Source organism: Streptococcus sp. 11273D007BT, from assembly GCF_053547195.1.
In genome coordinates, this window is sequence record NZ_JBPWPE010000001.1 from 692,060 (window position 1) to 922,745 (window position 230,686).

Below are 230,686 nucleotides of genomic sequence, written 5' to 3' on the forward strand. Positions count from 1 at the left end.
ACACCCTCGGTGGTCATTGCCATGCGAATTGCACAGATTTTTAATGAAAATGTAGAAAATGTTTTTCAATTAGTGGAGGTAGGAGAATGAAACAGGGGAAACAATTAACGACTGGTAAGCGAATTATCTTTTTCATCTTAGTCATCTTAGTGCTACAAGTAGCTTTATTTGTAGCAGGCTTCTTCATGGGCTATTTTGAGGCAATGGGATTTGATATCAATACACTTTTGTTCGCAACAAGAACATTTATGGTGGCAAGTTTCATTGGATTTGCTTACCTTATGTACAAGAGTTTTAAGACCTTCAAGCGTTATCAAGAAAGTGAAGAAGATGATGATGTTCTTGATCAGCTCTATAAGACAACCTTTCGAAGTTTGGAATACGGTACGATTCTCTACAATATTTTTGGAGGTTTGGTTTTGGCAAATATGGTACTAGGTGCTAATATTTCAGCGGATTATTATACAATCGAACTCTTTGATATTGCATCTTTTATCGTTCTTCTTCCTGCTCAGATTGGAATTTTTAAGGTGACACAGGTAGTTCGTCAATACAAATTGTCAGCCTTTCCTACTCCAAGCGAAATTAAAGATTATATTTATGCACTAGATGAGGGTGAACGACAAGCTAATTTTGAACAAAGTTATCTAATTGTTCACAACTTGAACCAATGGGTCTTACCACTTTTATACGTTTTGATTATGGTGGTAACGCAAATTACCCAGACACAACAGCTGTTGGCACTCTTGATTGTTGCTTTTCTTCACATTTACATCAATATTCTCAATGTACAAATGATACGGAAATATTTTAAGTAATTTGAAATATGTATATGTTCTTTATGACAGTGACCCCAGCGGGCTTTCTTAGTTTCTATTTTGCAAACCATAAGAAAATCAAACTTGTTTAATTCAAATGGAGGTCAGTTATGCAAGTCTTTAAGAAAATCTATATTGCTTTGTTTATCGGGCTTGATCTGTACGCAGTTGGCTATATTTTTGGAGAATGGCTAGCTACGGGCCAGATTGATTTGTTAAATCTGAATATGGTGTCACCGATGGCTTTAGGGTTACCAGCTCTGTTATTATCCACAAAAGAAAACGTTAAAAATTAGTTGCATAAATGTATATGAAGGAGATTGTTATGAATCTTAGTGGGGCTATATTACCTGTATGCTATATCGTCTGTTTTGCTGTTTCTTTTTTTACAGGAAAAGTAGAGTTGTTGGCGCTCTTAATAACGGCTATGATTCATATTTACATTATGTTGAAGCAGTTTAAAATGGCAAAAGAGTTTTATAGATAGGAGTAAGGTATGGGATTTTTATTGCTATTATTACCGTTTATCTTAATATACATTTTTTCTGTGGAAGAAAATCTTAAAAAAATGAAGAAGCAAATCCAAAAACTCGAAAAAAGTAAAAAAGGAGAAGAGTCAATGTCAAAAATGCTAGAAGAATTAGTCGGTCAAAAGGTTAAACTGATCTTTGATGGAATCATCAATACAAACGAGCCTTATCATATTTTGGCTGTTGATGAAGAGTGGCTTAAGGTGAGTCGTGTCCATAAAAACGGACAAGAAGAAACAAGGTTAGTAAGAATTGATACACTTCAAGAGGTGAGATGGGATTAGAGCTTCTCTACTTGGTCATTTATAAGAGTGAAAGATCCAGTTTAACTGGATTTTTTGTATTTTTATACAAAAAATGTTGACATTTGTATAAAAATAATATAAACTATTCTGCATAAACATTCTAAAAGAGGTATAAATATGAAAGTATCAGTTGTAGGAGTAACAGGGTATAGTGGGTTAGAATTAGTGAAAATACTGGAGAATCACCCTAATGCTGAATTGGTTTCCGTTTATGCCACTAAAGAGGTTGGTCAAGAGTTATCGTATATTTATCCACATTTGGATGAGGTAACAGCCTTAAAAGTAGAGGCTTTTGATGCAGAAAAAATAATGTCAGAAGCAGACTTGGTCTTTTTTGCCACCCCAAGTGGTATTGCAAAAGATTATGCGCACTATTTTGTTGAAGCTGATTTTCCTTTTATTGACTTATCAGGTGACCATAGACTTCCTGCTGATATTTATCAAAAATGGTATCAAAAAACGCCAGCTAAAACGGAGGTCTTAGAGCAGTTTACCTATGGTTTGTCTGAGTTTACTGACTTGAAAGGCAAACATCACATTGCGAATCCAGGTTGCTATGCAACTGCTACTGAATTAGCACTCATTCCTCTCTTAAAAGCACAAGTGATTGATTTAGAATCCATTATTGTTGATGCCAAGAGTGGTTTAAGTGGAGCAGGGAAAAATCCAACCAGTGCCAGTCATTTTGTTCATGTACATGACAACTATGTCACTTATAAGCTGAACCAGCATCAGCATATCCCAGAAATTGTTCAGACATTGCAGAGTTATGAACCCAACTTATCCCATATCCAATTTTCAACTTCCTTAATACCTGTAGCACGTGGCATTGTAGCTACCTTATATTTAAAATTGACCGCAGATTTAACAGAGAATGAGCTTTTAGAGATTTATCAAAAAGCTTACGAGAATAAGCCTTTTGTTCGTGTGAAATCTCACCTTCCTCATCTACACCATGTGATTGGTTCAAACTATACTGACATTGGCTTATCTTACAATCCTCTCACTCAAGTGCTGACAGTAGTTGCTGTGCTTGATAATCTTGTAAAAGGGGCAGCAGGTCAAGCTGTTCAAAATATGAATCTGATGTTTGGCTTTGCCGAAACAGCAGGCTTGTTGGCAGCGCCAGCTTTTATCTAAAGGAGAAAAAAATGAAACTTATTGATGGTAATATAGCCAGTCCGCTGGGTTTTTCAGCAGATGGTTTGCATGCAGGATTTAAAAAGAGAAAGTTGGATTTTGGTTGGATTGTTTCTGAAGTGCCAGCCAGTGTAGCAGGTGTTTATACGACCAACCAAGTTATTGCCGCCCCTCTTATCGTTACAAAACAAGCACAGCAGCAAGGAAAGATGCAGGCTATTGTCGTAAACTCAGGTGTTGCCAATTCCTGTACTGGTCAAAAAGGACTAGAAGATGCCTCCACCATGCAAGAGTGGACTGCTAAAAAATTAGGTATTGCAAACGATTTGGTTGGGGTTGCTTCAACAGGTGTTATTGGCGAGTTTTTACCACTGGATAAGCTAGAAAATGGCTTATCTAAGATTGTGGTTAATGGCAATGCAGATGATTTTGCTCAAGCAATCTTGACAACAGATACGGTCACAAAGACCATCACAGTTGAAGAGACATTTGGAAAAGATGTGGTGACCATGTCAGGAGTGGCTAAAGGATCAGGGATGATTCATCCTAATATGGCTACCATGCTCGCTTTTATTACCTGTGATGCTAATATTTCAAGTCAGACCCTACAAAAAGCTCTCAGTCAAGAGGTTGAAACAACATTTAATCAAATCACGGTTGATGGTGATACGTCAACTAATGATATGGTCCTTATCTTATCTAATGGTTGCACCCAAAATCAAGAAATCATTGAAGGAACAGAAGACTATGATCGCTTTGTGGCGATGTTGCATGTTGTGATGACTGATTTGGCTAAAAAGATTGCAAAAGATGGCGAAGGGGCAACCAAGCTGATTCAAGTTGATGTGACAGGAGCTAAGGACAGTCTGTCAGCTCGTATGGTGGCAAAAAGTATAGTGGGATCTAGTTTGGTGAAAACCGCCATTTTTGGTGAGGATGCCAACTGGGGACGCATCATCGCAGCTATTGGTTATGCTGGTGTGGATCTGGATGTGGAGAGAATTGATATTGCACTAGAGCATCTTCCTGTGATGATCCAATCTAGTCCTGTCAGCTTTGATCAAGAGGAGATGGAGGAGGTCATGCAAAAAGATCAGATCACCATCTCTGTTAATCTCAATTCTGGTTCGGAGAGTGGGCGAGCTTGGGGATGTGATTTATCTTATGATTATGTCAAAATCAATGCCTTGTATCGCACTTAGGAGGAAAGATGAAAGAAACAATTGTGATTAAAATTGGGGGAATAGCGAGTCAACAATTACCCCCTGACTTTGTTCAAGACATCAAAGAGTGGCAAGCAGCTGGCAAACAAGTGATGATTGTACATGGTGGTGGCTTTGCGATCAATAAAATGATGCAAGAAGAGGGGATTTCGGTTGAAAAGGTTGATGGATTGCGCGTGACCAGTAAAAGAGCTATGCAGCTGGTGGAGAAAGCTTTATTTGATCTCGGAGAAAAGCTCACAGCCAGTCTCTTAAAAGCTGATTGTGACGTTATCCAACTCCAAAGCAACTTGGAAAAACTCTTTGAGGCAGATTTTTTAAATCAGGATAAGTATGGCTATGTGGGTCAGATCAATCAAGTCCATGTGCCTGTTTTAGAGAAGTTTTTTAAGGCAGGTCTGATCCCTGTGATCGCCTCTATGGCAGCAAAAGGTGGGGAGTGGCTAAATGTCAATGCTGACTATGTTGCAACAGCACTTGCCATTGCTGTTAAAGCAGACCAACTCATCTTGATGACAGATGTTCCTGGTGTCAAAGAAAATGGTCAAGTCTTAGCACAGTTACCCCTGCATCAAATTGATCAGAAAATCAACTCAGGCATCATCACAGGTGGTATGGTTCCAAAAATCAAAGGAGCTAGCCAAACGGTAGAAGCAGGCGTACAAACCGTCTTAATCAGCGATAACCTCAAAACAGGAACCTTAATTTGTCAAGCTTAGGAGAAGATATGAGTAAATTATTTCAAAACTACAAACGTGATGCGATTGAGTTTGTCAAAGCTAAAGGCAATACCCTCTATGATCAAGAAGGAAAGCCCTATCTTGATTTTTCATCTGGGATTGGCGTGACCAATCTTGGTTTTCATCCTTTGGTAAAAAAAGCTGTCGCAGAGCAGTTAGAAGCCATCTGGCACACCCCTAACCTCTACCACAATCAGCTACAAGAAGAAGTAGCCAGTCGCTTAATTGGTGACAAAGACTACCTTGCCTTTTTTTGTAATAGTGGAGCAGAGAGTAATGAAGCAGCGATCAAATTAGCCCGAAAAGCAACCAACAAATCTCAGATCATCACCTTTAAGCAGTCCTTTCATGGAAGGACTTATGGAGCAATGTCTGCGACGGGGCAAGAAAAGATTCAAGTGGGTTTTGCTCCCTTAGTGTCAGGTTTTTCCTATGCTACCTATAACGACCTTTCCTCTGTCAAAGCCTTGGTGACAGAGGACACTGCAGCTGTGATGTTGGAGCTGGTGCAAGGTGAGGGAGGTGTGATTCCTGCAGATGCCCAGTTTGTCAAAGACCTGGCAGATTTTTGTCAGAAAGCATCGATTCTCTTGATAGTAGATGAGGTTCAGACTGGTATCGGACGGACAGGAAGCTTATATGCTTTTGAGCAATATGGGATTTTACCAGATATTGTGACCTTAGCCAAAGGCTTGGGAAATGGTTTACCAGTCGGTGCCATGTTAGGTAAGACAGCTTTAAGCTCTGCTTTTTCCTACGGTAGTCATGGCACTACCTTTGGAGGAAACAAAGTAGTTTTAGCTAGCAGTCAAAAGGTTCTAGACATTTTAACCCCTGACTTTTTAGATGAGGTTGGTCAAAAAGCAGCCTACCTCAAAACTCAGTTAGAAGAGCGTCTTTCCTCTTATGACAGTGTTAGTGCCATTCGAGGGATGGGGATGATGATTGGGATTAAGACAACTAAAGACCTTTCTCAAGTCTTAGATGAGGCTAGGAAAAAAGGGCTTATTCTCCTAACAGCAGGAAGCGATGTGATCCGCCTTTTACCCCCTCTTACTATTAGTAGGTCCGAGATAGACTCAGCACTTGAGGTTTTAGAGGACGTTTTGTCTTAAAAGAGACTTCATAGATGATTAAAAATATGATAAAATAGTTGTCAAACTAAGACCATAAAAGGAGAGCCTCATGCTCAGAAACCTTGTAACACTATATATATATATATATATATATATATCAACGCCTATCGGCTAAACGAATCATCTCATCTATTAAAAACAACCTGTCAGAAATGGCAGGCTTTTTGCGTTGTCAAAAGGAGGTGGTCTAGATGCCAGCTCAGCCATTAACTAGTGAAGTTCAGTTTGAAGCCGAGTTGATTCGTCAGCTGATTACAGGTGACAGTCAGTGGGTCTATCGCCCAGACTTGACCACAGAAGAGCAACTTTGGGACAACTTCTTTGACAAGCTAGAAGCTAACAACGTCCGCCTCCTATCTGACCATCCCTTGACCGAGCAAGAAAAGCATCAGATTAAAAACCAGCTAAACTTTGTCAATTTCTACGAGGCGGCCAAGTGGTTAGCAGGTGAAAACGGCATCGCCAAAGTTCAAGTACAACGTGAAGATGCTAGCTTAGGTATCGTTCGTTTGGAGGTCATTTGGCGCCACAATGTCGCAGGTGGCAAGTCTAGCTATGAAGTTGTCCACCAAGTTGTGACCAAAGGAGAGGCCAATCGTCAACGACGAGGTGATGTGACGCTCTTAATCAATGGTCTGCCCATGATTCAGATTGAGCTGAAAAGCCGTTCTCATCCGTTTATGGATGCCTTTCGTCAGATTAAAAAATACGAAAAAGAAGGACAGTTTAGAGGGATTTTCTCAAGCCTCCAGATGTTTGTGGTCTCAAACATCAATGAAACCCGCTACATTGCAGCGGCTAAAGAAACCAAGCTCAACGACCGCTTTCTCACCAAGTGGGTAGATAAGAATAACCAAGCCCAACCTCATCTTTTTGACTTTGCCCAAGGGGTCTTGTCCATCCCGATGGCTCACCAAATGGTCATGCAGTATAGCGTGATTGATGACGATAAAAAAGCCCTGATCTTACTTCGTCCCTATCAGGTCCATGCCATCGAGGCTATTAAGGATGCTAGTCGCAACCGTCAGTCAGGTTATATCTGGCATACCACAGGCTCAGGAAAGACCCTGACCAGCTACAAGGTAGCAAGAAACCTCCTGCAGATCCCTTCTATCGAAAAGACGATTTTTGTCATTGATAGGACTGACCTTGACCAGCAGACCACAGCAGCCTTTTTGTCTTACGCTGAAAATGACATGATCGATATTGACGAGACTGATGATACCAAGCACTTGATCAAAAACCTGGCCTCAGAAGATCGACGTGTGGTGGTGACTACCATCCAAAAGCTTAATGCCATGTTACGTCAGTTTGAGGAAGGCCGCCACCAAAAGTCTTATCAGCGAATTAAAACGCTCAAGCTGGCCTTTGTGGTCGATGAGTGCCACCGTGCAGTGACACCAGAGCGAAAGCGGATCCTAGAGCAGTTCTTTGTCAACTCTCTCTGGTATGGCTTTACAGGCACGCCCATCTTTAAGGAAAACAAACGGGAACAAAAAGGTGACTTGGCACAGACCACCAAGGATCAGTATGGGCCTTGCTTACATGAATACACCGTCAAAGAAGCCATTCATGACCGAGCGGTCTTAGGTTTTCAAGTGGAGTACCAGACTACTCTTCCAACTTGGGCAGAAGAGGACATTGAAGATCATTTTTATGATGATGAAGACCACATGCTTAGGGTATTGGATGCGATATTAAACAAGTCCAAGCGCAAGCTCGGTTTTCAAAACGGTGTCGGAAAGACCTATGAGGGGCTTTTGACAGTTAAGTCAATCGCGCGTGCTCAGGCTTACTATGAGCTGATCCAAAAGGTTAAGGCAGGACAAAGCAAGCTTACTATCTCTGAGTCCAGCAAAAAAGTCCTTCCAGACTTTCCAAAGGTTGCCATCACTTACTCCGTAACGGAAAACGATGATACCTCCATGCTTAACCAAGAGCAGATGACAAAGAGTTTGGACGACTACAATGCCATGTTTGGCACCCACTTTAGCTTAGCCTCCTTAGGAGCTTATAACACCGATCTCAACGAACGCTTGGCTCGTAAAAAAGACAAGTATGCCTTTCGTGAAGAGCAACTGGATCTGGTTATTGTGGTGGATCGCTTGCTGACAGGATTTGATGCGCCTTGCTTATCGACCATCTTTATGGACAGGCAACCTATGAAGCCTCAGCACATCATCCAAGCCTTTTCACGGACCAATCGTCTCTTTGATGAGGGCAAGAAGTTTGGGCAGATCGTTACCTTCCAAACGCCACAGCGCTTCAAGGAAAAAGTTGATGAGGCGCTAAGCCTTTACTCAAATGGTGGAGAGCATGCTGTCCTTGCACCAACTTGGTTGGAAGAAAAAGCCAAGTTTGAAGAAAAGGTAGCGGGGCTTCTAGCTATTTCTCCAAGCCCAGAAGAAACCCCAGACCTAGATAGTAGCTCAGATGCTGAGTTAAAGCGTTTTGCTAAGGCATTTCAGGAGTTTGATAAGCTCTTTGCCTCGGTTCAAGTCTATGCCGATTATGATGAAGCTACCCTCCTTCAAGAAGTTGGACTCACACGTGACATTATAGAGGACTTCACCGCTCAGTACCAAAATATCATCGACGAACTCAGACGCCGCCGTCAGGAAGATGACGACGACGGGCTTCCCTTTGATATTGAGTATGAGCTGGAGTCTGTCCGTACAGATGAGATCAACTACCACTATATCCTCTCTTTGATCCAAAACTTGATCGACCTCAAACGTCAAACTATCCCAGAAAAAGAAAAGCAGATGATAGATCACTATCTCTCAGACCTTGATAAGACCAACCCTAAACTGTCTCAGCTCATCTCAAAACTCTGGCAAGATGCCCAGACTAATGCCAGCCACTATCAAGGGCAATCCATCGCCCACAAGTTAGACGAGATGATTGAGCTGACCATAAAAGACCAAGTCACCTCCACCGCCCAAAACTGGTGTGTTGGTGAAGATGAACTCCAGTTTATCGTAGATAATTACCGCGTCGGAAAAGACAAGCAAATCGGTGAAAAAGCTTTGGTTGATAGCTATGACTACGCTAGTTACAAGGCAAGCAAGGGTGATTTAGCTCTCAACAAGCTCAAGTACAAAAAAGCCCTCAAAGAGGACTACATGACCATGATCGCAGAAGAAATCCTGCCATTGAGGGGGAGGTAGAAGATTATGGAGTCTTACTATCCGTAGAAGCAGAGATCGATTTAAAATATAAAGAGGAGAATAATATGAAAAAACTATTTATTATTGGAAATGGGTTTGATCTGGCACATGGATTAAAATCAGACTATCTATATTTTAAAAAGTTTGTTTATGAAAAAGCATTTGGTGAAAATCAAATTTTATCCTCCTTAGACGATACAAAACAAATTGAAAAATTTTTCTTGGAAGAAGATGAACAAATCGAAACTGAATTGGATAGTATTGATTTGCCAACTTCGTCTAACTTTGAGTATTCAATGGATAATAATTTTTATCGCTATTTCTACCAAATGCTATTAAAGTTATCCAAGATAGAAGAATTTTGGCGAGATTTTGAAAAGGCACTGGTTAATATTGGAGGGTTATCAGTCGATACCTACCCATCAAATCCTGATTTTGCTCCACATATAGCGGAAGATACTGCAGAAAACATCAGGGAGTTTATATCTTATGCGATTCCACAGTTATTAAGAGAGTGGATTTCTAATGTTTATCAGGATTGGGAAAAAGAGTTAGAAGATAGAACAATTACAAAGCATATTTCAAAAGATACGATTATGCTTTCAAAGGATGCCTACTTCTTGACTTTTAACTATACACTTGTTTTGGAAGATTATTATGGTATTTCTTCAAAACAAATTTGCCATATTCATGGCGAGTTATATAAACCAGAGCTTTTAATGGGGCATGGTGATTACTATTCGAAGTTACATGAGGACCCAACTTCAACTCCATACTATTTAGATGGGGCTGTTGAAGCAACTAGGAAACCTGTTCAAAAGCAATTGCAAAGACACGCTGAGTTTTTTGATGGCTTGAAAGATGTTAAAGAACTCTATGTAATTGGTTTTAACTTGACCGATAGTCATACAGTGGATAGACCGTACTTTGAGGAAATATTTAAACGAGTACCTCAGGTGGACATTTTCATCGATAACTACAAATATAGCGAAGAAAAGGAACGTAATATCAAACGAACTTTACAATCTTGGGGTGCTAAAAAAGCCCATCAATTGAGGTTTATTGATACAGATACAAATACAGTAGTGTAAAGGAGAAAATATGACAGCAAAACACAAAATCCCCACCTACCGTTTTAAAGGCTATGACGGAATGTGGGAGGAGAAGAAGCTGGGGGAGGTTTCGGACTATTACAACGGGAATGCTTATGAAGAGTTTGTTAACTCAAAAGGTCCTTTCCAGTTAGTAACGTTAAAGTCTGTTGATATGGATGGAAATCTAATCTCATCTGGAAAGTTTATTGATGGAAATTTTCCAACATTGAATCATGGTACATTAGTAATGATTCTAAGTGAACAGTCACCTGGATTGTTGGGTATGACGTCTATTATTCCAAATGATAATAGATTTATATTAAATCAACGTGTCGCTGAAATACGACCATCTAAGAATGTTAATAGCCAATTTCTTTCAAAAGCAATAAATCTTCATCAAAGGTATTTTGGGAAACACGGTGCCGGTACAAAAGTACAAAACATTAGCAAAAGAAGCGTTACAAATTTTAAACTCTCCCTCCCCACCCTCCCCGAACAAGAAGCCATCGGCACCTTCTTCTCCATCCTCGACCGTCAAATCACCCTTCATCAGCGTAAATTGGACACGCTCAAGGAGCAGAAGAAGACCTATCTCAAACTCCTCTTTCCAGCCAAGGGACAAACCAAACCAGCCCTCCGCTTCCAAGGCTTTGAAGACGACTGGGAAGAAGTGAAGTTAAGTGCGGTGATTTCAAAGGAAATTAAAGGCAAAGCAAAATCTGAAATGCAAGGTAGTGCCGAAGTTTATTTGGAAACTGAGTATTTGAATGGGGGAACTAAATCGTTTGTTGACTGTGAAAAAGACGTGGAGGAGGATGATATATTAATTCTTTGGGATGGTTCCCAAGCGGGAATGGTGTATCACGGCTTTTCAGGGGCTTTAGGATCGACATTGAAGGCTTACCGCCCAAAAGAATCAGGTAAATTCATTTATTATCAACTAGTTTCACAACAAAATTTAATTTTTAAAAAGTATAGAACACCCAATATACCTCATGTAATTAAAACTTTTACAGATGAATTTCGAATTTTTTATTCCACCCTCCCCGAACAGGAAGCAATCGGCACTTTCTTCCAAACCCTCGACCAAGAGATTGCTCAGGTGGAGGACAAGCTGGCTAGCTTGAAAGAGATGAAAAAGACCTTACTCCGTAAATTATTTGTGTAGCTCAAATTGTCTGGGAGATAGTTTGAGACTGGAGATAAAGCGAACCGAGTTCTCTCTCCCATTGTATTTCTTGACGAACGGTTGTTATTCTGATAGAATGAGCATAGAAAAAGAGTTGGACGGCAATCCAACTCTCAGTAGAACCGTTTAAGACGGTGGCTCATATTTACAGAAATAATCCGTTCAACTTGCCGAAAGTGGGGACGGATTATTTTTTGTTTTCATCAGATGTTTCACTCCCCCTAAGTCACCATATAAAATTCTTGATTAACTGACGATATTTTGTTAAAATAAGCATAGAAAAAGAGTTGGACGGCAATCCAACTCCTAGTAGAGCCATTTCGGTGGTTCACAATGTTTGTTTTATATTAAAATAAAATCGTCAGTGTCCCAAAATATTGACGGTTTTATTTTTTGTCTGCGAATGATTTATAGATGATAATGACTAAATTGATGAGATTTAAGATAAATCCACCGAAGGCAATCATTACCATCAAAACATCAGTTAGAGACATTTGTTCCCCCTTTCTGTAAGATTTTGGACTTATTTCCATAAGCACCACCTCCAGTTAGAAAGTTGGAACCACCGTCATATTTCTCTACTTATCTAGTATACCATATCTTTAGAAAGAATCACAGACATGAACAATTCAAACAACTCACAATCCCTTTACCAGTCCCTTTGGAATGCGGCGGATATTCTCCGTGGCAAGATGGACGCTAACGAATACAAGTCCTACCTTTTGGGCTTGATTTTCTACAAATACCTATCAGATAAATTGCTTTTGGCAGTGTGTGACAACCTTGATGAATCCTTTGATAGTTTGTCACAGGCTCAAGCGCTCTATGAAGAAAATTTTGCGGATCCAGATGTTAAGGAAGATTTGCTAGATGTCCTTGATGATGAGCTAGGTTACTTTATCGAGCCTGGTCTGACCTTTACAGCCTTGGTCGCAAAAGTCCACACCAGCAACTTCCAGTTGGAAGATTTGGCACAGGGCTTCCGTGACATTGAGCAGTCTAACGAGATTTTTGAAAACCTGTTTGAAGACATCGACCTCTACTCTAAAAAGCTAGGTCCAACACCACAAAAGCAGAATCAGGTCATTTCAGCCCTCATCAAAGAACTTCATGAACTCAACCTCAGTAACCATGATGGAGATGTTTTGGGAGATGCCTATGAATACCTGATTGGTCAGTTTGCTAGCGACTCTGGTAAGAAAGCAGGGGAGTTCTATACACCTCAAGCCGTTTCCCACCTCATGACCCAGATTGTCTTTCTTGGACGGGAACATCAAAAGGGCATGACCCTCTATGACCCAACCATGGGATCAGGTTCCCTCCTTCTTAACGCCAAACGTTACAGCAAAGAGGCTTCGACCGTTTCCTACTTCGGTCAGGAGATTAACACCTCGACTTACAACCTGGCCCGCATGAACATGATGCTCCATGGGGTTGCTATTGAGAACCAAAAACTTCATGTTGGCGATACCCTTGATGCGGACTGGCCAACGACTGAGCCGACAGACTTTGACGGGGTACTCATGAACCCACCTTATTCTCAGAAGTGGAGTGGGGATGCTGGTTTCTTGCAAGACGCACGTTTCTCCAGCTATGGTGTTCTGGCACCCAAGTCCAAGGCTGACTTCGCCTTCCTTCTTCATGGTTTCTACCACCTCAAGCATTCAGGCGTCATGGCCATTGTTCTCCCTCACGGGGTTCTCTTTAGGGGAAATGCAGAGCAGAAAATCCGTCAGCATCTCCTAGAAGAAGGAGCCATTGACACCGTGATTGGACTGCCAGCCAACATCTTTTATAATACCTCCATTCCAACCACAGTCATCATTCTCAAGAAAAACCGCACCAGCAAAGACGTCCTCTTTATTGATGCATCTAAAGAATTTGACAAGGGCAAAAACCAAAATATCATGACCGATGACCATATCGCTAAGATTTTGAAAGCCTATCAAGACCGGCAAGATGTGGACAAGTTTGCCCACCTAGCTAGCTTTGAGGAGATTGTGGAAAACGACTACAACCTCAACATCCCTCGCTATGTCGATACCTTTGAGGAAGAGCCTGTCATTCCACTGACTGAGCTTGCGGACAAGCTGGCCCAGACCGATAAGGAAATCGCAGCAACCACAGCCCAACTTGAAGCTATGCTTGGTCAGCTAGTCGGTACCACACCAGAAGCACAAGCAGAGCTGACAGCCTTTTTGGATAAAATCAGATAATCAAAAAAACGAGTTTGGATTTTCCAAGCTCGTTTTTGGGTAGGATTAAAGTCCGATGGTGTAGTCGTCATCTTGCATGGCTTCAACACTACCAAGCAGATAACCATTTCCAACTTGTGAGAAGAAGTCGTGGTTAGACGTTCCTGTTGAGATACCATTCATGACGATAGGGTTAACATCGTCTGCTGTATCAGGAAAGAGAGGATCTTGTCCAAGGTTCATCAAAGCCTTATTGGCATTGTAGCGAAGGAAGGTCTTAACCTCCTCGGTCCATCCAACAGGATCATAAAGCAGTTCAGTGTAAGTTTCTTCATTTTCATAAAGCTCATAAAGCAGATCATACATCCAGTCACGGAGTTTATCTTGTTCTTCCTCACTAAGCTCATTAAAACCAAGCTGGAACTTGTAGCCGATATAAGTTCCATGTACAGACTCATCACGGATAATCAACTTAATAATCTCAGCAACATTGGCTAATTTATTATTTCCAAGATAGTAAAGTGGTGTGAAAAAGCCAGAGTAAAAGAGGAAGGTTTCTAGGAAAACAGAAGCCACCTTGCGCTCAAGAGCGGTACCATTACGGTAAATCTCAGTAACGATGCGGGCTTTCTTTTGGAGAAACTCATTTTCTTCTACCCATGCAAAAATAGCTTCAATCTCAGACTTAGTGTTAAGAGTTGAAAAGATAGAAGAGTAGGATTTGGCATGGACAGACTCCATGAATTCAATGTTGTTTAAGACAGCTTCCTCGTGTGGGGTACGGACATCTTTTTTGAGTTGGCTCATGCCCACCTCTGATTGCATGGTATCAAGTAGGGTCAGACCACCAAAGACCTTTCCTACCAAGTCTTTTTCCACATCAGAGAGCTTGCGCCAATCATCAAGGTCGTTTGACAATGGGATGCGGGTATCTAACCAAAACTGTTCCGTCAACTTTTCCCAAGTGGACTTATCAACAGCATCCTCGATTTCATTCCAGTTTATGGCTTTATAGTAGGTCATGAAGAACTCCTTATTGTTTGATCTTAATTGAAATATTATACCATATTTTAGGTAAAATTGCTTTTGAAAATCATCTTCTCTCAAAGCAAAATGAGAGGAGGCTAAGGGCAAATACCCCACCTCCTCTGTAGCGTTATAGCTTGTTTATCTTTTTAATACCTTTTAATGTGGCAGAAGTGCCCGATCTTTTTAGATTTTTAAACGGGCTTAGTATCTTTTTAATTGAACTCGCCCTAAAATCCTTGTGAAAATGTTGTACTTTCTTGTGTCTTGCGACCCTGCGTAAGTCTCCCATTTTCCTACGGATTTTTAAACGGGCTTAGTATCTTTTTGAATCGAACTTTTGTTACAAGACTGGACAAAAATGATTACTTTCCTTGAGTATGAGATACTCTACGTCAAGTTCCTATTTTTGTCAGGTCTTGCTTAACACAAAAGTATCTTGTTAATTGAACTTCGAGCGAAAGTCTGTGAGAAAATGATAGCTTTTCCTTGGACCTGCCTGTCCGTCGTCAAATCTCCTATTTTCTCTTTGACTTTTTTGCTCTTAGTATCTTATTTTTTAAATTACGCAACTTTCACATTGGTTTGAGCCGACTTCTGCACCGTCATCGGTATAGGTGCGGACGTAGTAGATGGATTTGATACCTTTGTTGAAGGCGTAGTTACGAAGGATAGAGAGGTCACGGGTAGTTTGCTTACTTTCTGTTTTCCACTCGTACAGTCCTTCTGGAATTTCGCTACGCATAAAGAGGGTCATGGATAAACCTTGATCCACATGTTCTGTTGCAGCGGCGTAAACATCAATGACCTTACGCATGTCCATGTCATAAGCAGAGGTATAGTAAGGGATGGTATCTGTTGATAAGCCGTTAGCAGGATAGTAGATTTTACCGATTTTTTTCTCTTGACGCTCTTCGATGCGTTGAGTGATAGGGTGGATCGAAGCAGAGCAGTCATTGATATATGAGATAGAACCATTTGGTGCGACAGCAAGACGGTTTTGGTGGTAAAGTCCATCTTTCATGACAGCTTGGCGCAAGGCTTCCCAATCTTCTGCTTGAGGGATAAAGTGCCCTTCAAAAAGTTCTTTAACACGGTCTGATTGCGGTGTAAAGCGACCAGTCACATACTTATCAAAGTAAGTTCCATCTGCGTATTTTGAGTTTTCAAAATTATGGAAAGTAACACCACGTTCACGCGCAATGTTGTTAGACTCAACCAATGTCCAATAATTCATGAGCATAAAGTAGATATCAGTAAATTCAACGGACTCAGGGCTTCCGTACTCGATATGACGTTTAGCCAAGTAAGAGTGAAGTCCCATCGCCCCTAACCCAAAGGTATGCGCTTGAGCATTACCATTTTTGATACTTGGGACAGCATCAATACTTGAGTTATCTGTAACAAAAGTAAGGGCGCGTGTCATGGTACGGATAGATTTCCCGAAATCAGGTGAGGTCATCATGTTCAAGACATTAGTTGACCCTAAATTACATGAAATATCGGTTCCCATTTGTAAAAACTCTTGCTGGTCATTGATGAGACTCGGAGTTTGGACTTGAAGGATTTCTGAGCAAAGGTTACTCATCACGATGCGGCCATCAATAGGATTTGATTGGTTAGCTGTATCGATATTGATGACATAAGGATAACCTGACTCTTGTTGGAGTTTTGAAATTTCAGTTTCAAGTTCACGCGCATTGATCTTAGTTTTTGTAATCTTAGGATTAGCAACTAATTCATCGTACTTTTCCGTGATATTGATGTAGTTAAAAGGCACACCATATTCTTTTTCGATAGAGTATGGGCTAAAGAGGTACATGTCCTCATTTTGACGTGCTAATTCATAAAACTTATTTGGGATGGTTAGACCCAGTGAGAGAGTTTTTACGCGAATTTTCTCATCGGCATTCTCTTTTTTAGTGGAAAGAAATTGCATGATATCTGGATGGAAAACATCAAGATAAACCACACCAGCTCCCTGACGTTGGCCAAGCTGATTAGAATAAGAAAAGCTATCTTCAAAAAGCTTCATCACAGGAACGACACCAGAGGCAGCGCCAGCATAACCCTTGATAGGAGCACCAGCTTCGCGGAGGTTACTCAAAGAAATCCCCACTCCCCCACCGATACGCGACAATTGCAGAGCAGAGTTGATGGAGCGGCCAATAGAGTTCATATCATCTGTTACTTGAATCAAGAAGCAAGAAACCAACTCTCCACGACGGCTACGACCAGCATTTAGGAAACTAGGTGTCGCAGGTTGGTAACGTTGATGAATCATCTCTTTTGCCAAATCACGTGCCAACTCTTCATCACCATTTGCAAAGTAAAGGGCATTAAAGAGAACACGATCTTCAATACTTTCTAGGTATTCTTCACCATCATTAGTTTTAAGGGCATACTGTTGATAAAACTTGTAGGCAGCCATAAAAGATTGAAAACGAAAATCAAGTGAGTGGAGATAGCGTGAGAGCTCTTCGATAAACTCTGGACGATAATTTTGAATAAACTCCGATTCAATATAGTTTTCTTCAATTAGATAGGTGATTTTCTCAGTAATCGAATTAAATTTTTTAGAATAAGGTTTAACATTTTCAAGGAAAAAAGCACGAAGAGCTTCCTTGTCCTTATGGAGAGGGATTTGCCCATTGATTGGACGGTTGATTTCATTGTTTAGGCGGAAGTAAGAAACATCGCCGATAGATTTAAGACCCATGAGATAAGATTCCTTTTACTTTTTCAACATCTTCAGGTGTTCCGTTAAATTCAAATTCATATAAAACGGGAATACCATAAGTTTTGGCATAACGACGGGCAACATGACAAAATTCTGGTCCGAAATTTCGGTTACCAGATCCCATCAGTCCCCTCATATAGTGATGGTTGCTTTCAACAAAGCGATCAAGAAACTCTAGCCCATCTTCATAAGTAGGGGTGATAAGAATAAAGTCTTCATCTAAAAGAAGGGTTTCTTCTTGTCGTTTGATTTCAATGATTTGCTCTTGAGGTAAATTTAACTTTTTGACAAAACGCCTAGTCTGTCCCGTAAGAGAATAAAAAGCCAATTTCATTAGTTTAAAATTTCTTTTAATTTAGCAGGCTGAAAACCTGAAAAAACAACATCTCCTGCTTCAATGACAGGTGCAGAGGTGAAGCCTAGGCTTTTAACATACTCCACCTTGTCTGGCTGCTCATCAATATTGATTTCTTGGAAATCCGCTCCATTTTGCTCTAGAAATTTTTTAGTCATTTTGCATTGCATGCAATTATTTTTTGAAAATACTGTAATAGCAGCCATTTTTCGTCACTCCTATAAATTTTTATTATTCTTGCTAAAAAGCACCCTACTAGAATACCCAAAAATAGATAAAAAATCAAGTAGATAATTTGCTAATTACACTATATCTAGTACGGGATAAGAATAAATCCCACTAGATATAGTGTTTTATGCTGGTATAAATATTTTTTATAGCATTTGTTACTTTTTCTAACATCTTAGGTGATTTGTTAGTAGATATAACATCTTTTGTGGGGTATAATGGAGGTCAATTCTTAACAAAGGAGATGAATTATGAGGGATTATCAGTCGATTATTCAAGTTGATGGCAAAAAATATACATACATTGATTTGAAAAAAATTAGTCAAGACTACGGTGTAGAGCTTTATAGCCTTCCTTACACTATCCGTATTCTACTTGAAAGTTTATTCAGAAAATATGATGGTTTAGATGTGACAAAAACTCACTTAGAAAACCTTCTTTATTTTAATCCTCAGTCTCCAAAAGGTGAGGTTCCTTTTAAGCCTAGCCGAGTAATTCTGCAAGACTTTACGGGAGTTCCTGTTGTGGTGGATCTGGCAGCGATGCGACAAGCCGTGGTACAGCATGGAGGAAATCCAGACTTAATTAATCCAGAGATTCCAGTTGATTTAGTGATTGACCATAGTGTTCAAGTAGATGTAGCTGGATGTGAGTCAGCTCTGTCAGAAAATATTACTTTGGAATTCGAGCGAAATGATGAACGTTATGCTTTTTTGAAATGGGCAGAGCATTCTTTTGAAAATTATCGAGCAGTTCCTCCAGCCACAGGTATTATCCATCAAGTGAATATTGAGTATTTATCAGATGTCATTATTGAAAACGATGGTTTCCTCTACCCTGATTCCATGTTTGGAACAGATAGCCACACGACAATGATTAACGGTATCGGTGTACTTGGCTGGGGTGTTGGAGGGATTGAAGCAGAAGCTGCGATGCTTGGAGAGGCTTCTTACTTCCCAGTTCCAGAGGTGGTTGGGGTGCGTTTGATTGGTAAACTACCAAAGACAGCCACAGCAACAGATTTGGCCTTGAAAGTCACACAAGTTCTTCGTTCTGCCAATGTGGTTGGGAAATTTGTAGAGTATTTTGGCTCAGGATTAAAACACCTTAGTTTAGCTGATCGGGCTACCGTAGCCAATATGGCTCCAGAATATGGTGCAACCTGTGGCTATTTCCCAATTGATGATGAGACCTTGACCTACATGAGCTTAACTAATCGTAGTCAAGAGCAGGTTGAGCGAACTGAAACATATGCTAAAGTGAATGGTCTATTCTATGATGACAATACAGAAGCTCAATATAGTCAAGTGATTGAGATTGATTTATCTCTTATTGTTCCAAGTATTTCAGGACCTAAACGTCCTCAAGATTTAATCTCCTTGGATCAGGCAAAAACAGCCTTTGAAGATGCTCTAGTAAGAGAAGAAGGGGTGCAAGGCTTTGGATTGACCAAAGAAGAATTAGATAAAACAGCGACAGTTATCTACGATAATCACACAGAAACCATCAAAACAGGACATGTGGCTATTGCAGCGATTACCAGTTGCACCAATACCTCTAACCCTTATGTATTAATGGCGGCAGGTTTACTGGCTAAAAAAGCTGTTGAAAAAGGTCTGAGCGTATCAAAAACAGTGAAAACTTCCCTAGCACCAGGTTCTAAAGTGGTCACAGGGTATTTAAAAAATAGTGGTTTGCAAGCTTATTTAGACCAACTAGGTTTTCAAGTGGTGGGCTATGGCTGTACGACTTGTATTGGAAACTCAGGCCCTCTTAGCCCAGAGGTTTCAAAAGCTATTTTAGAAGAAGATTTGTTGGTCAGCGCAGTTTTATCAGGAAATCGAAACTTTGAAGGTCGTATTAACCCGCTGGTTAAGGCAAACTTTTTGGCAAGTCCTCCTTTAGTAGTCGCCTATGCTCTTGCTGGAACAACCCATATTGATTTGACGTCAGATCCTTTAGGGTTTGATGAAAAAGGCCAAGCGGTTTATTTAGTTGATATCATGCCAGATGAGAAAGAAGTTACAGCTTATATCGAAAAATATGTCACGCGTCAGCTTTTCCAAGAAGAATATGCTCAAGTTTTTACGGATAGTGAGAAGTGGAATGCCATTCCTGTGACCTCTAGTCCAACTTATGATTGGGATCAAGCTTCAACCTATATTCAAAATCCACCTTATTTTGAGACTTTAGATCAAGAAGTAAACCTAGCTCCTTTAAAAAATATGCGTGTTTTAGCCAAGTTTGGAGATACCGTCACCACGGACCATATCTCTCCAGCTGGAAATATTGCTAAGGGCAGTCCTGCAGCTACTTATCTTGAAGAGCATGGCGTAACCTATCAAGATTTTAATTCCTATGGTAGTCGTCGGGGAAATCATGAAGTGATGATGCGAGGGACTTTTGCCAATATTCGTATTAACAACCAGTTAGCAGAAGGGAAAATTGGTGGTTATACGCGATATAAGGGAGAGATGGTTTCGATTTACGATGCGGCTATGGCCTACAAAGAGAGTGATGTTCCTACATTAATTATTGCAGGACGTGACTATGGCATGGGGTCAAGTCGTGACTGGGCTGCAAAAGGCACCAGCCTTTTGGGAGTGAAGGCTGTTTTAGCTGAGAGCTTTGAGCGTATTCATCGGTCTAATTTGGTGATGATGGGAGTTCTTCCTCTTCAGTTTTTGGAGGGTCAATCTGCTGACAGCTTAGGTTTGACAGGTTTTGAGAGCTATGACATTATTTTGCCAGATACTCTAGAAGTAGGGGCTTTGGTAACGGTTTGTGCTAAAGATGACAAAGCTGAAAAAGTCTTTCAAGTTCGTTTACGTTTTGATGCGGATGCTGATATTCGTTACTATAAAAATGGTGGGATTTTACCAATGGTAGTCCGTAAAAAATTGAAGGGAGCAGGCTATGACGCAAGCTAATGGATTAAAAGATATGATTGCCTGTGATACAAGGATTAGCTCAATTGTTGATGACCGCTTATCGTATGCGGGTTATAGTATCTCAGAATTGATGGACAATAATGCCAGTTTTGAAGAAGTCATTTATCTTTTGTGGAATTTACATCTGCCAACACAAATTGAGCTGAAACATTTTGAAAAAGAACTGCGTGCCAACTATGCGATTAGCGATGCAGTGGAGCAGTGTATCTTGATTCAATCACGTCAACACCTTCATCCGATGAGTGTCCTTCGCTCAACTGTGAGTCTTTTGGGGGTTTATAATATTAAGGCTGAGGAGAATGGTGTTGAAGCAACCTATGAACAAAGTATTCAGTTGATGGCTAAGATTCCAACTATTATTGCCACTTTTGCCAGATTACGTCGGGGAGAGATTCCGATTGCTCCTAGAGAGGATCTTGGGCTTGCAGCGAACTTTCTTTATATGTTAAACGGGAAAGAACCAAGTGAGCTAGAAGTTTTAGCAATGAATCGGGCTCTAGTCCTTCATGCTGACCATGAATTGAATGCATCAACCTTTACAGCGCGTGTTTGTGCTTCTACTCTGACGGATATTTATTCTTGTGTTACGGCGGCTATTGGTGCTTTAAAAGGACCTCTACATGGTGGTGCTAATGAGCGTGTTTTTGAAATGTTAAAAGAAATTCGCGACCAAGGAAGTACAGAAAATTATCTGAAAGAAAAGTTGGATTCTCACGAAAAAATCATGGGCTTTGGCCATCGTGTTTATAAAACTCAGGATCCTAGAGAACCTTATCTTCGTCAAATGGCTAAGGAACTAACAGAAGGGACAGATGAAGCGATTTGGTATGATTTGTCTCGTGAAGTTGAAGATTATATGAAAAACAGCAAAGGCCTAATTCCTAATGTCGATTTTTATTCGGCGACGGTCTATCATGTGTTAGGGATTGATAGTTCTATTTTTACTTTGATTTTTGCCATGAGTCGAGTTTCAGGTTGGATTGCACATATTCAAGAGCAAAAGAAAAATAATAAGCTGATCAGGCCACGTTCTAATTATTTAGGACAAGAAAATCTTGAGTATATTCCAATTGGAAGGAGATAACATATGAAAATTGAAATGAAAAACAAGCATCTACTTGTTCCTGACACTCTTACAATTCCTTATATTGAAGGTGATGGTGTTGGAGTAGATATTTGGAAAAATGCAAAAGAGGTTTTGGATGTAGCTATCGAAAAAGCTTACAAAAATAAACGGCGAGTAACTTGGAAAGAGTTATTAGCAGGTAAAAAGGCCTTTGAGCAAACAGGAGACTGGTTGCCTAATGAAACACTGAAGACTATTTCTAAATATTTGGTTACCATTAAAGGACCTTTAGAAACACCAGTCGGTGGAGGACGGCGTTCTTTGAATGTCGCGCTTCGTCAAGAGTTAGACCTTTATGCCTGTGTTCGACCAATTCGCTATTTTAAGGGAGTCCCTAGTCCTTTAAAGGAGCCTGAAAAAACCAATATAACCATCTTTCGTGAGAATACAGAAGATATTTATGCAGGGATTGAGTGGGAAGAGGGAACAAAAGAAGTTGAAAAACTGATTTCATTTTTACAAGAAGAAATGGGTGTTGATCGTATTCGTTTTCCTAAAAGCTCAAGTATTGGGATTAAGCCCATCTCAAAAGAAGGATCGGAGCGTTTGATCCGTTCAGCGATTGATTACGCCCTAGCTCATGGTTTATCTAAGGTCACTCTTGTTCATAAAGGGAATATCCAAAAATTCACAGAAGGTGGCTTTAGGTGTTGGGGATATGAACTAGCAGAAAGAGAATATTCAACAGAATTGGCAAAAGGACAGCTTGAGATAACAGATGTGATTGCTGATAATTTCTTACAACAAATCTTATTAAACCCAGATCAATATCAAGTGGTTGCTTTAACTAATTTAAACGGTGACTACGCCAGTGATGCTCTAGCAGCTCAAGTTGGGGGAATTGGTATTTCTCCAGGGGCTAATATTAACTATCAAACAGGGCATGCTATTTTTGAAGCGACCCACGGGACAGCTCCAGATATTGCTGGTAAAGATTTGGCAAATCCATGTTCTCTTCTTCTTTCTGCCTGTATGCTCTTAGAATATATCGGATGGAGTGAAGCGTCAGATCTAGTGACAGGAGCGATCGGACAAGCCTTCCTCAATCAAGATGTTACTTCTGATTTTGCCAGTCAGTTGTCAAAAGGAACAGGGCTAACAACAAGCCAATTTTGCCAAAAATTAATAGAAAACATCCATAATTCAAAAGAATAAGCGATTAATATACTAATGTTATTATTGAACATTAGTATATTTGCGTTAAAACGAGAAATTATATAGAAGAAAAATCTGAAAATCAGGAAAGGGATTTCAGTTTTTTTCCTAAAACAATGTTTTTACCTTGAAAAGCAAATAGCACTATGGTATAATATAGCATTGTAAGGGTTATCATTTTATGAAAACCTAAAAATTCAAACAGAAAAAAGGAGAACCATAACATGGCTTCAAAAGATTTCCACATCGTTGCAGAAACAGGTATTCACGCACGTCCAGCTACTTTGCTTGTTCAAACAGCTAGCAAATTTGCTTCAGATATCACTCTTGACTACAAAGGTAAAGCAGTTAACCTTAAATCAATCATGGGTGTTATGAGTCTTGGTGTTGGCCAAGGTGCTGACGTTACTATTAACGCTGAAGGTGCAGATGCTGATGATGCTATCGCAGCTATCGCAGAAACAATGACAAAAGAAGGATTGGCATAAGACTATGACAGAAATGCTTAAAGGAATTGCGGCATCTGATGGTGTTGCTGTTGCTAAAGCATATCTACTTGTTCAACCGGATTTGTCATTTGAGACTGTTTCAGTCAATGATACCAATGCAGAAGAAGCTCGTTTGGATGCAGCCCTCGAGGCTTCACAAAACGAGCTTTCTGTTATCCGTGAAAAAGCAGTAGGTACGCTTGGAGAAGAAGCGGCACAAGTATTTGACGCTCACTTAATGGTTCTTGCTGACCCAGAAATGATTGGTCAGATCAAAGAAACGATTCGTGCCAAACAAGTTAATGCTGAAGCAGGACTTAAAGAAGTAACAGATATGTTTGTTGCCCTCTTTGAAGGTATGGAAGATAATCCATATATGCAAGAGCGTGCAGCAGATATCCGTGACGTTGCTAAACGTGTTCTTTCTCACCTTCTTGGTGTAAAATTACCAAACCCAGCAACGATTGATGAAGAGTCAATTGTGATTGCACACGATTTGACACCATCAGATACAGCACAATTAGATGCAAACTTCGTTAAAGCTTTTGTAACAAACATTGGTGGCCGTACAAGTCACTCAGCTATCATGGCGCGTACCCTCGAGATTGCAGCGGTACTTGGTACAAACAACATCACAGAAATTGTAAAATCAGGGGATGTTTTAGCGGTTAACGGTATCACTGGTGAGGTGATTATCAACCCAACAGAAGAGCAAATTGCAGAATTTAAAGCAGCAGGTGAAGCTTATGCTAAGCAAAAAGCAGAGTGGGCACTTCTTAAAGATGCACAAACTGTTACAGCTGATGGCAAACACTTTGAATTAGCTGCTAATATCGGTACACCTAAAGATGTTGAAGGGGTCAACAATAACGGTGCAGAAGCTGTTGGACTTTATCGTACAGAGTTCTTGTACATGGACTCACAAGATTTCCCAACAGAAGATGAGCAATACGAAGCTTACAAGGCTGTTCTTGAAGGCATGAATGGTAAACCAGTTGTGGTTCGTACAATGGATATCGGTGGGGATAAAGAACTTCCTTACTTCGACCTTCCACACGAAATGAACCCATTCCTTGGTTTCCGTGCCCTTCGTATCTCTATTTCTGAAACTGGTAATCAAATGTTCCGTACGCAATTGCGTGCCCTTCTTCGTGCATCAGTACATGGTCAACTTCGTATCATGTTCCCAATGGTTGCCTTGTTGACAGAATTCCGTGCAGCAAAAGCTATCCTTGAAGAAGAAAAAGCGAATCTTAAAGCTGAAGGTGTAGCAGTTTCAGATAATATTCAAGTGGGTATCATGATTGAGATTCCGGCAGCAGCCATGCTTGCAGACCAATTTGCCAAAGAAGTTGACTTCTTCTCAATTGGTACAAACGACCTTATCCAATACACAATGGCTGCGGACCGTATGAACGAACAAGTATCATACCTTTACCAACCATACAACCCTTCTATCCTTCGCTTGATCAACAATGTTATCAAAGCAGCACATGCTGAAGGTAAATGGGCTGGTATGTGTGGTGAGATGGCTGGTGACCAACAAGCTGTGCCACTTCTTGTCGGAATGGGACTTGATGAGTTCTCTATGAGTGCTACATCAGTTCTTCGTACGCGTAGCCTTATGAAGAAACTTGACACTGCTAAAATGCAAGAATATGCAAACCGTGCATTGACAGAATGTGCAACAGCAGAAGAAGTTCTTGAACTTCAAAAAGAATACGTTAACTTTGATTAAAAATTAAGAGAGAACAAGGCTATTAGTCTTGTTTTCTTGTTATTCTGATCAAAAAAGTTGCTTCTTGCAGTTTATGTCAAAATTTTCTGAATTTTGGCGTAGCAAAACCTTGAAAAATATATTTAAAATGATAAAATAGTCTTACTATCATTAAAGGAGAGTCCTAATGACACAATATAAAAACTATGTCAACGGAGAGTGGAAACTTTCTGAAAACGAAATTAAAATCTATGCTCCTGCTAATGGTGAAGAGCTAGGTTCTGTACCTGCTATGAGCCGTGAGGAAGTAGATTATGCTTATGAGTCAGCTAAAAAAGCCCTTCCAGCTTGGCGAGCACTTTCTTATGTTGAGCGTGCCGCTTATTTACACAAGGTAGCAGATATCTTAGAACGTGACCAAGAAAAAATCGGTACTGTTCTTGCAAAAGAAGTCTCTAAAGGTATCAAGGCTGCTATCTCAGAAGTTGTACGTACAGCAGATCTTATTCGTTATGCAGCTGAAGAAGGTGTCCGTTTATCAGGTGAAGTCCTTGAAGGTGGAAGTTTTGAAGCAGCAAGCAAGAAAAAAATTGCGGTTGTTCGTCGTGAACCAGTTGGTTTGGTACTTGCGATTGCTCCATTTAACTACCCAGTAAACCTTTCAGGTTCTAAGATTGCACCTGCTCTTATTGGAGGAAACGTTGTTGCCTTTAAACCACCAACACAAGGTTCAATTTCAGGTCTTCTCTTAGCTGAGGCTTTTGCAGAAGCAGGATTACCTGCTGGTGTCTTTAATACTATCACTGGTAAAGGTTCTGAAATTGGGGATTACCTCAATGAGCATAAAGCGGTTGATTTCATCAACTTTACAGGTTCAACACCAATTGGTGAGCGTATCGGTAAGATGGCTGGTATGCGTCCTATTATGTTGGAACTTGGTGGTAAGGATGCAGCTATCGTTCTTGAAGATGCTGATCTTGCTAAAACTGCTAAAGATATTGTTGGTGGGGCGCTTAGCTACTCAGGTCAGCGTTGTACTGCGATTAAGCGTGTTCTTGTCCTTGAAAGTGTAGCAGATGAGCTTGCAGGATTGATTAAAGCAGAAGTTGAAAAACTAACTGTTGGAGATCCGTTTGATAACGCGGATATTACTCCTGTTATTGATTCAGGTTCAGCAGATTACATTGAAGGTTTGGTTCGTGATGCACAAGAAAAAGGTGCTACTGAATTAACACCATTCAAACGTGAAGGCAACCTTCTATGGCCAACTTTATTTGACCATGTTACAACAGATATGCGTGTTGCTTGGGAAGAGCCATTTGGTCCAGTTCTTCCAATTATTCGTGTGAAATCAGTTGAAGAAGCTATTGAAATTGCTAACAAGTCAGAGTTTGGGCTACAATCAGCAGTCTTTACCCAAGATTTCCCTAAAGCTTTTGCAATTGCAGAGAAACTTGAAGTTGGTACAGTGCATATCAACAACAAAACACAACGTGGAACAGATAACTTCCCATTCTTGGGTGTTAAAGGTTCAGGTGCTGGTACACAAGGTATCCGTTACTCAATTGAAGCAATGACTCGTGTCAAATCAGTGGTCTTTGATATTCAATAATCATTATGAATCAAAAAAACTTCTATCCTTGTAAGGATAGAAGTTTTTTATTGGAGTTACAAAATAAAAAGTTGTTGGTTTTTCAATTTTACTTCTTTGACGGCAGCATATTTTTTAAGTTGCTTTAATTCTTCTTTATGAGTAACAAAAGTAATAACGATACCGTCTTTTCCCATTCGTCCTGTACGACCAGCGCGATGGGTATAGGCTTCTTGATCTCTAGGAACTTCAAAATTGATAACATATTCTAAGTTATCCACATCAATTCCTCTAGCGACAAGATCAGTAGCTAAAAGAAGCGACAATTGATAGTTCTTAAATTTTTCAATAATGACTTTTCTAAACTTGACATTAATATCACTAGCAAGAGATACAGCATTGCTATTAGCAAATTGCAAACGCTCCTCAGCTGCTCCTAAATCTGATAAACTATTAAAGAAAACAAGGGCACGAAAATCAGATATATTGGAAAATTTTCTTAAAAATTCTAAACGTTCGCGTTTATCTAGCAACATATAATAGTGTTTGGTTTGGCTTTCTTCTTGATTGCTAACATCAATTTTAATTGTATTTTCTGCGAGTTTAGCGTGATCGATTTTAGAGGTCGCACTCATGTAGATGAGTTGATGTTCACGTGGAACCCGTCTTAAGATATTATCCACAAAATGGAACTGCGACTCACTGAGGAGTTCATCAAATTCATCCAAAACGATGGTATCTACATTCATCATTTTAATTTTTTTAAGTTTAATCAACTCGAATACACGTCCAGGAGTACCAATGAGAATTTCAGGTCCCTTTTTTAGGCGTTCAATTTGTCTTTTTTGACTAGAGCCAGATAAGAAAAGCTGTGCTACCAATCCTATAGGTTCGGCCCATAATTTGGTTACCTCAAAAATTTGACCAGCTAGCTCTGTATTAGGAGCTAGGATAAGGAGTTGTTGTGATTTTTTAGGCTTCAGTTTTAAGAGACTTGGCCATAAATAAGCAAGGGTTTTACCTGTTCCTGTAGGACTAATCCCAAGTAGGTTATCTCCAGATGTAATGGGATCAAATGCATTTGTTTGGATAGGAGTGAAGGTGTCAAAATTGAATTGCGTCATCTGGTCTTGCCAGACTTTCGGAAATTGGTTAATCATAATCTGCCTCAAATCTAATACCAGCATCTTGTCGCATGGTAAAAAGGGTGTGGCTGACTCCTTGAGCCAGCTCTAATAAGGAGTGATAGTGTGTTAGGTCATTTGATTTGATAATATTGGAAAAACAAATGACTTCTTCTAGCATAGGATGCTGAAGGTTGCTAAGAGAGAGCTCTTCACAAGTCCCATCGTGTTTTTTAAACGTTGCCGAGCTAATTGCTTGGATGTGATTAAGAACGAGCGTTCCATCTATGGTATAGATTTCTGTAGGTAAGGTGGTCTCATAGTTTTTACCTGTCTTGATGCTAACACGAAAGTCTGGGTAAATAAGGTTACCATCACCGTTGATATCGACTCCAGAATCAAGTAAGCTCGCCGTATAGTTTGCTAAAAGTGGTTTTCCAAATAAATAAATAGCAGCATAGATGGGATAAACACCTAAGTCAGCTAGAGCCCCTCCTGAAAATTTAGAGGAGAAAATATTTGGATGCTCACCATTTAGTAGGGCTTTCATTTTTGAAGAATATTTAGCATAATTGAAGCTTGCTCCGATAATGGTCTTATGAGATAGAAACAGTTTAACGGTTTCAAGAGCTTTTTCATGGATATTTCTTGCAGCTTCAAAGAAAAAAACGTGATTATCTTTAGCCAATTGAAGAATCTCTTGGAGTTCTTTTGGTGTTGAAAACGCTGGTTTTTCAACAATCACATGTTTTTTTGCTTTGATGGCAGCCTTAGCTTGTTCAAAATGAATGGAATTCGGGCTTGCGATATAGATGATGTCAAGATCACTGGTTAGAAATTCCCTTAAATCTGTAAAAGTGTTACAATTTGAATAATTTGTGATAAAAGTTTCAGCCGTTTCCTGATGTCGAGAATAGACAGCGGCTAATTGATAAGCGCCTGAAAGGCGACAAGCTTCGATAAAATGATGGGAGATACTTCCTGTTCCAATAATACCAAGTTTTAACATGTTGTAGCCTCATTTCCCTAACGTTTACTCTATTATAACATAAATGCACCTTGTTCTGATGTTCTGTTCTTTATAGGTGGTCAAATTTCTAAAAATAGTGTAGAATAGTTCAGAAAGACAGTTTTTAAAATGGAGAAAATAATGCGCAAAAAACCTATTATCATTGGTGTTACAGGTGGATCTGGTGGAGGGAAAACAAGTGTTTCCCAGGCAATCTTAGCTAATTTTCCAGATGCTAAAATTGCTATGATTGAACATGATTCTTACTATAAAAATCAAGATCATTTGACCTTTGATGAACGTATTAAGACCAATTATGATCATCCTTTGGCTTTTGATACTGATTTTATGATTGAACAACTAAAAGAGTTGATTGAAGGGCGTCCAGTCGATATTCCTATTTATGATTATACCCAGCATACGCGTAGTGAAAAGACTTATCGTCAGGAACCTCAGGATGTTTTTATTATCGAAGGGATTTTAGTCATGGAAGACAAACGCCTTCGTGATTTGATGGACATTAAGATTTTTGTTGATACAGATGATGATATTCGCATTATCCGACGTATAAAGCGCGATATGTTAGAGCGTGGTCGTAGTTTGGATAGTATCATTGAGCAATATACCAGTGTTGTAAAGCCTATGTACCATCAGTTTATTGAACCAACAAAACGTTATGCAGATATTGTCATTCCAGAAGGTGTTAGTAATGTGGTTGCGATTGATTTAATCAATACAAAAGTTGCTAGTATCTTAAATGAGAAGTAAGAGGGGATTTCCCTCTCTTTTTCTATTTCCAGATGTTGACAGATTTTTCAGAAAATTTGCATTAATAAGCAATTATTTATTGACAATTAAAAAAAAAGAAGGTATTATATTAATAATTATTACATCGAGAGGAAAAGTCAAATGTCTATTCAAACAATTTCATTTACATTGTTGTTGCGACAGGAGGGCTAATGCTGGAAATTGCATTAGTCCTGTTTGGCTTACCAAGCGGGATAGTGAAAAACATCTCGCTGGTTTTCCGGGAGATGTTTTTTATTTTATTAGATTTTAGAAAGTGGTATTCTTATGCACAAAGTGGAATTTCTTGATACAACTCTTCGTGATGGAGAGCAAACCCCAGGTGTTAACTTTTCAATTAAAGAAAAAGTTGCTATTGCCAAACAGCTGGAAAAGTGGGGGATTTCGTCCATTGAAGCTGGTTTTCCAGCAGCTAGTCCAGATTCTTTTGAAGCAGTGAAACAGATTGCAGCAGCTATGACAACAACAGCAGTATCAGGCCTTGCTCGATCAGTTAAATCTGATATTGATGCCTGCTATGAGGCGATTAAAGATGCAAAATTCCCACAAATTCATGTGTTTATTGCAACTAGTCCTATTCACCGAGAATTTAAACTAAAAAAATCTAAGGAAGAAATTTTGCAACTTATCACAGAGCATGTGTCTTATGCGCGTTCTAAATTTGAGGTAGTGGAATTTTCGCCTGAAGATGCGACACGAACAGAGTTAGATTACCTTTTACAAGTAGTGCAAACAGCTGTCGATGCTGGGGCGACTTACATCAATATTCCTGACACAGTTGGTTTTACCACACCTGAAGAATATGGCCATATTTTTAAATATCTAATTGAAAATGTGAAATCTGAACGTCAGATCATCTTTAGCCCACATTGTCACAATGATCTTGGCATGGCTGTCGCTAATACGCTTGCTGCGGTTAAAAATGGCGCAGGTCGTGTTGAAGGGACGATCAATGGTATTGGAGAACGTGCAGGAAATGCTGCTCTTGAAGAGGTGGCTGTTGCCCTTAATATTCGTGAGGATTATTATCAAGCTGAAAGTCCAATTGTCTTAAAAGAAACTGTTAATACTGCTGAATTGGTATCACGTTTTTCAGGTATTGCGATTCCTAAAAATAAAGCAGTTGTTGGAGGAAATGCTTTTTCACATGAATCAGGCATCCATCAAGATGGTGTCCTAAAAAATCCATTGACCTATGAAATTATTACTCCAGAATTGGTTGGAGTTAAGAAAAACTCACTACCACTTGGTAAACTTTCTGGACGACATGCTTTTGTTGAAAAATTAAAAGAACTAGATCTTGGCTTTGAGGAATCAGAAATCACAACATTATTTGCTAAATTTAAAGCCTTGGCAGATAAAAAACATGACATTACAGATGCGGATATTCGTGCCTTGGTTGCAGGCAATGATATCGAAAACCCAGAAGGCTTCCACTTTAAAGATCTTAAGTTGACATCAAACGTTGATGATACAGTCACTGCGGATGTTATTATGGTGAATATTGATCAAGAAGAGGTTGAAGTGATTGCCAATGGTAAGGGATCAGTTGAGGCGATTTATAATGCTGTTGATAAATTCTTCAACCAGACCGTGAAATTGCTTAGCTATAGTATGGATGCTGTTACAGATGGCATTGATGCACAGGCGCGTGTTTCGGTTTCTGTTGAAAATGTTGACACTGGTACGATTTTCAATGCTTCAGGGATTGACTTTGATGTTCTAAAAGCTGGAGCAATTGCGTACATTAATGCCAATACACTTGTTCAAAAAGAAAACTCTGGTGAGATTGGTCATAAAGTATCTGAAAAAGACCTTGAATTTCCAAATAAATAAATGAGGCGACATATGACAAAAAAAATTGTGACTTTAGCAGGAGACGGTATCGGCCCAGAAATTATGGCGGCAGGCTTAGAAGTTCTATCTGCTGTTGCTAAAAAAATTGACTTTCATTATAGTATTGAAGAAAAGGCATTTGGAGGAGCTGGGATTGATCAAGTTGGTCATCCCCTTCCAGAAGACACCCTATCTGCTAGTCAGCAAGCAGATGCGATTCTATTGGCAGCTATTGGTAGCCCTCAGTATGATGATGCTCCTGTTCGTCCAGAACAAGGCTTGTTGGCGATTCGTAAAGAATTGAATTTATTTGCTAATATTCGCCCAGTTAAGATTTTTGATGCCTTAAAACATCTTTCTCCCTTAAAGTCTGAGCGGATTGAAGGGGTAGATTTTGTAGTTGTTCGTGAGTTGACAGGTGGGATTTACTTTGGAGAGCATCTCTTAAATGAGGATTCCGCAAGAGATATTAATGATTATTCTGCTGATGAAATTCGTCGTATTATGCGAAAAGCGTTTGACATTGCTAGTGGTCGTAGAAAAAAAGTGACCAGCATTGATAAACAAAATGTTTTAGCGACATCAAAATTATGGCGTCAAGTAGCTGAAGAGGTTGCAAAGGAGTACCCAGAAGTTACCTTGGAACATCAATTAGTGGATTCTGCTGCTATGATGATGATTACTAACCCTGCCCGATTTGATGTTGTGGTAACTGAAAATCTATTTGGTGATATCCTATCTGATGAATCCAGTGTTTTACCTGGAACATTGGGGGTAATGCCTTCGGCTAGTCATTCTGAAAATGGACCAAGTTTGTATGAGCCTATTCATGGTTCAGCACCAGATATTGCGGGACAAGGGATTGCGAATCCCATTAGTATGATTTTATCGGTTTCAATGATGTTACGCGAAAGTTTTGGTGAGGTAGTTGGAGCTGAGATGATTGAAGGAGCTGTTGCTAAGACTCTTGCTCAAGGCGTCTTGACGAGAGATCTTGGAGGTGAAGCGACTACGATTGAGATGACCCAAGCGATCATAAGTCATTTATAAGTGATGGCGATACAATTGACGATTTGCCTACTGTTTTGGAATCTTTTAGTTTATATGACTTATGTTAGCGATAAGAAAAAAGCTAGAAGAAAACAGTGGCGTATTCCAGAGAAAGTCTTACTACTAGAGAGCCTTTTATTAGGTGGAATGGGTGCCATGTTTGCCGCTTATCAATGGCGACATAAGACAAGAAAATGGTACTTTATTGTGACATGGTATATTGGACTTATCGTAGATGGCTTGATATTATATCTGATTTGGAGTAAAAAATGAGTGGAAAATCGATTTTTGATAAATTATGGGACCGTCATGTTATTACAGGAAATGAAGGAGAACCTCAACTCATGTATGTGGACCAACATTATATACATGAAGTGACCAGTCCCCAAGCCTTCCAAGGTCTAAGAGATGCAGGACGTCAACTACGTCGCCCTGATTTAACTTTTGGCACTTTTGACCACAATGTCCCAACTGTTAACATTTATGATATTCGAGATGTTATTTCCAAGGCACAAATTGATGCTTTAGCGAAAAATGTTAAGGATTTTGGGATAGAGCATGCACCACATGGTTCTGAAAATCAGGGTATTGTACATATGGTTGGTCCAGAAACTGGAAAGACACAACCAGGGAAATTTATCGTTTGTGGGGATAGTCATACCGCGACACATGGAGCATTTGGTGCGATTGCTTTTGGTATCGGTACCTCAGAGGTCGAGCATGTTTTTGCAACACAGACAATCTGGCAAGTTAAACCTAAACGCATGTTGGTTGAGTTTGCTGGAAAACCTCAAAAAGGTGTTTATTCTAAAGATTTTATATTAGCTTTGATTGCTGAGTATGGGGTTGCTTGTGGAGTTGGTTATGTGGTTGAATACACTGGAGAAGCAATTGATTGCTTGAGTATGGAAGAGCGGATGACCATTTGTAATATGTCTATTGAATTTGGTTCTAAGATGGGAATTATGAACCCTGATCAAACGACTTTTGATTATTTAAAAGGTCGTCCTGGCGCTCCGAAAGATTTTGAAGAGGCGGTAGCCGATTGGAAAACACTGGTATCAGATTCAGATACTGTGTATGACAAGGTGATTCGAATGGATGTTTCGACTTTGGCTCCTATGGTGACTTGGGGAACCAATCCTGCGATGGGGGTTTCTTTTGATCAAGCTTTTCCAGAAATTAGAGATATAAATGATGAGAGAGCCTATGAATATATGGGAACAAAACCTGGTCAAAAGGCAGAGGATATTGAAATTGGTTATGTCTTTTTAGGATCTTGTACTAATGCTCGTTTGAGTGATTTAGCCTTGGCAGCAAAAGTTGTGAAAGGGAAAAAGATTGCTCCTCATGTCACTGCCATTGTGGTTCCAGGAAGTCGCCCTGTCAAGCGTGCAGCAGAGAAACTTGGACTTGATAAGGTCTTTATAGAGGCTGGTTTTGAGTGGCGTGATCCTGGTTGTTCCATGTGTTTAGGAATGAATCCGGATAAGGTTCCTTCAGGAGTGCATTGTGCTTCAACAAGTAATCGTAACTTTGAAGATCGCCAAGGCTTTGGAGCAAAAACTCATCTGTGTAGTCCAGCGATGGCAGCAGCAGCAGCTATTGCAGGCCATTTTGTAGATGTTCGTCAATTACCAGAAGTGTAATAGGAGGCAAGATGGAAAAATTTACAGTCTATAAAGGAACGACTGTCCCTTTAATGAATGATAATATCGATACGGATCAACTTCTTCCTAAACAATTTTTAAAGTTAATTGATAAAAAGGGTTTTGGAAAGTATTTGATGTACTCTTGGCGTTACCTAGATGATGACTATACTGAAAATCCTGATTTTATTTTTAATCAAGAGGCCTATCGAAAAGCTACTATCTTGATTACAGGAGATAACTTTGGTGCTGGTTCGTCTCGAGAACATGCAGCTTGGGCTCTAGAAGATTATGGCTTTAAAGTGGTGATAGCAGGATCCTTTGGTGATATTCACTACAATAATGAATTAAATAATGGCATGCTTCCGATTGTTCAACCTATAGAGGTTAGAGAACAATTAGCTAATCTTTCGCCAGAAGATGAGGTTACTGTGGACCTACCTCAACAAAAAATTATTTCACCAGTTGGAGAATTTTCATTTGAGATTGATGCTGACTGGAAGAAAAAATTGATAGAAGGTTTGGATGATATTGGGATTACTTTGCAATTTGAAGATTTGATTGCAGAATATGAGAAAAATCGTCCAAGTTATTGGCAATAGAGATAATAGTTTGGAAAATTCTGAAAATAGATTGATTTTCAGTTAACAACATGATAGAATAAATAAGTACTTAGAAATTTAGATGGAGAATATATTATGACAAAACACATTCAATGGGACGGCAATCTTTCACAAGAAGGATTTGATATTCTTAATGGTGAAGGAGGATGTATCGTGTGTCCAACTAAGGTTGGTTACATCATCATGACATCTGATAAAGCTGGTTTGGAGCGTAAATTTGATGCCAAAGAGCGTAATCGTAATAAACCAGGTGTTGTCCTTTGCGGTAGCATGGAAGAGCTTCGTGCCCTTGCTCAATTAACACCAGAAATTGATGCCTTTTACCAAAAACATTGGGATGAAGATATTCTTTTAGGTTGTATCTTGCCATGGCGTGAAGATGCTTATGCCAAACTTCAAGCTTTTGGTGATGGTCGTGAGGAGTTGATGACAGATGTGCGTGGGACATCATGTTTTGTTATCAAATTTGGTGTTGCAGGTGAGCAAATCGCTAAAGAGATGTGGGAAAAAGAAGGAAAAATGGTCTATGCTTCATCAGCTAACCCATCAGGTAAAGGAAACCGCGGTAAAGTTGAGGGAATCGGTGAGCGTATCGAATCTAAGGTTGACCTTGTTATTGAAGCAGATGATTATGTAGCCTCAATCCAACCAGATAAAACTATTGAAACACGCTATGAGCAAGGTGTTATGGTTTCAATGGTTGATGCAGATGGTAAGCTAATCCCTGAGCAAGGTGAAGGTAGCCGTTCTATTGAGCCATGTCCAGTTGTGATCCGTAAAGGTCTAGATATCGATAAAATTATGATGCATTTATCTGATCACTTTAACTCATGGAACTACCGTCAAGGGGAGTACTATTAAGATTAGCAATTAAGGGTAGCCTAGGATTTCCTTGGCTATCTTTCTTTTTTATGTGATGTGGAAAAGAAATTTGCTATAATAGATAAGAATGACTGTTAAGGAGACTAGAATGATAGAGCAAGATAAAAAAAATGCTTATGAACTGATGTTGGCACAAGCAGGATTATTGTTGGAGAAAGAAAGTAATGCTTTAGCTAATTTATCTAATATGAGCGCTCTTTTGAAGCAAACACTACCAAATTCTGTTTTTACAGGATTTTATCTTTTTGATGGAAAGGAATTGATTTTAGGACCATTTCAAGGTGGAGTCTCTTGTGTTCGGATCGCTTTAGGAAAGGGAGTTTGTGGCGAGGTTGCACAAAAGAGGCAGACTATGATTGTTGATGATGTGACAAAGCATGCTAACTATATTGCTTGTGATTCAGCAGCAAGAAGCGAGATTGTTGTTCCAATGGTAAAAGAAGGACAATTGATAGGGGTCTTGGATTTGGATTCACATTTAGTGGGAGATTACGACGATCTTGACCAAGCTCATTTAGAACAATTTGTAGCACTTCTAGTGGAAAAAACAACATGGGACTTTAGTATGTTTGGAGTTGAGAGTTAATGTATCAAGCCTTATATCGTAAGTATCGTAGCCAAACCTTTGAAGAAATGGTAGGGCAATCTTTAATTGCCACTACACTACGTCAGGCGGTAGAAAATGAAAAAATAAGTCATGCCTATCTTTTTTCAGGACCACGAGGGACAGGAAAAACAAGTTCTGCCAAGATATTTGCTAAAGCGATGAACTGCCCTAATCAAGTGGGAGGAGAGCCTTGTAATATTTGTTATATTTGTCAAGCGATCACAGAAGGTAGCCTTGAGGATGTGATTGAGATTGATGCCGCTTCAAATAATGGTGTGGATGAAATTCGAGACATTCGTGATAAATCGACTTATGCTCCCAGTGTTGCAAAATATAAAGTTTATATCATTGATGAGGTCCATATGCTCTCCACAGGTGCTTTTAATGCTCTTTTGAAAACGCTTGAGGAACCAACAGAAAATGTCGTTTTTATTTTAGCGACCACGGAACTACATAAAATTCCAGCAACAATTTTATCTCGTGTTCAACGCTTTGAATTTAAAGCGATCAATACTCTTGCTATTTGTGAACATCTTGCATTCATCCTTGATGAGGAAGGAATTGATTTTGACCAAGAAGCTCTAGAAATTATTGCTAGAAGAGCTGAAGGGGGAATGCGTGATGCTTTATCAATTTTGGATCAGGCACTTAGTTTAACGCGCCATCATCGTGTAGAAGTCAGCATAGCAGAAGAAATTACAGGAAGTATTAGCTTAAAGGCTTTAGATGATTATGTTGCTCATATCCGTGATAAAGATGCAAGTGCAGCCTTGGATAATTTAAACACCATTTTTGAGAATGGAAAAAGTATGAGTCGTTTTGCAACCGACTTACTACAATATTTTAGAGATCTCTTAGTTGTTCAAACAGGCGGTACGAACACCCATTCTGGTCAAGTGTTTGAGATGAACTTGCAACTTCCTAAAGAACGTCTCTTTGCCATGATTGAGGAGGTCACAAAGGCCTTGCAAGATATAAAAAATGGTTCTCATCCGAAAGTTTATGCGGAAATGATGACCATCAGATTAGCAGAGGAAAAGGGAAATCATATTGGTCTAACAGAGGAGTTGACGCAAGAATTAAGCCATCTTCAAGCTGAGATCGCAGAATTAAAGCAGGCACTAAAAAAACTCAAAACAGGATCAGTGAAGTCTAGTTCTAACCTTTCTCAACTTAAGTCACAAATGACCTACAAGGTAGATAAGGTTAAAATTATGACCATTATGAAAGAAACGGTGGAGGACAGTGAGCAATCTAGAGCTTATTTGGACGCTTTAAAATCTGCTTGGAATGAAATTTTAGATAGTATTTCACCACAAAATCGAGCTCTTTTGCTAGGATCAGAACCTGTTCTTGCAAATAGCGACAATGCCATCTTGGCTTTTGATGCTGCATTTAATGCTGAACAAGCTATGCGTCGTGAAGATTTGAACACTATTGTTGGAAATATTATGAGTAAGGTGGCTGATTTCTCTCCTAAAATCATGGCAGTTCCTAAAGAGGATTTCAACCGCATTCGATCAGAGTTTGCTAAGCAACTAAAAGCGCAAAAGCAAGATAATGAGACAGAAAATCATAAAGAAGACCAAGGAGCTTTCATTATCCCAGAAGGATTTGATTTTTTGGCTGACAAAATTATCGTGGAAGAAAGCTAGACATTTTAATTTATGAATGAAAAAACACATTAGAAGGAGTCTATTTTACCCCTTTCTAATGTGTTTTTGGTATGTTTTATTTGAGAAATTATGCTATAATGTCACCATGACAAGACAACAATTTCTTATTTTTGCTTTAGGTACAGCCGTAGAAACCTATTTGTTTAACCAAGCAATCTTTGATCAAGAGTATTTTTTTGCAGGTTTTTGGGCATTTTTATTGATTAGAAAACTTTATACGAGTTTGGTACTTAGTCGCGTAATGAAGGCTATTGATAAGACTACCAAGAAATAAGGCGAACTTCACCACTGGAGAGCGTCTTTTTTTCTTCTCCAGTTTGGATCAGCAATTCTCCACGGTTGGTAATGTCTAATACTTTAGCCTGTTTTTCTTGTTCTTGTTCAAGGTAAGTAATGGTTTGATGAAGGACAAGTGACTTATCCTTGTAGTATTTCACCAAGTCATATTCAGGAGTTTCAAAAAAAATGTTCCACATACTGCAAATTAAATCTTCTCTCGTAATACTTGGAGTTGTTTGAAAAAGGTTATCTGCTATTTCCGATAAATTTTCAGGAAAGGTAGAAATAAAGAAATTGATGCCTACTCCGATGATGACATCTGTTACTAGACCTGTCTCAACTGACGTCATAGCTTCTGTTAAGATACCAGCAATTTTTTTACCATTTAAATAAATATCATTAACCCATTTGATATCACATTCTATACCTGTTAATCGAGAGATTGCCTTCACCAAGCTACTTGCTACCATAATGGTATAAGGTTTCACATCCTGATAGTGGCAATTGGGTTTAAGGTGTAAGGACATATAGATGCCACCTGTTTTATCCGTAAAGAAAGATCGACCGAATCTTCCTTTAGCAGCTGTTTGCTCTTGAGCTAAGTAAAGAGTAGGAGCGGGAGCTCCTTTCTCTAGTCCATTTTTGGCATCGATCTGAGTGGATTGACTTTTTTCAAGGATTTGAACAGGGAAGTTTAATCGTTCTTCTAATTGGTCTTTAAGATAGAGATCTCCGCTAACAAGCTTATAGCCTTTATTTTTTGTGGATTCAACCGTTAATCCTTTATTTTCTAAAGTTTTGATGGCTTTCCAAATTGCAGTTCGTGAAACAGATAAATTTTCTGCTAACGTTTCTCCGCTGATATAATCGGGTTGGTGTTTTAATTCAAGGTAGATTTTTTCGTAGGTTTTCATAAGATAAGTATAGCAAAACCTTGGGTGATTTCAAGTTATTCAAAAAGTATATGACTGCTTATAGAAAATAACTATGTCAAATTTTTAAAAAGATTTTCTATTTTGAAAAGACAATGATATAATGGATAAGTTAATTAGTCCCGAAAAGGTGATTGTTGTCTCAATCAGTGCTTTGTAACTTTTTAACTGACTTGAAAATCAGAGACGATTTGTATTTTTAAGTGACTTATTATTTAAAAGGGGGACATGTCAAATGTCAGAACGTAAACTTTTCACGTCTGAATCAGTATCTGAGGGGCATCCAGATAAGATTGCAGACCAAATTTCAGATGCTATTTTAGATGCTATTTTAGAGCAAGATCCAGAAGCACACGTTGCAGCAGAGACAGTGGTTTATACAGGATCAGTTCATGTTTTTGGCGAGATTTCAACCACAGCTTATGTTGATATTAACCGTGTGGTCCGTGATACTATTGCTGAGATTGGTTATACTAAAGGAGAGTATGGTTTTTCTGCAGAAGCTGTAGGTGTGCATCCATCTTTAGTGGAACAATCACCTGATATTGCACAAGGGGTGAATGAGGCTCTTGAGGTTCGTGGAAATGAGGAGCAAGATCCATTGGATTTGATTGGGGCAGGAGACCAAGGACTTATGTTTGGTTTTGCGGTAGATGAAACACCAGAGTTGATGCCGCTGCCGATTTCGCTTAGTCATGCTTTGGTCCGTCGTTTAGCAGAATTGCGTAAATCTGGTCAAATTGCCTACCTTCGTCCAGATGCTAAAAGTCAAGTTACTGTGGAATATGACGAAGATAATCAACCTGTTCGTGTAGATACCGTTGTCATTTCCACGCAGCATGATCCAGAAGTCTCAAATGAGCAGATTCATCAAGATGTGATTGACAAGGTTATTAAAGCAGTTATCCCAGAAAAGTATCTTGATGAGGAGACAAAATATTTTATTAATCCTACAGGACGTTTTGTAATTGGAGGCCCTCAAGGAGATTCAGGTTTAACTGGTCGTAAGATTATCGTCGATACTTATGGTGGTTATGCGCGCCACGGCGGAGGAGCCTTTTCAGGAAAAGATGCCACAAAAGTGGATCGATCAGCTTCTTATGCAGCGCGTTATATTGCTAAAAATATTGTTGCAGCAGGTTTTGCTAAAAAAGCAGAAGTTCAACTTGCCTATGCCATTGGGGTAGCTCACCCAGTTTCTATTAGGGTAGATACTTTTGGGACTGGTACGGTTGCAGAGTCAGAATTAGAAGCAGCTGTGCGCCAAGTTTTTGATTTGCGTCCAGCTGGTATTATTCAGATGCTTAATTTGAAGCGTCCAATTTATAAGCAAACGGCAGCTTATGGCCATATGGGACGTACGGATATTGATCTTCCTTGGGAACGTTTGGATAAGGTTGATAGCTTAAAGCATTACCTTTAAGTAGATTTATTACTTTCATTAGTTTAATTAGAAAAAAAGCATGATACTCTGGAGTGTCATGCTTTTGTAATATTTTAGTGATAAAAATGTAAAAAAAAAGATAATTCTATTTGTCAAATTGTTTACTAAATGATACAATAAGAAGGTTGAAATATTATTTATGAAAGAATAGAAAGTATGAGAAAAATTGTCATCAATGGTGGTAAACCATTGACAGGTGAAGTTGCTGTATCTGGTGCTAAAAATAGTGTGGTTGCCTTAATTCCTGCTATTTTGCTAGCTGATGATGTTGTTATTTTAGACGGTGTTCCAGCAATTAGTGATGTTGATAGCTTGATTGAAATTATGGAAATCATGGGAGCTCGTGTGATTCGTGAGGGGGAAACCCTAGAAATCGATCCTCGTGGGGTCAAAAATATTCCCATGCCCTATGGAAAAATCAATAGTTTGCGTGCTTCGTACTATTTTTATGGTAGTTTGTTGGGACGTTTTGGAGAAGCCACTGTAGGTTTGCCAGGCGGTTGTGATTTGGGGCCACGTCCAATTGACTTGCACTTAAAAGCTTTTGAAGCTATGGGAGCTAAAGTTTCCTATGAGGGGGATAACATGCGTTTAGCTACAGAAAGTGGCCAATTGCATGGAACTCATATTTATTTTGATATTGTGACAGTAGGCGCTACTATCAATACCATGATTGCAGCTGTTAAGGCAAAGGGAAAAACTGTTATTGAAAATGCTGCTAGAGAACCAGAGATTATTGATGTGGCAACTTTATTAAATAACATGGGAGCTCGTATTCGCGGTGCAGGGACAGATGTGATCACTATTGAAGGGGTTGATTACTTAGGTTCGACGCGACATCAAGTTATTCCAGATCGTATCGAGGCTGGCTCTTATATCGCTCTTGCTGCTGCTGTGGGTGAAGGGATTCGAGTCACGAATGTTTTATACGAGCATTTAGAAAGTTTCATTGCGAAGTTGGATGAGATGGGTGTTCGGATGACAATTGAAGAAGATAGTATTTTTGTAGAAAAACAAGAAGCTTTAAAACCAGTTAATATCCGTACAGCTCCTTACCCTGGTTTTGCAACGGACTTGCAACAGCCTGTGACCCCTTTATTATTGAAAGCTGAGGGACGTGGAAATTTAGTTGATACGATTTATGAAAAGCGTGTCAATCACGTGCCAGAGTTAGCACGGATGGGTGCCAATATTAAAACAATCGGCTCAACTATTATTTATGATGGTCCAAATCAGTTGACGGGAGCTCCTGTTAAAGCGACAGATCTTCGTGCGGGGGCTGCCTTAGTCACAGCAGGTTTGATGGCTAAAGGAAGAACAGAAATCACTAATATTGAATTTATTTTACGTGGTTATTCTAATATTATTGAGAAATTACGTGCCTTAGGCGCAGATATTGATATTATTGAAGAATAAATCAAGCTGGTATGACTATAATTCTTTTATAAGATGATTAGTCATACCAGCTTGATTTATTCTAGGGATATTTGACTAAAAACGTTAAAAACCTGTATAATAAACACATGACAATTTGGCTAACATTGGCAAAGTATGCCACTTTTGAAACAGAAGTGCTTAGGTTAAGACCCCTTCGATTTGATGATCGGTATTCTTTTTTTAGTATGTTGATTGAGGATGAGTTACCCTTTATTTTTCCAAAGCCCAAGACTAGACAAGAATGTGATGAATTATTTGTTCAACAGTTTATGAAAGCCCCTCTAGGCATATGGGGAATAGAATTGAAAGTATCAGAGGAGTTAATTGGCATTGTTCAGTTTGAAAAGATTGATCTAAACCAAAACTCTGCTGAACTAGCTTATTTTTTGAAACGTGACTACTGGGGAAGAGGACTGATGACGGAGTGTGTCAAGAATATCTCTTTTTTAGGTTTAAAAGCCTGTCGGTTAGCAAGAATAAATATTATTGTTCACAAAGAAAACATTGCAAGTAAAAGAGTTGCTGAGAAATGTCAATATCGTCTGGTGGGGAGTTACAAGGGCAGTGATCGTTACACGCATAAAATAAGGAATTACTTGACTTACGAGTTAAGAGCTGGGGTGACAGATGATGAGTAAGCACCAAGAAATCTTAGACTATTTAAAGGGTTTGGCAGTTGGTAAACGTGTCAGTGTGAGAGGGATTTCTAATCGTTTGAAGGTGAGTGATGGAACAGCCTACAGAGCAATCAAAGAAGCTGAGAGTCGTGGTCTTGTTGAAACACGTCCGCGTAGTGGGACCATTCGTATTCAAACTAAAAATCAGCTATCATCTGATAAACTGACCTATGCTAAAATTTTAGAGGTTTGTAGCGCAGATTTGGTGGCGGGAAATGCAGGGTTAGAGCGTGAATTTAGTCATTTCGCCATTGCTGCTATGACATTAGAAAATATAGGTCGGTATTTGACTAGTTCAGGGTTGCTGATTGTTGGCGATAGAGAAGATGTTCAAATTTTTGCTTTAGAGCATGGGAATGCCATCTTAGTGACAGGTGGATTTGAAGTATCGGATAAAGCTAAGGCTATCGCCAATCGTTTATCGATTCCAATTATGATTAGTCATTTTGACACCTTTACCGTTGCTAGAATGATTAATAGTGCCTTGTCTGATATTCGTATAAAAACAGATTTAAAGACAGTTGAAGAAATCTTAATCCCTAAATTTGAGGCGGGTTATTTATTTGAAACAGATACTGTTAGAGATTTTCATCAGTTGGTCAGAAAGCTGAATCAGGTGCGTTTTCCTGTTTTAAATCAACATGAGATGGTTGTAGGGATGATCAGTATGCGGGATGTTACAGGAAAAGAGGCTAGCGTGACCCTTGACAAGTTGATGACTCGTAATCCTATTGTAACTTATTTCGATGTTAGTTTAGCTAGTGTTAGCCAAAAAATGTTGTTAGATGATTTTCAGATGTTACCAGTTGTGGCTAATGATGGAAAGCTGTTAGGGGTTGTGACGCGTCGCAAGGTTATGGCTGAGTTAAAGAATCTCCAGGAAAAAAGTTTACCGACTTTTAGTGAGGAAATTGTCTCTCATTTAAAAGTAGATGATGCAAGTGCTCATTTTTCGTTTACCATCACGCCGTCAATGGTGGATAGTACGGGCAATTTGTCTCAAGGGATTTTAACGGAATATTTAAAAGAAATTACGATTCGTGTTTTAACCAAAAAACAACAAAAGAATGTCATTATTGAACAAATGATGTTATACTTTTTACAGGCTGTTCAGATTGACGATGATTTGCAGATTTATCCTAAAGTCATTGCACGAACTAGAAAAAATGCTACCTTGGATTTTGAAATTTATCAAGGGCGTCAAATTGTTTTTAAAGCTATTGTCACAACAAAGTTGAATTAGAAATAGGAGTGAATAAAAAAACTATGATTACATTAAAATCAGCGCGTGAAATTGAAGCAATGGACAGAGCAGGAGATTTTCTTGCCAGTATCCATATTGGCTTACGTGATTTGATTAAACCTGGTGTTGATATGTGGGAAGTTGAAGAGTACGTCCGCAGACGTTGTAAGGAAGAAAATGTTCTGCCACTTCAAATCGGTGTTGATGGGCATATTATGGATTATCCTTATGCAACGTGCTGTGGTTTAAATGATGAAGTAGCGCATGCTTTCCCAAGACACTACATTTTAAAAGAAGGTGACCTTTTAAAAGTGGATATGGTTCTTAGTGAGCCTTTAGATAAGTCTATCCTTGATGTGTCAAAACTTAACTTTGATAATGTCAAAGAGATGAAAAAATATACTGAAAATTATTCAGGTGGTTTAGCAGATTCTTGTTGGGCTTATGCAGTAGGTCAAGTTTCAGATGAGGTGAAAGACTTGATGGCTGTAACTAAAGAAGCCATGTATAAAGGGATTGAACAAGCAGTTGTAGGTAATCGAATTGGTGATATTGGAGCGGCCATTCAAGAATATGCTGAAAGCCGTGGATATGGTGTCGTGCGTGATCTTGTAGGACACGGAGTTGGTCCAACGATGCATGAAGAGCCTATGGTACCCAACTATGGGGTGGCAGGTCGTGGCTTGCGTCTGCGTGAGGGAATGGTCTTAACAATTGAGCCTATGATCAACACGGGAACTTGGGAAATTGATACTGACTTGAAGACAGGTTGGGCCCATAAAACACTTGATGGTGGTTTATCTTGTCAATATGAACACCAGTTTGTTATTACAAAGGAAGGTCCTGTTATTCTGACAAGTCAGGGAGAAGAAGGGACTTACTAATAGCAAGGAGAAGCTGTGAAAAGGTTTATTGTAAGAATTCGTACTAGTCAGTCTATTCGAGCTTTTTTTGGCTATTATAAAAGTTCAGAGATGAGCCTATCTAGTATTGCTGTTGCTTACTATCTATTATTGACCATCTTTCCTTTTCTGATTCTGTTAGCCAATATTTTTCCCTATCTGAATATTGATACTTCTGATCTGCTTTTATTTTTAAGAGATAATCTTCCGAAACAACTCTATGGAAGCATTGCTAATATTATCCGAGGTATTTTTGATCAACCTTCTAGTGGTTTTTTATGGTTGTCATTAGTGACTGGTTTTTGGACCATGTCACGATCGCTAAACTTTTTACAACAATCCTTTAATAAAGCTTATGATGTTCAAGATCACAGAGATTTTATTGTTTCTTATGCTATTGGTTTGGTAGTTAGTGTAGGGGTCGTGGTTCTTCTAAGTTTAGCTATTGTATTATCAACCTTTGGCAAAACTATTTTAGGTCTAATTCATAGCCGATTGCAATTGGATTCTAAAATGTATTCCATCTTGATGCACTTTGCTCAGCCAGCCACTATCGCCATTTTATTTATCATGTTGGCTTTTCTTTACTATCTCTTACCAAATGTTAAGATTAGAAAGTGGCACTATATTTTACCTGGGACCATTTTTTCAAGTTTTGTTTTGGTCTTTACGACAAGTCTTTTTGGACAATATGTCAACTATACCTTAAATCGTATGGTGAACTTACGAAATTTTGGATCGATTACAACATTTGCGATTATGATTTGGTCCATTTTTTTCGCGCGCGTGCTGATTATGGGGGCTATTTTTAACGCCACTTATCAACGACGGTTTGAGGAAGAGTTCACTCTTAGACGAGGGGATGTTCGAGAACTGATTCAAGCAAGACGTAACAGTGATAATAAGGAGTGATTACCAAATAGGTAGTCACTTTTTTTATGACTTTTGTCATATGATGTCATGACAGATAGGCCTAATCCTTGGTGTTCAATAGCGCTATACTAATAGTGTCGATAAGGAAAAGTCAGAGGAGGAGCTAGTCATGATACGGGTAGAAAATCTAAAAAAAGTGATCAAAGGAAAAGTGATTTTAAATCAGATTTCCTTTGAGATTAGTAGAGGTGAATGTGTCGCTTTGATTGGTCCAAATGGTGCGGGGAAAACGACCTTGATGGACTGTTTATTAGGAGATAAGCAACTAAGTGCTGGGCAGATTTTGTTAAACCGAGATAATCCAAAATCTGCTCCCAATAAGGCTTCAGTTGCTGTTCTCCCACAGGAAAATAAGATACCAGAAGATTTAAAAGTGAAAGAACTTTTATCATTCTTTCAAGCCATTTATAAAGATAGTTTGACGGATGGTGAGATAGACGCCTTACTTTGTTTCTCTGAAGAGCAAAAAAATCAATTGTCACAAAAATTATCAGGGGGGCAAAGGCGTTTGTTAGCGTTTGTTCTTTGCTTGATTGGTAAACCTAAAATTCTTTTTTTAGATGAGCCGACAGCAGGTATGGATACCTCTACTCGTCAACGCTTTTGGGAGATTATTGCTGACTTGAAAGAGCAAGGTGTTACAATCTTTTATTCCAGCCATTATATCGAAGAGGTGGAGCATACAGCAGATCGTATCTTGGTGTTGCATCAAGGGAAGTTGTGGCGAGACACGACCCCTCATGCTATGCGCAGTGAAGAAAATGAAAAAGAAGTGACTGTTGATCAGCGTTTTTCAGATGCGATTCGACCAGAGTGGATTTATGATCAGGTTATCAAGCAAGATCGACTTTGTTTTAAAACAAAAGAGATTGAGACAGTTTGGACTGCCTTACAAGCCAGAGGTTGCCGTATTTCAGATATAGAAGTACAAAATAAAACCCTGCTTAATACTTTATTTGATCAGACAAGGGAGGAGTAATCATGATACCATTATTAAAAATTGAGGGAATAAAATTATCCAGAAGTTTAGGAACCTTTCTCTTATCTATAGGGATGCCTTTGGTTTTCTTTTTGATTTTTTCATCAACGGTACAACTAGATGATCCAGTAGCTCAAAAAGCCTTTGTGCAATCTTATATGTTGACCATGACAGCTTTTTCGATGTCAGGTTTTGCACTGTTTACCTTTCCTATGATGTTATCAGAGGATCGAAAAAATAACTGGCTGTCTTTTATTGAGCACTCTCCTATTAGCCTGTCCCGTTATTATTTGTCAAAACTCTTTCGTGTTTATCTCTGTTTCATCTGCTCTATTATGGCTGTCTTTTTAGTTGGTGCTTTAGTGCGAGATGTGCGTATGACAGGAGAGAGGTGGTTGGTGTCAGCTATTTTACTACTGATAACCGCTCTTATGTATTTAGCCTTGGGCTTGTTGTTAAGTCTCTTTAAATCTGAGCAAACCATGTCAGTTGTTGCTAACTTGACCTATTTTGTCTTAGCGATTATGGGCGGATCTTGGATGCCGATTAGCCTTTTTCCAGATTGGGTTCAAGAGATTTGTCGTCTGACACCAGGTTATTATGTCAATCACTTAGTTGTCACTTATGCAGAAAAGCATGATTTTATCTGGAAGTCCTTGTTTATTGTGCTGACTTATGCCATAATTTTCTTAGGAACAGCAATGATGATTCAGAAAAGAAGCGAGGTGAAGTAGCGTGTTTCAGAAAAGAAAAGTCTCGCCCATGTATTTCTTGGGCTTGCTTTTTCTGGTTTTTCCTTTATATTATACGGCTCACTTAGCCATTTATCCTTTTATTGTATTTGCGACGGTACTGTTTGGTGGTGTTTATATCTCACTACTTTATACACAAAACCACACTTATGAAAAGGTAGCCTGGATTTACCTCTTAGCCTACATTGCTTATATGAGTTTTGCGGGTAATATTCAATTTTCCCTATTTCTCTTTAATCTCTCAAACCTCTTGACTTGGCATTATAGTGAGGATAAGTGGACTTATCGGACGGTATCTTATGTGGGTTTGTTGATTAGTTTGTTGATATGGAGTATGGTTGGTCCTTACGGTCTAGATATTACTCTCTTTATGTTTATTCTTCATGCCTTTGCTTTAGCCATGTTTTTTGGTGGACGGATGCAATTGTCTAAGGAAAAAGCAGAGCAAAAACTGCAGGAGCAAAACGCTTCTATCAATCTCTTGATTGCGGAAAATGAACGTAACCGTATCGGGCAGGATCTTCATGATACTTTGGGCCATGTTTTTGCTACGATGACTATTAAGACAGAACTAGCCTTAAAGCAATTGGATAAAGGAAATCTTATGGCGGTTAAAAAGGAGTTGTCCGATTTAAATGCAACAAGTAGAAAAAGCATGGCTGACGTCAGAACAATTGTCAATCAACTAAAATATAGAAGTCTGGATGAAGAACTAGAGTGCTTACGACAAGTTTTTGAACTAGCAGAGATTGAGCTGGTAATAAAAAAAGATTATGATAGTCAAAACCTCTCTCCAGTCCTTCAATCTAGTCTAACCATGATGGTGCGTGAATTGGCTAATAATGTCATTAAACACGCCTCTGCTCGTCAAGCAAAGCTGAGCCTAGCAGATGAGGGAGACTATTTGATCGTTGAGATGGCAGATGATGGTCAAGGATTTTCTAGTCAAAGTGAGGATGAACTGCAGTCGCTAAAAAATCGGTTGTCCTTAATCAAAGGAGAGGTGGAGGTTTTATCACGCCACAATCCAACTTGTGTGCGTCTCAGCCTTCCTTTTAGAAAGGAGTAGGAGATGAAATTATTGGTAGCAGAAGACCAATCAATGCTGCGTGATGCCCTTTGTCAACTCTTATTGATGGAAGACGATGTTGATGCTGTTTTTCAAGCAGGAAATGGGCAAGAAGCCATTAGCCTCCTAGAAAAAGAAGAGGTAGATGTGGCGATTTTGGATATTGAAATGCCTAAAATGACAGGTCTAGAGGTCTTAGAGTGGATTAGAGAGCATAAAGAGATGAAAGTCGTGATTGTCACAACCTTTAAGCGTACAGGCTACTTTACAAGAGCGCTAAAAGCTCAAGTAGATGCTTATGTCTTAAAAGATCGGTCAACTACGGAGTTGATGACCACTATCCACAAGGTCTTATCTGGTCAGAAAGACTATTCTCCTGAATTGGTTGATGAAATGGCTTTTTCAAGTAATCCCCTCAGTCAAAGAGAAAGAGATGTTCTACAAGGCATTGCACGAGGCTTGTCAAATCAAGACATTGCAAAAGAGTTGTTTTTATCAAATGGTACTGTCAGAAACTACGTTACCAGCCTAATGACAAAACTGGATGCCCATAATCGCACAGATGCTCTCTTGATTGCTCAAGAGAAAAATTGGTTATAAAAATAGACAAAAAGAGGATGGGCGTTCCATCCTCTTTAATGCTTATCCTTGAAAATGAGTAGTTTACTGATGATATAATTTAAAACGATAATTAAAACTTGTGCAAATAAGGTTTCAATCGCATTGACGACCTGTAGATTGTGGTTAACAAATTGTCCGATAATTTGTGGGAATCGCTCAACCAACAGATAAGCTAAAACAAGATCTAAGGCCAGTGTTGAGAGTCGTGCTACAAAAAACTTGACAAATCGCCCCATCCAGCCTGTTCTAACTTGGTTAAAGACAAAATAGTCGTTGGTGAAAAATGCAAAGACAACAGCGGTTATATTTGCAATAACGGCTGAAAGAGTAGCTTGATGTGTGATAGCAAAGAAAGCCATGCGTGTTACCATATAGACGAGGGTTGCTAGAACTCCAAAAAAGAGATATTTAAAAACTTCACTAGATATAAATTTTTTCATAAGGATACTATATCAAAAAAATAAAAAATATGCTATACTAGAAAACGTTGCTAGAGCAACCCTTGGTGCTTATTTCCCTTTCACCAAGCATATTAGACGCGGCATGACCGCTAAAGGAGAATTATGAAATTATCAGTAAAAGATCTCACTCAGATTGCCATTGTGGCTGCACTTTATGTTGTATTGACCGTGACGCCTCCTTTAAACGCTATTAGTTATGGAGCATATCAGTTTCGTGTATCTGAGATGTTAAACTTCCTTGCTTTTTATCATCGTAAGTATATTATTGCAGTGACTCTAGGCTGTATGATTGCCAACTTTTTTACCTATGGTTGGTTAGATGTCTTTGTCGGAGGAGGGTCAACGCTATTGTTTGTGACCTTGGGAGTCTATCTTTTTGGACGCTATCGTCAAGAACAATTGTTTAGTGGCTTACTTAACAAAGCCTTTGTTTACTTTTCTTTCTTTTTTGCAGCTTCTATGTTTACCATAGCCTTGGAGTTAAAAGTGATTGCAGGTCTTCCTTTTCTTTTGACTTGGTTTACCACTGCGATAGGAGAGTTAGCTTCACTTTTGATTGGTGCTATAGTGATTGAAAAATTATCTCAACGAATTGATTTTGAGGCTTAAAATTCGCTAAAAAACTTCCAAATTTGGAAGTCTTTTTTATTTTGAAACGGTAAAATATGTTAAAATAAAAGATATGAAGAATCAAATGAAAAAATTGGTGGACCGCTTAAATCAGTACGCCAAAGAATACTATACACTTGACAAGCCCACCGTTTCTGATGCGCAATATGATCAGTTGTATCGTGAATTGGTAGCCTTGGAAGAAGCTTATCCTGATGAGATTTTGCCAGATAGTCCGACTCACCGAGTAGGAGGGCTTGTCTTAGAGGGCTTTAGAAAACATGAACACCTCTATCCTCTGTTTTCATTGCAGGATGCTTTTTCGCGTGACGAATTAGAGGCATTTGATCAAAGGGTGAAAAAAGAATTTCCAAAGGCATCTTACTTAGCCGAATTAAAAATTGATGGTCTATCGATTTCTTTGACCTATACTTCGGGAGTTCTAAGCGTAGGTGCAACACGGGGAGATGGTCGTGTGGGTGAGGACATTACAGAAAACTTAAAACGTGTTCGTGATATTCCTCTTACTCTGACTGAGCCGATCGATATCACTGTACGCGGGGAGTGTTATTTGCCAAAAGCTTCTTTTGATAAGATTAACTTAGAGCGTCAAGCCAATGGTGAGGCGGAGTTTGCCAACCCAAGGAACGCTGCAGCAGGGACACTTCGTCAGCTAGATACAGGAGTAGTGGCTAAAAGAAATCTGGCAACTTTCTTGTACCAAGAGGCAGGACCTACAGATCAAGTTAGCCAAGAAAGTGTTTTGCAGCAATTTGAACACTTAGGATTTGAGGTTAATCCTACTCGTCTTGTTTCATCGAATATGGCTGACATTTGGGCCTTTATCCAAGATATTCAAAACAAACGAGATCAACTGCCTTACGATATTGACGGCATCGTGATTAAAGTAAATGACTTAGCTATGCAAGAGGAGCTAGGATTTACTGTTAAAGCACCACGTTGGGCCGTAGCTTATAAATTTCCTGCTGAAGAAAAGGAAGCAGAAATCTTATCAGTGGATTGGACTGTTGGACGAACAGGTGTTGTCACACCGACCGCCAATCTTACGCCAGTACAGTTAGCAGGGACAACAGTAAGTCGTGCCACGCTACACAATGTGGATTATATTGCAGAAAAAGATATCCGCATCGGAGATACGGTAGTGGTGTATAAAGCAGGCGATATTATCCCAGCAGTTTTAAATGTGGTCATGTCTAAGCGTGCTCAACAAGAACCCATGTTGATTCCGCAACAATGTCCATCTTGTCAAAGTCAGCTACAACATTATGATGATGAGGTCGCTCTACGCTGTATTAACCCACTTTGTCCTAGTCAAATTTTAGCACGTCTAGAACATTTTGCTAGTCGAGATGCGATGAATATCGTTGGTTTAGGCCCATCAGTAATGGAAAAACTTTATCAAGCTGGTTTGATTCATGATGTGGCAGACCTTTATCAATTAAAAGTTGAAGATTTCTTGCAACTAGATGGTGTCAAGGAAAAATCTGCTCAGAAGTTTTATGATGCGATTCAATCTTCTAAAGCAAATTCTGCTGAAAAGTTATTATTTGGTTTAGGGATTCGCCATGTTGGTGCTAAGGTCAGTAAGCAACTTTTGGAGGAATTTGGCTCTATTTCAGTACTGGTTCAAGCTGAGAAAGAAAAGATTGCTGAAATTGATGGTTTAGGGATGGCTGTTGCGGAGTCTTTAGCAACTTATTTTGCAACACAAGGTAGTCAAACACTCTTAGAAGAACTAGAAGAAGTAGGGGTTAATCTCACTTACTTAGGGCAAAAAGTAGCCAGTGATGCCATGCTTTCAGGTTTAACCGTTGTCTTGACTGGGAAGTTGACCACACTAAAAAGAAGTGAAGCTAAGGACAAACTAGAACGTTTAGGAGCTAAGGTCACGTCTAGTGTTTCTAAAAAGACAGACCTTTTAGTAGCAGGGATAGATGCTGGTTCAAAGCTTGAAAAAGCACAGGGGCTCGGCATTGAGATTCGTGATGAATCATGGTTAGCAAGTCTTTAAGTATCGAGGAAAATAAATGAAAAAACATAGATTACGTGCTCGTTTGATTTATAACCCAACATCGGGCAAGGAATTGATGAAAAAAAGTGTGGCAGATGTTTTAGATATTTTGGAAAGCTTTGGTTATGAATCCTCTGCTTTTCAGACAACTCCTGAACCTCATTCAGCTATGAAAGAGGCTAAGCGTGCGGGCTTAGCTGGTTTTGATTTAGTCATTGCAGCTGGTGGTGACGGAACAATTAATGAAGTGGTTTCTGGTATCGCTCCTTTGAAAAAGCGGCCAAAAATGGCTATTATTCCAATGGGAACAACTAATGATTTTGCCCGTGCTTTAAAGGTTCCAAGGGGGAATCCTATTGAAGCTGCAAAATTGATTGGGAAACAACAAACTATTTTAATGGATATTGGTCAGACAGATCGAGGAAAATATTTTATTAATATTGCTGCGGCAGGCAGTTTGACAGAGCTAACCTATAGCGTTCCTAGTCAGCTTAAAAGTGTATTTGGCTATTTAGCTTATTTGGTTAAAGGGGCAGAACTCTTGCCTAGGGTACAAAATGTACCTGTCAAAATTTTTCATGACCATGGTGTTGTTGAAGATGAAGTCTCTATGATTTTTGTGGCCTTGACAAATTCAGTAGGGGGATTTGAAACCATTGCTCCTGATGCTAAATTAGATGATGGAAAGTTCACTTTAATTCTAGTAAAAACTGCTAACCTGATTGAACTGACCCATATCATTGGTTTGATGTTAAATGGTGGACGACATATTAGTCATAGTAAATTAGAATATATTAAGACATCTTATTTGAGGATTGAACCACAGGATCCAAAAGCACGTCGTCTAATGATTAATTTAGATGGTGAGTATGGAGGAGATGCACCTGTTGAATTAAGAAATTTAAATAATCATATCGAATTTATCGCCAATACCGATGAGATTGCTGATGATGCAATTACTCTAGATACAGAGGAATTAGCAATGGAGGCGATTGCACAAAAATTTGTTCGTGAAGTCGAATATTTGGATGAAAAGATGGAGATGAAAGAGGTTGATGAGGATGGAAAACCAAGTAATACTACACTATCATAGCCAATCAGGCTCGTACTTTGATTATAGTGTCTGGCAGTGGATAGAAGGTGAAAATGGGTGGGATAGCCATTTTGCCCGCTTTGATTCTTTTGGGATTGTTGCTAACCTTTCTTATCCAGCACAGCATCATTTAAGCGATGTTTATTTGATGGTGAAAAATTCAGATTGGTCAAAAAAAACACAGGATTATTGTATCCATAGAGATTATGGGATTGCAAAGGCTGAGGTTTGGATTGTTGAGGGGGATGATACTGTTTATTATTCCAGGCAAGCGGCGGTAACCAGTCATCATTATCGTTTTCGTCAACCACATGCTTTTGATATGGCCTTACACAGCTATCGATTTGATCGTAAATGGGGCTATTCGGGATGGCTAGGGTTTTCTTATCAGAAGGAACAGACGGAATTTAGGCTATGGGCTCCGACAGCTCAAAGAGTAGAGTTGATTTTATATAGTTCTACAGATGATAAATCTAGTGTTGAGCGTGTTGTTAAAATGGAGCGTGGGCATGCTGAAAATTGGGAAGATCATAAACATAATACTCACGGTGTTTGGTTTACGACAGTTTCAGAGGATTTAAATTATAGGGCTTATTGCTACCGTGTCTATTACCGAAAACGAACCTTTAGAGACACAAGAGACCCTTATGCTATTGCAACCACTGCAAATGGTAGAAGATCTATTGTCATTGATAAAGCGGATTTAGTGCCAGAAGGTTTTTCAGTCAAGCATGGTGCAGAGGCGACATGGCGTTTAGCCAATCCTAACCAAGCGGTTATTTATGAGATGCATGTCAGAGATTTTACAAAGTCTGAGACCTCGGGTGTTCGATTGGAGAATCGTGGTAAGTTTTTAGGTGCTATCGAAACAGGGACTAAGAATATTTATGGTGATAAAACTGCCTTTGATTATGTCAAGCAGTTAGGCATTAATTATGTTCAGTTTCAGCCATTATTTGATCATCACCAGATAATTGATGAACATGGTGATTATGCTTATAATTGGGGATACGATCCAGAAAATTATAATGTTCCCGAAGCGAGTTTTACCTCAAATCCTCATGCCCCTTCTGTCCGTATTTTAGAGTTAAAGCAGATGATTCAAGCCTATCACAATGCTGGAATTGGCGTCATTATGGATGTGGTTTATAATCATACCTATTCTTCTCGAGATTCTGCTTTCCAACTATCCGTTCCTGATTATTACTATCGTATGAATCCTGACGGCTCTTTCCAAAATGGAACAGGCGTTGGTAATGAAACGGCTAGTGAGAAAGAGATGTTTAGAAAATATATGATCGACTCCATTTTATATTGGATTGAGGAGTATAATATTGACGGCTTTCGTTTCGATCTGATGGGGATACATGATGTGGAAACGATGAATGCGATTAGAAAGGCTGTAGATGCTATTGATCCTAATATTCTTCTTTATGGAGAAGGTTGGGATATGGGAACAGGCCTAATGCCAGAAGATAAGGCTAAAAAAGGAAATGCCTCTCAGATGCCAAGAATTGGCTTCTTTAATGATGATCAAAGGGATGCTGTTAAAGGAGCCGAAGTTTATGGAGACTTCAAAAAAGGTTTTGTTTCTGGAGAGGCGACAGAAGACAAAGTGGCTAAAGCTATTTTGGGAAGTGGTGAGCTATCTTCTTATCTAACGCCAAGTCAGGTCTTAAATTATGTAGAAGCCCATGATAATTATAATTTAAATGATCTTTTCTTAGAGCTCAATCCTGATGATGATCAAGATGTCCATATTAGACGCGTAGAAGTCGCAACAGCTATGAATCTTTTGATGCAAGGGATGAGCTTTATGGAGTTGGGGCAAGAATTTTTACGCACCAAACTCTTTCCAACAGGTGATAATGCTGAGTTGACTCAAGAAGATAAAGAGCGAGCGATGAATAGTTACAATGCTCCAGACCAAGTGAACCAAGTTAATTGGAATAATGTGACCATTCATAAAGCAAGTATTGAGTTTATCCGTCAGATTATTCAACTGAAAACAAGCGTTAGTGGCTTTTCTTATCAAACATTTGATGATATTTTAAACCATGTTTATGTTGAAACAGCAGAACATGGTTCAGGATTTATTAGTTTCACAACTAAAGATGAGCGTTCTTTTAAAATAATTTTCAATATTATTGGAAAAAATGTGAAAATTAGCATGACAGACCATGAAAAATATGATATACTAGTGACAAATGAAAAGCGCTTACAACAAAGCGCGCTATCGCTAGAGCCGTTAACAGTAGTGGTCTTTGAAAAGAAAGAATAACCTGATATTGCTTTCAGGTTATTTTTGTTTACTTTTAATTTTCAGAAAATTAGCTATATTGAATACGGTTTCATATGAAAGGGTGGTGGAATGGATACACAAGAAGCGTTGTGGACTTTTGGTATTGGAGAGAATTATCAGGCACAGGATTATTTTGGTTGTCATTTAGCCGAGGATGGAAAGCACCATGTTTTTAGGGTTTGGGCACCAAATGCTAAAGCAGTTTCGGTCATTGGTGATTTTACTAATTGGGGAGAAAATCCACTTCCTATGACACCTAATGATGCTGGTGTCTGGGAAGTAGAAACAGACCTAGCAAATGAAGGACAGATTTATAAGTATTTGGTAACACGTGCTAGTGGTCAGGTAGTTGAAAAGATTGATCCCTTTGCGGTATATTTTGAAAAACGGCCAGGAACAGGGGCAGTGATTAAACATCTAAAACCTAAAAAATGGAAAGATGGACTATGGTTAGGAAGAAGAAGGCGCTTAGGGTTTAAACAACGTCCCGTTAATATCTATGAGGTTCATGCAGGGTCATGGAAAGTCCACGAAGATGGTCATCCTTATAATTTTGAAGAATTAAAAGAGGAGTTGATTCCATATCTAGTTGATATGCATTATACTCATGTTGAGTTTATGCCCTTAATGGCTCATCCTCTAGGAATGAGTTGGGGCTATCAGCTGATGGGGTATTTTGCTTTTGAATCAACCTATGGTACTCCTGAACAGTTCCAAGATTTTGTTGAAGCTTGTCATCTTCATAATATTGGTGTTTTGGTTGATTGGGTACCAGGACACTTTACGATTAACGATGATGCTTTAGCCTATTTTGACGGGACACCCACTTTTGAGTATCAAGATCATGATCGCGCCCACAATTATGGTTGGGGAGCCTTGAACTTTGATTTAGGGAAAAATCAAGTCCAATCATTTTTAATCTCAAGCGCTAAATTCTGGATTGATACTTATCATATTGATGGGATAAGGGTTGATGCTGTCAGTAATATGCTTTATTTAGATTATGATAGCGGTCCTTGGCAACCCAATAAAGATGGGGGGAATCGCAATTACGAGGGATTTGGATTTTTACAAAAATTAAACCGTGTCATAAAAGGTTATTATCCAGATGTGATGATGATTGCTGAGGAAGCAACAGCGGTGACAAGCATTACAGGTCATCAAGAAGATGATGGTTTAGGGTTTGATTATAAATGGAATATGGGATGGATGAATGATATTCTAAAATTCTATGAGGAAGATCCTGTTTATCGTAAGTATGACTTTAATTTGGTTACTTTTAGCTTTATGTATCTGTTTAGTGAAAATTTTGTTTTACCATTTTCACATGATGAAGTTGTACATGGTAAGAAAAGCATGATGCATAAAATGTGGGGGGACCGTTATAATCAATTTGCAGGACTTCGCAATTTATATACCTATCAAATCTGTCATCCTGGTAAAAAACTTCTTTTTATGGGAAGTGAATTTGGACAGTTTTTAGAATGGAAATATGATGAAAGTTTAGAATGGTCTAATCTTGAAGATGAGATGAATGCCAAAATGAAAGAGTTCACATCTACTTTGAATCAGTTGTACAAAGACCATAAAGTACTTTGGCAAATTGATGATTCTTATGATGGTATAGAGATTATTGATGCAGACAATCGTGACCAAAGTGTCCTATCATTTATCCGAAAAAATGAGAAGGGTGATCTCTTAGTGTGTGTCTTTAATATGGTTCCTGTTGAGCGAAAAGATTTTACCATAGGTCTTCCTCAAGCAGGGATTTACGAAGAGATTTTAAATACAGAACGGGAAGAATTTGGAGGTGTTTGGAAAGAAAATAACCCTGTCACTCGGACTCAAAGAGGGTCTTGGAAACACTACGATCACACATTAAGCTTTACACTTCCAGCGCTTGGGGCAAGTATCTGGAAAATTAAACGTCGTTTAAAAAAATAATAAATTCTTGGAAGGAAGAACTAGATGAAGAATGAAATGTTAGCACTAATCCTTGCTGGTGGTCAAGGCACACGTCTTGGGAAATTGACACAAAGTATTGCTAAGCCGGCTGTTCAATTTGGTGGACGTTATCGCATTATTGATTTTGCCTTGTCCAACTGTGCCAATTCAGGTATTAACAATGTTGGTGTCATCACACAATACCAACCCTTAGCCCTTAATAGTCATATCGGTAATGGATCAGCCTGGGGGCTTGATGGTATTGATTCAGGTGCAACGATTTTACAGCCTTATTCCGCCACAGAAGGAAATCGTTGGTTTCAGGGAACTAGTCATGCTATCTATCAAAATATTGACTATATTGATAGTATTGATCCAGAATATGTGTTAATCCTATCAGGTGACCATATTTATAAAATGGATTATGATGATATGTTACAAACGCATAAGGACAATTTAGCTAGCTTAACAGTTGCCGTTATTGATGTTCCATTAAAAGAAGCTAGCCGTTTTGGGATTATGAACACTGATGCTAGTGATCGTATCGTTGAATTTGAAGAAAAACCAGCAGAGCCTAAATCAACAAAGGCTTCTATGGGAATCTATATTTTCACTTGGAAACGTCTTCGTGAAATGTTAGTAGATGCTGAGAAGAATACTATTGATATGTCTGACTTTGGACAAAATGTCATTCCAGCTTATATTGACTCTGGTGAGCGAGTTTACACTTATAACTTCAACGGCTATTGGAAAGATGTAGGGACAATCGAATCCCTATGGGAAGCCAATATGGAGTATATTGCTGTTGATAATGAATTAGATAGTCGTGATCGTTCTTGGAAAATCTACTCTAAAAACCAAATTGCACCACCAAACTTTATTACAGCTGAAGCAGAAGTGAAAGATTCTCTCGTTGTTGATGGCTGCTTTGTATCAGGGAAGGTGGAACATTCTATCTTATCTACAAATGTTCAGGTTAAAGAAGGTGCAGAGATTAAAGATAGCTTTATCATGAGTGGTGCTAAGATTGGAGCAGGTGCTAAAATTACACGTGCCATCATTGGTGAAGGCGCAGAAATTGGTGAGGGTGTTGTCATTGATGGCACAGAAGAAGTACAAGTCGTTGGATATAATGAGGTAGTGGGGGTACCAAATGAAGATTGATAAATATTCTGCAATTTTAGGAAACACAGTTGGTTATCATGATATGGGGGACTTAACGGCAAATCGTCCTCTTGCTAATCTTCCTTTTGATGGGAAATATCGTTTGATTGACTTTCAATTATCAAATCTTGCAAATGCTGGTATCCGAAGTGTTTACGGTATCTTCCGTGGTCAAAATATCCGTTCAATTTTTGATCATATTCGTAGTGGTCGCGAGTGGGGCTTAAACACGCTTTTAAGTCATTATTTCTTAGGATTTCATAATGCGGATGATGAAATTGATACTGCAGACAAAGACTATTATGAGCAAATCTTGACTTACTTAAAACGCTCTGGCAGTGATCAAACGATTTATATGGGTTGCGATATATTATGTAACATCGATCTTCAACAGGTGCTTCATTTACACAATGCCAATCAACGTGAAATGACAGTGGTTTATAAAAAGCTTCCTAAAGCACAGCTATCTCCTGTCAATGAAATTCTTGTGATGGATGAAACCGACACTGTTGTTGGGAAAAAAGAGTTAACAGATGTTAATGGTGATTTAGAGAAGATGTCAACAGGGATTTATATCGTTAATACACCATGGTTAATTGAAAAATTAGAAGAAGAAGTTCAAAAAGAAGAGCCAATGAAATTACGCTTCTTATTGAGACAATTATTGGTAGAATCAAAAGCACTGGGATTTGAATACACAGGCTATGTAGCAAATATCAACTCTGTGAAATCTTATTATGATGCGAATATGGATATGTTAGATCCACAAAAATTCTACTCTTTACTTTATTCTAACCAAAAAATCTATACCAAAGTTAAAAACGAAGAATCTACTTACTTTGATGATAAATCACATGTGACGAATTCTCAATTTGCATCTGGTAGTGTTATTGAAGGTACAGTTGATCATTCCATTATTTCACGTAGCTGTCATATTGCCAAAGATGCTAGTGTCAAACGTTCTATCATTTTCCCTAAGGTGAAAATTGAAGAAGGAGCAGTGGTTGAATATGCCATCATTGATAAATCCGTTACAATTCCAGCGGGAGTGACTATTCGTGGAACAGAAGATCATCCAGTTGTGATTGGTAAAGGACAAAAAATTAGCGGAGATGTAGTTTAATGAAATTGTTATTTGTGGCGGCAGAGGGGTCTCCCTTTGCCAAAACAGGAGGATTAGGTGATGTCATTGGGGCATTGCCTAAATCTCTTGTTAAAAAGGGAAATGATGTCCGAGTCATTCTTCCTTACTATGATGTTGTGGATCAAAAGTTTGGTCATGAAGTAGAAGATGTTCTCTATTTTTATACCAATGTCGGTTGGCGTCACCAATATGTTGGGGTTAAAAGAATTGTAAAAGATGGTGTCACCTTCTATTTTATTGATAATCGTGATTATTTCTTCCGTGGTCGTGTTTATGGGGAATGGGATGATGGCGAACGCTTTGCATTCTTTCAGCTTGCAGCCTTAGAATTGATGGAAAAAGTTGACTTTATTCCAGATATTTTACACGTTCATGATTATCATACTGCGATGATACCTTTTTTATTGAAGGAAAAATACCATTGGATTCAAGCTTATCAAGGGATCAAAACAATCTTTACCATTCATAATATTGAGTTTCAAGGTCAGTTTGATTCTGGGATGCTTTGGGAACTATTTGGTGTAGGCTATGAACGTTATGCTGATGGGACTTTGCGTTGGAATGATTGTTTAAACTGGATGAAAGCGGCTGTTCTTTATGCAGATCGTGTGACAACTGTTTCACCAAGTTATGCGCATGAAATCATGACTCCTGAATTTGGTAAGGGCTTGGATCAAGTTATGCGCATGGAGGCAGGTAAGGTATCAGGTATTGTTAATGGGATTGATACTGAAATACTAGATCCTGAAACTGATAAACATCTGGTGGCTCATTTTTCAGTTGAGGATTTATCTGGTAAGGCTATCAATAAAGCAGCCCTTCAAGAGCGCTTAGGATTACCAGTTCGAGCAGATGCTCCCCTGATTGGGGTTGTTTCGCGCTTAACAGACCAAAAAGGTTTTGATGTTGTCGTAGATGAGCTTCAACATATCCTACAACAAGATGTTCAAATTGCCTTGCTTGGAACAGGCTACGCTGACTTTGAACAGGCTTTTGGATGGTTTGCGCAAGTTTATCCTGAAAAGTTATCAGCTAATATTACTTTTGATTTAGAGTTGGCTCAACAAATTTATGCAGCCAGTGATCTCTTCCTTATGCCAAGTGCTTTTGAACCATGTGGTCTATCACAAATGATGGCGATGAGATATGGCAGTTTACCATTGGTCCATGAAGTAGGAGGTCTTAAAGACACAGTGCAACCTTATAATCCTTATGATCATTCTGGAACAGGATTTACTTTCAAAGGTTTAACAGGCTTCTGGTTGACTAAAACCCTAGAAAGAGCCCTTGATGTTTATTGTCATCATAAGGAAGATTGGAAAGCCCTACAAGAACAGGCTATGACAAGAGATTTTTCTTGGGATACTGCAAGTAATGCTTATCAAGAACTTTATCAACATTTGCTTTCATCATAAGGAAAAAGAAAGATGCAACTGACAAAAGAAAAATTTATTCGTGATTTTAAAGACACGCTCCATGAAGAACAACTGATTAAAGTCGTTGATGCTACACCAACTGAATTATTTACCTCTTTAGCAAAAGTGATCCGTAAGTACTATACGCCCCTCTGGTTGGAGAGAAATCGGAAGATATCAGAAAATCAAGAAAAAGTAGCCTATTATTTTTCAATTGAATTTCTACCAGGACGTATGCTAGAAACCAATCTTCTTAACTTAGGGATTTTAGACATTGTAAAAGAAGGCTTTGCGGAATTAAATGTTGACTTTGATGCTGTAAAAAATGCAGAGCATGATATGGCATTAGGTAATGGTGGTCTAGGACGCTTGGCAGCAGCATTTATGGACTCATTAGCCACAACAGGCTATCCAGGTTTTGGTAATGGTATTCGTTACCAATACGGGTTGTTTAAACAGCGCATTGTTGATGGTTATCAAGTTGAACTTCCAGACTCATGGTTTGGATCAATTGGTAATGTTTGGGAGACACGCAAAGATCATAACATCGTGGATGTCAAACTATTCGGGGATGTTTATTTAAGCGCAGACGAAAGTGGGAAACTGGTACCTGTTTATGAAGGGGCTCAGGTTCTAAGAGCTGTTCCTTATGATGTTCCTCAAATTGGATTTGAAAATGACAATATTAACAATCTTCGCCTTTGGGATGTTGAGATTCCTGAAGAGTATGAACTATATTATCCTACATTAGAATCTCGTCGTAGAGTAGAAGATATTACAGCCATCTTGTATCCAGATGATTCAAACTATGAAGGAAAACAGCTTCGCTTAGTTCAAGAGTACTTTATGACCAGTGCAGGTTTGCAGACGATTATCAAGTCCTATCTTAAGCAAGGATTACCTCTTGAGCAGATTCATGAAAAAGTATCTGTTCACATTAATGATACTCATCCGGCTGTTGCTCCAGCTGAGTTTATGCGTCTCTTGGTAGATGATTATGGTTTGGATTGGTCAACTGCTTGGAATACGACTGTTAAAACCATGAGTTATACCAATCATACCATCTTGTCTGAGGCTCTTGAAAAATGGGATGCCGAACTCTTTAAACACGTTCTTCCTCGTGTTTATCAGATTGTTCTAGAAATTGACAACAGATTTGTAGCAGAGATGGCTCAAAAAGGGATTGACTCTGGGGTGATTAATCGCACGCGGATTGTCAAAGATGGGCAAATCCATATGGCTAACTTAGCTATTATTGGAGGACACTCAGTCAATGGTGTTGCGAAACTTCATACAGAACTGCTTAAAGAAGATACTCTACATGACTTTTATCTTTTATACCCAGAGAAGTTTAATAACAAGACAAATGGTATTGTGCAACGACGTTGGACACAAATTGCAGCACCAGAATTATCAAAAGCGATTGATGAAACAATTGGAGAAGCATGGCGTGCAGATATTCATGAGCTTCAAAAACTAAAAGCTTATGCAGATGATACAGCTGTTTTAAACAATTTTTATCATGTTAAGCAAGAGGCTAAGGCTAAGTTGGCACGATATATTTTTGAAACAACAGGTGTTGAAGTTTCAACAGAAGCCATTTTTGATGTTCAGGTCAAGCGCCTACATGCTTATAAACGCCAATTACTAAATGTTCTTCATATTATTAAACTCTACCTTGATTTAAAAGATAATCCAGATAAAGATATGGTACCACGTGTCTTTATTTTCGGAGCCAAGGCAGCACCAGGCTACCATTTTGCCAAGTCTGTGATTAAGATTATCAATGAATTAGCAAATTTGATTAATTATGATGATAGTTTGCAAGGGAAATTGAAGGTTGTCTTTCTTGAAAACTATAATGTGAGTTTAGCTGAACTGATTATTCCCGCAGCAAATGTCTCAGAACAAATCTCGCTGGCATCAAAAGAAGCGTCTGGAACATCAAATATGAAGTTTATGATGACAGGAGCTATTACATTGGCAACGCTTGATGGTGCAAATATTGAAATCAAAGACGAAGTCGGAGATGATAATATTGTGATTTTTGGTATGGATAAAGACGCTGTTTATGCGCACTATGCCGCACATGATTATTATGCTCGCGGGGTGTATGAAGCCAATCCTGTGATTAAACGTGTTGTCGATAGTTTCATCAATGGTACTATTCCAAATAGTCAAGCAGAGGGAACAGAGATTTATGAAGCACTGATTACGCATAATGATGAGTATTTCTTGTTAGAAGACTTCCCTGCTTATGTAGAAGCTCAAGAAAAAATTGATCAGCTTTACCGTAATCGTACGCAGTGGTCTCGTATGAGCTTGTTAAATATTGCTAACTCGGATAAATTCACATCAGATGACACGATTACAGAATACGCAGAAGAAATTTGGAATCTTAAAAAATAATGTTCAAATGGGACGGTATATCCGTCCTATTTAAATAGGAAGAAAAGTCTATGAAAATGAATGTAAAGTTTTTGAAAGCAAATCATAACCTTAACGATAAAGGTTAGGAATGGTTTAAGAAAAGCGAAAGAAATCGCTTATTTTCATTGACAAACTTTAAAAATAGGACTAAACTAGACAGGTAAAATTTTTTAATAATGGAGGAATTCGAAATGAATTTAGCTATCTTAGCACTTGGTATTGCAGTTATGGGTGTTAGTATCGGTGAGGGTCTTCTTGTCGCTAACGTTGCAAAAGCTGCAGCACGTCAACCTGAAATGTATAGCAAATTGCAAACATTGATGTTTACAGGTGTTGCCTTTATCGAAGGAACATTCTTTGTTCTCTTTGTCTTTACATTCCTCGTAAAATAGGAAATCAATTGTAATTATTTTCTATTCTAAAAGGGGGAGAATATGGAGTCATCAGAAAATTTAGTAGTCCAATTTTTAGGAATACATTTTGATGTGACAATTCTTATCATGTCTCTCTTGGTGGTTTTATCAGCCTTCTTATTGATTTATTTTTCAACGAGAAAAATGTCTGTAAAACCTAAAGGGAAGCAGAATGTGATTGAATTTTTGTATGAGTTTGTTCAAGGTGCCATTAGTCAAAACTTGGGCAAATACACCAAAGATTATAGTCTGTTTTTCTTTGTCATCTTTTTCTTTGTATGGTTTTCCAACTCTATCGGTTTGCTAAGTAAGGTTGAACTAGGCGGATATAACTTTTGGACATCTCCAACAGCTAGTTTTGGTATCGATCTTGGACTTGCTCTAATCGTAGCCTTGGTTGTTCATATTGGGGCTATTCGTAAAAAAGGAATGAGCCACTATTTAAAAGGCTATTTGGGAGAAATGCCTGCTATGCTTCCAATGACTATTTTAGAGCAATTTACTAATGTTCTTTCACTAGCTGTTCGTTTATTCGGTAATATTTATGCCGGTGAGGTGGTAACGTCTTTAATTGTCAACTTAGTTGGTATCAACATCTTTTTGGCCCCACTATCATTTGGGATAAATTTGGTTTGGACAGCATTTTCGCTATTTATCGGTAGTATTCAGGCTTATGTATTTATCATTTTATCTTCCAAATATGTTGGCGAAAAGATTTTGGATGAGGAAGAGTAATTAGAGGGGAGAGACATAGTGGAATTACTAATTAATGCAACAACGCTTGGTAATCTGATTATCGTGACTGGCTCAGTTATTCTTTTGTATGTTCTTATTCGTAAGTATGCTTGGGAGCAAATTACAGGAATCTTCGAAGCACGTGAGCAGAAAATTGCTTCTGATATTGAAGGTGCAGAACAGTCTTTAGCGCAAGCAGAAGAATTGAAAGAAAAACGTGAGCAACAGCTTGCTCATGCAAGAGAAGAAGCAGGTCAAATTGTAGAAACTGCTAGACATACTAGTCAATCAGAAGGTGATAAAATCATCTCAGAAGCACGACTAGAAGCTGGTCGCCAAATTGAACAGGCGAAACAAAATATTGAACAAAGTAAAGCAGAAGCTGTCGCAAGTGTTAAGGGAGAAGTTGCTGACTTGACAGTTCTTTTAGCTGAAAAGATCATGGCAACGCATCTTGATGCTCAAGCACAGTCAGAATTAATTGATTCTTATCTGGATAAGCTAGGAGAAGCCTAATGGATGCAAAAACAACAGCTCTTGTGCAAGTTTATGCCAAGTCTTTAGTTGAAATCGCTTCTGATAAGGCTATCATTCCTTCTTTACGGCAAGAGACTGTAGCCATATTAGAAATTTTTAAAACAACTGATATCGCTCGTTTTCTTGCTAATATCAGCGTTCCTAAGTCAGAAAAAATTCAAATTGTTAGGTTGTTTCAAGAGTCTAGTTCAAAGGAATTGAACAATTTTCTTGAGGTAATTTTACAAAATGATCGAGAAGCTTTGTTAAAGGAAATTTTGTTGGCAGTTTTAGAGGAGATGGATAAGACTAGTAATACCTATGACATACTGGTCAAGTCTGCAGTAAAATTGTCATCAGATCAAAAGGAACGTTTACTCATAAAGGTGTCCCAAAAATTTGGGATTAAGGCAGGACGTCTGATTGAAGAAGTTGATCCATCTTTGATTGGTGGTTTTATCTTACAAGCTAATAATCAAGTCATTGATACAAGTATCAAACAACAATTACAGCAATTGAAAATGAATTTAAAATAGAAAGTGGTGTGACTTTTGGCAATAAATGCACAAGAAATTAGCGCTTTAATTAAAAAGCAAATCGAAAATTTTCAGCCAAATTTTGACGTCACTGAAATCGGTGTCGTAACATACATCGGTGATGGTATTGCTCGTGCTCGTGGTTTAGATAATGCCATGAGTGGAGAACTCCTCATTTTTGAAAATGGAACCTTCGGTATGGCTCAAAACCTTGAGTCAAATGATGTAGGGATTATCATTTTGGGAGATTTCGGAGCTATCCGTGAAGGTGACACAGTCAAACGTACTGGTAAAATCATGGAAGTACCAGTAGGTGAAGAAATGATTGGACGTGTGGTGAACCCTCTTGGCCAACCTGTAGATGGATTGGGTGAGATCAAGACAAGTAAGACCCGTCCTGTTGAAGCTCCAGCTCCAGGTGTAATGCAACGTAAATCTGTTTCTGAGCCATTACAAACGGGATTAAAAGCTATTGATGCTCTTGTTCCCATTGGTCGTGGTCAACGGGAACTGGTGATTGGTGACCGCCAAACAGGTAAGACCTCCATCGCTATCGATGCTATCTTGAACCAAAAAGGTCAAGATATGATTTGTATTTATGTAGCGATTGGACAAAAAGAGTCAACTGTTCGTACGCAAGTTGAAACCCTTCGTCAATATGGGGCTTTGGATTATACGATTGTGGTTACAGCGTCTGCTTCACAACCTTCTCCTCTTTTATTCTTGGCACCTTATGCTGGTGTCGCAATGGCAGAAGAGTTTATGTATAATGGAAAACACGTTTTGATTGTTTATGATGATTTATCAAAGCAAGCAGTCGCTTATCGTGAACTTTCTCTTCTTCTTCGTCGTCCTCCAGGGCGTGAAGCTTATCCAGGGGATGTCTTCTATTTGCATAGTCGTTTATTAGAGCGTTCAGCAAAAGTTTCTGATGAACTAGGGGGTGGCTCTATTACAGCTCTTCCATTTATCGAAACTCAGGCAGGAGATATTTCAGCTTATATTGCGACCAATGTTATTTCTATTACAGATGGGCAAATCTTCTTAGAAAACGATTTGTTCAACTCTGGTATCCGTCCAGCCATTGATGCAGGTTCGTCTGTTTCACGTGTGGGGGGGGCTGCACAAATTAAAGCAATGAAGAAGGTGGCAGGAACGCTTCGTCTAGATTTGGCCTCTTATCGTGAGTTAGAAGCCTTTACACAATTTGGTTCGGATTTAGATGCTGCGACACAAGCAAAATTAAACCGTGGTCGTCGTACAGTGGAGGTCTTAAAACAACCATTGTATCAGCCACTTCCTGTGGAAAAACAAGTGACGATTTTATATGCTTTGACACATGGTTTCCTAGATAGTGTTCCTGTAGCAGATATATTAGCATTTGAAGAAGAGTTGTATGCTTATTTTGATGCTAATCATAGTGATATCTTTGACCATATTCGCACAACAAAAGATCTTCCTGAGGAAGCTGTTTTAGATGCAGCTATTCAAGAATTTAAAGATCAATCACGATTTAACTAAGAATAGGAGGCTTTCATTATGGCAGGCTCTCTTAGTGAAATTCAAGCAAGGATTGCATCCACTAAAAAAACAAGTCAGATTACAGGTGCCATGCATATGGTATCTGCAGCCAAATTGACTAAGTCAGAACAAGCTGCAAAAGATTTCCAAGTCTATGCTTCAAAAGTTCGTCAAATCACAACGGATCTATTGAAAGGTGATTTGTCAGGAGGATCAACTAATCCAATGTTGGTATCACGTCCTGTTAAAAAAACAGGTTATATTGTGATCACCTCTGATAAAGGATTAGTTGGTGGCTACAATTCAACCATCTTAAAAGCAGTTATGGAAATGCTAGAGCAAGATCATGATCATACAGATGAGTATGAAATTATTGCTATTGGTGGTATGGGGGCAGACTTCTTTAAGGCGCGTGGAATAGACATTGCGTTTGAATTACGTGGCTTAGCAGACCAACCTAGTTTTGAGCAAGTTGGACGCATCATCTCACAATCTGTGGAGATGTATAAAGAAGAGCTATTTGATGAATTATATGTTTGTTACAATCATCATGTTAATAGTTTGACAAGTCAAGTACGTGTTCAAAAAATGCTTCCAATCTCTGACTTAGATGAAGGTGAGGCTGCAAAAGAAGGTGTCACAGGTTTTGAATTGGAACCAAATCGTGAAGCTATTTTAGATCAATTACTACCACAGTTTACAGAAAGTTTAATTTATGGGGCAATTATTGATGCTAAAACAGCAGAACATGCAGCAGGAATGACAGCGATGCGTGCTGCAACAGATAATGCCAAAAATCTGATTAACGATTTAACCATTCAGTATAACCGTGCACGCCAAGCAGCGATTACACAAGAAATCACTGAGATTGTCGGTGGTGCAAATGCTTTAGATTGATAATTGTTTTATAGAATAGTTATCTTATCTAAAAATCAAAATAACATAAGGAGAAAATAATGAGCTCAGGCAAAATTGCTCAGGTTGTTGGACCAGTAGTTGATGTTCGTTTTGATGCTGGTGAAACCCTACCTGAGATTAACAATGCGTTGGTAGTTTATAAAAATGGCGATAAATCTCAAAAAATCGTTCTAGAAGTTGCTCTTGAATTGGGTGATGGTTTAGTACGTACTATTGCTATGGAATCTACTGATGGTTTAAGCCGTGGTTTAGAAGTATTGGATACTGGTCGTCCGATTTCTGTACCTGTTGGTAAAGAAACCTTGGGACGTGTCTTTAATGTCTTGGGTGACACTATTGATCTTGAGGCACCTTTTACAGATGCTGTTGATCGTGAACCAATTCATAAAAAAGCGCCAGCATTTGATGAGTTATCAACTTCAACTGAAATTTTAGAAACAGGCATTAAAGTCATTGACCTTCTTGCTCCATATCTAAAAGGTGGTAAGGTTGGTTTATTCGGTGGTGCCGGTGTTGGTAAGACAGTCTTAATTCAAGAATTGATCCACAATATTGCGCAAGAGCACGGTGGGATTTCAGTTTTTACTGGTGTTGGTGAACGTACACGCGAAGGGAACGACCTTTACTGGGAAATGAAAGAATCTGGTGTTATTGAAAAGACTGCAATGGTCTTTGGTCAAATGAATGAACCACCAGGTGCTCGTATGCGTGTTGCACTGACAGGACTTACCATCGCTGAATATTTCCGTGATGTAGAAGGGCAAGATGTTCTTCTTTTCATTGATAATATTTTCCGTTTCACGCAAGCAGGTTCCGAGGTATCAGCTCTTCTTGGTCGTATGCCTTCTGCCGTTGGTTACCAGCCAACCTTAGCAACGGAGATGGGACAATTGCAAGAGCGTATCACCTCTACTAAAAAAGGCTCAGTTACCTCTATTCAAGCTATTTATGTCCCAGCCGATGACTATACTGACCCTGCTCCAGCGACTGCTTTTGCACACTTGGACTCAACTACTAACCTAGAACGCCGCTTAACACAAATGGGGATTTACCCAGCTGTTGATCCATTGGCATCAAGTTCACGTGCTCTTGCCCCAGAGATTGTGGGTCAAGAACACTATGAGGTCGCTTCAGAAGTACAACGTGTGTTACAACGTTATCGTGAGTTACAAGATATCATTGCAATCTTGGGGATGGATGAATTATCAGATGATGAGAAAGTGTTGGTAGGACGTGCCCGTCGCATCCAATTCTTCTTATCACAAAACTTTAACGTAGCGGAGCAATTTACTGGTATGCCAGGATCTTATGTTCCAGTTAAAGAAACTGTTAAAGGATTTAAAGAAATTCTTGAAGGAAAATATGATCATATTCCAGAAGATGCCTTTAGAAACGTTGGTCCAATTGAGGATGTTGTCGCAAAAGCGAAAAAATTAGGTTACTAATGAGGTGAGTCTATGGGATATATGACGGTACAAGTCGTGACTCCAGATGGTATAAAATACGACCATCATGCAAACCTTATTTCTGTGAGAACAATTGATGGTGAGATGGGGATTTTACCAAATCACGTTAATCTTATGGCTCCTCTTGCGGTACATGAGATGAAAATTCGTCGCATTGATGATGATAAGCATGTTGATTGGGTAGCTGTTAATGGAGGCATTATGGAAGTGAAAGATAATGTCGTGACCATTGTAGCAGATTCAGCTGAACGTGAGCGTGACATTGATGTTAGTCGTGCTGAACGTGCGAAACTTCGTGCCGAACGTGACTTAGCTGATGCAGAAAATTCGCATGATATTGATGAGGTGCGTCGTGCCCGAATTGCTCTTCAACGTGCCCTTAACCGAATCAGTGTTGGAACAAAATAAGTAGCTAAACCGAGATTTTTCTCGGTTTTTTTGTTATGATGTTCTTATGGAATTAATCAATCATATTGTGACACTCTCAAGTCATCTTTTTTTCATCTATTTTTCTTATCACTTATTTAGTCATTTATTTGACTGGGAGAAGATGATAAAAATGACACCTGATAATTTGGGACGTATTCGTATTTTTGTAGTTTTTATTAGCATTGCTTTAGGCTACCTTGTGTCATCATTTTTCTTGGGGATCATTGAGTTAAGTCAGTTGATGTGGACCGTATTTCAGTAAAATATAAAGTATGGAGTATCTAATGGATAAAATTATTGTTAATGGTGGAAACACTAAATTACAAGGAGAAGTTGTTATTGAAGGGGCGAAAAATGCAGTATTACCCCTTTTAGCAGCAACCATTTTGCCGAGTGAAGGTAAGACAAAATTGACCAATGTTCCCATTTTATCAGACGTTTTTACTATGAATAATGTGGTACGTGGTTTAAATATTACGGTAGATTTTGATGAAGATAAACACCAAGTGGTAGTAGATGCAACTGGTGATCTTTTAGATGAAGCCCCTTATGAGTATGTTAGTCAAATGCGTGCTTCAATCGTGGTATTAGGTCCAATTTTAGCTCGTCAAGGACATGCTAAGGTGTCTATGCCAGGAGGTTGCACCATAGGAAGTCGTCCTATCGATTTACACTTAAAAGGCTTAGAGGCAATGGGGGCTGTTATTACCCAAGAAGGTGGTGATATTACAGCTAAAGCTGAACGCTTAAAAGGGGCTATGATTTATATGGATTTCCCAAGTGTCGGTGCTACCCAAAACTTGATGATGGCAGCCACCCTTGCTGAAGGGACAACCATCATTGAAAATGCTGCGCGTGAACCTGAAATTGTTGACTTGGCAATGTTATTAAATAAAATGGGTGCAGATGTCCGTGGTGCTGGAACAGAGACGTTGACCATTGTTGGAGTAGAAAAACTGCATGGTGCAGAGCACAGTGTTGTTCAAGATCGTATTGAAGCAGGGACTTTTATGGTAGCTGCGGCAATGACCAATGGTGATATCTTGATTAAAGATGCTGTTTGGGAGCACAATCGTCCCTTGATTTCTAAATTAATGGAGATGGGCGTTGAGATTATTGAAGAATCAGAAGGGATTCGCGTTAAAGCTGACACTGCTCAATTAAAGCCTGTCACTGTTAAAACACTTCCTCATCCAGGTTTCCCTACGGATATGCAGGCACAATTTACAGCTTTGATGGCAGTGGTGAGTGGTGAATCTACTATGATTGAAACGGTATTTGAAAATCGTTTCCAACATTTAGAAGAGATGCGTCGAATGGGCTTGAGTACTGAGATTATGCGTGACACAGCTTTGATTCATGGGGGTGGGGAATTACAAGGAGCTCCTGTGATGTCAACTGATCTTCGTGCTAGCGCAGCCCTTATTTTAACGGGGATGGTGGCTAAAGGTAAAACAACTATTGGTAAGTTAAGTCACTTAGATCGTGGTTATTATGAGTTCCACAAAAAGCTAGCTGCTTTGGGAGCTGACATTGAACGTGTTAGTGAGGATTAGTCATGGATTTTGGATTAAAATATGTTGCCCGTCAGCTTTTATTTATCTTATTAGTTGTGATTTTATGTCTGATTTTTTTAGCTATTGGCTTAATGTTAGGCTATAGCATTTTTGGACAAGGGGATAATCCTTTTGCAATCTTATCTCCAAGCAAATGGTCTGATATTTTCGCTAAATTTACAGGCTGATAGGAGTAAACATGGCAAAGAAAAGAAGGAAAAAAAAGACCAACCCACTGATTAGTCTCTTAGTCTTAGTTGCTACATTGGGACTATATTTTATCACGACAAGTGACAAAATCTCTAACGACAATCCCATTAAGCAAGTTGCGCAATTGGTAACCAATACCAATGCAAGTAGTGGTCAAGTGGCTTCAAATGGCTCAACAGCTAGTGAATCCACGCCAACAGAAGCGCTTGCTAATACCGTGATGACAGCTAATGTCAAACAGCAACTAGGAAATCAGATTCAATGGAATGGTGCCGGAGCCTTTATTATCAATAATAATAAGACAGATCTTAATGCTAAGGTCTCCAGTCTCCCTTATGTCGATAATAAAACCAAGGTGGTCCAAGGGCAAACTGTTCCAACCGTTGCCAATGCCTTGTTAACCAAAGCAACGAGACAATATCAAAATCGTGAAGCTACTGGTAATGGCTCAACCTCTTGGAAACCAGCAGGTTGGCATCAGGTCTTAAAATTATCTGGGGAATATAATCATGCGGTTGATCGTGGGCATTTGATTGGATATGCTTTAGCTGGGAACTTAAAAGGATTTGATGCTTCAACCAGTAATCCTAAAAATATCGCAACTCAGACGGCCTGGTCTAACCAAGCTGGATCAAGTGATTCAACCGGACAAAATTATTATGAAGGCTTTATCAGAAAGGCACTTGATAATAATAAAAGAGTTCGTTATCGTGTTTCCTTAGTTTATGATGGAAATAATCTAATTTCTTCAGGAGTGCACCTGGAAGCTAAGTCTTCTGATGGAAGTTTGGAGTTTAATGTGTTTGTGCCTAACGTTCAATCTGGTATCACTTTAAATTATGCGACTGGAGAAGTGACAGTAAACTAAGATGAGAAGATCACAGAAAGCTCTTGTCTGTAAAAAAATTTTTTGATAGAATGGTAGTAATTGAATAATGGTCCAAGAGACTAGTAACCTTATGGCAATTTAACAGGGATTGGGAGCCGTGACTGGAAGCTCCCTAGATGAAAATTTGGTGAATTCACTCAGAAAAAGGACCGGTAATTAAGGTCTGCACAGCAGATAAAAGACGGATGGTACCGCGTGTTAACGCTCCGATTTAAGAGGAGTAGTGGCATGCGGTTTTTCTTTTGTTAAGCTAGTTAAGGCTGTTTAGAACTTGGGATGGGAATCTCATGTTAGGTTGAATGGCTAAGCTAGCACAATTATGTTTTTAAAAGGAAGGATAGCAATGGATTTACAGGTACAATTAAAAGAATTGCAAGAAAAGACACTTTCTCAACTTAAAGAGTTGGGAGCAGAAGGCTCAAAAGAGTTACAAGATTTACGCGTACAAGTTTTAGGTAAAAAAGGTTCTTTAACAGAGCTCTTAAAAGGTTTAAAAGACCTTTCACACGATATGCGACCTGTTATCGGGAAGCAAGTTAATGAAGTGCGTGATGTATTGACAACTGCTTTTGAAGAGCAAGTAAAAATTGTTGAACAAGCTAAGATTCAGGCGCAGCTAGAAAGTGAGACAATTGATGTGACCCTTCCAGGTCGTAAAGTTGCTGTTGGGAATCGTCATATTCTAAGCCAAACAAGTGAAGAAATTGAAGATATTTTCTTAGGAATGGGCTTTCAAGTTGTTGATGGATTTGAGGTTGAAAAAGATTACTACAACTTTGAACGTATGAACCTTCCAAAAGATCACCCAGCACGCGATATGCAAGATACCTTTTATATTACAGAGGAAATCTTACTCCGTACCCATACCAGCCCTGTTCAAGCGCGTACGTTAGATGAGCATGATTTTTCAAAAGGGCCATTAAAAATGATCTCTCCAGGTCGTGTTTTCCGTCGTGATACTGATGATGCAACCCATAGCCATCAATTTCATCAGATTGAAGGACTTGTTGTTGGAAAAAATATTTCTATGGGAGATCTTAAGGGCACACTTGAGATGATTATTAAGAAAATGTTTGGTGAGGATCGTAAGATTCGTTTACGCCCATCTTATTTCCCATTCACTGAGCCATCTGTTGAAGTAGATGTATCTTGCTTTAAGTGTGGTGGACAAGGTTGTAATGTATGTAAGAAAACAGGATGGATCGAAATTTTAGGAGCTGGTATGGTTCACCCCCGTGTCCTTGAAATGTCAGGTGTCGATTCAGAAGAGTACTCTGGTTTTGCCTTTGGTTTAGGTCAAGAACGTATTGCCATGTTACGTTATGGTATCAATGATATTCGTGGCTTCTACCAAGGGGATCAACGTTTCACGGAGCAATTTAAATAATGTCTAAAATTGTTTCTATCGGGTCTCATCAGGTTGAGCTCCTAAGAGAAGTAGCTATGGAAACCTATCAATCAACTTTTGGATCTTATATGAACCAAGAGGATCTTGAGACCTACTTTAACTCAGACTTATCTTTAGCACGTCTTAAAAAGGAGTTAGAGAATCCTGATTCGCAGCACTATTTTTTATTGGTTGAAGAAGAAATTGCGGGTTTTTTAAAACTAAATCAAGGTTTAGCTCAAACAGAACAAGAGCTGCCTAATGCGTTTGAGATTCAACGGATTTATTTAAAACAAGCTTATCAAGGTTTGGGTTTTGGAAAGGTCTTATTTGATTTTGCGATGGAAAAAGCTTTGGCTTCCAATTGTGAATGGGTCTGGTTAGGAGTTTGGGAACACAATATCAGAGCACAAGCTTTTTATCAAAAATATGGCTTTGAGCGTTTTGGTCAACATGAGTTTGTGACAGGAAATAAGATTGATACAGATTGGTTGTTAAGAAAGCCCCTAGAGAGAAAGGAAAAACATGTTAGTAAGTTATAAATGGTTAAAAGAACTGGTTGCGATTGATGTGCCAAGTCAAGAATTGGCTGAAAAAATGTCAACAACCGGTATTGAAGTAGAAGGTGTGGAAAGTCCAGCTGAGGGCTTGTCAAAATTAGTTGTTGGTGAGGTGGTCTCTTGTGAGGATGTTCCAGACACTCACCTTCATCTTTGTCAAGTTAATACAGGTGATAAAGAACTACGCCAAGTAGTGTGTGGTGCACCAAATGTACGGGCAGGAATTAAGGTTATTGTTGCTATTCCAGGTGCCCGTATTGCAGATAACTATAAGATAAAAAAAGGAAAAATTCGTGGAATGGAATCGCTTGGCATGATTTGTTCATTAGCTGAGTTGGGGATTTCAGATTCAGTGATTCCAAAAGAGTTTTCTGATGGGATTCAAATTTTACCAGAAGATGCTGTTCCAGGTGATGAAATTTTTAAATATCTTGATTTAGATGATGAGATTATTGAGTTGTCTATTACCCCAAACCGTGCAGATGCTCTGTCAATGCGTGGAGTTGCGCATGAAGTGGCAGCTATCTATGGTCAGGCTGTTCAATTCCCTGAAAAAGTGGTTAAAGAGAGTGAGAAACCAGCTAAAGATAAGATCAGTGTAGGCATTGATTCGGATAAGGTCTTGATGTATTCTGCGCGTGTTGTAGAAAATGTCGTGGTTAAGCCGAGTCCACAGTGGTTGCAAAATCTATTGATGAACCAAGGAATTCGTCCTATCAACAATGTGGTGGATGTGACCAACTATATTCTTCTCTACTTTGGTCAGCCTATGCACGCCTTTGACTTTGATAAGTTTGAAAATGGAGACATTCTTGCTCGTCAGGCTAAAGCAGGTGAGAGTCTTATCACTCTTGATGGTGAAGTGCGTGAGTTAACAACAGAAGATATTGTTATCACGGTTAATGATAAACCTGTTGCTCTAGGTGGTGTGATGGGTGGTCAATCTACGGAGATTGATGCTAACTCTAAGACTGTCGTTCTTGAAGCAGCTGTTTTTGATGGTAAGTCTATCCGCAAGACAAGTGGACGCTTGAACTTACGTTCAGAGAGTTCATCACGTTTTGAAAAAGGGGTGAACTATGCAACCGTTACAGAAGCCCTTGATTTTGCTGCAGCTATGCTGACAGAATTAGCTGAAGGAGAAGTCCTATCGGGTATCGTTTCTGCAGGTCATGTGCCGACAGAAGCCGTTGAAGTTTCAACAAATCTTGATTATGTTAATACTCGCTTAGGGACAACACTAGATTATACCGATATTGAGGCTATTTTTGCTAAACTTGGTTTTGGTATCACAGGTGATGCAGACTACTTTACGGTTAGTGTGCCACGTCGCAGATGGGATATTAGTATTCAGGCTGATTTGGTTGAGGAAATTGCACGTATCTATGGTTATGACCAATTGCCAACTACTCTACCAGAAGCTGCAGGGACTGCAGGTGAGTTGACTCTGACACAAAGTTTGCGTCGAAAAGTTCGTACCCTAGCTGAAGGAGCAGGATTGTCAGAAATTATCTCTTATGCTTTAACAACACCAGAAAAAGCTGTTGAGTTTACCCCTCAAGCGACACAATTAACAGAATTGATGTGGCCGATGACCGTTGAACGTTCTGTTTTGCGTCAAAATATGATTTCAGGAATGCTAGATACGATTGCTTATAATGTGGCACGCCAGAATAAAAACTTAGCGATTTATGAAATCGGAAAAATCTTTGAACAAACAGGTCATCCTAAAGAAGATTTACCAACCGAAATCAATAGTTTTGCTTTTGCTTTGTCTGGTTTGGTAGCGGAAAAAGACTTCCAAACACTAGCTACACCAGTCGATTTCTTTTATGCAAAAGGGATTTTAGAGGCTATCTTTAAAAAGTTAAACTTAGAAGTGACTTATGTGGCGACAAAAGAGTTGGCAAGTATGCACCCAGGACGAACAGCAGAAATTCGTTTGGGAGAACAGTTACTTGGTTTTGTCGGACAAGTTCATCCACAAACCGCTAAAAATTATGATATTCCTGAAACTTACGTGGCAGAGTTAAACTTATCTGCTATCGAAGAAGCTCTTCAAGCTGATCCTATTTTTAAAGATATCACGAAATTCCCAGCTGTTTCTCGCGATATTGCTCTACTTTTGGATAAAGAAACCACACACCAAAGTATCTTAGACGCTATTTATGCAGCAGGTGTGAAACGTCTGACAGAAGTTAAACTCTTTGATGTTTATCAAGGTGAGCGTATTGAGGCTGGTAAAAAGTCCATGGCTTATAGCTTGACCTTCCAAAATCCATCGGATAACCTAACTGATGAAGAAGTGGCCAAATATATGGAAAAAATCACAAAATCACTGGTTGAGACAGTTGCAGCTGAGGTCAGATAAGAAGGAATAAAAGAGATTGGCGTTTCCCAATCTCTTTTTGCTCTAAGGAGGAAAAATAATGTATCAATCACATGTAGAAGGTAGATCCTTGTTTGAAGTGGTATCAAGCGGTTATGGTGAGTCTATCACAAGTTTTGGGCTAGTCGAACAGGGTGAAACACCTGTTAGTCTTTTAAACATTGCCTTAGCTTCATGTGTTACCATGTGTGTTCAAGGTTACTTTGCTAAGGTTCAGCATAAAAATGATGTCAAAGTAGTCGTTGATAGCCAGCTGGATTTTGAGAAAAAGTCCGTGGTGCTTTTCTTGGATTTAGATGTCCAATTAACAGAAGAAGTTAAGGATGATTTAGCCAACTATATTGAAGAAAAATGCAAGGTCAAACAATTATTAAGAGATGATTTGGCAGTGACTTGGTCTTATATTTAGAGTAAAAGGAAAAGCGGTAGGAGTTCAGAGCACTAAATCAGTGTTTCTGTATCCTATCGCTTTTTTTAGATATTAGTTTGACTGAAGGTGTCACCATGTTCTAAGTCACCATATTTGTAACCTTGTTCAAACCAGTATTTGCGTTGGGCAGAGGTCCCGTGGGTAAAGGAGTCTGGGACAGAGCGCCCATAGGCTTGCTCCTGTAAGGTGTCATCTCCAACAGCGTGTGCTGCATTTAAGGCCTCATCAATATCTCCAATGTCCAAGAGTCCTTGATTTTCAACATATTTTGCCCAAGCTCCTGCATAGTAGTCTGCTTGTAATTCAAGGCGCACATTTAATGCATTGGCATCTTTTTCAGATAATTTTTGGCGTTTGGTGGCATAAGAGGTCATGGTCCCAAGTTCGTTTTGAATGTGATGCCCCACCTCATGAGCAATGACGTAGGCCATGGCAAAGTCTCCAGAAGCCTTGTATTTATCAGAGAGTTCTTGATAAAAAGAGATATCAAGGTAAATTTTTTGGTCTCCTGAGCAGTAAAATGGTCCAGCTTGTGCGGACCCCATACCACAGGCTGTTTGAGTTTGGTCAGTATAAAAAACGAGTTTTGGAGCTTGATAAGTGAGATGATTTTGAGTAAACGTCTCACTCCAAAAATCTTCTGTGCTAGCAAGTACTTTGCTGACAAATTCAGCGTCAGTATCAGAAACATCTGCTCCCGAGGTTTCAACCTGCCGTGATTGATAATAATTTTGGTTTGATTGTCCTGTAAAAATGGAACTCAGTCCAGCACTTCCGCCAAAGACTAAAAGTAGAAGAACTAGGATGAGCTTTCCTTTTAGTCCCATTCGAGAAAAAAGAAGGGAAAAAAGAAGATTACCACTTGATCCACCACTACTTCCGAATGAAGTTCCTGATTGTCCTCTACGGTCTTCAATATTTGAACTTTCTCGTAACTTATCTGTTTTCATTATGGTCTCCTAAAATCATGTTACTTCTATTATACGTTATTTTGTCATACTTTTGTCAGGGTCTGACTCATAAATTTGATATAATAGGATAAAATGACATTGGAAAAGAAGAGGTAGGCGATGAAACTTTTATATACTGATATGAGACATAGTATGACGAGTATCTTGGCTAAGGAAGCAGCATATTATGCTAAAGAAGGGAAGCGTGTCTTTTACATTGCCCCTAACTCTTTATCTTTTGAAAAGGAAAGAGCTGTTTTAGAAAATCTACCTGAACAGGCTTCTTTTGCTATTACGATTACACGTTTTGCGCAATTAGGACGGTATTTTGTACTTCCTAAGGCAGATAAAAAAGAAAGCTTAGACGATACAGGGTTATCTATTTTGTTTTATCGAGTTTTATCTGAGTTTTCTGAACAAGATTTGAAGGTGTTTGGCAGTTTACGCTCTGATAGCCATTTTATCGAACAATTAGTAGCATTGTATCATGAGTTAAAAGGATCTAACTTAAGTGTTTTGGATCTAGAACACCTATCTAGTCCTGAGAAACGAGAGGATTTGATTAAAATTTTCTTAGCTCTTGAGACCAAGTTACAGGAGGGGCATTTTTCTTCACAGGGTAAACTTGCTCATTTTTCAAACTGTGTTACATCAGGTCTTTTAGATCAGGCTTTGAAGGAAGTAGTGGTTATTATCGATGGCTTTACGCGTTTTTCTGCAGAAGAAGAACTGTTAATCGCCTACCTCAATCAACGGTGCTTAGAGATAGTGATTGGGACTTATGCGAGTCAGAAGGCTTATCAAATGCCATTTGTAGAAGGTAATTTCTATCAAGCAGGGGTTGACTTTTTGCGACAACTGGCACTTTCTTATCAAACCAAGCCAGCTTATGTAGAAGAGAGCCGAGAGTTGACGACGTTTTCGAAAGTCAGTCAACTTCTAGAGGCCAAGCAGACCTTTACAGAGGTTAAAGAAGTCATCACAGATGATGACAAATCTCATTTAGAGCTGTGGGATGTTATCAACCAAAAAGAAGAAGTGGAACAAGTGGCTAAAACTATCCGTTATCACCTCAATCAAGGGTATCGCTATAAGGATATTTCTGTTTTGTTGGGTGATGTGGAAAGTTATAAACTTCAAATTGGAAAAATTTTTGATAAGTACGATATTCCTTATTATTTCGGAAAAGCAGAGTCGATGGCCACACATCCCTTGGTTCATTTTATGGAGAGTTTGGATCGTCTAAAACGCTATAACTTTAGAGCAGAGGACTTGATGAACCTTTTAAAATCGGGTCTTTATGGCAAGTTTTCTCAATATGATATAGATTATTTTGAACGTTATGTCACCTTTGCAGATATTAAGGGGCAGGCTAAATTTGCTCGTGAATTTAAGGTGAATCATGCCCAGCAATACAATCTAGAGGCTATAAATGAGATGCGTCAGGAAGTGATGTCACCTTTGCTAGATTTGTTTAAAACGCAAAGTCGTACAATATCAGGCCTATTAAAAAAATGGCAGACATTTTTATCTGCTATTTCTCTCACGGATAATTTGACCACCTTAGCCTATGATGATGCAGCTATTGATCAAGAAAAACATGAAGAGGTTTGGAAAGTTTTTACCCATATTCTAGAGCAGATGGCAACGATTTTTTCAGATAGTGCTTTGAGTTTAGGAGATTTTCTTGGGCTTTTACGCTCAGGGATGTTAGCAGCGGATTACCGTGTTGTTCCAGCAACAGTAGATGTCGTTAATGTTAAATCTTATGACTTGATTGAACCGCATTCTAATAAGATTATTTTTGCGATTGGATTGACCCAAACGAATTTTCCGAAATTTTCTAAAAATACGAGTTTAATCTCTGATGAGGAACGCCAAGCCATCAACGAACAGTCACATGCTACTGCCCATTTGGATATAGTGAGTAAAGACCATCTCAAGAAAAATCATTTTGCGGCTCTGTCTTTATTTAATGCAGCTAGTGATCACCTTATCCTGTCTCGTCCTCAATTACTTAATGAAACGTCTGATGAGGTGTCTCCTTATCTCTTGCAACTAGAGGAGTTAGGATTTTCCGTCCAAACGATTGGTCACAATCATTTTGAGTTGGCACCAGAAAATATCGGGCATTATAAGGGATTACTGTCAACTTTGGTGGATTTACAAAGAGATGAGTTGGCTAAAGAGTGGAATGAAAATCTAGATCAAAAAGAGACAAAAACTTATTGGTCAGTAGTATTACGTTATTTGCGTAAGCAATTGGAAAAAGAAGGGGTCAGTATCCCAACCATTACTGATCAGCTTGTCTCTACCCCTTTAACCAAGGATACCCTAGCTATTCTTTATCCTAAAAATCAAGCCTTACAAGTATCGGCTTCTAGTATTCGTGATTTTTATCAAAATGAGTATAGCTACTTTTTAAAGCACGTTTTACGTCTAAAAGAGCAAGATTCGATCCATCCAGATGCCAGAAGTCATGGGAATTTTTTGCACCGCATTTTTGAAAAAGTAACACAAGATACAGCTCAAAAATCCTTTGATGAGAAATTAGAGATAGCTATTCAGGAAACATGTCAAGAAGCCTCTTTCAAAGCTTTGTATGAAGAAGATCAAGAAAGTCAATATGCGCAATCGTTATTGTTGGACGTTGCGAGACGAACAGCCAAAATTTTAGAAGCAGAAACTCCAATTGAGATCAAGGCAGAAGAAGCTGTCTTTGGTGATGAAAGAGCTAGTTTACGTTTATCAGATGAGCGACATCTTATCGTCCGAGGAAAGATTGATCGCATTGATGTCTTAGAAGGGACAGATTATTTTGGCGTTGTCGATTATAAATCCAGTGAGAATCGATTTGATATTAAAAAGTTCTATCATGGTTTAAGTCCTCAGTTGCTAACTTATATTTCTGCTATTAAAGATAGTAAGCACTATGATTTTGCTCAAAAAGTATTTGGAGCGATGTATTTGCATATGCTAGACCCCATTGTTAACTTAAATGAGTTAAAAAACCTAGATGAAGTTCTGTCTAAATCGCAAGAAAAACTTAAGTATCAGGGGATTTTTCTCGATGATATCAGTAACCATTTGGGACAAGAGTATTATAAAACCTCTGCTTCCAAGTTTAGTCAAGAGGAGCTAGAGGTGATGCTGGCTTATAATGATTACCTTTTTAAAAAAGCAGGGCAGAAGATATTATCAGGACAGTTTGACATCAATCCGATTAGTGAAGATGGCAAATCCATTGCCACAGAGCAATACAAATCTATCACGCGCTTTGAGGCTAACTTGCATCTTTCTAATGCAAGATTTTTGGAAAAACTTCAAAAGGGTGAGAAACGAGACCTTTGGATTGAGAAGATGAAAGGAGACTTGGATTAATGGTATTTGAACCCTTTTTAACCCCTCAAGAAATTGAAGCATTACAAATAGCAGAAAAACAATCTGACAAAAAACGAAAACGCACCGAACAGCAGATTGAGGCGATTTATACGCATGGTCAAAATGTCCTTGTTTCAGCTTCAGCTGGTTCAGGAAAAACCTTTGTTATGGTTGAGCGTATTATTGATAAAATCAAGCGGGGAGTGGGGATTGAGCAATTATTTATTTCGACCTTTACCGTTAAGGCAGCAGGAGAACTAAAAAATCGTTTGGAGGAGAAGTTATCTGAGAGCTTGGCAGAGACACAAGACCAAGACTTACAACGCCATCTTGCTCAACAAATCGCTAATCTTCCCAATGCAGATATTGGTACTATGGATGCCTTTACGCAAAAATTAGTTAGTCAATACGGCTATCTTTTAGGCTTATCCCCACAATTTCGTATTTTACAAGATGCTTCGGAGCAAGATATTTTAAAAAATGAAGTTTATGCTAGCTTATTTGAGGCTTATATGTCTTCTGAACAGTCTGATTTATTTAGAGCTTTAGTGAGAAACTTTACGGGACAAAGTAAAAGTAGTAAAAATTTTAGAGCGGTTGTTTATCACATTCACACGTTTAGCCAATCTACCAGTAGTCCGAAAAAATGGTTGGAGGACACATTTTTAAAAGGCTATGAGCACTATAAAGATTTTAGCAGCTTACCAGATGCTATGATTGATGCGATTAGACGCGAAATGCATAATGCAGCAGATGCTCTTGTTGATGTGACGAATCTAGAGGACTATAAAAAAACAAAAAAAGATGGTAAAGAAACTGCAGCTTACCTAAAGCATCAGAAAATTTTTGAAAACCTTTATGAGTGGTCTAGAGATTTTTCTATCCTTTATGGTAAGGAGAAATTGGCTAATTTAGCACAAGATGTCCTAGCTTTATTGCCAGCTACAGGAGAGCTAACAGTTGCTAAGGTCAAGTACCCTATCTTTAAAACATTACAAAGTCAATTAAACGACCTCAAGCACTTAAGTGTCATCTTATCTTATCAATCTCAAGCTCTTCCGATTTTACAGCTTTTGCAAGCATTTGTATTGGAGTTTTCAGAACAGTATTTGCAACGAAAACGTGATGAAAATGCTTTTGAATTTTCAGATATTGGGCATTTTGCCATCCAGATTTTAGAGGATAATCAGTCGGTTAGAGACAGCTACCAAGCCAAATACCATGAAGTCATGGTAGATGAGTATCAAGATAATAACCACACCCAAGAGCGTTTATTAGACTTGTTATCAAATGGACAAAATCGTTTTATGGTAGGAGATATTAAGCAGTCCATCTACCGTTTTCGTCAAGCAGATCCTCAGATTTTTAATCAAAAATTCAAGCAGTATCAGAAGGAACAAGAAGCTGGGAAATTGATTTTACTGAAGGAAAATTTCCGTAGCCACCAAGCCGTTCTCAAAGCAACAAATGCGATTTTTACGCGATTGATGGATGAAGAAGTTGGGGAGATTGATTATGATGAGCGTCACCGCCTTTTAGCAGGTCATCCTGATCAACTAAAAGATGAACCTGACTATGAAGCTGAGTTTTTAATTTATAATACTGACCAAGAAGAGGGTGAAGATAATGCTACTCTTTCATCAGGTGAGATTGATCTGGTGATTAAAGAAATCATGAAACTACACCAAAAAGGTGTGGCTTTTGATGACATCACACTCTTGGTACCTTCTAGGACACGAAATGATATGATTTTACGTGCTTTTGAAGAGCATGGTATTCCTCTTGTGTCAGATGGTGGGGAGCAAAATTATCTCAAGTCAGTTGAGGTTTTAGTTTTGTTGGATACTCTTAGAACCATCGACAATCCCTTGAATGATTATGCCCTTGTCGCTCTTTTACGCTCTCCGATGTTTGCTTTTACAGAAGATGAGTTGGCGCGAATAGCTCTTCAAGGACATCAAGAAGAGCCACAAACCCTTCTTTATGATAAATTAGAGTTAGCCTTGGCCACAAAAGGTCAGCACCCTCAGTTGATTGGTCCCGAATTATTCAAAAAGATAGAAAATTTTAAGGCTTATCTGACAGAATGGCGTCGTTTTGCCAAAACCCACTCTCTTTATGACTTGATTTGGAAGATTTACAATGAGCGGTTTTACTATGACTATGTGGGGGCGCTAAGTTATGGTGAAAAACGTCAGGCTAATCTTTATGCGTTAGCGCTTCGTGCGAATCAGTTTGAAAAAACAGGTTTTAAAGGCTTATCGCGTTTTATCCGTATGATTGACAAACTTTTAGCCTCAGAGCATGATCTTGCAGATGTAGAGGTTTTTCTTCCTAAAAATGCCGTTCGTTTGATGACCGTCCATAAGAGTAAAGGTTTGGAATTTCAGTATGTCTTTTTGTTAAATAGCGATAAAAAGTTTAATAACCTAGATAGTAGAGGCCCCGTTATTCTTAGTCGGACAGAGGGGATCGGTATAAAATATTTGGCAGATATGAAAGCAGACTTCCCTGCCAGCCACTCGTATTCGCATCTTTATGTTAGTATGGATACCCTACCTTATCAAATGAACAAGCGTGCTCTAAAACTTGCGGCTATATCAGAGCAGATGCGACTGTTATATGTGGCTTTGACACGCGCTGAGAAAAAATTGTATATTGTTGGTAAAGGGAGTAAGGAAAAGTTAGCAGATAAATTTGATGGAAAGTCTAAAGATGGTAAGCTTTTAGCAGCTGATCGTGAAGCCATGACAAGTTTTCAAGATTGGATTTTAGCGATTATGGAGGCCTTTAGACACCAAGAACTCCCAATTAAGCAAACTTATGTGACAGATAGTGATCTTACCCAAGAAAAAATTGGTCAATTAAAACGAGAAGGCTTACTTGAAGCAGATGATTTGGCGCATAATCGCCAGTCTGATGTGATTAAGAAAGCCTTGGAGAGCTTAGATAAGGTTTTTGAACTGAATCAACAGTATCAAGCTGCCATTAACTTACCGACTCTGCGTACTCCAAGTCAGTTGAAAAAGCCTTTGATTGATGAAGAAGTGGGTGGTTTTGTACAAACGATGCCAACAGATCAGTCAGCGCCCCTCAAGCCCCTTCAGTTTCAGTTACCTGATTTTAGTCAAAAGCCAAAGGTCACTGCAGCTCAAATTGGATCAGCAGTTCATCAACTCATGCAAGTCGTGCCTCTAAAAGAAGCCCTAAGTTTATCTGATTTAGAGGAAGCCTTAGCTTTGATTGACCTAGACGAGCAAGTTAAGAAAGGACTTCATTTAGAAAAAATCTTAGCCATATTTTCAACAGATTTAGGAAAACGATTGGTTAAAGAAGCAGATAAGGTGTACCGTGAAGCACCATTTGCCATGTTGGAAAAAGATGATGCAAGTGGGGAGCAGTTTATTATTCGTGGTATTATTGATGGTTATCTTCTTTTAGATGATGAGATTATCTTATTTGACTATAAAACAGACCGCTACCATGAGCCAGAGGAGCTGAAAAAACGGTATCAAGATCAGATGAACCTTTATGCTAAAGCCCTATCTAAATCTTATAATGTGGCTATAGACAAAGTGAGTCGTTACCTGATTCTTCTTGGTGGAGATCAGGTGCGCGTGTTAGACCTATAAGGAGAGCTTATGAGAGACAATCATTTACATACCCACCATTCCTATGATTCTGAGGCAGATTTCAGAGATTACTTAGAGAACTATGAGGGAGAAATTGTGACGACAGAGCATTTTGATCTGTCAAATCCCTATAGTCAGCAAGATGATATTCCAGATTATGAGGTTTATAGTAAGGAGATTGAACAACTTAACCAACGTTATGGTCATCGTCTGAAAAAAGGTATTGAAATTGGTTACTATCAACCACGAGAGCAAGATATTTTGAGATTTTTAGAAAATAAAGATTACGATCTAAAGCTCTTATCTGTTCATCATAATGGCGTTAATGATTACCTAGATGATGAAGTAGCTGATAGAGATAAATTTGAGGTTATCACTGAGTATCTTGATTATCTAGAGCATGCGATTGGTCGCGTAGAAGCAGATGTTTTAGCACATTTTGATTATGGTTTTAGGCTTTTTGAGGTGAGTGTTGAAGAACTTTCTCAATACGAAGACAAGCTTCTTGATATTTTCAAAAAAATGATGTCTAACAATCTAGCTTTTGAGTTAAATGCCAAGAGCATGTACTTATATCACCATGAGCATCTCTACCGTTATGCCTTGAGTTTATTGAAAAAAATAGGTTGTAGCCATTTCTCGTTAGGATCAGACGGTCATCAAATAGAACATTTTAGACTGGAGTTTGATCGTATGCTGAGCTTACTAAAAGAGTTTGGCTATAGTGAAGATGATCTGCTATAAAGTAAAATCCTTCAGAAGCTTCTGAAGGATTTTACAGTTTTAAAGGATAAAGCGCTCAATGACAATATCATGATCAGGATAATTTTTTTCTAAATGCTCAGCAACTTCTTGATAAAGGACTTTTAGCTCAGCGATTTTATCAGGGTATTCATGACCAATGTAGTGAAAGGTACATTCAATGGTTAAAAAGAGGTCATGAAAAAGATTGTTCATGCGGTCTAGTTTTTTAAGTAGCTCGCTATCATGTTTTAGAAAATCGGGCACTTCTGTACGATGATTTAAAAAAGCATCAATTTCTTTGACAGGATAGCTGCCGTATTCTAAGCTAAGTTCATAGGTCATAGTGGTCTCCTTTGTTTTTCACTCAATTTATTTTATCACGCTTTGACCTTTGAAGAAAGAAAGTGGTTTCAAAAGTGGTATAATAATCTAAAAGGAGAAAATAATGAGACGAAGTGTATTGATTACGGGTGCTAGTAGCGGAATTGGAAAAGCCATGGCCTATGCTTTTGCAGAAAATGGAGATTTACCAATCTTAACGGGTCGGCGCCTAGAAAAATTAAAAGAGATTCAAAGTGATCTTAAGCGCCAGTTTGAGATTGAGGCTCCTATTTACCAGTTGGATGTGACTGACTTTGAGCAAGTTAAGGCTGTCACAGAAGAGCTAGAAAATGTTGATATTTTGATTAACAATGCCGGTCTAGCACTAGGGCTTGATAAGTTTCAAGAGTATGAATTAAGTGACATGGTCACTATGTTAGATACAAACATTAAGGGCTTGATTTATATGACACGCCAGTTGCTGCCTCAAATGATTGAAAACAACCGAGGGCATATCATCAATATTGGCTCGACAGCAGGGATTTATGCTTATGCTGGCGCAGCGGTTTATAGCGCAACAAAAGCAGCGGTTAAGGTATTAAGCGATGGGATTCGTATTGATACCATTGACTCAGATGTTAAGGTGACCACAGTCCAGCCTGGAATTGTTCAAACTGACTTTAGTCAAGTGCGTTTTCATGGTGATAAGCAAAAAGCGGATCGTTTTTATCAAGGGATTGAGGCTCTTAAACCTGAGGATATTGCAGAGATTGTGTGTTTTATCGCTAACCAACCAAGACGTATTCAAATCTCAGACATTACTATCATGGCAAACCAACAAGCGACAGGATTTACAATTCACAGACAATGAAAGATTGGAAAACCAATCTTTTTAAGGTTTGTTTAACTTTTCTTTCAGTTTGACTTAAGCTAGTTTAGGTAATCTATTTCTATCAAAAGTTTACACATGAAAGGAATAGCACACCATGTCAACTCAAATTATTCAAACCCAATTTAAACGTATCGAAACAAAATATATTATTGATAAGGCTATTTTGCCACAGCTAGAAGAAGAATTAAAAGCCCACCTTAAAGCAGACGAATTTGCCGAATCAACGATTACTAACGTTTATTTTGACAATAAAGATTTTGACATGATTCAAGATTCGATTGCTAAGAAAAATAGCCGTGAAAAAGTGCGTATGCGTCTTTATGATGCTAAACCCAATGCTAAAAGTGAAGCCTTTTTAGAAGTCAAGAAAAAAGAAGATGGCGTTGGTTTTAAATATCGCTTAACCACTAATCCTATTTCAGCAGAGCGTTTTGTGACAAAAGGAATTGCTGATCAGGCCTTAGTTGATGGGCTGGATCACTCTATTGTTGATGATAAGGTCAATGCAGAGTTGACACAATTGCGCAAACGCTACGGTAGCATCAAGCCGATGATGTATATCTATTATGATCGTAAGTCTTATAAAGGGATTGCAGACAAAAAAGTACGCGTGACGATTGATCAAAATCTCCTTTATCGTGATGAAAACGTATCTGCAACTGCTGGTAAATATGGTCAAGATCTTTTAGATCCTACTAAAGCCATCATGGAAATTAAAGTACCTGGTGAGCAACCAGATTGGTTAGCAAATATTCTTGCTAAATATAATATCATTCAACAGTCCTTTTCTAAATACGGTACCGCTTATCGTCTCTCGAAAAATTTAAGTAAAGAGGAGGTTTACCTTGCAAGAAACCTTATTTAATAGTGTTTTTTCTAACACCACCACTACTAGTCTTAATCCAGTTGCGCTTTTGATCAGCCTTCTGGTCAGCCTTTGTTTAGGGGTTCTGTTAGCAAGTGTTTACAAGTACAAAACCTTTTACACGAAAGAATTTGTCATGACACTTTCCTTGTTGCCTACCTTGATTGCCATGATTATTTTTCTTGTTAATGGTAATCTTGGTGCAGGGGTAGCAGTGGCTGGAACTTTTAGTCTTATTCGCTTTCGATCTGCCGCAGCCAGCTCAAAAGAGTTGCTTTTAATTTTTACTGCCACAGCTATTGGCTTAGCAACTGGTATGGGCTATTTGGTACTGGCTATTTTATTTACACTCTTTTTATCTCTAGCTCTTTTCATGTTTGAAAACTCTAGTTTTACCAAGGTGAGTCGTACCAAACGGATGCTTCAAATTACCATTCCTCGTGGTTTTAATTATGATATGCTTTTGGAAAGGAGCTTCGCAGATTATTATAAATCTGGTGAGTTGATTTCTTTGAAATCACAGAAGAAAGGTAATAACTTAATCTTGGAATACCATGTGGAATTTGACAACCGCATTCGTGATAAAAAAATTATGGATACTCTGTTATCCTTAGATGATCACATTGAGGTTGTGATTAGTAAAACTGCCCAAAAACGCAAAACCTTATAATGAGCAGAAAGAACGAAAGATTTTTCTGCTTTTTGCTTGTTAAGAATTCTCGGTTCAGATTTTTGAAAAAAAGAGGCTGACAGCGTATAATTCTTAATGTTGGAAAAATTCCAATACTAAAATCTATTGCAAAGATTAAGGAGACACGATGTCAGATATTCGAGTATTACTCTATTATAAATATGTTCCCATTGAAAATGCTAAAGAATACGCTGCTGAGCATTTGGCTTTTTGTAAATCTATCGGGCTTAAAGGCCGTATCTTGATTGCAGACGAGGGGATTAACGGTACAGTTTCAGGTGATTATGAAACAACACAAAAATATATGGACTGGGTGCACAGCGATGAGCGTTTTGCAGACCTTTGGTTCAAGATTGATGAAGAAAATGAACAAGCCTTTAAGAAAATGTTTGTTCGTTATAAAAAGGAAATTGTCCATCTTGGCTTAGAGGATGACGATTTTGATAGCGACATCAACCCACTAGAAACAACAGGAGCTTATCTGTCACCAAAAGAGTTTAAAGAAGCACTTTTGGATGAGGATACAGTGGTTTTAGATACGCGTAATGATTACGAGTATGATCTGGGACACTTCCGTGGTGCTATTCGCCCAGATATCCGTAACTTCCGTGAGTTGCCTCAATGGGTCCGCGACAATAAAGAGAAGTTTATGGATAAGCGCGTGGTGGTTTACTGTACAGGTGGTGTTCGCTGTGAGAAATTCTCAGGCTGGATGGTTCGTGAAGGCTATAAAGACGTTGGTCAATTGCACGGTGGTATCGCAACTTATGGTAAGGATCCAGAAGTTCAAGGTGAGCTTTGGGATGGTAAGATGTATGTCTTTGATGAGCGTATTGCTGTTGATGTCAATCATGTTGATCCAGTTGTTGTCGGAAGAGATTGGTTTGATGGGACACCATGTGAGCGTTATGTCAACTGCGGTAACCCCTACTGTAATCGCCAAACCTTGATGTCAGAAGAAAACGAATACAAGTATCTCCGAGGCTGTTCGCATGAATGTCGTGTTCATCCTAAAAACCGTTATGTGACAGAACATAACCTTAGCCAAGAAGACGTTGTTGCACGCCTAGCTGCGATTGGCGAAGAGTTGCCAGCCTTAGTCTAGGGGTTAACGATATAACGATTTTCTAGTATCAGTAGCTAATACATGAGGTGGGACTTTTTGCCCCATCTCTTTTTTATGATACTTCTTATTAAAAAAGGTGAGGTGAGTTTGTAAAGATTATCTAGCAAAAAGGTAGCTAGAGCCTTTATCGACCGTTGGATAAATTGTATCAATGAAGCTAAGATAGTTAATCATTTTGGATGTATTGATTGGGAAGGATTTGCTTAGTGAGGATAAAAAAATATCTAGGAGCTAGCTCCTAGATATTTTTTAGCGTGTCACACGTTTGCGTGCTGCTTTTTTACGGTTTTCTTCGATAAATGCTATTTTTTTCTCTTCGGGTTCAATAACTTTTTTCTTGATAGCAAAGACAGCGCCAGCAACTGCAGCTGCAGAGCCAACAACACCTGTGACAAGACCTCTAGCGAATGCATATTTTTTAGCCATAGTGGGTTCTCCTTTATATGTTATAATAGTCTTATTATCTTAAAAAACCTAGGAAATTTCAAGGAAAAAGCGGATGAAAACAAAAATTTTAGCTGTTGTAGGACCAACAGCCGTAGGTAAGACAGCACTGGGAATTGAGTTGGCACAAATGTTTAATGGAGAGATTATCAGTGGTGATAGTCAACAAGTTTATAAACATTTAGATATTGGAACAGCCAAGGCAAGTCAAAAAGAGCAGGCGTTAGCACCTCATCATCTGATTGATGTGAGAGAAGTAGGTGAGACATATTCCGCCTTTGATTTTGTGACGGAGGCAAAAGAGGCTATTAAGGACATTACTCGACGAGGAAAGCTCCCAATTATTGTGGGAGGGACAGGGCTTTATCTTCAGAGTTTGCTTGAAGGTTACCATTTGGGTGGTCAAGTCAATCAAGAAGAGATTTTAGCCTATCGAAAAGAGCTTGATACCCTGTCAGATGAGCGTTTATTTGAAAAAATAGCAGAGCAAGGAGTGGTACTAAAAGAGCCGAATCGCCGTCGTGCGATAAGAGCTTTGGAGCTTGCGCACTTTGGTAAAAATCTTAACAATGAAGCTCCCAATTTTGATGCATTTATTATCGGCTTAAATGACGACCGTCAAAAATTGTATGATCGAATCAATCATCGTGTCGATGTCATGCTTGAGATGGGGCTTCTTGAGGAGGCTAAGTGGCTTTATGATCATCATCCAGATGTTCAAGCCACACGAGGTATCGGTTATAAGGAGCTATTTCCTTATTTCTCTGGTCAAGCAGAGCTGGATCAGGCAGTGGAGAAGTTGAAGCAAAATACGCGTCGCTTTGCTAAACGTCAGTTAACTTGGTTTAGAAATCGTATGGCTGTCTCTTTTTATGATATTTCAGCAAAGAATACGACAGAAAACATCAAACAGGATGTTAGGCAATTTTTAGAAAAATAAAGGGGAGAGAAAGGATTTTCGCTCCGCTTTTTTGGTCTATTTATGATACAATAATAAGGTTAAAATGCAGAAATCATCAAGAAGAAATGGCGGATCACATCATGATTGAAACAGCTCAAAAACAAGAAAGGGTACTTCTCATTGGAGTTGCCTTGCAAGATAGTCAGAACTTTGCCATGTCTATGGAGGAGTTAAAAAGTTTGGCAGAAACAGCGGGTGCAGCTGTTGTTGCTACCTACACCCAAAACCGTGACCGCTATGATAGTAAATCTTTTATTGGTTCTGGAAAAATCGATGAAATTAAGCCCATCATAGAAGCTGATGAGATTGACACGGTGATTGTCAATAATCGTTTAACCCCACGTCAAAATGCTAATTTAGAAGAAGTATTTGGGATTAAAGTTATTGATCGTATGCAGCTGATTTTGGATATTTTTGCCATGCGTGCTAGAAGCCACGAGGGGAAATTACAGGTTCATCTTGCTCAACTCAAGTATATGTTGCCACGACTAGCTGGACAAGGTGTTATGCTTAGTCGTCAAGCTGGAGGCATCGGAAGTCGTGGCCCAGGAGAGAGCCAGTTAGAGTTAAATCGTAGGTCTATCCGTCACCAAATCACAGATATTGAGCGTCAACTCAAGCAAGTGGCTCAAAATCGACAGACCATCCGTGAAAAGCGTGTGTCATCAACAGCCTTCAAGATTGGTTTGATTGGTTATACCAATGCTGGAAAATCAACGATAATGAATGTATTGACAGAAAAGAGTCAATATGAAGCCGATGAGCTCTTTGCAACACTGGATGCCACAACGAAGCAACTCTATTTAAAAGATAAGTTTGAAGCGACTTTAACAGACACAGTAGGATTTATTCAAGATTTGCCAACAGAGCTAGTGGCGGCTTTTAAGTCAACTTTGGAAGAAAGTCGCCATGTCGATCTTTTATTACATGTTATAGATGCTAGTGATCCTAATCATGAGGAGCATGAGGAAACTGTTTTAAAGATTTTAGAGGATTTGGAGATGGGGGATATTCCAAGGCTAACTGTTTACAACAAGATGGACTTAGCAAAAGAATTTACGCCAACTCTTTTTCCACATGTTAGTCTATCGGCTAAGTCAAAGACAGCTAGAGAAGATTTGAGAAGAGTGATTTTAGAAACGGTAAAAACTCTTTTTGTCCCCTTTTCGATTAAGGTTGATGCCAGCCAACTTTATCAAGTTTATGAGTTAAATCGCTTGGCACTACTAGAGGATTATGATTTTCAAGATCAAGTAGAGGTTATTTCGGGCTATATTTCAGAAGATAATAAATGGAGATTAGAGGGATTTTATAATGGACTACATTAATTTAGCGATAACCTATGGTGGTTTTACAAGCTTAGATAAGGTTTATTTGGAAGGTAAGTTAGCGTCACTTAGCCCTCAAGAAAAACTTGATATGATAACACCGCCTCCTAGTGTCATCAATGCGTATTTTGCTGAGCTTTATCAAAAGCAAGGACCTAAAGCGGCTACAGATTATTATTTTGAATTGTCCAAAGCCCTTCAGTTTTTTGACGCTAAACCGTCATTTTTAGAGCGAAAACCTTTTGTACGCCTTAATCTTTCAGGTAAAGCTTTTGGTTTTGCTTATCAAAACGATCAAGAAATCGCCATTATTTTTTCAGAACAAAAAGAAGCTCATACAGCCAGTCTTTGTCTAGAAGTTGCTCAAATCTTTCCGCATTATCTTGTCTATCAAGAAGATCATCAGCTGAAAATGAGCCCTATCGTTTTTGACCAAGAGGTTGTAGAAGATCTAACGCCGACCACTGCTCTTCTTAGTCACGTCAAGCGTCTAAAAGGTGGCATTCTTCAAATTACGAGTTTCAATCAGGAAGAAGCCATTAGTCTATCAGAGCAGTTTAAAGGGCAACGGTATTATCAATTTCATCAACGCCAGAGTATTATTTATATTAAAGAGTAGAGAGTGTGATCATGGATATTCAATTTTTAGGTACAGGTGCAGGACAGCCGTCGAAACAACGAAATGTTTCTAGTCTAGCCCTTAAATTATTAGATGAAATCAACGAAATTTGGTTGTTTGATTGTGGTGAAGGGACGCAACATCAAATTTTACAAACCACCATTAAACCTAGAAAGGTTCAAAAGATCTTTATCACCCATCTTCACGGAGACCATATTTTAGGATTACCAGGTTTTTTATCTAGTCGCTCTTTCCAAGCAAACGAAGAGCAGACGGATCTAGATTTATACGGTCCTGTTGGGATAAAGTCTTTTGTGATGACGAGTTTGCGTGTCACAGGAACACGGTTGCCTTATCATATCAATTTTTATGAATTTGATAAAAATTCCTTAGGTAAAATCATGGAAACTGATAAGTTTGTCGTGTATGCAGAAGCGTTAGATCATTCTATTTTTTGTGTAGGCTATCGTGTGATGCAAAAGGATTTAGAAGGAACCTTGGATGCAGAAGCCTTAAAAGCTGCAGGAGTCCCATTTGGTCCTCTTTTTGGTAAAGTCAAAAATGGAGAGGACGTGATTTTGGAGGATGGTACAAAAATTGTGGCAAAAGATTATATATCTGAACCTAAAAAGGGAAAAGTGGTGACTATTTTAGGGGACACAAGAAAGACGGATGCTAGTGTGCGTCTTGGTTTAGGAGCTGATGTCTTAGTGCACGAGTCCACTTATGGTAAAGGCGATGAGAAGATGGCGGCACGCCATGGTCACTCTACCAACATCCAAGCAGCACAAGTGGCTAAGGCGGCATCGGCTAAACAATTACTCCTCAATCATGTGAGTGCACGATTTTTAGGACGTGATATTACACAATTAGCTAAGGATGCGCAAAAGATTTTTGAAAATTCACACGTTGTGAAAGACTTGGAAGAGATCAAATTATGAGAACTATCGTTATAACTGGTGCAAGCGGTGGCCTGGCAGAAGCTATCATTAAAAAATTACCTGATGATGGCTTGATTTTGTTAGGACGCAGTAAAGAACGTTTAATTGAAAAGTATGGTCATATGCCTAATGTGACTTGTCATCGTATTGACTTATCAGATACGACTGCTATGGAGAACTTGGTTTCGGAGCTTTATCAGCAATATGGGAAAATTGATATTTGGGTCAATAATGCTGGCTTTGGTGAGTTTAAAGCTTTTGATGATTTTTCAGATCAAGATATTAAAGCCATGTTTGAGGTGAATACCTTTGCGACAATGACCTTCTCACGCCTTGTTGGTGAGCGGATGAAGCAGGAAAAATCAGGGCAGATCATCAATATTGCCAGTATGGCTGGTTTAATAGCTTCAAATAAGTCATCAGTATATTCGGCTAGTAAGTTTGCGGTTATTGGATTTTCCAATGCCTTACGTCTAGAACTTGCTGATGATCACGTCTATGTTACAACGGTCAATCCAGGTCCCATTAAAACGGCATTTTTTGATCAAGCTGATCCATCAGGTGAATACCTAAAATCTGTTGAACGTTTTGTACTGACGCCAGAGGTAGTAGCGAGTAAGACGGTAAAAGCATTTGGAAAAAATAAGCGAGAGATCAATCTTCCCTATGTCTTACAGGTGACACATAAGGTTTATACCTTATTTCCTCGTCTATCTGATTTTTTAGCCAGAAAGGTTTTTAATTATAAATGATTTCAGCAAAATACGACTGGAAAATAGAAGAGAAGGCACCTAGTGATGCCTTTTTAAACCTATCTCAAAAAGAGGGCCTTAGCCCTTTAGCTGCTCAACTTTTGTTTGAACGAGGGATAGAGACAAAAGAAGAGTTGGAGCAGTTTTTACATGCAGATTTGTCTGAGCTTTATGATCCTTATCTATTACATGATATGGAAAAGACTGTTTCTCGTATCCGTTTAGCAATCGAAAATGCTGAAAGAATTTTAGTTTATGGTGATTATGATGCAGATGGGATGACAGCAAGTTCAATCATGAAAGAGGCCTTAGAGAGTTTGGGAGCTGATGTTGAGGTCTATCTTCCTAATCGTTTTACGGATGGGTATGGTCCAAATCAAAGTATCTATCAATATTTTATTGAGCAGCAGGGAATTTCACTGATTATCACAGTGGACAATGGGGTAGCAGGGCAAGAGGCGATTGCTTATGCTCAATCAGTTGGAGTTGATGTCATTGTGACTGACCATCACAGTATGCCAGAGGTTTTACCAGAGGCTTTTGCGATTGTACACCCAGAACATCAGGCTGTTGATTATCCCTTTAAACATCTAGCAGGATGTGGAGTGGCTTTTAAAGTTGCTACAGCACTTCTAGAAGCACCGCCCATGGAATCTTTAGATTTGGTGGCTATTGGGACCATTGCTGATATGGTTAGCTTAACAGATGAAAACCGTATCCTTGTACGCTATGGTCTGAAAATATTAGCCCATACAGAGCGGATAGGTCTTCAAGAGTTGATGCGTGTATCAGATATTGATACCGATAATATTGACGAAGATACAGTAGGGTTTAAAATTGCGCCACTTTTAAATGCATTGGGACGGCTAGACGATCCTAATCCTGCTATAGAGCTTTTAACAGGTTTTGATGATGAAGAAGCTCAATCCATTGCTCTGCTGATTCAAGAAAAAAATGAAGAGCGTAAGGATTTGGTGCAATCTATCTATGAAGAAGCCTTGAGCATGGTAGATCCCACTTCACCTGTTCAAGTGTTGGCTAAAGAAGGTTGGCATCCTGGCGTTTTAGGGATTGTGGCGGGACGTTTACTTGAAAGTTTAAGTCAGCCTATTGTCGTTTTAAATTGTGAAGGAGAAACAGCAAAAGGATCTGCTCGTAGTGTTTCTAGTATCAATATTTTTGATGCTTTAAAAGACCATAAAGAAGAGCTATTTGATGCTTTTGGTGGGCATGCTGGTGCAGCAGGAATGACACTTCCGGTAGAGCATCTTCCTCAGCTTAAAACGGTCTTATCAGATTATATTTACCAAAATGGTCTAGATCAGGCAAGTAAAAATAGTTTAAGTATTGATGCTTCTCTAAACTTGGGAGAAGTTAGTCTTGATACGGTGGCCAGTCTTGAGCAGCTGGCTCCCTTTGGAATGGACCATAAAAAGCCAGTCTTTCTGGTAAGGGATTTTACGGTCTTACAGACACGTTCGATGGGAAAAGACAATAGTCACCTTAAGTTTAGAATTAAGCAAGATGGAGTGGAATGTGATGTCATTGCCTTTTCACAAGGTCACCTCAAGGATGAATTTGCTCAAGCACAAGATTTGGAATTAGCTGTCACTTTATCTGTTAACCATTGGAACGGTGAGCGAAATTTACAACTTATGTTGGTTGATGTCAGAGTTGACGGAATCCAGTTGTTTGATATCAGAAAAAAATCAGCCCCTCTTCCAGATGGTGTCCCTATCTTAACCCAAGAGACAACTAGCTCTAGTGTTGTGGTTTTAGATATTCCAGATAGTGACGAGGACCTACGACGGTTATTTAAAGAGAGAGAATTTGAGGCGGTTTATTTTAAAAATCAAATCAAAAACAATTATTACTTAACAGGATTTGGCACAAGGGAGCAGTTTGCTAGCCTTTATAAAACCATTTATCAATATCCTGAGTTTGATGTTCGCTATAAACTGAAAGAGTTGGCTCATTATTTAAATATACCTGATATTTTACTGGTGAAGATGATTCAAATTTTTGAAGAATTAGACTTTGTTGTTATCACAGATGGGGTGATGACGGTGAACAAAGCAGCGCAAAAACGAGAGATCTCAGAGAGCCAGATTTACCAAGACCTAAAACGATTAGTGAAGTTTCAAGAGCTGATGGCCTTGGGAACTCCCAAAGAAATTTACGATTACCTGACAAAATAGACCCAGAAGCGTAAGCTTTTTTTCAAAAATATGCTATAATAAAGAGTAATGATTTTATTCGATTACTTATCGAAAACAAGAAAGGAAATGAACAGGTATTTAGTATTTCAACTAGGCTACCTTGTATCAGTATTATGGATTTAAAAAATTATATCGCTACAATTAAAGACTATCCCCAAGAAGGTATTGAATTTCGTGATATTTCACCTTTGATGGCCGACGGAAATGCTTATAGCTACGCTGTCCGCGAAATTGTTCAGTATGCAACAGATAAAGAGATTGATATGATTGTTGGACCAGAAGCGCGTGGCTTTATTGTGGGTTGTCCAGTCGCTTTTGAGCTAGGAATAGGTTTTGCTCCAGTTCGTAAACCAGGGAAATTACCACGTGAAGTGATTTCTGCAGACTATGAAAAAGAGTATGGTGTAGATACTTTGACGATGCATGCAGATGCTATTAAACCTGGTCAACGCGTTCTTATTGTTGATGATCTTTTAGCAACTGGTGGTACGGTAAAGGCTACTATCGAGATGATTGAAAAACTTGGTGGTATTGTAGCAGGTTGCGCCTTTTTAATTGAGTTAGATGAGCTGAAAGGTCGTGAAGCCATCGGAGATTACGACTATAAAGTTTTGATGCACTATTAAGTTATAGCTTATAACTATATCTGACTACAAAAAATACATATTGGAAAACTATATCTCCATGTTCTATAATATTAAGATAGATATTATGGAAGTGGAGATGTTTTCATGCCGATTAAACTTGATAAAAAACTACCCGCAGTTGATATTTTACGTTCAGAAAATATCTTCGTAATGGATGATACTCGTGCTGCCCATCAAGACATTAGGCCGATGGAGGTATTGATTCTAAACTTAATGCCACAAAAGGAGGCTACCGAAACGCAACTTTTGAGGCTTTTAGCGAATACTCCACTTCAGATTAATGTGACGTTTCTTTATATGGCAAGTCATAAATCAAAGACTACTCACGCTGATCATATGAAGACTTTTTATAAAACCTTTGATCAAATCAAGGACAGGTATTATGATGGTTTGATTATCACAGGTGCTCCTGTTGAAACCCTTCCTTTTGAGGAGGTGGATTATTGGGATGAGTTGATAAGCGTTTTTGCTTGGTCTAAAAAGCATGTTTTTTCTACCCTTCATCTTTGTTGGGGAGCGCAGGCTGGGATTTATTATCGCTATGGCGTTGATAAACAACCCCTTACTCATAAATTGTCAGGAATTTATGAACAAGAGGTGACGGATAAGACTAGTTTATTGATGCGTGGTTTTGATGATAGCTTTTTAGCGCCACATTCGCGCTACACCACTATTCAACCAGAAGATATTTTACATCGGACAAATTTAAAGATTGTGGCTCAAGGTCAAGAAGCAGGGCTTTCGATTTTGGCAAGTCGTGATTTACGAGAGATTTATAGTTTTGGACATTTGGAGTATGATTGTGCTACGCTTGGAAAAGAGTATGAGCGTGATCTTCAAGCTGGTATTTCTCCAGATTTGCCCAAAAACTACTACCCAAATGATGACGTGACAAAAGAGCCTAAGATGCGTTGGAATCTTGCTGCAGCGACTTTCTTTAGTAATTGGATTAATTATGCGGTCTATCAAGAAACCCCTTATCGCTTAGAGGAGCTAGAAGAGGAATCTTCCTTTTATGGCTACCTATAATGAGGAATTATGAAGTTTTTACAAGCATATCAGTCGGGCAATTTGGTTTTACCAGCTGCCCTACTTTTTCATTTTAAGGAAATTTTTCCCCAAGCAGATGATTTTTTAGTTTGGCAATTTTTTTATTTACAAAATACCACACAACATCATGATATCTTGCCGAGTAAGATTGCAGAAGCATTGGGAAAACAAGTATCAGATGTTAATGCGAGTATTTCTCGTTTGACAGCTCAAGGGTTACTAAATACAAAGACCATTGAATTGGATGGAGAAATTGAGATTATCTTTGATGCTAGTCCAGCTTTAGAACGTCTGGATCAGTTCTTTTTGGATTCTTCATCAGGAGGAAGTCAAAAACTGTTATCATCTAAATCACAATCTTTAGAGGAGTTCAAGGCTTTAGCAGACGATTTTGCCAGTGAGTTTGGTCGTATGCTGAGTAGCTTTGAGTTAGAAGATTTGCGAAAAACAGTGATTGATGAAGAAATGTCCGCTGATTTGGTCCGTGAGGCTTTAAGAGAGGCTGTTTTTAATGGTAAGTTGAATTTTAAATATATCAATGCTATTTTAAGAAATTGGCGCCAAGAGGGTATTTTAACACTTCGTCAAGTTGAGGAGCGCCGCCTAGAACGGGATAAAGCCAATCCTAGAAATGTTCAGGTATCCGATGATTTCTTAAATGCTATGGACTTATGGAGTAATTAGATGTTGGGTCGTGAACGTTTAAAAAAGGTACTAGCTATTATTGCGGAAATGTTTCCAGATGCAAAAGGAGAGTTAGAGTATCAAACCCCTTTTCAATTGCTGGTCGCAGTGATTTTGTCTGCACAAGCAACGGATAAGTCTGTGAATAAGGTCACCCCTAAATTATGGACCAAGTTTCCAGCCATCGCTGATTTGGCTTATGCAGACTTATCGGAAGTAGAAGATACGATTAGAAATATTGGGCTTTACAAAAATAAGGCTAAAAATATAAAAAAAACAGCTCAAATCATTTTAGAGCAGTTTGATGGGCAGGTCCCTAAAACGCATAAGGAGTTAGAAAGTTTGCCTGGTGTTGGAAGAAAGACCGCAAATGTCGTTTTGGCAGAGATTTATAAGATTCCAGCTATCGCAGTCGATACGCATGTGTCAAGAATTTCAAAGCGTCTCAATATTTCAAAACCAGATGCTTCTGTTGAAGAAATTGAAGCTGATTTGATGAAAAAAATTCCTAAAAAAGATTGGATTGTGACACATCATCGTCTGATTTTCTTTGGGCGTTATCATTGTTTGGCCAAAAATCCAAAATGTGAGGCTTGCCCAGTACAAACTTACTGCAAATATTATAAGGATACCTATGGAAAAAAATAATTTAGAAATCAAACCCCTTTCAAAACGTTTAGAAATGGTTGCCAGTTTTGTTCCAAGAGGAGCCAAGTTATTAGATGTTGGAAGTGACCATGCTTACCTTCCTATTCATTTAATTAACCTAGGGCAGATCACAGAAGCAATTGCGGGTGAGGTTGTAAAGGGACCTTACACCTCAGCACTTTCCAATGTTGCAGAATCGGGTTTGGCTGATCGGATTCAAGTTCGACTTGCCAATGGTTTAGCAGCATTTGAAAAGAAAGATAAGGTAACAGCGATTACCATTGCTGGTATGGGAGGACGTTTAATTGCTGATATTCTTGAAGCAGGAAAAGAAAAGCTTGAGAATATTGATCGCTTGATTCTCCAGCCTAATAATCGAGAAGATGATCTCAGAAGATGGCTACAAGCTAATCAATTGAAGATTATCACAGAAACCCTATTGTGTGAAAATGGTAAATATTACGAAGTTTTAGTTGTTGAAAAAGGTCATATGACTTTGTCTGAGAAAGACTTTCGTTTTGGACCATATTTAAGAAAAGAAGGATCAGAGGTCTTTGTAGAGAAATGGAGAGGAGAATTAGATAAGTTAAACGACGCTTTGAAATGTATCCCTGAAAATCGTCAACAAGACCGATCAGTCCTTCTTCAAAAAATAGAAATGATACAAGGAGTTCTCGATGTTAGCTAGTGAGATTATTGCAAAATATGAAAGTTTTTGCCCAAAAGAATTATCAATGGAAGGTGACATTTCTGGTATTCAAATTGGTAGATTGGATAAAGAGGTCAAGATTCTCATGCTGGCGCTTGATGTACGTGAAACAACAGTTCAAGAGGCTATTGAGAAAAATGTTGATCTCCTCATTGTTAAACATGCTCCTATCTTTCGTCCTTTGAAAGACTTAAGTGCAACGCCTCAAACAGATATCTTGTTAAATTTGGTGAAGCATGACATTACGGTTTATGTTAGCCATACCAATATCGATATTGTACCAGATGGGTTAAATGATTGGTTCTGTGATCTATTAGAGATTAAACAAACAGAAGTTTTAAGTCCTACTAAGGATGGTTACGGGATTGGTCGGATTGGCGAGGTGGCGCCCATGACTTTTGAAGATTTGGCGAAAAAAGTGAAAGAAGTCTTTCAGCTGGATGCTGTTCGCTTAGTTAGCTATCGGTCTTCTAATCCTATGATTAAACGAGTAGCCATCTGTGGTGGCAGTGGTCAAGGGTTTTATAAAGATGCTCTATCCAAGGGAGCTGACGTCTATATTACAGGAGATATTTACTATCACACAGGGCAAGAAATGTTGACAAATGGTCTCTTAGCTATTGATCCTGGCCATCATATTGAGGTACTTTTTGTGTCAAAATTGGCAGAAAAATTTAAACTCTGGAAAGAAGAGGAGTGTTGGAATTTGACAATTTTAGAAAGTCAAGCCCTAACTAATCCTTTTTATCATTTGTAAGGAGAGAAAAATGAAACGTATAGCAGTTATTGGAGCAGGAATTGTAGGCTCTACAGCAGCCTATTACCTTTCAAAAGAAGAGTGTCAAGTCACCGTTTTTGATCACGGTGTTGGGCAGGCTACTAAGGCAGCAGCAGGGATTATTAGTCCTTGGTTTTCACGTCGTCGTAATAAAGCTTGGTACAAAATGGCACGTCTCGGTGCAGATTTTTATCCTCAATTAGTTCAAGATTTACAAGCAGATGGACAAGAGGTTGATTTTTATGATCAATCTGGTGTCATTATGATTAAATCACGCTTGGATTGGCTAGATGAACTTTATGCTATTGCTAAAGCGAGAAAAGAAGAGTCCCCTTTAATCGGTGATTTAAAAATTTTAAGTCGTGAAGAGACACTGGAGCGATTCCCTGATTTAGATGGTTTTGAGAAAGTGTTATATGCTTCTGGAGCAGCGCGTGTAGAGGGGAGTAAATTAACTAAGACTCTTCTGAAAGCAAGTGGTGTGGAAGTTGTTGAAGGTGAGAAGGTTTCTTTTACAGTCTTAGAATCAGGACAATATGATATTCAGGGGCGCATTTTTGATCGTATTATTTTAGCAGTTGGAGCTTGGTTGCCAAGCTTATTAGAAGATCATGGGTATGATGTTTGGGTACGTCCACAAAAAGGACAGATTAATGATTACCTATTTGAAAACTTAGAAACAGGTCGATATCCAGTAGTGATGCCTCATGGTGAGATTGATATTATTCCCTTTAAACATGGTAAACTGTCTGTGGGAGCAAGCCACGAGAATGATATGGGGTATGATTTAAGTGTTGATGAGGAGATATTAGACCGACAAGAAGAACGTGCTAAACCTTATTTTCCAAAATTAGACGAAGCCATTTCACGCACATCACGTGTTGGGATTAGAGCCTATACTAGAGACTTCTCACCTTTCTTTGGAGAGGTTCCTGGTTTACAAGGAGTCTATGCAGCAAGTGGTCTGGGATCTTCAGGACTAACCATTGGTCCTTTGATTGCAAAACAAATGGTTCAGCTGGCAACAGATCAAAAAACAGATCTGGACCCATTTGAGTACGATATTAGTAAGCATCTATCAAAACGAGATTAGAAAGAATGTTTCGATAAGATGCTAAAGATAAAAAATGAGTTTGGGAAAATCCAAACTCATTTTTGTTATTAAATTGGTTTATTTTTGTTTAATTTCCTCTTAAAAAAGCTAATGATGCATCCTAACCAAGTCAGTAACGTTATTCCTAAACCAATCATAAAACTCATTGGAATTTTGTAGGCTAAAATAGCGACATTTTTCCCTTTTTTCTGGTTAATATAAGGGGTGCCGATGGTTGTTAATTGCCTATCTTTGCTAGTGATGACCTGACCGTTTACTGTTAGAGTAGAATGGTGGTATAAAATAATAGGGAGATTGATTTTTGTATCTGTATCCGATGTCCACTCTAGAATGAGTTGACTATTTTGAACAGAAGTTTTAAAGTTTTTCCTTGGTAAAATAACCAGCTCTTCGTATAAATCATATTTATTGCTAGATGACTTTCTGTAAATAGGGAGATAGTCAGGTGTAGATTTGTGGACCAGATTTAAGAATTTATTCTTATCAGGGTCGAAAATAGCTTGCCTAATAGCGTCAGCATCTCCTTCATAGGTCATATGTTTTCGTCGTTGAATAGGTTGATTGGTATCAAATTGTTTAGCAAAATTTTCTTGCGTGGTGTAAATGACTTGTCCGACTCCCATTAATAATGCAATCATCAAAATGACAGAATAAAATGATTTTGATAGTTGGCTTTTTTCAACTAACATTGCTAGGCAAATCAATAGAAAAATAGTGGCTGGGATAAAGAATCGAAATGGAAATTGGATAATTTCAACAATAGTAATCTTAGCAGTTACAAGACTCTCCCAAGGAAATAGACTGCTAGCTAAAAATAAAAAGATCAGAAGATTAAGATAGGTCATCTTAAGTTCTGGGGAAGATTTTCTAAAATAAACTGCTCCAGCTAAAAGAGTAATGCCTAAAAGGGCTATCAATGGCAGAGGGTCAAATAAGAGTTTAGAGCTTAATTGACTGATAGTATATTCTGCGAGTCGCTGATTGACAAATGGTTGTTTCAACTCGTTTTGACTAGAGAGTTGTAGCAGAGGCAACCAGATATTTATGGTTAAGAGGGTAAACATGGCAATTGCCATGATCCCATCTTTTAGAATCTTTAATTTCTCGTTTGATTTGACGAAGCCGTAGAAATAAAAAGGGAGATAGGATAGGACCAAGAAAGTGGACGTTAGGACATGGACTTGGAACATCAGGGCCACACTCATGCCTAATTGCCGTCTTTTAATCTTTCCTGTTTGGATAAAGTCAAAAGCAGGTATTAAACATAAGGGATAAAAAGCTGCCCCCCAACTACTAAATCCTTGACGTATAGTCCAGTATTGGATTGAAAAGGTAGTGAGATAAAATAGTGAAACGGGAAGGGCATACTGCAAGCGAATTCCTATCTTTCTTAACAGGAGGTATAATGAATGTCCTGCGATACTCCCAATTAAAATCCGAGAAAGAATTTGATAGGTTAGCCAATTTTTTGAAATCAAGACCAAGAGACCTTGAAAGTAAGCAAAAATTGGACCATAAAGAGCATTGATGATACGCCCTGACTGTTCAAAACTAAATAGAGAGATGAAGTAGTGCCACTGTCCAGTTTTTATCTGCATAGCTGTCTCGTAGAAACGATTATAGTGGAAAAGCACATCCGATCCTAAGATGGCTTTTTGGGTGATGATTTGAGGTAAACAAAGTAAAATACTAAATAAAACAATGATGAGACTAACACCTAGCCTCGTTTGATATTTTTTTGTCATAGCCTTATTATATGATTTTTGAAAAAGATTTACAAGAATGGTACAATGGAGTAGCTATTGAAAGATGGAAGAGAGATAAAAGAGAGATGGAAAAATTAAGTATAGTAGTACCTTGTTATAATGAAGAATCTACAATCCGTTCATTTTTAGTTGAAACGCAAAAGGTAGAGGAAATTTTAAGAGATCAGCTAATATTTGACTATATTTTTGTAAATGATGGATCAACCGATAACACCTTGCCTGTCTTACGTCAAGTTAGCGAAGAAAATGTTAATGTGCATTATTTGTCATTCTCTCGTAATTTTGGGAAAGAAGCAGGCCTTTTAGCAGGTTTAGAAGCAGCAGATGGCGACTATGTTACCGTTATGGATGTTGATTTGCAAGATCCTCCAGAATTATTGGTTGAGATGTATGCCAAAATTAAAGAAGGTTATGATGTCGTTGGGACTCGTCGTGGAGATCGAACAGGAGAGCCTCCTATCCGCTCCTTTTTTGCTAAGGCATTTTATCGATTGATTAACGCGGTGTCTGATACTGAGATGGTTGATGGTGCGCGTGATTTTCGATTGATGACTCGGCAGGTAGTTGATAGCATTTTAGAATTGGGTGAAGTCAATCGTTTTTCTAAGGGACTCTTTGCTTGGGTAGGATACGATGTCACCTATATTAGTTATAAAAATCGAGAACGGGTTGCAGGAGAGACCTCATGGAATTTTTGGAGTCTTTTGCGTTATTCTATTGATGGATTTATCAATTTCTCAGAAGCACCACTTAACTTTGCTATGTGGTCAGGGCTAGGCTTCTTTTTCCTATCTATTTTGGGAATTTTGTTTGTGGTCATTCGTAAACTAACCATAGGTGGTAGCGTAACAGGATGGGCTAGCCTTGTTTCTATTATTCTATTTATTGGAGGCTTGCAGTTGTTATCATTAGGTATTATTGGAAAATATATTGCAAAAATTTTCTTAGAAGTGAAAAAAAGACCCGTCTATATTATTAAAGAAAAAGGATGAAATAAATCTATTTTTAGTGTAAAATAGAACTAACTTATTGTGAGGAGAAGATTATGATTTTAGTAACAGGTGCTAATGGCCAGCTTGGGACAGAACTACGTCATTTACTTGATGAACGAAATGAAGAGTATGTTGCAGTCGATGTCGCTGAAATGGATATCACAGATGCAGAAAAAGTTGATGAGGTCTTTGCGCAAGTCAAGCCGACTTTGGTTTACCACTGTGCTGCTTATACAGCGGTAGATGCTGCAGAAGATGAAGGCAAAGAGCTAAATTACGCTATCAATGTTACGGGTTCTGAAAATGTTGCCAAGGCTTGTGCCAAATATGATGCAACTCTTGTTTATATTTCAACAGATTATGTTTTTGATGGCGAAAAACCAGTAGGACAAGAGTGGGAAGTTGATGATACTCCAGATCCACAAACAGAGTATGGTCGTACCAAACGTCTGGGGGAGATTGCTGTGGAAACATATGCTCCTAAATTTTATACCATTCGTACAGCTTGGGTATTTGGTAATTACGGAAAAAACTTTGTTTTTACCATGCAAGCTTTGGCAGAAAAGCATTCGCGTTTAACAGTTGTTAATGATCAGCATGGTCGCCCAACTTGGACACGTACTTTGGCTGAATTTATGACCTACTTGGCAGAAAATCAAAAAGAATTTGGTTATTATCACTTGTCAAACGATGCAACAGAAGATACCACTTGGTATGATTTTGCAAAGGAAATTCTAAAAGATACAGATGTAGAGGTCGTTCCAGTTGACTCTAGCCAATTCCCAGCTAAAGCAAAACGCCCACTAAATTCAACAATGAGTCTTAAAAAAGCTAAGGAAACGGGATTTGTTATTCCGACTTGGCAAGATGCACTCAAGGAATTTTATCAACAAGAAAAAAAATAAAATGATTAAGGTTGAAGGTCAGACTTCAACCTTTTTGATTTTAAGCAAAGACTCTATAATTATGCTATAATAGAATATAAGTGCAGTTTTAAAGGAGCGAGATCATGCAAGATGTTTTTATCATTGGAAGTCGAGGGTTACCAGCTCAATATGGTGGCTTTGAAACTTTTGTAGAAGAACTGATTCGTCATCAACAAAATAAGGCGATTCGTTATCATGTGGCTTGCTTAAGTGACTCCTCCCACCATCATCATTTTGATTATAAGGGGGCAGATTGCTTTACCATCAATCCCCCAAAGCTAGGCCCTGCACGCGTCATTGCCTATGACATGATGGCGATTTCATATGCTATTAGCTTAATCAAAAAAAATCACCTGAAAAATCCGATTGTTTATATTTTAGGAAATACGGTAGGGGCTTTTATTGCTCCTTTGGCTAAGAGGATTAAAGCAGTTGGGGGACGATTATTTGTTAATCCTGATGGTTTGGAGTGGAAGCGTTCTAAGTGGATCAAACCTATCCAAATTTATCTAAAATATTCAGAAAAAGTGATGACAAAGCATGCTGATCTGATGATTTCGGATAACATGGGAATTGATGATTATCTTAAACAATCTTATCCATGGGTTAAGACACGTTTTATTGCTTATGGTACAGATATGACCCCATCACCTCTGACTAGCCAGTCGGAGAAAGTTCGTACCTTTTTTGATCAGTGGGCTAGTAAGGAAAAAGAGTATTTTCTAATTGTTGGTCGATTTGTACCAGAAAATAATTACGCTTTAGCGATTGAAGCTTTTATGGCTTCAAAGACTCAGAAAGATTTAATGGTTATCTGTAATCATCAAGGAAATGCCTATTTTGAGCAACTAAAATCTTTAACAGGTTTTGAAAGTGATAACCGCATCAAATTTGTTGGAACTATTTATGATAAAGCATTATTGACCTACATCAGAGAACAGGCTTTTGCTTATATTCATGGTCATGAAGTTGGAGGCACCAATCCAGGCTTATTAGAAGCTTTAGCCCATACGGAGCTTAATCTGGTGTTAGATGTCAATTTTAACCGAAAGGTTGCTGAAAATACCGCTTTGTATTGGTCTAAAGAAATCGCTAGTTTGACTACTTTAATTGATACAGAAGTTGATGATAATAAGCGCCGCCGCTTGTCAGAAGAGGCAAAGGCTCATATGAGTCAAGACTATACTTGGGAAAAAATTGTGGGAGAGTATGAGGATTTATTTTTAAATGAAAGTTAATATCTTAATGGCCACCTACAATGGTGAGAAATACTTAGAAGAACAGATTGCAAGTATTCAGAATCAAACCTTTCAAGATTGGGAACTTTTAATAAGAGATGATGGCTCAACAGATCAAACAAGAGCCATTATCCAAAGATTTGAAGAGAGTGATCAACGGATTCGTCTCATCAATCCAAACAGTATGGAAAATATGGGAGTGATTAAGAGTTTTTATACCTTGGTAAAGCATGAAGTGGCGGATTTTTACTTTTTTAGCGATCAAGATGACATTTGGCTCCCCAATAAATTACAATTGTGTTTAGAGGCTGCTCAGAATGAAATAAAAGATCTACCACTAATGATCTATACGGATTTACGAGTTGTGGATCAAAAACTTAATATAATCCATGATAGTATGATTAAAAGTCAGTCCCATCACGCCAATACAGAGTTGCGACAAGAGTTGACTGAAAATACAGTGACAGGTGGAACAAGCCTGATTAATCATGCCTTGGCGCAACAATGGCAAGTCTATGAAGGGATTTTAATGCATGATTGGTATTTAGCGTTGCTAGCATCTGCCTTAGGGAAGTTACTTTATTTAGATTCCCCAACTGAGCTTTATCGACAACATGAAAATAATGTTTTAGGAGCTAGAACTTGGGCTAAACGGATTAGAACTTGGCTAAAACCGCATCAATTGGTGGATAAATATTGGTGGTTAATTTCTTCTAGTCAAAAACAAGCTCAACAATTGTTATCTTTAGATTTATCAAAGAAAGATCGTGAAATGGTAGAGGCGTTTATTGGTATTATGAAAGAAAATACGCTAACTCGTATGAAGCATTTAAAAAAATATCGATTAGCTAAGAATCGTTGGTTTCATACGCTTGTTTTTACCACATTGATTGTGACTAAATTTGGATATAGGAGTAATTAAATGAACTTTTTTAGTCAAAAAAATAGAATTCTTTTAAAAGAATTGATTAAAACAGATTTTAAATTACGTTATCAAGGTAGCGCTATTGGTTATCTATGGTCAATATTGAAGCCTTTGATGATGTTTGCAATTATGTACGTCGTCTTTATTCATTTTCTTCGGTTAGGTGGAGATGTTCCTCATTTTCCAGTAGCGCTCTTGTTGGCTAATGTTATCTGGTCCTTTTTTTCAGAAGCAACCTCTATGGGAATGGTTTCTATTGTAACACGAGGGGACCTCTTACGTAAGTTAAGTTTTTCAAAACACATCATTGTTTTATCAGCTGTATCGGGAGCCTTGATTAATTTGGGGATTAACCTATTAGTTGTTCTTCTATTTGCTATTTTAAATGGTGTGAGTCTTTCTTGGACTGCTATTTTTGCACCATTATTGTTTATTGAATTATTCGTTTTGGCCTTAGGAATTGCCTTGTTACTATCGACCTTATTTGTGCGTTACCGTGATTTAGCACCTGTTTGGGAGGTTATCATGCAAGCAGGGATGTATGCAACACCTATTATCTACCCGATCACTTTTGTATCAAATCAAAATTTAATGGCAGCTAAGGTGATGATGTTAAATCCTTTAGCACAAATCATTCAAGATTTACGTTATATTTTGATTGATAAGGCCAATGTGACAATTTGGCAAATGTCACATCATGTGTGGTACATTGCGATTCCCTATCTTTTACCATTTGTGATTTTTGCTATCGGATACAAAGTTTTTAGTGACCAATCTAAGAGATTTGCGGAGATTATTTAATGATGAAAAATAATATTGCAGTAAAGGTCGATCATGTTAGTAAGTACTTTAAATTACCGACTGAAAGTACCTATAGCTTACGAACAGCCTTGGTTAATCGTTTTAGAGGTATAAAAGGCTATAAAGAGTACCACGTGCTAAAAGATATCAATTTTGAAGTGAATAAAGGTGATTTTTTTGGGATTGTTGGACGAAATGGTTCAGGAAAGTCAACCCTTTTAAAAATTATTTCTCAGATTTACGTGCCTGAAAAAGGGACTGTTACTGTAGATGGGAAATTAGTATCTTTTATCGAATTGGGAGTGGGATTTAACCCTGAATTGACAGGTCGTGAGAATGTCTATATGAATGGCGCCATGCTTGGCTTTACAACAAAAGAAATTGATGATATGTATGATGATATCGTTGAGTTCGCTGAGCTTGGAGAGTTCATGAACCAGAAGCTAAAAAATTATTCGAGTGGAATGCAGGTGCGTCTAGCGTTTTCAGTTGCGATTAAAGCACAAGGTGATATCTTAATTTTAGATGAGGTACTTGCGGTTGGTGATGAGGCTTTTCAGCGAAAATGTAATGATTATTTTTTAGAGCGTAAAACCAGTGGTAAAACAACTATCTTAGTCACTCATGATATGGGAGCTGTTAAAAAATATTGCAATAGAGCGGTTTTGATTGAGGATGGTTTGGTAAAAGCCTATGGTGAGCCATTTGATGTTGCCAACCAATATAGCTTTGATAATACCGAGCATGTTGTTGAGGATACAGTCGAGGAAGTCAATCAGGTTGAAGAACAAGTGATCCAAGTCAATCAACTAGAAGTGAAATTATTATCACCTAACCGTATGACACCAAAAGATAAAATCAAATTTGAAATTACTTATGATGTTTTGGAAGAAATCGATACTTTTGTAGCACTATCTTTAACGGATATCGATAGAAATATTTGGATTTACAATGATAATTCTATGGATTATCCGACACATGGTAAAGGACGAAAAGTTGTCACCTATGAATGTGACTTACAACATCTCAATGACATCAAATTAAAACTAGAAGTAACGGTACGTGATATGGATCGTCAAATGTTAGCTTTTTCAAGCGCCAGTCATACCCCTGTTATTTTAATGAATCGTGATGATATTTCACCTGAGGATGTCTCTGCACTAGATTCAGCTAGTGGTCTTGTTCAAAGAAACGGGAAATGGGATTTTAGTTAGAACTTAAAACAAGGAGTGAGAATTTGAAAGTTTCAGTAATTTGTACAAACTTTAATAAAGGAGAGTGGATAAGAGAAGCCGTTGAAAGTCTCTGTCAACAAAAAACAACTTTTCCATATGAGATTATTGTTGTTGACGATGCTTCGACAGATGAATCTCCAGCTCTCATTAATAAGTTAGCTGAAACGTATCCAAATTTGATTCGTCCCTTTTTTAATAAGCAAAACAAAGGTATTACAAAAACTTGGATAGATATCTGTAAGGAAGCAAGAGGAGAGTACATTGCACGTTGTGATGGGGATGATTACTGGATAGATTCTTATAAATTACAAAAGCAAGTGGATCTTCTTGAACAGACACCCGATTCTAAGTGGAGTAACACTGATTTTGACATGGTAGATGCTAAGGGGCAGACGATTCATACAGATGTTTTAGCCAATCGCATCATTCCCTTTATGGATAGTTTTGAAAAAATGTTAGTCTATAAAGGAATGACCATGGCTTCAACTTGGTTAGTCGATACTAAACTCATGTTAGAAGTTAATAAACAGATAGCTCTTGATACCGCTGATGATACATTTAATATCCAACTGGAGCTATTCAAACGGACAAAATTAACTTTCTTACCAGAGTCTACGACGGTCTATCGCATGGATGATGAATCTGATTCTCGAACGCAAGATTTTGGGAAATTGGAAAGACGTTTCACCAAGTTATTAGAGACGCAAAAAGAATACAGTCAAACCCTATCTACTGATACAGCAAAAAAAGTGATTGAACTGCTTTTGCAAAGAAATCATGAGTTTGAGCTCAGTCTAGTGAGACGAGAGTATCCTAATTCTCAAATTCCAACTCAACTTGTTACTATTTACTGGTCTAGTGATGGTCATTTTAGCGAAAAACAAAGACTGCAATACCCATTAAAGACAGCTGACCAATTAGAGTTTGAAATTCCAGAAGAAGCAAGTTATATTCGTTTAGATTTATCTGAGTTACCAAGTTATTATCAGCATATTAGCCTAGTGGATGGTGAATTTTGTACAGAGCTCTCACCTATATCTACGAACGCAATAGAGATTGATGGGTCATATTATTTTACAAAAATGGATCCATATTTAATCTTCAGAACAGATAAGTTTTATGGGAATCGCTTTCGTTTGTCTTATCAAATGTTTAATGTTGACAGTGTTTTTAAAGAGGACTTTCTAGTTAATCGTTTGGTTAGAGAATACTCTCAAAGTAAAGATAAGATTAAGCAACTAGAGCATTATCAAAGTGATTTTGTCAACTTGAAACGAGAGAGAGATGAATTTAAACGGCAGGTTGAAGAGTTAATTGTTCGATATCATTCGGTCATCTACTCACGTCGTTGGATCATTCCAACAAAAATTATAAATTTATTTAGGAGAAAGAAATGAAGCGTTTATTATTATATGTTCATTTCAATAAATACAATCGTGTTAGTTCACACGTCATTTATCAACTAGAAAAATTACGTCCCCTATTTACGCATGTTGTCTTTATTTCTAATAGTGAGGTTGAGGATAGTTACCAACTTTTATTGAGAGAAAATAATTTGATAACTGATTTTATCCAAAGAGAAAACGTAGGGTTTGACTTTGCTGCTTGGCGTGATGGGATGAGTTATATCGGTTATGATGAAATTACTCATTATGATTCGATTACTATTATGAACGACACCTGTTTTGGTCCCTTATGGGATATGAAAGACCACTATTTAACATATGAATCTGATTCTACGGTTGATTTCTGGGGTCTAACGAATAACAGAGCAACAAAAGAATTTCCAGAACATATTCAGAGTTATTTTATATCATTTAAAAAAGCAATCATCCAATCTCCAAAGTTTTTAGAGTTTTGGAAAGGAGTAGAAAATTTTACAGCTGTTCAGGATGTTATTGATCATTATGAGACAAAGGTGACAACTGTCTTTTTAGATGAAGGATTTCGTTATCAGACGATTTTTGATACAACTTCAGAAGATGCTAGTCACATGCTTCATGCTGATTTTAGTTACTATAATCCAACAGCTATTTTGAAAAAAGAGGTTCCTTTCATCAAAGTGAAGGCAATCGATGCTAATCAGCATATTACCCCCTACTTATTAAATGACATTGAGCAACATTCAGACTATCCAATCGATTTAATTGTTTCCCATATGTCTGAAATCAATTATCCTGATTTTAAATATCTTTTGGGGCATAAACTCCTTAGAGAACAAACATGGCCTGAAAAAAATGATCATAAAGCAGCAATTCATTTACATGTGTTTTATGTTGATCTCTTAGAGGAGTTTTTAACAGCTTTCAAATCGCTTCACTTTGATTATGATTTACTGATTACAACAGATACTGCTGAAAAAGAAGTTGAGATTAAGAAAGTTTTATCTGCTCAAAATCAAGAAGCTCGTATTTTTGTCACAGGAAACATCGGACGTGATGTTTTGCCGATGCTGAAATTAAAAGAACAGTTAAAAACTTATGACTATATTGGGCATTTTCATACTAAAAAATCAAAAGAAGCAGATTTTTGGGCAGGAGAGTCATGGCGACAAGAGTTGATTGAAATGATGATTAAACCTGCCGATAATATTATCGCTAATTTTGTTGCTAATCCTAAAATTGGACTTGTGATTGCAGATATTCCTAGTTTTTTCCGCTACAATAAAATTGTAGATGCTTGGAATGAGCATTTAATTGCGCCTGAAATGAATAATCTTTGGAAAAAAATGGGAATGACTAAGCAGATTGACTTCAATCAGCTTCATACTTTTGTCATGAGTTATGGCACATTTGTTTGGTTTAAGTACGATGCTTTAAAACCTTTGTTTGATTTGAATTTAGATGATAGTGATGTCCCTTCGGAACCTCTTCCACAAAATTCAATCCTTCATGCGATTGAGCGTCTGTTGGTTTATATTGCTTGGAATGAACATTATGATTTTAGAATTTCTTATAATAGCATTCATTTAACAGCATTTATTGATAATAAACTATTAAATGAGCGCGGACAAACAGCTCCAAATACATTTGTAGATTTTACCTATATGGGAGGCATAAAAGGTGCTCTAAAGTATATTGTGATTGGACCTGCAAGAGCCATTAAGTATATTATGAATAGATTAGTAGAAAAGATGAGAAAATAATGGAATCAAGAAAAAATAAATCAAAAAAATGGTTGGAAAATCCCAAAATCATTAGAGCGCTTATGATTTCCCTATTGTTTTTTATATCAAATGGAGCTTTACTTTTAGTTCAACTTTTCGGTCATTTTAATATTCTTTATATTCTGTTTATCTATCTTCCAGCGACAGCTATCGCATATTATCTTTTTGTGATTAGATCAAAGTTCAACTTTTGGTTTGCTTGTAAAATTCTTCTTATTTATTTGATGTATCAGGTGCTGAGTTATTTTGTTTTAATGACCTTAAACATCAACAATGCTGACTTTAAGTGGTTTGATTTGGTAAAAAATCAATTTTTTCAGGTTAACTATTTCCTACCCCTATTTTATATGATGGGGATTACTTTAGGAATTTTTTATCTTAAATCTCATTCTAAGCCTTTAAAAATACGCTTTCAACGACATGTTTCGATTAGAGAAAATTTTTTCATTGCTCAATTCTTGACAGCCTTTATTTTGAGTGATAGTAAATTTATTGATTTTATCGAGAGAAGTAGCTTTTTCAATGTAGAGACATTAGTTGAACGGCTATCTGCCTTCTGGTATTACTCATGGTTGTACTTATTTATTTCTTTTGTAACTTATTTGTTTATCAAGGGAATAACAGACATTATAAACAATAGGGTTAGTATTAGCTCAGCTTTATCAATGAGCCTCTTGTTTGCAATTTTGTTTAACTACACTGTCCAGATTGGAATAGATAATAAGGGAACTGTTGTTGATCGTTTTATTTTACCTGGTGCTTTTAGCTTCCAAGTCTGTTTATATACAGGACTCTTCTTCTTAATTTATTTGCTGTCTAATCGTTTTCTTTTCTCAACTGTTTTTGTCTTGGTATCAGGAACCATTTTCTCACTAGCTAATGCTATCAAATATACTTATCGTAATGAGCCTATTCTTCCTAGTGATTTAGGATGGATCAAACAAATTGGTTTGGTTTTAGGTTTTGTTGACAAAGGGTATATTTTCTCAGCTATCGCTGGTATTCTGTTAGTGGGAGTTATTTATTATTTTATTAGAAAAATCGTTTGGGTTGATAAAGTAACTGATAACAAGTGGCTTCGTTTTTCAACTTCTTTTGGGGTTGTGTTGCTATTTTCTATGACCTTTAATATCCTTAAAGGAAATGAAAATGGAAAAGTTCCCTCCAAGTTGCCCATTATATCAACCTTAAATAATATTGCTGATATCAATTGGATGGGAAATTCAGTTAATGCAAAAATGAAGTCACTTTCTTTTGTATGGGTTAAACAATTAGTGACGCCAGTAATGGAGAAACCTAAAGGATATAGCCATCAAAAAATTAAGGAAATTGAAGAAAAGTATGCAGCCGTAGCAGAAGAATTGAATGCTTCGAGAAAAAATAATATTGAAGATCAAACGGTTATTTATATTCTGAGTGAGAGTTATTCTGATCCAACTCGTATTCCAGGTGTCCAATTATCAAAGGAAATTACACCTTATCTTAATTCACTCAGAGAAAGCTACAGTAGTGGATTAATGAAATCAGATGGATACGGTGGTGGAACGGCCAATATGGAGTTTCAAACCTTAACTGGTCTTCCGATGTATAACCTCTCTCCTAATATTTCAACGATTTATACAGAAGTGGCTTCCAACATGCCTTATATCCCTTCGATAAGTGATTTGTATAGTAGTAAAAATAGAATTGCAGTTCATCTGGAATCAGGGGCTAATTATTCAAGAAATGCTATCTATACAAAGTTAGGATTCGATAAATTTATCGCCCTAACAAATTCAGACACTAAAGCGACAAATGTTAAAGATGCTGGTTTACATCCAAGTGATGCTTCAACTTATCAAAATGTCCTAGAACAGTTATCAAAAGATTCGCCTCAATTCTTTTCAGTGATGACCATGCAAAATCACATGCCTTGGTCAGTTGGAGACCCAGCAGATATTGTAGGAACTGGGGAAGGATTTTCTGATGAAGAAAATGGAACATTAACTAGTTATGCTCGGTTATTGAATATTACAGACCAGGCAACAGAGGAATTTTTTAATACTTTAGAAAAACAAGATAAAAAAATATCGGTTGTCTTTTATGGTGATCATTTACCTGGATTTTATCCATCAAGTAGTTTTGCCTCTGATCCACAACTCCAATATGAAACGGATTATGTGATTTGGAGTAATTATGAAACAGAAAAAATTGACCAACCTCTATTAAACTCTAGTGATTTCATTGCTGCATTATTAGAAACAACAAATTCAAAAGTTTCCCCTTATTATGCTTTGTTAACTGAGGTCATGAAAAATAGTAGTGTTGATCAAGAAAAATTAAGTTCAAATGCTCAAGAAATAGCTGATGATTTAAAAATGATTGAGTATGATTTGGTTAGCCGTAACGGTTATTTAACTAAAGATAGTTCATTTTTTAAAATAGGAGAATAAAATGACGGAAAAAATAGCAATATTGCTACCTGCTTATAATGAAGAAGTTACCATTGTAAAAGTAATTGAAGATTTTAAAAAAGCTCTTCCTCAAGCAGAAATCTATGTTTATGACAATAATTCAAAAGATAAGACGAACCAGCTTGCCAAAGAAGCGGGAGCTATAGTAAAATTTGAACCTCGACAAGGAAAAGGTAATGTTGTTCGTTCAATGTTTAGAGAGATTGATGCTGATTATTATATTATGGCTGATGCTGATGATACTTATCCTGCAGCTGAGGTTGAAAAGCTCTTGGAGCCATTACGAACAGGAATGGCAGATATGACAATCGGAGATCGTTTATCTAACGGCACATATGAAAAAGAAAATAAACGTGGTTTTCACGGCTTTGGAAATAATTTAGTCCGTATCCTCATCAATAAATTGTACAAAGGAAATTACAACGATATTATGACAGGTTATCGGGGTTTTAACCGCTTGTTTGTTAAGACTTTTCCTGTTTTATCGCCAGGTTTTGAGATTGAAACAGAACTTTCAATCCATTCATTAGATAAACGGTTTAAGTTAGTAGAAGTTCCGATTACTTATAAAGATCGACCTGAAGGAAGTGAATCAAAGTTAAGTACATTTTCAGATGGCTTCAAAGTCTTGCGTATGATTTTTAATCTCTTTAAAGATTATAAACCCCTCATTTTCTTTACCCTTTTAACGTTTCTTTTCTTTCTTTGTGGATTAGTAGCTGGCATCCCTGTTATTAGTGAATTTGCTAAAACAGGACTGATTAATAAGTTACCATCAGCAGTACTAGCAACTGGATTTATGATCCTATCAGCCCTATCTTTTGTAGCAGGTTTTATTCTAGATACAGTTGTACGACAAAATCGGATGCAATATGAATTAAAAGTTTATGACTTTTACAAACAAAATCTGTAGTAAAAGACAGCAAAAAGTAAGGAAATATTTAAATTACAGCTCCTAGGATTTTGTAATATAGGAGTTAGTTACTGAGAGGGAATATGTCTTTATTAAATAAATTTTTAAAATATAGGTATCTCATAGCTCTTTTAGCCTTTGTTATAGGAGTCAGCCTTAATTTACACGGCAGTTCAATTAGTAACTGGAATAAGTATGGTATGAGCCAGACTATTTGGAATTCGCAATCGACTACACAAAATGATTTTAACAGTGATTCCGATAAGATTGATATTGAAAGCAACTTCAATAATTGGATCAGTATGCCTCCAAGAGCGGATGGAACCCTTGTTGGTGTCCCAAGAATGATTAGGACAGATGAATGGTTGGTACAAACCCCATTTTATCTTTCACAAGCTAATAGCGGTAATCAATTAATTAACCCTACCTATGAGTTTTCAGGGCAAAATATGATTGTAGCTTATAATGCTCCGGTTAAACACATTTCGGTTATTGGAAAACCATTTAACTGGGGCTTTCTTTTTCTAGGAGCCTCTAGAGGACTTTCTTGGTACTGGTGTTTCAAAATTATCGGGATGTTACTTTTATCTTTTGAGTTTGGAATGATTATTACCAAAAAAAATAAGCTCTTATCTTTATTAGGAAGTGCATGGATTACTTTTTCTCCATCAGTGCAATGGTGGTTTATGCAGCATTTGGGAGATGTTGTCTTTTTCTCATTGTTGATTATGGTAACAATCTACCACTTCTTATTTACAGCTAGTAAGAAGAAAAAGTTGCTTTATGCGAGTTTGTTATCAAGTGCTCTCATTGGTTTTGTTTTGGTGATTTATCCAGCTTTTCAGGTTCCTTTTGCTTATCTTATTTCAGCCTTCTTTTTAATCTACTTTATTCGTGCCTGGAAGATGAGATTGCTCACAAGATTTGATTGGATTGTTATGTTAGGGACTCTTCTTTTTTCAGGAGGGATTATCGGATATACTTTATGGGAGAGTCGAGAAGCAATTACTTTAACCTTAAACACAGTCTATCCAGGGAGCAGAGTTTCTGTTGGTGGTGAATTAAAGCTTCATCAACTGATTGAATTTCTGCTCAATATTGCGCTTCCATTCAAAATTCCAACTTTTAGTAATCAAGTTGAATTAGCAAGTAGTTTCCAGTTTCTGCCCCTCTTCTTTCTGGCAATTCCTTTTTTGATAAAAAAAGATCAGGTGAAAGATAATACTTTTGGACTATTTCTCGTTGTTTATACGTTACTATTGACCGCGTATGCTTTTATAACGATACCAGAATTATTATCTAAGGTTACACTTTTTAGTTTTGTGACCAGTAGTCGTGCTTGGCAAACCGTTTCAGTAACTGGTGTATTTGCATCCATTTGGTTTTTATCTTATATTTGGGAAATGAAAGATAAAAAGATATGGGTACTATTGTTGACCATGCTACCGAGTTCTCTCTTATTAGCTTACCTTGTAGTGGTAGATAGAAATTATATATCTTATCTAGATAATAATGAAATGCTCAAAATATTGGGATTATACTTAGTTATTTATCTGCTATTTATTTTTAGAAGCAAACTTGCCATTTTTTCAATACTAGTGCTGATATTGCTTTCAGGTTGGACAGTTAATCCGATTGTTAGAGGCATTGGAGTTATTGAAAATAAAGCTATTTCTGTGACAATTAAGAAGATTGTCAAACAAGATCAAAATGCTATCTGGATGACTGAAAATGGGAAATTGTATCAACTTCCTCAGATGTTGGGGGCGCATTCCATTGATGGTGTTAGGTTTTATCCTGATTTAAAATTGATGAAAAAACTGGATCCTAAAAACCAGTTTGAGACAAATTGGAACAGATATTCCCATCTTAACTATATTTTAACCACAGAAGAGACCAAGATGACAAATCCATCACCAGATTCTTTATCTATTCAGTTAAATGTCAAGTCTTTAGATAGCTTAGAGGTAGATTATATTTTGACGAATAGAGATTTAGTAAGTTTATTTGGGTCAGACAAATTTTCAAAAGTTTACGGTGCCGACCAAGATGGAAATATGATATTTCAATATAAAAACTAGTAACATGAGTTGCTAGTTTTTATAAAAGCATATCTGATATTTTATCGGGTCAATAAATAAATTAAAGGAGTTCTATTTTTGCCACAAAATTTAAAAGCAAAGCACAAACGCCGAAGAAAAAGAGAAGTAATGAATTTGGCCCTACTTTTATTTGTATTATTATCCTTGTTGACGTGTTATATTTTATTGAGAGGACAAGAAATTGTCATGACGGGACAAGATTCCATATTACGAACATGGTTTCCTTCCTTCTTTAAGGATAATGCAACAACAGAAAATAGTAAGGCGAAATACCAATCTGGTGATCAAGTCATGCTAAAAAATCTTTCAGATGTTTCTAGTCAATTGGAGAATCAATATAATAAAATCGGAACTATTGAAAAGGTAGAGAAAAAATCCTCTGAACAAAAAGAGTATTTTGAATATACTGTTAGATTTTCAGCAGATACTCTTATTGATAATATTTCAGAAGATCAATTAAAGACAGCAACATCTAAGTATAAGGTTGGAGATAGCATTGAATTGTCTCCTACAACTGGACTGAATGGTTCAGGGAAAATAACATCTGTTTCTGTAAAAGAGACAGAGTCAAGCTCTCAAATTTTTTATAATGCAACCATTGATGGCATTGGTCAGGTTGTAGATATTACAGATTCAGAGATTTCGACCATTTATGACGTTCCACTGAAGACGGACAATTCTCCTGAAGAAAATTTAAAAGTTTTAAGTGATGCAACGAGTGCAGCAAGTAAGAATAACTACACTATTTTAAATTTTCCTTCTGGAGATTATAAGATTGGTACAAGTGATCCATCTAAAAATTATGTTATTTTATCTTCGAATACGGAATTTCGAGGAAATGGAGTTAATCTCATTGTTGATGGAACGATGTACTGGTTTGGTATAGCGACTGGTAGTCAAGCAACTGATGGATTGACTAATTTCACCATGCATGATATAAACATTAAAGCTAATGATTTGGTAAATGGAGATCACTTTATGGTGATGGCTAATCATGGTAACAATTGGTCAGTTTATAATAATACATTTACTTTGGTTCATAAATCAGGAAGTCATATATTTGATTTAGGAGGAGTTCAAAATGCCACTTTTGAAACCAATCAATTTATTGGCTATGCTCCTAATATTACTTCTGTGACAAGTTTGCCAGAAGATGAAGATTTACATAAATACTATGCAGAAGTTATACAATATGATGCTAGTGATAACACTGGTGGTTGGGATGCTAATTTAATTAAATCAATTGATCCAGATTATGCCACTCATAATAGTGAGAAGCAAGTTAGTAGCAATATTACTGTTACAAACAATAAATTTTTACCCTACATTGATGCTTCTGGAAAAATAGTTGCTTATAGTGGAACAATTGGTCAACATTCCTCTCAAGTTGGCTATGTCACTGTAACGAATAACACTTTTGAATCACCATTTGTGACAAGATTTTCACAATCTGAAGATCTATGGTACTTTAAACCAATCCATTTCCCAGCAGATACGGTTTCTTATATTTCAGGAAATACGATCAGTAGCTAACAAAATATAGCTTCTTGCCTTAAAAATAAAGAGATGTAGTTGATTTAAACCGCACCCTAAAAGTTAGACGAAAAAATCTAACTTTTAGGGTGTTATTTTTATAAAAAAATGAATCCTTTTGCTTCCTTTCCGAATAAATCAAATGAAAGGAAGGTTTTATGAACTTAAAAAAATCAATTTTATATTCCACAGCAATGATGCTCAGTTTAGCTAGTCAAAATGCTTTAGCTTATACTCCAAATTATTCAGATCAATCTGTCAGTCAGGTTGTATCATTTGCCTCTGATTTAGCAAATAGAGGTGTAGGAGTTGATATTGATGGACTCTATGGTATGCAGTGCGTTGATTTAGTCAATTGGATTAGTAGTAAATATTTTGGTAAGCCATTAAGAGGTAATGCCATTGATTTATTAAACTCTGCTAAGAGCCAAGGATTGACCGTTATTTATGCCTCATCAGGTCAGACACCTAAAGCAGGAGATATTTATGTATCGGACACAACACGCCTATATGGGCATCCATATGGACATACTGGCTTGGTGATCCAAGATGCCATAGGTCAATCTTTTAGAACGGTTGAACAAAATGTTGATGGGAACGCCAATGCACTTTCAGTGGGAGGACCAGCTAGATTTTTAACGAGAAATATCAGTCAACATGCGATCATAGGATGGATCCGCCTCCCCTACAAGCCGATGGCAGGAACAGCTGTTTCATCTTCAGTCCCCGTTGCCTCTAGTTCTTCAACTTCTTCAGTCAGCACAGTACCCCAGCAAGGAAAGTTTACTGTTGGCGTTGCAAAACTAAATGTTCGTGATAAACCAAGCCTGTCTGGTAACATTCTAGCAACCTACACAGCTGGTATGAGTTTAAATTTTAACGGAATAGTGGAGGCAGATGGTTACCGCTGGGCAAGTTATATTTCTTATAGTGGTGCTAAACGGTATGTCGCTATTGGTCAAATTAGTGGGGATAAACTAATAAGTTATGGTCAAATAAATTAGAAAATGACAATTAAAGTATTGATTTGTTCTTAATATTAGTGTTATAATGGTTGAAAGTTTTTTATTTAGGAGAGTCATTTTGAAAGGATACGGAAAAAAACATTTAGCCAGTAAAGCGTTTCTGACCATTCCCATGGTTTTAGCTTTTGTAGGAGGGATTCAAGCTCAGGCAGAAGACTTGGTGACCACTGAGTCTAGTCAACCAGAGGTGAGTTTAACTCAAAGTAGTGCGGCTGAGGTAAAAAGTTCTCCAGAAGCTGATGTTTTAGCTACAGCTTCCTCAGAGTCTCAAGCTACGGTTTCAACTCAGCAAGAAAGTAGTGAGACGAGCACAGAGCTTTCCTCTAATGTTAGCTCAGAAGTGACTTCAAGCACAGCCTCTTCTGCAACAGCGAGTTTAACCAGTACTTCTCAAACAGCTAGTCTTTCGCCTGAGACTAGTTCGATAAGTTCTACGCCAGTGACAGCCAGTTCAGAAAATGCAGTTTCTAGCGTTAGTACAACTGCTAGCACGACCAATTTGAAGAGTGAGTCAGCGGCGATCTCTTTGGTACAAGGTTATGCGGCAGATGTGACTAATCTTCCAGTGACTAGTGTGGCGCAAAAAGATCAAGCCTTGACCATTCAGTACAACCGTCCGATCAGTTCCGATGAAGTGATTAAGATTGCAGTCTGGTCCGATCTTAAAGGTCAGGATGACCTCAAGTGGTACACGGCAGACAAGTTAGGTGCAGCCTATGTGGAATTGAAAAATCATCGCGATTATGGTAAGTACAATATCCACACTTATGCTGATCGTAGTGGTCGCATGGTGGGCTTAAATGCGACTGAACTGACAGTGAAGATGCCAAAAATTAATTTGGGGATAACAGGAAAAAATGCTACTGGCTTTGACATTAGTATCTCCAATGTTCCTAATACAATTTCCTCAATCAAAGTTCCTGTTTGGAGCGATCACAATGGTCAGGATGATTTGGTTTGGTACACCGCTGCTAAGGAATCTAATGGGACTTATCGTGTGACGGTTGATACCAAAAATCATAAGTCAGAGACCGGTCAGTACCACATTCATGCTTATGGTCAAGCATCAGGTAGTCTTCAGTTACAAGGTTTGACTACAGCAACCTACACTGTCACACCTTCTCAAGCAGACGCTGTTAAACAACCAAGTGTGTCAGTTGTGGCAAAAGGTGAAACAGCTTTTGTTGCGACGATCACTAATGTTCCAAGCAGCATCTCTTCAGTTAAGATTCCTGTATGGACAAATCAGAACGGTCAGGATGATTTGGTTTGGTACACTGCGAACAAACAAGCTAGTGGAACTTATCAAGTAACAGTTGACACTAAAAATCATAAGTCAGAAACTGGTCAGTACCACATTCATGCTTATGGTCAAGCATCAGGTAGTCTTCAGTTACAAGGTTTGACCACGGCAACATACACTGTCACACCTTCTCAAGCAGACACTGTTAAACAACCAAGTGTGTCAGTTGTGGCCAAAGGTGAAACAGCTTTTGTTGCGACAATCACTAATGTTCCAAGCACCATCTCTTCGGTTAAAGTTCCTGTTTGGACAAATCAGAACGGTCAAGATGACTTGGTTTGGTACACCGCGAGCAAACAAGCTAGTGGAACTTATCAGGTAACAGTTGAAGCTAAAAATCATAAATCTGAAACCGGTCAGTACCACGTTCATTTTTATGGACAAGAAAGTGGTCGTAGTCAGTTAGTTGGTTTAGCTGCAAGCACTTATACGGTTCCGACACCAAAACCAAAAGAGACCATGGCAACGACATCTACGGTTAAATTAAGCACAAGCGACTACCAGAAAGAAAATGGAAAAGTAACTGTTGTCGTAGATGCGGGTACAGAAGCTTCATCGGTTAAACTTGTTCGTGTCGCAGCTTGGTCTGAAAGTAATCAATCTAACTTAAAATGGTACACTGCAACTGAGTCAAAAAATGGGCAGGTTCAGATTACTGTTGATACAGTCAATCATAAGTATATTGATGGAAACTACACGATTCATACCTATATTGATTATCAAGATGGCTCTACAAAAGGATTTAACCTAGGGAATTATATTTTAGAATCAAATAAACCTTCATCGACATCTGCTTCACAAGGGGATTATTCTGTAATCAATAAGGTAATTTACCTAGATGCGGGGCATGGAGGGAGTGACCCTGGCGCTGTATATTTTGGTCAAACGGAAAAATCTTTGAATTTACAGGTTCAAGAAAAATTAAAAACAATACTTGAGAATTCAGGTTATCAAGTTGTATTGACGCGTACAGGTGATAGTTTCTTAGATCTTTTAGATAGATCAAAAAAAGCTAATTCATCTAATTCTGATCTTTTTATTAGTATCCATTTTAACGCTTCAACAAATTCAGCGACAAATGGTGTTGAGACCTATTACTACCAATCTTATGCAGAATACCCTTCGGCTATCAATAAGGAGTTTCACAATAACAGTGAACGCCTTTCCAGAAGCAATTACCTTGCCCAAGTACTTCAGTCTGAAATAGTAGCAAATACTGGTGCTTTGAATAGAGGAGTTCAAAGAGATACTTTTGCAGTCTTACGTGAAACGACTGCTCCAGCAGTATTATTAGAGTTAGGTTATATGTCGAATGTGTCAGAAGCCAATAAAATAAAACACGAACAATATCAAAATAAGTTAGTAAATGGTATTTTTAGTGGTATTAAAAAATATTATGATTATTATGTGTAAATCTATTGGGATAGTTTTTTAAGTAATAGATGATAAAGCAAGAGAAGCCTACCAAGGTCTTCTCTTTTTTTATTGATATATCCTTCGGAAAGGCATTTTCTTTTTGACTAAAGTCTAAATATAGCTTAAAATAGATAGGAACGAAAGGAGAGTGCGATGAAAGAAAAATTACTTGAGCGTTTTTTAACCTATGTGAAGGTTAACACACGTAGTGATGAAACATCAGATACTACCCCAACTACCCAAAGTCAAGTTGATTTTGCTTTAAATGTTTTAAAACCAGAAATGGAAGCTATAGGATTACAAAATGTTCATTATTTAGAGAGTAATGGCTATATTGTAGGAACTCTTCCGGCTAACAGTACACAGTTTAAATATAAAATTGGATTTATAGCTCATATGGATACAGCTGACTTTAATGCTGATGGCGTTAATCCTCAAGTGGTTACAGATTATGATGGTGGAATTATTAATTTAGGGACATCTGACTATCGTTTGGATCCAAAAGATTTTCCTAATCTCAAAAATTATGTGGGACAAACTTTAATTACCACAGATGGAACAACTTTGCTTGGTGCAGATGATAAATCAGGGATTGCAGAAATTCTAACGGCAATGGATTATTTAATTCAGAACCCTCAGATTCAACATGGTGAGATTAGAGTTGGATTTGGTCCAGACGAAGAAATTGGTGTTGGTGCGAATAAGTTCGATGTTAAAGATTTTGATGTTGACTTTGCCTACACAGTTGATGGTGGCCCACTTGGAGAGTTACAGTATGAAACCTTTAATGCAGCAGGAGCAGACATTGTCTTTAAAGGACGTAATGTTCATCCAGGAACGGCTAAAAATCAAATGATCAATGCTCTTCAACTAGCTGTGGATTTTCATAATCTACTCCCTGAAAGTGAGCGGCCTGAAAAGACAGAGGGAAGTCAAGGCTTTTACCACCTTTTAGCTATTGAGGGAACTGTTGAGGAAGCGCATTCTAGCTACATTATAAGAGATTTTGAAGAAGATGACTTTTTATTTAAAAAATCTGAATTAGCTAGAATAGCTAAACATTTTAATGATCAGTTTGACCAAGATAGAGTGCTTTTAAAGATAGAAGATCAGTACTACAATATGAAAAAGGTGATTGAGCAAGATGTGATCTGTGTGGAAATTGCAAAAAATGTTATGGAAGGTTTAGATATCAAACCGATTATCGAGCCAATCCGAGGTGGTACTGATGGATCCAAAATTTCTTTTATGGGGATTCCGACACCAAATATCTTTGCTGGGGGTGAAAATATGCATGGTCGCTTTGAATTTGTTAGCTTAGAGACTATGGAAAAAGCAGTAGAGGTTATTATTGGTATTTCAACTTTTAAAGATTAACCTTTTTAAAACACAATAAATATGATAGAATAGAGGTTAATGGAGGTTATACCTGTGATAAAAATTTTTGGTAAAATCCGTTATCATTGGCAACCAGAGCTTTCTTGGTTGATTGTCTATTGGTCTATTACGATTACACCTATATTTTTGGGCTTATCTTTATTGTATGAGCGTGCGCGTATTCCATATCAGTTATTGATACTATTTACGTTATTTGTCATATTAGTTGGTATTGGTTTTCATCGTTACTTTATCATTGAAGATGAAGATGTCAAGATTGTGTCATTTAGTATTTTTACACCTTCTAAAATAGCGATAGCAGATATTCAGAAAATAGAAATTACAAAACATAGTTTGATGTTTGTTACAGATAAGTATCCTAAGGGCAAAATATTTTATATGAGGAAGTGGCCTAAAAAATATTTTTTAGATGCTTTAGCTGTTCATCCGAAATTTGCAGGTGAGGTGGAACTACTAGATAATTTTATTAAGCTAGATTATTTTGATCATTATCAAAAATAAAAAGCACTAATGAGAAATCAGTGCTTTTGTTGGACAGTTTTTAATAGCCAGTGTAGTGGAATCCTTATCTGGAAGCTCTAGCTGGTGTTCTTCTGAATTGGTGAATTTGACAATACCGTTATCATGATAATCAAAATCATCTGAATAAGTTTGACACAATCCACATGCGATACATTTTTCTGGAATAATTGTTACTTTCATAGTATCATTTTAATATTAAATTTTATTTTTAACAAGGGGGAAATCATGGCAAAAGAACCATGGGAAGAGGAACTTTACGAAGAGGTAGAAGGAGCAGAAGACAAACCCAAAAAAGCAAAAAGCTCAAAAGTGATTAGCACTCCTGTTTTAACAGCTTTATTGGGGATATTTTTTGCCATTGTTTTAGCTATTTTTGTAGTGGTTTTATACACTTCTAGTGGTGGTGGCAGCAAAGATGCAACAGATGGATTTTATGGAGCATCTACTTCATCAGTTGCTGCAAGTTCATCTTCTAGTGAAGCTACAAGTTCTACGACACAAGAATCTAGTACAACCGAGGAAAGTTCAGAAGCGTCTAGTACAAGTAGCAAGAAAAAGAAAAAATCATCAAGTTCATCATCAAGTTCGACAGAAGCTACTACAGAAGCGTCATCAGAGGAGTATGTTGATCCGTATGCTGATCAGGCAACAGGGGCTTACACAGCTTCATCTACAAACTCAACGGGTGCAACAATTTCTGTTAATGCTGGTGAAGGTGCTGCTTCAATTGCCGCACGAGCAGGTATTTCTTTAGAGCAACTTTATGCTCTAAACCCTAATATGATGACAGGACCTGGTGGAACATGGTATGCTAATCCAGGTGATGTGGTCAATGTCAACTAAAGATAAAGTTTGAGGTAGTCATGAAACAAATTAGAATTGCAATTGACGGTCCTGCCTCTAGTGGAAAAAGTACAGTAGCCAAGATTATTGCAAACAATCTTGGCTATACTTATTTAGATACTGGAGCAATGTACCGTTCAGCAACATATTTAGCTTTAAAAAATCATTTAACAGAAAAAGATACACCAAGTATTTTATCTCAATTAGATAAAAATCCTATTTCTTTCCAACGATCCACTACAGGTTTACAGAAAGTTTTTGTAGGAAATACAGACGTGACGGACATTATTCGTGATAATGATGTGACAAACAATGTCTCTTGGGTAGCTGCCATCTCTGAAGTTCGCGAAAAATTAGTTGAACAACAGCGACTGATTGCTAAAGATGGTGCTATTATAATGGATGGACGTGATATTGGGACCGTTGTTTTACCCGATGCGGAATTAAAAATTTTCTTGGTAGCTTCAGTGGATGAGCGAGCAGAACGTCGCTATAAAGAAAATTTAGAAAAAGGGATTACAACAGACTTAGAATCATTGAAAAAGGAAATCGCTGAACGAGATTATAAAGATAGTCATCGTAAGGTTTCTCCCTTAAAAGCAGCTGATGATGCCATTGTTTTTGATACAACAGGTATCAGTATTGAGGGTGTGGTGGAATTTATTTCAGAAAAAGCTAAAAAAATCATTGACATGCATTAAGATGTTTGGTAGAATATTCTTAATGAGAAAAGCAGAAGTGAGAACTTCTCGCCTTGCGACTAAGGTTGTCTGGCCCAACATGTCAAGATTCCTTTGGGAATATTATGTGTGCGGGCTTGATTTATCAGGTCCGCTTTCGTTTTTCTCTAAAAAAATGAAGAGGTGAAGAACATAGCTAAGAAAGATTTGTTCATTAACGACGAGATTCGCGTTCGTGAAGTTCGTCTGATTGGTCTTGAAGGTGAACAATTAGGGATTAAACCGTTGGCTGAAGCTCAAGCACTTGCAGATGATGCGAATGTCGATTTGGTTTTGATTCAACCACAGGCTAAGCCACCCGTTGCGAAAATCATGGACTATGGTAAGTTCAAGTTTGAGTATCAGAAGAAACAAAAAGAACAACGCAAAAAGCAAAGTGTTGTAACAGTTAAAGAAGTTCGTCTAAGTCCTGTTATTGATAAAGGAGACTTTGAGACAAAGCTTCGTAACGGTCGTAAGTTCCTTGAAAAAGGAAATAAAGTAAAAGTGTCTATTCGCTTTAAGGGCCGTATGATTACTCATAAAGAAATTGGAGCAAAGGTCTTGGCAGATTTTGCTGAAGCAACGCAAGATATTGCGATTATTGAGCAACGCGCTAAGATGGATGGCCGTCAAATGTTTATGCAACTTGCACCAATTCCTGACAAAAAATAATTGTCAATTGTTAACTATTATTTAAGAGGAGAAAATTAACATGCCAAAACAAAAAACACACCGCGCATCAGCTAAACGTTTCAAACGTACAGGTTCAGGTGGATTGAAACGCTTCCGCGCTTATACTTCACACCGTTTCCACGGTAAAACTAAGAAACAACGTCGTCATCTTCGCAAAGCTTCAATGGTAAGTGCAGGAGATTTCAAACGTATTAAATCAATGCTTACTCGTCTTCGTTAAGAAGTCCGTTGGATTGATATTGGTTAGACTATTAGAACAGAATTATTTGGAGGAAAATATAAATGGCACGTGTTAAAGGTGGCGTTGTATCACGCAAACGTCGTAAACGTATTCTAAAACTTGCAAAAGGTTACTATGGAGCTAAACATATCTTGTTCCGCACAGCGAAAGAACAAGTAATGAACTCATACTACTATGCATACCGCGATCGTCGTCAGAAAAAGCGTGATTTCCGTAAATTGTGGATCACTCGTATCAATGCGGCTGCTCGTATGAACGGTTTGTCATACTCACAATTGATGCACGGTTTGAAATTAGCTGAAATTGAAGTAAACCGTAAAATGCTTGCTGATTTAGCAGTTAACGACGCTGCAGCTTTCACAGCTCTTGCAGATGCTGCTAAGGCTAAATTAGCTAAGTAATGAATTAAATAGAGTTTAGAATAAAACGTCTGGACTAAAAAAAGCAATGGTTTTTAACACTGTTGCTTTTTCTTTTTGACATGTAGATGACCTTTATAACATTTATTATAGTTCTTGTTAGATTGAAGAAGGAAAGAAGTAAAACAGGTGGATTGAAACGTGCTGAATAAAGCCAACTAAAAAAGTCGTTCTTTTTAAGTTAAGAACGACTTTTTTTAGTTAGAGATAGTTTTACTCTTGATTATTAGTGCTAGATGATTCAGATGTAGAGCTGGAGCTAACTTCTGAATCATTTTTATGTAATTCTAGATAACTCGGTGCTTTGAATAAGTTTTGTGTTGACTTATTACCATTTTGACTATAAAGACTAGTTGATTGATCTCCTTTTTCCTTTTCTATTTGTTTGAGAGCTTTTAGGGAGTCAGAATAAGAAATTTTACTTGAATCTAATATCCCTAAGCCACTCTCTGTATAAAATCTAAGGAGGTCTCCAGTCTGTATTTCATCACTGATAGAAAGTTGTTTAGCAGCAGCTTCTTTGTAGGTTTGTAGTTCAGCAGAAGTTGTTTCATCGGGGTTGGTGATTTCAACTCTTGTTTCAGTATTATAAACACGACCACTGTAAACAGTGTATTTTGGTGTAACATAGTTTCCTGATGTTCTGAAGGCAACTATTTGGCTATTATCAGGAGATAGTAAATCTTGTCCTAATTGAATAAAGTTTTTCGAGTCAATTCCTAAGACATGCTCAAGAGTAGGGAGGGCATCAATTTCTCCTCCAAAAGTGTTACTAACAAATCCTTTTGTCATCCCAGGGACATGAATCATATATGGAACTCGTTGGAGCATCACATTATCATAGTCTGTCCAAGTTTCAGGATCTTTTCCTAGTAACTCTGCTAAAGCAGTATTGCGAGAATTGGAAATCCCATAGTGATCTCCATACATCACAATAATAGAATTCTCGTACAATCCACTAGATTTTAGATAATCAAAGAAAGCCTTAAGAGAGCTATCAAGGTAGTTAGCAGTAGCAAAATAACCGTTGATGGTTTCATCATTTGTTTGTGCTAATGGGAATCCAACATCATCTCCTGAAAGGTTTTGATAAGGATAATGATTAGATACTGTAATGAATTTTGTATAAAAAGGTTGTTGTAGATGTTCGAGGTATTTAATAGAATCTGCAAACATAACCTTATCATTTAGCCCATATTGGAAAGAATTTTCTTTGGTTAAGGTTGACATATAAGACTGATCAAAGAAATAATTATAGCCAAATTTTTTATAAGTATTGTTTCGATTCCAAAATGAACCACTGTTTCCATGGAAAACTGCACTAGTGTATCCACCAGTTTCAGATAAAATAAATGGTGCAGCTTGCTGGGTGTTTTGGGCACCGTATTGAACGAAAAATGAGCCTTGATTCAACCCAAAAAGTGATGTTTCCATTAAGGTCTCAGCATCAGATGTCTTGCCAGCTTTTACTTGATGGAAAAAGTTTGAGAAAGAAAATGTCTCATTAGAATGATAGAGAGAGTTGATAAAAGGGGTAACCTCATACTCTTTTTCATCTACTTTGAGCTTATAATCAATTAGAAATTGTTGGAAGCTTTCTAGGTGAATAACAATGACATTTTTCCCTTTTCCAATGCCAAAGTAGTCAGAGTTAGGACTAGCATAATGGCTAGCAACATATTCTTTAACAGGTTCTATTTCAGAAGGATCAGCTTCGGAACGAACCTTATGTGTTTTGTAAGTTTGGTTACCATCATATCCTAGAAATGCAGGTAGCCCAAGTGCTCGTACAACATAAGTATTTGAAAAACCTCTGCTTAGTAACTCTGGGCGATCAATTTCTGCCAAGAACAGATTGATTGAAAAAAGTAACGCAGACAAGGCAGTAACGGCAAAACTTGCTCGTTTATTAACAGGTTTAGTATCAAAGGTTACTTTTTTTCGATTATACAAGTAAATGAGAATAATAACATCTAGGATATAGATTAAATCCCAAGGTCTAAGTAGATTAATAGCAGAATCTCCTAAACCAGCTGAAACTTTACTTGAAGCTAGGGCAGCCGTAATCGTAATAAAATCAGAAAACTCTCTGTAATAAAGTGCATTTGCGATTAACAGTATATTTAGGAGAGCGTATAAGAAGAAGCTTAAAATATAAAATACTTTAGTATTTTTTACATATAAAGCTAGTCCTAAAAATAGTAAACTAAGAGGGATGGGGTTGATAATGGTCAAAAATAGTTGATAAATATTATCAAGGTCTAAGTTAAAATCAATATTATAAGCCCACATACTTTTTAGCCAATAAAAGAATAAGAGCGATAGTATAAAGCCAAAGCGAGTGCTCATAATTTGATAAAAATGGTTTATTATCTTTTTCACTGAGTAACGTCCTTTTAGAAAATTTCCTAAATTAAAATCTCGTCTATGATTATAACATAAAAATATAGTGAGGAGTGGATAGAAGAGTTAATTTGCTATGAAAAGTCTGACAATATTATGGTATAATAGAAAATATGAAAAAACTTGTTGTAGGTCATTTGGCTGAAAGAAACCTGAAATCAGGCATTCAGCTATTAGATGGTAAATGTTATCCAAATCTTTCTTTCGACAATGAAGTAGTCGCACTGTATTCTGAAAAAGGACATCTTTTAGGTTCAGCTTATCTTTCTAAGCAAAATAAAGGAGTGGGCTGGTTTATTAATAAAAATAAAGTTGATTTAAATCAAGCCTACTTTGAGGAGTTATTTCGTCGGGCCAAAGAAAAGCGAAAAAGCTATAGTCATTCAGATTTAACAACTGCCTATCGTGTCTTTAACCAGGATGGAGATGATTTTGGTGGTATAAGTATTGATTTATATAACGATTATGCTCTATTTTCTTGGTACAACCCTTATGTTTATCAATTGCGAGAGATAATCTGTAAAGCTTTTCAAAATATTTTTCCAGAAGTCAGTGGAGCCTATGAGAAAATTCGTTTTAAGGGATTAGATTATGAGTCTGCCCATCTTTTTGGACAAGAAAGTCCGCAAACTTTTACGGTTTTAGAAAATGGTGTAGCTTATAGTGTTTTTCTTAATGATGGGCTGATGACAGGGATTTTTCTTGATCAACATGATGTGAGAGCTAGTTTAGTGGACGGTTTAGCACAGTCACAGTCAGTTCTCAATATGTTCTCTTATACAGCAGCTTTTTCAGTAGCAGCAGCCATGGGGGGAGCGACTAAAACAACTTCAGTTGATTTGGCAAAGCGATCACGAGAACTTTCTGAAGCACATTTTTTAGCCAATGGGTTATCTACTGATCAGCACCAATTTGTTGTGATGGATGTTTTTGAATATTTTAAGTACGCAAAGCGAAAAGGGTTGTGTTTTGATATGATTGTTATCGATCCTCCTAGTTTTGCTCGTAACAAAAAGCAGACATTCTCGGTAGTGAAAGATTACCATAAGTTAATTACGCAGGCAGTGGAAATTTTATCGCCTAAAGGGACGATTATTGCTTCTACAAACGCTTCAAATATGACTGTCGAACAATTTAAAAAACAATTGGATAAAGGATTTGGTCAGACCAAACACCGATATCACTCTTTAAATCAGTTGCCAGCTGATTTCACCTATAATAAAAATGATGAAAGTAGTAATTATTTAAAAGTATTTACGATTAAGGTTGATGTATGAGAATAGTAGTACCGGTAATGCCTAGAAGTTTAGATGAGGCTAACCAGATTGATGTCACAAAATTCGATGGTGTAGATATTATTGAATGGCGGGCAGATGTGTTATCAAAAGATGATATTTTACATGTTGCACCAGCTATTTTTGAAAAATTTGTTGGTTTTGAAATTATTTTTACTTTGCGTACCAATAAGGAAGGTGGAAATATTGTTTTGTCAGATGACGAATACATTTCCATCATAAAGGATATTAATGCCCTATATCAGCCAGAATATATTGATTTTGAATATTTTTCATACCGTAATGTCTTTGATAAGATGTTGGAATTTCCAAATCTAATTTTGTCTTATCATAATTTTGTTGAAACACCAGAAAATTTAATGGAAGTTTTTTCAGAGCTGACTGCAGTTAGCCCTCGTGTGGTTAAAATTGCTGTGATGCCTAAAAATGAACAAGATGTTCTAGACCTTATGAATTATACACGTGGCTTTAAGACATTGAATCCTGAACAAACCTATGTCACCATGTCTATGGGGAAACTAGGTCAACTAACTCGGATGTCGGGAACTTTGACGGGCAGTGATTGGACATTTGCCAGCCTAGATGAGGCATCTGCTCCAGGGCAAATTTCTCTTTCTAATATGAAAAAAATTAAGGAGATTTTAGATGAAAATTGATGGACATACGCGATTAGCTGCGGTTGTTGCAAGACCGATTAAACATTCTATCTCACCTTTTATCCATAACACAGCTTTTGACGAAACCGGTGTTAATGGTGTTTATGTTGCTTGGGATATTCCGGAAGAGGAGCTAGAAGTCACGATAGCTAATGTCAAACGTTATGATATGTTTGGGGTTAATATTTCAATGCCCTACAAGCAAGCTGTCATTCCTTATCTGGATGAATTGACGGATGCGGCTGAGCTTATTGGAGCGGTTAATACAGTTGTTAATCGTGAAGGAAAACTTTATGGCTATAATACAGATGGGCTTGGATTTTTTAAGAGTTTAGCAACATTTGCTGATTTTTCTGTTGAGGGAAAAGTGATGACCATTCTTGGAGGTGGTGGTGCAGCGACTGCTATCATTGCTCAAGCTGCTCTTAACGGTGCTCAAAAGATAACCATTTTCAATCAAAGTCAGTTTTTGGATGAAACTCGTGAGCGTGCCCAGCTTTTTACAGATAAAACAGGTGTTACGATTGAGGTTTTACCGATTGAAGAGCAAACTTTGATTCAAGAAAAAGCAGATGCCTCAGATCTTTTAGTTAATGCGACAAGTGTCGGTATGGACGGTCAATCAATGGTAGTGTCAGAAGAGATGCAATTTCACACGAATCTTTTGGTTGCAGATGTCATTTACCAACCCTTTGAAACACCTTTTTTAGCCTTAGCGAAGTCCCAAGGGCGTCAAACTATCAATGGGTTAGGAATGTTATTATTTCAAGCGGCCGCAGCCTTTGAATTATGGACTGGACAAGAAATGCCAACAGACAAAATTTGGGCAGCTTTAGAAGAACAATATAAAAGAAATTAAAAAGGAAGGAAGTACTATGATGAAAGTAAGAGTTGATCTTCCTCATAATCCTTATGATATTATTGTAGAACGTGGTTCCTTGGCAAAGTCAGGTCAGTGGGCAGCGCAGTTATGGAAACCTCAAAAGGTCGTTATTATTACGGATAATCATGTAGGCAGTTTATATGCTGAAAAAGTAAAGCTAAGTTTTGAAGATGCAGGATTTGAAGTAGCTGTCTTTGACTTTTTAGAAGGTGAGGCACAGAAAAATCTAACCACTGTCAACAAAGCTTATGATTTTTTGTTTAAAAATGGTATGACTCGTAGTGATGGGATTGTGGCACTTGGTGGAGGTGTTGTTGGAGACTTAGCTGGTTTTGTCGCATCGACCTATATGCGAGGGATTCATTTTTTACAAATTCCTACTAGTTTGACAGCACAAGTGGACAGTTCTATTGGTGGTAAAACAGGTGTTAACACTCCTAATGCAAAAAATTCTGTGGGAACTTTTACTCAGCCTGATGGGGTTTTAATAGATCCAAATACTTTAAATACTCTTGGAAAAAGAGAACTCATCGAAGGAATGGGAGAAGTTGTCAAATATGGATTAATTGATGATTTAGAACTCTGGGAAGAGTTACAAAGTATGGATGGATCTATTGAAGGAATCTTGGAACACGCTGAAAGTATCATTTATCATTCCTGTCAAGTGAAGCGCAAGGTTGTAGTAGAAGATGAATTAGACAATGGTACGCGTCTTTACCTCAACTTCGGGCATACGATTGGTCATGCAATTGAAACAACAGCAGGTTATGGTAAAGTCATGCATGGTGAAGCAGTTGCCATTGGTATGGTTCAGATATCCCGTGTTGCAGAGAAAAAGGGATTGATGCCAGTAGGGATAACGGATGAGATTACCCAAATGTGTGCTAAGTTTGGCTTGCCAACAGATTATGAGCCGTGGGATAGAGAGAAATTATATCAGGCTTTGACGCATGATAAAAAAGCACGTGGAAAATCAATTAAGACGGTCATTGTTCCAGAACTTGGTCAAGCAGCCATTAACCAAATTCCACTTGAAGAAATGAGAGAATATTTGGAGAAATAAATGAGATATTTTACAGCAGGTGAATCACATGGTCCTCGTTTGACCGCTATTATTGAAGGGGTGCCAGCGGGTCTTCCTCTAACAGCTGAGTATATCAATGCTGAACTAAAACGTCGCCAAGGTGGTTACGGACGTGGTGGACGTATGAAGATTGAGTCAGATCAAGTCGAAATCACATCAGGTGTTCGTCATGGTTTAACAATGGGCAGTCCGATTACGTTAAATGTCACAAACCGTGACTTTAAAAATTGGACAGAGATTATGTCAGCAGCAGATATTGAAGAAAAGAAGAAATCTATTCGTAAGTTAACGAAACCTCGCCCGGGGCACGCGGATCTTGTTGGGGGGATGAAATACCGATTTTCAGACCTTAGAAATAGCTTAGAGCGCTCTAGTGCGCGCGAAACCACTATGCGTGTCGCAGTAGGGGCAGTGGCTAAGCGTTTGTTAGAAGAGCTTGGAATGGAAGTTGCTAGCCATGTTGTTGTTTTTGGTGGCATTGAAATTGACGTTCCAGATAATCTAACTGTTTCTGAGATCAAAGCATTGGCCAGAAAATCGGAAGTTTCTATTGTTAATCAAGAACGTGAACAGGAAATTAAGGATTATATTGATCGTATCAAAAAAGAAGGTAACACCATTGGTGGTGTCATTGAGACGGTTGTTGGTGGTGTTCCTGTTGGTTTAGGCTCTTATGTTCAATGGGATCGTAAATTAGATGCCAAGTTAGCCCAAGGTGTTGTGTCTATCAATGCTTTTAAAGGTGTTGAATTTGGTGTAGGATTTAAAGCGGGTTACCGTCCAGGATCTGAGGTTATGGATGAGATTGTTTGGTCTGAAGAAACAGGTTATACACGTACTTCTAATAATTTAGGTGGTTTTGAAGGCGGTATGACGAATGGTCAACCTATTGTTGTGAGAGGCGTGATGAAGCCTATTCCAACTCTTTACAAGCCTCTGATGAGTGTAGATATTGAGACACATGAGCCGTACAAAGCGAGCGTAGAACGTTCTGATCCAACAGCTGTTCCAGCAGCAGGAGTAGTGATGGAGAATGTTGTAGCAACAGTGTTGGCGACAGAGATTTTGGATAAGTTTTCATCAGATAATCTTGAAGAGTTAAAAGATGCAGTAGCGCGTCACAATGCTTATGTTAAAGGGTTCTAGTGGATGAAAGTTTAATATTAAGCGTTGAATGAGCTAATTGGAGTAAAAATGGAAGAAAAAATTATTTATATAGCAGGCTTAGGTTTGATTGGTGGTTCGATGGCTTTAGGGATAAAACGAGCTCACCCCAATTATAAAATCCTCGGCTATAATCGCTCCAGTGAGTCTCGTGATATTGCACTAGAGCGAGGGATTATTGATGAGGCGACGGATGATTTTGCTTCATTTGCTCCCAGGGCTGATGTGATTATTTTAGCGGTCCCTATCAAACAGACGATTGCTTTTATTAAAATGTTAGCCGAGCTAGATTTAAAATCAAATGTTATCATTACAGATGCTGGATCAACTAAGCTTGACATCGTTACAGCAGCTGATCACTATCTAAAAGGGCGTCCTGTTCAATTTGTGGGAAGTCACCCTATGGCTGGTAGTCATAAATCAGGTGTAATAGCCTCAGATGTCACCCTTTTTGAAAACGCTTATTATATCTTTACCCCCTCAAAAATGACACAACCTGATACTATTGCTAACTTAAAAGAGGTTTTGTCTGGGTTGCAGGCGCGTTTTGTAGAGATTGATCCTAAAGAGCATGATAATGTGACTAGTCAAATTAGTCATTTTCCCCATATCATTGCTTCGAGTTTGATGGAGCAAGCAGGTGATTATGCAAAACTCCATCAAATGACTAATCACTTTGCTGCAGGGGGATTCCGTGATATGACACGGATTGCAGAAAGCGAACCAAGCATGTGGACAAGCATTTTGTTGACTAATAAGGCTGCTGTGCTTGATCGTATTGAGGATTTTAAAGAACGCTTAGATAAAGTTGCGTCATTAATTGAAAAAGGTGACGAAGAGGGAATATGGTCATTTTTTGACCATGGTCGAAAAACTAGAAAAGAAATGGAAATCCATAAACGTGGGGGAGTTGATAGCTCTTATGACCTTTTTGTTGATGTTCCAGATGAAGAAGATGTCATTTTGCATATTTTAGAACTCTTGAGGGGAACTTCTCTGGTTAATGTTCATATCAATGAAGAGAATAGAGAAGACATCCACGGCATACTTCAAATTTCATTTAAGAATGAAAAAGATTTGAAACATGCACAAAAAGTGATTACAGAAAACACGTCTTATCGTGTAACAATTTAAAGGAGAAATAGTATGTCAACGAATGTCTATGATTTAGCAAATGAATTAGAGCGTGGTATCCGTCTATTACCAGAATATAAGGCGGTAGAAGAAGCAAAACAACAAATTGAAGCTGATTCAGCTGCTCAGAGCTTGTGGTCAGACTTTGTAGCCATGCAAGAAAAAATGCAAGGGTTGATGCAAACAGGACAAATGCCTAGCCAAGAAGATCAGACAGCTATGATGGAGTTGGGACAACAAATTGAAGCTAATTCAATTTTGAAAAATTATTTCGATCAACAGCAACGCTTGTCCGTTTACATAGCAGATATTGAAAAAATTGTATTTGCTCCATTGCAAGAACTTGTTAAATAAGAGAGAAAGGAGTTGGATAATAGGTCTCAACTCCTTTTATTGTAAACCTAAAAAAATTCTTCATAAAATACTAAAAAACAAGAGAAATTAAGATAAAATGCCTTGTTTTATGATAGAATAGTTATAATTATAGATTTTGGAGTGTATGAGATGAAGTTAAAGACGAATGCAAGACAACTGAAAGGAACAATTCGTGTTCCTGGAGATAAATCCATTAGCCATAGATCAATCATGTTTGGTAGTCTAGCTAAAGGTGTGACGACTGTTCGTGATATTCTACGTGGTGAGGATGTCCTTTCAACCATGCAAGTCTTTCGTGATTTAGGTGTAATAATTGAGGATGATGGTGAGATTGTCAAGGTTCATGGAGTTGGGTTTGACGGTTTAAAAGCTCCTAAAAATGCCTTAGACATGGGAAATTCAGGAACGTCTATTCGCTTGATTTCAGGTGTTTTAGCGGGACAAGATTTTGAAGCAAAGATGTTTGGAGATGATAGTTTATCCAAACGTCCAATGGATCGAGTGACTATCCCTTTATCTCAGATGGGAGCAACAATCTCAGGGCAAACCGAACGTGATTTACCCCCTTTGCAGATTCGTGGAAGTAAAACCCTAAAACCAATTCACTACCATTTGCCTGTTGCTTCTGCTCAAGTGAAGTCAGCCTTGATTTTTGCAGCTCTACAAGCTGAGGGAGAGAGTGTTATCATTGAAAAAGAAAAAACGCGTAATCATACTGAAGACATGATTGTTCAGTTTGGCGGAGAGATTTCTGTCAATGATAAAGAGATTCGTATTTCAGGGGGACAAGAATTTGTTGGACAAGATGTCACTGTTCCTGGAGATATTTCCTCAGCAGCCTTTTGGTTAGTGGCGGGACTTATTGTTCCAAATTCTAAAGTTGTTTTGGAAAATGTTGGGATTAATGAAACTCGTACAGGTATCATTGATGTGATTAAGAGTATGAATGGTAATATCACACTTTCGCAAGTTGATGAGGTTGCAAAATCAGCGACAATTACGGTTGAAACTTCTGATCTAGTTGGGACTGAAATTGCAGGTGATATTATTCCTCGCCTCATTGATGAGTTACCAATTATCACACTATTGGCTACTCAAGCTAAGGGAACAACTGTTATCCGTGATGCAGAAGAGTTAAAAGTTAAAGAAACAGACCGTATCCAAGTAGTTGCAGATGCCTTGAATGCTATGGGAGCAAATATTACACCTACTGAGGATGGCATGATTATTGAGGGAAGAACAGCCCTTCATGGTGCAACAATCAATACTTATGGAGATCACCGTATTGGGATGATGGCTGCTATTGCTGGTCTGTTGGTTAAAGATGGAGATGTTGTTCTTGAACGTGCGGAGGCGATTAACACAAGCTACCCGATGTTCTTTGATCATATGGAGGCATTGCTCAATGGCTAAAATTTTAATCGGATTTATGGGGGCAGGAAAAACCACAATTGCTCAGTTATTAGACCCTAATTATGTTGATATGGATGCTATCATCACTGAACGTATTGGGATGCCGATTGCAGATTTTTTTGCAAAAGAAGGAGAAGCAGCTTTTAGAAAGATTGAATCGGAAGTATTAGAAGAGCTTTTGAAAACCAATCAAGTTGTGTCAACTGGTGGTGGAGTTGTTGAAAGTGAACATAATCGTCGCTTGTTAGCTGCTAATGCGGATACCATTTATCTAAAAGCAGATTTAGAAACAGTGCGCCAGCGTATTCAAGCAGATACAAAAAATATTCGACCGCTTTTTGTTAACAATACCAAAGAGGCTTTTCAAGCTTTATTTGACCGTCGTCAAGCCTTGTATGAAGAAGCTGCTAGCCGAGTTATTCTTGTATCTGGAAAAACACCTGCTGAAATTGTAGAGGAAATTGGATGAAGATAGCCTATTTGGGTCCAAGTGGCTCTTTTACACACAATGTTGCTTTAAAAACTTTTCCCAAAGAAGAGTTAATCCCATTTTCAAACATTACTGAAGTGATTAAGGCTTATGAAAGTCATCAGGTGACCTATGCCATTGTTCCAGTTGAAAACTCTATTGAGGGATCTGTTCATGAAACTTTGGATTATTTATTTCATCAAGCTAAAATTCATGCAGTGGCTGAAATTATTCAGCATATTAAGCAACAATTAATGGTTAAAAATGATGGAGAGCATATTGAAAAAATATTTTCTCATCCTCAAGCCATTGCTCAAGGGAAAAAGTACATCACAAAGCACTATCCAGAGGCAAAGATTGAAATCACAGCTAGTACGGCCTATGCTGCTCGATATGTTTCGGAACATCCTAAGGAAGCTTTTGCAGCAATCGCTCCAGAAGCTGCAGCTAAAGAATATGGTTTGACTATTATTGCAAATGATATTCAGGAGATGGAAGAAAACTTTACGAGATTTTGGGTTTTGGGAGAGCAAAAGCCTGAGATTCAACTAAAAAAAATAGATCGTAAACTTTCTTTAGCATTAACTCTTCCAGATAATTTACCTGGTGCACTTTATAAGGCTCTATCTACGTTTGCTTGGCGAGGAATTGATTTGACAAAAATTGAGAGTCGCCCTTTAAAGACAACTCTAGGGGAATATTTCTTTATTATTGATTTAGATAATGAAAACAATCAGTTGGTTGACTTTGCTCTAGAGGAGTTAGCTGTAATCGGAATTTCCTATAAAATTTTAGGTGATTATCCTGTTTTTCAATTATAATTATCGAATATTAGAATGAAACGTAAAAATAAGAAAGACCAGTGAGAAATGTCCAATCTAAATCATCATGAACGACTTAGGTTTAACTATTTATTGGCTAATATCAGCTATTTGACACCTAGGGAAAAAGAGGAATTTGACTATCTAAATAGAAAAAGACAGGGATTGCCCATTTCTGAAACTCAAGCCTCGCCTCAGCATACACCATACAAGGAAACTAGTGTCATTCCACCACATTCTAAAGACACTCCTTCTTCAAGACCTGTTTCTCCTAAAAAACAAGCTAAAAAAAGACTAACACCAAAAAAGACAGGGAAAAAAAAGAAATTAAAACATTTCTTTTATGGTTTCTTACTTTTTCTTCTTACCGTCATTTCCATTATGATTTTTCTCTTTTTTAAAGGAAGAAATGATGCTCAACAAGAAGCTGAAGCTAATCATAAGGCTGCGGTTGTTGAAGTTTTTAATGGAGAAGAGACCAGTGATGGCACCAATATTTTAATTATGGGAACTGATAAGCGAGTGACTGAGCAGTCAACAGATGCTAGAGCAGATACTATTATGGTTGTTAATATTGGAAATAAAGATGGCAAGATAAAAATGGTTAGCTTTATGCGAGATATCTTGGTCAATATTGAAGGTGTCAGTGCGGATGATTATACTGTTGACAATAAACTGAATACGGCTTTTAATATTGGGGAACAAAATGATAACCAAGGTGCAGAATTGTTACGAGAAACTTTAAAGCGTAATTTTGATATTGATATTAAATATTATGCTATGGTTGATTTTGAAACCTTTGCAGAAGCTATTGATGCTCTATTTCCAAATGGTGTCAAAATTGATGCACAATTTGCCACTGTAGATGGAGAAGAAGTGGATAAGGTCGAGGTGCCTGATGATCTTAATATGAAGGATGGTGTAGTTCCTAATCAAACTATCAAAGTTGGAACACAGTACATGGATGGACGCACTTTACTGAATTATGCTCGTTTTAGAAAAGACGATGAGGGTGATTTTGGTCGGACGAAGCGTCAACAACAAGTCATGCAAGCTGTTATGACACAGTTAAAAAATCCAACAAAACTATTTACAGGCTCAACGGCTTTGGGAACGATTTTTGCCTTAACGTCAACGAATGTTCCTTATTCTTTCATTGTACAAAATGGTCTTTCTGTTATTTCAAGTGGTCAAAAAGGAATCGAGCGGACGACAATTCCAGAAAATGGTGATTGGGAAGATGCTTACGATATTTATGGAGGTCAAGGTCTGTTGATTGATTTTGATAGTTATCAAAAGGAATTAGCTGACTTGGGATTTCGTTAGATAAAAAACTCTAAACTTCTATGTGAATAGAAGTTTAGAGTTTTTTTATTATCTCATTTATTTTTATTTATTTATTTATTATAGAAGAATGAAGTATTTTTAGGGATTTTTGTCTAAAAAACTTGAAAACATTATAGGTAAGGAAACAAATGATAGTAATGACAAGAAGGAGTTCTACTGTATAAAGTATAAGTATGGCTTGGTGATAGTTAAAGAGAGGAAAACTTGCTTTCAAAGCGCCTATGCTGCTAACAAGAGGAAAACTGAAAGCAGCAAAAATAGGGGAAAATGTGTTCCTTATTTGTTTGAAAAAGATAACTAGTGCAAATAGATAGAGGAGTTGAGAAAACAGGAGTACCCCTAAAATCAACGGATGATTTGCTGCTGGGAAAAGTTTTAGATAAGCTGTTAACAGTAGGGAGAGAGGAGCTGCGTATATGGCTAATAAAGGTTTTTCTGTTAAGGACAGAGGATTTTTAATCTGCCTGTAAGTGATGGTGACAAATAGAATGAGCCAAGCTAGACTGGAAACCATTAAAATTGGCAAATGGAGCAACTCTAAAGTGTTACTAGGACTAGTGGGGATACTAATCGCTAAACCAACATAGAGAACAAACCAACTAGGATAAATCTGATCAAGATTTTTTTGGGAAATAAAGTGATCACTAAACCAGACGATATAAATCAGATAGCTGATAAGAACTAAACCCCATAAGCCTATCTTTAATCTTTGTTCAAAAGGTAGAGCAGTTATGAACACAAAGAGGCTCATAAAAAAGCTGGCAAAACTAGAGGCAACAACAGGATTTTCAAATTCCGTTAGTAATGTTTTTGCAGTTAATAGAAGTCGGCCAGTGATGAGACTTAGAAGCAGTGTGGCTAAAAGATAGACTATACCTGATAGTTTAGGAAAGTCACTAAGTAAATTAGCCAGACTAAATAGTGCTAGCATTAGGCTGGTAATGGCAAGTGGAACATTTGATAGGAATGCTGTCATAAGCCGTCTCACTTACTTTACGCTTTAGCTAAGATATGGCGAAGTTGCACGGCGCTTGGTGTGACAATTGGTAAAAAGACTCCTTCGTTCCAACGACGGATAAAACTGGAAGACGATTGCTTAAAGTACCCTTGTCCTCCGCTGGCTTGTAGCTCTAGGAGCAGGCTTGCTGCAACAACATCGACGATATCAATACGTAGTTGAAAGAGTTCTTTAGGGTGTTGGATAAAGTAATTGTCACGTTTCAATCCTTGGAATAGGTCGCCTTGAATCGCTTCTAATTGTGCTAGGGTCGTTTGATAGTCATTTTTTAGAACGCTTCGGTTGCTATTCAGACTATTTTGGACTTCTGATAGTGAGCGTTTAGCGAGACCAAGTGCTAGCCCAAATTGAAAACCTAGAAAACTTGGTCGTGTTTGCGCAATATAATCAGGAGCATCTGTAGACAAGACCCAGTTCTTATCTAGTTTGACATGGTTGAAGCTAAGGGCAGCTGTATTAGCACCTTGTAGGGAGACAAACTCTAAATCAGGCGAACGGGTGAGGTCTTCGGCAGTAGATGGGATGACTAAAATCCAAGGCTTGCGATTATCCTTAAAACCAGCCGCAAAAACAGCTAGAAAACGATCTGAACGCAGGTTAGTAACCCAAGGCAGGCGACCATCAAGGTAGAAATCATCTCCTTCTTGGCTAATGGTGACATTCAATTCCTCAATGTTAGACAGGTATTTGACAGCATTTGATAAACCCGTTCCCCCAGCGATGTCTCCATCGAGTAGGTCTTTTAGCCAGGTTTGACGTGGATAAGGATTGGGACTGGTAAGAATATATTCAATGAAGGTACGATGTCCCCAGGAGATAAAAGCAGCTGTGAGAGAATGTTCAGCTAGCTCAGATAGAAGGTCAATAACATCTGTTTTATCGCCACCAAGTCCACCGAGTTCTTTAGGAACTCCGATTTTAAACACATTAAACTGAGCAATTTTTTTGAGTAATTGATCTGCGAGTTCTCCTGACTCTTGATCCAGTTGGTCTGCATGTTGGTCTAACCAAGTGATAAATTCGGTTGAAAAATAAGTCATAGGCAGGTTTTCTCCTTCATTATTTAGCGTAAGCTGCTAGCTCGGGATTGATTGGTGTTTGGGCTAAATTGTTAGCATAGTTACAGAGAGTGGCTAGACTGACACCTAAAATGACGTCAAGGGCATTTTGGTCCGTAAAGCCTGCATCAAGGAAGTCCTTATAAGCCTCATCTCCAACAGCACCTTTGGTGTTAATCACAGCAATGGTGAATTTTGCTAAGGTATCTAATCTTTGATCATCTTCAATTGGTGTGGCATTGCGGAGTGCTTCAAGAAGATTTGGTGGCATTTGGATTTGCTTGATGGAAAAAGCTGTGTGCCCTGCTACACAGAAGGCACAACCGTTAGTTACAGCGGCAGTAATTTGAACAACCTCGCGCTCGGTTGGTGTCAGAGAGTTGCGTCGATTGATTGCACCTACTGTACGATAAGTTTCTAAAGCAGTAGGGGCATTAGCTAGTAGTCCAATTAAGTTTGGAATATAGCCACCGTTATCTTTTTCAACCGTTCTTAGCGTATCTTTAACCTCATCGGGTGCAGTCTCAATCGTATGTATTGTTAAATTTGGCATATCGTTCTCCTTAAAAAGTAATTACTAATAGGATATCAGTTACGGAATTATTTGGATAATCTTTATTTTTTATGATAGACCATAAATTTTAGTTATATATGCTATAATAGAGAGCAGTGAATGATTCTTGTAGAAGAAAACTAAGGGGGAAGAATGTTAGTTAAAAATAGTATTGTTGAGGTTGATATTATTGATTTAAGCCATGAAGGAGCTGGAGTAGCTAAGGTTGATGGTTTAGTCTTTTTTATTGACAATGCACTTCCAGGGGAACGTATTCGTATGCGGGTGCTCAAGCTCAATAAGAAAATGGGGTACGGTAAGGTTGAGGAATACTTGTCTTATTCAGAGCATCGTAATCAAAATGTTGATTTGGCATACTTGAGATCTGGTATTGCAGATCTAGGGCATCTGACCTATGGTGCCCAGCTTGACTTTAAAACTAAGCAGGTTAAAGATAGTTTGTATAAGATTGCAGGAATTTCAGCTATTGATATTCCTAAAACGTTAGGAATGAAAGCACCTCTTGCTTATCGTAATAAAGCTGCGGTACCTGTGCGTCGTGTTAAGGGTCAGTTGGAAACAGGCTTCTTCCGTAAAAATTCGCATGACTTGATCCCTATTGAAGACTTCTATATTCAGGACAAGGAAATTGACCGCTTGATTTTAGCGACACGAGATTTGTTGCGTCGTTTTGACCTTAAGCCTTACGATGAAAAGGAGCAGACAGGCTTGATTCGTAATATTGTGGTTCGTCGTGGCCATTATTCAGGGCATCTCATGTTGGTCTTAGTAACGACGCGTCCTAAAATTTTCCGTATTGAGCAAGTCATTGAGCAGTTAGTGAAAGACTTTCCTAACTTAGTGTCAGTCATTCAGAATATCAATGATAAAAATACTAATGCGATTTTTGGAAAAGACTTTAAAACACTTTATGGTCAGGATACCATCACTGATAGCATGTTAGGAAATAGTTACGCTATTTCAGCTCAATCCTTTTATCAAGTTAATACCGAAATGGCTGAGCAACTCTATCAAGTAGCTATTGATTTTTCAGATTTGGCATCAGATAGTGTGGTGATTGATGCTTACTCAGGTATTGGGACAATTGGTCTTTCATTTGCTAAAAAGGTAAAGGCAGTTTACGGAGTTGAAGTGGTCGCTTCCGCTGTTCAAGATGCTAAGGAAAATGCTAAGCGTAACGGTATCACAAATGCCAACTACGTCTGTGCGACAGCAGAAGATGCCATGAAGGAGTGGAGTCAGAAAGGTATCAAACCCGATGTTATCTTAGTCGATCCCCCGAGAAAAGGCTTGACCGAAAGTTTTATCACATCAAGTGTTGCCATGCAACCAGAGAAAATTACCTACATCTCATGTAACGTTGCTACCATGGCGCGTGACATCAAGCGCTATGAAGAGCTAGGCTATAAACTCAAAAAAGTCCAACCCGTTGACCTCTTCCCGCAAACGCATCACGTCGAGTGTGTCGCACTGCTCGTAAAAGCCTAGAAACCTTGGAACGAAAGGGATAATGAAAAGCCTTTGTTGCAAGGCTTTTTGCTTTATGGTGGGTAAGTATCAGAGTGAGAAAATTTTTGGAATGAGTAGAAGTGATAGCTAGAAATTATCAGTTTCTATTTCCATTTACCCTGTGGGTACGTGTTTGTTTCCATTGACAAGGAGTTTGTGGGAATAGAAACGTACCCACCTTGTTTGAATCAAGTGAAGTGTAGTTGAAGGAAATCTGTTGAAAGCAATACTTCATTTTACCGAATAAGTAATAATTTAGGCAACTTCAAATCGATTAAAAAAAACTATTTTAAAGGTTAAGAGTAGACAAAAATTGTCCACTCTTTTTTGTAAACTCAATTTATCAATAAATGAAATGAGGGAATGTAAAATGAAATATTTTGAGGTTGAGTTAGAAAATCCTGATGAATTTTTAAAACTACAAACAGAAGATTTTGTGAAAGCTAATCGCTTGCTACTAAGGAAGATAATCCAGAGCGTTACAGTCTATGAAGAACACTTCGTCATATCCTTTAAATCTGGCATCGAATTGGAAGTATGAGACTCATTCCATAACTTTTATATTGAACATATCATCTTGTTGTGTTATACTATAAATTGAAGTTAAATTAGATGCTAAAAATTTGTAATTAAGAAGGAGGGATTCGTCATGTTGGTATTCAAAATGCGTAATGTAGATAAAACATCTACTGTTTTGAAACAGACTAAAAACAGTGATTACGCAGATAAATAAATACGTTAGATTAATTCCTACCAGTGACTAATCTTATGACTTTTTAAACAGATAACTAAAATTACAAACAAATCGTTTAACTTCTGTATTTGTTTATAGATGTAATCACTTCAGGAGTGATTACATGAACAAAAATATAAAATATTCTCAAAACTTTTTAACGAGTGAAAAAGTACTCAACCAAATAATAAAACAATTGAATTTAAAAGAAACCGATACCGTTTACGAAATTGGAACAGGTAAAGGGCATTTAACGACGAAACTGGCTAAAATAAGTAAACAGGTAACGTCTATTGAATTAGACAGTCATCTATTCAACTTATCGTCAGAAAAATTAAAACTGAATACTCGTGTCACTTTAATTCACCAAGATATTCTACAGTTTCAATTCCCTAACAAACAGAGGTATAAAATTGTTGGGAATATTCCTTACCATTTAAGCACACAAATTATTAAAAAAGTGGTTTTTGAAAGCCATGCGTCTGACATCTATCTGATTGTTGAAGAAGGATTCTACAAGCGTACCTTGGATATTCACCGAACACTAGGGTTGCTCTTGCACACTCAAGTCTCGATTCAGCAATTGCTTAAGCTGCCAGCGGAATGCTTTCATCCTAAACCAAAAGTAAACAGTGTCTTAATAAAACTTACCCGCCATACCACAGATGTTCCAGATAAATATTGGAAGCTATATACGTACTTTGTTTCAAAATGGGTCAATCGAGAATATCGTCAACTGTTTACTAAAAATCAGTTTCATCAAGCAATGAAACACGCCAAAGTAAACGATTTAAGTACCGTTACTTATGAGCAAGTATTGTCTATTTTTAATAGTTATCTATTATTTAACGGGAGGAAATAATTCTATGAGTCGCTTTTTTAAATTTGGAAAGTTACACGTTACTAAAGGGAATGGAGATAAATTATTAGATATACTACTGACAGCTTCCAAGAAGCTAAAGAGGTCCCTAGCGCCTACGGGGAATTTGTATCGATAAGGGGTACAAATTCCCACTAAGCGCTCGGGACCCCTTGTAGGAAAATGTCCTAAGTGTGGCAACAATATTGTATTAAAAAAATCGTTTTATGGTTGTTCAAATTATCCTGAATGTAAGTTTACTTTAGCTGAACATTTTAGAAAGAAAAAACTAACCAAAACGAATGTAAAAGAATTACTGGAGGGAAAAGAAACCCTGGTAAAAGGAATCAAAAACAAAGAGAAAAAGCCCTACAATGCTGTTGTAAAAATTGGGGAAAAGGGATATATTGATTTTATCTCTTTTTCAAAATAAACATAAAAGCCCTTTAAAGAGGGCTTTTATATATTAATCACAAATCACTTATCACAAATCACAAGCATACGACGATTGTATTCTCCCGCTATATTTTGCTGGCCTGGCAGCATCGGCAAAGTACGGATGCTCGCTCGTTCGGCGGTCTGTTTTATGTGTTGTGCGACGAAGTTGGCACATTGGACTGGGCCATCGCCTTGCAGCAACTGCTCGATCTGATCAACGAAATCGCTACGAAAGCAGGAAAAAAGCTTTCGGCTCTGATTCAACGTCAACTCCAGCAATGGATTGCAACTTTACCCAGCTACATCAAGGCCTGTTTGCCCATTTCATGCTGCGAAAGTTGAGTTAGTAAAAAAGATATATAGAATACTGAAGTCTGGTGGTAAGCTAGTTTTTACGGTTGAACATCCTGTTTTTACTGCCTATGGAACACAAGACTGGCATTATAACGAAAAAGGAGAAATACTGCATTTTCCGGTGGATAATTATTATTATGAGGGCAAACGGACAGCTGTGTTTTTGGGAGAAAAGGTTACAAAATATCATAGAACACTGACCACATATCTAAATACACTGCTTTCAAATGGTTTTATAATAAATCATATTGTGGAGCCGCAGCCTCCGGAAAACATGATGGATATTCCGGGGATGCAGGATGAAATGCGCCGTCCCATGATGCTGATTGTATCGGCCAACAAAAAAGAGAAAAGATAAAATTGAAACACCCGCAACATAAACAGCAAAGGAGTGCGATATGATGCTATCTGAAAATAACTCCACACCAAGGAGTGATGAAGAGCTGCAAAAAAACATGGTTGCTGAACTTAAGCCGCACAATGCACCGATTACTCTTGTCGAATACGATCCAAGTTGGTCTGATTTGTTTGAACAGGAAGCGAACCGGATTCGTTCAGTACTCGGCAACAAAGCCTTGCAGATTGAACATGTAGGCTCGACCTCGGTACCGGGGCTTTGTGCCAAACCAATAATTGATATGCTGCTGGTTGTGAAGGACTCTGCCGACGAGCTATCCTATGTTCCGGCATTGGAATCAGCTGGCTATATATTGCGGATTCGGGAACCCGAGTGGTTCGAACACCGCCTGTTCAAAGGACCCGATACCGACATCAATCTGCATGTGTTCAGTTCGGGCACATCAGAGATTGATAGAATGTTCCGTTTTCGAGATTGGTTGCGGACTAATGATGCTGATCGAGACAAATATGCACAAGTTAAGCGAAACTTGGCAAAGAATAAATGGAGGCATGTTCAACACTATGCGGACGCCAAAACGTCCATAATACAGAAAATCATGGAACGAGCTAGTTTGAATTTAGAAAATGGGATTCCTGAGAAAAATCTTTTTATGATGTGCAAAGCATTAAATTTCAATGCCATTTCTGAGTTGTCAGATGAGTATCATGTTAGAACATGTAGAAGAGATGAACTGGATATATGGAAAGAGATGCCGTTTGACGATGTGAAATCTGCCAAAGAATATAATGGGTTTATGACGGAATACTTTAATGATGTATACGGAAGTAAAGAAGATTTATTTTTTCAGAAGTGTTTATTTGTTTGTGATAAAAATGATACTCCTATAGGGACGTGCTTTGCGTGGAAGGCATATGAAAAAATTTCTACAATACATTGGTTTAAAGTCCGGAAAAACTATGAAGGATTAGGCATTGGTAGAGCTTTACTTTCCATTGTTATGAGAAGTATTAAAGAGAATGACTATCCGGTATTTCTTCATACACAACCATCCAGCTTTCGAGCAATAAAATTGTATTCTGATTTTGGATTTGCTTTTTTAACAGACCCAATAATCGGATATAGAAAAAATGATTTGGAGGAATGTTTAACCATTCTAAAAGAACATATGCCGCAAAAAGATTTTGAAAAGCTGCAATTTGCAGAAGCACCTGAGGATTTTTTGAAAGCAGTAAAATCTTCTAAAATAAACCAGTTTTAATTTAAATGTACGGGAATTTAAATGTACGGGATAAGCCCAAGGAATCATCCCCAATTACATCCATAAAGGTCTCGAGATATGTGTCGGGATGCCCAGAAAGTTTGCGCGAAAGGAGCTCGCATTCGAGAATATGAATAACAAAGAAATACCGAAAGAAGCAATTCAAGCATCGAAAATTATAGAGGAGCTACTCGATAGTATATTAGTGGGTATATATTTGTACGGTTCTGCTGTTATGGGAGGATTACGCATTAATAGCGATGTAGATATTTTGGTTGTAATAAATCGTAGTTTATCTGAAAGAACTCGAAGAGATCTTACAGACAGACTAATGCTTATATCTGGGAAAATAGGAAACACAAAAGATATGAGACCTCTTGAAGTTACAGTCATTAATCAAAAAGATATTATTCCTTGGCATTTTCCTCCCAAATATGAATTTATGTACGGCGAGTGGCTTAGAGAGCAGTTTGAAAAGGGAGAAATTCCTGAGCCGACTTATGATCCGGATTTAGCAATACTTTTAGCACAACTAAGAAAAAATAGTATCAACCTTTTGGGACCAAAGGCAACAGAAGTAATTGAGCCTGTGCCAATGACAGATATTCGAAAAGCAATTAAAGAATCTTTGCCTGGGTTGATAGCTAGCATTAAAGGTGATGAACGCAATGTGATTTTAACTTTAGCCAGAATGTGGCTGACAGCATCTACTGGTGAAATCAGATCAAAAGATCTGGCAGCTGAATGGGCAATACCTCAATTACCCTTTGAGTATGCCATTTTACTTGACAAAGCAAGCAAGGCTTATCTGGGAGAGTATATTGATAAGTGGAAAGGAATGGAGTCTGAGGTGACTGAACTCGTTAATTATATGAAGAAGTCTATAGAATCTTCCCTTAATCTCTAATTTAGTTTATAGTAGTGACAGTCTTTAGGTAGACATATTTTCTGATGAGCTTATTGCTTTCAATTGGTTCCACTTTGAAAATAAAGTAGTGATCACGGTTATCTCTAGCCTTTTCCTTATTTAGGACAAAGTAATTCTTGCGAGAAGTCGCCATTGTTTTTAGGATATCATCAGTCAGGAATGTCAATGGAATATTCATGTTGGAGTAGCGGTAGAAGTCACGTTCAAAATCTTGGTAGCTCTCGCTGAAATAGTCCATCTGTAGGTGATTACGCTGAAACTCAAGCTGATTCATAGAGCACCTCCTCTACAAGTTCAATACTAATTATGTCTTTCAATTTCAAATTGATGTGACCTGTTGGAGTTTTTATCAAAATGAAATCTTTGGTCAGACTTGGTATTGTACCAGTGTAGGAAACACGCTTGTTTTTTTCAACTACATAGATGCGCGTGTTCAATTGTCCAGCGTATACTTGACTGAGGAGTAACAGTTTCTTCTCTAGTGACAAATCTGACATAAACGTTACTTTGTTTGCATCGTCAGTAAGTGCTGATGTATGCTCAGATAGGAAAAATCCCATCCATTTTTGCATCTTCGTATCCTGGTACTCTCTTGCTGACTGAAATGGTAAGTATGAACGGTCAATCATTTTAATCCCTCCAATCCACCAGCGGAATGACCGCCGATAAGTTTACTGCGTTCAATATTTCTGGAACCTTCAGTTAGGACGGTTCCTTTTTGAATAGCTAAAAAGCCAAACTGTTCTCTGACAACATCAATAGCTGTCTGAAGTCTATTTTCTTTTTCAATTTGTTCTACATCATCAAATAGTGATAGTAGGGTATAGTTTTCATCTACGAAGCCACTATAAGAGACACCAATTTGTCTCACTGCACCAGAGGTGTATTTCTTTCGGAATAATTCAAGTACATGGCTTACCATTGTTTTTGGGAGATTTGCGGGGTCAATTTTTTTCTGAGCATTTATAGATTTTTTCATTTCAGTCCTAGAATATCCAATATGAATAGAAACGATAGTAGCTTTCTTATGGGCTGAACGCAGTCGATTAGCAACCTGATCAGCCATTTCAGCTAATACGATTTCAATTTCTCTTTGGGTTCTGTAATCTCTAGGAAGTACTTGTGAGTTACCCAATCCTCGTGATTTTGGTTTATAGGGTTCATGGACGTTGCTCTCGTCAACTCCATTGGCGTGAAACCAAAGTTGAACACCGACTTTACCGAATTCTTTTTTGAGAATATCAGGATTGAAATTGGCTAGTACTTTGATTGAATGAATACCAAGTTTTTGTAAATGAATCTCGGTTTTACTACCGATCCCCCAAAAGTCTGTTAATTTTGGAATGGCCCATACCTTGGTTTCTACATCTTCGTATGACCAGTTAGCTCTCATTGTAGCAGTTTTCTTAGCTTCATTATCTAGAGCTAGTTTAGCTAGAAGAGGATTGGAATTACTCATTCCAACAGTTGAGATAATACCTGTTTTACGGTAAATATCTCTCTGAATCATAGCCGAAACATTATCTAACTTATCTTTCCTTGACATTGACTTATCAGAAATAAAGTAAGAGAGTGAGCTAGTAAGGTCAATAAAGCCTTCATCGATTGAATAGGGCAGAATATCATCAGGAGCAGCATAGTCTTGAAAGATATGCTGAATCTCTAGATTCTTCTCAATATATCTGTCCATTCGAGGAGGAACGATGAGTGTACGCTTTGCCCAGTGTTCAATAAACGATTGATACTTCGGTGTTACCTCAATTCCCTGTTTCCATGCATTTTGATAGCTGAATTTTCGAGTGTTGATATCAAATGGCAAGTCGTAGGAACGACCTACGTTAGCTTTACCGAAGACTTTCTTGAACATTGGAGAAGAAGCGAGAATCAATCCTGCCGAGTTATCCGCTCGGCTCATGACGCACAGTGATGTGTAGAGTGGATGTAAACCTCTATCCACACATTCTACCGAAGCGTAGAAGGACTTCATATCGAGGAAGGCTATGTCACTTTGAGGTTCAATAGAATAGTCGATATAGCCCATGGGATTATCTCCTTTTTAGTTTTTCAAGCTCTTCGATAAGTTCTCCGATATAGTCAGTAATGTCGTATTCGAATTTGTCAGTGGTGACGATAATACGTTCGTCTTTGATGTAAATCATTTCTTTAACATTCATTGGTATTGTCATCCTCCTCGGTCATAGTAATTAAAATAGAATCTTCTATCAAAAAAGCGTAAGGATAGATTTTAGCATCCTCATTTTGAGGAATAAGAATTTCATCGAATCTTCATTTTCTAGTCGTTCTTCAAAGTTGTCCATATTGAAAATTTCAACTTTACAATCAGGGTTGAAACCATACGTTCCAAGTTCTAAAATATCCTTTAGCTTCATGATTATACCCCCTCTACAGGCATGAAGTGTCCCACAACTAGACCAACAATTCTTGGCTCATCCTCATAAGGGATGAACTTCTCTGGATAGTCCTTATTCAAGGATACCATTCTAAATCCATCCTCATCACGGTAGAGTTTTTTGATATAAACAGAGTCTTTCCATGATAATGCATAGACCGCACCATCATAGTCGAAACCGTTCGAGCGAATAAGTGCGACTTCACCGCTCTTATAAACGGGCTCCATAGAATCTCCCTCAATCCATGCGGCAATATCGTAGCCGTATTGTTCTTCATCAGAGTAGACAGTTTCAGTTTCAAACTCGTCAAAGAATCCTTCTCCGAGACCAGCTGAGAGTTAGATATCTGATAGCACTTGGACTGAGAAGAGTGGAATGACGTTAGAAGCTTGTTGGGAAAGAAGAAGTTCCTCAACATAGTCCTCTGCCTTTACCTGATTATCAGGAGATAACTGAAGATAGTTATTGACGATATTGTATTCAGATTCAAAATAAGTGACTGGGACATCTAGGATTTTGGCGAGAGCTGTTAGGTTTTTTTGGTTAGGGATAGATTTACCTGATTCCCAATTATGAAAGGCAGTTCTGTTGATTCCAATTTTCGAAGCAATTTCGGATTGTGATAACTTTTTTTCATTTCTTCGATTCTTTAGACGTTCTTTTGAAAACATAAAATCCTCTTGTTAAATTATAACTTAACAAAATTATAACAAAAATACTACAAATTGCAATATAAAATAGCCATACACGAGTAGGGCTATTCTATGTTTGTATGGATAGAAGCTAAGAAATCAGAAATTGGTTGTATAATTGCCCTTGCTAGCAAGACTGGGACAGCATTTCCAATTTGCTTATATGCTTTATCAAGAAGTGCATTTTCTGAAATAGGCTTACCGTTTTTTCCAATTGGTGAACCTAAACTGAAATCATACCAATCTGGGAATGTTTGTATTCTCTGAATTTCTTTTACAGAAAGACGTCTATTTTCTCCTTTAAATATCCATTTATTATGTCCTATTTTTTCCATTGGTTCACCTCCAGGATGTTGAGGTGCCTGACGTCCACTGGCTTGTATAGTGAAACTTTGTTCATCCCAATTTTTTTTTCTATTTCGACTCATGTAGATAGTACTATAAGAACCTTTAAAATATGGGCCAGGGTTATTTTCTAAATCACCGATAGCTTCTTTTAATGTAACCCAAGGCTTTCTTTCAGCAAAAAGGCTTATTTCGTTGGGGTTGCCATGAGTAGGTTGTGGAAGGGAGTAGGAATAGTTAAATTTTTTCACTATTTTTTCTTTGTGGACTCCAATTAAAAATACACGTTCTCGAGATTGAGGTACACCATAGTCCCTCGCATTGACTAGATGGGCAGTAACTTCATAACCAGCACTTGAAAAATCTTCAATAATTTGTTTAAGAACTTCACCTTTTCCAAGTGTCATCATTCCTTTGACATTTTCTGCTACAAAGAATTCTGGTTGTGTTTGTATCAGTGCGCGAATAAAATGTAAGTAAAGAAAATTACGTTCATCATCAATTAGCCTTGGTCCTGCTTCGCTAAAACCTGGACAGGGAAAGCCTCCAATCATTAGTTGATTATTAGGAAAGTGTGCTACTTTTCGTATGTCTTTTTGATGCTGAAGAATTTTATGATTAAAGTTTTTTTTGTAAGTTTTATTAGCTTCTACAAACATATCATTTGTATATACGGTATTAAAAATTGATTTTTTTCTTTCATTTTCATAGATTTCTTTTGAGCGAAACGCATCAAAAGCTTTATCATATCCGATTGAAGTAACCAGACCGGCTAATTCTGTACCTAAGTCTAATCCACCAGCACCTGAAAATAAACTTACAACATTAATTTTATTTTTAGGTTGGAAATTATTACATTCTTTAATTAATTCTTCATCCAACTCATCTTCAATGATTTTTGATGTTTCTTCTTTTATTTTGTTAAGTAACACTGACTGAATCTCATCTAGTGATAAGTCTTTTGCAGGTTTAAACTTACCACGAGAACGTTCAGTGGATTCGGATGTCTTGATATTACTTTCAAAATTTTGATGTGGTTCTATGCTTGTACTTAACATAATCTATGATTTTCTCGCACTCTCTATTAAATTCTGTAATAATCATTTTACCATATTTCTTTACATAAATCGAAACAATAGCTAATAAAGAATTTTTATTATATTTTGGTATGATTAGTATTTTCAGAAATTGATATTATCATATTTTTTTGTTTAGGATTATTATAGAAAAGAGAATAAATAAGTATTTAGAATCATTGTTTTTAACAATTAGACTTTAAACACTCTAATTTTAATAATTTCCACTGTGTTATGATTCTTTACGTGGAATTTTGATATTATAGTCTCTCTCTAATTCATCTAAAATATGATTGTGATTGATTTTAGTAGGTTCAACGGTAACAAACTCTCCGAGTTCAAATAGTTGTTTGGCACTAGAAATCGTCGTAAGCTCATCTAAACGCTTATATGGTTTAAATTTAGAATAAACATTCTTACCCCTATTTGATTTTTCTGTTATAGGGTTGATAGGTCTGTAGGCAACTTTAAATTCCTCAGTTACTTTATTTATGTTCTCAATACTAATTTCATCTAAACTTTGAATAAGTTCGGAAAGTGTATTAGCAGGAGTATCAGCAATATACATACAGTTAGCAACAGAATCACTTTCTCCGTATCCTTTTGCTACAGTTAGAATATCCTCAATGTTAAATATATCGGTAAAATTATCAAAAGTTTTTCCAGCTCTCTTACCGAAACAAATACTAACGCCTACAAAAGGTGCATTTGTACTTTCACTCCATTTATTAGCCCAACAAGTAGCAGCAGTAGTCATCCTTTGAAATGCTTTGCAGCCAAATTCATCTATAAACCTTTTATGCCCATACCAATTTCCAAAGTAGTCAGCATTTAATAACTTTGCAGAAATTTTTATTGGAGCCCCTTCTGATAAATGAATAATCACATCTGTTTTATTTTTACTGTCTTTGCTACCTATACCTTTTACATCTTGAATTATAGCTCCTGGTACAATACCTTCGTCAATCATCCATTTGGGTAATTGACTTGGCAAAGGTTGGTTAATATTCTGTTTTACAAATTCCACAATATTATTTTCAAATTCATCAGATCTTTTAGACATGGCATTACCTCCTAATTTATAAAATAATTATATCAAAAATCGTAAGCCTTTACAAAATGTGTTATAATCTTATTAAAAAATACACTTACTTAAAGGTGATTCATTGTTCGATAAATATATTTTTGATACTTACCATGAGTTAATCATAAAAACTGTTAGAGGATTCATTTTCAATAATAAAGATAATACTGATTTATCTACTTACATGGTGCCCGAACCTAATGGATATATTGAGTTTGATGATTTCGAACTATATAAGATTTACTATGAAGTAGTTGATAATTCTAAACTGAAACTTGAAATTATTGTGATTGCGGATGTTATTGTTCGTCAGTACATCAAAGGTGAAATGGAACTAGATACGAAATCGAAGTACGTTTCAGTCTATGTAGATATGGAGCTTGATTCAGGTATTAAAGTTTTTAATATTTACAATGCAGAGTTCAAATCTGACCAATATAAAAAAAATAAAAATTTGATGCTTAGTAGGGATTGGGTTCCGTACATCCCTAAGAAAGAATTTGATAACATTGCAGAATCATTTCTAAAAAAATATTATCCTGTAGCACTTAGGCAGCCAACTCCTATACCGGTAGAGTTAATTGTCGCTGAGATGGGACTTTCGATACATCGAGAGAAGTTAACATTTGACGATTCAGTTTTTGGTAAAATGGTTTTTAAAGATACTAAAGTAGAGGTGATAGAAAATGACCAACTTGTCTCGAAGCATTTTAGCAAAGGAAGTATATTGGTAGATAAAGATGTTGTCTATAAGAGAAATGTTGGATCTTTCAATAATACTGTCATTCATGAGTGCGTGCATTGGGAATTACATAAAGTATTTCACGAAGTAAGAATGATACTTGATAATAGATACTCAGTATCTAGTAGTTGGACAGAGGAAAATCAGGCAGATTCTAGCATGTGGTCTCCACTTGATTGGATGGAGTGGCATGCTAATGGGATTGCTCCTCGAATCCTTATGCCAAAAGTTCAAACGAAAATTAAGATTAGAGAGTTATTTCAAACTTTAACCTTAGTAAATCCTGACATCAGTCGCTCTGAACTTGTACGTGAAGTGGTTGATGAACTTGCTGAATTCTTTAATGTATCCAAGCAGGCAGCAAAAATTCGAATGATTGACTTGGGCTTCAAAGAAGCAAACGGTGTTTACAATTACTTAGATGATAGGTATATGCACAATTTCGCTTTTGAGCTTGAAGCTTTTGATAATGGAAGTAGCTATACAATCACTTCGAATGATTTATGCTTTGAATATTGTTTTAATGAGTCATTCAGACAAATCATTGATGGAAATAAGTTTCTTTACATTGATAACCATCTTTGTTTAAAAGATAAAAAATATATATCCATGACAAAAGATGGACCAGTGATGACTGATTATGCTTATGAACATATGGATGAATGTTGTCTCCTTTTCAAGGTAAAGTCGAAGAAATATACTACCATATCTGACGAAGACTATTATGATTATGTATTGAATCGTGGGGTAACAAGAGAGAGCGAAATAAAAGCTGACTTTGTGGAGATTTTACAGAATCCGAGTTTAATGGATCAGTTACCACCTTTAGAAATGGTGAAACTTTCAAAAAATATTTCTGATTTATTAAAGGAATTACCTTTTGAATTCTCTGGGACATTACGTAGTCACAGAAAGAGGAAAAAATGCTCTCAACCATTATTAGCGAATATTGTTGGTATTACGGAAAAAACTCTCAGAAGTTATGAAACCAAAGAAGATAATCTACCTAAGCTTGAGTTAGCATTGGCATTTTGTTTTGCTTTAAAACTTATGCCTCCTATAAGCGAAGATATGCTTGAAAAGGCGGGACACAAATTAACTAAAATTCACCAGCATCAAGTTTATAAACTGTTACTAACGACAAGTTATTACAAACCATTAGCTGAAATAAATACGATATTACAAGCAGCACAAATGAAGACACTATAGACTATCAAATTTTTGATGGTCTTTTTTTTTTTAATCCAAAAAGCGGAAATTGAATTTCCGCTTTTTGCTCATTAATTGATTATTTCAAGGCTTTTTCTTATCAAGAACATTATAGCCAATAGGGTTTAGATACGGAAGTCTAGACTACCTGTTTTTTAGGGTTGCAAAGATCTATACTTATGTTGTAAAGATTAATCCTACATTTTATTGACTTCTTAAAGATACTTTGTAATGGGGAAATTATCCTACGTTATAGGCTTTAACTGTGTCTTTAAGAAATAGCAGTTCAGCTATAAAGCCAGCTGACCATGATTTAGCAAAGGAACTGCTGATGTGGTCAGAAACAAAATTTAATAGTTCTTTTGGCATGTCCAATTCCTTTGTGTACGAAGGAAAAGGAGACAACACATGTCAAATAATGAACAAAATCGAAACTCAAAATATACTTCAGATCGCTATCAAAGTGAAAAGTCTTATAATGGTGTAGAACCTACAGATACACAAGTATTAGCTCCATTCGTTATTAGAGATAAAACGATGCTAGCTAACAAGGATGTTAGTCAAGATAATCTCAAAACGTTTAATATCTATGGGAAGCGAATTCTTGTTGGATTTGTACCTGTTGAGCGAGCAGAGTTTGCGAATGCCCTTCGTGTCTTTAACATGGATACCAATGAATACTTGAGCCGTCATTCTAAAGGAAAGCATGATGATTTATCTTTAGATGAGATGTTCGAGAAAATGGATAATGATGAGAAATTTGGCTCCGATCCAACTGGAATCCCTTCTCATGAGGAGAAACTGATGCTTATTGAAACACTAGAAGAATTGATTGATGTTGTTTATCAACGTAATGAAAAGTACGGTAAAATCCTAAAGCTAATTTACCATGATGTCACGATAAGCAAACAAGAAATCATTAAAAAACTTGGTCTGAAAAAGACCCAAGGTTATGATGCAATCAAGAAAGCACATGCACTCGCAAAGGAGGTATATAATGAACTAAATCAATAATTGAAAATCGCCATCTCGTTTTGAGGTGGCGATTTTTTGCTAATCTTTCTGATAGAATAAGCATTCGTATCCGTCGGCGCGAAGATTAATATCGGACATCCAGTCTGGTGCAATTCCCATTAATGATGCAATCTCATCAAGTTTTTGTTCCATAGGACATTCGATTATTACTTCATCATGGACATGGCCAACAATTTTAAACTCTTTTAGTTGCTTCAAAGAGTAAGCAAGGATGTCACGGCTGATAGCTTGTACAATGTTCTCCACAAATTTTGGACCGTAACTTTCTAACCTTTCCCAACGTTTAGCAGTTCCAGTTCCCTCATAAGTGACAGACTCTCCACCGAACTGGTTCTCGCCAATTCTTGGCTTGATATACGCTAGTTTGCGACCAGAAGGAAGGGTGATGAACAATATGCCACTTTTGACTTCAAATTGAATATTTTGAGTAGATGTAGGAAGTAGTTCCTTTACAGCAATCTTAACCGCTTTATCGACATCCCACCAGAAGATAACGATATTTGGATTTGCTTGTCGCCATGAGTTAACAAGTGGTTGGAGTTCTTCCTCAGTTAGTCCCATATCAAGTGCTCCCATAGCATTCAATGCACCGACAGAACCTCCATATCCGCAAGCAAGCTCCGCAATTTTCCCTTTTTGTCTCAATTCAGAATTTTGTCCATGTTTTTCAACTGGTACTCCAAACATCTGAGAAGCGGACATGCAGTAGATGTCTTTCCCTTCTTCAAATACCTTACTACGCCATCTCTCCCCTGCCATGTGGGAGAGTACACGAGCTTCGATTGCTGAAAAGTCGCAAACAATGAATTTCTTTCCTTTGCTAGGGACAAAGGCTGTTCGGATAAGTTGAGATAAGGTATCTTGTGTGTCGTAGAGTAGCTCAGTAGCTTCTAAGTCACCGGTTCTGAAAAGTTCTCTAGCTTCCTCTAGGTCACGAAGGTGATTCTGTGGTAAGTTCTGAAGTTGCACCAAACGGCCAGCCCATCGACCAGTTCGGTTTGCTCCATAGAATTGAAACATCCCCCTTGCTCGACCGTCCTTACAAACACAGTTCATCATGGCTAGATATTTGGATACACTTGATTTGGCGGCTTGCTGCCGAAGTTTAAGAACTTGAGCAGTTGTTTCATCAACCGTTTTGAGTAATTCTTTCACAGCTTTTTTGTCTAGAGAATCCGTAGTTACCCCATGTTCACGTAGCCAGCCAATCATCTGCAGAACAGAGTTGGGATTTTCAAGACCTGTTAATGCTTTTAACTCTTCTTGAATTTTGGCTTTGCTCTCTCCGTCTATTTTTATAGCGGCTTTTACAAAGTTAACATCTATGCCAATACCATGGTCATTTATAATCTGATCTTGGAGGTACTCATCCCAAACAAAATTAGGTACTGGGAAGTTTTTAAGCCGTTCCTTGATGGCCAATTCGACCTCAACATCACGTCTGTTGTAATTGATAAAGATGGACCATTTGTCAGGCGCGTGATGTGGAAAGTTGCGGAGTCTCCCCCCATTGACCTTGGTAGGCTTACAAGGTACGCAGAAGTAGCGAATGAGGTCAGCACCCTCTCTCATCTTTTGGTCTTTGAGTTTGAGGACTGTTCCAACTCCCTCAAGGGAGAGTGGAAATCCTAAATAGGCTGACCAAATCATGCTACATCTCCATGAAACTGGAGATAAAAATTCATCTGATAACAATTCGGGGTGATATTTCTTGAGCCAGTTTGATAGACAAATTCGCTCAAATGAAGCGTTGAATGCCCATTTGATGACTCTATCGTCTACTAAAGCTTCAAGAATATCTTGTGGTAACTTCTCCTTAGTTAAGTCGTAAACAGTTACTGGTCCATTATCGACAGATACCGCAAACAAAAGGATTTCAAAACTGTTATCCTCCGCATAGCGATAGACACCAGATTTTCGTAAGTCAATTTCACAATAAGTTTCGATGTCAATGCTGAGTTCTCTAATTGGCATAGTACGTCCTTTCTGAAAAAGGTGACAGAAGTACTGCCACCTAAAGTTCTATTTGTTTTTTCGACTGAGCGGTGTTTGGCTAAGTTTTTCTTTGTTTAGCTTTGCCTTTCGTTCCATTTCATTTCGAATGTCATCTCTAATGGTCATATAGCCGAAGTATAGTCCGATAAGCACCCAGAGTCCCATAATTGTACAAGTTAAAATAGTATACATCATCAATCTAATTCTCCATTTCTAGTTCAAAAAGTCATCATCTTCTTCTGTCGCAAAATCATCCTCAGCACGAGTGCGTCCTCCGAGGGGTTCACCATCACGCAATTTTTGCAAGTTATTCAAACCGCAAGCAATCCCTTTGTTGCCATTAGAATTGAAAGCATAGAAGGTAATAGAAGCACGACCGTAGATACCAGAGTACAATTCTGAAGTATCAATGATTTCTTGACGATTGCCGTCAACCACCCCAGGTTTGTGTGGAGAGTTGGCATTTACAAAGTAAGCATTTTTGTATGCTTCATCATCCGGGCGTTCAAGATCACCGTCACGAAGTGGAGTTTTCAGAGTAGATAATGCAGGTACAGATTTACCGTTGCCTTTGAGTTTTGACTCACCTTCTTTGTAAGCTTGTTCAATAGCAGACTTGATTTTGTTAATAGTGATTGTATCCTCTTTTGGGATGATGAGTGAGGCACTGTACTTGGGAGTGCTACCGTTAATTGACTTTGGCTCATTGGCATTTAAGTAGCTGAAGCGAGTGTTTGGTCCTGTAATTACTTTAGTTGTCATATAGTTAATCCTCTTTAAATTCATGTTTTGCTAGGTTCATCTCTTGACGGCTATCGTCAATTGGAACGAGTGTTGGTTTACCACTTGGTTTTATTACGAGACCACCAAGTAGGTCGTTAAAGGTTTTCTTGCCGAGGAGTTTGGTCATGGCAGTGATAGTCAAGAGTTTCTTTTCGTAAGGGTCATAGCCAGCATCCATCACAGCTTGACTCACGGCTGACTCATCTGAGAATTTACGAATAGAGCGACCTTCAACCAGTTTGTATCCTGGGATGTGATGTCCTTCGGTAGCTTCTTTCAAAGCATAGGCTTTGACATCATTTGCCCACGAAACTAGCAAGTCCAGTTTAGGCAAAATCTCTGCAATGTCCTCGTTATCAAGAGTAGCTGGATTCGCAAACTCCATCTTGGCAAGAGCCAAATTATCCTCCGAACGTTTGCGACAGATATTCTTTAGTTTACAGAATTGGCAGTGTTTACCAGACTGCATATCCCCCTCACCTTTGAATGCAAGTTCAGCTTTTGGAGCGAGTTCGTTTTCTGCCCATTCAATCAACTCAGTCTTTTCTATCTCAAAGGTAGATATGTTATGTTTTCGTGGTTGAAAGATGGTCATGGTGACTTTATCAAAATCATAAAGCCCATCAAACATCTCAAGAGCACCTAGGGCATAACACATCATTTGTGGGTTATAGTCTGCATCAACCAGAACACCAAGACCGTGCTTATAGTCGATAACCTGAAGTAATCCGTCAGCCACGATGATGCAATCCCCAGTTCCAAAACCCTCAGGTACCCACTTGGAAAAGTCCAGTCGTTGTTCGACAAGAACTGTAGGGTCACGAGAGTAACCTCTAGCTTTCTCGACTTGTTCCATGACATAGTTGCGATATTCTTCTGCGCAATACTGCATTTCCTCGTTGTAATATGCTAAATCCTCAGTCGGGTCACGCGCATTCCTTCCCAGAGCTTTCTCGACAAGATAAGCACATAGCTCGTGAGCATCCGTACCTTCAAGGGCAAACTCAGAGTTTACATCTGGCATATCTTCTGTTAATCGAACGGAAGGTGGACAGTTCAACCAACGATGTGATGCAGATGCGGATAGAATGGCGTGGTTAGTCATTACCAATCCCTCCAGCTTCTTCAAGGACTGCCGCAAAGTGTTTAGGGTCAAGAGCTGATAGAGAAGAAGCACCGTAGGCATTTAGCAGAGAACGAACCTCATTCTTAAAGCCATCTTTTGCCTTTGTAGCAAGGACTGCACGGACATCCTCCAATTGAATTTCCTTTTGTGGTTCATTTTTTGGTGGATTTGATTTAGGTACTGTTTCCTCCTCAGTAGTGAGGAGTTTCTTGAACTCATCCACCAAGCGAAGGTAGTACTTTGCGGTTTCTTCCATATCATGAATTAGTCTATTCAGTTCTTTCATTTTGCTCATTGATTTCTTCCTCCTTTATTTTACGAGCGAGTTGCTTTGAGATGACGCTGATGGCGGTGAGTGTATCGACCAGTTCATCATTGTGATTCACAGTTATTTCTTTAGTCATTTTGTGACCTCCTATCTTATTAGGTAGAGATGTGAACAGAAATTCCGGTTTTTAATAAAAATTTTTTGAATCGATGTTTTTCATCTCTTACACCTATATAGGTAATACTGGGGTGAAATTTTCCGCTTTTTTATAAAAAATTTTTATTTTAGCACACAAGAAAAAAATCTTCCTCTAGCTATATAAAGGAAGATTATTTTTTTTTGAAAAAAGTTTATTAAGGGGCGGAAAAATGAGTCGTAGTTCTACCTAATAAGGTAGGAGGGAAAAAACTCCACATATCATTAATTACATTTGGAGGGCGCATAATGCAATTTACCTTATCTCATTCAGGACAGACTGGAGTTCAAACAACCACGGTTTATCCCAATCAAGTAACTATTACTGATGAAATATCGCTACAAACTGTTGCGCAATTTGACCATGTGGCAGGGCTGTTTTTTAATAATACACGCTCAAATGCCAATTTCATCAAGTCGGATGTTTTGATCATGGATATTGATAATGACCACTCTGAGAATCCAGATGAATGGATGACGGTCGAGCGATTAAAAGAAATCTTTGCGGATTACAACTTTGCTTTGGTAACTAGTAGAAGTCATTTGCAGGCAAAGGCAGGAAAAGCTCCAAGACCAAAATATCATATTTACTTCCAAATCAATGAGGTAACTGATAAAGATGTCTACGTAGCTATGAAGGAAGAACTTTGTAATCAATACAAGTTTTTTGATGATAATGCCAAGGATGCGGCACGTTTCTTCTTTGGAAATCCAAATGCACAGGTTATATGGCATGATTCATGGCTAACTATTGATGAAGATTTGTTTCAAGTTGTTTCTATTGAAGACGAGGAAGATTTCGATGCAGACTTCTATACTCCTCCAAGTGGACCGATCCAGCAAGGGAGTCGTAATTCAACGATGTCTGTATTTGCAGCTAAGATTGTCAAACGGTTAGGCGTGACCCAAGAAGCTAGGGATGGTTTTGATGAGCAGGCACAGAAATGTGTACCACCACTTGATAAAGCAGAGTTAGATTCCATCTGGGGAAGTGCAGTCCGATTTTACAATCGAACCATTAAGCAGTCACAAGATTATGTATCACCTGAGGCCTATAACCGAGAAGCCATGCGACCTGATGACTATACCGATATTGGTGAAGCAGGACTGTTAGCTCGTGAATATGGAGACCGAATTGCTTTTACTCGTGAGACTGACTATCTTGCTTTCAATGGGAAACACTGGGTGGAGGATGAGCAATTGGCCATGCGACAGGTTCATGTTTTCTTGGATGAGCAACTAGCAGTGGCAGATGCCAACCTAGAGGATAAGACAAAACGGCTCATCCAAACAGGTATTTCAGAGGAACTGATTTTTAAGGGGGTTAAAGCCATTGAAAAAGCCCTTGATGGACCAAGTCAATTATCAGCCTTTAAGGAGTACAAGAAAGCATTTGACTTCCATAAATTTGTCATGAAATATCGTGATTATCGCCATCTCTCAGCTATCGTTAAAACCGCTAAACACATGGTTCGGATGAGTGTGTCTGAGTTTGATAACAATGAAATGTTGCTCAATACTCCTAAAGCCACCATTAACTTATCCCAGGGCTTAGCTGGTGTAAAAGATCATGATTCAACTGACTATATCACGAAGATGGCAACAGCTTCGCCAAGCGATAAGGGAAAAGGCTTGTGGCTAGAGACTCTAGCAACTTTCTTTTGTGGTAATCAAGAACTAATCGACTACGTTCAGATGGTGGTGGGTATGGCTGCTATCGGTAAGGTTTACCAAGAGCACCTTATTATCGCTTACGGCAGTGGGGCAAACGGCAAGTCTACCTTTTGGAATACCATTGCACGAGTGCTGGGCAACTACTCAGGCAAATTATCGGCAGATGCTCTAACCATGAGTGTCCGACGAAATGTTAGCCCTGAAATGGCAGAGTTAAAAGGAAAACGTCTTATTATTGCATCTGAGATGAGTGAGGGAATGCGGTTGAACACTTCAATGGTTAAACAACTTTGTTCGACAGATGAAATCTTAGCTGAGAAGAAGTACAAGGCACCATTTCATTTTGTGCCATCACACACGCTAGTTCTTTACACCAACCATCTACCAAAAGTAGGTGCGAACGATGATGGGATTTGGAGACGTCTGATTGTCATTCCTTTTAATGCCAAAATCACAGGTCGGTCAGATATCAAAAACTTTGCGGACTACCTGTACGAGGAAGCATCCGAGGCAATTATGTCATGGATTATTGAAGGTGCAGAGAAAGCAATCAATGCCAATTTCAAGTTAACTCTGCCAAAGGTTGTTGCTCAATCTGTGTCTGCCTATCGAGAAGCTAATGATTGGATGGGACAGTTTCTTGGTGATTGTTGTGAAATCGGCGACCAATTAACTGAGAAATCAGGAGAACTTTACTCAGCTTATCGAGCTTATTGTGCTGGTATCAATGAGTACACGCGCAGCACAACGGATTTTTACACAGCTCTTGCGAATGCTGGTTTCACCAAAAAAAGAACAAACAAGGGTGTTATGGTAAAAGGTCTACAGTTGAAATTAGATGACGATTTCCTTGATTAAATGTGTAAAGCAGTGAAAGTTGCCTCTAGCAATAGGAGGTGTTAGTGCATGTCGTGATAGTTAAGTCACAGAGCGATTATCAGAGTAGCTAAAAGTTGCTATTTTTAGTGAAGAGAAAAGTTTATACAAAACTGTCACGACTTTCACTGGAGTTAAAAAGTGCATGTCGAGAATGTCACATACAAAAGTTGCCATAGGAAGATTTAAAGTGCAGGTTTAGTAGGTCTTTTCTATAACTTAGATATAAGAAAAAATAAAAAAGATAAAAGAGATATAGGAAAGTAATGTAACTGACTATCGTGAGATACACTTTTTCCTTGGCGATGTTTTGACGAGAGGATTTATTATGCGAGAAAAAATTGTAGAACAGAAGTTAGTGAGTGAAGTGAAAAAGCGTGGAGGGATTTGTCCTAAATGGGTATCTCCATCTTTTTCTGGTGTACCAGACAGGCTAGTGTTTTTACCCAAGGGCAAGTTTGGCTTGGTGGAAGTGAAGTCTCCTGACCAAAAGCCAAGGAAGTTACAAGTGTCAAGGCATAAACTGTTTGAGCGGTTAGGTTTTAAGGTTTATGTTCTTGACCACATTGAGATGATTGGAGATGTGCTAGATGAAATTGACATTACATAACTATCAAGTAGTCGCCAAGGACTTCATCATAAGTCACCCTAATGCAGCGGTCATCTTAGACATGGGGATGGGGAAGACGGCAACAACCTTGTCTGCAGTAAATGAGCTGATGTTTGACCGATTTGAGGTCACTAAGGTTTTGGTTATTGCCCCACTTCGAGTCGCAAATACGGTCTGGAGTGACGAGATTGAGCAGTGGGCGGAGTTGCGTCACTTACGGTATTCGAAAATCGTGGGGACATCCAAGCAACGAAAAGTAGCTCTTCAGAAAGATGCGGACATCTATATCGTCAATCGTGAAAACCTCCCTTGGTTGGTGGAACAATGTAGTCCCTATTTTAAGTGGGATATGGTAGTGATTGATGAATTGAGTTCTTTCAAGTCTTGGCAGTCCAAACGCTTCAAAGCTTTCATGGCAATGCGTCCTTACATGAAACGTATCGTTGGTTTGACTGGAACACCTAGTTCAAACGGACTAATGGACTTGTTCGCTGAGTTTAAAGTCATTGACGGAGGAGAACGTCTTGGTCGATTCATTGGTGAGTTTCGTAGTCGCTACTTTGAAGAAGGTCGTCGCAATGGAAACATTGTTTATGAATACATCCCTATGGATTATGCGGAGTGTCAAATTCAGGACAAGATTAGTGATATTACCATTTCCATGAAGGCTCTAGATTATCTAGATATGCCTGATTTGATTTCAACCAAGAAGCTGGTGCGTATGTCAGAAAAGGAAAAAGAAAAGTACAGTCAGTTTAAGAAAGAGTATGTTTTATCAGAGTTGGATGGATTAGAAGTAACTGCTGCCAATGCAGCAAGTCTTACGAACAAGCTAGTTCAGTTGTCCAATGGTGCTGTATATTCTGATGATCATACAGTCGTGCCGCTTCATGAACAGAAACTAGATGCCCTAGAAGATATCCTTGAATCCGCAAATGGAGAAACTGTCTTAGTGGCCTATTGGTTCAAACATGACTTGGCTCGGGTTATGGGCCGTTTGGAAAAACTCAAGGTAAAGAGTCGGGTGTTGAAAACAGAAGAAGATATTCGTGAATGGAATAAGGGTAATGTTCCAGTTGGCTTACTTCATCCAGCTGGAGCAGGTCATGGGTTGAATCTTCAAAAAGGCGGTCACCACTTGGTCTGGTTTGGTTTAACGTGGTCATTGGAACTATACCAACAAACGAATGCACGGCTTTGGCGTCAAGGCCAGGAGGCTGAGACAGTTGTTATTCAACACATTGTGACTGAAGGAACGATTGATGAGGAAATCCTCAAGGCACTAGAAAACAAAGATGCACAACAAGAACGGCTGATTGCAGCTGTAAAAGCACAAGTAGGAGGGGCAGATGGATAAGGTGGATTATATTGCTAAGAACTATCAAGACATGAAAATGAAGTTACAGTTAGTTCAAGAGAAATTGCTCAACTATCGACCAATCTCAGAGGATAGTGTGATTCAGTCATTAGTATTTGAGAAGTCAGAGCAAGAAATGGTCAAGAAAAGTAAAAACCATGGTCGTAGTGAGCTGATTTCCCTTAATTTTAGAGAAAAACAAGAACAAGAGAATCAAGAGTACCTCAGTAGTTTGCTTAATACCTATTACTGCTTAAAAATGGATCTTTATTACTTTGAGTTTGTTATGGAGTTATTGCCTGAGGATTTGAAACCATTAGCTAATGATTTAATTTACTTAGGCAAGAGTTGGACTGAACTAGAAGAGATTTATGAAATCAGCCATTCAACACTTGCTTATCGTAGGCGTAAGATTCTAAAACAATTACGCAAGTGTTATCGTTGGACATCAAAAAGTCTTGAACTTAAGGTGGAAGATTATCACATTCCTATCTAGTGATGGTCGATTGCACTAAATTGGTACTAAATTAGCACTACATTAGCACTAAATTTGTACTGTTTTAGTACTGATTTTCAACCTAGACCTGTGATATACTTAAGATGTCAAAAAAGATAAAAAATACCCAGTAATGACTGGATATATCTCCTTTTTAGAGTTAATATGTACACAACAAAAGAAGAGGAGAACAATACAATGACAAAACGCCAAGAAGAAAAACTCAATGCACTTTTAACAGAGATTGCTAAAGAAGAACTACTAGTTGAAACCTTGGAAAAACGTTGGAGTGACAACCTCGATTTCTACGATGTTTCGGTTTGGGGAATCAAAAGAGCATTGGAGAGAGCCTACGAAGCAGGCCGACAATCAGTAAAATAAACCAAAGCCTAGCCCGAGGGTTGGGCTTTTTGCGTGGAGGAATTATGATTATTACTAGTGAACAAGTGTCGGTTGGACACCCAGATAAAATCTGTGACCAGATTTCAGATGCTATTGTGACGGAGTGTCTCAAGTATGACAAATCAAGTCGAGTGGCAGTTGAGACTTTAATAAAGGATAACCATGTTGTGGTAGCTGGTGAAATTTCTACTAAACATTACTTTAATCTCGAGAACATTGTTCGACAGGTTGTCGAGCCACTAGGTTTGAAGAATGTTCGGGTAACTAACCTACTTGGACTTCAGAGTTCCGATATTGCCCAAGGTGTAGACAATGGTGGAGCTGGTGACCAAGGAATGATGTTCGGTTATGCGACAGATGAAACACCTGAGTACCTGCCACTTCCTTATGTTCTAGCAACCCGAGTCCTTGAGAAACTGATGTCGCTTGGTCACCCCTTACTTGGAAAGGATGCAAAAGCTCAGGTATCCTACGACTATGATAAGAAACGGATTGATACCTTTTTAGTTTCCATCCAACATGCAGAAACAGCTGACCTTGCCAAAGTGAAACGAATTGTGACTGAAGCTATGATGTCAGTAGCACTTCGTTACCGACAGAATCTAGATTTCAACGTTTTAGTTAATCCAACTGGACGTTTTGTACTTGGTGGCTCATTTGCGGATGCAGGAGTAACTGGACGTAAAATCGTAGCGGATACATATGGTGGTTTCGCACATCATGGTGGAGGTGCTTTCTCTGGAAAAGACCCAAGCAAGGTTGACCGCTCAGCTACATACATGGCACGAAAGATTGCTAAGGATATTGTTCGAGAAGGCTATGCCAAACGTTGTGAAGTTCAGCTTGCCTATGCCATTGGAGTAGCAGAACCTGTGTCGGTTTACGTAGAAACCTTTGGAACCAGTCGCTACACCACACAACAACTGGAAGGAATGATTCGTGAGCGGTATGATTTAACACCAGGAGGTATCATTAAGAAACTTCATCTCTTGGATGTAGACTACACCGAGACAACTTGCTTTGGACATTTCACGAAAGACTATCTACCTTGGGAGAAGTAAAATGCCACGAAGACCAAGCATACCTTGTAAACAAAATGGTTGTCCTAACTTAGTATCATATGGTCAGAAGTATTGTGAGAACCATAAAGCAAACCACCAACTGGATTCCAAGTCAACCAAAGCCAAAGGATACAATGCCCAGTGGAACAAAGCACGACTTCGTTACTTAAAAGTTCATCCACTCTGTGTTCAATGCAAAGCCAAAGGTCGACTGACCAAGGCAACGGTCGTTGACCATATCACACCCCACCGAGGTGACCAAGAACTCTTTTGGAATCAATCTAATTGGCAAGCACTTTGTAAGTCTTGTCATGATAGGAAGACCAAGACGACTGACCGATATGTGGAGTATACGTATCGATTTTAATCTTGGAGTTTCGTTACAAAAGTATCTCATTTTTCACTCATTGGGGGAGGGGGGATGAAATCTCTAAACCCTTGGGAGACTAAGACCGACGCCCCCTCAAACGTGCAATTTCGCAAAATTCGCAAGCGGGTACATTAAAATCGCTTCATTTTGACGTTCCTTCCCACCGTTATCACGTTTCTAATGTGGGGATGTAGCGTTCCCAAGTATGTCATTTTGGTAATAAAATAGTGAAAAAGGCTAGAAACAATGTAGAAAATAGTTGTTTTTAGTCCTTTTTTGCTGGAAAGGAAAACAAATGGACGAAAGTCAACGCAAACAAATCTGGAAAATGCGAGCAGAAGGTCTTGGCTATGGCTTAATCGGTAAGGCTACAGGACTGTCTAGAGATTCTGTTAAAAAATACTGTAAACGAAATCCAGCATTGCTTGGTCATGGTGCTGCGACAAAGCAGATGGCAAAAGCCGACCAGAATGATGGACTTCGCTGCCAACAGTGTTATCAGCTACTATCAATCCAAAAAACTGGAAGACCAAAGAAGTTCTGTTCGGATAAGTGTCGTAAGGTTTGGTGGACCACTCATTCTGACGAACACGATAAATCAAAAACCGCATATGAAGATTTGACTTGCCAGCAATGTGGCAGGTCATTTTTATCTTATGCCAATCCAAATAGGAAATTTTGTAGCCATTCGTGTTACATTCAATCACGCTTTTATAAAGGAGAAACCAATGACAAGCCAACCAACAATGGAAATTAGAGAAATTCGATTGTCTGAATTACACCCAGCCTCCTACAATCCTCGAAAAAAACTTAAAAAGGGTGATAAGGAGTATGAAAAGATTAAGCAAAGTCTACTCAAGTTTGGCTACGTTGACCCCATCATCGTCAATAAAGACTTGACGGTAATTGGTGGCCATCAACGATTAACTGTATTGAAGGACTTAGACTATGAAACCGCCAAATGTGTCATTGTCGATTTATCCAAAGAAGATGAAAAGGCACTGAACATTGCCCTTAACAAAATCACCGGTCAATGGGACGACCAACTTTTGGCGGACTTGCTTTTGGATTTACAGGAATCGGATTTCAATCTCGACCTGACTGGTTTTGAACCACCAGAAATTGACGATATCCTGTCGAATGTTCATGATAAAGACCTATCAGATGATGACTTTGATGTTGAAGAGGAATTGAAGAAACCCACCTTTTCAAAACGAGGGGACATTTGGCAACTTGGTAAGCATCGAGTGATTTGTGGAGACTCTACGAAAGCTGAAACTTATGACCAACTTTTAGGTGATAAAAAGGCAAATTTGGTTGTGACAGACCCTCCCTATAATGTTGATGTAGAAGAAACAGCTGGAAAGATTCTCAATGACAATATGCCTGATAGTGACTTTTACCAGTTTCTTTTTGATATGTTCACTCAAGTAGAAAAACATATGGAGTCTGATGGTTCAATCTATGTATTCCATGCGGATACAGAAGGACTGAACTTCCGAAAGGCATTTAAAGAGGCGGGATTCTACCTCAGTGGGTGTTGCATTTGGAAGAAGAACTCCTTAGTTCTTGGACGTAGTCCCTATCAGTGGCAACATGAACCATGTCAGCCAGCAGGTACGATTGTTCAAACTATAAATGGTCCCGTTCCAATAGAAGACTTAAAGGATGGTGATAGGGTCATTAGTTACAATTCCTATTCAGGAACAATTCTAGGGATGCGTAATGGTGGCTATGAGATAAAAACAGCTTCTCGATATTATAATGGCACCTTATACGGTATAAAAATTGGAAATAAAATAACGTGGGCTACGGATAACCATCAGTTTTCGGTTCGTTTTAATGAATCAACAAAAAACAATTATTGTACCTATCTTATGCGTAAAGGAGACCGTTGGCGTGTAGGGATTACTGAACTCTATAACTCGAGGGGATTTGGTTTGAAAACGAGACTTCGTGGAGAGAAAGGTGAAGAGGCTTGGGTCATTGATGTATTTGATGATAAAGTAACAGCCCAGTGCCACGAACAGTTATTAGCCCTCAAGTACGGTATTCCTTATACTCATTGGGAAATGGATAGAGGACTTCCAAAGAAAGAAACTCAACGCACATCTCATCATGTCGATATGATTTATGATAACTTGGATAGCCAAATTCAATTAGATAATGCTAGACGTTTGCTTGTTGACTATGGTCGAAATATCAAATACCCACTCATTCACAAAGGAAATGGACATGAGGCATTTAGTAAACGAGTAACTGCTCGCATCAATGCTTGTAATCTGATCCCTCAAATTATGCAAGTTCCAATTCCAAAAACTTATGAAAAGGAAACGAGAGAAAATTTTTACTGGGGCGTAATTGATGAGGTTCTTACAAAAGGATTCAGTGGACCTGTTTATTCTCTTGCTGTTGAAAAATATGAACATTATATTGCAGATGGAATTGTTACTCATAACTGTCTTTATGGCTGGAAACAAAAGGGAAAACATCAATGGTTCAGTGACCGTAAACAAACAACCATTTGGGAATATGACCGTCCAAAATCTAGTAAAGACCACCCAACGATGAAACCAATTCCGCTCATGGCCTATCCTATTCAAAATTCATCCATGCGTGGGACAATTGTTCTTGATCCATTTCTTGGTTCTGGTTCAACCCTAATGGCTGCAGACCAAACTGGAAGGGTTTGTTACGGCATTGAGTTGGATGAGAAGTTTGTGGATGTCATTGTCAAACGTTTTATAGAGTCAACAGGAAATGACAACGTGACGGTATTGCGTGATGGCCAGACTTTGACCTTTGATGAAGCCTATTCAATGATGGAGGAGACGGTATGACCTTAACTTTTCTTGATTTCTTTGCAGGAGTGGGTGGTTTTCGTCGTGGTTTGGAACTAGCGGGTTTCAAATGTATCGGTTACTGTGAAAAGGATAAATTTGCAAGAAAATCTTACGAAGCAATGTACGACACGAAAGGAGAATGGTTTCATGACGACATCACAAGCATTGACCCAACACAACTTCCAAATGCAGATTTATGGACTGCGGGAAGCCCTTGTCAAAATGTGTCTATCGCAGGGAAGCGAGCAGGACTATACGGTGAACGAAGTGGACTCTTTTTTACATTTGTTGACCTCCTCCAAAGCCAAGAGGAAGAAGATAAACCCGAGTGGATACTCCTTGAAAATGTTAAGGGACTTTTATCAAGTGGCGGGGGAAGAGATTATCTCGACTATCTCTCTATCTTGGATGAAGCAGGGTACGACCTTGAGTGGCAAGTGTTCAATTCAAAAGACTACGGAGTTCCCCAAAATCGAGAACGCATCTACACTCTCGGACATCTTAGAAGCAGAGGTCGACGAAAAGTACTACCTATCAGCGGAGAAAGCGGTAGCCATCTTAAGCAACTTGTAGGTGGTATGCAAAGCTACCGTGTCTACGACCCGAGTGGAATTGCTACAACTCTTGTTGGTGAGGGTGGCGGACTAGGAGCTAAGACAGGTCTTTATCTAATTGATCAATCTTTGACAGAACCAAAGTTGACAGATGAGGCACGTTGTATCACCGCACGATATACTGCTGGAGCTACAAAGCGGACTGCGATGAACTCTGGAGTACTAGAAATTCAACCCATTCTGACCCCCAATCGAATCAACAAGAGGCAAAATGGACGTAGGATCAAAGAACAGGATGAGCCAATGTTCACATTGACCTCTCAAGACCGCCATGGTGTTCTTGAAGGTATCAAGGTCAGAAATGGTACGAAGCAAGGTTATCAAGTTGCAGAGGTTGGAGATTCGGTGGATTTATCTTATCCCAACTCACCAACGAGACGAGCAAGAGTTGGGAAGGGAATTGCCCATAACCTCTCCTGTGGTGGTCAAATGGGTGCTGTGGTTTGGAATGATCGAGTTGTAAAAATCAGACGTTTAACCCCTCGAGAATGTTTTCGTCTACAAGGATTTTCAGATGATTTATTCGAGAAAGCTCAAGCAGTAAACTCCGATGCCCAACTGTATAAACAAGCTGGGAATGGTGTGACGGTAACAGTTGTCTATACCATTGGTTGTGCCATTCTAGCGAGCAAAGGATTATCGAAAATATCTTCAAAATAATCGAGAAATGACTGGATATATGTCTCCTTTAGAGTTAATATGTACACAACAAAGGAAGAGGAGAACAAATCCATGACAACAACACTTGAAAAACTTTACGACATCTACCCAGCAACCGCAAGCATCATTCCTTACAAAGATTGGGTCATCATTGCATCGATTGGATATAAAGGAACAGAAGTTGAGATTTACGAAACGGCTGATAGTTTTGAAGAGTTTGAAAACTTCGAACGCAGATTTGACCGCATTTACCAAGAAGCAGGAACATTCGAAGACTTTGGACATGCAGTTAAGTGGGCATTTGAAAAGATTGGAGAATAACATGGACTCAAAAATGTTCAATAACTTAAAGACAACCTATCCGGTTGGGACTAAGGTTAGATTAGTTAGAATGGATGACCCACATCCAGTTCCTAAAGGCACACTTGGAACTGTGATTGGAGTGGATGACATTGGTTCACTCTTAGTCAAGTGGGAAAACGGCAGTTGCCTAAATGTTTTGTATGGAATTGATATCGTAGAAAAGGTAATGTGAGATGTGGGAAATTATGACTCGAACGGTTGGAGACAGACATTACGTTTGTGAGTTTCTCCGTGAAGACACAACAGACCCAAGGAATATAGACGGTGCATGGATTAGAATACTGACAATAAAACGTGATGGTGAATATATCTACCAATATAGATATGGGAATGAAATAGATAACATGGACGACATTGATAGAACAGTTTGTCAGGCTGTTCTTGATAACTTTAATGAACTTTAAGAAGGAACTCGAATTGAGTTCTTTTTTCTTACTCTAAGGGAGGTGAGATTGTGGCAATCAGGGGGCGAAAACCAAAGCCTACGAATATGAAAATACTTGAGGGAAATCCTGGTAAGCGACCACTCCCTTCGAATGAAGTCAAACCCAAACAAAAAGCCCCACGTTGCCCACAGTGGCTTGAAGATGATGCAAAGAAGGAGTGGAAACGGATGGGAAAAATTCTCGAACAGATGGGAATTTTGACTGAAATGGACATGACTGCATTTGCAGGTTATTGTCAAGCTTACGCTCGCTGGAAAGAGGCAGAGGAGTTCCTTTCAAAGCATGGATCCATTATCAAAACTCCGAATGGCTATCTCCAACAAGTCCCTCAAGTCTCTATCAGCCAGTCCAACCTCAAAATCATGCTTAAATTCTGTGAACAATTTGGTTTGACACCTTCAGCACGTAACCGTCTAGCAACGATGGATTCAGAAGTTGGGACTGGTGATGAAATGGAAGATTTGTTAGGAGGAATTTTATGAGTTATCATTATGAACCAAGTCCATTCATGCTTCCAACCTCACACTATGATAAGGCAAAGGCTGATAGGGCAGTAACATTTATCAATAACCTTTCTCACACCAAAGGCAAGTGGGCAGGAAAGCGATTTGATTTGTTGCCGTGGCAAGAACAGATTGTTCGTGACCTATTTGGGATTGTGAAAGAAGATGGTAACCGTCAGTTCTTAACTGCCTATATTGAAATTCCTAAAAAGAATGGTAAGTCTGAGCTAGCAGCAGCAATCGCTCTTTATCTACTTTATGCGGATAATGAAGCCAGTGCAGAAGTTTATGGTGCGGCTTGTGACCGAAACCAAGCGTCAATCGTATTTGATGTGGCCAAGCAGATGGTGCAGATGAGTCGCCCTTTGGAAAAGCGTTCTAAGATAATGGGTGCTACCAAGCGTATTGTAAATTATTCTAACGCTGGGTTTTACCAAGTTCTTTCTGCAGAGACTGGGACAAAGCATGGACTAAACGTATCTGGCTTGGTCTTTGATGAAATCCATGCTCAGCCAAATCGTCATTTGTATGATGTATTGACCAAAGGGTCAGGAGATGCAAGGGAACAACCCCTCTTTTTTATTATCACGACAGCTGGAACGGATAGAAACTCTATCTGTTATGAATTGCATACCAAAGCATTGGATATTCTGAATGGTAGAAAGAAGGACACGTCTTTCTATCCGGTGGTTTATGGATTATCCGATGAAGATGATTGGAATGATGAAGCAAACTGGAGAAGAGCCAACCCTTCACTAGGGCATACTATTGGGATTGACCGTGTTAGAGAAGCCTACCAACAGGCACTTGACAATCCTGCGGAAGAAAATGTCTTTAAGCAGCTCCGTTTAAATATGTGGACAAGCTCAAGCGTTGCTTGGATTCCTGATCATGTCTATGCCAAGGGAAATGTTCCTATTCAATATGAAAGTCTCAAGGGTCGTAGTTGCTATGCAGGGCTAGACCTGTCTAGTACGTCCGATATAACAGCTTTTGTCTTAGTATTTCCTCCTAGATTTGAAGAGGAAAATTATATCGTACTGCCATACTTTTGGCTACCTGAGGATACATTGGAACTGCGGTGTCGACGTGATCACGTCCTCTATGATGTCTGGGAACGACAGGGCTACATCAAAACTACAGAGGGTAATGTTGTTCACTATGGGTTTATCGAAAAGTTTATTGAAGACTTATCGGAAATTTATCATATCAAGGAGATAGCCTATGACCGTTGGAATGCGACACAGATGGTTCAGAATCTAGAAGGGATGGGCTTGACCATGGTGCCTTTTGGTCAGGGATACAAGGATATGAGTCCACCATCAAAGGAACTTTATAAACTTATGATGGAAGGCAAGATTCAACATGGTGGGCATCCAGTTCTGAAATGGATGGGACAAAACGTAGTCATGAGACAAGACCCCGCTGGTAATATCAAGCCTGATAAGGAAAAGTCAGTCGAGAAGATTGACGGTATTGTAGCACTCATTATGGGACTGGACCGTTGTATACGTCATCAAACCGATGGTGGAAGTGTGTATGATGAACGTGGAATATTGAGTTTTTAGTTGAATTTAAAAGGTAAGCATGATAGAATGTATTTACAAATCATCTTTACAATGAGGTAAGAACTATGGCAAGCACACAGCCCGTCAACTTTAGAGCAGATTCAACTTTTTATAAACAAACTAAAGAAATTTTAGCAGATGAAAAGCTGACTCTGTCTGATATCTTCAATGCTGCTCTTCGTAAAATTGCGACTGGAGCAGTTGATCCCAAAGAGTTCGTAAACAGTGATTTACAAGAGACGCAGTATCAAGTTGCTTTTGAAGACTTGAAAAAGGAAATTCTAATTGGCCATCAAGAAATTGAGCAAGGGAAACTAACATCTTTAGCTGATGTGAGAAAGGAATTTGGTCTTGAATAATCATAAACGATACCATGTTTCCCTTACGGATCAAGCCAAAAGGGACTTAGGAGGGATTCATGACTATATTTTACATAATTTCTATAGTCAACAATCTGCCGACAGCAAACTAGACCTTATCCTAACTGCACTTGAAACTCTAGAGACCTTTCCTGAAGCATGTCCTTTGGTGTCTAGTCGTGGTTACGGGGAATTGACAGATGATGGCAAACGGTACCGATATATGCCAATCGAGAATTATCTAGCTTTTTATTACATTGATAACCATGAGGTTTATGTTGCAAGGATTTTGAACTCTAAGCAAAATTGGGCTAAATTATTCAATAAATAACGGCCATTTTTCTATGCGAAAATTAAGGAAAAGGTATTCTCAGTGGTTATAAAAAATAATATTCCCATAAATAAATCTGATGACTGTTATTGTCTATTAGATATGGAACAGGCAACACCTACAGTTGTTGAACAATCAACATTGGATGATGTTACAACTTCGGTTTTTTCACGCCATATTGATGCTTTTAGAGAGTTGGCAAAATAGGAATGTTGACTATTGCACAGAACAGTAAATTGTAATGATGTTAGTTGAAATTTCATATCTCAATTCAATGCATCTCCAAAGGGGAGGTGCTTTTTTCGTACTCAAAAGGAGGAACTATGGGACTACTAGATTTATTGGGACGTAAGCGGGCTAGAGATAAACCACGAAATAGTTATGAAGGTCAGGACTTTTCATATCTGTTTGGACGAACGACCAGTGGGGAGAATGTGGATGAGTTTAAAGCTATGCAGACAACAGCTGTTTATGCTTGTGTCCGCATCTTAGCTGAAGCAGTTGCTTCACTACCCATTCATGTTTATGAGAGAACGGCAACTGGAAAGGAGAAGAAGGTGGAACATCCCCTTTATTTTCTCTTACATGATGAACCTAACCCTGAGATGTCATCTTTTGTCTTTAGAGAAACCTTGATGACCCATCTATTGATATGGGGCAATGCCTATGTCCAGATTATCCGAGATAGGAGTGGACAGGTAATCAGTCTTTACCCACTCTTACCAGATAAGATGTCTGTTCATCGGGACGAAAGTGGAAAGCTCTATTACAAATACAAGCGTCAGTCAGAAGAAAATCCTAACTTTAAGGAAAAGGGAGATGCTATTTTGAGAGCAGAAGATGTTCTCCACGTTCCTGGTCTGGGTTTTGATGGATTGATTGGCTATTCTCCAATTGCCCTTGCAAAAAATGCTATCGGTATGACCTTGGCAACGGAAAACTATGGGGCATCATTCTTTAAAAATGGTGCAAATCCTGGAGGTGTTTTGGAACACCCAGGTATTCTCAAAGATCCAAAACGAGTGAGAGATTCATGGAATGCAGTCTACAATGGGGTAACCAATGCCCATAAAGTGGCAGTTCTTGAGGAAGGGATGAAATACACTCAGGTAGGCATTCCACCTGAAGAAGCCCAGTTTCTCCAAACTAGAAAATTCCAAATCAATGAAATTGCAAGGCTCTACCGCATTCCACCTCATATGGTTGGCGACTTGGAGAAATCCTCATTTTCAAACATTGAGCAACAATCTCTAGAATTTGTTAAATATACCTTAGACCCTTGGGTAGTTCGTCTCGAACAGGCTTTTAAGAGGTCTCTTTTTTTACCTGTAGAAAAGAAAACTTACTTTGTGAAGTTTAATGTGGATGGTCTTCTTCGTGGTGACTATCAGAGTCGAATGAATGGCTATGCGATTGGGAGACAAAATGGCTGGCTATCGACAAATGATATTCGTGAACTTGAGGACTTGAACCTCCTCTCAGATGAGGATGGTGGCAATCTCTACTTGATAAACGGAAACATGACGAAACTGAAGGATGCAGGTGGCTTTATGAAACAAGCACCGTTAGTACAAGAATCTCAATCTGAGGAGGATATGGATGCATAAGTTTTGGAATTTTACAGAAGATGATAGTGGTCGAACACTTCGTATTGAAGGACAGATTGCTGATGAGACGTGGTTTGGCGATGAAGTCACGCCACAAGTATTTAAAAATGACTTACATGCAGGAAATGGAAATATCACCCTCTGGATTAATAGTCCAGGGGGTGATGTTTTTGCGGCTGCTCAAATCTATAACATGCTGATGGATTACAAAGGTGATGTCCATGTCGTGATTGATGGCTTAGCCGCAAGTGCTGCTAGTGTCATTGCCATGGCAGGTACAACGGTTTCTATGAGTCCGGTTGCCATGATGATGATTCACAACCCTTGGACTGTGGCACAAGGTGAAGCCAAGGATATGCAGAAGGTCATTGAAATGTTGGGAGAGATTAAGGAATCCATCATCAATGCCTATGAATTAAGAACAGGACTTTCAAGAACCAAACTCTCGCACCTTATGGACTCAGAGTCTTGGTTCAATGCCAAAAAGGCTGTTGAACTGGGCTTTGCGGACAAGATTCTCTTTGACAAACAAGAGGAACATGGAATGGATACTGAGAGTTATTCTTTCAGTCGAACTGCTGCCCAACAAGATTTACTTGTCAAAATGCAGGCGAAGCTTGAAGTCCAACAACAAAAGAAAACAATCCCTATCAATCAGTTGGAAAAACGATTGAATTTGCTTAAATAACGAAAGGAAAATGAATTGATGTCTAAATTACTTGAATTGAAAGAAAAACGTAACCTAGCTTGGCAACAAGCAAAAACCTTCCTTGATTCTGTTCGAACAGAAGATGGACTTGTATCTGAGGAAGATTCCAAACGCTATGATGATATGGAAGCAAAAATCAACCTCTACAATCAAGAGATTGCTCGATTGGAGCGACAAGAAAAGATTGACCTTGAACTTGCTCAACCAGCCTCACAGGCTCTAATTGGGCAGCCCACTACAGTTCTGAATGACAAGACTACTGAAGAGGAAAAGAAGGGTGTGGCTTCAGATAGCTATGCCAAGACATTTTGGACAAGTGTTCGTAAACGTCACTTCTTTGATGTCAAAGATGTCCTTCGAGTTGGGGAAGATACCGAAGGTGGTCATCTGGTTCCTGATGAGTATGAGAAGAAACTAGTTCAAGGATTACAAGAAGAGAATTTCTTCCGCAGCCTTGCGACTGTTATCAAAACATCTAGTGGTGAGCGAAAGATTCCTGTTGTGACTGGACATGGTTCGGCCTCATGGATGGATGAAAATGGTCTCTATCCTGAAACAGAAGAAACCTTTGGTCAGGTGACTCTAGACTCTCATAAGATTGGGACTGCTATTCGTATTTCAGAAGAGTTACTTAACGATTCAGTCTTTGACCTTGAGTCCTATATGACAGCTGAATTTGCTCGTCGTATTGGAACGGAAGAAGAAAAGGCATTCTTGATTGGCGATGGTTCTAAGAAACCGACAGGTATCTTTACTCAGGCAGAAGTTACAGGTCCAACGACTGCCACAAAGGATATTACCTTTGATGACATGATTGAACTGTATCATTCTTTACCAGCACCATATCGTAAGAATGCAGTTTGGATTTTACATGATACGACTGTCAAAGCTATCCGTAAACTCAAAGATAATAATGGCAATTACATTTGGCAGCCATCCACTCAAGCTGGACAACCAGATTTGATTCTAAATCGTCCATACTATACATCAACCTTTGCCCCACTTCCTGAAGCAGGAAACAAGGCCATTGCATTTGGTGATTTCTCATATTATTGGATTGCGGACCGTCAAGGTCGGACCTTCAAACGTTTGAACGAACTCTATGCCAATAATGGACAGATTGGTTTTCTTGCTTCACAACGTGTTGATGGTAAGTTAGTCCTACCTGAAGCCGTGAAGACACTAACAGTAAAGGCTAAGTAGTCATGGTTAGTTTAGCAGAAACAAAACAGTATCTCAAAGTGGAACACGATGATGAGGATGGACTGATTGAGCAGTTGCTTGAAACCAGTCAACAACTCTGCGAAGATATTTTGCGACAATCAATTTATTCAGACGTTCTAAAGACGGCAATCCTTTATGGGGTTGCCTATCTTTATGAACACAGAGAAGATGCCAATCATAAGGAGTTGAAAGAGACTCTCTATCATTTGCTGTTGGCCGAACGAAAGGATGTGTTCTGATGAAGATTGCACCGTTGAGGGAACGCTTGTCATTTCAGATTCGACAGATTGTTCAAGATGAGATTGGCAATGAAACTTCGACATGGATACCTTTATTTGACCGGTGGTGCTCTTGTCGTCCTCTCACCTTGACCGAAAGGGATGGGAGTGTGACGAAACTGGAACAAGAGAAAGTCCAGTTCACCCTCAGGTATGAAAAGGCAATTCTTGGACTTCATTCCTTAACGACTCACATTCAATTTCGTGGTCAAACTTATGGGATTGAGTCTATTGATGGAGATACAGTGCTACGACAACTAATTTACATCGTCGCTGTTAAGGAGGAGTGATATGACTAAAATTGGACTGGATGCACTAGAAACTGCCATCGCAAATGAGCTGGTGGAATTTGTAGAGGATACAACAGAGGTGATGCGTGAAGTTGTAGAGGAAGTCACAGATGAATCCATTGAAACCTTGAAAGCAACGTCACCTAGAAAGAGTGGTTCCTATGCCAAAGGGTGGAAGAGTAAAGCAACGATTGATACCAGTACAGGTCTAACCAAAACCATTCATAATCGAACGCCAGGCCTGACGCACCTATTAGAAAATGGTCATGCCAAAAGCTCCGGTGGGCGAGTTGAGGGAATTAAGCATATCGCACCTGTTGAGAAACAAGCAATACAATCCTTAGAAGAAAAGCTGAGAAAGCGAGTGTGATATGACATGTTACTGAGCGAAATGTACTCCATTCTCAAAGAATTACAGCTCCCCCTCGCTTACCATCATTTTGAAGAAGGGAGTCGTCCAAGACCACCGTATCTGGTTTATTTGGTGACTGATTCAGAAAATCATGGTGCAGACAATTGGACCTATCATAAGCAGAATAACCTGCTAGTGGAACTCTATACCACTAAGAAAGATTTAGCAACTGAACAAAAGGTGGAGTCATTATTTGACAGCCACCTTATTTATTTTGAAAAAGTAGAGACCTATATCTCATCAGAGAAACTCTACCTAATAACCTATTACATCACATTACATGGAGGATAATATGGCTGAAAAGAATAAGGTCACCTTTGGACTACAAGATGTCCATTGGGCAGAAGTTACAAGCGAAGGTTCTGATGGTACGTTGACATACGGCAATGTAGAACGACTTCGTGGTGCTGCAGAATTAACCCTTGAACCAACAGGAGATAAGGGTTCTTATAAGGCAGACAATATCAATTTTTATACAACAGAGTCAAACGATGGTTACGAAGGGACACTAAAAGTTGCTCTTCTAACGCAGGAATTTTTGACACGAGTCCTTGGAGAACAGTTGGATGCGACGACAAACACCATTTCAGAGATCGCAAACAGCGAAAAGAAAAATTTTGCGTTGATGTTCCGTTTTGAAGGGGATAAAAAAGAAACATTACACGTTTTGTATTATTGTTACGCATCTCGTCCGACTGTTGGTTCAAAAACCAAGTCTGGTTCAGATATCAATGAGGTAGAGTTGACCTTTACTGCCAGTCCTCGCCCTCTTGATAAGGTTGTACGTCGACGAACAACGGAGGAAACGAGTGATGAGATTCGTCAAAACTGGTTCAAGGCAGTTTTTGAACCTCGTAAGTAAGGGAGATGGCCATGAGAGAAAGTATTACCATAGCAGGCACGACCTACGAGTTAGCAACCAATGCCTACACACCAATCGCTTATAAAGAGCAATTTGGCAAGGACTATTTTCAAGATTTATTCTCTATGGTCAATAGTCAAGCAATCTTGGCAAAACTTGACCAGTTAGAAGATGGAGAAGAATTACAGGCACATCATATTGATGTTTCTATTCTGTCTGATTTCGATATGACATTTTTCCATCGAATCTTTTGGGTCTTTGCGAAGTCAGCCAATCCACGAGTGAAACCATTTGTGGATTTTTATATGGAGATGGAAGAATTTCCAGTGCAGGAAGTAGCCCCTGTCTTGATGAATATGTTGAACCAAGGGATGTCAACCAGAAAAAAGCAGATGAAACAAAAACAGCGAGTGAGGAAATCTTCACAGTAGAGAGTTATTTCTCCTGTTGTAAGGAAACTGGTCTGACCATTGACGATTTAAAACATATCTCTATTGGGATGGCACTTGACTATCAAACGGACTATGTGGAGATGCGTACACGAGAAACTTCTCAAACACGCCGAGCAACTCAAGCTGATTTTGATAATTTCTGATGGTAGAAAGGAGGGACTATGGCTGGAAACATCAAGGGGATTACGATTGAAATTGGTGGTGATACCCAACCCTTACAAGATGCACTTAAGGGTGTAAACAAACAAGCATCTGAAGCTACCAAAGAATTAAGACAGATTGATAAGGCTCTCAAGTTTGATACAGGAAATGTCACTCTTCTGACGCAAAAGCAGGAAGTCTTGGCAAAACAAGTCGAGACAACCAAAGAAAAATTGGCAACGCTCCGTCAAGCCCAATCACAGGTGGAAGCTCAATTTAAGGCTGGAGATATTGGGGCAGACCAGTACCGTGCCTTTCAACGTGAGGTGGAAACTACTCAAAGGCTGCTAACGTCCTATGAAACTAAGTTAGCTGATGTGTCATCAACACTTGAGAATCACGGTCGAGGTAGTAGTTCAGCGGCTCAACAATTAGATAAACTCCAAGTGGAGCAGGGGCAGTTAGCAAGTGAGATGAACAAGGTCACGTCTCAATTTGAGCTACAAGAAAGTGCTTTGTCATCCAATAGTTCCGAAGCAGAACGCAATGCCATAGCCCAACAAAAGATTGGAGCACAGTCAGAAATTGTTTCTAAACAAATTTCCAATCTCGAAAAGCAACTAGCCCTGACAAAGAGTGAATATGGTGAGAATTCCATTGAAGCCAATAAGATGGAAGCTGAGTTGAACCAAGCAAAGACCGCTCTCAATAACCTGAACAACGAGATGGATGAGACCAAATCCTCTGCCGATGGTGCTCAAGATGGCATGAAAGCCATGTCTGACACCATTCGGGCTGAGGCACTTCAAGCGACCAGTGAGAAGCTAGCAGACATCTCTCAGAAAATCTTCGAAGTCGGAACAGAGTCCATGTCTGCGGCAGCTCAACTTCAAGCCAGCAATGCCCAATTCTCTACCGTATTTGGGGATATGGAGAATGCTGCTAAGGATGCCCTCAATAAGATTGGGGAAGAGATGGACATTGTTCCAGAGCGTCTTCAAGGCTCCTTCACTCAAATGGCTTCCTTTGCCAAAACCTCTGGAATGGATACGGCTCAGGCTTTGGATCTGACCACTCGTGCCACCAGAGCAGCGGCTGATGGGGCAGCATTTTACGACAAATCCATCGAAGAAGTCACCGAAAACCTGCAGTCCTTCCTCAAAGGAAACTATGAAAATGACGCAGCTCTAGGTATTTCTGCGACAGAAACCACTCGTAATGCAGCAGCGAACAAGCTCTATGGAAAGTCCTTCAATGAACTATCAGAAGCTCAGAAGCAGTTAACCCTACTTCAAATGGTAGAGGACGGCAATGAACTCTCTGGAGCCTTGGGGCAAGCTGCAAGGGAATCAGACGGACTGGAAAACGTTCTGGGTAACTTAAGACAGTCTGGAACTAATGCTCTAGCAGCAATCGGTCAACCGATTCTGGAGATGCTTATTCCAGTCTTCCAAAGTTTGGCAGACATTGTTAGTCAACTAGCGACTTGGTTTACCAACTTATCCAGTCCCATCAAGGAAGTCATCATTATCTTCACAGGTATTTTAGCCGTAGTAGGGATGTTACTTCCAGTTTTCTTGGGCTTACAGGTTGCGGCAGCCGCTATGGGGACAACCGTTGTTGGAATGATAACGGCATTTTTGCCGATTGTGGGGATTATTGTTGGTATTGTAGCTGCCATTACCTTACTGATTGTTGGGTTAAAAGAACTCTGGACGAATCACGAAGGCTTTCGAACGACTGTGATGGAAATCTGGAATAGTATCTATGCCTTTCTGACCATGATCATCCAGCAGATTTCTAGTTTTGTTATGTCCATCTGGGGAACGCTAACCACATGGTGGACTGAAAACCAGCAATTGATTCTAAATGCTGCAACCACGGTATGGAATGCCATCACTACGGTTATTCAAACGGTGATGACTATTCTTGGACCGCTCATCCAAGCAAGTTGGGAGAATATCAAACTCATCATTACAGCCGCTTGGGAGATGATAAAGATTGTGGTCGAGACTGCTATCAATGTGGTACTTGGTATCATCAAGGCAGTCATGCAGGTTATCACTGGTGATTGGACTGGCGCTTGGGAAACCATCAAACAGGTCTTCTCGATGGTATGGGAGGGCATTAAGTCCCTTATTTCCTTAGCTCTCAATTTCATCGTCCAGTACATCTTAACAGCTTGGACGGGTATCAAGAATACCATCTCAAATGTACTATCTACCATTAGTTCTGTTATTTCAACTATATGGTCAGCTATTCAATCGACAATATCCAGTGTCCTATCTGCGATTGGTTCGACTGTTTCAACTATCTGGAATGGTATCAGAAGTACCATATCCAACATCTTGAATGGTATATCTAATACGGTTTCATCTGTTTGGAATGGTGTGAAAAATACCATTTCAAGTGCTATCAATGGTGCAAGAGATGCCGTGAGTAATGCCATCAATGCCATTAAAAATCTCTTTAACTTCCAAATCAGATGGCCACATATTCCCCTTCCTCATTTTCGAGTGTCAGGCTCTGCCAATCCACTCGATTGGTTGAAGGGCGGAATTCCGAGAATCTCCATTGATTGGTATGCCAAAGGAGGAATTTTAACCAAACCAACCGCATTTGGGGTAAACGGCAATAGCCTAATGGTTGGAGGTGAGGCTGGAAAAGAAGCAGTCTTGCCTTTGAATGAACAAACGTTAGGTGCAATTGGTCGAGGAATCGCAAAGACCATGACAAGCAATCTACCGACCATTCACATCACTATTACAGGTAACACAGTAAGAGAAGAGACTGACTTTCATCGACTAGCGGAGATGGTTGGAGAGAAACTAGTATATGAATTAGAACGTCAGCAAGGATTGAGAGGAGTGAAACCATGATTAAACATAATGCATTAACCATTGGTGGAGTGTCCACGAGTTCTTTTCCTTTTAAGGTAATCGTGGAAGATAGTCCTTCAATCACAGTAAGTGAAAGTAAGACGCAATTGATAGAACACCAAGGCCTGTCAGGAGCGGTTCTTCAAACCAATCCTCGCAGAAGTGTCATGGAACTGAGCTACACCCTCTATCTTGTAAAACCTAGTGAAGAACAGTTATTATCCTTTTTGAAGCTATTTTTGAAAGAAGGATTTTGGCTTGAGAACGCTAGTTTCAAGACCATACGCTTTTGGTGTTACAAGGTACACCATACTCCAGTTCAAAAGGATAAGCTGGGGGTGTATGAGTTTAAGGTTACATTTTCTTGTCACCCAACCAAGTGGTTCAAAACGACGACCTCGCAGGTGTTTAGGACTAGTGGTACTTTTAGAAGTCAAGGTTCAGCCATTGCTTTTCCAAAGATTACCATAAGTGGCAACTCGACTAGTGAAACTAGCTTTACGATTGGGGATGATGTCATCCGCTTGGAGCGATTACAAGAAACACTCATTATGGATAATAATCCTAGTCAGCCAAGTTTTAAGACACAAAGAGGTCAGCCTGTAAAATGGTCTGGCGATTTTATTTCCATTGATGCGGCCAGAAATGACTCGGTTGGAGTTGTCTTAGGTGCTGGCATTACATCATTAACAATAGAAATGAATTGGGGGTGGGCTTAGTGCTATCTTTATTAGACAAAACCGTTCGAACGGCAAAATGGCATGGGAAACCACTCCCAGAGACTATAAAGGCAAGCGTTAAAGAAACCTTGAATGGGGATTTTGTCCTAAATTTTACCTATCCAATCACAGACAGCGGACTATTTCGAGAGTTAAAAGAGGACTACCTCGTTCGTAGCCCAGTTCCAGTATTGGGACACCAGTTGTTTCGGATTAAGAAAGTCATTGAAGGAGACACCAGTCTTGAAGTTGTGGCCTATCACATATCAGATGACGTCATGACTAGGTTGGTATCTCCATTTAGGTGTGAACAGGTACCTTGTGCAACAGCACTATCAAGCATGGTCATGGCAAGCAAGTCTCCACTTGGAGATTTTTCTTTTACCAGTGACATTGTCAAGAATAGAACCTATACAACGGACAAGGAACAGACGCTGTACTCCAGCCTGATGGATGGTAAACACTCTATCCTTGGAACTTGGGAGGGAGAACTGGTTCGAGATAACCTTGCCTTATCAATTAAGAGTGAGCGAGGACAGGACCGTGGAGTTGTTATCTCTACTCACTACAATTTGAAAAAGTATCAGCGAACGAAAGAAAGTTCACAGATTATCACTCGTATCCATGCCACTTCAAGCTTTAAACAAGAGGGTCAGGATAGGGAAGCTGTCCTTCAAGTAACTGTAGACAGTCCGTTGATAAACTCTTATCCTTTCATCAATGAAGTGACCTATACAAATAATAGTGTCAGAACTCGTCAAGAGTTAATAGAGTGGGCTAGTAGCAAGTTTCGCTTAGAGGGTATTGATAAGCCCAAAGATGCCATCATCATTGAGGCATTTGAATTAGATGGTCAAACAGTTCATCTAGGCGATACAGTGACTTTAAAAAGCAAGCTACACGGCATTGATGTGAGGAAGAAAGCCCTTGCTTATGATTATGATCCTCTAGCTAAGAATTACCGCTCTATCACGTTTGATGATAAGGCAAGTATCGGTACAGGTAAAACTGGCGGAAGCTTGACTACCCTAGCAAATAATCTCCTTGAAGGGAATAAGCGGAGTGAGGATGTTGCCGTTGAAATTGCCATTGAGAATGCCAACAGAGCCTTTGATGCAGAATTTGAGAAACGTCAAGTAGCCATTGATAATGCAATCCTTCAGGCTCAAAGTCATGGGGAGGTCTATGCGGATCGATTAAAGGCTAGCATTGATAGTGAGCTTTCTTCTATTCACCAACAGATGCTGCAACAAGAAGAGGAACAGCAACGCACAACTCGTGATTTATTGGCAAAGGCTGGGGTAAATACCAACCTAGCCACAGAAGCCAAACAAAAGGCAGTACAGGCTCAAACTGGGGCAACTGAAGCTCTCAGAAGGGCAGAACAAGCCAAGCTCGATGCGATTCAAGAAGCTAACCGCTTGACTTCGACGGAGCGTAGTCAAACAGAGTTAAAAATTGCGACAGCAAAATCACAAGCTATCTCTGAGGCGAGTCGATTGGTTGATGTAGCAAAATCACTGATAGGTGGACAGTTGGCAACTGTCACTACCAATCTCACACAAACCAAGGAGGATATAAAACTACTTGCGAGTAAGCAACTAGTGGATGGTCTGACTGGTCGAGTAATTAGTGCAGAATCCATGATTCAAACGCAAGCAGACCAAATTTCCCAGCGTGTTAAGACTAGCGATTTTAACCAAGCAAAACAGAGAATCGAAACTGCAGAGTCAACGATTACGCAATTGGGGAATCGGATAACAACTGAGATTCGAGAGACCGTAGCTAAGATTCCAGTTGATTTTGGTGGTCGAAATTACATACTAAAAAGTGATACTTATATTACATCCGGGAGTAAGTTTCTAGATAGTGCTTCGGACTTTATCGACTATGCTCAGGCAGGAAAGTTTGTGACGATCAGCGTTGATATCAAGGGGGAAAATCTGTCGCCTGATGAAAGAGGACAGTCTAGGATAGGATGCGAGCTACGCTTGACTTTATCCAATGGCAATCCTCTCTATCTAAACTGCTATAAAGTTGTTTCAGCAACCCAACCTCGCGAGCGAATATACCGAACGGTTCGTATTCCTGATGGTGTATCGGTTGTTAGTGTAGCAAAGCTCAATCTTTTTGTGCAAGTCAGAGGAAATGCCTTAGCTGGAAGACCAAAGTTTGAACTTTCTTCTATGCCTACTGACTGGTCACCTGCTCCTGAAGACTTAATCACAGATCTCAGTCAAACCAGAACACTAATTACTCAGACAGCTGAGGGCCAAACTCAGCTGTCTACAAAGCTTACTCATACTGAGAATAAAATGATGAATGCTGAAACCCAAATCAGGCAATTGTTGGGTGATGTGGCTAGTAAAGTATCTAAAATGGACTATGACAATCTCAAGAGTACAGTTGAGAATCATACGACAAGTATTAATCAAACGACCCAGTCCATTTTACTTAAAGCTGACAAGACCTTTGTGGACGGTGTGAAATCTACGGCAGAAGCAGCCCTTTCAAAAGCAACTAGCAATGCGACAATGATTAGTCAGACCAAGTCTGAGCTAACTATTGCCAATGATGCCATCTCACAGAAAGTCGCAAAGACGGATTTTAATAATTTGAGCGGTCGAGTAGCAAGTGCAGAATCCACTATACGTACACAGGCTGGGCAAATTGAACAACGACTAACAAGTACACAAGTTGAATCAGCTATTAACTCAAAAGGTTACCAAACCAAGTCACAGGTCGATTCCAATATTACTGGTCGTGGCTATCTAACCAGCAGTTCTCTCCAACCCTATGCGACGACAACTAGTGTGCAGAATTTGGTTAGAACCACCTCTGATAGTTTTACCCAGCGAATCAGTCAAACGGAAAGTAGAATCCCTACCTCAGTTTCACATCGCAACTTGATAGCTGGTACTTCGGATAGATGGAGTGCTTATCAGACGATAAATGCCAATAGTAACTGGATAGCATCATTAGGAAGAGTGCAATTTGGGGATAGTAGTGGAATTTATGTTGGATCAAAAGTTCATTTATATGTTCATGTCTCAGCGGATGAGATTACCTTTGACCCTGCAGTAACGACTCGTACTATGAAACTTCGAGGTCCAATATTGGATAGTCAAAATATTTGGACATGGACCAACTGGAATTTGTATCACCCTTTCTACAATAAATGGAGCAGCAATCTGACAACAGGTAACAACTATCGCTTGATAAAATTGACCGCTACCGTCACTCAAGAGATGTACCAACACTCTAAAGGTTTTGAACTTCAAGTCAGAATCGATGGAGTTAAAACTGGTAAGTTCCATGTGAGAGCCTTAATGGTTTCAACTGGTGATATCTTTCCAGACTATTGGACACCATCGTTAGAAGACTTTACGACTTTAACCGCATTTCATGAAGTGCGGGATACTGTAAGCAGTCACACTCGAACAATTGGAGATCACACCAATCAAATCAGTCAGGTTGTTCAAACGGCTACTGGGATTGTGACACGAGTTGGCAATCTAGAAACAAGTCGAGCGACAACGGCTGCCGTCAATGCCATTCAAACTCAAGTTTCAACTCTTGCAGGGTCGTGGTCGGTTCGAAATCTGACCAGTGCAGGCACAGTTTTGAGCCAACTTAATCTCAATAAGGATGGGACGGTCAAAATCGATGGAAAACTCGTCCAAATTACAGGCACTACCTATATCCAAGATGGTGTCATTGCGAGTGGTAAGATTGCCAGTCTTGATGCAGGTAAGATTACGTCAGGCATCATCTCGGCAGCTCGTATTGGAGCAGAAGCAATCACTGCGGATAAGTTAAAGGTTGACCAGGCTTTCTTTACCAAGTTTATGGCAACAGAAGCCTACCTCAAGCAGTTGTTTGCCAAATCGGCCTTTATAACACAAGTGCAGTCAGTAACCCTATCTGCCAACAAAATTTCAGGCGGTATTTTGTCAGCCATCAACGGAGCTATGAAAATCAATCTTTCACTTGGGAACATCAAGTTCTTTACCAACTCTCCATCCATTTCTCGTGAGGTTAGTGGTTATCCTCACCAGTGGGTTTCATTTGAAACAGGTACGTCAAACGGTAAGCCATGTGGTGTAACCATTATCGGTTCCAATCGATGGAACAACTGGAATGCCAATGACGGTGGCTTTGTAGGAATCCGAGCATGGAACGGTACAGATACCGACCAAATTGATGTTGTAGGCGATAAGGTACGTTTAGCTAGTGCCCCATATACCAATCCAGATGGCTGGGAAATAGTAACGTTGCCTAACCGACTGAGTATTGATGCCTATAAAGCTTCTGACCGACCAAGTTCAATTTTGAATATCGGAGATATCCGCATCTATCGAAACGGTACAACATACGTCAGTTTGAAAGATGTTCTTCATCAATTCAACCACAATTTTAAACACTTAATAAACATCACTGGTCGAGGTGACGTCATCTTGACATGGGATACGATTAAATAAAGGAGTTCACAGATGAATCTAGAACAAATCAACCAATCATTAAAATTAACCATCCAGGAGCTTGTCTCCAAGCTATCTGATGAGATTACCGCTAAGAACCTCATTGCCATCCAATTGGTGGAAAGGGATGAGGAACTTAGCCTATTGCGTAAAGAAAAACAGGAATTGACTGAGCTGTTAGAAGTTCAGACAAAACCTGAAGAAGGGAAAGGAGAATAGTAATCATGGCACTTCTCAATATTGACAAAGTAACAGAACCATTTGATTTGGAGACAGCTCTCGCATATATGCGTAAGAATGGAGAGTTCATTCGTTGTAAGACAGCAGAGCAGGATTTTTACATGTATCTTGAAGAAATAAGGCGACCTGCCATTAAGAATGGAAAGCGGCAGTTAGTTACAACAGAAACAGTTTGGGCATTTAATCAGTGGGGCAGTACCACATTAACTCTGAACCTTTCTGATCTGTTCCATGATTGTTTTTATCTGATGCGGTTTGATGAGAACGGTCAACCGGATTGGTCAGACCCTACCATTGTGCAGGAAGGTTCAGTAGAAAGTGAGGTGACCGATGAAGGAATTGTTAACACTTAATAAGATTTTATTTTCCATGATTGGGGGCTTGATTGGTAGTCTATTTGGAGAGTTGGATGGCATCCTATATGCTCTACTGGTCTTCATAATTATTGACTATCTAACAGGAATTTTTGCGGCAGTTGTAGAGAAACAGTTGTCGAGTAGTATCGGTTTTCGTGGCATCTTTAAAAAGATAGCCATTTTATTTTTAGTTTCATTAGGTCATATGATTGATACTGCAATCATAAAGCAGGGTGGAACAATTCGAACCATGGTCATTTTCTTTTATCTCAGTAATGAGGGGTTAAGTATCTTAGAAAATACCATTCGAATTGGTCTACCAATACCTGAGAAACTACAAGCAATCTTAAAACAAATCAACGAGAGGTGAGAAGATATGGGAAAACATCTGGTCATTTGTGGTCATGGGCAAGGGCGAACAGGCTATGATCCTGGAGCAGTGAATGCCAAACTAGGTATCACAGAAGCAGGAAAGGTTCGAGAATTAGCCATGTTAATGGCTAAGTACAGTGGACAACAGATTGATTTTATAACCGAACAAAATGTTTATGATTATCGGAGTATTACTAGTATTGGTAAGGGATACGACTCGATTACTGAATTGCACTTCAATGCCTTTAATGGTAGTGCCAAGGGTACAGAAGTCTTGATTCAATCTTCTTTAGAAGCAGACAAGGAAGATATGGCTATCCTATCTCTCCTTTCACGATACTTTCAAAATCGTGGTATTAAGAAGGTAGATTGGCTCTATAATGCCAACCAAGCAGCGAGTCGTGGATATACCTATCGTTTGGTGGAGATTGCCTTCATCGATAATGAACAAGATATGGCGATTTTTGAAAACAAGAAAGAGGATATTGCGAGAAGTCTTGTGTCAGCAATAACAGGAGTTGAAGTCAAGACAATAGTTCCCTCGCCCCCCAGTTCAACTGTTGGGAGTTCAGGTACTCCTTCAAAATCAATCTATCTTGTTGGTGATAGTCTTAGGGTGTTGCCTCATGCGACTCATTATCAGACTGGTCAGAAAATTGCCAACTGGGTCAAAGGGCGCACCTACAAAATCCTCCAAGTGAAGAATGTTCACCAGTCCAACAGTAAGAGAGCTTATCTACTTGATGGAATCAAGTCATGGGTGCTAGAGCAGGATGTAGAAGGAACAACCAAAGGCCATAGTGAGCAGACCTATCAAGCACAGAAAGGCGATACGTATTATGGAATCGCTCGGAAGTTTGGTCTATCAGTAGATACCCTTCTTGTAGTGAATGGTTTGAAGAAGTCGGATATCCTGAAAGTTGGACAAACACTCAAGGTTAACGCTGCTTCAAGGACAACAACTGCTATTCCAACTAGCGTTGCAAGCCGTGTGGTTGCGTCAGCTTTATCTAAGGTCGGTCAAAAGGTGACCGTTCCATCTAATCCTTATGGTGGGCAGTGTGTTGCCTTGGTGGATAAGATTGTTCAAGAACTTACGGACAAGAATATGTCCTATACTAATGCCATTGATTGTTTGAAGAAAGCAAAATCAAATGGTTTCCAAGTAATCTACGATGCTTGGGGTGTAAATCCTAAAGCAGGTGATTTTTATGTCATTCAAACAGATGGTATGGTTTACGGGCATATTGGTGTCTGTGTGACGGATTCTGATGGAAAAAGTATTGATGGTGTGGAACAGAATATTGATGGATATTCTGACCATAATAATAACGGTATCAATGACCAATTAGAAATTGGTGGCGGTGGAATTACTCGTCGTGTGAAACGGCAATGGATGGCGAATGGCTCACTCTATGATTCTACTGGAACAGTTAAACTTGGAAAAGTTGTTGGTTGGTTTAGAATTTCATAATTTAGTTATAAGCCTGGTGGAAACATCAGGCTTTATTTTTTTGCCTTTTTTTCAATAAGTGCGGAAAAATTACTCCCAAACCTACCTAGTAAGGTAGGAGGAATATTTGTATTCCATGAATTATGGCATAAAACTATCAGGTCGAAATAGTTGGTCTGATAACTTGACTAATATTCCCTTTAGAGTGATATATAGTGTGCCATTACATAGGAAGGAGAGTAAATGTCCGTAAAGAAGATTAGAGTCAATAGACAAAAACATAGGAAGAGGGTCTGTGCCTACATTCGAGTTTCGACGACTAATGGAAGTCAGTTAGATTCATTAGAAAATCAGAAGCAGTATTTTGAAAACCTGTATTCCAATAGAGACGATATTGATTTTATAGGTGTTTATCATGACAGAGGTATATCTGGTTCTAAGGATAATCGTCCAAATTTTCAAGCAATGATTGAAGATTGTCGTAGAGGTAAGATTGATGTTATTCATACCAAGTCAATTGCACGCTTTGCCAGAAACACGGTTACAGTTCTTGAAATTAGTCGTGAACTGAAAGCGATAGGAGTAGACATATTCTTTGAGGAGCAAAACATTCATACCCTTTCAAGTGAGGGGGAAGTGATGCTTTCAGTATTAGCGAGTATTGCAGAGGACGAGTTAAGGAGTATGAGTGGCAATCAACGTTGGGCTTTTCAGAAGAAATTCCAACGAGGCGAGCTAGTCATTAATACCAAGCGATTCTTAGGTTACGATGTAGACGAAAATGGTGAGTTGATTATCAATCCAGAAGAAGCCGTAATAGTTAAGGAGATATTCTCGTTATACCTTGAAGGAAATGGTACACATCGTATTGCCAAGCAATTAAATGAGAAGGGTGTTGCGACTGTAACAGGTGCTAAATGGCATGACACTACAATCCGTCAAATGTTAAGAAATGAAAAATACAAAGGTTCGGTCATACTGCAGAAGTATTTCCATGATGGTGTGAATGGTCCTAAAAAATTGAACCAAGGAGAACTTGAACAATACTTGATAGAAGATAATCATGAAGCCATTATTTCAAAAGAAGATTGGCAAAGAGTCCAAGATAAGCTAAATAGTAGAAGATGGCAACAAGGTAGAAACAAAACCTATAAATTTACAGGTTTGTTAAAGTGTCAGCATTGCAGTTCAACATTAAAGAGACAAGTTTCCTATAAGAATAAAATTGTTTGGTGCTGTTCCAAGTATATAAAAGAGGGAAAAGTAGCTTGTCGAGGGATGCGAGTGCCAGAAGTAGATATTTCAAATTGGGAGATAACCTCACCAGTTACAGTAATAGAAAGGGATAGAGATGGGGAAAAGTATTACAGTTATTCCGGCCAAGAAAGTTCAGACCAATGTTCTTCATCAGGTCAGGAAGAAAATCAAGGTAGCCGCCTATTGTCGAGTGTCCACCGACCAAGAAGAACAGCTATCAAGTTATGAAAACCAAGTTAATTATTACAGAGAGTTTATCTCTAAACACGAGGACTATGAGTTAGTTGACATATATGCGGATGAGGGCATCTCAGCAACCAATACAAAAAAACGTGATGCCTTTAACCGCTTGATACAAGATTGTAGGGCAAGTAAGGTGGATAGGATTTTGGTCAAGTCAATCAGTCGATTTGCCAGAAACACCCTTGATTGTATCAAGTACGTCAGAGAGCTGAAAGAACTTGGGGTGGGGGTGACTTTTGAGAAGGAGAATATTGACAGTCTAGATTCTAAAGGTGAGGTTCTTCTTACAATCCTTTCTTCCTTGGCACAGGATGAGTCACGTTCCATTTCAGAGAATGCGACGTGGGGAATTCGTAAGAAGTTTGAACGTGGGGAAGTTCGGGTGAATACCACAAAGTTCATGGGTTATGACAAGGATGAGAATGGTAGGCTTATCATTAACCCTCAGCAAGCTGAAACTGTAAAATACATATATGAGAAATTCTTAGAGGGGTATAGTCCTGAATCCATTGCTAAGTATTTGAATGACAATGAAATACCTGGTTGGACGGGAAAGGCAAATTGGTATCCAAGCGCAATACAGAAAATGCTTCAAAATGAAAAGTATAAGGGTGATGCCTTATTACAAAAGACTTTTACAGTTGATTTTTTGACTAAGAAACGGATTGCCAATGATGGTCAAGTTAACCAATACTATGTAGAAAATAGCCATGAAGCTATTATTGACAAAGACACTTGGGAATTAGTACAGTTGGAATTGGCAAGGAGGAAAGCCTACCGAGAGGAGCATCAGCTCAAGTCCTATATCATGCAAAATGACGATAACCCTTTTACAACTAAGGTGTTCTGTAAAGAATGTGGTTCAGCCTTTGGTCGAAAGAACTGGACCACCAGTCGAGGTAAACGCAAGGTTTGGCAATGTAACAATCGATATAGGGTCAAAGGACAGATTGGCTGTCAGAATAACCATATTGATGAAGAAACGTTAGAGAAAGCCGTAGTAATGGCTGTAGAACTATTGAGTGAGAACGTGGATCTGTTGCATGGGAAGTGGAATAAGATTCTAGAAGAAAATCGTCCGCTAGAAAAGCATTATAGTACAAAGTTGGCTGAAGTGATAAACAAGCCATCCTGGGAATTCGATTCGTATGAGATGTGTCAGGTATTGGACAGTATTACAATTTCAGAAGATGGGCAGATAAGTGTAAAATTCTTAGAGGGGACTGAGGTAGATTTGTAAGTGACTGTGGCCGAAAGGTTGCAGTTTTTTTGTTGTTTCGTGGTATAATAAAACTAATTTAATGAATGATAAAAGGATAGGAGGACTAAATAATGGCAAATGAACTACAGCCGCTTTCTTTACTTTTTCAAAACAGACTTTTCAGAATTCCGGATTATCAGAGAGGCTATGCTTGGCAGCAGTCACAGCTTACTGATTTTTGGGATGATTTAGTAAATCTTCAAGAAGGAAGATATCACTATACAGGTTTATTGTCTCTTAAGAATCTGAAATCTTCTGAAACAACATCGTGGGGTAGTGATCTTTGGATGGAATCAAAAGGATTCAAGCCCTGTCATATTGTTGATGGACAGCAGAGACTGACAACTTTTGTTATTCTTTTAAATGAAATCGTGGAGTATTCCAGAATATTAAAAGAGAATGGAGGTTTATCCGACCGGGATATTGTGCTGGGATATGAAACGTTGGAAGATGTAGTTGCCAAATATATTTGTCAACATAGACCGCCGAATAAGCAGATAACTACATACCTGTTCGGTTATGAGGTGGACAACCCTAGTTCTGACTATTTACAGTACAAAATTTTTAATGAGCCTTATTCCGGGACCGTTAATGAAACGTACTACACAAGAAATCTGAAGTTTGCCAAGAACTTCTTTAGAGAGAATCTGACCGCCCTCTATGAGAGCGAAGGCATGGATGGAATCAATGAATTATACCTCAAACTGACGCAGAGGCTAATGTTTAACATTCATGAAATCGATGATGATTACGATGTGTTTGTAGCATTTGAAACCATGAATAACCGTGGTAAGAAACTCACAAACCTGGAATTATTGAAGAACCGACTAATTTACCTGACAACTCTTTATCCGGAAAGTAAGTTCGATAAGATGGATAAAGAGAATCTGCGTAAACAGATTAATGATACCTGGAAGGAAGTGTACTTCCAGCTTGGCAGAAATGAGAAGACCCCGCTCTCGGATGATGATTTTTTGAGGGCACATTGGATTGTGTATTTCGCTTACTCCAGAAGAAAAGGTGATGACTATATTCATTTCCTTTTGAACAAGTTCTCTGCCAAGAATATTTTTGAAAAGAAAACGGTGGCTGTTGCCGATGACTCCTTGACGGTTGTTAGTGTTACGGACTATGATTCGGATACTGACATTGAAGATGAATCTGGTGAAGTAGAAACTGTTGAGGTTTCCAAACTTGAACATGGAGAAATCCTTGACTATGCAAACAGTCTGAAAAATATGGCAAAGTACTGGTATGATACTTTCTTTCCATTCCAGAGTGAGAACCTTTCCGATGATGAAAAGGTATGGGTGGATCGTTTGAACCGCATCGGCATTGGACATTTCAGACCATTGATTATGGCTGTTATCAGCCGAAGAGACTTGAAACCGGAAAAGAGGATTGAACTGTATACAGCCGTTGAGAGATTTATCTTTATTTGTTTCCGTCTTGGATATTTTAATGCCACATTCAGAAGCAGTGAGTATTATCGTGCATCACGCAGCATTTACCTCAAGGAAATGGATATTGATGATTTAATCAATGATATCAATGAAACTACGGATGCCAATATCGAATATGCACTTCCGAACTTTATAACCAAGATAGAAAAGCACTTCGATAACAAGGGTGGTTTCTATTACTGGAATTCTATCAAGTACTTCTTATATGAGTATGAGTACCAGCTTGCAAAGAAAAACAACCTGGATAAGGTGAGTTGGGAGATGTTTACAAAGACTGAAAAGGACAAAGTTTCTATTGAGCATATTCTTCCGCAGACTCCGTCAAGGTTCTATTGGCGTAATCAATTTAGACAGTTTAGCGGCGAGGAAATCGAATTATTGTCCTGCACTCTTGGAAACCTACTTCCTCTTTCACAGAGTATCAATTCAGCATTGCAGAATGATAGTTTTGAGGATAAGAAAACATCCAAGAACGGTGGCCGAAGAGGTTATCAGAATGGATCGCATTCTGAAATTGAGGTTGCCAAGGAATCTGACTGGACAGCAGACCGGATTTATCAGAGAAGCAAGAAACTTCTGGAGTTCATGGAAAACAGATGGAAGTTTAGTTTTACTTCAGAACAGATGAATAAACTCATCTATGTTACATGGGTAAATGATGGCAGGGCTGTCCCAGCCCCGCTATCAGAAGAATCGGAAAAACCTGCTGATTCATCAAGCAAAGGAAAACAACCTTCTAAGCCCGTAGGCGATTTAGGGGAGCTTCAACTTAAATTTTGGTCAAGCTTTGTAGAATACTGTAAGGAAGAAGGCAGAGATACTGACATTGCTCTTCGTAAACCATTGGCACAGAATTGGTATGATATTCCTGTGAATGGTTCTGATTACCATCTTTCTTATACCGTTACACGCAGTAAGTATTTATCCTTACTGATTTATGTTTATAATAAAGAAGCGTTTGAAAGACTCGAAAGTAAGAAGAACAAGATTGAAGAAATCTTTGGAAACAAGCTTGACTGGTATTCCAGCCGTGAAGGTAGTGAGGCAAAACGCATCATCTATAAGCGTGAAGCCGATGTGTTCAATCCATCAAAGCAGGAAGAATACTTTGCCTGGATGATTGATAAATGTGATGAACTTAGTAATGCACTTGTGCAGGTCGGTGAAATGGACGAAGAACCGAAGGAAAAAGATAAGTTTTCAAAGTTGAATCAGTATCTTGAAAACTGTGGGAAAACCGAACTGACATTGACCTTTACTGATATTGAAGCCATTATTGGTTGCAACCTTTGTAAGTCAGCATACAACTATTCTGCATACTGGACTCCATCACCAACCCATACAATGCCGAATGCCATCCTAGCAGCAGGATTTAAAGTGGTATCGGTTGATTTGCATTCTAATACATTGTTATTGCGTAAACAATAGCAATTTTCGAAAGTTGTCTAATTTATAGGAGGTGTTGATATGAGAGTCTTGGATTTAGATATGGATTATTTTATGACTGAAATAGCAAGTACTCCATTTTCTTGTGAAGTAAGACATGATGAAGAGTGCTATGGGGATTCAGTATGGACTGAAGAGGAAGTTCGACAATTTTTAGAACAAAATTTAGGATTATCAAAAAATCACAAAATTCCAGGAAGAATATTGACCGGTCATAATTAGGCACTGATATTTTGGAAAGAACTTATTAATAGTAAAATGCTTTCAGATCCTTTTGACGTTGTTCATATTGATTCTCATGCTGATTTAGTTTTGGGTGGCGCATCATGGAGTTTTTGCAAAGTGAGTTTCTTACACATCCGATTGATTCAAGAAGAAAAATTAGCGAGTATGAGTTTTACAATAAAATAAAAGTAATTAGTATAGGTGATTATTTACTTTGGGCAGTTGCCTATAGAATGGTTTCAGGCTTTCAAAATGACAGATGTTTTATAGCTCATGGTCTGATGGCTAGTGTACATCCAGTTTAGTTATTATGGAAAAATGGCGAGCGTAATACAAGTATTTTGTTCCATAATATCATCTTAACAACTTGTAATTTCAATTCGTTCCATAATATAGGTAATCCCTATCAGCACACGTCGAGTGTGTTGCTCTGCTCGTAAAAGCCTAGAAACCTTTGAACGAAAGGGATACTGAAAAGCCTTGAAATCAAGGCTTTTTGCTATGTGGTGGGGAAGTATCAGAGTGAGAAAATTTTTGGAGTGGGTAGAAGTGATAGCTAGAGATTATCAGTTTCTATTTCCATTTACCCTGTGGGTACGTGTTTGTTCCCATTGACAAGGAGTTTGTGGGAATAGAAACGTCCCCACCTCTAATATCGCCTGAATGGTCGATTGGTCGATTGAAGTGTGAGTTCTGAAATTGATATAATACAACTTAACTTTTTTTGAAAAAAATTCGAAAATTTATTTTGACTTGCGAATATAATAAGTGAGAGCAAGTTGTTTACTTATTAATGATGAAGAGGAAAAGTAGAATGACAACAATAGTACATTAGGAATTTTCGGAGTATTTTGATAGACTAATAGTTGATTATCCAGTCAATAAAATTATTGTTCAAAATTTTGAACGTTCAGCGAAAAATATCATTATTAGTGAGATTTTATAGCACTAACAGATTTACTCCTTTTTGAAAATATATTAATATAGCTCAGATAAAATCCGTTCTTAATCTTGAAGAAAATTTTGAACACTTAAATTTTCCTACGGTTATTTTTAGTAACTATAAATAGTATTGTATGATACATGGCGTTTTAATGATTTGACAAATTCATTGAACTTGTTTATAATAAAAATATAAAATACGTGAGGTGAAGTTACATGAATAATTAAGCTACTTATTAGTCGTTCTTAAAACTTGTATGAGGTTGCATTAACCGACGATACAAGGGGTAAGACTGCTCATAAGGGCTTGCTATTCGTGTGACTTTTTCCATAGGGAAAGGTCATGTTTTGCATGACTTTTTTCTTGTGTCATTTTTTGAAGAATAGAAGCCCTTTTTGTGAAGAAAAGAGGTCTATATGGAAATGATAAAATGTATTCAATTAGAGAAGGAATTTGCGGGACGTAGTTTGTTTACAATCCAGCAGTTGAGCCTTCAAGCTGGTCAAAAGGTTGGTTTGGTTGGAAATAATGGTGTTGGCAAGTCTACTTTTTTGAAAATCTTACTAGGACTGGATAGGGATTTTGCTGGTCAGGTTGAGGTAAAAGCAGACTGGGCCTATGTACCCCAGTTACAGGAAAGGAGCTCGCTTTCAGGTGGGGAACAGGTTTGGAAGTCTATTCAAGAGGCTTTTGCCCAAAGACCACAGTTGTTAATTATGGATGAACCGACAGCTAACCTAGACTATGAACACCAGGAAAAGCTGATCAAACAAATCAAACGCTATCGTGGCAGTCTACTGGTTGTCAGTCATGATCGGCATTTTCTCAATCAAATAGCCAGTCATATATGGCATTTAGAGGAAGGAAAGATAGAGGTTTATTCTGGGGACTACGATTGCTTTGTCCAAAGTAGGAAAGCGAACCGAGAAGGACAGCAGGAAGCTTATGAAGCCTATCAGAAAAAAGTCGCTCAACTGAAAAAAGCCCAACATGAACGTCAGGCAAAGGCTCAGAAGATGGGGAAGAGAAAGAAAGGTATTTCATCGTCTGAGTGGAAGGTTAATGCTATGATGGGTTCCTATGATAGTCAAGCCAAGTCTATGGCCAAGACTGCCAAGCATTTGGAAAAACGGATAGAGCGTTTGGACAAGGTTGAACAACCCAGAAAGGAAGCGTGGGTAAAGATGGAAGCGAAAGGTGCCTTGGATACGGGACTTCACAGTCTCTTTCGTTTGCAGGCTGGTCAGCTCTGGATTGAGGAAACCTATTTATTTGATTTTCCTCAACTTGGCATGACTTTTGGGGATAAACTAGCTTTGGTTGGGTCAAATGGTACTGGGAAAACCAGTTTTGTTCGGAAATTGATTTCAAAAGAATTAGAAGGCTATTACAATCCAAAATTAAAAATTGCCTATTTCTCTCAGGATTTGACCAGTCTCAATGAAGAGGAAACAGCCTTTGTGAATGCTAGCTCGACGTCGCTTCAAGATAGGGTAACGGTTCTCAATTTATTGGGCATGTTGGGACTTTCTTACGATAAGGCCCAGCAGAAGGTAGCAAATCTGTCTGGTGGTGAACGTGTTCGACTTTCTTTGGCCAAGGTCTTGTTATCGGATGCAAATCTTTTGATAGTAGATGAGCCAACAAACTATCTGGATATTACAGCCATAGAAGCTCTGGAGAAATTTTTGCAGGAATACCAGGGAAGTGTGCTCTTGATTTCCCATGATCAGCGGTTTGTTGAGAGTATTGTCCAAAGAAAATGGCTGGTTGAGTATAATCAGCTAACTGAGGAGCCATAGATGTACTCGCTTAGTCTCTATTGTCTTACATTGATGTATTGATATTTTCCTCAGAAGGAAAGAATTAAACATAGGGTATGTTTTTATAGAAAAGCTTAAAATAAATAGTGGCGCAATAGTGGAAAAGATTACAGATAATTACCCAATATATTTTGGCAAGAAGTATGGCATTAATTTAGAAGCTGAAAAGGAATTTTCAATTGAACAATAAATAACAAAAATATAAAAAACAGGAACAGTCAATTGAACAGTTCCTATTTTTCTGCTAAATATGTTGTAGTTTTCTTATATGTATAATGATAGATTAGTGGATTCTCTTCTAAGGTTCTTACTTCAAATATGAAGAAGTGATCGCGATTATCTCTAGCCTTTTCCTTATTTAGGACAAAGTAATTCTTACGAGAAGTTGCCATTGTTTTGAGGATATCATCAGTCAGAAAGGTCAATGGAATATTCATGTTGGAGTAGCGGTAGAAGTCACGTTCAAAATCTTGGTAGCTCTCGCTATAATAGTCCATTTGCAGGTGATTACGCTGAAATTCAAGCTGATTCATAGAGCACCTCCTCTACAAGTTCAATACTAACAATGTCTTTTAATTTCAAATTAATGTGACCTGTTGTAGTTTTTATTAATATGAAATCTTTGGTCAGACTTGGTATTGTTCCAGTATAGGAAACTCGATTGTTTTTTTCAACTACATGAATGCGCGTGTTCAGTTGCCCAGCATAAACTTGACTGAGGAGTAATAATTTCTTCTCCAGTGACAAATCTGACATATACGTTACTTTGTTTGCATCGTCAGTGAGTGCTGATGTATGCTCAGATAGGAAAAAGCCCATCCATTTTTGCATCTTAGTATCTTGGTACTCTCTTGCTGATTGAAATGGTAAGTATGAACGGTCAATCATTTTAATCCCTCTAATCCACCAGCGGAATGACCGCCGATAAGTTTACTGCGTTCAATATTTCTGGAACCTTCAGTTAGGACGGTTCCTTTTTGTATGGCTAAAAAACCAAACTGTTCTCTGACAACATCAATTGCTATCTGAAGTCTATTTTCTTTTTCAATTTGATCTACATCATCAAAGAGTGATAGTAGAGTATACTATGTAGAAAATAGTCATGAAGCTTGTACCTTTGTCAATGATGTGAGACCAAAAAGGTACCCCAAATTTCAAGTTGAAGTTAGCCACCCAAAAGAAATTCACTTGGCGACTTGTAGTCCAAGCATTTTTTAGGGTAGTTATTAATCCAATTTTCGATAAAAGCGACTTCTTTCGGAGTCGTTTTCTTGGTTCCTTTAGGTAACCATCTCCGAATCAATCGATTATGGTTTTCATTTGAACCTCTTTCCCATGAAGAGTAGGGATGTGCATAGTAGATATGTTCCTCAGGAAACACTTCAACCAATCGACTAAATTCCGAACCATTATCTGCAGTTATTGATAAAATATGATACTCAGCTATTAGTAACCTAAGTGCCTGATTGACAGATTCAGCAGTTTTATTTGGAATTAATCTTATGATTTGGTGTCTACTTCGTCGGTCGGTTAAGACTAAAAGACACTGATTTTTCGCTCTGGTTAGTAGAACTGTATCAATTTCATAATGACCGTTTTCCAATCGAAGATTGATGACCTCCGGTCGCTCTTCAATTGATTTACCAGCTGGCTTAAAGTTCGGACTGGCTTGCTTCTTGACAGCTTTCCATTTTCTAGGATAAAGCATATCCGCTTTTGTCAAACCTAAATGACCATTATGAAACCAATAGTAGATAGTTGAAATACCAACTTTCACTTGCTTCTTCTTAACCATCATTTCAGGCGAAAATTTTTGCTTATGATAGTGTAAAATCTTCTCTTTCATTTCTTTCGTTAGGATTATCTTTTTAACCGACCGTTTTCGATTGGATTGGTAAACAGTTTGTGCATAATCAGCAGAATAAACTTTCTTGTAGACCCCTTTTCGCACTTGTTGTAAGGTTGTCCCACGCTTGATTTCATTATGAATTGTTTGAGGAGCCTTTCCAAGCAAGCCTGCAATTTCACGATTGGACTTATTTTCAAGTTTCCACCGCTCAATCAAGCGACGGTTATCTATTGTCAAATGTTTCCCTTTTGGTGTATAATACTTTTGCATCTCTGTGCCTTTCCTTGTGTTTGTGGTGAACAACAAGTATAGCACAGAGGTGTTTTCTTATACCTTACATCAGATTTCATTTGACAACAGGAACCCTTGAAGCTGTTTTTTCAGCTAAACCAAGGCTATGATTAGCCTTGGGCACCTAGCCTAACAGCTTCAAGCCTGTTATCAAATGAAATCATCAACTTACTCAAACATAGTGAAACATCTAATTCTTGACTAAGGTAAGGTGGCTAACTTCATTATAGAACTTTCGGACCAAAAAGGTACACAATAAATAACAAAAATATAAAAAAAGCTTGACCTCATATTTATATCGTGATAAAATATTCAAGAACGTGAAAATGTTACATTGCAAATGAGGGGAGTGAAAAAAATGTCAAAAACAGTAGTACGTAAGAATGAATCACTTGACGATGCTCTTCGTCGTTTCAAACGTTCTGTAACTAAAGCTGGTACTCTTCAAGAGTCACGCAAACGTGAATTCTACGAAAAACCTTCTGTAAAACGTAAACGTAAATCAGAAGCAGCTCGTAAACGTAAAAAATTCTAAGAGCGTATAAGAAAAAGATGAGATACTCATCTTTTTTCTTTTTTAGTGTTAATTGAATGTACAAAAAGAGACTAGTGTCAACACTAGTCTTCTTTTATGCTTATTTTTTAGCGAGAAGATCGCGGATTTCTGTAAGCAATTCTTCTTGAGTTGGAGCAGCTTCTTCAACAACTTCTTCCTCTTTTTTACTAAGAGCCATAGCAGCATTGGCACCTTTAACGATGAAGAACAAAACAGTCCCAACGATAAGGAAGTTGATAACAGCGCTTAAGAAGCTACCGTAAGCAACACCGTTCCAAGTCAACTGTGCAATATTTTCTGCACCAGCTGCTTTTAGAGCTGGGTTAAGAAATAGTGGTGTGATAACATCTTCAACAAGTGAAGTAATGATAGCACCAAATGCAGCTCCGATAATAACTGCAACAGCAAGGTCAAGGACATTTCCTTTAAACAAGAAATCTTTTAATTCTTTAATCATGATGTTTTCCTTTCTTTTTCATCATAGATGATTATATCTGATTATCTACCTACTTGTCAAAGACTTTGACTTATTTTTTTATTTTACATTACATTTTTTCAATGGTATAATGTAATATATTGTTTAAAATGGGTTTTTTGTGTGGAGGTGATGGTGTGGCGTTAACAAAAGAAACTATTGCTGAGATAAAAAATAGTGTTAACATTGTTGATGTTATTGGAGAAGTTGTCACCTTATCTAAAGCTGGACGGCAGTTTTTGGGGTTATGTCCTTTTCATAAAGAAAAAACACCCTCATTTAACGTTCTAGAAGATCGTCAATTTTTTCATTGTTTTGGTTGCGGTAAGTCAGGGGATGTTTTTAAATTTTTAGAGGAATATAGAGGCTTATCTTTTTTGGAATCCGTTCAGGTAATTGCAGAGCGTTCGGGATTTGATATTGCCCCACAGATTCAAGTTCCTGTAAAAAAAGAACATCCCTATCAAAATTTATTTCAAATTAATCAAGATGCAGCTAAATTTTTTCATGCTGTTTTGATGACAACAACAGAGGGAGAGGCTGCTCGACAATACCTCTATTCAAGAGGTTTAACAGATGAGCAGTTGATTTATTTTAATATCGGTTTAGCACCTGATGCTGCTGATTACCTTTATCAATCGTTATCAAAAAAATGGGATGAAAATACATTACTCAATTCTGGTCTTTTTACTTTAACGGATACGAATAATATATTTGACTCCTTTCGTAATCGCTTGATGTTTCCTCTCTCAAATGATTCAGGTCAGGTGATAGGATTTTCGGGTAGGATATGGACTGAGCGAGATCAACAAGAAAAAAAAGCAAAGTATAAAAATACTCGTGCCACACCCATTTTTAATAAATCTTATGAGCTGTATCACTTGGATAAGGCTAAGTCCAGTATTTCCAAATATCGTGAAGTTTATCTCATGGAAGGCTTTATGGATGTCATTGCCGCTCATCAATCAGGAATAAATCATGCGGTAGCATCAATGGGAACTGCGCTGACTCCAGAACATATAGTGCATTTGCAAAAGGTGACAAAAAAGGTAGTGCTTGTCTATGATGGTGATCGTGCTGGGCAAGAAGCGACCGCAAAAGCTTTAGATTTGCTCAAAGACTTTTCTGTCGAAATTGTTCGCCTCCCTAATCAAATGGATCCTGATGAATTTTTACAAAAAAATTCCAAGGAGGCTCTAGCTGACTTATTAAAAGAGTCTCGTGTAAGTGATGTGGAGTTTTGGATTCACCACCTTTTACCCCATAATTTAGATAACCTGCAAACAGAGATTGCATATGTTGAAAAAATGGCAAAGATTATTGCCAAAGTGCCGTCTATTACAGCCCAGAACACTTATATTTCTCTTTTGGCTGACTTGTTACCTGATTTTAACTTTTATCAAATTGAACAATCTGTTAATAACGAACGACTAAGTACTAGACAAAATCAAGCCATCATCCGTCAAGCTGAAGCTAAAATTAGTATTGATTTACCGATTACAAAACAAATGACTTCACTTGAGCGGGCTGAAAATCATCTTTTTCATCGCTTAATACATCATCCTGATTTATTAAATGACTTTCGATTAAAAGAGGAGTTTCGATTTCAAAGTGCTGCACTTGAGCAGCTATATGACATTTTAAAATTAGAAGGCGAGATCGGAACGATGGACTTGGCCAAATTGGATGATAAGGTCCAATCAGCCTACTATCAAGTCTTGGAAGAAAACCTTCCAAAAGAGGTCACTGAAGAAGAGGTGTCAGATATTTTACGTCAAATCGAGCGCTATGTGACAAAAGAAGAGTTATTAAAACAAACTAAGGCACTACGTGAGAATAGTCATCACGGAGATTTAGACTATGAGACCTTAGCTTTGGAGCAGTTGATTGCTCAGAAAAGAAAAATGGAATAGAGGATAGGAATGACAAAAAGTAAAGAAATCACAACATTTAACGTTCAAGTAGCTGATTTTATTCGTAATCATAAAAAAGCAGGAACAGCAGTAGATACAGAGGTTTTTGAAAAACTGGTCTCTCCTTTTGGACTAGAAGCTGAGGCAATTGAAAACTTAATTGAACGCCTAGCAGACGGAGGAATTTCAATTACAGATAGTCAAGGAAATCCTTCATCAACTTATAAAACTCCAGAGATCAAGCCAGAGGAGTTAACAGACGAGGAATTACTTGGCAGTAACTCAGCTAAAGTCAATGATCCAGTACGTATGTACTTGAAAGAAATTGGTGTGGTTGCTCTTTTAACCAATGAAGAGGAAAAAGAGTTAGCGATTGCCGTTGAAAATGGTGACCTTCAAGCTAAACAACGTTTAGCTGAAGCTAACTTACGTTTGGTTGTTTCTATTGCGAAACGTTATGTTGGTCGTGGGATGCAATTTCTTGATTTGATTCAAGAAGGTAATATGGGCTTGATGAAAGCGGTGGATAAGTTCGACTATTCTAAAGGATTTAAGTTTTCAACTTATGCAACCTGGTGGATTCGTCAAGCCATTACACGCGCTATCGCCGATCAGGCACGTACCATTCGTATTCCTGTCCACATGGTAGAGACCATTAACAAGTTGGTTCGTGAGCAACGTAATCTCTTACAAGAGTTAGGACAAGATCCTACACCAGAGCAAATTGCAGAGCGTATGGATATGACACCTGACAAAGTGCGTGAAATCTTGAAAATTGCACAAGAACCTGTATCTCTTGAAACTCCAATTGGTGAAGAAGACGACAGTCATTTAGGAGATTTTATTGAGGATGAAGTGATTGAAAATCCAGTAGATTATACGACACGTGTTGTTTTAAGAGAGCAGTTGGACGAGGTGCTTGACACATTGACAGATCGTGAAGAAAATGTCTTACGCTTACGTTTTGGTCTTGATGATGGGAAAATGCGTACCTTAGAAGATGTAGGTAAGGTCTTTAATGTCACACGTGAACGTATCCGTCAAATTGAAGCTAAGGCACTTCGTAAATTACGTCATCCAAGCCGTAGCAAACAATTGCGTGACTTTATGGAAGAATAAGGAGACGGTATGGCAAACTATACAGAGCAAGAGGTAGAAGCTATCAAAGACCGTATTTTACAAGGATTGGAAACGGTCATTGACCCTGAATTAGGCATTGATGTTGTGAATCTAGGCTTGATTTATGAAATCCGTTTTGAAGACGATGGGGCAACTGAGATTGATATGACTTTGACAACGATGGGGTGTCCACTGGCAGATTTATTAACAGATCAAATTCATGATGCCATGAAGGAAATTCCAGAGGTCACTAAAACAGAAGTGAAGTTGGTATGGCAACCAGCTTGGACAGTGGATAAAATGAGTCGGTATGCACGCATCGCCTTAGGGATTAGATAAATAAAAAATCAGATTGGATAGATTACCCAATCTGATTTTTTGTCTCGTAGCAGAAAATTGCTAGCAGTCCGGAATTATGATAATGTAGATTTATCAGAATAAACAAGGAGAACAATATGGTGAAAAAATATGATTATATCGTGATAGGTGGAGGTTCAGGAGGTATTGCTTCTGCAAATCGTGCAGCGATGTATGGTGCGAAAGTCTTGTTAATTGAAGGAAAAGAAATAGGTGGTACTTGTGTCAATTTAGGTTGTGTTCCTAAAAAAGTCATGTGGTACGGTGCGCAAGTAGCAGAAACCCTTCATAAATATGCTCCAGCTTATGGCTTTGATCTTTCTGTTGATCGATTTGATTTTCAGACCCTAAAGGCAAATCGTCAAGCTTATATTGAGCGCATTCATCAATCTTATGAACGTGGTTTTGAACAAACTGGAGTTGAAAAGTTATCGGCTTATGCAACTTTTATTGATGAGCATACTGTTGAGGCAAACGGTGAGTATTATACTGCGCCACATATTTTGGTGGCAACCGGTGGACATGCTCTTTATCCTGATATTGAAGGGGCTGAATATGGGATGACCTCAGATGGCTTTTTTGCTCTAGAGGAACTTCCTAAGCGTGTAGCGGTTGTAGGAGCAGGCTATATTGCAGTAGAAGTATCTGGAGTTCTCCATAGTTTAGGGGCGGAAACACATCTTTTTGTTCGCCAAGATCGTCCACTTCGTCATTTTGACCGCTATATTGTTGAGGCTCTGGTAGAGGAGATGGAGGCTGATGGCCCTATTTTACATACCTATGCAATTCCTCAAAAAGTAGTTAAAAACCCAGATCAAACGCTTACTTTATATCTTGAAAATGGTGAAACTTTTACTGTCGATGCTTTGATTTGGGCTATCGGAAGACGTCCTAATACTGCAGGATTCGGTTTAGAAAAAACAGGGGTCGCCTTAACAGATAAAGGCTATATTGCCGTGGATGAATTTGAAAATACATCGGTAGAAGGCATATACGCTCTTGGGGATGTGACAGGTAAATTAGAGTTAACACCAGTTGCCGTTGCAGCAGGACGTCGGTTGTCAGAGCGTCTATTTAACCATAAACCTGACGAAAAACTAGATTATACCAATGTGGCCACAGTTGTCTTTAGTCATCCTGCAATTGGAAGTGTAGGATTGACAGAAGAAGCTGCTATTGAAAAATATGGAAAAGAAAGTATAAAAGTTTACACCTCAACGTTTACTTCTATGTACACAGCTGTCAGCGCTCACCGTCAAGTCTGTCGTATGAAATTAGTTGTACAAGGAAAAGATGAAAAGGTTATTGGACTTCATGGTATTGGATATGGAGTTGATGAGATGATTCAAGGCTTTGCGGTGGCTATTAAAATGGGAGCAACAAAAGCAGATTTTGACAATACTGTAGCAATTCATCCAACAGGGGCAGAGGAGTTTGTCACAATGAGATGATGTTGATAATAGAAAAAGAGACTGATCAAGTCTCTTTTATAGTGTTAGGGGATAAATTTTTGTCGAATTTCTGAAATAAAATAAAGTGATCCTGTTACAACAAATAAGGTTTCCTGCTCCTCCTCATGATACCAGTCCTCAAAATGCTTTACTTTATTAAAGTGATCGGGATACTGATTCAGTGGTTGTGCTTCAAAAAAATCAAAGCTAGTGACACTAAGCGGGTAGTCACTAAGCGCATTTAATAAAGGAGAGAGAGACTTACGGCCTAGTCCTGCAAATAGAATTTTAACTTTTCTAGAAGGGTAATGATCTTGTAAAAGCGTTAGTAATTGCTTGATACCATCACTATTGTGTGCACCATCAAGTAACAAATTTGGACGAAGAAGCTCACTTCGTCCAGGCCATTTTGTGTTGTTTAGCCCTTGTTTTATTGTTTTTAAAGAAATTTTTGGAAAGGTTTCTGATAAGATAAGACTACACATCGCAGCTAGGCTGGCATTAATTTTTTGGTGTTGCCCTAAGAGTTGAAGGTGGATAGGGCTAATGACAATATCGTGATAAGTGAAAGTATCCTTGCTCAGTTTAAAATCTTGTTCAGCTTCAAAAGTTAAGCTATCATGATTGTAGGCAGTGTTGTAAAAGAGTTGGCGAACATCATTGGAAACAGGTCCAAAAATTAAAGGAACATGATCTTTGAGCACCCCGATTTTATGTTTCGCAATTGATAAGTGGCTTTTACCTAACTTATCTTCGTGATCAAGACTGATAGAAGTGCAAATAACTGCTAGTGGTATAAAAACATTGGTCGCATCATAAAGACCCCCAATCCCAGCTTCAATAAAAGCAATATCCACATTTTTTTGAGCAAAGTATTGAAACATTAAGATGGTGACCAACTCAAATTCTGTGATGTCTCCAAATGTTGTCTCTTTTAGATTTTCAAGCATGGGGAGAATAGAGTTTAACAGAACTGTTAAATCTGCATCAGGGATTTCTTCTCCACAGATGGCAATTCGCTCATTAAAGCGAGTAATATAAGGAGAAGTGAAGGTTCCCACTTGATAACCAGCCTCTGTAAAAATATGTTGAAGGTAGCTGGTTGTGGAGCCTTTTCCGTTTGTCCCAACAATATGGACAGCTGGAAATTGATGTTGTGGGTTACCTAGCTGCTCTAGACACCATCTAACACGATCAAGATTGGTGCCTCTTCCTTTGGCGCGTTTACTGTGAATGAAATTCAATGTTTCTTGATAGTTCATGGATTTCCTTTATATAAAAAGGGGAGTGATGGAAACTAAAATGTTAACATTTTAGTTTCCATCACTCCCCACATAAAATCTTAAGAATAAAAGAGATGGTTTAAGGTGTTGTGACACTGTCAGCAGCAGAAGGAGTTTCACTGGTTGCAGTGGCTGCTTCAGTTGCTGTAGTGGTTTCGTTACTGATGGCCTCACTTGAAGAGGTGAGTGTACTGTCTTCGATAGTATCAGTTGAGCTGCTCTCAACAGTTGTTGTTACTTGATTACTTGCGTCAGTACCTGCTTCAGCACTAGAGCTAATGTAGCTACCTGCAGTATTATTATTTGTTGTATCAACTTGTTTGACGATGGAACTACTAGATGAGGTGTTATCTTTTTCTTTATTACTATTCATATAGTTGTTGATAGTAAGGGATGCTGTGATAATCCCCAAAGTTCCCCCTATGATAGCAATGGTTTTTTGAAGGGCGGAAATCCCTGTCGAGAGATGCTCAGTAGCACGTTTACCTTGTTTTTTAGTTTGCTTTTGATTTCTTGAGTATTCGTTTGACATGCTATCCTCCTTGTTTTTTATTATTATACATTTTTTTGAGAAAAATTCCATATCTAAAGGTAAATTTCTTTTGACTTATTCTGGTGATAAATATGCTATAATGAAAGAGATTGAAAAAAGAGAGAGAATGACGTAATATGATTTTTTTTGATAACGCTGCAACGACTCGCCCTTATACAGAAGTATTGAGAACTTATCAGGAGGTTGCAGAAAAAATTTTTGGAAACCCATCGAGTTTACATCGTCTAGGGAGTCAGTCCACACGTATCTTAGAAGCTTCACGAAAACTAATTGCAGATTTAATCAAGGTCTCTTCTGATGAAATTTTCTTCACTTCAGGAGGGACAGAAGCTGATAATTGGGCCATTAAAGGCATTGCCTTTGAAAAACGTCAATATGGAAAACATATCTTAGTATCAGCAATTGAGCATCCAGCGGTTAAAGCATCTGCTAAATGGCTAACCAAACAAGGTTTTGAAGTTGATGAAATTCCTGTAACAAAAGAAGGATTTGTGGATGTTGAAGCTTTTAAACAACTGTTAAGACAAGATACGATCTTGGTTTCGGTTATGGCAGTCAACAATGAAATTGGCAGTGTTCAACCTCTAGAAGCTATTGCGGCAGTTTTAAAAGATAAGCCGACAGTTTCTTTTCATGTTGATGCGGTTCAAGCTATTGGAAAAATAGAAGTAGAAGATTTTTTATTGGACAGGGTTGATTTTGCAAGCTTTTCGAGTCATAAATTCCACGGTGTACGTGGAGTGGGTTTTCTTTATAAAAAAGCTGGTAAGAAAATTTCCCCTTTGTTATCTGGGGGAGGTCAAGAGTCTGATTTACGCTCGACAACTGAAAACCTTGCAGGGATTGCGGCAACAGCCAAGGCGTTGCGTTTAACTTTAGATAAAGCAGAAGCAGCTCATCACAAGATGGCTAAGATGAAGCAGGTTATTTTATCAGAGTTAGAACAACGGGATGATATCTTAATTTTTTCAGGAACAGAAAGGTTTACTCCCAATATTATAACTTTTGGAATTAAGGGAGTCCGTGGCGAAGTTGTGGTACATGCCTTTGAAGAGCACGATATTTTTATTTCAACGACTAGTGCCTGTTCTTCAAAAGCAGGAAGTCCAGCTGGTACTTTGATTGCTATGGGAATTCCAGTGAAAGATGCTCAAACTGCTGTTCGTATTAGTTTAGATGATGATAATGATATGGGGCAAGTAGAGCAATTTCTAACAATTTTTAAACAAATTTACGATAAAACCAAAAAGGTAAGGAGATAAGATGCAATATTCAGAAATTATGGTACGCTACGGTGAATTATCAACAAAAGGTAAGAATCGGATGCGTTTCATTAATAAACTAAAACGTAATATTCAAGACGTACTTTCTATTTATCCATCTGTTAAGGTGACGGCAGATCGCGATCGTTGTCATGTCTTTCTAAATGGACAAGATTATGCTCCTGTGGCGGAAAGTCTAAAGCAAATATTTGGTATCCAAGCTTTTTCACCTTCTTATAAGGTTGAAAAAGATGTTTCAGTGTTAAAAGACTCTGTCCAAAAGATTATGACTTCCATTTATCAAGAGGGGATGACCTTTAAAATTACGGCTAAGCGTAGTGATCACAGTTTTGAGTTAGATAGTCGTGATTTAAATTTAACGTTGGGAGATGCAGTTTTTGATGCAATTCCACATGTTAAAGTACAAATGAAAAATCCTGACATTAACCTTAAGGTTGAGATTCGTGATGAAGCTGCATATCTTTCTTATGAAAATATAAAAGGGGCAGGGGGACTACCAGTAGGAACTTCTGGAAAAGGGATGTTGATGTTGTCAGGTGGGATTGATTCACCTGTTGCTGGTTATCTTGCTTTAAAACGCGGTGTAGATATTGAGGCTGTCCATTTTGCAAGTCCCCCGTATACCAGTCCAGGTGCTTTAAAAAAAGCGCATGACTTGACACGTAAGTTGACTAAGTTTGGTGGTAATATTCAATTTATTGAGGTTCCTTTTACTGAAATTCAAGAAGAAATTAAAGATAAGGCTCCTGAAGCTTATTTGATGACTTTGACGCGTCGTTTTATGATGCGCATCACTGATGCTATTCGCGAAGAACGCGGAGGATTGGTGATTGTTAATGGTGAAAGTCTTGGGCAAGTCGCTAGTCAGACGCTTGAGTCTATGCAAGCCATCAATGCAGTGACTACAACACCTGTCATTCGTCCAGTGATTACGATGGATAAGTTAGAAATCATTGATTTAGCTCAAAAAATTGATACGTTTGATATTTCGATTCAACCTTTTGAAGATTGTTGTACAATTTTTGCACCAGATCGTCCTAAAACCAATCCTAAAATTAAAAATGCAGAGCAATATGAAGCTCGTATGGATGTAGAAGGCTTGGTGGCGCGTGCACTTTCAGGCATTATTGTGACAGAAATTACTCCTCAAGCAGAGCAAGACGAGGTTTCTGATTTAATCGAAGACTTACTTTAATAGAAGAGAAAGATTGGATGGTCGTCCAATCTTTTTTGATATCTGGACTAGGTTAACGGTTTGATAAAAAAGTGTTATAATGAAAAAGAACAGGAGGTTTTTAGGATGGTTTATAAAAAAACAATTTTAGCCAGCTTGATGGCTTTAGTGGTGATATTTGGCATAGCATTAGTGATGGATTTGACAGGTTCTAGCCAAGTTAAGAATCTTAATACAGATCAGTCTCAGGAACCGCTAAGGACAGCTCGAGTGGTAGCAAATGGTGATATTCTTTATCATGATATTCTTTACACCAGTGCTAGACAGGCAGATGGGACGTATGATTTTAAACCTTATTTTGAATACGTCAAAGAATGGATTTCTGGAGCGGATTTAGCAATAGGTGATTTTGAAGGAACGATTAGTGCAGATTATCCTCTGGCAGGATATCCTCTATTTAACGCACCTTCAGAAGCAGCAGATACGATGAAAGATACAGGATATGATGTGGTCGATTTAGCACATAATCATATTTTAGATTCGGGACTATCTGGAGCCCTAAATACTGCACAAGTCTTTAATGATCTTGGAATAGACACGATTGGAGTGTATCAAAAAGATCGTGCGACAGAAAATATCTTAATCAAGGAAGTTAATGGCATAAAAATAGCCATCTTAGGTTATGCTTATGGCTACAATGGCATGGAAGCTAACCTAACAGAAGAGGAATACCAGCAACACATGTCTGATTTGGATGAATCTAAGATAGAGGCAGAGCTTAAAAAAGCAGAGCAAGAAGCGGATGTTACCGTTGTGATGCCTCAAATGGGAGTGGAGTATGCATTGGAGCCTACGCAAGAACAAGTGACCTTATATCATAAAATGATTGACTGGGGAGCAGATGTTATTTTTGGTGGCCATCCCCATGTTATCGAACCTGCAGAGGTGGTAAAAAAAGACGGAGATAAAAAATTTATTATTTATTCTATGGGAAATTTCCTCTCTAATCAAACTTTTGAAATGCTGGGAAACAAATGGACAGAACGTGGTTTATTGATGGATGTTACCTTTGAAAAATCAGGAGGGAAAACAGGTATTAAAACTGTCCAAGCACACCCTACCCTTGTTCATGCAACTGGAAAAGGAGTAGTTGGTCAGGAAGGGTATGAATACTATGATTATCGTGTCATGATTTTAGAAGACTTTATTGAAGGTGGGAAATACCGTGATACACTGGATGAGACAATGAAAGCAAAGGTAGATCAAGCTTATCAAGAAACCAATGATCTTGTTCAGTTGAAATGGTAATACATTTTCGAGTTTTTTCATTAAGACCATTTATAAAATAAGGCAAGGCATTTTCTAAATAACCTGTTAGAGAACGTCTTGTCTTGTTTTTATTTTCTTTTTCATAGTATAATAAGAGATAAGAAAAAATGAGGAGAGCTCTATGTTTGCGCAACTGGATACTAAAACAGTCTATACCTTTATGGATAGCTTAATTACGATTCCTTCTTATCTCAAAAAGGCAAAAGAGTTAGGATATAGCCATATCGGAATTATGGACAAGGATAATCTTTATAGCGCTTATCATTTTATTAAGGCTGCTCAAAAAGAAGGGATGAAACCTATTTTGGGAGTTGAGATGGATTTGATTTATCAAGACCGCTCAATCACTTTTCAGTTTATTGCCTTAAATACTAAGGGCTATCAAAATCTGTTGAAATTATCTACAGAAAAAATGACTGGACAAAAAATATGGGAATCCTTGACAGAATTTTTAGGAGATTTAGCGATTGTCATACCTTATTTTTCTGGAATAGAAGAGATAAGGCTGCCAAAAGATTGTTACATTGGCTTACGATCAGATAGCCCCAAATTAGCATACGACCGTCCGACTATCCCTATTCACACTGTTCGGTATTATAGTAATGATGACCGTGAAAGCTTGCAAGTATTAAGAGCGATTCGTGATAATGTTCAATTAAAAGATATTGGATCAGTTCCGAAAGACCAAGTTTTATATGCCTCAGCCACAATGGAGGAGATATTTAGAGCGCGATTTCCTGAGAGTTTATTACAATTAGAACAGCTCGTTTCTACAATCGAGTATGAGTTTGATACCAATTTAAAATTGCCTCGCTTTAATCGTGAAAAAGAGGCTGTGATAGAACTAAGAGAACGTTCAGAAGAAGGATTAAAAACTAAGGGGCTTTGGAATTCAGTTTATCAAACTCGCCTCAATCAAGAGTTGGATGTGATTCATCAAATGGGATTTGATGATTATTTTCTTATTGTTTGGGACTTATTACGTTTTGGTCGTAGTCGTGGCTATTATATGGGGATGGGGCGAGGATCAGCAGCAGGAAGTTTGGTGTCCTATGCTTTAGATATTACGGGGATTGATCCTGTAAAAAATCATCTTCTATTTGAACGGTTTTTAAATGTTGAGCGCTACAGCATGCCTGATATTGATATTGATTTGCCTGATATTTATCGTAGTGAGTTTTTACACTATGTCAGAGACCGTTACGGAAGTCATCATACGGCTCAAATTGTCACCTTCTCTACTTTTGGAGCAAAGCAGGTTATCCGTGATGTCTTTAAGCGATTTGGAGCTACTGAATATGAGTTGACACAGTTGACTAAAAAAATTAGTTTTAAAGATACGTTAGCCTCTGCCTATGAAAAGAATATATCGTTTCGTCAGCTCATTCATAGCAAAACAGAGTATCAACGAGCATTTGAAATTGCCAAAAAAATAGAAGGTCAACCAAGACAGTCTTCTATTCATGCTGCAGGTATTGTGATGAGCGATGATAATCTCACCAACCATATTCCTCTTAAAGGTGGAGAAGAAATGTTCATTACGCAATACGATGCCAATGCTGTTGAAAGTAATGGTCTATTAAAAATGGATTTTCTTGGACTGCGTAATTTGACTTTTCTTCAAAAAATGCAAGAGGCTCTAGTTGAAGAGACAGGTAGAGATTTTTCAATCAGAGATATACCGTTAGAAGATGCGGCTACTTTACGTTTGTTTGCCTCTGGACAAACCAAGGGAATTTTCCAGTTTGAACAGGCTGGTGCTATTCATCTTTTAAAGAGGATTCAACCTTCAAAGTTTGAGGAAGTTGTAGCAACCACCAGTCTTAATCGTCCAGGGGCTAGTGATTACACTGACAATTTTGTCAATCGTAAATATGGAAAAGAGAAAGTTGATTTGATTGATCCTTTGGTCGCACCTATTTTAGCGTCAACTTACGGTATTATGCTTTATCAAGAGCAGGTCATGCAAATTGCTCAGGTGTATGCTGGATTTACGTTAGGGAAAGCAGATCTTTTAAGACGCGCCATGTCTAAAAAAAATATCAAAGATATGGAAGACATGAAACAAGAGTTTATCTCTGGAGCAAAAGCGCTAGGTCGAGATTTGGGAGTAGCTGAGCATCTTTTCTCTATGATGGCAAAATTTGCGGGTTATGGCTTCAATAGGAGTCATGCCTATGCCTATTCTGCCTTAGCTTTTCAATTAGCATATTTTAAGACGCACTATCCCCATATTTTTTATGCTGTGATGCTAAATTACTCCAGCTCAGAATATTTAAATGATGCCTTAGAGAGAGGATTTAGCTTATCTTCGATAAGCATCAACACCATTCCTTTTCACGATAAGATTCAGAAAGAAAAGATCACACTAGGCCTTCGTCACCTAAAAGCAGTTCCCAAAGAAATGTCCTATTGGATAATTGAGAACAGGCCATTTAAGAGTATTGAAGATTTTCTGATGCGCTTACCAGAAAACTATCAGAAGTTAGAAATACTAGAAACGATGGTAAAAGTTGGACTGTTTGATGACTTTGAAAAAAATCGTAAGAAAATTTTGCTAAACCTCGATCATCTTTTGATTTTTGTCAACGAATTGGGCAGTCTTTTTGCGGATTCATCTTACCATTGGCTTGAGAGTGAGGATTTTAATAGTGTTGAGAAATACCAATTTGAGCAAGAAATTTTAGGTATCGGTCTTAGCCCCCATCCTTTACAAGAAGCGATGAGAACCAGCGTTCATCCATTTTCTCGCATTGTCGATTTATCTAGTGGTCAACAAGCAACAATTCTTGTCCAGCTAGAGAGGATAAAATTAATCCGAACAAAAACCAAAGGACAACAAATGGCATTTTTAACAGTAAGTGATACGCAGAAAAAACTGGATGTCACGGTTTTTCCAGAACAATATCACCATCTGAAAGAGCAACTTAATGAAGGAAACTTATATTATATGATCGGGCGCATTCAAGAAAGAGATGGGCGCTTGCAGATGGTACTCAATCAGCTTGAGTTAGTTGTCATGGAAAAGTTCTGGATTCAGATGGTCAATCATGACAAAGATCAAGAGGTGGCAGCTATTTTAGCACGTTATCCAGGAAATATCCCCGTACTAATTCATTACAGTGATCGTAAGGAGACCATTCGTAGTCAGCACTTTCTGGTTCAAAAAAGTGAAAATTTAGAAAAAGAATTAAGCACAATCGTTATGAAAACGGTTTTTCGTTAAAAAAGATAAGAAATTGTAAGCAATTTTAGAGTAGATATGCTATAATAAAAACGTTAAAAATAAAAAAGGAGTATCAAGCAAAATGAAACGTATTGCTGTTTTGACTAGTGGCGGTGACGCTCCTGGTATGAACGCTGCTGTTCGTGCAGTTGTTCGTAAAGCAATGTCAGAAGGTATGGAAGTTTACGGCATCAACTACGGCTATGCTGGTATGGTTGCTGGAGACATTTTTCCACTTGATTCACGTGCAGTTGGTGATAAAATTTCACGTGGTGGAACCTTCCTTTATTCAGCGCGCTATCCAGAGTTTGCAAAACTTGAAGGACAACTCGCTGGTATTGAACAATTAAAAAAACACGGTATTGAAGGCGTAGTTGTTATCGGTGGTGATGGTTCTTACCACGGAGCTATGCGTTTGACAGAGCACGGTTTTCCTGCAGTTGGTGTACCTGGTACAATTGATAACGATATTGTGGGTACTGACTACACAATTGGATTTGATACAGCTGTGAGTACAGCTACAGAAGCGATTGACAAGCTTCGCGATACCTCATCAAGTCATAAACGTACTTTTGTGGTTGAGGTAATGGGACGTAATGCTGGGGATATCGCTCTTTGGTCAGGTATTGCATCTGGTGCAGACCAAATCATTGTCCCAGAAGAAGAATTTGATATCAATGATGTCGTTTCAACTATTAACAAAGGTTATGAACTTGGAAAAAATCATCACATTATTGTTCTTGCAGAAGGTGTGATGAGTGGTGATGCTTTTGCGGCTAAGCTAAAAGAAGCAGGTGATACTAGCGACCTTCGTGTCACAAACCTTGGACATATCCTTCGTGGTGGTTCTCCAAGTGCGCGTGATCGTGTGTTGGCATCATGGATGGGAGCACATGCTGTTGATTTACTTAAAGCAGGTCGTGGTGGTCTGGCTGTCGGTATTCATAACGAAGAGTTGGTAGAAAGCCCAATTCTTGGTACGGCAGAAGAAAATGCATTGTTTAGCTTGGGTGAAGGCGGTAAGATTATTGTTAACAATCCGCATAAAGCACGTCTTGACTTTGCTGACTTGAACCGCAAATTAGCTCATTAAGAAAATTATCTTATTTCGTTTACATTTGTTATTACTATGTCGTTTAGCGACAAACTATAAAAGGGAGTTTTATTTATTATGAATAAACGCGTAAAAATCGTTGCAACACTTGGTCCTGCGGTAGAAATCCGTGGTGGTAAAAAATTCGGCGAAGATGGATACTGGGGTGAAAAACTTGATGTTGAAGCTTCAGCACAAAAAATTGCTGAATTAATTAAAGAAGGAGCTAACGTTTTCCGTTTCAACTTCTCACATGGTGACCATGCAGAGCAGGGTGAGCGTATGGCTACTGTACGTCGTGCAGAAGAAATTGCAGGACAAAAAGTTGGTTTCCTTCTAGATACTAAAGGACCAGAAATTCGTACAGAATTGTTTGCAGACGATGCAAAAGAATATTCATACAAAACTGGTGACAAACTACGTGTTGCTACAAAACAAGGTATCAAGTCAACTAAAGAAGTTATCGCATTGAACGTAGCTGGTGGCCTTGATATTTTTGATGATGTTGAAGTTGGTCGTCAAGTTCTTGTTGATGATGGTAAACTTGGTCTTTCTGTTGTAGCTAAAGATGAAGCAACTCGTGAATTTGAAGTTGTTGTGGAAAATGATGGTGTAATCGCTAAGCAAAAAGGTGTGAACATCCCTAACACTAAAATTCCTTTCCCAGCTCTTGCAGAACGCGATAACGCAGATATCCGTTTCGGTCTTGAGCAAGGTCTTAACTTTATTGCTATTTCATTTGTTCGTACTGCTAAAGATGTTGAAGAAGTTCGTAACATTCTTAAAGAAACTGGTAATGAACACGTTCAATTGTTCTCAAAAATTGAAAACCAACAAGGTATTGACAATATTGATGAAATCATCGAAGCTTCAGATGGTATCATGATTGCTCGTGGTGACATGGGTATTGAAGTTCCATTTGAAATGGTTCCAGTTTATCAAAAAATGATCATCACAAAAGTTAACGCAGCTGGTAAAGCTGTTATTACAGCAACTAACATGCTTGAAACTATGACTGATAAGCCACGTGCAACTCGTTCAGAGGTATCAGACGTATTTAACGCTGTTATCGATGGTACTGATGCAACTATGCTTTCAGGTGAATCAGCAAATGGTAAATACCCAGTTGAGTCAGTTCGTACAATGGCTACAATTGACAAAAATGCTCAAACTCTTCTTAAAGAGTATGGTCGTTTGAACTCAGCTAACTTTGAGCGTACTAATAAAACAGAAGTAGTGGCTTCTGCTGTTAAAGATGCAACTAATTCTATGGAAATTAAATTGGTAGTTGCTCTTACTGAATCTGGTTCAACAGCTCGTGCTATTTCAAAATACCGTCCAGATGCAGATATCTTGGCTATTACATTTGATGAAAAAATACAAAAATCATTGATGATTAACTGGGGCGTTATTCCAGTTGTTACGGACAAACCATCATCAACTGATGATATGTTTGATGTAGCAGAAAAAGTTGCTCTTGAAAGCGGTCTTGTTGAATCAGGTGATAACATTGTTATCGTAGCTGGTGTACCAGTTGGTACTGGTGGTACAAATACAATGCGTATCCGCACTGTAAAATAATAAGATTTTTAAAAGCCTATTGTATCAAGGTTTCATCCTTGTGCAGTTGGCTTTTATTTTTGTTTTGAGGCATTTTGCCCTCATTATCAACTGTAGTGGGTGACTCATAACCAAGTACGAGAGTGAATCAAGTGGTCGTTTCTTTTTTATCTTCAAATCAAAAATTAGTCTTGGTATAAAGTGGTTACGGTTTATATGTCTGTTACTTAAATCATTTTGATAAGATATTGACAAGGCAAGGATAAGCCAATGCGCATGCGAGGGACAGATATTGCAAAGGGGATGGGAAAATTTTCATGCCTGTACTTTAATTTGCTTACTTTTTTTATATCAGAAAACATGATATAATGGTAAGCATAAAGTTAGGAGAAGTTATGGTAAAACGAGATTTGATTACAAATACGATAATTGGTGTTCTTATTGTTGGAATAGTGATTTTATTGAGGGTTTTTGTGTTTTCTACTTATCAAGTAAAGTCATCAGATGAAAATTCTTATTTTAAAGAAAATGAGATTTTACTTGTTCATGCTAAACAGGAGCCTAAATATAAGGATTTTATCGTTTATGAAGTAAACCATCAGACTTATATTGGACGTGTTATTGCTAGTGAGGGGGAAAGTGTCACCTATATGGATGATATTTTTTACTTAAATAATTCTGTTGAGAGTCAGGCTTATATTGAGAAGTTAAAATCGGCATTTCTTTCAGATGCTTCAAATGAATCTCCCTATACTCAAGACTTTACCTTGGCTACCATTTCTAATCAACATGATTTGAGTGAGATTCCTAAAGGAAAATATCTGGTTTTAAATGATAATCGACGTAATTTAAAAGATAGCCGTCAATTTGGCTTGATTGATAAGAGTCAAATTAAAGGTGTTGTGACGTTTAAGTTATTCCCCTTAAGTCAATTTGGTTTTCTAGATGTAGAGTAGTTGTAGCTACTCTTTTTTTTAATGCTAAATTGACTATACCAATTTTTATTGTTGACAAGTTTGTTTTATTGTTATATACTGACTTAAGTAGTTCGGGATAGTCTTTTTGACTATACCAATTTTAAATATGAATAGAGAGGCTAGTAACGATACTAGGTAAAATTTTATGTGTGGAATAGTTGGCGTTGTTGGAAATACCAATGCAACAGATATCTTAATTCAAGGATTAGAAAAGTTAGAATATCGAGGATATGATTCTGCAGGTGTATTTGTGGTATCTCAAGAAGAAAAAGGGAAATTGGTCAAATCTGTTGGTCGCATTGCAGAATTAAAAGCAAAATTGACAGATGAAGATCAAGGTACCGCAGGTATTGGTCATACGCGTTGGGCAACGCACGGGAAGCCAACGGAAGATAATGCGCATCCACATCAATCTGAGACAGGTCGTCTAGTGCTTGTTCATAATGGTGTGATAGAAAATTATGCTGAGATTAAAGAGACTTATCTTTCAAATCATCACTTTAAAGGTCAGACGGATACTGAAATTGCTGTTCATTTGGTTGGTAAATTTGTGGAAGAAGAGGGACTTTCGACTTTGGAAGCTTTTAGAAAAGCACTTCACGTCATTGAAGGTTCTTATGCTTTTGCATTAATTGATACTGAGGACTCAGAAACCATATATGTAGCTAAAAATAAATCACCACTTTTAATTGGCTTGGGTGACGGTTATAATATGGTTTGTTCAGATGCTATGGCCATGATTCGTGAAACAAGTGAATTTATGGAAATTCATGACAAGGAATTGGTTGTGGTGACCAAGGATCAGGTGTCTATCCAGACTTATGCTGGTGATAGTGTAGAGCGCACGTCATATACTGCAGAGTTAGACTTATCAGATATCGGTAAAGGGACCTACCCTTATTATATGCTAAAAGAAATTGATGAGCAGCCTACAGTAATGCGCAAATTAATTAGTGCTTATACTAATGAAGCTGGTCAAGTTGCTATTGATAAAGATATTATTAAGGCTGTGCAAGATGCTGACCGTATCTATATTCTAGCTGCGGGGACTTCGTATCATGCTGGTTTCGCCTCTAAAGATTTTCTTGAAAAACTAACTGATACCCCTGTTGAATTAGGAATTGCTTCAGAATGGGGTTATAACATGCCTTTATTGAGTCAGAAGCCTTTATTTATTATGATTAGTCAGTCTGGAGAAACTGCAGATAGTCGTCAAGTACTGGTTAAAGCAAATGAGATGGGTATTCCAAGTTTAACGGTTACTAATGTTCCAGGTTCAACACTTTCTCGTGAGGCAACACACACGATGTTATTGCATGCAGGTCCAGAAATTGCAGTAGCTTCAACTAAAGCATATACAGCACAAATTGCAACATTAGCCATTTTAGCAAAAGCAGTTGGAGATGCCAATGGAAATCCTTTGGCTGAGACGTTTGATTTAGTTCATGAGCTATCTTTAGTTGCACAATCTATTGAATCAAGTCTTTCTGAAAAAGAATTGATTGAGAAAAAAGTATCCAGTCTCCTTTCAACCTCTCGCAATGCATTTTATATTGGACGTGGTAGTGATTATTACGTTTCTATGGAAGCGAGCTTGAAATTAAAAGAGATATCCTATATTCAATGCGAAGGCTTTGCGGCAGGAGAATTGAAACATGGTACAATCTCATTGATTGAAGATGGTGTTCCAGTTTTAGCTTTGATTTCAAATCATCCACATTTAGCAGCTCATACACGAGGGAATATCCAAGAAGTTGTTGCACGTGGAGCAAATGTTTTAACCATTGTAGATGAAAATATGGCTAAAGAAGGAGATGACATTACTGTAAGAAGTGTTCATCCATTCTTATCAGCTATTGCAATGGTAGTCCCTACGCAATTAATTGCTTATTATGCGACCCTTCAAAGAGGTCTTGATGTTGATAAACCACGTAACCTTGCCAAATCCGTTACAGTAGAGTAAAATAGTATAGAAAAAAATCAAAGGAGCTTGTATGTCTTTACCAAATTGTCCAAAATGTAACTCAGAGTATGTTTATGAAGATGGAACTTTATTAGTTTGTCCAGAATGTGCTTATGAATGGTCACCAAGTGAAGTATCAGAAGAAGAGGAAAGTTTAGTCGTTCTAGATAGCAACGGAACCCGCTTGTCTGACGGTGACACTGTTACAGTTATTAAAGACCTTAAAGTCAAAGGTGCCCCTAAAGATATAAAACAGGGAACACGTGTTAAGAATATTCGCTTAGTAGAGGGTGACCATAATATTGATTGTAAAGTTGATGGTTTTGGTGCAATGAAATTAAAATCAGAGTTTGTAAAAAAACTATAGAAAGATTATAGCTAGGAACAATGTTCCTAGTTTTTTTATCTAATTTTTATTGAGTGTTGGTATTTGAAAAAATTTATAGGGTTTGAAGAAATTAATAGTAAAGCCTGAAAAAGAACTGTATAAATGTTCATGTTTTTGGTATAATAATAGTAGTTATCGTTTTTTTAGGAGTAACAATGTCTTATATATTTGAAGTTTTACCCAGTTTATTAGATGGTGCTCTTGTAACGCTACAAGTATTTTTTATCGTTATTATATTATCCATTCCATTAGGGGCAGCCTTGGCCTTTTTGATGCAGATAAAATTTAAGCCTCTACAATGGCTATTAACTGTCTATGTTTGGGTGATGCGAGGAACCCCTCTACTATTGCAATTGATTTTTTTCTACTATGTCCTACCATCTGTTGGTGTGACCTTTGATCGTATGCCTGCAGCAATTTTAGCTTTTACCTTAAATTACGCAGCCTATTTTGCTGAAATTTTCCGTGGAGGAATTGAGGCCATTCCAAAAGGGCAATATGAGGCGGCAAAAGTATTGAAGTTTAATCAGCTCCAAACCATTCGCTATATTATCCTACCACAGGTTATTAAAATTGTCCTACCAAGTGTATTTAATGAAATTATTAATCTTGTGAAAGATTCTTCCCTTGTCTATGTTTTGGGTGTTGGTGATCTTTTGTTAGCAAGTAAAACAGCAGCTAACCGTGATGCTACTCTAGCACCAATGTTTATTGCAGGTGGAATCTATCTCTTACTTATTGGAGTGTTGACAGTTGCCTCTAAACGTGTAGAGAAAAAATTTAATTATTATAAATAAGGTGATCTATGTTAGAATTAAAACAGATTTCCAAAAGCTTTGGAGATAAGAAAATTTTTGAGAACTTTAACTTGACCGTATCAGAAGGAAAAGTTTTAGCGATTGTTGGTCAATCTGGTGGAGGAAAGACCACTTTACTTCGAATGCTAGCTGGATTAGAGAGTATTGATTCAGGTGAGGTTGTTTATAAGGGAGAGTCTGTTCCGGTTGATCATTTAGAATCAAAAAATTTATTAGGATTTGTTTTTCAAGATTTTCAGTTGTTTCCACATCTAACAGTACTTGATAACTTGACCCTCTCACCAGTTAAAACGATGAATATTTCAAAGAGCGATGCTGAGAGTAAGGCTATGGATTTACTTGAGCGATTAGGTCTAGCTGATCATGCCAAAGCTTATCCACACTCTTTATCTGGTGGGCAAAAACAACGTGTTGCCTTGGCTAGAGCGATGATGATCGATCCCAAAATTATTGGTTATGATGAGCCAACGAGCGCTCTAGATCCTGAGTTAAGGCAGGAAGTGGAAAAGTTAATTTTACAAAACCGTGAGACAGGAATTACACAAATTGTGGTAACGCATGATATGCAATTTGCTGAAAATATTTCTGACGAGATATTAAAAATTAATCCTAAATAAAATAAGTGAGGTTGTGAAGATGAAGAAGTTATTATTAGTTATGCTATCCGTGTTGACTGGCTTTGTTTTAGTTGCCTGTGGCAGTAAGTCAGATACTGCTGAGGACAAATGGTCAACTTATGAGAAAGAAAAAAACATCACGATTGGTTTTGATAATACCTTTGTTCCTATGGGATATAAGGATAAAGATGGAAAAAATGTTGGATTTGATATTGATTTAGCGACAGCTGTTTTTGAAGAATATGGTATCAAAGTAAAATGGCAGCCTATCAATTGGGATTTGAAAGAGACTGAATTAAATAATGGAAAAATTGATTTAATTTGGAATGGTTACTCTAAGACAAGTGAGCGAGAAGAGAAAGTCTTGTTTACCAATTCTTATATGAAAAATGAGCAAGTTTTAGTCACTAAGAAATCTTCAGGTATCACAACATTTGCTGGAATGAAGGATAAAGTCTTGGGAGCACAATCTGGTTCATCAGGTTATGATACTTTTACGGCAAATCCAGAAGTCTTGAAAGATATTGTAAAAGATAACGATGCTACTCAGTATGAGACGTTCACACAGGCATTGATTGATTTAAAATCAGATCGTATTGATGGCTTATTGATCGATCGTGTGTATGCTAATTATTATCTTCAACAAGAAGGTGAGTTGGATCAGTACAATATTATTAAGAGTGAATTTGAGGGTGAAGATTTTGCTGTCGGAGCCCGTAAATCTGATAAAACATTAGTGGAAAATATTAATAAAGCCTTTAATAAGCTTTACCAATCAGGAAAATTCCAAGAAATTTCAAATAAATGGTTTGGTGAAGATGTGGCAACCGATGCTGTAAAGAACTAAAAAAATAAAGACATCAGAAGTGAAATCTGACGTCTTTATTTTTTTATGAAAAGAGAGATATTTTAGTTATTCTTGATTTGACAGACTTAAAGTAGTGATTTGATGAAAAAGAAGTTGCCAGTTTTCGTGTCGGCGCCAAAGTGAAGTGTGTTTTTCACCGTTTAACGTATAGGTGATGAGTTTTGTTTTTTGACTAACTGATACCATTGAAAATTCACTAAAATCATTAGTTTGAGCTGTAAAAATTGTATCCAGTTGAGTTAGCTGATAAGACTGTCCATCATTAGCAATCCAAATGATATCTTTAGAAAGGAGTTCGGTATAATCTGGAATTTGAGAGAGGATAATTTTTTCATACTTATAAAGTTTATTGTAAATGTTTTCAAAGATTTCATCTTCGGGGATACTTGATGGTTCGACATGGATATCGATATCGTAAATATTAAATTTCTCTCGGAGTAAGTTTTCAACTTCTTCTGTAATTTCATGACTTTCATAAACTGAAAGATCAGGATTCATCTCTAAGACAAGATCGAGGTAAACATTGCTTCCATAAGTTCTTCCTCGTTGTGATTTAACACGAGAAATTTTTGGAATTTGGAGAATGGCTAATTCATATTCTTTTAGATGACTGTCATCGAATCCATCTGATAAACTAAAAGCAGAAGCTATAAA

At 38.3% G+C, this 230,686-nt stretch carries 218 protein-coding genes, 8 pseudogenes, 1 riboswitch and 1 other annotated feature (2 of these 228 cut by a window edge); of the genes and pseudogenes, 185 read left to right on the forward strand and 41 right to left on the reverse strand.

The features are described from left to right. The 12 genes from ACEE75_RS03640 to ACEE75_RS03695 form a co-directional block, all read left to right on the forward strand. On the forward strand, nt 1–90 hold the final stretch of the coding sequence (locus tag ACEE75_RS03640) for a helix-turn-helix transcriptional regulator (protein ID WP_009910096.1). 126 nt of this gene lie to the left of the window's left edge; only the last 90 of its 216 coding nucleotides appear in the window; its start codon lies beyond the left edge, outside the window; it ends in the stop codon at nt 88–90. Beyond that, nucleotides 87–818 carry a DUF3169 family protein gene (locus tag ACEE75_RS03645; protein WP_449164741.1) on the forward strand — a complete coding sequence of 244 codons (732 nt, stop codon included), beginning with the start codon at nt 87–89 and terminating at the stop codon, nt 816–818. The genes ACEE75_RS03640 and ACEE75_RS03645 overlap by 4 nt, the downstream gene beginning before the upstream one ends. A 110-nt stretch (nt 819–928) precedes the next feature. After that, a complete protein-coding gene (locus ACEE75_RS03650) occupies nt 929–1,114 on the forward strand; it encodes a hypothetical protein (protein WP_449164740.1) in 186 nt (61 codons plus the stop codon). 29 nt (nt 1,115–1,143) lie between these two features. Further along, nucleotides 1,144–1,305 carry a hypothetical protein gene (locus ACEE75_RS03655; protein ID WP_449164739.1) on the forward strand — a complete coding sequence of 54 codons (162 nt, stop codon included), beginning with the start codon at nt 1,144–1,146 and terminating at the stop codon, nt 1,303–1,305. A 9-nt stretch (nt 1,306–1,314) separates the two neighbouring features. Continuing rightward, nucleotides 1,315–1,632 carry a hypothetical protein gene (locus tag ACEE75_RS03660; RefSeq protein ID WP_449173563.1) on the forward strand — a complete coding sequence of 106 codons (318 nt, stop codon included), beginning with the start codon at nt 1,315–1,317 and terminating at the stop codon, nt 1,630–1,632. A 138-nt stretch (nt 1,633–1,770) separates the two neighbouring features. Further along, entirely contained in the window at nt 1,771–2,793 is a 1,023-nt protein-coding gene (gene argC / locus ACEE75_RS03665; RefSeq protein ID WP_449164738.1) for an N-acetyl-gamma-glutamyl-phosphate reductase, read from the forward strand. 11 nt (nt 2,794–2,804) lie between these two features. After that, nucleotides 2,805–3,995: a bifunctional glutamate N-acetyltransferase/amino-acid acetyltransferase ArgJ gene (argJ, locus tag ACEE75_RS03670; RefSeq protein WP_449164737.1), complete on the forward strand. Its 1,191-nt coding sequence runs from the start codon at nt 2,805–2,807 to the stop codon at nt 3,993–3,995. A gap of 8 nt (nt 3,996–4,003) precedes the next feature. After that, nucleotides 4,004–4,735 (forward strand): acetylglutamate kinase, encoded by a 732-nt coding sequence (gene argB / locus ACEE75_RS03675; protein WP_427893569.1) that lies wholly within the window; start codon nt 4,004–4,006, stop codon nt 4,733–4,735. Nucleotides 4,736–4,743: 8 nt separating this feature from the next. After that, nucleotides 4,744–5,871 (forward strand): acetylornithine transaminase, encoded by a 1,128-nt coding sequence (locus ACEE75_RS03680; protein ID WP_427893571.1) that lies wholly within the window; start codon nt 4,744–4,746, stop codon nt 5,869–5,871. A gap of 212 nt (nt 5,872–6,083) precedes the next feature. Beyond that, nucleotides 6,084–9,062 (forward strand): type I restriction endonuclease subunit R, encoded by a 2,979-nt coding sequence (locus ACEE75_RS03685; RefSeq protein ID WP_449164736.1) that lies wholly within the window; start codon nt 6,084–6,086, stop codon nt 9,060–9,062. 65 nt (nt 9,063–9,127) lie between these two features. Further along, on the forward strand, nt 9,128–10,153 hold the full coding sequence (locus tag ACEE75_RS03690; RefSeq protein WP_449164735.1) for an AbiH family protein: 1,026 nt from the start codon (nt 9,128–9,130) through the stop codon (nt 10,151–10,153). A 10-nt stretch (nt 10,154–10,163) separates the two neighbouring features. After that, entirely contained in the window at nt 10,164–11,324 is a 1,161-nt protein-coding gene (locus ACEE75_RS03695; RefSeq protein WP_449164734.1) for a restriction endonuclease subunit S, read from the forward strand. A gap of 407 nt (nt 11,325–11,731) precedes the next feature. On the opposite strand, the gene ACEE75_RS03700 is transcribed toward ACEE75_RS03695, so the two are convergent. Continuing rightward, nucleotides 11,732–11,878 (reverse strand): putative holin-like toxin, encoded by a 147-nt coding sequence (locus tag ACEE75_RS03700; RefSeq protein ID WP_079269967.1) that lies wholly within the window; start codon nt 11,876–11,878, stop codon nt 11,732–11,734. Between the two features lie 87 nt (nt 11,879–11,965). On the opposite strand from ACEE75_RS03700, the gene ACEE75_RS03705 reads away from it, so the two are divergent. Continuing rightward, entirely contained in the window at nt 11,966–13,561 is a 1,596-nt protein-coding gene (locus ACEE75_RS03705) for a type I restriction-modification system subunit M (RefSeq protein WP_449164733.1), read from the forward strand. Nucleotides 13,562–13,606: 45 nt separating this feature from the next. On the opposite strand, the gene nrdF is transcribed toward ACEE75_RS03705, so the two are convergent. The 4 genes from nrdF to nrdH form a co-directional block, all read right to left on the reverse strand. Continuing rightward, entirely contained in the window at nt 13,607–14,563 is a 957-nt protein-coding gene (gene nrdF, locus ACEE75_RS03710; protein ID WP_447574403.1) for a class 1b ribonucleoside-diphosphate reductase subunit beta, read from the reverse strand. Nucleotides 14,564–15,125: 562 nt separating this feature from the next. Next, nucleotides 15,126–17,285, reverse strand: a complete 2,160-nt coding sequence (gene nrdE, locus ACEE75_RS03715) for a class 1b ribonucleoside-diphosphate reductase subunit alpha (RefSeq protein WP_447574404.1) — start codon at nt 17,283–17,285, stop codon at nt 15,126–15,128. Further along, nucleotides 17,275–17,640 carry a class Ib ribonucleoside-diphosphate reductase assembly flavoprotein NrdI gene (gene nrdI, locus ACEE75_RS03720; RefSeq protein WP_354367302.1) on the reverse strand — a complete coding sequence of 122 codons (366 nt, stop codon included), beginning with the start codon at nt 17,638–17,640 and terminating at the stop codon, nt 17,275–17,277. The genes nrdE and nrdI overlap by 11 nt, the downstream gene beginning before the upstream one ends. After that, nucleotides 17,640–17,867, reverse strand: a complete 228-nt coding sequence (gene nrdH, locus ACEE75_RS03725; RefSeq protein ID WP_447574405.1) for a glutaredoxin-like protein NrdH — start codon at nt 17,865–17,867, stop codon at nt 17,640–17,642. The genes nrdI and nrdH overlap by 1 nt, the downstream gene beginning before the upstream one ends. 273 nt (nt 17,868–18,140) lie before the next feature. Between nrdH and acnA the strand changes: the two genes are divergently transcribed. The 6 genes from acnA to ACEE75_RS03755 all read left to right on the forward strand — a co-directional run bounded on the left by acnA (nt 18,141) and on the right by ACEE75_RS03755 (nt 26,938). After that, nucleotides 18,141–20,819, forward strand: a complete 2,679-nt coding sequence (acnA, locus tag ACEE75_RS03730; RefSeq protein WP_447574406.1) for an aconitate hydratase AcnA — start codon at nt 18,141–18,143, stop codon at nt 20,817–20,819. Then, nucleotides 20,806–21,924, forward strand: coding sequence for a citrate synthase (locus ACEE75_RS03735; protein ID WP_447574407.1), 1,119 nt, complete (start codon nt 20,806–20,808; stop codon nt 21,922–21,924). The genes acnA and ACEE75_RS03735 overlap by 14 nt, the downstream gene beginning before the upstream one ends. 3 nt (nt 21,925–21,927) lie before the next feature. Beyond that, the gene (gene icd / locus ACEE75_RS03740) at nt 21,928–23,121 is read left to right on the forward strand and encodes an NADP-dependent isocitrate dehydrogenase (protein WP_447574408.1); all 1,194 of its coding nucleotides are present in this window, start codon (nt 21,928–21,930) and stop codon (nt 23,119–23,121) included. 224 nt (nt 23,122–23,345) lie between these two features. Then, the gene (locus ACEE75_RS03745) at nt 23,346–23,609 is read left to right on the forward strand and encodes a phosphocarrier protein HPr (protein WP_354367292.1); all 264 of its coding nucleotides are present in this window, start codon (nt 23,346–23,348) and stop codon (nt 23,607–23,609) included. A gap of 4 nt (nt 23,610–23,613) precedes the next feature. Further along, nucleotides 23,614–25,347: a phosphoenolpyruvate--protein phosphotransferase gene (gene ptsP, locus ACEE75_RS03750; RefSeq protein WP_354367290.1), complete on the forward strand. Its 1,734-nt coding sequence runs from the start codon at nt 23,614–23,616 to the stop codon at nt 25,345–25,347. Between the two features lie 166 nt (nt 25,348–25,513). After that, nucleotides 25,514–26,938 carry an NADP-dependent glyceraldehyde-3-phosphate dehydrogenase gene (locus ACEE75_RS03755; protein WP_447574409.1) on the forward strand — a complete coding sequence of 475 codons (1,425 nt, stop codon included), beginning with the start codon at nt 25,514–25,516 and terminating at the stop codon, nt 26,936–26,938. Nucleotides 26,939–26,994: 56 nt separating this feature from the next. Here the strand turns inward: ACEE75_RS03755 and ACEE75_RS03760 are convergent, their stop codons facing one another. After that, the gene (locus tag ACEE75_RS03760) at nt 26,995–28,077 is read right to left on the reverse strand and encodes a DEAD/DEAH box helicase (RefSeq protein WP_447574410.1); all 1,083 of its coding nucleotides are present in this window, start codon (nt 28,075–28,077) and stop codon (nt 26,995–26,997) included. Beyond that, on the reverse strand, nt 28,070–29,050 hold the full coding sequence (locus tag ACEE75_RS03765; RefSeq protein ID WP_447574411.1) for a Gfo/Idh/MocA family protein: 981 nt from the start codon (nt 29,048–29,050) through the stop codon (nt 28,070–28,072). The genes ACEE75_RS03760 and ACEE75_RS03765 overlap by 8 nt, the downstream gene beginning before the upstream one ends. 141 nt (nt 29,051–29,191) lie before the next feature. On the opposite strand from ACEE75_RS03765, the gene udk reads away from it, so the two are divergent. The 11 genes from udk to ACEE75_RS03820 all read left to right on the forward strand — a co-directional run bounded on the left by udk (nt 29,192) and on the right by ACEE75_RS03820 (nt 38,454). Continuing rightward, on the forward strand, nt 29,192–29,818 hold the full coding sequence (gene udk / locus ACEE75_RS03770; protein WP_354369792.1) for a uridine kinase: 627 nt from the start codon (nt 29,192–29,194) through the stop codon (nt 29,816–29,818). 191 nt (nt 29,819–30,009) lie between these two features. Next, entirely contained in the window at nt 30,010–30,147 is a 138-nt protein-coding gene (locus tag ACEE75_RS03775) for a hypothetical protein (protein WP_354369791.1), read from the forward strand. After that, the gene (locus tag ACEE75_RS03780; RefSeq protein WP_447574412.1) at nt 30,125–31,693 is read left to right on the forward strand and encodes a 2-isopropylmalate synthase; all 1,569 of its coding nucleotides are present in this window, start codon (nt 30,125–30,127) and stop codon (nt 31,691–31,693) included. Before ACEE75_RS03775 ends, ACEE75_RS03780 begins: the two co-directional genes overlap by 23 nt. 12 nt (nt 31,694–31,705) lie before the next feature. Then, nucleotides 31,706–32,743, forward strand: coding sequence for a 3-isopropylmalate dehydrogenase (leuB, locus tag ACEE75_RS03785; RefSeq protein ID WP_447574413.1), 1,038 nt, complete (start codon nt 31,706–31,708; stop codon nt 32,741–32,743). 3 nt (nt 32,744–32,746) lie between these two features. Beyond that, nucleotides 32,747–33,016 carry a DUF1294 domain-containing protein gene (locus ACEE75_RS03790; RefSeq protein WP_447574414.1) on the forward strand — a complete coding sequence of 90 codons (270 nt, stop codon included), beginning with the start codon at nt 32,747–32,749 and terminating at the stop codon, nt 33,014–33,016. Further along, entirely contained in the window at nt 33,013–34,392 is a 1,380-nt protein-coding gene (gene leuC, locus ACEE75_RS03795; RefSeq protein WP_447574415.1) for a 3-isopropylmalate dehydratase large subunit, read from the forward strand. The genes ACEE75_RS03790 and leuC overlap by 4 nt, the downstream gene beginning before the upstream one ends. Before the next feature lie 11 nt (nt 34,393–34,403). Beyond that, nucleotides 34,404–34,994, forward strand: coding sequence for a 3-isopropylmalate dehydratase small subunit (gene leuD / locus ACEE75_RS03800; RefSeq protein WP_354369787.1), 591 nt, complete (start codon nt 34,404–34,406; stop codon nt 34,992–34,994). A gap of 96 nt (nt 34,995–35,090) precedes the next feature. After that, nucleotides 35,091–35,876, forward strand: coding sequence for an L-threonylcarbamoyladenylate synthase (locus ACEE75_RS03805; protein ID WP_354369786.1), 786 nt, complete (start codon nt 35,091–35,093; stop codon nt 35,874–35,876). 109 nt (nt 35,877–35,985) lie between these two features. Beyond that, entirely contained in the window at nt 35,986–36,483 is a 498-nt protein-coding gene (locus ACEE75_RS03810; protein ID WP_427893605.1) for a GAF domain-containing protein, read from the forward strand. Further along, entirely contained in the window at nt 36,483–38,159 is a 1,677-nt protein-coding gene (gene dnaX, locus ACEE75_RS03815) for a DNA polymerase III subunit gamma/tau (RefSeq protein WP_447574416.1), read from the forward strand. The genes ACEE75_RS03810 and dnaX overlap by 1 nt, the downstream gene beginning before the upstream one ends. Before the next feature lie 106 nt (nt 38,160–38,265). Next, a complete protein-coding gene (locus tag ACEE75_RS03820; protein ID WP_354369783.1) occupies nt 38,266–38,454 on the forward strand; it encodes a DUF3272 family protein in 189 nt (62 codons plus the stop codon). On the opposite strand, the gene birA is transcribed toward ACEE75_RS03820, so the two are convergent. Beyond that, on the reverse strand, nt 38,441–39,373 hold the full coding sequence (birA, locus tag ACEE75_RS03825) for a bifunctional biotin--[acetyl-CoA-carboxylase] ligase/biotin operon repressor BirA (RefSeq protein WP_447574417.1): 933 nt from the start codon (nt 39,371–39,373) through the stop codon (nt 38,441–38,443). The two genes, ACEE75_RS03820 and birA, sit on opposite strands and share 14 nt — an antisense overlap. Before the next feature lie 253 nt (nt 39,374–39,626). Here birA and metK (ACEE75_RS03830) point away from each other — a divergent pair, with 253 nt between their 5' ends. The 10 genes from metK (ACEE75_RS03830) to ACEE75_RS03875 all read left to right on the forward strand — a co-directional run bounded on the left by metK (ACEE75_RS03830) (nt 39,627) and on the right by ACEE75_RS03875 (nt 49,427). Further along, on the forward strand, nt 39,627–40,814 hold the full coding sequence (gene metK / locus ACEE75_RS03830; RefSeq protein ID WP_447574418.1) for a methionine adenosyltransferase: 1,188 nt from the start codon (nt 39,627–39,629) through the stop codon (nt 40,812–40,814). Nucleotides 40,815–40,991: 177 nt separating this feature from the next. Continuing rightward, nucleotides 40,992–42,251: a UDP-N-acetylglucosamine 1-carboxyvinyltransferase gene (locus ACEE75_RS03835; protein WP_447574419.1), complete on the forward strand. Its 1,260-nt coding sequence runs from the start codon at nt 40,992–40,994 to the stop codon at nt 42,249–42,251. Nucleotides 42,252–42,358: 107 nt separating this feature from the next. After that, complete coding sequence (locus tag ACEE75_RS03840; RefSeq protein WP_447574420.1) at nt 42,359–42,910, forward strand: GNAT family N-acetyltransferase; 552 nt, start codon at nt 42,359–42,361, stop codon at nt 42,908–42,910. Next, a complete protein-coding gene (gene spxR / locus ACEE75_RS03845; protein WP_447574421.1) occupies nt 42,903–44,192 on the forward strand; it encodes a CBS-HotDog domain-containing transcription factor SpxR in 1,290 nt (429 codons plus the stop codon). Before ACEE75_RS03840 ends, spxR begins: the two co-directional genes overlap by 8 nt. A 23-nt stretch (nt 44,193–44,215) precedes the next feature. Further along, on the forward strand, nt 44,216–45,076 hold the full coding sequence (locus ACEE75_RS03850; protein ID WP_447574422.1) for a methionyl aminopeptidase: 861 nt from the start codon (nt 44,216–44,218) through the stop codon (nt 45,074–45,076). A 15-nt stretch (nt 45,077–45,091) separates the two neighbouring features. Continuing rightward, nucleotides 45,092–46,006: a YihY/virulence factor BrkB family protein gene (locus tag ACEE75_RS03855; protein ID WP_447574423.1), complete on the forward strand. Its 915-nt coding sequence runs from the start codon at nt 45,092–45,094 to the stop codon at nt 46,004–46,006. Nucleotides 46,007–46,136: 130 nt separating this feature from the next. Then, entirely contained in the window at nt 46,137–47,006 is an 870-nt protein-coding gene (locus tag ACEE75_RS03860) for an ABC transporter ATP-binding protein (RefSeq protein ID WP_447574424.1), read from the forward strand. Between the two features lie 2 nt (nt 47,007–47,008). Then, complete coding sequence (locus ACEE75_RS03865; RefSeq protein WP_447574425.1) at nt 47,009–47,740, forward strand: ABC transporter permease; 732 nt, start codon at nt 47,009–47,011, stop codon at nt 47,738–47,740. A 1-nt stretch (nt 47,741) separates the two neighbouring features. Continuing rightward, nucleotides 47,742–48,827 (forward strand): sensor histidine kinase, encoded by a 1,086-nt coding sequence (locus ACEE75_RS03870; protein WP_447574426.1) that lies wholly within the window; start codon nt 47,742–47,744, stop codon nt 48,825–48,827. A 3-nt stretch (nt 48,828–48,830) separates the two neighbouring features. Continuing rightward, nucleotides 48,831–49,427, forward strand: coding sequence for a response regulator (locus tag ACEE75_RS03875; protein ID WP_447574427.1), 597 nt, complete (start codon nt 48,831–48,833; stop codon nt 49,425–49,427). A gap of 35 nt (nt 49,428–49,462) precedes the next feature. Here the strand turns inward: ACEE75_RS03875 and ACEE75_RS03880 are convergent, their stop codons facing one another. Next, the gene (locus tag ACEE75_RS03880) at nt 49,463–49,888 is read right to left on the reverse strand and encodes a GtrA family protein (RefSeq protein ID WP_447574428.1); all 426 of its coding nucleotides are present in this window, start codon (nt 49,886–49,888) and stop codon (nt 49,463–49,465) included. Between the two features lie 28 nt (nt 49,889–49,916). Next, nucleotides 49,917–50,014, forward strand: a riboswitch (PreQ1 riboswitch). Here ACEE75_RS03880 and ACEE75_RS03885 point away from each other — a divergent pair. The 25 genes from ACEE75_RS03885 to ACEE75_RS04005 all read left to right on the forward strand — a co-directional run bounded on the left by ACEE75_RS03885 (nt 50,009) and on the right by ACEE75_RS04005 (nt 77,976). Beyond that, complete coding sequence (locus ACEE75_RS03885) at nt 50,009–50,518, forward strand: QueT transporter family protein (RefSeq protein ID WP_427893950.1); 510 nt, start codon at nt 50,009–50,011, stop codon at nt 50,516–50,518. Its footprint overlaps the riboswitch before it by 6 nt. Before the next feature lie 73 nt (nt 50,519–50,591). Beyond that, nucleotides 50,592–52,550, forward strand: coding sequence for an NAD-dependent DNA ligase LigA (gene ligA, locus ACEE75_RS03890; RefSeq protein ID WP_447574429.1), 1,959 nt, complete (start codon nt 50,592–50,594; stop codon nt 52,548–52,550). Between the two features lie 16 nt (nt 52,551–52,566). Then, nucleotides 52,567–53,643, forward strand: coding sequence for a diacylglycerol kinase family lipid kinase (locus ACEE75_RS03895; protein WP_447574430.1), 1,077 nt, complete (start codon nt 52,567–52,569; stop codon nt 53,641–53,643). Continuing rightward, the gene (pulA, locus tag ACEE75_RS03900) at nt 53,612–55,924 is read left to right on the forward strand and encodes a type I pullulanase (protein WP_447574431.1); all 2,313 of its coding nucleotides are present in this window, start codon (nt 53,612–53,614) and stop codon (nt 55,922–55,924) included. The genes ACEE75_RS03895 and pulA overlap by 32 nt, the downstream gene beginning before the upstream one ends. A gap of 90 nt (nt 55,925–56,014) precedes the next feature. Next, on the forward strand, nt 56,015–57,889 hold the full coding sequence (gene glgB, locus ACEE75_RS03905) for a 1,4-alpha-glucan branching protein GlgB (RefSeq protein WP_447574432.1): 1,875 nt from the start codon (nt 56,015–56,017) through the stop codon (nt 57,887–57,889). A 24-nt stretch (nt 57,890–57,913) separates the two neighbouring features. Continuing rightward, a complete protein-coding gene (locus tag ACEE75_RS03910; protein ID WP_354366926.1) occupies nt 57,914–59,053 on the forward strand; it encodes a glucose-1-phosphate adenylyltransferase in 1,140 nt (379 codons plus the stop codon). After that, nucleotides 59,043–60,176 carry a glucose-1-phosphate adenylyltransferase subunit GlgD gene (glgD, locus tag ACEE75_RS03915; RefSeq protein WP_427893918.1) on the forward strand — a complete coding sequence of 378 codons (1,134 nt, stop codon included), beginning with the start codon at nt 59,043–59,045 and terminating at the stop codon, nt 60,174–60,176. Before ACEE75_RS03910 ends, glgD begins: the two co-directional genes overlap by 11 nt. Then, nucleotides 60,176–61,612 (forward strand): glycogen synthase GlgA, encoded by a 1,437-nt coding sequence (gene glgA / locus ACEE75_RS03920; protein ID WP_447574433.1) that lies wholly within the window; start codon nt 60,176–60,178, stop codon nt 61,610–61,612. Before glgD ends, glgA begins: the two co-directional genes overlap by 1 nt. 12 nt (nt 61,613–61,624) lie before the next feature. Then, nucleotides 61,625–64,021: a glycogen/starch/alpha-glucan phosphorylase gene (locus ACEE75_RS03925; RefSeq protein WP_447574434.1), complete on the forward strand. Its 2,397-nt coding sequence runs from the start codon at nt 61,625–61,627 to the stop codon at nt 64,019–64,021. A gap of 212 nt (nt 64,022–64,233) precedes the next feature. Further along, nucleotides 64,234–64,434: a F0F1 ATP synthase subunit C gene (locus ACEE75_RS03930; RefSeq protein WP_427893912.1), complete on the forward strand. Its 201-nt coding sequence runs from the start codon at nt 64,234–64,236 to the stop codon at nt 64,432–64,434. A 42-nt stretch (nt 64,435–64,476) separates the two neighbouring features. Continuing rightward, a complete protein-coding gene (gene atpB / locus ACEE75_RS03935; RefSeq protein ID WP_427893910.1) occupies nt 64,477–65,190 on the forward strand; it encodes a F0F1 ATP synthase subunit A in 714 nt (237 codons plus the stop codon). Between the two features lie 18 nt (nt 65,191–65,208). Then, on the forward strand, nt 65,209–65,706 hold the full coding sequence (gene atpF, locus ACEE75_RS03940) for a F0F1 ATP synthase subunit B (RefSeq protein ID WP_447574435.1): 498 nt from the start codon (nt 65,209–65,211) through the stop codon (nt 65,704–65,706). Continuing rightward, the gene (locus tag ACEE75_RS03945) at nt 65,706–66,242 is read left to right on the forward strand and encodes a F0F1 ATP synthase subunit delta (RefSeq protein ID WP_447574436.1); all 537 of its coding nucleotides are present in this window, start codon (nt 65,706–65,708) and stop codon (nt 66,240–66,242) included. Before atpF ends, ACEE75_RS03945 begins: the two co-directional genes overlap by 1 nt. A gap of 15 nt (nt 66,243–66,257) precedes the next feature. Then, a complete protein-coding gene (atpA, locus tag ACEE75_RS03950) occupies nt 66,258–67,763 on the forward strand; it encodes a F0F1 ATP synthase subunit alpha (protein ID WP_449164732.1) in 1,506 nt (501 codons plus the stop codon). An 18-nt stretch (nt 67,764–67,781) separates the two neighbouring features. Further along, nucleotides 67,782–68,660: a F0F1 ATP synthase subunit gamma gene (locus tag ACEE75_RS03955; protein ID WP_354366942.1), complete on the forward strand. Its 879-nt coding sequence runs from the start codon at nt 67,782–67,784 to the stop codon at nt 68,658–68,660. A gap of 59 nt (nt 68,661–68,719) precedes the next feature. Beyond that, the gene (gene atpD, locus ACEE75_RS03960; protein WP_354366944.1) at nt 68,720–70,126 is read left to right on the forward strand and encodes a F0F1 ATP synthase subunit beta; all 1,407 of its coding nucleotides are present in this window, start codon (nt 68,720–68,722) and stop codon (nt 70,124–70,126) included. 12 nt (nt 70,127–70,138) lie between these two features. After that, nucleotides 70,139–70,555 carry a F0F1 ATP synthase subunit epsilon gene (locus ACEE75_RS03965; protein ID WP_447574438.1) on the forward strand — a complete coding sequence of 139 codons (417 nt, stop codon included), beginning with the start codon at nt 70,139–70,141 and terminating at the stop codon, nt 70,553–70,555. Between the two features lie 46 nt (nt 70,556–70,601). Continuing rightward, nucleotides 70,602–70,838 (forward strand): DUF1146 family protein, encoded by a 237-nt coding sequence (locus tag ACEE75_RS03970; RefSeq protein ID WP_447574439.1) that lies wholly within the window; start codon nt 70,602–70,604, stop codon nt 70,836–70,838. Between the two features lie 22 nt (nt 70,839–70,860). Next, the gene (gene murA / locus ACEE75_RS03975; RefSeq protein ID WP_447574440.1) at nt 70,861–72,132 is read left to right on the forward strand and encodes a UDP-N-acetylglucosamine 1-carboxyvinyltransferase; all 1,272 of its coding nucleotides are present in this window, start codon (nt 70,861–70,863) and stop codon (nt 72,130–72,132) included. Between the two features lie 2 nt (nt 72,133–72,134). Continuing rightward, entirely contained in the window at nt 72,135–72,320 is a 186-nt protein-coding gene (locus tag ACEE75_RS03980; protein WP_447574441.1) for a DNA-directed RNA polymerase subunit beta, read from the forward strand. Between the two features lie 11 nt (nt 72,321–72,331). Beyond that, nucleotides 72,332–73,210 carry a DNA/RNA non-specific endonuclease gene (locus tag ACEE75_RS03985; RefSeq protein WP_447574442.1) on the forward strand — a complete coding sequence of 293 codons (879 nt, stop codon included), beginning with the start codon at nt 72,332–72,334 and terminating at the stop codon, nt 73,208–73,210. Nucleotides 73,211–73,574: 364 nt separating this feature from the next. Next, nucleotides 73,575–74,618: a phenylalanine--tRNA ligase subunit alpha gene (gene pheS / locus ACEE75_RS03990; protein ID WP_447574443.1), complete on the forward strand. Its 1,044-nt coding sequence runs from the start codon at nt 73,575–73,577 to the stop codon at nt 74,616–74,618. Continuing rightward, nucleotides 74,618–75,160 carry a GNAT family N-acetyltransferase gene (locus ACEE75_RS03995; RefSeq protein ID WP_447574444.1) on the forward strand — a complete coding sequence of 181 codons (543 nt, stop codon included), beginning with the start codon at nt 74,618–74,620 and terminating at the stop codon, nt 75,158–75,160. The genes pheS and ACEE75_RS03995 overlap by 1 nt, the downstream gene beginning before the upstream one ends. Then, nucleotides 75,144–77,549 (forward strand): phenylalanine--tRNA ligase subunit beta, encoded by a 2,406-nt coding sequence (gene pheT, locus ACEE75_RS04000; protein WP_447574445.1) that lies wholly within the window; start codon nt 75,144–75,146, stop codon nt 77,547–77,549. The genes ACEE75_RS03995 and pheT overlap by 17 nt, the downstream gene beginning before the upstream one ends. 58 nt (nt 77,550–77,607) lie before the next feature. Further along, nucleotides 77,608–77,976 carry an OsmC family protein gene (locus ACEE75_RS04005; protein WP_447574446.1) on the forward strand — a complete coding sequence of 123 codons (369 nt, stop codon included), beginning with the start codon at nt 77,608–77,610 and terminating at the stop codon, nt 77,974–77,976. Between the two features lie 65 nt (nt 77,977–78,041). Here ACEE75_RS04005 and ypfJ read toward each other — a convergent pair whose 3' ends face one another. Further along, nucleotides 78,042–78,947, reverse strand: coding sequence for a KPN_02809 family neutral zinc metallopeptidase (gene ypfJ / locus ACEE75_RS04010; protein ID WP_447574447.1), 906 nt, complete (start codon nt 78,945–78,947; stop codon nt 78,042–78,044). A 120-nt stretch (nt 78,948–79,067) separates the two neighbouring features. Between ypfJ and rexB the strand changes: the two genes are divergently transcribed. Genes rexB through ACEE75_RS04025 form a run of 3 tightly spaced genes read left to right on the forward strand, consistent with a single transcriptional unit; the run spans nt 79,068 to nt 86,704 of the window. Beyond that, nucleotides 79,068–82,328, forward strand: a complete 3,261-nt coding sequence (gene rexB / locus ACEE75_RS04015; protein ID WP_447574448.1) for an ATP-dependent nuclease subunit B — start codon at nt 79,068–79,070, stop codon at nt 82,326–82,328. Beyond that, on the forward strand, nt 82,328–85,960 hold the full coding sequence (addA, locus tag ACEE75_RS04020) for a helicase-exonuclease AddAB subunit AddA (RefSeq protein ID WP_447574449.1): 3,633 nt from the start codon (nt 82,328–82,330) through the stop codon (nt 85,958–85,960). Before rexB ends, addA begins: the two co-directional genes overlap by 1 nt. Before the next feature lie 9 nt (nt 85,961–85,969). Next, complete coding sequence (locus ACEE75_RS04025; RefSeq protein WP_447574450.1) at nt 85,970–86,704, forward strand: PHP domain-containing protein; 735 nt, start codon at nt 85,970–85,972, stop codon at nt 86,702–86,704. A 39-nt stretch (nt 86,705–86,743) separates the two neighbouring features. Here the strand turns inward: ACEE75_RS04025 and ACEE75_RS04030 are convergent, their stop codons facing one another. Continuing rightward, entirely contained in the window at nt 86,744–87,046 is a 303-nt protein-coding gene (locus ACEE75_RS04030) for a hypothetical protein (protein WP_447574451.1), read from the reverse strand. A 103-nt stretch (nt 87,047–87,149) separates the two neighbouring features. On the opposite strand from ACEE75_RS04030, the gene ACEE75_RS04035 reads away from it, so the two are divergent. The 4 genes from ACEE75_RS04035 to trhO all read left to right on the forward strand — a co-directional run bounded on the left by ACEE75_RS04035 (nt 87,150) and on the right by trhO (nt 90,578). Next, nucleotides 87,150–87,896, forward strand: coding sequence for an SDR family NAD(P)-dependent oxidoreductase (locus ACEE75_RS04035; RefSeq protein ID WP_354366978.1), 747 nt, complete (start codon nt 87,150–87,152; stop codon nt 87,894–87,896). Between the two features lie 115 nt (nt 87,897–88,011). Continuing rightward, complete coding sequence (locus ACEE75_RS04040; RefSeq protein WP_447574452.1) at nt 88,012–88,782, forward strand: polyphosphate polymerase domain-containing protein; 771 nt, start codon at nt 88,012–88,014, stop codon at nt 88,780–88,782. Further along, entirely contained in the window at nt 88,763–89,452 is a 690-nt protein-coding gene (locus ACEE75_RS04045; protein WP_447574453.1) for a DUF4956 domain-containing protein, read from the forward strand. The genes ACEE75_RS04040 and ACEE75_RS04045 overlap by 20 nt, the downstream gene beginning before the upstream one ends. A gap of 148 nt (nt 89,453–89,600) precedes the next feature. Further along, nucleotides 89,601–90,578, forward strand: a complete 978-nt coding sequence (gene trhO / locus ACEE75_RS04050; RefSeq protein ID WP_447574454.1) for an oxygen-dependent tRNA uridine(34) hydroxylase TrhO — start codon at nt 89,601–89,603, stop codon at nt 90,576–90,578. 270 nt (nt 90,579–90,848) lie between these two features. Here the strand turns inward: trhO and ACEE75_RS04055 are convergent, their stop codons facing one another. After that, on the reverse strand, nt 90,849–91,025 hold the full coding sequence (locus ACEE75_RS04055; RefSeq protein WP_354366986.1) for a DUF3042 family protein: 177 nt from the start codon (nt 91,023–91,025) through the stop codon (nt 90,849–90,851). Nucleotides 91,026–91,098: 73 nt separating this feature from the next. On the opposite strand from ACEE75_RS04055, the gene miaA reads away from it, so the two are divergent. The 13 genes from miaA to ACEE75_RS04120 all read left to right on the forward strand — a co-directional run bounded on the left by miaA (nt 91,099) and on the right by ACEE75_RS04120 (nt 103,472). Beyond that, a complete protein-coding gene (miaA, locus tag ACEE75_RS04060; RefSeq protein WP_447574455.1) occupies nt 91,099–91,983 on the forward strand; it encodes a tRNA (adenosine(37)-N6)-dimethylallyltransferase MiaA in 885 nt (294 codons plus the stop codon). A gap of 101 nt (nt 91,984–92,084) precedes the next feature. Next, complete coding sequence (gene hflX / locus ACEE75_RS04065) at nt 92,085–93,332, forward strand: GTPase HflX (protein WP_447574477.1); 1,248 nt, start codon at nt 92,085–92,087, stop codon at nt 93,330–93,332. Then, nucleotides 93,319–93,951, forward strand: a complete 633-nt coding sequence (locus ACEE75_RS04070; protein WP_447574456.1) for a cystathionine beta-lyase — start codon at nt 93,319–93,321, stop codon at nt 93,949–93,951. The genes hflX and ACEE75_RS04070 overlap by 14 nt, the downstream gene beginning before the upstream one ends. An 11-nt stretch (nt 93,952–93,962) precedes the next feature. Continuing rightward, entirely contained in the window at nt 93,963–94,892 is a 930-nt protein-coding gene (gene rnz / locus ACEE75_RS04075; RefSeq protein ID WP_447574457.1) for a ribonuclease Z, read from the forward strand. Continuing rightward, nucleotides 94,889–95,644 (forward strand): SDR family NAD(P)-dependent oxidoreductase, encoded by a 756-nt coding sequence (locus tag ACEE75_RS04080; protein WP_427893861.1) that lies wholly within the window; start codon nt 94,889–94,891, stop codon nt 95,642–95,644. Before rnz ends, ACEE75_RS04080 begins: the two co-directional genes overlap by 4 nt. Then, nucleotides 95,641–97,842, forward strand: coding sequence for a single-stranded-DNA-specific exonuclease RecJ (gene recJ, locus ACEE75_RS04085; protein ID WP_447574458.1), 2,202 nt, complete (start codon nt 95,641–95,643; stop codon nt 97,840–97,842). The genes ACEE75_RS04080 and recJ overlap by 4 nt, the downstream gene beginning before the upstream one ends. Nucleotides 97,843–97,976: 134 nt before the next feature. Then, entirely contained in the window at nt 97,977–98,489 is a 513-nt protein-coding gene (locus ACEE75_RS04090) for an adenine phosphoribosyltransferase (RefSeq protein WP_427893857.1), read from the forward strand. A gap of 105 nt (nt 98,490–98,594) precedes the next feature. After that, the gene (metA, locus tag ACEE75_RS04095; protein ID WP_447574459.1) at nt 98,595–99,539 is read left to right on the forward strand and encodes a homoserine O-acetyltransferase MetA; all 945 of its coding nucleotides are present in this window, start codon (nt 98,595–98,597) and stop codon (nt 99,537–99,539) included. 9 nt (nt 99,540–99,548) lie between these two features. Beyond that, on the forward strand, nt 99,549–100,244 hold the full coding sequence (locus ACEE75_RS04100; RefSeq protein ID WP_354367000.1) for a DnaD domain-containing protein: 696 nt from the start codon (nt 99,549–99,551) through the stop codon (nt 100,242–100,244). Beyond that, complete coding sequence (nth, locus tag ACEE75_RS04105; RefSeq protein WP_354367002.1) at nt 100,245–100,892, forward strand: endonuclease III; 648 nt, start codon at nt 100,245–100,247, stop codon at nt 100,890–100,892. Continuing rightward, on the forward strand, nt 100,879–101,580 hold the full coding sequence (locus tag ACEE75_RS04110; protein ID WP_447574460.1) for a tRNA (adenine(22)-N(1))-methyltransferase: 702 nt from the start codon (nt 100,879–100,881) through the stop codon (nt 101,578–101,580). Before nth ends, ACEE75_RS04110 begins: the two co-directional genes overlap by 14 nt. Continuing rightward, nucleotides 101,570–102,358, forward strand: coding sequence for a Nif3-like dinuclear metal center hexameric protein (locus ACEE75_RS04115; protein ID WP_447574461.1), 789 nt, complete (start codon nt 101,570–101,572; stop codon nt 102,356–102,358). The genes ACEE75_RS04110 and ACEE75_RS04115 overlap by 11 nt, the downstream gene beginning before the upstream one ends. Before the next feature lie 10 nt (nt 102,359–102,368). Beyond that, nucleotides 102,369–103,472, forward strand: a complete 1,104-nt coding sequence (locus tag ACEE75_RS04120) for an NAD(P)/FAD-dependent oxidoreductase (RefSeq protein ID WP_447574462.1) — start codon at nt 102,369–102,371, stop codon at nt 103,470–103,472. A gap of 68 nt (nt 103,473–103,540) precedes the next feature. Here ACEE75_RS04120 and ACEE75_RS04125 read toward each other — a convergent pair whose 3' ends face one another. Next, entirely contained in the window at nt 103,541–105,238 is a 1,698-nt protein-coding gene (locus tag ACEE75_RS04125) for a hypothetical protein (RefSeq protein ID WP_447574463.1), read from the reverse strand. Nucleotides 105,239–105,324: 86 nt separating this feature from the next. Here ACEE75_RS04125 and ACEE75_RS04130 point away from each other — a divergent pair, with 86 nt between their 5' ends. The 16 genes from ACEE75_RS04130 to ACEE75_RS04205 all read left to right on the forward strand — a co-directional run bounded on the left by ACEE75_RS04130 (nt 105,325) and on the right by ACEE75_RS04205 (nt 127,186). Next, complete coding sequence (locus ACEE75_RS04130; protein ID WP_447574478.1) at nt 105,325–106,251, forward strand: glycosyltransferase family 2 protein; 927 nt, start codon at nt 105,325–105,327, stop codon at nt 106,249–106,251. A gap of 53 nt (nt 106,252–106,304) precedes the next feature. Then, on the forward strand, nt 106,305–107,156 hold the full coding sequence (rfbD, locus tag ACEE75_RS04135; protein ID WP_447574464.1) for a dTDP-4-dehydrorhamnose reductase: 852 nt from the start codon (nt 106,305–106,307) through the stop codon (nt 107,154–107,156). Between the two features lie 104 nt (nt 107,157–107,260). Continuing rightward, nucleotides 107,261–108,415, forward strand: a complete 1,155-nt coding sequence (cps2T, locus tag ACEE75_RS04140; RefSeq protein ID WP_447574465.1) for a beta 1-4 rhamnosyltransferase Cps2T — start codon at nt 107,261–107,263, stop codon at nt 108,413–108,415. Next, a complete protein-coding gene (locus ACEE75_RS04145) occupies nt 108,405–109,337 on the forward strand; it encodes a glycosyltransferase family 2 protein (RefSeq protein WP_447574466.1) in 933 nt (310 codons plus the stop codon). Before cps2T ends, ACEE75_RS04145 begins: the two co-directional genes overlap by 11 nt. Beyond that, entirely contained in the window at nt 109,338–110,141 is an 804-nt protein-coding gene (locus ACEE75_RS04150) for an ABC transporter permease (RefSeq protein ID WP_447574467.1), read from the forward strand. After that, nucleotides 110,141–111,355, forward strand: a complete 1,215-nt coding sequence (locus tag ACEE75_RS04155; RefSeq protein ID WP_447574468.1) for an ABC transporter ATP-binding protein — start codon at nt 110,141–110,143, stop codon at nt 111,353–111,355. Before ACEE75_RS04150 ends, ACEE75_RS04155 begins: the two co-directional genes overlap by 1 nt. Before the next feature lie 23 nt (nt 111,356–111,378). Continuing rightward, nucleotides 111,379–112,773 (forward strand): glycosyltransferase family 2 protein, encoded by a 1,395-nt coding sequence (locus ACEE75_RS04160; RefSeq protein ID WP_447574469.1) that lies wholly within the window; start codon nt 111,379–111,381, stop codon nt 112,771–112,773. Further along, a complete protein-coding gene (locus ACEE75_RS04165; protein WP_447574470.1) occupies nt 112,770–114,521 on the forward strand; it encodes a rhamnan synthesis F family protein in 1,752 nt (583 codons plus the stop codon). Before ACEE75_RS04160 ends, ACEE75_RS04165 begins: the two co-directional genes overlap by 4 nt. Further along, complete coding sequence (locus tag ACEE75_RS04170) at nt 114,521–116,974, forward strand: sulfatase-like hydrolase/transferase (RefSeq protein ID WP_449173564.1); 2,454 nt, start codon at nt 114,521–114,523, stop codon at nt 116,972–116,974. The genes ACEE75_RS04165 and ACEE75_RS04170 overlap by 1 nt, the downstream gene beginning before the upstream one ends. Nucleotide 116,975: 1 nt before the next feature. Continuing rightward, nucleotides 116,976–117,908, forward strand: coding sequence for a glycosyltransferase family 2 protein (locus ACEE75_RS04175; protein ID WP_354367030.1), 933 nt, complete (start codon nt 116,976–116,978; stop codon nt 117,906–117,908). An 83-nt stretch (nt 117,909–117,991) separates the two neighbouring features. Then, nucleotides 117,992–119,989, forward strand: a complete 1,998-nt coding sequence (locus ACEE75_RS04180) for a DUF7657 domain-containing protein (RefSeq protein ID WP_449173565.1) — start codon at nt 117,992–117,994, stop codon at nt 119,987–119,989. A gap of 78 nt (nt 119,990–120,067) precedes the next feature. Further along, nucleotides 120,068–121,543: an HlyD family secretion protein gene (locus ACEE75_RS04185; protein WP_447574473.1), complete on the forward strand. Its 1,476-nt coding sequence runs from the start codon at nt 120,068–120,070 to the stop codon at nt 121,541–121,543. A 158-nt stretch (nt 121,544–121,701) separates the two neighbouring features. Then, the gene (locus ACEE75_RS04190) at nt 121,702–122,547 is read left to right on the forward strand and encodes a CHAP domain-containing protein (RefSeq protein ID WP_447574474.1); all 846 of its coding nucleotides are present in this window, start codon (nt 121,702–121,704) and stop codon (nt 122,545–122,547) included. Nucleotides 122,548–122,626: 79 nt separating this feature from the next. Beyond that, nucleotides 122,627–125,284, forward strand: a complete 2,658-nt coding sequence (locus ACEE75_RS04195; RefSeq protein ID WP_449164730.1) for a GBS Bsp-like repeat-containing protein — start codon at nt 122,627–122,629, stop codon at nt 125,282–125,284. A gap of 156 nt (nt 125,285–125,440) precedes the next feature. Then, on the forward strand, nt 125,441–126,664 hold the full coding sequence (gene pepT, locus ACEE75_RS04200; protein WP_447574233.1) for a peptidase T: 1,224 nt from the start codon (nt 125,441–125,443) through the stop codon (nt 126,662–126,664). Between the two features lie 54 nt (nt 126,665–126,718). Then, entirely contained in the window at nt 126,719–127,186 is a 468-nt protein-coding gene (locus ACEE75_RS04205) for an EbsA family protein (protein WP_447574232.1), read from the forward strand. A gap of 6 nt (nt 127,187–127,192) precedes the next feature. Here ACEE75_RS04205 and ACEE75_RS04210 read toward each other — a convergent pair whose 3' ends face one another. Further along, complete coding sequence (locus tag ACEE75_RS04210) at nt 127,193–127,387, reverse strand: ferredoxin (RefSeq protein ID WP_447574231.1); 195 nt, start codon at nt 127,385–127,387, stop codon at nt 127,193–127,195. A gap of 45 nt (nt 127,388–127,432) precedes the next feature. Between ACEE75_RS04210 and ACEE75_RS04215 the strand changes: the two genes are divergently transcribed. The 5 genes from ACEE75_RS04215 to rplT all read left to right on the forward strand — a co-directional run bounded on the left by ACEE75_RS04215 (nt 127,433) and on the right by rplT (nt 130,107). Next, entirely contained in the window at nt 127,433–128,050 is a 618-nt protein-coding gene (locus ACEE75_RS04215) for an SAG1386/EF1546 family surface-associated protein (protein ID WP_447574230.1), read from the forward strand. Nucleotides 128,051–128,070: 20 nt separating this feature from the next. Continuing rightward, the gene (gene cmk, locus ACEE75_RS04220; RefSeq protein WP_447574229.1) at nt 128,071–128,751 is read left to right on the forward strand and encodes a (d)CMP kinase; all 681 of its coding nucleotides are present in this window, start codon (nt 128,071–128,073) and stop codon (nt 128,749–128,751) included. Nucleotides 128,752–128,774: 23 nt separating this feature from the next. Next, nucleotides 128,775–128,899 (forward strand) — a sequence feature (ribosomal protein L20 leader region). A gap of 14 nt (nt 128,900–128,913) precedes the next feature. Continuing rightward, entirely contained in the window at nt 128,914–129,444 is a 531-nt protein-coding gene (infC, locus tag ACEE75_RS04225; RefSeq protein ID WP_354367046.1) for a translation initiation factor IF-3, read from the forward strand. A gap of 40 nt (nt 129,445–129,484) precedes the next feature. Further along, nucleotides 129,485–129,685: a 50S ribosomal protein L35 gene (gene rpmI / locus ACEE75_RS04230; protein ID WP_354367048.1), complete on the forward strand. Its 201-nt coding sequence runs from the start codon at nt 129,485–129,487 to the stop codon at nt 129,683–129,685. 62 nt (nt 129,686–129,747) lie between these two features. Next, nucleotides 129,748–130,107 (forward strand): 50S ribosomal protein L20, encoded by a 360-nt coding sequence (gene rplT / locus ACEE75_RS04235; protein ID WP_003003310.1) that lies wholly within the window; start codon nt 129,748–129,750, stop codon nt 130,105–130,107. Between the two features lie 231 nt (nt 130,108–130,338). Here rplT and ACEE75_RS04240 read toward each other — a convergent pair whose 3' ends face one another. After that, complete coding sequence (locus ACEE75_RS04240) at nt 130,339–132,474, reverse strand: LTA synthase family protein (protein WP_447574235.1); 2,136 nt, start codon at nt 132,472–132,474, stop codon at nt 130,339–130,341. Nucleotides 132,475–132,641: 167 nt separating this feature from the next. On the opposite strand from ACEE75_RS04240, the gene ACEE75_RS04245 reads away from it, so the two are divergent. From ACEE75_RS04245 to ACEE75_RS04295, 11 genes are all read left to right on the forward strand, one after another. Beyond that, nucleotides 132,642–133,805: a class I SAM-dependent rRNA methyltransferase gene (locus ACEE75_RS04245; protein ID WP_354367051.1), complete on the forward strand. Its 1,164-nt coding sequence runs from the start codon at nt 132,642–132,644 to the stop codon at nt 133,803–133,805. After that, nucleotides 133,802–134,479 carry a type I 3-dehydroquinate dehydratase gene (gene aroD / locus ACEE75_RS04250; protein ID WP_447574228.1) on the forward strand — a complete coding sequence of 226 codons (678 nt, stop codon included), beginning with the start codon at nt 133,802–133,804 and terminating at the stop codon, nt 134,477–134,479. The genes ACEE75_RS04245 and aroD overlap by 4 nt, the downstream gene beginning before the upstream one ends. Beyond that, a complete protein-coding gene (locus ACEE75_RS04255; protein WP_447574227.1) occupies nt 134,469–135,338 on the forward strand; it encodes a shikimate dehydrogenase in 870 nt (289 codons plus the stop codon). Before aroD ends, ACEE75_RS04255 begins: the two co-directional genes overlap by 11 nt. A gap of 19 nt (nt 135,339–135,357) precedes the next feature. Next, nucleotides 135,358–136,425 (forward strand): 3-dehydroquinate synthase, encoded by a 1,068-nt coding sequence (aroB, locus tag ACEE75_RS04260; protein WP_354367078.1) that lies wholly within the window; start codon nt 135,358–135,360, stop codon nt 136,423–136,425. Next, nucleotides 136,426–137,592, forward strand: coding sequence for a chorismate synthase (aroC, locus tag ACEE75_RS04265; protein WP_354367056.1), 1,167 nt, complete (start codon nt 136,426–136,428; stop codon nt 137,590–137,592). A 48-nt stretch (nt 137,593–137,640) separates the two neighbouring features. Further along, nucleotides 137,641–138,744, forward strand: a complete 1,104-nt coding sequence (locus ACEE75_RS04270) for a prephenate dehydrogenase (RefSeq protein WP_447574226.1) — start codon at nt 137,641–137,643, stop codon at nt 138,742–138,744. Nucleotides 138,745–138,756: 12 nt separating this feature from the next. Continuing rightward, a complete protein-coding gene (locus tag ACEE75_RS04275) occupies nt 138,757–139,098 on the forward strand; it encodes a YlbF/YmcA family competence regulator (RefSeq protein ID WP_447574225.1) in 342 nt (113 codons plus the stop codon). Nucleotides 139,099–139,248: 150 nt separating this feature from the next. After that, nucleotides 139,249–140,532, forward strand: a complete 1,284-nt coding sequence (gene aroA / locus ACEE75_RS04280; RefSeq protein ID WP_447574224.1) for a 3-phosphoshikimate 1-carboxyvinyltransferase — start codon at nt 139,249–139,251, stop codon at nt 140,530–140,532. Further along, nucleotides 140,525–141,001 (forward strand): shikimate kinase, encoded by a 477-nt coding sequence (locus ACEE75_RS04285; protein ID WP_354367062.1) that lies wholly within the window; start codon nt 140,525–140,527, stop codon nt 140,999–141,001. Before aroA ends, ACEE75_RS04285 begins: the two co-directional genes overlap by 8 nt. Next, nucleotides 140,998–141,822, forward strand: a complete 825-nt coding sequence (pheA, locus tag ACEE75_RS04290; protein WP_354367063.1) for a prephenate dehydratase — start codon at nt 140,998–141,000, stop codon at nt 141,820–141,822. The genes ACEE75_RS04285 and pheA overlap by 4 nt, the downstream gene beginning before the upstream one ends. Before the next feature lie 48 nt (nt 141,823–141,870). Beyond that, the gene (locus tag ACEE75_RS04295) at nt 141,871–143,148 is read left to right on the forward strand and encodes an LCP family protein (protein WP_447574223.1); all 1,278 of its coding nucleotides are present in this window, start codon (nt 141,871–141,873) and stop codon (nt 143,146–143,148) included. Nucleotides 143,149–143,215: 67 nt separating this feature from the next. Here ACEE75_RS04295 and ACEE75_RS04300 read toward each other — a convergent pair whose 3' ends face one another. From ACEE75_RS04300 to ACEE75_RS04310, 3 genes are read right to left on the reverse strand one after another with little or no spacing between them, the layout of a single operon-like run. After that, the gene (locus ACEE75_RS04300; RefSeq protein WP_447574222.1) at nt 143,216–144,145 is read right to left on the reverse strand and encodes an SLAC1 family transporter; all 930 of its coding nucleotides are present in this window, start codon (nt 144,143–144,145) and stop codon (nt 143,216–143,218) included. Nucleotides 144,146–144,162: 17 nt separating this feature from the next. Next, a complete protein-coding gene (locus ACEE75_RS04305) occupies nt 144,163–145,227 on the reverse strand; it encodes an acyl-CoA dehydrogenase family protein (RefSeq protein ID WP_447574221.1) in 1,065 nt (354 codons plus the stop codon). 19 nt (nt 145,228–145,246) lie between these two features. After that, nucleotides 145,247–145,798: a carboxymuconolactone decarboxylase family protein gene (locus ACEE75_RS04310; RefSeq protein WP_354367069.1), complete on the reverse strand. Its 552-nt coding sequence runs from the start codon at nt 145,796–145,798 to the stop codon at nt 145,247–145,249. 153 nt (nt 145,799–145,951) lie between these two features. Here ACEE75_RS04310 and rlmD point away from each other — a divergent pair, with 153 nt between their 5' ends. The 8 genes and pseudogenes from rlmD to ant(9) all read left to right on the forward strand — a co-directional run bounded on the left by rlmD (nt 145,952) and on the right by ant(9) (nt 152,238). Continuing rightward, nucleotides 145,952–147,307 (forward strand): 23S rRNA (uracil(1939)-C(5))-methyltransferase RlmD, encoded by a 1,356-nt coding sequence (gene rlmD / locus ACEE75_RS04315; protein WP_447574220.1) that lies wholly within the window; start codon nt 145,952–145,954, stop codon nt 147,305–147,307. Nucleotides 147,308–147,698: 391 nt separating this feature from the next. Continuing rightward, nucleotides 147,699–147,869: a hypothetical protein gene (locus tag ACEE75_RS04320; RefSeq protein ID WP_002941306.1), complete on the forward strand. Its 171-nt coding sequence runs from the start codon at nt 147,699–147,701 to the stop codon at nt 147,867–147,869. 108 nt (nt 147,870–147,977) lie between these two features. Further along, a complete protein-coding gene (locus tag ACEE75_RS04325; protein ID WP_013641314.1) occupies nt 147,978–148,061 on the forward strand; it encodes a 23S rRNA methyltransferase attenuation leader peptide in 84 nt (27 codons plus the stop codon). 121 nt (nt 148,062–148,182) lie between these two features. Further along, a pseudogene (erm(B), locus tag ACEE75_RS04330) lies at nt 148,183–148,923 on the forward strand (23S rRNA (adenine(2058)-N(6))-methyltransferase Erm(B)); the annotation flags it as partial. A 169-nt stretch (nt 148,924–149,092) separates the two neighbouring features. Further along, nucleotides 149,093–149,353 (forward strand): annotated as a pseudogene (locus ACEE75_RS04335) (topoisomerase DNA-binding C4 zinc finger domain-containing protein); the annotation flags it as partial. A 348-nt stretch (nt 149,354–149,701) separates the two neighbouring features. After that, nucleotides 149,702–150,070 (forward strand): annotated as a pseudogene (locus ACEE75_RS04340) (class I SAM-dependent methyltransferase); the annotation flags it as partial. Between the two features lie 40 nt (nt 150,071–150,110). Further along, the gene (locus tag ACEE75_RS04345) at nt 150,111–151,331 is read left to right on the forward strand and encodes a GNAT family N-acetyltransferase (RefSeq protein WP_024399350.1); all 1,221 of its coding nucleotides are present in this window, start codon (nt 150,111–150,113) and stop codon (nt 151,329–151,331) included. A gap of 130 nt (nt 151,332–151,461) precedes the next feature. Then, nucleotides 151,462–152,238 (forward strand): aminoglycoside nucleotidyltransferase ANT(9), encoded by a 777-nt coding sequence (gene ant(9) / locus ACEE75_RS04350; protein ID WP_029750077.1) that lies wholly within the window; start codon nt 151,462–151,464, stop codon nt 152,236–152,238. A 1-nt stretch (nt 152,239) separates the two neighbouring features. Here ant(9) and ACEE75_RS04355 read toward each other — a convergent pair whose 3' ends face one another. The 8 genes and pseudogenes from ACEE75_RS04355 to ACEE75_RS04390 form a co-directional block, all read right to left on the reverse strand. Beyond that, nucleotides 152,240–152,533: a DUF5960 family protein gene (locus ACEE75_RS04355; RefSeq protein WP_105112591.1), complete on the reverse strand. Its 294-nt coding sequence runs from the start codon at nt 152,531–152,533 to the stop codon at nt 152,240–152,242. Then, entirely contained in the window at nt 152,520–152,888 is a 369-nt protein-coding gene (locus ACEE75_RS04360; RefSeq protein ID WP_044679106.1) for a hypothetical protein, read from the reverse strand. The genes ACEE75_RS04355 and ACEE75_RS04360 overlap by 14 nt, the downstream gene beginning before the upstream one ends. Further along, nucleotides 152,885–154,300 (reverse strand): Y-family DNA polymerase, encoded by a 1,416-nt coding sequence (locus ACEE75_RS04365; RefSeq protein ID WP_449173566.1) that lies wholly within the window; start codon nt 154,298–154,300, stop codon nt 152,885–152,887. The genes ACEE75_RS04360 and ACEE75_RS04365 overlap by 4 nt, the downstream gene beginning before the upstream one ends. Before the next feature lie 4 nt (nt 154,301–154,304). After that, the gene (locus ACEE75_RS04370; protein ID WP_397610468.1) at nt 154,305–154,433 is read right to left on the reverse strand and encodes a hypothetical protein; all 129 of its coding nucleotides are present in this window, start codon (nt 154,431–154,433) and stop codon (nt 154,305–154,307) included. A 48-nt stretch (nt 154,434–154,481) separates the two neighbouring features. Then, a complete protein-coding gene (locus ACEE75_RS04375; protein ID WP_449173567.1) occupies nt 154,482–154,649 on the reverse strand; it encodes a hypothetical protein in 168 nt (55 codons plus the stop codon). Between the two features lie 2 nt (nt 154,650–154,651). Then, nucleotides 154,652–155,341, reverse strand: a pseudogene (locus tag ACEE75_RS04380) (LexA family transcriptional regulator). Between the two features lie 86 nt (nt 155,342–155,427). After that, nucleotides 155,428–156,765, reverse strand: a complete 1,338-nt coding sequence (locus tag ACEE75_RS04385) for a DNA cytosine methyltransferase (RefSeq protein WP_079268956.1) — start codon at nt 156,763–156,765, stop codon at nt 155,428–155,430. Nucleotides 156,766–157,015: 250 nt separating this feature from the next. After that, nucleotides 157,016–157,846: a hypothetical protein gene (locus tag ACEE75_RS04390; protein WP_024388626.1), complete on the reverse strand. Its 831-nt coding sequence runs from the start codon at nt 157,844–157,846 to the stop codon at nt 157,016–157,018. Between the two features lie 103 nt (nt 157,847–157,949). On the opposite strand from ACEE75_RS04390, the gene ACEE75_RS04395 reads away from it, so the two are divergent. Beyond that, complete coding sequence (locus ACEE75_RS04395) at nt 157,950–159,818, forward strand: XRE family transcriptional regulator (RefSeq protein WP_414261778.1); 1,869 nt, start codon at nt 157,950–157,952, stop codon at nt 159,816–159,818. 240 nt (nt 159,819–160,058) lie between these two features. Here ACEE75_RS04395 and ACEE75_RS04400 read toward each other — a convergent pair whose 3' ends face one another. Beyond that, nucleotides 160,059–160,187, reverse strand: a complete 129-nt coding sequence (locus tag ACEE75_RS04400) for a hypothetical protein (RefSeq protein WP_257375206.1) — start codon at nt 160,185–160,187, stop codon at nt 160,059–160,061. 39 nt (nt 160,188–160,226) lie between these two features. Here ACEE75_RS04400 and ACEE75_RS04405 point away from each other — a divergent pair, with 39 nt between their 5' ends. Further along, entirely contained in the window at nt 160,227–160,832 is a 606-nt protein-coding gene (locus ACEE75_RS04405) for a hypothetical protein (RefSeq protein ID WP_112477671.1), read from the forward strand. Between the two features lie 39 nt (nt 160,833–160,871). On the opposite strand, the gene ACEE75_RS04410 is transcribed toward ACEE75_RS04405, so the two are convergent. From ACEE75_RS04410 to ACEE75_RS04435, 6 genes are read right to left on the reverse strand one after another with little or no spacing between them, the layout of a single operon-like run. Then, nucleotides 160,872–162,827 (reverse strand): DNA polymerase, encoded by a 1,956-nt coding sequence (locus ACEE75_RS04410; protein ID WP_449173568.1) that lies wholly within the window; start codon nt 162,825–162,827, stop codon nt 160,872–160,874. A gap of 48 nt (nt 162,828–162,875) precedes the next feature. Then, the gene (locus ACEE75_RS04415) at nt 162,876–163,043 is read right to left on the reverse strand and encodes a hypothetical protein (protein ID WP_171942520.1); all 168 of its coding nucleotides are present in this window, start codon (nt 163,041–163,043) and stop codon (nt 162,876–162,878) included. Between the two features lie 18 nt (nt 163,044–163,061). Further along, complete coding sequence (locus ACEE75_RS04420; RefSeq protein WP_171942521.1) at nt 163,062–163,610, reverse strand: DUF2815 family protein; 549 nt, start codon at nt 163,608–163,610, stop codon at nt 163,062–163,064. A gap of 4 nt (nt 163,611–163,614) precedes the next feature. Continuing rightward, nucleotides 163,615–164,736, reverse strand: coding sequence for a DUF2800 domain-containing protein (locus ACEE75_RS04425; RefSeq protein ID WP_171942522.1), 1,122 nt, complete (start codon nt 164,734–164,736; stop codon nt 163,615–163,617). Beyond that, a complete protein-coding gene (locus ACEE75_RS04430; RefSeq protein WP_171942523.1) occupies nt 164,729–165,052 on the reverse strand; it encodes a hypothetical protein in 324 nt (107 codons plus the stop codon). Before ACEE75_RS04430 ends, ACEE75_RS04425 begins: the two co-directional genes overlap by 8 nt. Continuing rightward, a complete protein-coding gene (locus ACEE75_RS04435; protein ID WP_257116605.1) occupies nt 165,027–165,161 on the reverse strand; it encodes a hypothetical protein in 135 nt (44 codons plus the stop codon). Before ACEE75_RS04435 ends, ACEE75_RS04430 begins: the two co-directional genes overlap by 26 nt. 308 nt (nt 165,162–165,469) lie before the next feature. Between ACEE75_RS04435 and ACEE75_RS04440 the strand changes: the two genes are divergently transcribed. The 41 genes and pseudogenes from ACEE75_RS04440 to vga(F) all read left to right on the forward strand — a co-directional run bounded on the left by ACEE75_RS04440 (nt 165,470) and on the right by vga(F) (nt 204,868). After that, the gene (locus ACEE75_RS04440) at nt 165,470–167,752 is read left to right on the forward strand and encodes a phage/plasmid primase, P4 family (protein WP_449173569.1); all 2,283 of its coding nucleotides are present in this window, start codon (nt 165,470–165,472) and stop codon (nt 167,750–167,752) included. A gap of 346 nt (nt 167,753–168,098) precedes the next feature. Beyond that, the gene (locus ACEE75_RS04445; RefSeq protein WP_172020957.1) at nt 168,099–168,380 is read left to right on the forward strand and encodes a VRR-NUC domain-containing protein; all 282 of its coding nucleotides are present in this window, start codon (nt 168,099–168,101) and stop codon (nt 168,378–168,380) included. Beyond that, nucleotides 168,361–169,737, forward strand: coding sequence for an SNF2-related protein (locus ACEE75_RS04450; protein WP_172051146.1), 1,377 nt, complete (start codon nt 168,361–168,363; stop codon nt 169,735–169,737). Before ACEE75_RS04445 ends, ACEE75_RS04450 begins: the two co-directional genes overlap by 20 nt. Then, a complete protein-coding gene (locus ACEE75_RS04455; protein ID WP_014638130.1) occupies nt 169,730–170,233 on the forward strand; it encodes a hypothetical protein in 504 nt (167 codons plus the stop codon). The genes ACEE75_RS04450 and ACEE75_RS04455 overlap by 8 nt, the downstream gene beginning before the upstream one ends. Nucleotides 170,234–170,431: 198 nt before the next feature. Continuing rightward, a complete protein-coding gene (locus ACEE75_RS04460) occupies nt 170,432–170,614 on the forward strand; it encodes a DUF6900 domain-containing protein (RefSeq protein ID WP_014638129.1) in 183 nt (60 codons plus the stop codon). Nucleotides 170,615–170,658: 44 nt separating this feature from the next. After that, entirely contained in the window at nt 170,659–171,696 is a 1,038-nt protein-coding gene (gene metK / locus ACEE75_RS04465; RefSeq protein ID WP_449173570.1) for a methionine adenosyltransferase, read from the forward strand. 1 nt (nt 171,697) lies between these two features. Then, nucleotides 171,698–172,063: an HNH endonuclease gene (locus ACEE75_RS04470; RefSeq protein ID WP_172020955.1), complete on the forward strand. Its 366-nt coding sequence runs from the start codon at nt 171,698–171,700 to the stop codon at nt 172,061–172,063. A gap of 298 nt (nt 172,064–172,361) precedes the next feature. Then, the gene (locus ACEE75_RS04475; protein WP_318822886.1) at nt 172,362–172,823 is read left to right on the forward strand and encodes a helix-turn-helix domain-containing protein; all 462 of its coding nucleotides are present in this window, start codon (nt 172,362–172,364) and stop codon (nt 172,821–172,823) included. Then, nucleotides 172,795–173,673 (forward strand): annotated as a pseudogene (locus ACEE75_RS04480) (DNA methyltransferase); the annotation flags it as partial. The gene ACEE75_RS04475 and the pseudogene ACEE75_RS04480, both read left to right, overlap by 29 nt. A gap of 690 nt (nt 173,674–174,363) precedes the next feature. Continuing rightward, nucleotides 174,364–174,498 (forward strand): annotated as a pseudogene (locus ACEE75_RS04485) (hypothetical protein); the annotation flags it as partial. A gap of 27 nt (nt 174,499–174,525) precedes the next feature. Then, nucleotides 174,526–174,906, forward strand: a pseudogene (locus tag ACEE75_RS04490) (DNA-methyltransferase); the annotation flags it as partial. Beyond that, entirely contained in the window at nt 174,903–176,183 is a 1,281-nt protein-coding gene (locus ACEE75_RS04495) for a DNA cytosine methyltransferase (RefSeq protein WP_449173571.1), read from the forward strand. The pseudogene ACEE75_RS04490 and the gene ACEE75_RS04495, both read left to right, overlap by 4 nt. 72 nt (nt 176,184–176,255) lie before the next feature. After that, nucleotides 176,256–176,504 carry an Nmad4 family putative nucleotide modification protein gene (locus ACEE75_RS04500; RefSeq protein WP_044775949.1) on the forward strand — a complete coding sequence of 83 codons (249 nt, stop codon included), beginning with the start codon at nt 176,256–176,258 and terminating at the stop codon, nt 176,502–176,504. 1 nt (nt 176,505) lies between these two features. Next, the gene (locus ACEE75_RS04505) at nt 176,506–176,718 is read left to right on the forward strand and encodes a DUF4314 domain-containing protein (protein ID WP_449173572.1); all 213 of its coding nucleotides are present in this window, start codon (nt 176,506–176,508) and stop codon (nt 176,716–176,718) included. Nucleotide 176,719: 1 nt separating this feature from the next. Continuing rightward, entirely contained in the window at nt 176,720–176,950 is a 231-nt protein-coding gene (locus ACEE75_RS04510) for a hypothetical protein (RefSeq protein ID WP_018374774.1), read from the forward strand. Between the two features lie 50 nt (nt 176,951–177,000). Further along, nucleotides 177,001–177,474, forward strand: a complete 474-nt coding sequence (locus tag ACEE75_RS04515; protein WP_105154068.1) for a phage terminase small subunit P27 family — start codon at nt 177,001–177,003, stop codon at nt 177,472–177,474. Next, complete coding sequence (locus ACEE75_RS04520) at nt 177,471–179,063, forward strand: terminase large subunit (RefSeq protein WP_449173573.1); 1,593 nt, start codon at nt 177,471–177,473, stop codon at nt 179,061–179,063. Before ACEE75_RS04515 ends, ACEE75_RS04520 begins: the two co-directional genes overlap by 4 nt. A gap of 65 nt (nt 179,064–179,128) precedes the next feature. After that, a complete protein-coding gene (gene relB / locus ACEE75_RS04525) occupies nt 179,129–179,422 on the forward strand; it encodes a type II toxin-antitoxin system RelB/ParD family antitoxin (protein WP_024392798.1) in 294 nt (97 codons plus the stop codon). Next, nucleotides 179,415–179,753 carry a type II toxin-antitoxin system RelE/ParE family toxin gene (locus ACEE75_RS04530; protein ID WP_024411442.1) on the forward strand — a complete coding sequence of 113 codons (339 nt, stop codon included), beginning with the start codon at nt 179,415–179,417 and terminating at the stop codon, nt 179,751–179,753. Before relB ends, ACEE75_RS04530 begins: the two co-directional genes overlap by 8 nt. A gap of 323 nt (nt 179,754–180,076) precedes the next feature. Then, on the forward strand, nt 180,077–181,360 hold the full coding sequence (locus tag ACEE75_RS04535; RefSeq protein ID WP_449173574.1) for a phage portal protein: 1,284 nt from the start codon (nt 180,077–180,079) through the stop codon (nt 181,358–181,360). Then, nucleotides 181,353–182,048, forward strand: a complete 696-nt coding sequence (locus ACEE75_RS04540) for a head maturation protease, ClpP-related (RefSeq protein WP_044685904.1) — start codon at nt 181,353–181,355, stop codon at nt 182,046–182,048. Before ACEE75_RS04535 ends, ACEE75_RS04540 begins: the two co-directional genes overlap by 8 nt. A gap of 18 nt (nt 182,049–182,066) precedes the next feature. Continuing rightward, on the forward strand, nt 182,067–183,272 hold the full coding sequence (locus ACEE75_RS04545; RefSeq protein ID WP_024052957.1) for a phage major capsid protein: 1,206 nt from the start codon (nt 182,067–182,069) through the stop codon (nt 183,270–183,272). A 2-nt stretch (nt 183,273–183,274) separates the two neighbouring features. Then, on the forward strand, nt 183,275–183,532 hold the full coding sequence (locus ACEE75_RS04550; protein WP_044685902.1) for a head-tail connector protein: 258 nt from the start codon (nt 183,275–183,277) through the stop codon (nt 183,530–183,532). Further along, entirely contained in the window at nt 183,532–183,861 is a 330-nt protein-coding gene (locus tag ACEE75_RS04555) for a head-tail adaptor protein (protein ID WP_449173575.1), read from the forward strand. The genes ACEE75_RS04550 and ACEE75_RS04555 overlap by 1 nt, the downstream gene beginning before the upstream one ends. Before the next feature lies 1 nt (nt 183,862). Beyond that, entirely contained in the window at nt 183,863–184,231 is a 369-nt protein-coding gene (locus ACEE75_RS04560; protein WP_449162177.1) for an HK97 gp10 family phage protein, read from the forward strand. A gap of 6 nt (nt 184,232–184,237) precedes the next feature. After that, a complete protein-coding gene (locus ACEE75_RS04565) occupies nt 184,238–184,564 on the forward strand; it encodes a hypothetical protein (RefSeq protein WP_105143036.1) in 327 nt (108 codons plus the stop codon). Between the two features lies 1 nt (nt 184,565). Next, the gene (locus ACEE75_RS04570; protein ID WP_014636346.1) at nt 184,566–185,135 is read left to right on the forward strand and encodes a major tail protein; all 570 of its coding nucleotides are present in this window, start codon (nt 184,566–184,568) and stop codon (nt 185,133–185,135) included. Between the two features lie 11 nt (nt 185,136–185,146). Further along, a complete protein-coding gene (locus ACEE75_RS04575) occupies nt 185,147–185,566 on the forward strand; it encodes a hypothetical protein (protein WP_099877417.1) in 420 nt (139 codons plus the stop codon). A gap of 182 nt (nt 185,567–185,748) precedes the next feature. After that, nucleotides 185,749–188,607 carry a phage tail tape measure protein gene (locus ACEE75_RS04580; protein ID WP_449173576.1) on the forward strand — a complete coding sequence of 953 codons (2,859 nt, stop codon included), beginning with the start codon at nt 185,749–185,751 and terminating at the stop codon, nt 188,605–188,607. Continuing rightward, on the forward strand, nt 188,604–189,326 hold the full coding sequence (locus ACEE75_RS04585; protein ID WP_029180492.1) for a phage tail protein: 723 nt from the start codon (nt 188,604–188,606) through the stop codon (nt 189,324–189,326). Before ACEE75_RS04580 ends, ACEE75_RS04585 begins: the two co-directional genes overlap by 4 nt. Then, the gene (locus tag ACEE75_RS04590; protein WP_449173577.1) at nt 189,326–193,807 is read left to right on the forward strand and encodes a phage tail spike protein; all 4,482 of its coding nucleotides are present in this window, start codon (nt 189,326–189,328) and stop codon (nt 193,805–193,807) included. Before ACEE75_RS04585 ends, ACEE75_RS04590 begins: the two co-directional genes overlap by 1 nt. A 12-nt stretch (nt 193,808–193,819) precedes the next feature. Further along, nucleotides 193,820–194,026 carry a hypothetical protein gene (locus ACEE75_RS04595; RefSeq protein ID WP_044685893.1) on the forward strand — a complete coding sequence of 69 codons (207 nt, stop codon included), beginning with the start codon at nt 193,820–193,822 and terminating at the stop codon, nt 194,024–194,026. A gap of 5 nt (nt 194,027–194,031) precedes the next feature. Further along, nucleotides 194,032–194,400, forward strand: coding sequence for a hypothetical protein (locus ACEE75_RS04600; RefSeq protein WP_449164708.1), 369 nt, complete (start codon nt 194,032–194,034; stop codon nt 194,398–194,400). After that, the gene (locus tag ACEE75_RS04605; protein WP_330556972.1) at nt 194,378–194,773 is read left to right on the forward strand and encodes a phage holin family protein; all 396 of its coding nucleotides are present in this window, start codon (nt 194,378–194,380) and stop codon (nt 194,771–194,773) included. Before ACEE75_RS04600 ends, ACEE75_RS04605 begins: the two co-directional genes overlap by 23 nt. 6 nt (nt 194,774–194,779) lie before the next feature. After that, nucleotides 194,780–196,249, forward strand: coding sequence for a LysM peptidoglycan-binding domain-containing protein (locus tag ACEE75_RS04610; protein WP_449164707.1), 1,470 nt, complete (start codon nt 194,780–194,782; stop codon nt 196,247–196,249). A 222-nt stretch (nt 196,250–196,471) separates the two neighbouring features. Then, complete coding sequence (locus ACEE75_RS04615; RefSeq protein WP_044755726.1) at nt 196,472–197,713, forward strand: recombinase family protein; 1,242 nt, start codon at nt 196,472–196,474, stop codon at nt 197,711–197,713. Continuing rightward, nucleotides 197,601–198,968 carry a recombinase family protein gene (locus ACEE75_RS04620; protein WP_438816684.1) on the forward strand — a complete coding sequence of 456 codons (1,368 nt, stop codon included), beginning with the start codon at nt 197,601–197,603 and terminating at the stop codon, nt 198,966–198,968. The genes ACEE75_RS04615 and ACEE75_RS04620 overlap by 113 nt, the downstream gene beginning before the upstream one ends. A gap of 92 nt (nt 198,969–199,060) precedes the next feature. Beyond that, nucleotides 199,061–201,880, forward strand: a complete 2,820-nt coding sequence (locus ACEE75_RS04625; protein ID WP_105115071.1) for a DUF4268 domain-containing protein — start codon at nt 199,061–199,063, stop codon at nt 201,878–201,880. Between the two features lie 39 nt (nt 201,881–201,919). Then, nucleotides 201,920–202,120, forward strand: coding sequence for a hypothetical protein (locus ACEE75_RS04630; protein ID WP_105115072.1), 201 nt, complete (start codon nt 201,920–201,922; stop codon nt 202,118–202,120). A gap of 104 nt (nt 202,121–202,224) precedes the next feature. Next, entirely contained in the window at nt 202,225–202,428 is a 204-nt protein-coding gene (locus tag ACEE75_RS04635; protein WP_136647592.1) for a hypothetical protein, read from the forward strand. Nucleotides 202,429–203,482: 1,054 nt separating this feature from the next. Then, nucleotides 203,483–204,868 carry an ABC-F type ribosomal protection protein Vga(F) gene (gene vga(F), locus ACEE75_RS04640; protein ID WP_449164706.1) on the forward strand — a complete coding sequence of 462 codons (1,386 nt, stop codon included), beginning with the start codon at nt 203,483–203,485 and terminating at the stop codon, nt 204,866–204,868. Nucleotides 204,869–205,122: 254 nt separating this feature from the next. Here vga(F) and ACEE75_RS04645 read toward each other — a convergent pair whose 3' ends face one another. The 4 genes and pseudogenes from ACEE75_RS04645 to ACEE75_RS04660 form a co-directional block, all read right to left on the reverse strand. Beyond that, nucleotides 205,123–205,422, reverse strand: coding sequence for a DUF5960 family protein (locus tag ACEE75_RS04645; protein ID WP_027974808.1), 300 nt, complete (start codon nt 205,420–205,422; stop codon nt 205,123–205,125). Beyond that, on the reverse strand, nt 205,409–205,777 hold the full coding sequence (locus ACEE75_RS04650) for a hypothetical protein (RefSeq protein ID WP_014636307.1): 369 nt from the start codon (nt 205,775–205,777) through the stop codon (nt 205,409–205,411). The genes ACEE75_RS04645 and ACEE75_RS04650 overlap by 14 nt, the downstream gene beginning before the upstream one ends. Next, nucleotides 205,774–205,974: pseudogene (locus ACEE75_RS04655) on the reverse strand (hypothetical protein); the annotation flags it as partial. The pseudogene ACEE75_RS04655 and the gene ACEE75_RS04650, both read right to left, overlap by 4 nt. 80 nt (nt 205,975–206,054) lie before the next feature. Further along, the gene (locus ACEE75_RS04660) at nt 206,055–207,008 is read right to left on the reverse strand and encodes an IS30 family transposase (RefSeq protein WP_172054378.1); all 954 of its coding nucleotides are present in this window, start codon (nt 207,006–207,008) and stop codon (nt 206,055–206,057) included. A 379-nt stretch (nt 207,009–207,387) separates the two neighbouring features. Between ACEE75_RS04660 and rpsU the strand changes: the two genes are divergently transcribed. Beyond that, on the forward strand, nt 207,388–207,564 hold the full coding sequence (gene rpsU, locus ACEE75_RS04665; protein WP_000048058.1) for a 30S ribosomal protein S21: 177 nt from the start codon (nt 207,388–207,390) through the stop codon (nt 207,562–207,564). 100 nt (nt 207,565–207,664) lie between these two features. Here the strand turns inward: rpsU and mscL are convergent, their stop codons facing one another. Further along, on the reverse strand, nt 207,665–208,042 hold the full coding sequence (gene mscL, locus ACEE75_RS04670) for a large conductance mechanosensitive channel protein MscL (protein WP_447575272.1): 378 nt from the start codon (nt 208,040–208,042) through the stop codon (nt 207,665–207,667). Nucleotides 208,043–208,170: 128 nt separating this feature from the next. Here mscL and dnaG point away from each other — a divergent pair, with 128 nt between their 5' ends. The 4 genes from dnaG (at nt 208,171) to gorA (ending at nt 212,900) form a co-directional block, all read left to right on the forward strand. Then, nucleotides 208,171–209,973 (forward strand): DNA primase, encoded by a 1,803-nt coding sequence (gene dnaG, locus ACEE75_RS04675; protein ID WP_447575271.1) that lies wholly within the window; start codon nt 208,171–208,173, stop codon nt 209,971–209,973. A 9-nt stretch (nt 209,974–209,982) separates the two neighbouring features. Beyond that, the gene (gene rpoD, locus ACEE75_RS04680; protein ID WP_427895567.1) at nt 209,983–211,092 is read left to right on the forward strand and encodes an RNA polymerase sigma factor RpoD; all 1,110 of its coding nucleotides are present in this window, start codon (nt 209,983–209,985) and stop codon (nt 211,090–211,092) included. 9 nt (nt 211,093–211,101) lie between these two features. Further along, complete coding sequence (locus ACEE75_RS04685; protein ID WP_354369888.1) at nt 211,102–211,431, forward strand: metal-sulfur cluster assembly factor; 330 nt, start codon at nt 211,102–211,104, stop codon at nt 211,429–211,431. Nucleotides 211,432–211,547: 116 nt separating this feature from the next. After that, a complete protein-coding gene (gene gorA / locus ACEE75_RS04690) occupies nt 211,548–212,900 on the forward strand; it encodes a glutathione-disulfide reductase (protein WP_447575270.1) in 1,353 nt (450 codons plus the stop codon). A 44-nt stretch (nt 212,901–212,944) separates the two neighbouring features. Here gorA and ACEE75_RS04695 read toward each other — a convergent pair whose 3' ends face one another. Together ACEE75_RS04695 and ACEE75_RS04700 are read right to left on the reverse strand one after the other, a co-directional pair. Next, nucleotides 212,945–214,162, reverse strand: a complete 1,218-nt coding sequence (locus tag ACEE75_RS04695) for a bifunctional folylpolyglutamate synthase/dihydrofolate synthase (RefSeq protein ID WP_447575269.1) — start codon at nt 214,160–214,162, stop codon at nt 212,945–212,947. 100 nt (nt 214,163–214,262) lie between these two features. Next, nucleotides 214,263–214,715, reverse strand: a complete 453-nt coding sequence (locus ACEE75_RS04700) for a DUF6556 family protein (protein WP_447575268.1) — start codon at nt 214,713–214,715, stop codon at nt 214,263–214,265. Between the two features lie 137 nt (nt 214,716–214,852). On the opposite strand from ACEE75_RS04700, the gene ACEE75_RS04705 reads away from it, so the two are divergent. The 12 genes from ACEE75_RS04705 to ACEE75_RS04760 all read left to right on the forward strand — a co-directional run bounded on the left by ACEE75_RS04705 (nt 214,853) and on the right by ACEE75_RS04760 (nt 230,011). Next, on the forward strand, nt 214,853–215,998 hold the full coding sequence (locus tag ACEE75_RS04705; protein WP_447575267.1) for a cysteine desulfurase family protein: 1,146 nt from the start codon (nt 214,853–214,855) through the stop codon (nt 215,996–215,998). A 1-nt stretch (nt 215,999) separates the two neighbouring features. Beyond that, entirely contained in the window at nt 216,000–217,214 is a 1,215-nt protein-coding gene (thiI, locus tag ACEE75_RS04710) for a tRNA uracil 4-sulfurtransferase ThiI (protein WP_447575266.1), read from the forward strand. Nucleotides 217,215–217,319: 105 nt separating this feature from the next. Continuing rightward, nucleotides 217,320–218,501 carry a CapA family protein gene (locus ACEE75_RS04715; RefSeq protein WP_447575265.1) on the forward strand — a complete coding sequence of 394 codons (1,182 nt, stop codon included), beginning with the start codon at nt 217,320–217,322 and terminating at the stop codon, nt 218,499–218,501. A 142-nt stretch (nt 218,502–218,643) separates the two neighbouring features. Further along, a complete protein-coding gene (locus ACEE75_RS04720; protein WP_427895556.1) occupies nt 218,644–221,748 on the forward strand; it encodes a DNA polymerase III subunit alpha in 3,105 nt (1,034 codons plus the stop codon). Between the two features lie 82 nt (nt 221,749–221,830). Continuing rightward, the gene (gene pfkA / locus ACEE75_RS04725) at nt 221,831–222,841 is read left to right on the forward strand and encodes a 6-phosphofructokinase (RefSeq protein ID WP_354369821.1); all 1,011 of its coding nucleotides are present in this window, start codon (nt 221,831–221,833) and stop codon (nt 222,839–222,841) included. Between the two features lie 78 nt (nt 222,842–222,919). Further along, complete coding sequence (gene pyk, locus ACEE75_RS04730) at nt 222,920–224,422, forward strand: pyruvate kinase (protein WP_354369822.1); 1,503 nt, start codon at nt 222,920–222,922, stop codon at nt 224,420–224,422. Between the two features lie 374 nt (nt 224,423–224,796). Next, nucleotides 224,797–225,357 carry a signal peptidase I gene (lepB, locus tag ACEE75_RS04735; protein ID WP_354369075.1) on the forward strand — a complete coding sequence of 187 codons (561 nt, stop codon included), beginning with the start codon at nt 224,797–224,799 and terminating at the stop codon, nt 225,355–225,357. A gap of 166 nt (nt 225,358–225,523) precedes the next feature. Then, nucleotides 225,524–227,341 carry a glutamine--fructose-6-phosphate transaminase (isomerizing) gene (gene glmS / locus ACEE75_RS04740; RefSeq protein WP_447575264.1) on the forward strand — a complete coding sequence of 606 codons (1,818 nt, stop codon included), beginning with the start codon at nt 225,524–225,526 and terminating at the stop codon, nt 227,339–227,341. Nucleotides 227,342–227,372: 31 nt separating this feature from the next. Further along, a complete protein-coding gene (locus ACEE75_RS04745) occupies nt 227,373–227,708 on the forward strand; it encodes a zinc ribbon domain-containing protein YjdM (protein ID WP_447575263.1) in 336 nt (111 codons plus the stop codon). Nucleotides 227,709–227,884: 176 nt separating this feature from the next. Next, the gene (locus tag ACEE75_RS04750; protein WP_354369069.1) at nt 227,885–228,526 is read left to right on the forward strand and encodes an amino acid ABC transporter permease; all 642 of its coding nucleotides are present in this window, start codon (nt 227,885–227,887) and stop codon (nt 228,524–228,526) included. Between the two features lie 8 nt (nt 228,527–228,534). Beyond that, complete coding sequence (locus tag ACEE75_RS04755) at nt 228,535–229,164, forward strand: amino acid ABC transporter ATP-binding protein (protein ID WP_447575262.1); 630 nt, start codon at nt 228,535–228,537, stop codon at nt 229,162–229,164. 13 nt (nt 229,165–229,177) lie between these two features. Then, complete coding sequence (locus ACEE75_RS04760) at nt 229,178–230,011, forward strand: transporter substrate-binding domain-containing protein (RefSeq protein ID WP_447575261.1); 834 nt, start codon at nt 229,178–229,180, stop codon at nt 230,009–230,011. A 66-nt stretch (nt 230,012–230,077) separates the two neighbouring features. Here ACEE75_RS04760 and ACEE75_RS04765 read toward each other — a convergent pair whose 3' ends face one another. Beyond that, a protein-coding gene (locus ACEE75_RS04765; RefSeq protein ID WP_447575260.1) for a cation diffusion facilitator family transporter crosses the window boundary here: on the reverse strand, nt 230,078–230,686 show its 3' portion. 600 nt of this gene lie beyond the right edge of the window; 609 of the gene's 1,209 nt are visible here — the last part of the coding sequence; its start codon lies off the right edge, out of view; the stop codon is at nt 230,078–230,080.

Coding starts and splice junctions, on each gene's coding strand:
- ACEE75_RS03645 (WP_449164741.1), top strand. CDS start 87: ATGAAACAGGGGAAACAATTAACGACTGGTAAGCGAATTATCTTTTTC.
- ACEE75_RS03650 (WP_449164740.1), top strand. CDS start 929: ATGCAAGTCTTTAAGAAAATCTATATTGCTTTGTTTATCGGGCTTGAT.
- ACEE75_RS03655 (WP_449164739.1), top strand. CDS start 1,144: ATGAATCTTAGTGGGGCTATATTACCTGTATGCTATATCGTCTGTTTT.
- ACEE75_RS03660 (WP_449173563.1), top strand. CDS start 1,315: ATGGGATTTTTATTGCTATTATTACCGTTTATCTTAATATACATTTTT.
- argC (WP_449164738.1), top strand. CDS start 1,771: ATGAAAGTATCAGTTGTAGGAGTAACAGGGTATAGTGGGTTAGAATTA.
- argJ (WP_449164737.1), top strand. CDS start 2,805: ATGAAACTTATTGATGGTAATATAGCCAGTCCGCTGGGTTTTTCAGCA.
- argB (WP_427893569.1), top strand. CDS start 4,004: ATGAAAGAAACAATTGTGATTAAAATTGGGGGAATAGCGAGTCAACAA.
- ACEE75_RS03680 (WP_427893571.1), top strand. CDS start 4,744: ATGAGTAAATTATTTCAAAACTACAAACGTGATGCGATTGAGTTTGTC.
- ACEE75_RS03685 (WP_449164736.1), top strand. CDS start 6,084: ATGCCAGCTCAGCCATTAACTAGTGAAGTTCAGTTTGAAGCCGAGTTG.
- ACEE75_RS03690 (WP_449164735.1), top strand. CDS start 9,128: ATGAAAAAACTATTTATTATTGGAAATGGGTTTGATCTGGCACATGGA.
- ACEE75_RS03695 (WP_449164734.1), top strand. CDS start 10,164: ATGACAGCAAAACACAAAATCCCCACCTACCGTTTTAAAGGCTATGAC.
- ACEE75_RS03700 (WP_079269967.1), bottom strand. CDS start 11,878: ATGGAAATAAGTCCAAAATCTTACAGAAAGGGGGAACAAATGTCTCTA.
- ACEE75_RS03705 (WP_449164733.1), top strand. CDS start 11,966: ATGAACAATTCAAACAACTCACAATCCCTTTACCAGTCCCTTTGGAAT.
- nrdF (WP_447574403.1), bottom strand. CDS start 14,563: ATGACCTACTATAAAGCCATAAACTGGAATGAAATCGAGGATGCTGTT.
- nrdE (WP_447574404.1), bottom strand. CDS start 17,285: ATGGGTCTTAAATCTATCGGCGATGTTTCTTACTTCCGCCTAAACAAT.
- nrdI (WP_354367302.1), bottom strand. CDS start 17,640: ATGAAATTGGCTTTTTATTCTCTTACGGGACAGACTAGGCGTTTTGTC.
- nrdH (WP_447574405.1), bottom strand. CDS start 17,867: ATGGCTGCTATTACAGTATTTTCAAAAAATAATTGCATGCAATGCAAA.
- acnA (WP_447574406.1), top strand. CDS start 18,141: ATGAGGGATTATCAGTCGATTATTCAAGTTGATGGCAAAAAATATACA.
- ACEE75_RS03735 (WP_447574407.1), top strand. CDS start 20,806: ATGACGCAAGCTAATGGATTAAAAGATATGATTGCCTGTGATACAAGG.
- icd (WP_447574408.1), top strand. CDS start 21,928: ATGAAAATTGAAATGAAAAACAAGCATCTACTTGTTCCTGACACTCTT.
- ACEE75_RS03745 (WP_354367292.1), top strand. CDS start 23,346: ATGGCTTCAAAAGATTTCCACATCGTTGCAGAAACAGGTATTCACGCA.
- ptsP (WP_354367290.1), top strand. CDS start 23,614: ATGACAGAAATGCTTAAAGGAATTGCGGCATCTGATGGTGTTGCTGTT.
- ACEE75_RS03755 (WP_447574409.1), top strand. CDS start 25,514: ATGACACAATATAAAAACTATGTCAACGGAGAGTGGAAACTTTCTGAA.
- ACEE75_RS03760 (WP_447574410.1), bottom strand. CDS start 28,077: ATGATTAACCAATTTCCGAAAGTCTGGCAAGACCAGATGACGCAATTC.
- ACEE75_RS03765 (WP_447574411.1), bottom strand. CDS start 29,050: ATGTTAAAACTTGGTATTATTGGAACAGGAAGTATCTCCCATCATTTT.
- udk (WP_354369792.1), top strand. CDS start 29,192: ATGCGCAAAAAACCTATTATCATTGGTGTTACAGGTGGATCTGGTGGA.
- ACEE75_RS03775 (WP_354369791.1), top strand. CDS start 30,010: ATGCTGGAAATTGCATTAGTCCTGTTTGGCTTACCAAGCGGGATAGTG.
- ACEE75_RS03780 (WP_447574412.1), top strand. CDS start 30,125: ATGCACAAAGTGGAATTTCTTGATACAACTCTTCGTGATGGAGAGCAA.
- leuB (WP_447574413.1), top strand. CDS start 31,706: ATGACAAAAAAAATTGTGACTTTAGCAGGAGACGGTATCGGCCCAGAA.
- ACEE75_RS03790 (WP_447574414.1), top strand. CDS start 32,747: ATGGCGATACAATTGACGATTTGCCTACTGTTTTGGAATCTTTTAGTT.
- leuC (WP_447574415.1), top strand. CDS start 33,013: ATGAGTGGAAAATCGATTTTTGATAAATTATGGGACCGTCATGTTATT.
- leuD (WP_354369787.1), top strand. CDS start 34,404: ATGGAAAAATTTACAGTCTATAAAGGAACGACTGTCCCTTTAATGAAT.
- ACEE75_RS03805 (WP_354369786.1), top strand. CDS start 35,091: ATGACAAAACACATTCAATGGGACGGCAATCTTTCACAAGAAGGATTT.
- ACEE75_RS03810 (WP_427893605.1), top strand. CDS start 35,986: ATGATAGAGCAAGATAAAAAAAATGCTTATGAACTGATGTTGGCACAA.
- dnaX (WP_447574416.1), top strand. CDS start 36,483: ATGTATCAAGCCTTATATCGTAAGTATCGTAGCCAAACCTTTGAAGAA.
- ACEE75_RS03820 (WP_354369783.1), top strand. CDS start 38,266: ATGACAAGACAACAATTTCTTATTTTTGCTTTAGGTACAGCCGTAGAA.
- birA (WP_447574417.1), bottom strand. CDS start 39,373: ATGAAAACCTACGAAAAAATCTACCTTGAATTAAAACACCAACCCGAT.
- metK (WP_447574418.1), top strand. CDS start 39,627: ATGTCAGAACGTAAACTTTTCACGTCTGAATCAGTATCTGAGGGGCAT.
- ACEE75_RS03835 (WP_447574419.1), top strand. CDS start 40,992: ATGAGAAAAATTGTCATCAATGGTGGTAAACCATTGACAGGTGAAGTT.
- ACEE75_RS03840 (WP_447574420.1), top strand. CDS start 42,359: ATGACAATTTGGCTAACATTGGCAAAGTATGCCACTTTTGAAACAGAA.
- spxR (WP_447574421.1), top strand. CDS start 42,903: ATGAGTAAGCACCAAGAAATCTTAGACTATTTAAAGGGTTTGGCAGTT.
- ACEE75_RS03850 (WP_447574422.1), top strand. CDS start 44,216: ATGATTACATTAAAATCAGCGCGTGAAATTGAAGCAATGGACAGAGCA.
- ACEE75_RS03860 (WP_447574424.1), top strand. CDS start 46,137: ATGATACGGGTAGAAAATCTAAAAAAAGTGATCAAAGGAAAAGTGATT.
- ACEE75_RS03865 (WP_447574425.1), top strand. CDS start 47,009: ATGATACCATTATTAAAAATTGAGGGAATAAAATTATCCAGAAGTTTA.
- ACEE75_RS03875 (WP_447574427.1), top strand. CDS start 48,831: ATGAAATTATTGGTAGCAGAAGACCAATCAATGCTGCGTGATGCCCTT.
- ACEE75_RS03880 (WP_447574428.1), bottom strand. CDS start 49,888: ATGAAAAAATTTATATCTAGTGAAGTTTTTAAATATCTCTTTTTTGGA.
- ligA (WP_447574429.1), top strand. CDS start 50,592: ATGAAGAATCAAATGAAAAAATTGGTGGACCGCTTAAATCAGTACGCC.
- ACEE75_RS03895 (WP_447574430.1), top strand. CDS start 52,567: ATGAAAAAACATAGATTACGTGCTCGTTTGATTTATAACCCAACATCG.
- pulA (WP_447574431.1), top strand. CDS start 53,612: ATGGAAAACCAAGTAATACTACACTATCATAGCCAATCAGGCTCGTAC.
- glgB (WP_447574432.1), top strand. CDS start 56,015: ATGGATACACAAGAAGCGTTGTGGACTTTTGGTATTGGAGAGAATTAT.
- ACEE75_RS03910 (WP_354366926.1), top strand. CDS start 57,914: ATGAAGAATGAAATGTTAGCACTAATCCTTGCTGGTGGTCAAGGCACA.
- glgD (WP_427893918.1), top strand. CDS start 59,043: ATGAAGATTGATAAATATTCTGCAATTTTAGGAAACACAGTTGGTTAT.
- glgA (WP_447574433.1), top strand. CDS start 60,176: ATGAAATTGTTATTTGTGGCGGCAGAGGGGTCTCCCTTTGCCAAAACA.
- ACEE75_RS03925 (WP_447574434.1), top strand. CDS start 61,625: ATGCAACTGACAAAAGAAAAATTTATTCGTGATTTTAAAGACACGCTC.
- ACEE75_RS03930 (WP_427893912.1), top strand. CDS start 64,234: ATGAATTTAGCTATCTTAGCACTTGGTATTGCAGTTATGGGTGTTAGT.
- atpB (WP_427893910.1), top strand. CDS start 64,477: ATGGAGTCATCAGAAAATTTAGTAGTCCAATTTTTAGGAATACATTTT.
- ACEE75_RS03945 (WP_447574436.1), top strand. CDS start 65,706: ATGGATGCAAAAACAACAGCTCTTGTGCAAGTTTATGCCAAGTCTTTA.
- ACEE75_RS03955 (WP_354366942.1), top strand. CDS start 67,782: ATGGCAGGCTCTCTTAGTGAAATTCAAGCAAGGATTGCATCCACTAAA.
- atpD (WP_354366944.1), top strand. CDS start 68,720: ATGAGCTCAGGCAAAATTGCTCAGGTTGTTGGACCAGTAGTTGATGTT.
- ACEE75_RS03965 (WP_447574438.1), top strand. CDS start 70,139: ATGGGATATATGACGGTACAAGTCGTGACTCCAGATGGTATAAAATAC.
- ACEE75_RS03970 (WP_447574439.1), top strand. CDS start 70,602: ATGGAATTAATCAATCATATTGTGACACTCTCAAGTCATCTTTTTTTC.
- murA (WP_447574440.1), top strand. CDS start 70,861: ATGGATAAAATTATTGTTAATGGTGGAAACACTAAATTACAAGGAGAA.
- ACEE75_RS03980 (WP_447574441.1), top strand. CDS start 72,135: ATGGATTTTGGATTAAAATATGTTGCCCGTCAGCTTTTATTTATCTTA.
- ACEE75_RS03985 (WP_447574442.1), top strand. CDS start 72,332: ATGGCAAAGAAAAGAAGGAAAAAAAAGACCAACCCACTGATTAGTCTC.
- pheS (WP_447574443.1), top strand. CDS start 73,575: ATGGATTTACAGGTACAATTAAAAGAATTGCAAGAAAAGACACTTTCT.
- ACEE75_RS03995 (WP_447574444.1), top strand. CDS start 74,618: ATGTCTAAAATTGTTTCTATCGGGTCTCATCAGGTTGAGCTCCTAAGA.
- pheT (WP_447574445.1), top strand. CDS start 75,144: ATGTTAGTAAGTTATAAATGGTTAAAAGAACTGGTTGCGATTGATGTG.
- ACEE75_RS04005 (WP_447574446.1), top strand. CDS start 77,608: ATGTATCAATCACATGTAGAAGGTAGATCCTTGTTTGAAGTGGTATCA.
- ypfJ (WP_447574447.1), bottom strand. CDS start 78,947: ATGAAAACAGATAAGTTACGAGAAAGTTCAAATATTGAAGACCGTAGA.
- rexB (WP_447574448.1), top strand. CDS start 79,068: ATGAAACTTTTATATACTGATATGAGACATAGTATGACGAGTATCTTG.
- addA (WP_447574449.1), top strand. CDS start 82,328: ATGGTATTTGAACCCTTTTTAACCCCTCAAGAAATTGAAGCATTACAA.
- ACEE75_RS04025 (WP_447574450.1), top strand. CDS start 85,970: ATGAGAGACAATCATTTACATACCCACCATTCCTATGATTCTGAGGCA.
- ACEE75_RS04030 (WP_447574451.1), bottom strand. CDS start 87,046: ATGACCTATGAACTTAGCTTAGAATACGGCAGCTATCCTGTCAAAGAA.
- ACEE75_RS04035 (WP_354366978.1), top strand. CDS start 87,150: ATGAGACGAAGTGTATTGATTACGGGTGCTAGTAGCGGAATTGGAAAA.
- ACEE75_RS04040 (WP_447574452.1), top strand. CDS start 88,012: ATGTCAACTCAAATTATTCAAACCCAATTTAAACGTATCGAAACAAAA.
- trhO (WP_447574454.1), top strand. CDS start 89,601: ATGTCAGATATTCGAGTATTACTCTATTATAAATATGTTCCCATTGAA.
- ACEE75_RS04055 (WP_354366986.1), bottom strand. CDS start 91,025: ATGGCTAAAAAATATGCATTCGCTAGAGGTCTTGTCACAGGTGTTGTT.
- miaA (WP_447574455.1), top strand. CDS start 91,099: ATGAAAACAAAAATTTTAGCTGTTGTAGGACCAACAGCCGTAGGTAAG.
- hflX (WP_447574477.1), top strand. CDS start 92,085: ATGATTGAAACAGCTCAAAAACAAGAAAGGGTACTTCTCATTGGAGTT.
- ACEE75_RS04070 (WP_447574456.1), top strand. CDS start 93,319: ATGGACTACATTAATTTAGCGATAACCTATGGTGGTTTTACAAGCTTA.
- rnz (WP_447574457.1), top strand. CDS start 93,963: ATGGATATTCAATTTTTAGGTACAGGTGCAGGACAGCCGTCGAAACAA.
- ACEE75_RS04080 (WP_427893861.1), top strand. CDS start 94,889: ATGAGAACTATCGTTATAACTGGTGCAAGCGGTGGCCTGGCAGAAGCT.
- recJ (WP_447574458.1), top strand. CDS start 95,641: ATGATTTCAGCAAAATACGACTGGAAAATAGAAGAGAAGGCACCTAGT.
- ACEE75_RS04090 (WP_427893857.1), top strand. CDS start 97,977: ATGGATTTAAAAAATTATATCGCTACAATTAAAGACTATCCCCAAGAA.
- metA (WP_447574459.1), top strand. CDS start 98,595: ATGCCGATTAAACTTGATAAAAAACTACCCGCAGTTGATATTTTACGT.
- ACEE75_RS04100 (WP_354367000.1), top strand. CDS start 99,549: ATGAAGTTTTTACAAGCATATCAGTCGGGCAATTTGGTTTTACCAGCT.
- nth (WP_354367002.1), top strand. CDS start 100,245: ATGTTGGGTCGTGAACGTTTAAAAAAGGTACTAGCTATTATTGCGGAA.
- ACEE75_RS04110 (WP_447574460.1), top strand. CDS start 100,879: ATGGAAAAAAATAATTTAGAAATCAAACCCCTTTCAAAACGTTTAGAA.
- ACEE75_RS04115 (WP_447574461.1), top strand. CDS start 101,570: ATGTTAGCTAGTGAGATTATTGCAAAATATGAAAGTTTTTGCCCAAAA.
- ACEE75_RS04120 (WP_447574462.1), top strand. CDS start 102,369: ATGAAACGTATAGCAGTTATTGGAGCAGGAATTGTAGGCTCTACAGCA.
- ACEE75_RS04125 (WP_447574463.1), bottom strand. CDS start 105,238: ATGACAAAAAAATATCAAACGAGGCTAGGTGTTAGTCTCATCATTGTT.
- ACEE75_RS04130 (WP_447574478.1), top strand. CDS start 105,325: ATGGAAAAATTAAGTATAGTAGTACCTTGTTATAATGAAGAATCTACA.
- rfbD (WP_447574464.1), top strand. CDS start 106,305: ATGATTTTAGTAACAGGTGCTAATGGCCAGCTTGGGACAGAACTACGT.
- cps2T (WP_447574465.1), top strand. CDS start 107,261: ATGCAAGATGTTTTTATCATTGGAAGTCGAGGGTTACCAGCTCAATAT.
- ACEE75_RS04145 (WP_447574466.1), top strand. CDS start 108,405: ATGAAAGTTAATATCTTAATGGCCACCTACAATGGTGAGAAATACTTA.
- ACEE75_RS04150 (WP_447574467.1), top strand. CDS start 109,338: ATGAACTTTTTTAGTCAAAAAAATAGAATTCTTTTAAAAGAATTGATT.
- ACEE75_RS04155 (WP_447574468.1), top strand. CDS start 110,141: ATGATGAAAAATAATATTGCAGTAAAGGTCGATCATGTTAGTAAGTAC.
- ACEE75_RS04165 (WP_447574470.1), top strand. CDS start 112,770: ATGAAGCGTTTATTATTATATGTTCATTTCAATAAATACAATCGTGTT.
- ACEE75_RS04170 (WP_449173564.1), top strand. CDS start 114,521: ATGGAATCAAGAAAAAATAAATCAAAAAAATGGTTGGAAAATCCCAAA.
- ACEE75_RS04175 (WP_354367030.1), top strand. CDS start 116,976: ATGACGGAAAAAATAGCAATATTGCTACCTGCTTATAATGAAGAAGTT.
- ACEE75_RS04180 (WP_449173565.1), top strand. CDS start 117,992: ATGTCTTTATTAAATAAATTTTTAAAATATAGGTATCTCATAGCTCTT.
- ACEE75_RS04190 (WP_447574474.1), top strand. CDS start 121,702: ATGAACTTAAAAAAATCAATTTTATATTCCACAGCAATGATGCTCAGT.
- pepT (WP_447574233.1), top strand. CDS start 125,441: ATGAAAGAAAAATTACTTGAGCGTTTTTTAACCTATGTGAAGGTTAAC.
- ACEE75_RS04210 (WP_447574231.1), bottom strand. CDS start 127,387: ATGAAAGTAACAATTATTCCAGAAAAATGTATCGCATGTGGATTGTGT.
- ACEE75_RS04215 (WP_447574230.1), top strand. CDS start 127,433: ATGGCAAAAGAACCATGGGAAGAGGAACTTTACGAAGAGGTAGAAGGA.
- cmk (WP_447574229.1), top strand. CDS start 128,071: ATGAAACAAATTAGAATTGCAATTGACGGTCCTGCCTCTAGTGGAAAA.
- rpmI (WP_354367048.1), top strand. CDS start 129,485: ATGCCAAAACAAAAAACACACCGCGCATCAGCTAAACGTTTCAAACGT.
- rplT (WP_003003310.1), top strand. CDS start 129,748: ATGGCACGTGTTAAAGGTGGCGTTGTATCACGCAAACGTCGTAAACGT.
- ACEE75_RS04240 (WP_447574235.1), bottom strand. CDS start 132,474: ATGAGCACTCGCTTTGGCTTTATACTATCGCTCTTATTCTTTTATTGG.
- ACEE75_RS04245 (WP_354367051.1), top strand. CDS start 132,642: ATGAAAAAACTTGTTGTAGGTCATTTGGCTGAAAGAAACCTGAAATCA.
- aroD (WP_447574228.1), top strand. CDS start 133,802: ATGAGAATAGTAGTACCGGTAATGCCTAGAAGTTTAGATGAGGCTAAC.
- ACEE75_RS04255 (WP_447574227.1), top strand. CDS start 134,469: ATGAAAATTGATGGACATACGCGATTAGCTGCGGTTGTTGCAAGACCG.
- aroB (WP_354367078.1), top strand. CDS start 135,358: ATGAAAGTAAGAGTTGATCTTCCTCATAATCCTTATGATATTATTGTA.
- aroC (WP_354367056.1), top strand. CDS start 136,426: ATGAGATATTTTACAGCAGGTGAATCACATGGTCCTCGTTTGACCGCT.
- ACEE75_RS04270 (WP_447574226.1), top strand. CDS start 137,641: ATGGAAGAAAAAATTATTTATATAGCAGGCTTAGGTTTGATTGGTGGT.
- ACEE75_RS04275 (WP_447574225.1), top strand. CDS start 138,757: ATGTCAACGAATGTCTATGATTTAGCAAATGAATTAGAGCGTGGTATC.
- aroA (WP_447574224.1), top strand. CDS start 139,249: ATGAAGTTAAAGACGAATGCAAGACAACTGAAAGGAACAATTCGTGTT.
- ACEE75_RS04285 (WP_354367062.1), top strand. CDS start 140,525: ATGGCTAAAATTTTAATCGGATTTATGGGGGCAGGAAAAACCACAATT.
- pheA (WP_354367063.1), top strand. CDS start 140,998: ATGAAGATAGCCTATTTGGGTCCAAGTGGCTCTTTTACACACAATGTT.
- ACEE75_RS04295 (WP_447574223.1), top strand. CDS start 141,871: ATGTCCAATCTAAATCATCATGAACGACTTAGGTTTAACTATTTATTG.
- ACEE75_RS04300 (WP_447574222.1), bottom strand. CDS start 144,145: ATGACAGCATTCCTATCAAATGTTCCACTTGCCATTACCAGCCTAATG.
- ACEE75_RS04305 (WP_447574221.1), bottom strand. CDS start 145,227: ATGACTTATTTTTCAACCGAATTTATCACTTGGTTAGACCAACATGCA.
- ACEE75_RS04310 (WP_354367069.1), bottom strand. CDS start 145,798: ATGCCAAATTTAACAATACATACGATTGAGACTGCACCCGATGAGGTT.
- rlmD (WP_447574220.1), top strand. CDS start 145,952: ATGTTAGTTAAAAATAGTATTGTTGAGGTTGATATTATTGATTTAAGC.
- ACEE75_RS04320 (WP_002941306.1), top strand. CDS start 147,699: ATGAAATATTTTGAGGTTGAGTTAGAAAATCCTGATGAATTTTTAAAA.
- ACEE75_RS04325 (WP_013641314.1), top strand. CDS start 147,978: ATGTTGGTATTCAAAATGCGTAATGTAGATAAAACATCTACTGTTTTG.
- ACEE75_RS04345 (WP_024399350.1), top strand. CDS start 150,111: ATGATGCTATCTGAAAATAACTCCACACCAAGGAGTGATGAAGAGCTG.
- ACEE75_RS04355 (WP_105112591.1), bottom strand. CDS start 152,533: ATGAATCAGCTTGAGTTTCAGCGTAATCACCTACAGATGGACTATTTC.
- ACEE75_RS04360 (WP_044679106.1), bottom strand. CDS start 152,888: ATGATTGACCGTTCATACTTACCATTTCAGTCAGCAAGAGAGTACCAG.
- ACEE75_RS04365 (WP_449173566.1), bottom strand. CDS start 154,300: ATGGGCTATATCGACTATTCTATTGAACCTCAAAGTGACATAGCCTTC.
- ACEE75_RS04370 (WP_397610468.1), bottom strand. CDS start 154,433: ATGAATGTTAAAGAAATGATTTACATCAAAGACGAACGTATTATCGTC.
- ACEE75_RS04375 (WP_449173567.1), bottom strand. CDS start 154,649: ATGAAGCTAAAGGATATTTTAGAACTTGGAACGTATGGTTTCAACCCT.
- ACEE75_RS04385 (WP_079268956.1), bottom strand. CDS start 156,765: ATGTTAAGTACAAGCATAGAACCACATCAAAATTTTGAAAGTAATATC.
- ACEE75_RS04390 (WP_024388626.1), bottom strand. CDS start 157,846: ATGTCTAAAAGATCTGATGAATTTGAAAATAATATTGTGGAATTTGTA.
- ACEE75_RS04400 (WP_257375206.1), bottom strand. CDS start 160,187: ATGCCAAAAGAACTATTAAATTTTGTTTCTGACCACATCAGCAGTTCC.
- ACEE75_RS04405 (WP_112477671.1), top strand. CDS start 160,227: ATGTCAAATAATGAACAAAATCGAAACTCAAAATATACTTCAGATCGC.
- ACEE75_RS04410 (WP_449173568.1), bottom strand. CDS start 162,827: ATGCCAATTAGAGAACTCAGCATTGACATCGAAACTTATTGTGAAATT.
- ACEE75_RS04415 (WP_171942520.1), bottom strand. CDS start 163,043: ATGATGTATACTATTTTAACTTGTACAATTATGGGACTCTGGGTGCTT.
- ACEE75_RS04420 (WP_171942521.1), bottom strand. CDS start 163,610: ATGACAACTAAAGTAATTACAGGACCAAACACTCGCTTCAGCTACTTA.
- ACEE75_RS04425 (WP_171942522.1), bottom strand. CDS start 164,736: ATGACTAACCACGCCATTCTATCCGCATCTGCATCACATCGTTGGTTG.
- ACEE75_RS04430 (WP_171942523.1), bottom strand. CDS start 165,052: ATGAGCAAAATGAAAGAACTGAATAGACTAATTCATGATATGGAAGAA.
- ACEE75_RS04435 (WP_257116605.1), bottom strand. CDS start 165,161: ATGACTAAAGAAATAACTGTGAATCACAATGATGAACTGGTCGATACA.
- ACEE75_RS04440 (WP_449173569.1), top strand. CDS start 165,470: ATGCAATTTACCTTATCTCATTCAGGACAGACTGGAGTTCAAACAACC.
- ACEE75_RS04445 (WP_172020957.1), top strand. CDS start 168,099: ATGCGAGAAAAAATTGTAGAACAGAAGTTAGTGAGTGAAGTGAAAAAG.
- ACEE75_RS04450 (WP_172051146.1), top strand. CDS start 168,361: ATGAAATTGACATTACATAACTATCAAGTAGTCGCCAAGGACTTCATC.
- ACEE75_RS04455 (WP_014638130.1), top strand. CDS start 169,730: ATGGATAAGGTGGATTATATTGCTAAGAACTATCAAGACATGAAAATG.
- ACEE75_RS04460 (WP_014638129.1), top strand. CDS start 170,432: ATGACAAAACGCCAAGAAGAAAAACTCAATGCACTTTTAACAGAGATT.
- metK (WP_449173570.1), top strand. CDS start 170,659: ATGATTATTACTAGTGAACAAGTGTCGGTTGGACACCCAGATAAAATC.
- ACEE75_RS04470 (WP_172020955.1), top strand. CDS start 171,698: ATGCCACGAAGACCAAGCATACCTTGTAAACAAAATGGTTGTCCTAAC.
- ACEE75_RS04475 (WP_318822886.1), top strand. CDS start 172,362: ATGGACGAAAGTCAACGCAAACAAATCTGGAAAATGCGAGCAGAAGGT.
- ACEE75_RS04495 (WP_449173571.1), top strand. CDS start 174,903: ATGACCTTAACTTTTCTTGATTTCTTTGCAGGAGTGGGTGGTTTTCGT.
- ACEE75_RS04500 (WP_044775949.1), top strand. CDS start 176,256: ATGACAACAACACTTGAAAAACTTTACGACATCTACCCAGCAACCGCA.
- ACEE75_RS04505 (WP_449173572.1), top strand. CDS start 176,506: ATGGACTCAAAAATGTTCAATAACTTAAAGACAACCTATCCGGTTGGG.
- ACEE75_RS04510 (WP_018374774.1), top strand. CDS start 176,720: ATGTGGGAAATTATGACTCGAACGGTTGGAGACAGACATTACGTTTGT.
- ACEE75_RS04520 (WP_449173573.1), top strand. CDS start 177,471: ATGAGTTATCATTATGAACCAAGTCCATTCATGCTTCCAACCTCACAC.
- relB (WP_024392798.1), top strand. CDS start 179,129: ATGGCAAGCACACAGCCCGTCAACTTTAGAGCAGATTCAACTTTTTAT.
- ACEE75_RS04535 (WP_449173574.1), top strand. CDS start 180,077: ATGGGACTACTAGATTTATTGGGACGTAAGCGGGCTAGAGATAAACCA.
- ACEE75_RS04540 (WP_044685904.1), top strand. CDS start 181,353: ATGCATAAGTTTTGGAATTTTACAGAAGATGATAGTGGTCGAACACTT.
- ACEE75_RS04545 (WP_024052957.1), top strand. CDS start 182,067: ATGTCTAAATTACTTGAATTGAAAGAAAAACGTAACCTAGCTTGGCAA.
- ACEE75_RS04550 (WP_044685902.1), top strand. CDS start 183,275: ATGGTTAGTTTAGCAGAAACAAAACAGTATCTCAAAGTGGAACACGAT.
- ACEE75_RS04555 (WP_449173575.1), top strand. CDS start 183,532: ATGAAGATTGCACCGTTGAGGGAACGCTTGTCATTTCAGATTCGACAG.
- ACEE75_RS04560 (WP_449162177.1), top strand. CDS start 183,863: ATGACTAAAATTGGACTGGATGCACTAGAAACTGCCATCGCAAATGAG.
- ACEE75_RS04565 (WP_105143036.1), top strand. CDS start 184,238: ATGTTACTGAGCGAAATGTACTCCATTCTCAAAGAATTACAGCTCCCC.
- ACEE75_RS04570 (WP_014636346.1), top strand. CDS start 184,566: ATGGCTGAAAAGAATAAGGTCACCTTTGGACTACAAGATGTCCATTGG.
- ACEE75_RS04575 (WP_099877417.1), top strand. CDS start 185,147: ATGAGAGAAAGTATTACCATAGCAGGCACGACCTACGAGTTAGCAACC.
- ACEE75_RS04580 (WP_449173576.1), top strand. CDS start 185,749: ATGGCTGGAAACATCAAGGGGATTACGATTGAAATTGGTGGTGATACC.
- ACEE75_RS04585 (WP_029180492.1), top strand. CDS start 188,604: ATGATTAAACATAATGCATTAACCATTGGTGGAGTGTCCACGAGTTCT.
- ACEE75_RS04595 (WP_044685893.1), top strand. CDS start 193,820: ATGAATCTAGAACAAATCAACCAATCATTAAAATTAACCATCCAGGAG.
- ACEE75_RS04600 (WP_449164708.1), top strand. CDS start 194,032: ATGGCACTTCTCAATATTGACAAAGTAACAGAACCATTTGATTTGGAG.
- ACEE75_RS04605 (WP_330556972.1), top strand. CDS start 194,378: ATGAAGGAATTGTTAACACTTAATAAGATTTTATTTTCCATGATTGGG.
- ACEE75_RS04610 (WP_449164707.1), top strand. CDS start 194,780: ATGGGAAAACATCTGGTCATTTGTGGTCATGGGCAAGGGCGAACAGGC.
- ACEE75_RS04615 (WP_044755726.1), top strand. CDS start 196,472: ATGTCCGTAAAGAAGATTAGAGTCAATAGACAAAAACATAGGAAGAGG.
- ACEE75_RS04625 (WP_105115071.1), top strand. CDS start 199,061: ATGGCAAATGAACTACAGCCGCTTTCTTTACTTTTTCAAAACAGACTT.
- ACEE75_RS04630 (WP_105115072.1), top strand. CDS start 201,920: ATGAGAGTCTTGGATTTAGATATGGATTATTTTATGACTGAAATAGCA.
- ACEE75_RS04635 (WP_136647592.1), top strand. CDS start 202,225: ATGGAGTTTTTGCAAAGTGAGTTTCTTACACATCCGATTGATTCAAGA.
- ACEE75_RS04645 (WP_027974808.1), bottom strand. CDS start 205,422: ATGAATCAGCTTGAATTTCAGCGTAATCACCTGCAAATGGACTATTAT.
- ACEE75_RS04650 (WP_014636307.1), bottom strand. CDS start 205,777: ATGATTGACCGTTCATACTTACCATTTCAATCAGCAAGAGAGTACCAA.
- ACEE75_RS04660 (WP_172054378.1), bottom strand. CDS start 207,008: ATGCAAAAGTATTATACACCAAAAGGGAAACATTTGACAATAGATAAC.
- rpsU (WP_000048058.1), top strand. CDS start 207,388: ATGTCAAAAACAGTAGTACGTAAGAATGAATCACTTGACGATGCTCTT.
- mscL (WP_447575272.1), bottom strand. CDS start 208,042: ATGATTAAAGAATTAAAAGATTTCTTGTTTAAAGGAAATGTCCTTGAC.
- dnaG (WP_447575271.1), top strand. CDS start 208,171: ATGGGTTTTTTGTGTGGAGGTGATGGTGTGGCGTTAACAAAAGAAACT.
- rpoD (WP_427895567.1), top strand. CDS start 209,983: ATGACAAAAAGTAAAGAAATCACAACATTTAACGTTCAAGTAGCTGAT.
- ACEE75_RS04685 (WP_354369888.1), top strand. CDS start 211,102: ATGGCAAACTATACAGAGCAAGAGGTAGAAGCTATCAAAGACCGTATT.
- gorA (WP_447575270.1), top strand. CDS start 211,548: ATGGTGAAAAAATATGATTATATCGTGATAGGTGGAGGTTCAGGAGGT.
- ACEE75_RS04695 (WP_447575269.1), bottom strand. CDS start 214,162: ATGAACTATCAAGAAACATTGAATTTCATTCACAGTAAACGCGCCAAA.
- ACEE75_RS04700 (WP_447575268.1), bottom strand. CDS start 214,715: ATGTCAAACGAATACTCAAGAAATCAAAAGCAAACTAAAAAACAAGGT.
- ACEE75_RS04705 (WP_447575267.1), top strand. CDS start 214,853: ATGATTTTTTTTGATAACGCTGCAACGACTCGCCCTTATACAGAAGTA.
- thiI (WP_447575266.1), top strand. CDS start 216,000: ATGCAATATTCAGAAATTATGGTACGCTACGGTGAATTATCAACAAAA.
- ACEE75_RS04715 (WP_447575265.1), top strand. CDS start 217,320: ATGGTTTATAAAAAAACAATTTTAGCCAGCTTGATGGCTTTAGTGGTG.
- ACEE75_RS04720 (WP_427895556.1), top strand. CDS start 218,644: ATGTTTGCGCAACTGGATACTAAAACAGTCTATACCTTTATGGATAGC.
- pfkA (WP_354369821.1), top strand. CDS start 221,831: ATGAAACGTATTGCTGTTTTGACTAGTGGCGGTGACGCTCCTGGTATG.
- pyk (WP_354369822.1), top strand. CDS start 222,920: ATGAATAAACGCGTAAAAATCGTTGCAACACTTGGTCCTGCGGTAGAA.
- lepB (WP_354369075.1), top strand. CDS start 224,797: ATGGTAAAACGAGATTTGATTACAAATACGATAATTGGTGTTCTTATT.
- glmS (WP_447575264.1), top strand. CDS start 225,524: ATGTGTGGAATAGTTGGCGTTGTTGGAAATACCAATGCAACAGATATC.
- ACEE75_RS04745 (WP_447575263.1), top strand. CDS start 227,373: ATGTCTTTACCAAATTGTCCAAAATGTAACTCAGAGTATGTTTATGAA.
- ACEE75_RS04750 (WP_354369069.1), top strand. CDS start 227,885: ATGTCTTATATATTTGAAGTTTTACCCAGTTTATTAGATGGTGCTCTT.
- ACEE75_RS04755 (WP_447575262.1), top strand. CDS start 228,535: ATGTTAGAATTAAAACAGATTTCCAAAAGCTTTGGAGATAAGAAAATT.